This window comes from Streptomyces sp. NBC_00009 (assembly GCF_045040855.1).
Lineage (GTDB): Bacteria > Actinomycetota > Actinomycetes > Streptomycetales > Streptomycetaceae > Streptomyces > Streptomyces aureus.
In genome coordinates this window covers 8,782,718-8,964,405 of sequence record NZ_CP108312.1, presented here as the reverse complement: position 1 = coordinate 8,964,405, position 181,688 = coordinate 8,782,718, and the positions used below count along the sequence as shown (strand labels likewise).

The 181,688-nt window shown below is 67.6% G+C and carries 155 protein-coding genes and 15 pseudogenes (1 of these 170 cut by a window edge); 73 read left to right on the top strand and 97 right to left on the bottom strand.

Going from position 1 to position 181,688, the window contains the following annotated elements; genetic code table 11:
- The first annotated feature begins 599 nt into the window (after positions 1-599).
- Entirely contained in the window at positions 600-1,163 is a 564-nt protein-coding gene (locus OHA58_RS40840) for a hypothetical protein (protein WP_405474891.1), read from the top strand.
- Positions 1,160-3,811: a Helicase associated domain protein gene (locus OHA58_RS40835; protein WP_405474893.1), complete on the top strand. Its 2,652-nt coding sequence runs from the start codon at positions 1,160-1,162 to the stop codon at positions 3,809-3,811. Before OHA58_RS40840 ends, OHA58_RS40835 begins: the two co-directional genes overlap by 4 nt.
- A gap of 67 nt (positions 3,812-3,878) precedes the next feature.
- Here the strand turns inward: OHA58_RS40835 and OHA58_RS40830 are convergent, their stop codons facing one another.
- From OHA58_RS40830 to OHA58_RS40800, 7 genes are all read right to left on the bottom strand, one after another.
- Positions 3,879-4,088 (bottom strand): helicase associated domain-containing protein, encoded by a 210-nt coding sequence (locus OHA58_RS40830; RefSeq protein WP_405485409.1) that lies wholly within the window; start codon positions 4,086-4,088, stop codon positions 3,879-3,881.
- Entirely contained in the window at positions 4,085-4,465 is a 381-nt protein-coding gene (locus OHA58_RS40825; protein WP_405474895.1) for a hypothetical protein, read from the bottom strand. The genes OHA58_RS40830 and OHA58_RS40825 overlap by 4 nt, the downstream gene beginning before the upstream one ends.
- Before the next feature lie 150 nt (positions 4,466-4,615).
- Positions 4,616-4,798, bottom strand: a complete 183-nt coding sequence (locus tag OHA58_RS40820) for a hypothetical protein (RefSeq protein ID WP_405485407.1) — start codon at positions 4,796-4,798, stop codon at positions 4,616-4,618.
- A gap of 206 nt (positions 4,799-5,004) precedes the next feature.
- Positions 5,005-6,012 (bottom strand): hypothetical protein, encoded by a 1,008-nt coding sequence (locus OHA58_RS40815; RefSeq protein WP_405474898.1) that lies wholly within the window; start codon positions 6,010-6,012, stop codon positions 5,005-5,007.
- Positions 6,013-6,035: 23 nt separating this feature from the next.
- On the bottom strand, positions 6,036-9,389 hold the full coding sequence (locus OHA58_RS40810) for an AAA family ATPase (protein ID WP_405474900.1): 3,354 nt from the start codon (positions 9,387-9,389) through the stop codon (positions 6,036-6,038).
- Positions 9,390-9,426: 37 nt separating this feature from the next.
- Positions 9,427-10,596: an exonuclease SbcCD subunit D gene (locus tag OHA58_RS40805; RefSeq protein WP_405474901.1), complete on the bottom strand. Its 1,170-nt coding sequence runs from the start codon at positions 10,594-10,596 to the stop codon at positions 9,427-9,429.
- 74 nt (positions 10,597-10,670) lie between these two features.
- Positions 10,671-12,572, bottom strand: coding sequence for an ATP-binding protein (locus tag OHA58_RS40800; protein ID WP_405474904.1), 1,902 nt, complete (start codon positions 12,570-12,572; stop codon positions 10,671-10,673).
- Positions 12,573-13,408: 836 nt separating this feature from the next.
- Here OHA58_RS40800 and OHA58_RS40795 point away from each other — a divergent pair.
- Both OHA58_RS40795 and OHA58_RS40790 read left to right on the top strand, forming a co-directional pair.
- On the top strand, positions 13,409-14,410 hold the full coding sequence (locus OHA58_RS40795) for a YecA family protein (RefSeq protein ID WP_405474907.1): 1,002 nt from the start codon (positions 13,409-13,411) through the stop codon (positions 14,408-14,410).
- A gap of 278 nt (positions 14,411-14,688) precedes the next feature.
- Entirely contained in the window at positions 14,689-16,635 is a 1,947-nt protein-coding gene (locus tag OHA58_RS40790; protein ID WP_405474909.1) for a hypothetical protein, read from the top strand.
- Between the two features lie 546 nt (positions 16,636-17,181).
- Here the strand turns inward: OHA58_RS40790 and OHA58_RS40785 are convergent.
- Positions 17,182-18,498: an ATP-binding domain-containing protein gene (locus tag OHA58_RS40785; RefSeq protein WP_405474912.1), complete on the bottom strand. Its 1,317-nt coding sequence runs from the start codon at positions 18,496-18,498 to the stop codon at positions 17,182-17,184.
- 155 nt (positions 18,499-18,653) lie between these two features.
- On the opposite strand from OHA58_RS40785, the gene OHA58_RS40780 reads away from it, so the two are divergent.
- Complete coding sequence (locus tag OHA58_RS40780; protein ID WP_405474915.1) at positions 18,654-19,607, top strand: IS481 family transposase; 954 nt, start codon at positions 18,654-18,656, stop codon at positions 19,605-19,607.
- Here the strand turns inward: OHA58_RS40780 and OHA58_RS40775 are convergent.
- Positions 19,590-22,022, bottom strand: a complete 2,433-nt coding sequence (locus OHA58_RS40775) for an AAA family ATPase (protein WP_405474917.1) — start codon at positions 22,020-22,022, stop codon at positions 19,590-19,592. The two genes, OHA58_RS40780 and OHA58_RS40775, sit on opposite strands and share 18 nt — an antisense overlap.
- 720 nt (positions 22,023-22,742) lie before the next feature.
- Between OHA58_RS40775 and OHA58_RS40770 the strand changes: the two genes are divergently transcribed.
- The gene (locus tag OHA58_RS40770; RefSeq protein WP_405474920.1) at positions 22,743-24,353 is read left to right on the top strand and encodes a hypothetical protein; all 1,611 of its coding nucleotides are present in this window, start codon (positions 22,743-22,745) and stop codon (positions 24,351-24,353) included.
- 177 nt (positions 24,354-24,530) lie between these two features.
- Positions 24,531-24,962: a DUF6281 family protein gene (locus tag OHA58_RS40765; RefSeq protein WP_405474922.1), complete on the top strand. Its 432-nt coding sequence runs from the start codon at positions 24,531-24,533 to the stop codon at positions 24,960-24,962.
- Positions 24,963-24,969: 7 nt separating this feature from the next.
- On the opposite strand, the pseudogene OHA58_RS40760 reads toward OHA58_RS40765, so the two are convergent.
- Positions 24,970-25,251: pseudogene (locus OHA58_RS40760) on the bottom strand (transposase); the annotation flags it as partial.
- Between the two features lie 24 nt (positions 25,252-25,275).
- Here OHA58_RS40760 and OHA58_RS40755 point away from each other — a divergent pair.
- The gene (locus OHA58_RS40755; protein ID WP_405474925.1) at positions 25,276-25,893 is read left to right on the top strand and encodes a transposase; all 618 of its coding nucleotides are present in this window, start codon (positions 25,276-25,278) and stop codon (positions 25,891-25,893) included.
- Here the strand turns inward: OHA58_RS40755 and OHA58_RS40750 are convergent.
- The 3 genes and pseudogenes from OHA58_RS40750 to OHA58_RS40740 all read right to left on the bottom strand — a co-directional run bounded on the left by OHA58_RS40750 (position 25,870) and on the right by OHA58_RS40740 (position 28,338).
- A complete protein-coding gene (locus OHA58_RS40750) occupies positions 25,870-26,283 on the bottom strand; it encodes a transposase (protein ID WP_405474927.1) in 414 nt (137 codons plus the stop codon). The genes OHA58_RS40755 and OHA58_RS40750 overlap by 24 nt on opposite strands.
- A gap of 26 nt (positions 26,284-26,309) precedes the next feature.
- A pseudogene (locus tag OHA58_RS40745) lies at positions 26,310-26,423 on the bottom strand (transposase); the annotation flags it as partial.
- A gap of 229 nt (positions 26,424-26,652) precedes the next feature.
- Entirely contained in the window at positions 26,653-28,338 is a 1,686-nt protein-coding gene (locus tag OHA58_RS40740; protein ID WP_405474929.1) for a hypothetical protein, read from the bottom strand.
- Positions 28,339-29,147: 809 nt separating this feature from the next.
- Here OHA58_RS40740 and OHA58_RS40735 point away from each other — a divergent pair.
- Positions 29,148-30,320 (top strand): hypothetical protein, encoded by a 1,173-nt coding sequence (locus OHA58_RS40735; protein WP_405474931.1) that lies wholly within the window; start codon positions 29,148-29,150, stop codon positions 30,318-30,320.
- A 17-nt stretch (positions 30,321-30,337) separates the two neighbouring features.
- Here OHA58_RS40735 and OHA58_RS40730 read toward each other — a convergent pair whose 3' ends face one another.
- The gene (locus OHA58_RS40730; protein WP_405474933.1) at positions 30,338-30,646 is read right to left on the bottom strand and encodes a hypothetical protein; all 309 of its coding nucleotides are present in this window, start codon (positions 30,644-30,646) and stop codon (positions 30,338-30,340) included.
- Positions 30,647-31,119: 473 nt separating this feature from the next.
- Here OHA58_RS40730 and OHA58_RS40725 point away from each other — a divergent pair, with 473 nt between their 5' ends.
- Complete coding sequence (locus OHA58_RS40725) at positions 31,120-31,485, top strand: hypothetical protein (protein WP_405474935.1); 366 nt, start codon at positions 31,120-31,122, stop codon at positions 31,483-31,485.
- 334 nt (positions 31,486-31,819) lie between these two features.
- On the opposite strand, the gene OHA58_RS40720 is transcribed toward OHA58_RS40725, so the two are convergent.
- Positions 31,820-32,932, bottom strand: a complete 1,113-nt coding sequence (locus OHA58_RS40720) for an MBL fold metallo-hydrolase (protein ID WP_405474937.1) — start codon at positions 32,930-32,932, stop codon at positions 31,820-31,822.
- A 465-nt stretch (positions 32,933-33,397) separates the two neighbouring features.
- A pseudogene (locus OHA58_RS40715) lies at positions 33,398-33,705 on the bottom strand (transposase); the annotation flags it as partial.
- 399 nt (positions 33,706-34,104) lie between these two features.
- On the opposite strand from OHA58_RS40715, the gene OHA58_RS40710 reads away from it, so the two are divergent.
- The 3 genes from OHA58_RS40710 to OHA58_RS40700 all read left to right on the top strand — a co-directional run bounded on the left by OHA58_RS40710 (position 34,105) and on the right by OHA58_RS40700 (position 35,708).
- Complete coding sequence (locus tag OHA58_RS40710; protein WP_405474939.1) at positions 34,105-34,518, top strand: nuclear transport factor 2 family protein; 414 nt, start codon at positions 34,105-34,107, stop codon at positions 34,516-34,518.
- 253 nt (positions 34,519-34,771) lie between these two features.
- Complete coding sequence (locus OHA58_RS40705) at positions 34,772-35,362, top strand: short chain dehydrogenase (protein WP_405484653.1); 591 nt, start codon at positions 34,772-34,774, stop codon at positions 35,360-35,362.
- The gene (locus tag OHA58_RS40700; RefSeq protein ID WP_405484647.1) at positions 35,307-35,708 is read left to right on the top strand and encodes a helix-turn-helix domain-containing protein; all 402 of its coding nucleotides are present in this window, start codon (positions 35,307-35,309) and stop codon (positions 35,706-35,708) included. The genes OHA58_RS40705 and OHA58_RS40700 overlap by 56 nt, the downstream gene beginning before the upstream one ends.
- A gap of 405 nt (positions 35,709-36,113) precedes the next feature.
- Here OHA58_RS40700 and OHA58_RS40695 read toward each other — a convergent pair whose 3' ends face one another.
- The 4 genes from OHA58_RS40695 to OHA58_RS40680 all read right to left on the bottom strand — a co-directional run bounded on the left by OHA58_RS40695 (position 36,114) and on the right by OHA58_RS40680 (position 41,306).
- Entirely contained in the window at positions 36,114-38,612 is a 2,499-nt protein-coding gene (locus tag OHA58_RS40695) for a sugar phosphate nucleotidyltransferase (RefSeq protein WP_405474943.1), read from the bottom strand.
- Between the two features lie 150 nt (positions 38,613-38,762).
- Positions 38,763-39,416, bottom strand: coding sequence for an EthD family reductase (locus OHA58_RS40690; protein WP_405474946.1), 654 nt, complete (start codon positions 39,414-39,416; stop codon positions 38,763-38,765).
- A 74-nt stretch (positions 39,417-39,490) separates the two neighbouring features.
- Entirely contained in the window at positions 39,491-39,799 is a 309-nt protein-coding gene (locus tag OHA58_RS40685) for a muconolactone Delta-isomerase family protein (protein WP_405474948.1), read from the bottom strand.
- A gap of 28 nt (positions 39,800-39,827) precedes the next feature.
- Entirely contained in the window at positions 39,828-41,306 is a 1,479-nt protein-coding gene (locus OHA58_RS40680) for an ankyrin repeat domain-containing protein (RefSeq protein WP_405485405.1), read from the bottom strand.
- 321 nt (positions 41,307-41,627) lie between these two features.
- Between OHA58_RS40680 and OHA58_RS40675 the strand changes: the two genes are divergently transcribed.
- A complete protein-coding gene (locus OHA58_RS40675) occupies positions 41,628-42,842 on the top strand; it encodes an IS701 family transposase (RefSeq protein WP_405474953.1) in 1,215 nt (404 codons plus the stop codon).
- 874 nt (positions 42,843-43,716) lie between these two features.
- A complete protein-coding gene (locus OHA58_RS40670; RefSeq protein ID WP_405474956.1) occupies positions 43,717-45,189 on the top strand; it encodes an FAD-dependent monooxygenase in 1,473 nt (490 codons plus the stop codon).
- 35 nt (positions 45,190-45,224) lie between these two features.
- Here the strand turns inward: OHA58_RS40670 and OHA58_RS40665 are convergent, their stop codons facing one another.
- A complete protein-coding gene (locus tag OHA58_RS40665) occupies positions 45,225-45,893 on the bottom strand; it encodes a ScbR family autoregulator-binding transcription factor (protein WP_405474959.1) in 669 nt (222 codons plus the stop codon).
- A gap of 203 nt (positions 45,894-46,096) precedes the next feature.
- Here OHA58_RS40665 and OHA58_RS40660 point away from each other — a divergent pair, with 203 nt between their 5' ends.
- Entirely contained in the window at positions 46,097-46,957 is an 861-nt protein-coding gene (locus OHA58_RS40660; protein ID WP_405474961.1) for a ScbA/BarX family gamma-butyrolactone biosynthesis protein, read from the top strand.
- Positions 46,958-47,012: 55 nt separating this feature from the next.
- Here the strand turns inward: OHA58_RS40660 and OHA58_RS40655 are convergent, their stop codons facing one another.
- The gene (locus OHA58_RS40655) at positions 47,013-48,206 is read right to left on the bottom strand and encodes an RNA-guided endonuclease InsQ/TnpB family protein (protein ID WP_405474964.1); all 1,194 of its coding nucleotides are present in this window, start codon (positions 48,204-48,206) and stop codon (positions 47,013-47,015) included.
- Positions 48,207-48,358: 152 nt separating this feature from the next.
- Here OHA58_RS40655 and OHA58_RS40650 point away from each other — a divergent pair, with 152 nt between their 5' ends.
- Entirely contained in the window at positions 48,359-49,210 is an 852-nt protein-coding gene (locus OHA58_RS40650; protein WP_405474967.1) for an NAD(P)H-binding protein, read from the top strand.
- 353 nt (positions 49,211-49,563) lie between these two features.
- Here the strand turns inward: OHA58_RS40650 and OHA58_RS40645 are convergent, their stop codons facing one another.
- From OHA58_RS40645 to OHA58_RS40625, 5 genes are all read right to left on the bottom strand, one after another.
- Positions 49,564-50,655: an IS701 family transposase gene (locus OHA58_RS40645; protein WP_405474969.1), complete on the bottom strand. Its 1,092-nt coding sequence runs from the start codon at positions 50,653-50,655 to the stop codon at positions 49,564-49,566.
- Between the two features lie 257 nt (positions 50,656-50,912).
- Positions 50,913-51,989 carry an aldo/keto reductase gene (locus tag OHA58_RS40640; RefSeq protein WP_405474971.1) on the bottom strand — a complete coding sequence of 359 codons (1,077 nt, stop codon included), beginning with the start codon at positions 51,987-51,989 and terminating at the stop codon, positions 50,913-50,915.
- Between the two features lie 32 nt (positions 51,990-52,021).
- On the bottom strand, positions 52,022-52,510 hold the full coding sequence (locus tag OHA58_RS40635) for a VOC family protein (RefSeq protein ID WP_405474974.1): 489 nt from the start codon (positions 52,508-52,510) through the stop codon (positions 52,022-52,024).
- Between the two features lie 32 nt (positions 52,511-52,542).
- A complete protein-coding gene (locus OHA58_RS40630; RefSeq protein ID WP_405474975.1) occupies positions 52,543-54,018 on the bottom strand; it encodes an FAD-dependent monooxygenase in 1,476 nt (491 codons plus the stop codon).
- A gap of 256 nt (positions 54,019-54,274) precedes the next feature.
- Positions 54,275-55,186 carry a LysR family transcriptional regulator gene (locus OHA58_RS40625; protein ID WP_405474977.1) on the bottom strand — a complete coding sequence of 304 codons (912 nt, stop codon included), beginning with the start codon at positions 55,184-55,186 and terminating at the stop codon, positions 54,275-54,277.
- A 122-nt stretch (positions 55,187-55,308) separates the two neighbouring features.
- Here OHA58_RS40625 and OHA58_RS40620 point away from each other — a divergent pair, with 122 nt between their 5' ends.
- Positions 55,309-55,638, top strand: a complete 330-nt coding sequence (locus tag OHA58_RS40620; RefSeq protein ID WP_405474980.1) for an STAS domain-containing protein — start codon at positions 55,309-55,311, stop codon at positions 55,636-55,638.
- Positions 55,639-55,699: 61 nt separating this feature from the next.
- On the opposite strand, the gene OHA58_RS40615 is transcribed toward OHA58_RS40620, so the two are convergent.
- The 6 genes from OHA58_RS40615 to OHA58_RS40590 form a co-directional block, all read right to left on the bottom strand.
- Complete coding sequence (locus tag OHA58_RS40615; protein WP_405474983.1) at positions 55,700-57,757, bottom strand: glycogen debranching protein; 2,058 nt, start codon at positions 57,755-57,757, stop codon at positions 55,700-55,702.
- 5 nt (positions 57,758-57,762) lie between these two features.
- A complete protein-coding gene (locus OHA58_RS40610) occupies positions 57,763-59,574 on the bottom strand; it encodes an AGE family epimerase/isomerase (protein WP_405474986.1) in 1,812 nt (603 codons plus the stop codon).
- 33 nt (positions 59,575-59,607) lie between these two features.
- Positions 59,608-60,219 (bottom strand): DJ-1/PfpI family protein, encoded by a 612-nt coding sequence (locus OHA58_RS40605; RefSeq protein WP_405474989.1) that lies wholly within the window; start codon positions 60,217-60,219, stop codon positions 59,608-59,610.
- A gap of 86 nt (positions 60,220-60,305) precedes the next feature.
- The gene (locus OHA58_RS40600; RefSeq protein WP_405474991.1) at positions 60,306-60,734 is read right to left on the bottom strand and encodes a hypothetical protein; all 429 of its coding nucleotides are present in this window, start codon (positions 60,732-60,734) and stop codon (positions 60,306-60,308) included.
- 32 nt (positions 60,735-60,766) lie between these two features.
- Complete coding sequence (locus OHA58_RS40595) at positions 60,767-62,359, bottom strand: thiamine pyrophosphate-binding protein (RefSeq protein ID WP_405474992.1); 1,593 nt, start codon at positions 62,357-62,359, stop codon at positions 60,767-60,769.
- Positions 62,360-62,404: 45 nt separating this feature from the next.
- The gene (locus tag OHA58_RS40590) at positions 62,405-63,232 is read right to left on the bottom strand and encodes a type 1 glutamine amidotransferase domain-containing protein (RefSeq protein ID WP_405474994.1); all 828 of its coding nucleotides are present in this window, start codon (positions 63,230-63,232) and stop codon (positions 62,405-62,407) included.
- 403 nt (positions 63,233-63,635) lie between these two features.
- On the opposite strand from OHA58_RS40590, the gene OHA58_RS40585 reads away from it, so the two are divergent.
- Genes OHA58_RS40585 through OHA58_RS40575 form a run of 3 tightly spaced genes read left to right on the top strand, consistent with a single transcriptional unit; the run spans position 63,636 to position 68,720 of the window.
- A complete protein-coding gene (locus OHA58_RS40585; RefSeq protein WP_405474996.1) occupies positions 63,636-65,597 on the top strand; it encodes an alpha-1,4-glucan--maltose-1-phosphate maltosyltransferase in 1,962 nt (653 codons plus the stop codon).
- 4 nt (positions 65,598-65,601) lie between these two features.
- A complete protein-coding gene (treS, locus tag OHA58_RS40580; protein ID WP_405474998.1) occupies positions 65,602-67,332 on the top strand; it encodes a maltose alpha-D-glucosyltransferase in 1,731 nt (576 codons plus the stop codon).
- Positions 67,329-68,720: a maltokinase N-terminal cap-like domain-containing protein gene (locus OHA58_RS40575; RefSeq protein ID WP_405475001.1), complete on the top strand. Its 1,392-nt coding sequence runs from the start codon at positions 67,329-67,331 to the stop codon at positions 68,718-68,720. The genes treS and OHA58_RS40575 overlap by 4 nt, the downstream gene beginning before the upstream one ends.
- 772 nt (positions 68,721-69,492) lie before the next feature.
- On the opposite strand, the gene OHA58_RS40570 is transcribed toward OHA58_RS40575, so the two are convergent.
- The 7 genes from OHA58_RS40570 to OHA58_RS40540 all read right to left on the bottom strand — a co-directional run bounded on the left by OHA58_RS40570 (position 69,493) and on the right by OHA58_RS40540 (position 76,884).
- The gene (locus OHA58_RS40570; RefSeq protein WP_405475004.1) at positions 69,493-70,755 is read right to left on the bottom strand and encodes a metallophosphoesterase; all 1,263 of its coding nucleotides are present in this window, start codon (positions 70,753-70,755) and stop codon (positions 69,493-69,495) included.
- Positions 70,756-71,133: 378 nt separating this feature from the next.
- On the bottom strand, positions 71,134-72,075 hold the full coding sequence (locus tag OHA58_RS40565) for an NADP-dependent oxidoreductase (protein ID WP_405475007.1): 942 nt from the start codon (positions 72,073-72,075) through the stop codon (positions 71,134-71,136).
- A gap of 10 nt (positions 72,076-72,085) precedes the next feature.
- Positions 72,086-72,523, bottom strand: coding sequence for a nuclear transport factor 2 family protein (locus OHA58_RS40560; protein ID WP_405475009.1), 438 nt, complete (start codon positions 72,521-72,523; stop codon positions 72,086-72,088).
- Between the two features lie 26 nt (positions 72,524-72,549).
- The gene (locus tag OHA58_RS40555) at positions 72,550-72,969 is read right to left on the bottom strand and encodes a nuclear transport factor 2 family protein (protein WP_405475012.1); all 420 of its coding nucleotides are present in this window, start codon (positions 72,967-72,969) and stop codon (positions 72,550-72,552) included.
- A 39-nt stretch (positions 72,970-73,008) separates the two neighbouring features.
- Positions 73,009-74,142, bottom strand: a complete 1,134-nt coding sequence (locus OHA58_RS40550; RefSeq protein WP_405475015.1) for an acyltransferase family protein — start codon at positions 74,140-74,142, stop codon at positions 73,009-73,011.
- 260 nt (positions 74,143-74,402) lie between these two features.
- Positions 74,403-75,860 carry an MFS transporter gene (locus OHA58_RS40545; protein ID WP_405475018.1) on the bottom strand — a complete coding sequence of 486 codons (1,458 nt, stop codon included), beginning with the start codon at positions 75,858-75,860 and terminating at the stop codon, positions 74,403-74,405.
- Between the two features lie 361 nt (positions 75,861-76,221).
- Positions 76,222-76,884, bottom strand: a complete 663-nt coding sequence (locus tag OHA58_RS40540; protein ID WP_405475021.1) for a ScbR family autoregulator-binding transcription factor — start codon at positions 76,882-76,884, stop codon at positions 76,222-76,224.
- Between the two features lie 565 nt (positions 76,885-77,449).
- Here OHA58_RS40540 and OHA58_RS40535 point away from each other — a divergent pair.
- Positions 77,450-78,190: a transposase gene (locus tag OHA58_RS40535; protein ID WP_405484645.1), complete on the top strand. Its 741-nt coding sequence runs from the start codon at positions 77,450-77,452 to the stop codon at positions 78,188-78,190.
- A 371-nt stretch (positions 78,191-78,561) separates the two neighbouring features.
- Here OHA58_RS40535 and OHA58_RS40530 read toward each other — a convergent pair whose 3' ends face one another.
- Both OHA58_RS40530 and OHA58_RS40525 read right to left on the bottom strand, forming a co-directional pair.
- Positions 78,562-79,455, bottom strand: coding sequence for a helix-turn-helix transcriptional regulator (locus OHA58_RS40530; protein ID WP_405475027.1), 894 nt, complete (start codon positions 79,453-79,455; stop codon positions 78,562-78,564).
- Between the two features lie 875 nt (positions 79,456-80,330).
- A complete protein-coding gene (locus OHA58_RS40525; protein ID WP_405475030.1) occupies positions 80,331-81,170 on the bottom strand; it encodes an SDR family oxidoreductase in 840 nt (279 codons plus the stop codon).
- A 92-nt stretch (positions 81,171-81,262) separates the two neighbouring features.
- On the opposite strand from OHA58_RS40525, the gene OHA58_RS40520 reads away from it, so the two are divergent.
- On the top strand, positions 81,263-81,715 hold the full coding sequence (locus OHA58_RS40520; protein WP_405475033.1) for a winged helix-turn-helix transcriptional regulator: 453 nt from the start codon (positions 81,263-81,265) through the stop codon (positions 81,713-81,715).
- 178 nt (positions 81,716-81,893) lie between these two features.
- On the top strand, positions 81,894-82,892 hold the full coding sequence (locus OHA58_RS40515) for an RNA-binding protein (RefSeq protein ID WP_405475034.1): 999 nt from the start codon (positions 81,894-81,896) through the stop codon (positions 82,890-82,892).
- A 253-nt stretch (positions 82,893-83,145) separates the two neighbouring features.
- Here OHA58_RS40515 and OHA58_RS40510 read toward each other — a convergent pair whose 3' ends face one another.
- On the bottom strand, positions 83,146-83,541 hold the full coding sequence (locus OHA58_RS40510) for a hypothetical protein (protein WP_405475035.1): 396 nt from the start codon (positions 83,539-83,541) through the stop codon (positions 83,146-83,148).
- Positions 83,542-83,614: 73 nt separating this feature from the next.
- On the opposite strand from OHA58_RS40510, the gene OHA58_RS40505 reads away from it, so the two are divergent.
- Both OHA58_RS40505 and OHA58_RS40500 read left to right on the top strand, forming a co-directional pair.
- Positions 83,615-83,971, top strand: a complete 357-nt coding sequence (locus tag OHA58_RS40505) for a hypothetical protein (protein ID WP_405475037.1) — start codon at positions 83,615-83,617, stop codon at positions 83,969-83,971.
- Between the two features lie 387 nt (positions 83,972-84,358).
- Positions 84,359-84,925 carry a dihydrofolate reductase family protein gene (locus OHA58_RS40500; RefSeq protein ID WP_405475040.1) on the top strand — a complete coding sequence of 189 codons (567 nt, stop codon included), beginning with the start codon at positions 84,359-84,361 and terminating at the stop codon, positions 84,923-84,925.
- Positions 84,926-85,028: 103 nt separating this feature from the next.
- On the opposite strand, the pseudogene OHA58_RS40495 reads toward OHA58_RS40500, so the two are convergent.
- Both OHA58_RS40495 and OHA58_RS40490 read right to left on the bottom strand, forming a co-directional pair.
- A pseudogene (locus OHA58_RS40495) lies at positions 85,029-85,271 on the bottom strand (transcriptional regulator); the annotation flags it as partial.
- 22 nt (positions 85,272-85,293) lie between these two features.
- Positions 85,294-85,722 carry a hypothetical protein gene (locus tag OHA58_RS40490; RefSeq protein WP_405475042.1) on the bottom strand — a complete coding sequence of 143 codons (429 nt, stop codon included), beginning with the start codon at positions 85,720-85,722 and terminating at the stop codon, positions 85,294-85,296.
- A 261-nt stretch (positions 85,723-85,983) separates the two neighbouring features.
- Between OHA58_RS40490 and OHA58_RS40485 the strand changes: the two genes are divergently transcribed.
- The 4 genes and pseudogenes from OHA58_RS40485 (at position 85,984) to OHA58_RS40470 (ending at position 89,798) form a co-directional block, all read left to right on the top strand.
- The gene (locus OHA58_RS40485) at positions 85,984-86,679 is read left to right on the top strand and encodes a TetR/AcrR family transcriptional regulator (RefSeq protein WP_405475045.1); all 696 of its coding nucleotides are present in this window, start codon (positions 85,984-85,986) and stop codon (positions 86,677-86,679) included.
- Positions 86,680-87,137: 458 nt separating this feature from the next.
- Positions 87,138-88,042: pseudogene (locus OHA58_RS40480) on the top strand (IS3 family transposase); the annotation flags it as partial.
- A gap of 48 nt (positions 88,043-88,090) precedes the next feature.
- Complete coding sequence (locus OHA58_RS40475) at positions 88,091-89,464, top strand: IS30 family transposase (protein ID WP_405475047.1); 1,374 nt, start codon at positions 88,091-88,093, stop codon at positions 89,462-89,464.
- A 10-nt stretch (positions 89,465-89,474) separates the two neighbouring features.
- On the top strand, positions 89,475-89,798 hold the full coding sequence (locus tag OHA58_RS40470) for a transposase (protein WP_405475050.1): 324 nt from the start codon (positions 89,475-89,477) through the stop codon (positions 89,796-89,798).
- 152 nt (positions 89,799-89,950) lie between these two features.
- Here the strand turns inward: OHA58_RS40470 and OHA58_RS40465 are convergent, their stop codons facing one another.
- A complete protein-coding gene (locus OHA58_RS40465) occupies positions 89,951-90,346 on the bottom strand; it encodes a hypothetical protein (protein ID WP_405475052.1) in 396 nt (131 codons plus the stop codon).
- Positions 90,347-90,424: 78 nt separating this feature from the next.
- Positions 90,425-90,994 (bottom strand): TetR/AcrR family transcriptional regulator, encoded by a 570-nt coding sequence (locus OHA58_RS40460; protein WP_405475055.1) that lies wholly within the window; start codon positions 90,992-90,994, stop codon positions 90,425-90,427.
- A 117-nt stretch (positions 90,995-91,111) separates the two neighbouring features.
- On the opposite strand from OHA58_RS40460, the gene OHA58_RS40455 reads away from it, so the two are divergent.
- The 8 genes from OHA58_RS40455 to OHA58_RS40420 all read left to right on the top strand — a co-directional run bounded on the left by OHA58_RS40455 (position 91,112) and on the right by OHA58_RS40420 (position 97,858).
- Positions 91,112-91,804: an SDR family oxidoreductase gene (locus OHA58_RS40455; protein WP_405475058.1), complete on the top strand. Its 693-nt coding sequence runs from the start codon at positions 91,112-91,114 to the stop codon at positions 91,802-91,804.
- A gap of 56 nt (positions 91,805-91,860) precedes the next feature.
- Positions 91,861-92,916 (top strand): aldo/keto reductase, encoded by a 1,056-nt coding sequence (locus OHA58_RS40450; protein ID WP_405475060.1) that lies wholly within the window; start codon positions 91,861-91,863, stop codon positions 92,914-92,916.
- A gap of 136 nt (positions 92,917-93,052) precedes the next feature.
- On the top strand, positions 93,053-94,057 hold the full coding sequence (locus tag OHA58_RS40445) for an NADP-dependent oxidoreductase (protein WP_405475062.1): 1,005 nt from the start codon (positions 93,053-93,055) through the stop codon (positions 94,055-94,057).
- 174 nt (positions 94,058-94,231) lie between these two features.
- Positions 94,232-95,098, top strand: a complete 867-nt coding sequence (locus tag OHA58_RS40440; protein WP_405475065.1) for an alpha/beta fold hydrolase — start codon at positions 94,232-94,234, stop codon at positions 95,096-95,098.
- Positions 95,099-95,154: 56 nt separating this feature from the next.
- Positions 95,155-95,466, top strand: a complete 312-nt coding sequence (locus tag OHA58_RS40435) for a hypothetical protein (protein WP_405475067.1) — start codon at positions 95,155-95,157, stop codon at positions 95,464-95,466.
- Positions 95,467-95,688: 222 nt separating this feature from the next.
- On the top strand, positions 95,689-96,282 hold the full coding sequence (locus OHA58_RS40430) for a TetR/AcrR family transcriptional regulator (protein ID WP_405475069.1): 594 nt from the start codon (positions 95,689-95,691) through the stop codon (positions 96,280-96,282).
- Between the two features lie 98 nt (positions 96,283-96,380).
- Positions 96,381-97,115 carry an NADPH-dependent F420 reductase gene (locus OHA58_RS40425; RefSeq protein WP_405475072.1) on the top strand — a complete coding sequence of 245 codons (735 nt, stop codon included), beginning with the start codon at positions 96,381-96,383 and terminating at the stop codon, positions 97,113-97,115.
- Between the two features lie 275 nt (positions 97,116-97,390).
- Positions 97,391-97,858: a hypothetical protein gene (locus OHA58_RS40420; protein ID WP_405475074.1), complete on the top strand. Its 468-nt coding sequence runs from the start codon at positions 97,391-97,393 to the stop codon at positions 97,856-97,858.
- Positions 97,859-98,155: 297 nt separating this feature from the next.
- Here the strand turns inward: OHA58_RS40420 and OHA58_RS40415 are convergent, their stop codons facing one another.
- Entirely contained in the window at positions 98,156-99,085 is a 930-nt protein-coding gene (locus tag OHA58_RS40415; RefSeq protein WP_405475077.1) for an ADP-ribosylglycohydrolase family protein, read from the bottom strand.
- Positions 99,086-99,284: 199 nt separating this feature from the next.
- Positions 99,285-99,422 (bottom strand): hypothetical protein, encoded by a 138-nt coding sequence (locus OHA58_RS40410; RefSeq protein WP_405485411.1) that lies wholly within the window; start codon positions 99,420-99,422, stop codon positions 99,285-99,287.
- Between the two features lie 160 nt (positions 99,423-99,582).
- On the opposite strand from OHA58_RS40410, the gene OHA58_RS40405 reads away from it, so the two are divergent.
- Entirely contained in the window at positions 99,583-100,500 is a 918-nt protein-coding gene (locus OHA58_RS40405; RefSeq protein ID WP_405475079.1) for an NADP-dependent oxidoreductase, read from the top strand.
- A gap of 79 nt (positions 100,501-100,579) precedes the next feature.
- Here the strand turns inward: OHA58_RS40405 and OHA58_RS40400 are convergent, their stop codons facing one another.
- The gene (locus OHA58_RS40400) at positions 100,580-101,818 is read right to left on the bottom strand and encodes a hypothetical protein (RefSeq protein WP_405475081.1); all 1,239 of its coding nucleotides are present in this window, start codon (positions 101,816-101,818) and stop codon (positions 100,580-100,582) included.
- Between OHA58_RS40400 and OHA58_RS40395 the strand changes: the two genes are divergently transcribed.
- Positions 101,795-101,911 carry a hypothetical protein gene (locus tag OHA58_RS40395; RefSeq protein ID WP_405475083.1) on the top strand — a complete coding sequence of 39 codons (117 nt, stop codon included), beginning with the start codon at positions 101,795-101,797 and terminating at the stop codon, positions 101,909-101,911. The two genes, OHA58_RS40400 and OHA58_RS40395, sit on opposite strands and share 24 nt — an antisense overlap.
- Positions 101,912-102,646: 735 nt before the next feature.
- On the opposite strand, the pseudogene OHA58_RS40390 reads toward OHA58_RS40395, so the two are convergent.
- Positions 102,647-102,877, bottom strand: a pseudogene (locus OHA58_RS40390) (DNA helicase); the annotation flags it as partial.
- Between the two features lie 115 nt (positions 102,878-102,992).
- Here OHA58_RS40390 and OHA58_RS40385 point away from each other — a divergent pair.
- Positions 102,993-103,613 (top strand): aldo/keto reductase, encoded by a 621-nt coding sequence (locus tag OHA58_RS40385; protein WP_405475086.1) that lies wholly within the window; start codon positions 102,993-102,995, stop codon positions 103,611-103,613.
- A gap of 607 nt (positions 103,614-104,220) precedes the next feature.
- Here the strand turns inward: OHA58_RS40385 and OHA58_RS40380 are convergent.
- Both OHA58_RS40380 and OHA58_RS40375 read right to left on the bottom strand, forming a co-directional pair.
- Positions 104,221-105,339 carry a fatty acid desaturase family protein gene (locus tag OHA58_RS40380; protein WP_405475088.1) on the bottom strand — a complete coding sequence of 373 codons (1,119 nt, stop codon included), beginning with the start codon at positions 105,337-105,339 and terminating at the stop codon, positions 104,221-104,223.
- Positions 105,340-105,346: 7 nt separating this feature from the next.
- The gene (locus OHA58_RS40375) at positions 105,347-106,402 is read right to left on the bottom strand and encodes a ferredoxin reductase (protein ID WP_405475090.1); all 1,056 of its coding nucleotides are present in this window, start codon (positions 106,400-106,402) and stop codon (positions 105,347-105,349) included.
- Positions 106,403-106,488: 86 nt separating this feature from the next.
- Between OHA58_RS40375 and OHA58_RS40370 the strand changes: the two genes are divergently transcribed.
- Together OHA58_RS40370 and OHA58_RS40365 are read left to right on the top strand one after the other, a co-directional pair.
- Positions 106,489-107,628: a PucR family transcriptional regulator gene (locus OHA58_RS40370; RefSeq protein WP_405475092.1), complete on the top strand. Its 1,140-nt coding sequence runs from the start codon at positions 106,489-106,491 to the stop codon at positions 107,626-107,628.
- Positions 107,629-108,182: 554 nt separating this feature from the next.
- Positions 108,183-108,521, top strand: coding sequence for a thioredoxin family protein (locus OHA58_RS40365; RefSeq protein ID WP_405475094.1), 339 nt, complete (start codon positions 108,183-108,185; stop codon positions 108,519-108,521).
- Positions 108,522-108,918: 397 nt separating this feature from the next.
- Here the strand turns inward: OHA58_RS40365 and OHA58_RS40360 are convergent, their stop codons facing one another.
- Positions 108,919-109,659, bottom strand: a complete 741-nt coding sequence (locus tag OHA58_RS40360; protein WP_405475097.1) for a helix-turn-helix domain-containing protein — start codon at positions 109,657-109,659, stop codon at positions 108,919-108,921.
- Positions 109,660-109,945: 286 nt separating this feature from the next.
- Here OHA58_RS40360 and OHA58_RS40355 point away from each other — a divergent pair, with 286 nt between their 5' ends.
- The 4 genes and pseudogenes from OHA58_RS40355 to OHA58_RS40340 form a co-directional block, all read left to right on the top strand.
- The gene (locus tag OHA58_RS40355) at positions 109,946-110,617 is read left to right on the top strand and encodes a DUF4097 family beta strand repeat-containing protein (protein WP_405475099.1); all 672 of its coding nucleotides are present in this window, start codon (positions 109,946-109,948) and stop codon (positions 110,615-110,617) included.
- A 31-nt stretch (positions 110,618-110,648) separates the two neighbouring features.
- The gene (locus OHA58_RS40350) at positions 110,649-111,620 is read left to right on the top strand and encodes an ATP-binding cassette domain-containing protein (protein ID WP_405475101.1); all 972 of its coding nucleotides are present in this window, start codon (positions 110,649-110,651) and stop codon (positions 111,618-111,620) included.
- Positions 111,617-112,408 carry an ABC transporter permease gene (locus OHA58_RS40345; protein ID WP_405475104.1) on the top strand — a complete coding sequence of 264 codons (792 nt, stop codon included), beginning with the start codon at positions 111,617-111,619 and terminating at the stop codon, positions 112,406-112,408. Before OHA58_RS40350 ends, OHA58_RS40345 begins: the two co-directional genes overlap by 4 nt.
- A 131-nt stretch (positions 112,409-112,539) precedes the next feature.
- A pseudogene (locus OHA58_RS40340) lies at positions 112,540-112,663 on the top strand (transposase); the annotation flags it as partial.
- A 118-nt stretch (positions 112,664-112,781) separates the two neighbouring features.
- Here the strand turns inward: OHA58_RS40340 and OHA58_RS40335 are convergent.
- A protein-coding gene (locus tag OHA58_RS40335) for an IS5 family transposase (protein WP_405475107.1) occupies positions 112,782-113,590 on the bottom strand; the annotation gives its coding sequence in 2 pieces (ribosomal slippage) (positions 112,782-113,251 and positions 113,251-113,590; 810 coding nt in all).
- Between the two features lie 297 nt (positions 113,591-113,887).
- Between OHA58_RS40335 and OHA58_RS40330 the strand changes: the two genes are divergently transcribed.
- Complete coding sequence (locus OHA58_RS40330; RefSeq protein WP_405475110.1) at positions 113,888-114,727, top strand: IS5 family transposase; 840 nt, start codon at positions 113,888-113,890, stop codon at positions 114,725-114,727.
- Positions 114,728-115,199: 472 nt separating this feature from the next.
- Here the strand turns inward: OHA58_RS40330 and OHA58_RS40325 are convergent, their stop codons facing one another.
- The gene (locus tag OHA58_RS40325) at positions 115,200-115,745 is read right to left on the bottom strand and encodes a GIY-YIG nuclease family protein (protein WP_405475112.1); all 546 of its coding nucleotides are present in this window, start codon (positions 115,743-115,745) and stop codon (positions 115,200-115,202) included.
- Positions 115,746-116,903: 1,158 nt separating this feature from the next.
- On the opposite strand from OHA58_RS40325, the gene OHA58_RS40320 reads away from it, so the two are divergent.
- A complete protein-coding gene (locus tag OHA58_RS40320; RefSeq protein ID WP_405475115.1) occupies positions 116,904-117,956 on the top strand; it encodes a PQQ-binding-like beta-propeller repeat protein in 1,053 nt (350 codons plus the stop codon).
- A gap of 219 nt (positions 117,957-118,175) precedes the next feature.
- Here the strand turns inward: OHA58_RS40320 and OHA58_RS40315 are convergent, their stop codons facing one another.
- The 5 genes and pseudogenes from OHA58_RS40315 to OHA58_RS40295 all read right to left on the bottom strand — a co-directional run.
- The gene (locus tag OHA58_RS40315) at positions 118,176-118,814 is read right to left on the bottom strand and encodes a hypothetical protein (RefSeq protein ID WP_405475118.1); all 639 of its coding nucleotides are present in this window, start codon (positions 118,812-118,814) and stop codon (positions 118,176-118,178) included.
- Between the two features lie 92 nt (positions 118,815-118,906).
- Positions 118,907-119,140 carry a hypothetical protein gene (locus tag OHA58_RS40310; RefSeq protein WP_405475120.1) on the bottom strand — a complete coding sequence of 78 codons (234 nt, stop codon included), beginning with the start codon at positions 119,138-119,140 and terminating at the stop codon, positions 118,907-118,909.
- 93 nt (positions 119,141-119,233) lie between these two features.
- A pseudogene (locus tag OHA58_RS40305) lies at positions 119,234-119,623 on the bottom strand (transposase); the annotation flags it as partial.
- A 479-nt stretch (positions 119,624-120,102) separates the two neighbouring features.
- Positions 120,103-120,432, bottom strand: a complete 330-nt coding sequence (locus OHA58_RS40300; protein ID WP_405475123.1) for an integrase core domain-containing protein — start codon at positions 120,430-120,432, stop codon at positions 120,103-120,105.
- Positions 120,416-120,580: pseudogene (locus OHA58_RS40295) on the bottom strand (IS30 family transposase); the annotation flags it as partial. The gene OHA58_RS40300 and the pseudogene OHA58_RS40295, both read right to left, overlap by 17 nt.
- A gap of 67 nt (positions 120,581-120,647) precedes the next feature.
- Between OHA58_RS40295 and OHA58_RS40290 the strand changes: the two are divergent.
- A protein-coding gene (locus OHA58_RS40290) for an IS5 family transposase (RefSeq protein WP_405475125.1) occupies positions 120,648-121,456 on the top strand; the annotation gives its coding sequence in 2 pieces (ribosomal slippage) (positions 120,648-120,987 and positions 120,987-121,456; 810 coding nt in all).
- Positions 121,457-121,506: 50 nt separating this feature from the next.
- Here OHA58_RS40290 and OHA58_RS40285 read toward each other — a convergent pair.
- The 3 genes and pseudogenes from OHA58_RS40285 to OHA58_RS40275 form a co-directional block, all read right to left on the bottom strand.
- The gene (locus tag OHA58_RS40285) at positions 121,507-122,565 is read right to left on the bottom strand and encodes an IS110 family transposase (RefSeq protein WP_405475127.1); all 1,059 of its coding nucleotides are present in this window, start codon (positions 122,563-122,565) and stop codon (positions 121,507-121,509) included.
- A gap of 249 nt (positions 122,566-122,814) precedes the next feature.
- Positions 122,815-123,825: pseudogene (locus OHA58_RS40280) on the bottom strand (IS30 family transposase); the annotation flags it as partial.
- Positions 123,773-124,915 carry an IS3 family transposase gene (locus OHA58_RS40275; protein ID WP_405475129.1) on the bottom strand — a complete coding sequence of 381 codons (1,143 nt, stop codon included), beginning with the start codon at positions 124,913-124,915 and terminating at the stop codon, positions 123,773-123,775. The gene OHA58_RS40275 and the pseudogene OHA58_RS40280, both read right to left, overlap by 53 nt.
- A gap of 2,892 nt (positions 124,916-127,807) precedes the next feature.
- Here OHA58_RS40275 and OHA58_RS40270 point away from each other — a divergent pair.
- Positions 127,808-127,954 carry a hypothetical protein gene (locus OHA58_RS40270; RefSeq protein ID WP_405475132.1) on the top strand — a complete coding sequence of 49 codons (147 nt, stop codon included), beginning with the start codon at positions 127,808-127,810 and terminating at the stop codon, positions 127,952-127,954.
- Positions 127,955-128,075: 121 nt separating this feature from the next.
- Here OHA58_RS40270 and OHA58_RS40265 read toward each other — a convergent pair whose 3' ends face one another.
- Positions 128,076-128,432 carry a MerR family transcriptional regulator gene (locus OHA58_RS40265; protein ID WP_405475134.1) on the bottom strand — a complete coding sequence of 119 codons (357 nt, stop codon included), beginning with the start codon at positions 128,430-128,432 and terminating at the stop codon, positions 128,076-128,078.
- A 196-nt stretch (positions 128,433-128,628) separates the two neighbouring features.
- On the opposite strand from OHA58_RS40265, the gene OHA58_RS40260 reads away from it, so the two are divergent.
- Complete coding sequence (locus OHA58_RS40260) at positions 128,629-129,501, top strand: MBL fold metallo-hydrolase (protein ID WP_405475136.1); 873 nt, start codon at positions 128,629-128,631, stop codon at positions 129,499-129,501.
- A 287-nt stretch (positions 129,502-129,788) separates the two neighbouring features.
- Here the strand turns inward: OHA58_RS40260 and OHA58_RS40255 are convergent, their stop codons facing one another.
- Together OHA58_RS40255 and OHA58_RS40250 are read right to left on the bottom strand one after the other, a co-directional pair.
- Positions 129,789-130,766: an NADPH:quinone reductase gene (locus OHA58_RS40255; protein ID WP_405475139.1), complete on the bottom strand. Its 978-nt coding sequence runs from the start codon at positions 130,764-130,766 to the stop codon at positions 129,789-129,791.
- Between the two features lie 20 nt (positions 130,767-130,786).
- Positions 130,787-131,365, bottom strand: a complete 579-nt coding sequence (locus tag OHA58_RS40250; RefSeq protein ID WP_266988236.1) for a PadR family transcriptional regulator — start codon at positions 131,363-131,365, stop codon at positions 130,787-130,789.
- Between the two features lie 126 nt (positions 131,366-131,491).
- On the opposite strand from OHA58_RS40250, the gene OHA58_RS40245 reads away from it, so the two are divergent.
- Entirely contained in the window at positions 131,492-131,884 is a 393-nt protein-coding gene (locus OHA58_RS40245; protein ID WP_405475142.1) for an ester cyclase, read from the top strand.
- A gap of 1,579 nt (positions 131,885-133,463) precedes the next feature.
- Here OHA58_RS40245 and OHA58_RS40240 read toward each other — a convergent pair.
- The gene (locus OHA58_RS40240) at positions 133,464-133,745 is read right to left on the bottom strand and encodes a hypothetical protein (protein ID WP_405475145.1); all 282 of its coding nucleotides are present in this window, start codon (positions 133,743-133,745) and stop codon (positions 133,464-133,466) included.
- 1,139 nt (positions 133,746-134,884) lie between these two features.
- Between OHA58_RS40240 and OHA58_RS40235 the strand changes: the two genes are divergently transcribed.
- Positions 134,885-135,088 (top strand): helix-turn-helix domain-containing protein, encoded by a 204-nt coding sequence (locus OHA58_RS40235; RefSeq protein WP_405475147.1) that lies wholly within the window; start codon positions 134,885-134,887, stop codon positions 135,086-135,088.
- A 390-nt stretch (positions 135,089-135,478) separates the two neighbouring features.
- Positions 135,479-135,928, top strand: a complete 450-nt coding sequence (locus tag OHA58_RS40230; RefSeq protein WP_405475150.1) for an SsgA family sporulation/cell division regulator — start codon at positions 135,479-135,481, stop codon at positions 135,926-135,928.
- Between the two features lie 886 nt (positions 135,929-136,814).
- Here OHA58_RS40230 and OHA58_RS40225 read toward each other — a convergent pair.
- The 7 genes and pseudogenes from OHA58_RS40225 to OHA58_RS40195 all read right to left on the bottom strand — a co-directional run bounded on the left by OHA58_RS40225 (position 136,815) and on the right by OHA58_RS40195 (position 142,702).
- Positions 136,815-137,600 (bottom strand): DUF6281 family protein, encoded by a 786-nt coding sequence (locus tag OHA58_RS40225; RefSeq protein WP_405475152.1) that lies wholly within the window; start codon positions 137,598-137,600, stop codon positions 136,815-136,817.
- An 82-nt stretch (positions 137,601-137,682) separates the two neighbouring features.
- Positions 137,683-137,793 (bottom strand): annotated as a pseudogene (locus OHA58_RS40220) (type I-E CRISPR-associated protein Cas7/Cse4/CasC); the annotation flags it as partial.
- Positions 137,794-138,232: 439 nt separating this feature from the next.
- Entirely contained in the window at positions 138,233-138,667 is a 435-nt protein-coding gene (locus tag OHA58_RS40215; RefSeq protein WP_405475155.1) for a TIGR03668 family PPOX class F420-dependent oxidoreductase, read from the bottom strand.
- 33 nt (positions 138,668-138,700) lie between these two features.
- On the bottom strand, positions 138,701-139,528 hold the full coding sequence (locus OHA58_RS40210; RefSeq protein ID WP_405475157.1) for an LLM class F420-dependent oxidoreductase: 828 nt from the start codon (positions 139,526-139,528) through the stop codon (positions 138,701-138,703).
- 1,174 nt (positions 139,529-140,702) lie between these two features.
- On the bottom strand, positions 140,703-141,596 hold the full coding sequence (locus OHA58_RS40205; RefSeq protein WP_405475160.1) for a hypothetical protein: 894 nt from the start codon (positions 141,594-141,596) through the stop codon (positions 140,703-140,705).
- Between the two features lie 9 nt (positions 141,597-141,605).
- Positions 141,606-141,995: a DUF3592 domain-containing protein gene (locus tag OHA58_RS40200; RefSeq protein ID WP_405475162.1), complete on the bottom strand. Its 390-nt coding sequence runs from the start codon at positions 141,993-141,995 to the stop codon at positions 141,606-141,608.
- A gap of 464 nt (positions 141,996-142,459) precedes the next feature.
- Positions 142,460-142,702 (bottom strand): hypothetical protein, encoded by a 243-nt coding sequence (locus OHA58_RS40195; protein WP_405475165.1) that lies wholly within the window; start codon positions 142,700-142,702, stop codon positions 142,460-142,462.
- 49 nt (positions 142,703-142,751) lie between these two features.
- On the opposite strand from OHA58_RS40195, the gene OHA58_RS40190 reads away from it, so the two are divergent.
- On the top strand, positions 142,752-143,213 hold the full coding sequence (locus OHA58_RS40190; protein WP_405475166.1) for a hypothetical protein: 462 nt from the start codon (positions 142,752-142,754) through the stop codon (positions 143,211-143,213).
- Positions 143,214-143,480: 267 nt separating this feature from the next.
- Here the strand turns inward: OHA58_RS40190 and OHA58_RS40185 are convergent, their stop codons facing one another.
- Positions 143,481-143,612, bottom strand: a complete 132-nt coding sequence (locus OHA58_RS40185; protein ID WP_405475169.1) for a hypothetical protein — start codon at positions 143,610-143,612, stop codon at positions 143,481-143,483.
- Between the two features lie 180 nt (positions 143,613-143,792).
- Between OHA58_RS40185 and OHA58_RS40180 the strand changes: the two genes are divergently transcribed.
- A complete protein-coding gene (locus OHA58_RS40180; RefSeq protein ID WP_405475172.1) occupies positions 143,793-144,518 on the top strand; it encodes a DUF4839 domain-containing protein in 726 nt (241 codons plus the stop codon).
- Positions 144,519-145,372: 854 nt separating this feature from the next.
- On the opposite strand, the gene OHA58_RS40175 is transcribed toward OHA58_RS40180, so the two are convergent.
- Positions 145,373-145,885, bottom strand: coding sequence for a DinB family protein (locus tag OHA58_RS40175; RefSeq protein ID WP_405475175.1), 513 nt, complete (start codon positions 145,883-145,885; stop codon positions 145,373-145,375).
- A 104-nt stretch (positions 145,886-145,989) separates the two neighbouring features.
- A complete protein-coding gene (locus tag OHA58_RS40170) occupies positions 145,990-146,151 on the bottom strand; it encodes a hypothetical protein (protein WP_405475178.1) in 162 nt (53 codons plus the stop codon).
- A 283-nt stretch (positions 146,152-146,434) separates the two neighbouring features.
- Between OHA58_RS40170 and OHA58_RS40165 the strand changes: the two genes are divergently transcribed.
- Both OHA58_RS40165 and OHA58_RS40160 read left to right on the top strand, forming a co-directional pair.
- Entirely contained in the window at positions 146,435-147,136 is a 702-nt protein-coding gene (locus OHA58_RS40165) for a class I SAM-dependent methyltransferase (RefSeq protein ID WP_405475179.1), read from the top strand.
- A complete protein-coding gene (locus tag OHA58_RS40160) occupies positions 147,133-147,393 on the top strand; it encodes a hypothetical protein (protein WP_405475182.1) in 261 nt (86 codons plus the stop codon). The genes OHA58_RS40165 and OHA58_RS40160 overlap by 4 nt, the downstream gene beginning before the upstream one ends.
- Before the next feature lie 174 nt (positions 147,394-147,567).
- On the opposite strand, the pseudogene tpg (OHA58_RS40155) reads toward OHA58_RS40160, so the two are convergent.
- The 3 genes and pseudogenes from tpg (OHA58_RS40155) to OHA58_RS40145 all read right to left on the bottom strand — a co-directional run.
- Positions 147,568-147,846: pseudogene (gene tpg / locus OHA58_RS40155) on the bottom strand (telomere-protecting terminal protein Tpg); the annotation flags it as partial.
- Positions 147,843-147,965: pseudogene (locus tag OHA58_RS40150) on the bottom strand (IS5/IS1182 family transposase); the annotation flags it as partial. The pseudogenes OHA58_RS40150 and tpg (OHA58_RS40155), both read right to left, overlap by 4 nt.
- Before the next feature lie 218 nt (positions 147,966-148,183).
- A complete protein-coding gene (locus tag OHA58_RS40145; protein ID WP_389534100.1) occupies positions 148,184-148,315 on the bottom strand; it encodes a hypothetical protein in 132 nt (43 codons plus the stop codon).
- Positions 148,316-148,503: 188 nt separating this feature from the next.
- On the opposite strand from OHA58_RS40145, the gene OHA58_RS40140 reads away from it, so the two are divergent.
- The 7 genes and pseudogenes from OHA58_RS40140 to OHA58_RS40110 all read left to right on the top strand — a co-directional run bounded on the left by OHA58_RS40140 (position 148,504) and on the right by OHA58_RS40110 (position 155,744).
- On the top strand, positions 148,504-149,181 hold the full coding sequence (locus OHA58_RS40140) for a FadR/GntR family transcriptional regulator (protein WP_116502170.1): 678 nt from the start codon (positions 148,504-148,506) through the stop codon (positions 149,179-149,181).
- On the top strand, positions 149,178-150,629 hold the full coding sequence (locus OHA58_RS40135; RefSeq protein WP_405475185.1) for an amino acid permease: 1,452 nt from the start codon (positions 149,178-149,180) through the stop codon (positions 150,627-150,629). The genes OHA58_RS40140 and OHA58_RS40135 overlap by 4 nt, the downstream gene beginning before the upstream one ends.
- 11 nt (positions 150,630-150,640) lie before the next feature.
- On the top strand, positions 150,641-151,657 hold the full coding sequence (locus tag OHA58_RS40130) for an asparaginase (RefSeq protein ID WP_405484655.1): 1,017 nt from the start codon (positions 150,641-150,643) through the stop codon (positions 151,655-151,657).
- Between the two features lie 31 nt (positions 151,658-151,688).
- Complete coding sequence (gene aspA, locus OHA58_RS40125) at positions 151,689-153,101, top strand: aspartate ammonia-lyase (protein ID WP_405475187.1); 1,413 nt, start codon at positions 151,689-151,691, stop codon at positions 153,099-153,101.
- A gap of 39 nt (positions 153,102-153,140) precedes the next feature.
- Positions 153,141-154,070, top strand: coding sequence for a glutaminase (locus OHA58_RS40120; RefSeq protein ID WP_405475190.1), 930 nt, complete (start codon positions 153,141-153,143; stop codon positions 154,068-154,070).
- A 245-nt stretch (positions 154,071-154,315) separates the two neighbouring features.
- A pseudogene (gene tnpA, locus OHA58_RS40115) lies at positions 154,316-154,783 on the top strand (IS200/IS605 family transposase).
- Between the two features lie 688 nt (positions 154,784-155,471).
- The gene (locus OHA58_RS40110) at positions 155,472-155,744 is read left to right on the top strand and encodes an HPr family phosphocarrier protein (RefSeq protein WP_116501785.1); all 273 of its coding nucleotides are present in this window, start codon (positions 155,472-155,474) and stop codon (positions 155,742-155,744) included.
- Positions 155,745-156,301: 557 nt separating this feature from the next.
- Here the strand turns inward: OHA58_RS40110 and OHA58_RS40105 are convergent.
- Both OHA58_RS40105 and OHA58_RS40100 read right to left on the bottom strand, forming a co-directional pair.
- On the bottom strand, positions 156,302-156,391 hold the full coding sequence (locus tag OHA58_RS40105; protein ID WP_405485403.1) for a hypothetical protein: 90 nt from the start codon (positions 156,389-156,391) through the stop codon (positions 156,302-156,304).
- 272 nt (positions 156,392-156,663) lie between these two features.
- Positions 156,664-157,128, bottom strand: coding sequence for a carboxymuconolactone decarboxylase family protein (locus OHA58_RS40100; protein WP_405484659.1), 465 nt, complete (start codon positions 157,126-157,128; stop codon positions 156,664-156,666).
- A gap of 811 nt (positions 157,129-157,939) precedes the next feature.
- Here OHA58_RS40100 and OHA58_RS40095 point away from each other — a divergent pair.
- Positions 157,940-158,062, top strand: a complete 123-nt coding sequence (locus OHA58_RS40095) for a hypothetical protein (RefSeq protein WP_405475193.1) — start codon at positions 157,940-157,942, stop codon at positions 158,060-158,062.
- A 314-nt stretch (positions 158,063-158,376) separates the two neighbouring features.
- Here OHA58_RS40095 and OHA58_RS40090 read toward each other — a convergent pair whose 3' ends face one another.
- The 3 genes from OHA58_RS40090 to OHA58_RS40080 all read right to left on the bottom strand — a co-directional run bounded on the left by OHA58_RS40090 (position 158,377) and on the right by OHA58_RS40080 (position 160,768).
- Positions 158,377-159,036: an NADPH-dependent F420 reductase gene (locus OHA58_RS40090; protein ID WP_405484661.1), complete on the bottom strand. Its 660-nt coding sequence runs from the start codon at positions 159,034-159,036 to the stop codon at positions 158,377-158,379.
- 78 nt (positions 159,037-159,114) lie between these two features.
- Positions 159,115-160,050 carry an SDR family oxidoreductase gene (locus OHA58_RS40085; protein ID WP_405475196.1) on the bottom strand — a complete coding sequence of 312 codons (936 nt, stop codon included), beginning with the start codon at positions 160,048-160,050 and terminating at the stop codon, positions 159,115-159,117.
- Positions 160,051-160,135: 85 nt separating this feature from the next.
- Positions 160,136-160,768, bottom strand: a complete 633-nt coding sequence (locus OHA58_RS40080) for an NADPH-dependent F420 reductase (RefSeq protein ID WP_405475199.1) — start codon at positions 160,766-160,768, stop codon at positions 160,136-160,138.
- Between the two features lie 180 nt (positions 160,769-160,948).
- On the opposite strand from OHA58_RS40080, the gene OHA58_RS40075 reads away from it, so the two are divergent.
- The gene (locus OHA58_RS40075; protein ID WP_405475201.1) at positions 160,949-161,860 is read left to right on the top strand and encodes a LysR family transcriptional regulator; all 912 of its coding nucleotides are present in this window, start codon (positions 160,949-160,951) and stop codon (positions 161,858-161,860) included.
- A 719-nt stretch (positions 161,861-162,579) separates the two neighbouring features.
- On the opposite strand, the gene OHA58_RS40070 is transcribed toward OHA58_RS40075, so the two are convergent.
- Positions 162,580-163,191, bottom strand: a complete 612-nt coding sequence (locus tag OHA58_RS40070; protein ID WP_405475204.1) for a TetR/AcrR family transcriptional regulator — start codon at positions 163,189-163,191, stop codon at positions 162,580-162,582.
- Between the two features lie 145 nt (positions 163,192-163,336).
- Between OHA58_RS40070 and OHA58_RS40065 the strand changes: the two genes are divergently transcribed.
- On the top strand, positions 163,337-164,071 hold the full coding sequence (locus tag OHA58_RS40065) for an SDR family NAD(P)-dependent oxidoreductase (protein WP_405475207.1): 735 nt from the start codon (positions 163,337-163,339) through the stop codon (positions 164,069-164,071).
- Between the two features lie 32 nt (positions 164,072-164,103).
- Positions 164,104-164,727: an NADPH-dependent F420 reductase gene (locus OHA58_RS40060; protein ID WP_405475209.1), complete on the top strand. Its 624-nt coding sequence runs from the start codon at positions 164,104-164,106 to the stop codon at positions 164,725-164,727.
- Between the two features lie 270 nt (positions 164,728-164,997).
- Here the strand turns inward: OHA58_RS40060 and OHA58_RS40055 are convergent, their stop codons facing one another.
- Both OHA58_RS40055 and OHA58_RS40050 read right to left on the bottom strand, forming a co-directional pair.
- Positions 164,998-165,168, bottom strand: a complete 171-nt coding sequence (locus tag OHA58_RS40055; protein ID WP_405475211.1) for a hypothetical protein — start codon at positions 165,166-165,168, stop codon at positions 164,998-165,000.
- A 166-nt stretch (positions 165,169-165,334) separates the two neighbouring features.
- Positions 165,335-165,475: a hypothetical protein gene (locus tag OHA58_RS40050; RefSeq protein ID WP_405475214.1), complete on the bottom strand. Its 141-nt coding sequence runs from the start codon at positions 165,473-165,475 to the stop codon at positions 165,335-165,337.
- Between the two features lie 864 nt (positions 165,476-166,339).
- Here OHA58_RS40050 and OHA58_RS40045 point away from each other — a divergent pair.
- Positions 166,340-166,612, top strand: a complete 273-nt coding sequence (locus tag OHA58_RS40045; RefSeq protein WP_405475217.1) for a hypothetical protein — start codon at positions 166,340-166,342, stop codon at positions 166,610-166,612.
- Between the two features lie 41 nt (positions 166,613-166,653).
- Here the strand turns inward: OHA58_RS40045 and OHA58_RS40040 are convergent, their stop codons facing one another.
- From OHA58_RS40040 to OHA58_RS40020, 5 genes and pseudogenes are all read right to left on the bottom strand, one after another.
- Positions 166,654-167,298 (bottom strand): hypothetical protein, encoded by a 645-nt coding sequence (locus OHA58_RS40040; protein WP_405475218.1) that lies wholly within the window; start codon positions 167,296-167,298, stop codon positions 166,654-166,656.
- Between the two features lie 431 nt (positions 167,299-167,729).
- Positions 167,730-168,525 (bottom strand): annotated as a pseudogene (locus OHA58_RS40035) (reverse transcriptase domain-containing protein); the annotation flags it as partial.
- Positions 168,526-168,758: 233 nt separating this feature from the next.
- Positions 168,759-172,619, bottom strand: coding sequence for a S8 family peptidase (locus OHA58_RS40030; RefSeq protein WP_405475220.1), 3,861 nt, complete (start codon positions 172,617-172,619; stop codon positions 168,759-168,761).
- Positions 172,620-172,830: 211 nt separating this feature from the next.
- Positions 172,831-173,844, bottom strand: a complete 1,014-nt coding sequence (locus tag OHA58_RS40025; RefSeq protein ID WP_405475223.1) for a helix-turn-helix transcriptional regulator — start codon at positions 173,842-173,844, stop codon at positions 172,831-172,833.
- Between the two features lie 532 nt (positions 173,845-174,376).
- Positions 174,377-176,926, bottom strand: coding sequence for an amino acid permease (locus tag OHA58_RS40020; RefSeq protein WP_405475225.1), 2,550 nt, complete (start codon positions 176,924-176,926; stop codon positions 174,377-174,379).
- Between the two features lie 617 nt (positions 176,927-177,543).
- Here OHA58_RS40020 and OHA58_RS40015 point away from each other — a divergent pair.
- Positions 177,544-178,005: a hypothetical protein gene (locus tag OHA58_RS40015; protein ID WP_405475227.1), complete on the top strand. Its 462-nt coding sequence runs from the start codon at positions 177,544-177,546 to the stop codon at positions 178,003-178,005.
- 407 nt (positions 178,006-178,412) lie between these two features.
- Here the strand turns inward: OHA58_RS40015 and OHA58_RS40010 are convergent, their stop codons facing one another.
- On the bottom strand, positions 178,413-178,628 hold the full coding sequence (locus tag OHA58_RS40010) for a hypothetical protein (protein ID WP_329580175.1): 216 nt from the start codon (positions 178,626-178,628) through the stop codon (positions 178,413-178,415).
- Between the two features lie 45 nt (positions 178,629-178,673).
- On the opposite strand from OHA58_RS40010, the gene OHA58_RS40005 reads away from it, so the two are divergent.
- The gene (locus OHA58_RS40005) at positions 178,674-178,985 is read left to right on the top strand and encodes a hypothetical protein (protein WP_405475230.1); all 312 of its coding nucleotides are present in this window, start codon (positions 178,674-178,676) and stop codon (positions 178,983-178,985) included.
- Positions 178,986-179,107: 122 nt separating this feature from the next.
- Here the strand turns inward: OHA58_RS40005 and tpg (OHA58_RS40000) are convergent, their stop codons facing one another.
- Complete coding sequence (tpg, locus tag OHA58_RS40000) at positions 179,108-179,665, bottom strand: telomere-protecting terminal protein Tpg (RefSeq protein WP_405475233.1); 558 nt, start codon at positions 179,663-179,665, stop codon at positions 179,108-179,110.
- Positions 179,666-179,672: 7 nt separating this feature from the next.
- A protein-coding gene (tap, locus tag OHA58_RS39995; protein ID WP_405475236.1) for a telomere-associated protein Tap crosses the window boundary here: on the bottom strand, positions 179,673-181,688 show its 3' portion. The gene runs 216 nt beyond the window's last position; 2,016 of the gene's 2,232 nt are visible here — the last part of the coding sequence; its start codon lies off the right edge, out of view; the stop codon is at positions 179,673-179,675.

Sequence of the window (181,688 nt, the reverse complement as noted above, 5' to 3'; positions counted from 1 at the left end):
GCGCTGCGCGCGAAGCAAGCGAACCACCGTGCTGCGCACGGTGGTTGCACCCCCGCTTTGCGGGTGTTGGCGGGTGGCTTCGCCACCCGCTCAACCTGACTGCTGCGCAGTCAGGTTGACGGGCCGTTCGCTGCGCTCCCGGCCCTGCGGGACTTTGTCCCGCTGTCAGGCTTCCGCTGCGCTACAGCCTGGGCGGGTCCGCTGCGCTCCCCCGCCTGACGGTCCCTTCCGGCTGCGCCTTCAGGACCGTTGGGCCCGCTGGCGCGGGCCTGCTAGCTGTAGGGGTACGGGCGGAGGTCTCTTTGAGTGAACTGACGGGTGATCAGGCAAGCATGGTTATGGGTGACTTGTTGCCAGCTTCCTGGTGTCTGCCTTGTCGGACCGCGTGGCGTAGAAGGGTGGTCCGATGCAGTTGGCACGCGGATGTACGGGGACATGATGCGTTCGGTCTCGGCGCCTTGCCGGGTCTGGCATGGGGAAGGGGGTCGGTCGTCAAGAGAGAGGTCTCTGTGGGCGATTCTCGTATGCTGCATCTCTTTTGATGCAGCATGTAGGATTGGAGAAATTGAGGGACATGCGATGCGCAAGGTGGGTGCGGGTTGATCTACGAATACCTTCCGCATGAACTCGCCCGGCTGGGTGTGCTCTCGAAGGCATCGGGGCTCGATCGGGGCCGGGTGGCCACGCAGGTGCGTCTGGCCCAGGAGCGTGCCGGGGACGCCGTCATGGCTCCGGCCGAACCTCACCATCTGAGTGAGCTGTTCATTGCGGAGCTGCGGCGTCTGCAGTGGGAACGGATCGCCGGTCTCATGGAGTTGGAGGGGATGCCCGTGTACGTGGCCTCTCGTGACGTGCGTGCCGTCCGCTATGAAGAGCAGCGCTTGCAGAGGCTGATGGAGGAGGTGACAGAGGCGGAGCGGTCGGGTGTCGCCGCTCCGGAGATCGCTCGGCATCGGGTCTTCCGGATCTACGCGCGGCCCTCCGGTGGAGCCTCCCGCCTGAACATGCCGGCACCGGTTGTCCACCTGATGGCCTCATCGGCTGCCGAAGCAGCCCTGAGAGCGTGGGCAGTCCATGGCGGCAAGGACGGCCTTTACGAGCGCAGGGAGCACCGGATCGCTTCCGCCGAACAGGTCCTTCCCGAACCGGGAGAACTCTTTTGATCCAGCTCCGAGAACACCAGGCCAATCAAAAATCGAGCTTCCGCAAGTGGGTCAGATTCCCTGCAAGATCGTCTGTGCCTCCGCTGGGTGCGCGGGGCACGATCGTGTCCGCGACCGGATCCGGCAAGACGATCACGGCTGCCGCGTGCGCGTTGGAGTCCTTCTCCGGTGGCCGGATCCTCGTCACCGTGCCGACCCTGGACCTGCTCGTGCAGACCGCCCAGGCGTGGCGCCTGGTGGGCCACCGGGCCCCCATGGTCGCGGTGTGCTCCCTGGAGAACGACCCGGTGCTGGGCTCGCTGGGGGTGCGCACCACCACCAATCCGATCCAGCTCGCCCTGTGGGCCAGGTCCGGGCCGGTGATCGTGTTCGCCACGTACGCCTCCCTGGTGGACCGTGAGGACATCGACGCACCTGAGGGCCAGCGGCGGGTGCGTGGGCCCCTGGAGGCTGCTCTGGCGGGCGGGGAGCGGCTGTACGGGCAGCAGATGGCGGGCTTCGACCTCGCGATCGTGGACGAGGCCCACGGAACCGCCGGTGATCTCGGGCGGCCGTGGGCAGCGATCCACGACAACCAGCGAATCCCTGCCGACTTCCGGCTCTACCTGACCGCGACCCCGCGCATCCTCGCCGCGGCCCGGCCGCAGAAGGGCGCGGAGAGCCAGGAGGCGGAGATCGCGACCATGGCCGACGACCCGGAGGGCACCTACGGCGCGTGGCTCGCGGAGCTCGGGCTCTCGGAGGCGATCGAGCGCGGGATTCTCGCGGGTTTCGAGATCGACGTGCTGGAGATCCGCGACCCCTCACCGGTTCTCGGTGAGTCGGAGGAGGCGCGGCGCGGCCGGCGCCTGGCCCTGTTGCAGACCGCGCTGTTGGAGCACGCCGCCGCGTACAACCTGCGTACGGTCATGACGTTCCATCAGAAGGTGGAGGAGGCCGCCGCGTTCGCGGAGAAGCTGCCTCAGACCGCTGCCGAGCTGTACGTCAACGATGCCACAGGCGACGACCTGGCCGCCGCGGACAAGCTCCCCGCGTCGTCGATCGACGCCGAGTTCTACGAACTCGAGGCCGGCCGCCACGTACCCCCGGACCGCGTGTGGTCGGCATGGCTGTGCGGCGACCACCTCGTAGCCGAACGGCGCGAGGTCCTGCGCCAGTTCGCAGGCGGCATCGACGCAGCCGGGCGACGGGTCCACCGCGCCTTCCTCGCCTCGGTGCGCGTGCTCGGGGAGGGCGTGGACATCACCGGCGAGCGGGGAGTGGAAGCCGTCTGCTTCGCCGACACCCGCGGCTCCCAGGTGGAAATCGTGCAGAACATCGGCCGGGCGCTCCGGCTCAACAAGGACGGCAGCACGAAGGTCGCGCGGATCATCGTGCCGGTGTTCCTGGAACCCGGCGAGGACCCCACCGACATGGTCGCCTCCGCCAACTTCCGGCCCCTTGTGGCGGTCCTCCAAGGCCTGCGCAGCCATGACGAGCGCTTGGTCGAGCAGCTCGCCTCCCGCGCCCTCACCAGCGGTAAGCGCAAGGTCCACGTCCAGCGTGATGAGGACGGGCGGATCGTCGGGGCCGACGGCGAGGGGACGGACCAGGAGCAGGACGACACCGACGCCGCTGCCGAGTCCGCACTGCTGCACTTCTCCAGCCCGCGCGACGCGGCGACCATCGCGGCGTTCCTGCGCACCCGGGTCTACCGGCCCGAGTCGCTGGTATGGCTGGAGGGCTACCAAGCCCTCATCCGCTGGCGGAAGAAGCACCACATCACCGGCCTGCACGCCGTGCCCTACGACGTGGAGGTCGAGGTCGGCGTCACCAAGGACTTCCCCCTCGGGCGGTGGGTACACCAGCAGCGCAAGTCACTGCGGGCCGGGGAGCTGGAGGAGCGGCGCAAGACCCTGCTGGACGCACCGGAAGCCGGGATGGTCTGGGAACCGGGCGAAGAGGCCTGGGAGAACAAGCTCGCCGCCCTACGGTCCTACCGGCAGGCCACCGGGCACCTCGCACCCCGGCAGAACGCGATCTGGGGCGAAGGCGAGGCGATCGTGCCGGTAGGCCAGCACACGGCCAATCTGCGCCGCAAGGGCGGCCTGGGGAAAGACCCGGAGCGGGCAGCGGACCGCGCGCAGCAACTGGCCGCGATCGACCCGGACTGGAACTGCCCCTGGCCACTCGACTGGCAACGCCACTACCGCGTCCTCGCGGACCTGGTCGACGCTGACGGCAGCCTTCCCGACATCGCCTCCGGCGTGCTGATGGACGGCGACGACATCGGACGATGGCTCCAGTGGCAGAAACAGCCGAGCACCTGGAAGGTGCTGTCCACCGAGCAGCAGGAGCGGCTGACCAGGCTGGGCGTACAGCCGCTTGAGGTGCCGCCGCCCGCGGCGGCCAAGCGTACGGCGAAGAGCCCGAGCAAGGCGCAGCAGGCGTTCCAGCGCGGCCTGGCGGCCCTCGCGCAGTGGGTGGAACGCGAAGGCGCCCACCGGCCCGTACCGCGCGGCCACAGCGAAGAGATCGCCGTCGACGGCGAGACGGACCCGGTGTCAGTGAAACTGGGCGTATGGATCTCCAACACCCGCGCGAGGCGCGACAAACTCACCGCCGATCAGCTCTCCGCCCTCGCGGCGCTGGGCATGGACTGGGCCTAACCGCAGCAGCCGCAGGATTGTGGGGTTGCTGAAGCTGGCGTGTCCTGCAAGAGCAGGCAAGCCAAACTCACCACCGACAAACTCGCCGCACTCGCCAACCTCGGACTCGACTGGGCAGCGGCAACGGTGAGGGCAGCGGCACGCTGGTCGGTGAGGTGATCGGGCGGGTGCGCTGGGTGGCCAACCAGCGGCCCAGGGGGTAGCCAGTGGCGTCCTCATAGGTCTGGAGGACGTCGAGGTGACGGTGAGCGCGATGATAGCGGCGGGCCGCAGTCAGGCCACGGCGCCATTCGGCGCTCTTGGGGGCCAGGACGCGTAGGGACGGGGCGAGGGCGACTTCGTCGGCCTGGGTGGGGCGTTCGAAGCGCAGCCAGGCTTCAGGGTCCTCGGAGGGCATGGTGGGGCGGTGGGTACGCGGGTCGGCCAGGCGTGCCTCGATGCGGTTGTCGTGGGCGCGCAGGGCCACAGCAGGGTATAGGCATCCGCGCCGAGCAGGTCATCGGGGTCCTCGTCGGGGGTGAGGTAGACGGGGACGACGAGGGTGGCCTTCATACCGGCGCCGGGTTGTTGGCGCAGGGCTCGGCCGACGGCTTGGACGGTGTCGACGGGGCTGTTCTTGGGGTCGACGAAAACGACGGCGTCGATGGCGGGCACGTCGATGCCCTCCCCCAGGACGCGGGCGTACCGTGACTGGACCTGTGCCGCCTGCGCTGGCGAGTGCGGCCAGTTCGCCGGGAGCGGTGGTCATCGGGAGGTCGACGCTGAGGGGTTCGTGTTCGAGAGCCTGCCGGGCCGAACACGCCGCTACTGCCGGTCCTTTGCGGCCTGCCTCATGCCAGGAGCGGATCGTCTGGGACAGCAGGTCCAATGTCGGCAGAAGCGCCAGACACGGCCCCGCGGGGCGATGCGGGCGGTGGTGCGGGCGGCGATGAGGGTCTTGCCGGTACCGCACGCGGCGATCACGCTCGCGCGTGGGTGCTGACCCAGTGTGTGGGTGGCGGCCGCGACGGCGTCCTTCTGATGGGGGCGCAGTTCGAGGGGGTGTTGTAGCCATGGAGGGACGCCGCTCCGGGACGTGAGCTGGTGAGGCGGTCATTGTGGCATTGCAGAAAGGGCTACTGGGCGGTGCGGGATACCGGGTGCAGGGTGGAGCCGCTGGGTCTTGCGGACGTGGAGCTGCTGGGAATGCAGGTTCAACCTGCTGCTGCCACGCGTAGGGCCCGGCTGAGCAGGACAGGGTTGCCCATGCGGCGCCGTAGCTCTCTCTCCAGTCCGGCGACCGGCACCAGGTTCTGCGGGGCCCGGGTGTCTTTGTACTCAATGCTGGCGTACCGCGGCAGGAGGGCCTGGGAGAGGTTTGCCAGTTCGATCGCCTCGGAGACAGAGATGCTGGCGGCGCATTCCAGCCGTACTACCCCGGCCCACGGGGCGCCGGGTGTGCACGGTAGCCGTAGGTACCAGGCGTGGCGGTCCCAGGAGGTGCCCATCAGGAACACCGGGGTGCGTTCGCTGGGGGCCAGGGTGGCGATCATGGCGTGTAGGTCGGGTGGCAGGTAGGCGGTGCGGTGGGACTTGATGAATCCCAGTGCGCGCGGCAGGTGGGTACGGCCGCGCAGGGGGCCGTCCACGACCAGTAGGTCCGAGCCTTCGGGGACGCCGTGGCCAGTCAGGGCGGTACGGGCATGGGTGGCGACGAGGACCTCGAGATCGGTGAGTTGGCGTTGCAGTGCCGTCGAGAGCAGCACTGCGAGGTTCTGGTCCTGGTCGTCGGGGGTGATGTGGGCTTTGTAGGTTCCAGCTGTGGTGGGCACGTCGATGGCGTTGGTGGCGGTGGTGAACAGGCCGCGCCGGTAGTCGATGGTCAGCAGATGCGCGCCGCGGTCGGGGCAGCAGCAGACGGTGCCTGCCGCGTAGGAGGCGCACAGGGCCATCAGGGCGTGCCGGGCTTCGTTGCTGGGGCGTGTGGCTGGTTCGGCGGATGGGGGCTGTTCGATCCAGATGCGGGCCTCGACGCGGCGCACGCCGTCGACGAACAGGACGGCGCCAGGGGCGGATATCTGGGAGGGCGAGATGGGCTTCCAGTCGGCCGGGGCGAGTTCGATGTGGGGGGTGACCTTGGCTGTGGAGTCGCCGATGCCGCTTTCGGCGTTCTCGACACTGGAGCCGTAGGTGGGGTCCCAGCCGTCGACGTGGAACCGCATGCGGGAAGCCTGTGCTGCGCTGGTCATGTGCCCTGCCGGGTGACGACGGAGGTGTGGGTGTCGCGCTGGACGTGGAACTGGACGGGGATCTGTTCGGCGAGTGCGGTGACGTGGGTGATCACTCCGACCATCCGCTCCCCCTGAGAGAGGTTTTGCAGGGTGTCGGCGACGGTCTGGAGCGAATCGGCGTCGAGTGTGCCGAACCCTTCGTCGAGGAAGATGGACTCCAGTTTCGTGGCGCCTCCCAGGCCGGCCAGTTGGTCGGAGAGGGCCAGTGCGAGGGCCAGGCTGGCCTGGAATGTTTCGCCGCCGGACAGGGTGCGCACCGAGCGCGAGGAGTCGGCGTCGAAGTGGTCGATGACGTAGAACTCGCCCTTTTGGTGGTGGAGGTCGAAGCGGTCGTCCGACAGCTGGCGCAGCGACTGGGAGGCGCCGGCGACCAGGGTGTCGAGGGCTGAGTTGGCGAGCCACTGGGGGAACTTGTTGGACCGCATCAGCCGGGCCAGTTCGGCGGCCACCTGTTGCCGGGTGCGAGCGGCGTCGATCTTGTCTCGTATCGAGGCGGCGTCGGCACGGCTGCGTTGGATCATTTCTATCTGGCCCCGGGCGCGTTCGGCTGCGACCGCCACCATCTGTGGGGCCTGTGCGGCACGCCCCGGGCCGTCGCCGAGGTCGTGAGGATCCAGGTCGTTGTCGCGCAGGAGTGCCTCCAGGTGGCCCAGGAGCTGGCTGGCTTCGTCGTGGGCGGTCTGGGCGTCGGAATCTGCGTGCACGGTGGTGGCCTGCCGGTCGCTGACCCCGCGGCTGGCCCAACCGGTCAGGATGGACCAGGCGGCTGCGAGGTCGTCGGTGTCGAGGCTCGGTGGATTCAGCGCCGCCACCGCATCCCGGCTGGCTGTCAACACGGATCGAGCCTTCGCGGTGCGGTCGTGCCACTGCTCCTGCTCGGCCGCCGCGACCTTGGCTGTCTTTCGTGTGTGGTTGGCGTCAGCGGTGGCTGTCTCCCTGGCTGCCTCGAGGCGGGCGCATTCCTCGAAGAGGGCCGCCAGGTCGTCTTCCGGCGGCGCCTGGTCCAGGAGTGTCTCGAGTTCGCTCAGGCGGTCGGTCAGGGTCGTCTTGTCTAGGTCGGCGGTGGCGGCGTCCCGGACGGCTGTGGTGTGGGCAGCCTGGGCGTCGGCGTGCGCGCGGTCGGCTGCATCCAGCGCAATGGTCGCGCCCGAGTGGGCCTTTTCGGCGTCGGCTGTTTCGGCTGTGGCGGCTGCGAGGTCGCGTTCTGCGGTGGAGGTCTGGGTGCGGGCCCAGGCCTCCAGGTCGGCCCAGGCCGCGGTCAGGTCGTCGGTGTCGACGGCCGGCGGATCAAGAGCGGCCACCGTGCCCAGCGTCGAGTGCAGGGTACTGCGGGCCCGGTCGAGTTCTCGCTGCAGTGCGGCCGCCGCCGACGTGGCGGAATCATGGACAATTTGGGCATTCTGCACCGCGTCGCGGGCCTGCTGCTCATCAGCGGTCAACTGTTCGCGGGATGCGGTGAGTTCGTCGAGTTGAGCGCGGTCGGCGTTGCAGTCGCGGTCGGCACCGGCGGGGCGGTCGGGCAGCAGCGTGCCCAGCCTCTTATCGAGCAGGGAGCGCTGTGTGGTGAGTTGGTCCACGGCTCGCTGTTTGTCGGCGACCGTCGTCTTGGCGTCCTCATATTGGGCCAGCAGGTCACGGTGTTCTTCTGCGGCAGCGGCCCGCGCCGTCTCGGCTGCGTGAAGAGCGGGGTCGGACAGCGGCGGCGGGAGGGTGGTGACGTTCTGCTCGCAGACCGGGCAGGCGTGTCCCACCTGAAGTTGAGGGCGCAGCTGTGCGGCACCGGCGAGGGCGCGGGCCTCATCGACCGTGGACGTGGCCGTGTTCAGGCGCACTTGCGCGTCGGCCACCGCTTCCACGAACCGATTGGTTGTCTCGACAGAGCTTTCCAGTTCGCCAGTGGCGTCCGTGAGCACACCGATGACGTCGAGGAGTTGGTCGAGTGTCTGGTACGCGTCCGTGAGCCGGCTGCCATCGCCGGCGGCGGTAACCGCACGAGAGGCCTGTTCGAGCCGGTCGCGGGCCGTGGCCAGCTGCCCAGCGGCGGCTTCGACCTCGTTGGATTGAACTGCTGCGCGGCTGGTCAGGTCGGTGATGCCGTCGGGGGTGCGGACGGCATCCAGCAGTTGTCGGCGACGCTGCAGTTTTTCGTCCATCTGCCGGGCTTGGTCACGGCGCTCACGGGTCTCCTCGGCGCTGCGCCGGGCCTTGGCGACGGCGTCCTTCGATGCTTTCAGCCGTTCTTCGCGCTGCGTCAACTCCCCTTGGGCGCGCTCCGCATCGGCGATGACGCCGTCGCGGCGCCCAGCCAGGGCTGCCTTCTCGGTGTACCGGTCGCGGGTGACGGTCAGGTCAGTGCGCTGGGGGCCGGACTGAGCCTCTTTGGCGGCGTCGGAGAGGGTCTGAGCGGCTTCGTCGGCGGCGTCACGAGCCTGCCGGGCAGCTATCTGTGCCTGTGTGGCCTGATGTTGCAGCTCTTCGACGCCGTCGGGGATGCGGATGGCGGTCAGCAGATCGGCCTCGCTGCGCAGCTTGTCGGCTCGAGCGTCGGCCTCGTGTGCGCGGGTGCGTGCTTGGTTGATTTCGGGCACGAGTTGGTCGACGGTGACGGCCAGTTGCTTGAGTGCGGAGACACGGGCCTGCGCGGCAGTCTCGGCTTCGAGGGTGGCATCGGTGTGCCGGCCTAGCTGGTCGTTGAGGACCTCGATCTCCTTGGCCGCTTCGTCCGCCTGGGCGCCGGCGCGCTTGCCGATGCCTTCGTATTGGGCGGCGCCGAGGAGTTTGAGGAGGATCTGCTGCCGGGCACTGGCGTTGGCGGACAGGAACCGGGCGAAGTCGCCTTGGGGCAGGACGACGCACTGGCAGAAGTCGTCGAAGGACAGCCCGAGCAACTGCTCGATAGTGGTGTTGAGTTCCTTGATCTCCCCGGCCAGTACTTCCGGCTGCGGCCCGTCTGCCTCGACCGCGACGGCGGTGGGGTCGGTGAACTTCACCAGGCTGACGGACTTCTGCTGGATCTGCTGCCCGATGCGGCGGACCTCGCGGGCGACCTGGTAGCGCTGCGACCCGACGTCGAAGGTGAGCGAGACCGTGCAGCGGTTACTCGTGGGGGCGAGTGCGTAGGAGATGGCGTTGCTGCGTCCCCACCGGTAGGCCGACCCGTACAGGGCGAAGGTCAGCGCGTCGAGGACGGTGGACTTGCCTGACCCGGTGGGGCCGATAAGGGCGAAGTAGTCGGTGTCGGTGAAGTCGACCACGGTGGGGGCGCGGAAGCCGGCGAAGCCGTTGAGCTCCAGACGTACGGGACGCATCTGCTGCCCTCCTTTGGGCGGGGTGTAGGCCTGGGCTTCAGGGACGGGGGGTGGAGCGGGTCAGGTCGTCGTGGAGCTGGTTGAACAAGGCGGTGACCCGGCCGTCGCTGACGCCGACGCTGTGGCAGTAGTCGGTAAACAGCTGCGCAGGCGTCTTGACGGGCTGATCGACGCTGATCCCTGCTGTGGCGCCGGTGTCCGCATGATCGGGGTGAATCAGGATCCGGAGGGCGTTGGGGAGGGCTTCGTACAGGTCATCCCTCATTCCGGCGTAGCCGGGCTGGGTGACCACGAGTCTGAGGTAGTCCTCGCCGTAGCCAGCGGGGTCGGCGGTGAGCTGGGCGACGGTGCCTTCGACGGTGCGCAGTCTGCGGCCGGCGGTGACGGGAATGTCGGTGATCTTTGCCGGGGTGCCGGAAGATGCCTCGACGAGGCAGACGACGTGGGTGTTGTTCTGCTCGCCGAAGTCGATGGCGTAGGGAGAGCCGCTGTAGTGCACCGGGCAGGCGGCCGGGATCTGCTGCCGGCGGTGCAGGTGTCCCAGGGCCACGTAGTGCGTCTCGACGGGGAAGATCGCGGCGGGCACGTGGTATTCCATGATCGATTGGGCGGACCTCTCGCCGCCGCCGAAGGCGCCGCCGGTGCAGGTCAGATGGGCCATGATGATGTTGACGGCGTCCGGGGTGAAAGCTCCCGTCAGATTGGCCAGGACATCACGGACGAGCTGGTCGTAGGCACCGACGTTCTGCGACGGGGTGTTGGCGATGATCTCCGCGGCACGGACGGCGTAGCGCTGGGAGAGAAACGGCAGGACGGCGACGTTGACGCGCTCGTTGGTGGACTTGGCGCGAAAGGTGTGCACGCCTCCCTTCGCGGCTGGTCTGGCCTGGCCATAGACGTGGATGCCGGCGACGTCCATCAGCGGCTTGTAGGCCTCGAACGTGGCGCCGTGGTCGTGGTTGCCGGCGATGAGGATGACCTCGATGTTCTGCCTGGCCAGGTGCAGCAGGGTGCGCACGACAAGCTTCTGGGCGTCCGCTGTCGGCGCGGCGTTTTCATAGATGTCGCCGGCTATGAGGACGGCGTCGACGTCGTTGTCGACAGCGATCTGGGTGATCTCCCGCAGGACGCACGCCTGCTCCTCGAGCCGGTTGCGGCTCTTGAGGACCTTGCCGATGTGCCAGTCGGAGGTGTGAAGGAACTTCACGGGTGAGTCCTTTGCGGGTAGCCGAAGCAGAGCAGCGTGTCGCGTTGGTGCGCCGAGGAGTGAGGTGGCAGACGTCAGTAGGGCGGCTCGTCGATGGCGCCGTCGTCGGTGTCGTCGGGCCACGGATCGCTCTCGGGCCCGGGCAGCCTGGTGAACGGGTCCGGTCGCGCCGCGCTGCCGGTGGCCTGGCCGGCTGCGGGGGTGCCGGTGGTGAAGGTGGGGTCGGCGACCTCGGAGAGCCGGGTGGCCCAGGCAGGGAAGGGGAATTCAACAGCCAAGGGCACCGGGATCTCCGGTTGGGAGACGAACATGGTGCCGGGCCTGGCGAGAGTGGCGCGCTGGCGCTGTGAGGCAGGCAGGAAGCCGTACTCGGGGCGCCCGGCCTCGGCAGCGTCGAGCCGGCCGACGATCTTGATCGAGGAGTTCGACACGATACGCCGTTCCACCTCTGAGGCGGTCTGCTGGGCGCCGATGAGGATGATGCCGAGCGAGCGGCCGCGTTCGGCGATGTCCAGCAGTACGTCCTTGATCGGGGAGGAGCCCTCGCGAGGCGCGTACTTGTTGAGCTCATCGACCATCGTGAACAGCAGCCCGCCCGGGCCGGCTTGCTCCTTGCGGTCGGTCTCCGCAGCCAGCACGACACCGACAACGAACCGTTGGGCCCGCTCCGGCAGGTTGTGCAGGTCCACCACGGTGACCTGTTGCTGCGAGGTGTCGATGGAGTGCGCAACCGGCCGGTCGGCGCTCGTGTTCAGGTCTCCGCGCAGCAAAGGCCCGAGCGGCCTCTGGGACGACCGCAGCCGCCGCACGAACGCATTCACCGTGCCCAGGCCGATGGCCGGGCCCGCCCACTCCGCGCGAGTACCGTCGTCGGTGACCTTCCTGGAGATGAAGTCAATCATCTCCGCCCAGGTACGGAGGGTGGTTCCGTCGATGACGACCGCGCCGTCGTTCCCAGCAGCCTGGGCTTCGCGGCACAGCTTGCTTGTGACCTGGTGCACGACGATCGTGTACTGGTTCTTCTCGTCTTCGACGTCGGCGAACACGTACGGGAGGAGCTCGCGTTCACAGAACTCGGCCAGAGTCCACCAAAAGGCGGTGACGCCACTGGTCCTGCCAGTGACGTGGGGGCGGCCCGTCGTGTCACCAGGCAGTGGCGGGGCGTAGAAGCCGGCCGATGCAAAGGGGCGGGCGGGCAAGCCGAGTTGGGCGTAGTCGTCGCGCAGCTTCTCATCAAGGCGGGCATTGGGCTGGTCAACGAACAGCAGGTCCTCTCCCTTGACCGAGAAGATCAGGGCCTTGGCGTTGACCGCGCGAGCGCCCAGGGCGCCCGAGGTGAACAGCGAGTGCATCAAAAACAGCGCAAAGCTGGTCTTGGTCGCCACCCCTGAAATACCCGAGATCGATACGTGGGCGCCGCGGGTGCCATCAAGGAACTCAAGGTTGAGATAGATCGGTTCGCCGTCCCGGCCGATGCCGGCGGGGACGCGCGCGTCCATCCGGTCGAAGTACAGCGCGGCGTCCCGGGCAGCGCCTGCGGCCCGGATCGCGACCTCGCCAGGACGTGGCGGCACATAGCACTCGGGGTCGACACGGGTGGTCGTGACCTCGGCGATCTCCTGCACGTTCGCCGGCAGGATTCCGTCGGCGATGAGGAACACATCTGAGCCGAACGCGGCCCCCTCGTGGCGGGCAACCACTTCGGTCACCACGCCGGAGGTAACGACCGTGCCTCGCCCGGGGATCTCCCGGCGGGTGCTGACCACGTCGTCGAGCTGCAGATATGCATCAGAGGAAAGGGCGACGTGGAACTTCAAAGGAGTGGAGTCCTCGGTGCCTGCTATCTTCCCCACCTCGTCTTCGGCGTCGCCACCGGCGAGGAGGCCTGCAGACGGCTGACGGCTGGTCACGGGTGCGGAACCACGGCCGAATACGGTGCTGTCAGCGCTGGGGGGCTCGGAGGCGGTGTTGGTCATCGGCCGTTCCCTGTGTCGGTCCTACGGTGTCGAGGCAACCCTGCCGACCGACGGTGGACGCCGTACGCCGGGGCGTCGAAACTCCTGGGCAGCTCTATGAGCACAAACCGTAATCAACGGGCCGCACGGTGCGGGCGGTTTTCCCGATAACAGCGGGAAATCAGGGCAGCCCCCGAGGGCTGTGCACAGCGCAAGGGCCCGGAGACACTCGCGCCGGCGGACGACTTCCGCTAGCACACCCCGAGCTGGCACCCCGTCAAAGAGCGAGCGCCTTCACTCCCATGACGAGCAGCTCGTTGGCTTCCTGCTTGCGCGTTCCCCAGTCCTGCCCGTACGGGTATACAGGCCGCCTTCGTTGAAGGTAGCCACGCCGTGTCCGGCTCCGAATTCTTCGCACCATTGCGGAGGCAAGTCGGTCAACTCGCCGTCGCTCGACTGGTGCCCCAGCTGGTGAAGTGTGCGCCGTGTGGGCGGAGTCGAGGAAGCGCTCCGACTTGGTGGGCTTTGACGGCTTGTGCTCGGCTTCGGCCGGGTCGTTGTCCGTACTGGAGCAGCCAGGACAAAAGCCGCCAGTACGAGCGCTGTTGTTGTGGTGCCGACGATGCGGCGCATGTCTTGCCCCGCGGTCCGGATGTACTGGTTGGGCATGATGCGCGAAAGTAGACAAGAGGTGAAGAAGTTGTGTTCAATTCGTGTTATCGGCGGGCGCGGGGGCGCCACGCCGATCTCACGATTGCAGGCCGCCGACGGTCTGCAGACCGAGGGGAAAGAGCTCCAAGCACAGCAGGAACGCAAAGCCGGCGCCTCACGTCAGCTGGCAACAGGGGGGAACGATCATGGTCCATGCACCGCAGGAGACGGTTGCACTGCCGCGCCGCATGCAGCACCTGGAGCGCGACCGACGCGGCTATCCGGTGATCGCGACGGTGGAACGCAGCGTCGAGGGAGTGAACTTCGGGGCAATCAACGAGCGGCGCAAGCTGGCGCTGGCGACCTTTGACTGGTGCGCCGTGTGCGGCCTGCCGTTCGAGGGCGAGCTGCGCTGGCAGATGATCCCGCAGGACGGACCGCTGCCGACCACTGCGCTCAGCGGTGAAGCCCCCGTCCACGAGGTGTGTGCGCTGTACGCGGCGCAGGTATGCCCATTCCTGTTCTCCCCCAACTCCCGGCTGGGGGACGAGGCCAGGAAGGGGGCCACCCGCGTGGAGGTGGTGCGGTTCGCGGGATTCCGCGACACCCGTGCCGTGTTCGCGCATGAGTCCGGGCTGCAGCCGGGCATCCACACGCTGCACTTCGAACAGTCGGAGCGGGCGGACGACTTCTCGTATCGCACCCCGACGGACATCCAGGAGCGGTTCGCCAAAGCCCTGGCGGAAGAAGGAGAACTGCCGCTGAGCGATGCGGAAGCCGCACTCGTGCGGCTGTTCAACCGTGTGGACGACCATGACGACGGCGATGTGGTGACGGGCGCGGCCCTAATCGCAGGGGCCGCCTTCGCCAAGGACATCTTCCGCTTGCAAGGCCTGAAGGCGTTCCGGACAGACACCTACCCCAACGGCGCCGCACTGCTCTTGAGAGGCACTCCCCAGGAGATCCGTGAATTCTCGGCCCAGGCGCGCGACGAAGCGTTCAGCGCGGTGGGACCCTGGCTTCTGGAGCGCACCGACGCGCTTCCAACTCCGCTTACTCGCTGGCGCACCCGCGGCAACAGCATGGTGCGCCGTCCGGTCCAGCAGACTGACGGCCCCGGGCGCAGCGTCTCAAAGAACGCCCCGTGCCCCTGCGGGTCCGGACGCAAGGCACGGCGGTGCCACCCCGCGGGCGTTGCGTCCCAGTAGACGGGGAGACGCGTAGGGCCCTGGTTCGACTGGGGCCGCCCTGCAACAACCGACCACAGCGGCCGGGCCTCGCTGTCCGCCTTGAAATGTCGCGACCGAACAGTGCTGCGGAGCATGCCGCACCACTGCCAAGACTTTTCAAAACTGTTCACCCAAACTGACCCGCCGCTCCCGGTATGCACGACGGACTTCAGATCATCGCCCGGTCGGCCAGCAGTCTCCTGTCTGTGTCAGTGGCCACCGCTAGGCTCAACAAGCACCGTTATGGGGGAGGTTGTGTGACGTACGGTCTACTGACGCCGGATGTGCCGCTCGGTCCGTTCGAGGGCTCCCGTGTCACCGTGTGGTCGGCGCAGGGCAAGCAAGCGAAACTGCATGCCAAGCCCTCGTGCTCCTACTTGCGTTCCGCCCGCTTCACCGAGCGGGAGGTGCGGTTGGATGCCGCGACGGTCGGCCGGTTATGCCCGCAGTGCACGGCATACGGATCCTGGGCACGTCCCGGGACGGGACTGGCCATTTTCCTGGATGCGGTGACTGGTCTGGGGCTGCTGTATGAAATGGACCGCTATCACGAGGCGGACGAGGACACATACAGCGACGAAGAAGTGGGCCAGGCGGCCTCCATACTCATCCGGGCCGCGGCTGGCAGCGAGGAGGGTACTCCTGGCAACGTTGAGGGCGAAGCCGAAGACGACGCTGAGGATGAGAGCTGGGAGGAGCTGCAGGAAGCCCGGCACGTGCGTGAGACCGTCTTCGCTGAATGGCTCGACGCGCTGACCAGCCTGACCCGCGTGTCCCAGGTCCTGGACCACTTTCCCTGGCTGAGGTCCTGGGCCCGGGCAGGCGTGCAGCTCAAAGCCGACCACCTGGAAGTACTGCGGGCCCAGGCCGCACGGCTGGTAGCGCCGGACTCACTCGTGCTGGCGGCAGCGGTATCGGTCTCGGAGAAACCGGACCTCCCCTCCGACGATCCGGCTTTCGCCCTGCTGGGCAATCCTGCTGAGGTGGCAGCGCAGTTGACGTCATTGTGGCGGCAGTGGCGCAGCAAGGTAGAGGACAGCTGGGATCACCCGCGTGAGCAGCAGTACCTCGTCCACCACCTGGCGAGCGGAATGAGCAGCCGGCGCAAGGGATACGACCTGCTGATGGAGCGTGCCCAGGAGCTGGTGAGTACCTGGGAGCGGGCTGCGCAGTCGACCGCAGCGGACGAGCGCGAAGAGTGTGTCCTGGTCGGGCGCGTTCCCGACACTGCTCTGGCACAGCATGGCAGCCGTGAGCCGGTCATCGACCGGCTGAGCGAATGGGAGCGAGCAGTGCTCGCCTCGTACACGGTCGCCGTGGACTGGGGGCAGCCGGCCGTCACCGTGCGGGTTCCCCAACCGGTGGCGACCTGCCTGCTGTCAGGGCAGTCCGCGCTCGCCTACGACGCGCCAGCCCACCAGACGCCGGCATCCGTGGCCGTTGCGGAACCTACGGCCGGGGCTGACGAGTCCTTGCGGCCCGGGGTGTTCGACGACACTCCGGTCAACGGTCGCCGCCTGGTGACCGTGGAGCATCTGCGGGCGCTGCGCAGCACGATGGCGGATGCGGAACAGTTGTATGTGGTGCTCGGTGTCGGCACCGGCGTGGAGGTGGTGGCGCTGAGTGCTCTGGAGCAGCGGTGCGGCTCCGGCTGGCAGGGTGTCATCCTCGCCGGCGCCAGGGACCTGCCCGATGCACTGTTCGAGACCGGCCTGCTGGCCATGCCCGAAGGCGCGTCTGAGGGCGCAGGCGTGTGGACTCCTCGTGTGTACGACCCACACGACGAGGCGTTCGGCCGCAGCCTGGGCGCGGCAGAGGGCGAGCGGGTGCTCGTGCGGCTGTGCGAGGGACGCCGCAACGCCGGCCAGGCGCTGAAGTCCCTGGCCCTGGCCCGCTCGGTGGCAGACCTGCGTGATCTCGAGGCCGCCGGATACGACGACCAAGGACACCCACGCAGCCCGTTCGCACCGGCCGTCTGGGACGGCCTGCTGGCGATGGAACAACTGGACCTGGAGCCCTTCGGGTCCGGCTTGGACGGCGACTGGCCCCGCGGCTCGGGTCTTCCCCTGGGGGTGCTCGCTTCGGTACAGGCCTACACCACGGACGCGGCCGGCCGTTTTCAGGGCCGAGCCCACTCCCCCGACTGCGCGCACCGACGCCCGCAGCCCGGGGTTCGGCCACCACGACGAGATCGTCACCATTGAAGAGCTGCTGGGCAACAAGGAGTTCGACCCGTGCAGCAAGTGCGGCGGGTACGCGGTACGCCGCCTCACCGACGCTCAGGTCGCCTACTACCGTGCCGCGCACCGGCTGCACGACCTCGCACGGCTCATCCGCGCAACTCCTCGGCAGCGGGCGGTCGATACTGAAAAGTTCACCCGGACTCTCGATGAACTCGGCGACCTGGATACCCCCACGGCTGAGGCGTGGTTCCCATCGATGGGACAAGCCCGCCAGTGGCGGCGGATCACGGACCGTCTACGCAATGAGGTGCAGCAGCCTCCGGCCACCTGACCCAGACGACACCGCCGCCCCACGTCACCGGGCCGGCGGCGTCCCCCTGGAGCAGCACTGGCTGGCTGACGACGAGGGCAAGTAGCACCATGCCGCATCGTGGTCTCTTTCGAAGCGGCGTCCGACTGGGCGCGGCCTCCTCGGTGGGCGTCGCTGTGGTCCGCACGGGTTGGTGCGGACCACAGCGACGCCCACCTGTCCCGCAGGCCGCGCACTCCCCGTCGGATCGGAGCAGTTCAGGTTCTACCGCGGCGGGTGATCTTCCCAGGCCGGATAGTGACGGACGTCCCGAAGAGTTCCTTGAACTTCCTTTCCCAGTCGCCCTCTTTGACGCCGCCGCGGTCATCGGTGGTCAGCAGGGTGCCGTGAGGGCCGCCCTTGGGGCCGGGCAGGATTCCCTGGGCGGCGTACCAGGCCTTCTTCTCGTTCCATTTCGCGGCGTAGCTCGCGTCGTCGAGCATGCCCAGGTGTTCCCAGTAGATCGGGCGGCCAGGGTCATCGGTGGTGACGGTGAAGTCGGGAAAGCGGCGGCGTCCGTCGCTTCCGCGTAGTGGCCTTTCGTAGGTGAAGCGGCCGTCGGCCAGGCGTTTGAGGAGGTCCGCGATGATGAGCTCATTCTTGGAGCGCACAGTGAGGCCGAAGTGTGTGATGTGGACCAGGTGGCCGTCGAAGAGTCGCCGTTGCCCTTGTGCATCCTGGACTGGAACGGGTTTGGGGGCCCGGGTGAGGTCAGTCAGTCGGCGGGCTGTCTCTGATGCCGTGGGGTTGGCGCGCTCGCGCAGGGTTTCCAGTGGGCCTTCATGACAGACGATGATCTTGTCGGTCTGGCGGGTCATTGCGGTGTAGAGCAGCTCACGGGAGATACTCTGCAGGCCTGCGGGCAGCATGAGGATGACCGTGCCGAATTCGCTGCCCTGACTCTTGTGGACCGTCAGGGCCCACGCCAGTTCTAGTGCCGGATCGGTGTCGGTTCCCGCACGGTCGGCTGTGATTCTCAGGCCCGGCTGGGAGGGAAATTCGATCTGGGTGTAGCGGGGGGCCGCTTTGCTGCCCTTGGACTTGAGCTGCCCGGTGACTACTCCGACTTCTCCGTTGGCGACATACTGCGATGCTGTGGTGCGGGTGGCCGTGTTGTAGGCGGTCAGGCTCTGGTTGCGAGTGTTGACGACTTTGTCTCCCACAACGATCTGTTCCGGGCCGAATGGCTTGGGTGTGCGGCGGAATCGGGACTTCAGCGCCAGGTCCAGGGCTGTGCGCCGGTAGGTCTGCTTCAGGCGCCGGTTGAGGTGGGTGGTGCCGTGGGGGTGACCGCGAACGGGTGAGAGTACCTGCCAACGCTCGCACTGTTCCGGGGCCGTGCTGTAGTCGGGATATGGGGTGCCGTTCGCGCTGTGCCACACTCCGGCACCGTAGGACTGGGCAAAGGTGAGGTCGTCGCGAACGTCGAACTCACGGGCCAGGATGTCGCGCAGGACTTGGGCGGGTGGACGGCCGCCCCAGTGCTCGGCGCGCAGGGTCGGCGTGTCCTGTCCGCCCAGCAGTTTCTGCCACACCTCTTCGGCGTCGTCGGGTCGTCCGTCTCCGCTGAACCAGCGCGCTAGGTGTTCTGTTCGGGCACGTTGGTGACGGCAGGGTGGTCTTGCGTGGGTGAGGGCCTTCTGGTTTCGGTGGTGATTGCGACATCTACCGCCGAGTGCAGGAGGCCCTCATGTGCCACCGTAACGCTCCTCTGACTCCCACCGGCAGGCTGCGCCTGGCCTGGTGCATCGTTGAGGACGGCTGGCCGCTGCGGCGGGCCGCGGAGCGGTTCCAGGTCAGTCACACCACCGCCAAACGCTGGGCCGACCGCTACCGGCAACGGGGCTGGGCGGGCATGAACGACCGCTCCAGCCGCCCGCACCACTGCCCGCACAAGACCCCCGCCGACGTCGAGGAACTGGTCGTGCGGCTACGCCAGGAACACCGGATCGGCCCCCAGCGGATCGCGGTCCGCAGTGGCGTCGCCGCCTCGACCGTTCACCGCATCCTGCGTGACCACCGCCTGCCCCCGCTGGCCACGCTGGACCGGGCCACCGGCCGGCCCATCCGCCGCTACGAACGCAGCCGGCCCGGCGAACTGCTCCATATCGACGTCAAAAAACTCGGCCGCATCCCCAACGGCGGTGGCCACAAGATGCTGGGCCGGGCCGCAGGCCGCAAGAACCGCGACCGCGCCGGACTGGCCTATCTGCACACGGCGTTGGACGACCACTCCCGCCTCGCCTACACCGAAGACCTGCCCGACGAGACCGCCATGACCTGCGCCGGCTTCCTCCAGCGGGCCACCGCCTGGTTCGCCGACCACGGCATCACCATCGAACGCGTGCTGACCGACAACGCCTGGGCCTACAGCAAGACCACCTGGCGCGAGACCTGCCGGCAGCTGGGCATCCAGCCGCGCTGGACCCGGCCCTGGCGGCCGCAGACCAACGGCAAGGTCGAGCGCTTCCACCGCACCCTGCTCGAAGAATGGGCCTACCAGCGGCCCTACACCACCGATGCTGAACGCCAGGCAGCGTTTGGCGACTGGCTCGACTGGTACAACTACCACCGACCCCACACCGGAATCAGCGGCCACACCCCAGCCAGCCGCGTCACCAACGTGTCAGAACAACACAGCTAGGGCCAAGTCATCGCGTGCGTGGCCTTGTTGGCGGCGCAGGATGGTCAGTTCGGCCCAGCCCGGCGCGACACGGGGCCAGGGCGGGGTGTCTGGCCGGCGGCTCTGTTCGAGGTCAACGAACGGCCGTCCGGCACCGATGGGCGGCAGTTGTCGGGGGTCGCCCACCAGGACCAGTCGGTGGGTGATGTCTGTACTGTCCAGGAGCGCGGCAAGCATGTCCTCGGTCAGCATGGACGCTTCATCGACCACCACCGTCCCCACGGTGATGCGGTCGGCGTCGGGGTTGGTCAGATAGCGGGCGCTGCGGTCGTCGTAACGGCGGAGTTGGCGCAGGTACTGGGCGAGGGTGAAGGCCGGATGCCGCACTTTCTGCTCGAGCTGCACACGCGCCTTCCCGGTCGGTGCCAGGAGCAGGAGCCCGTCTCTGCGGACTTCGCTGCGTTGTGCCAGAGCGCGGATCAGGGTGGTCTTTCCCGTGCCGGCGGGCCCGTTGAGGAGCATGACACGGGAGCGGTAGATCATCTCGAGCGCCGCGGCTTTTTCCTCGCGGGCCCGCTGCTCAGCCAGTGTCTCGTCCTGGGGGGCGGAAGGGGAGGCCGCGGGCAGGGAGTCCAGCACGGTGTCCAGGGAGCTGGCGACGTCGGCGGGCACTGAGTGCGGGCCGCCTTCACGCATCTGGTTGAGCCGGTCGCGGATGAAGGTGCGGCGCATGGCCGCGGACGCGAGCTTGTAGGCGGGCTTGTTGTCGTGGAGGTCGGCTCGGCGCAGCTGGGTGAAGGGGTCAGGGGTGTTCTCGGTGGCGGGCGGCAGTGCTGCTGGCAGGAGTCCGAGGGCTTGGAGCATCGAGGGGCGGGTGGGGAGCGGGAAGGTCAGGGTCATTTGCTCGAGGCGTTCGATGACCTGTTCCTGGGGCAGCAGGGTGTGCCCCTCGGTGTCTTGGGCACGGGCGAGCACGGTCGTGATGGCGGCGTCCGCGCGGCGGCGGTCGTGCGGGTCGTCGAAGGGAGTGGTGAGCGGCAGCGGGTGGCGCAGGGTGGTTTGCCGGTCGGGGAAGACGCCGCGGTCGATGGTCTCGAACGCGACGGGGTCGCCGTCGTCGACGGTGCAGGTGACAAGTTCGTAGGGGTTGTCCAGCAGCAGGGCGGCACCGGTCTCCACTGCGGTGGTGCCGTCCAGGACGCGGGTCACCGTGTCGGCGGTGAGGTCGAAGCGGGACAGGACCCGCAGCGCTTGGCGTTCCTCGGCGGGGGTGTTGGCCCAGATGGTCCGGCGCGTGTCGGTAGCCAGGGCCTTCACAGCGGCGGGTACGGGGCGCTGTTCGAGCAGGTTTTCCAGCAGCGGCCAGGGGTCGTCGCCGTTGCTGGTTGCGGAGATGAGCTGGTGGGCGCAGAAGGTGGGGTGGAGGAATCCCAGTCGTTCCAGCACGGCGGGCAGGCCGGGTGCGGGTCCGCGGCGTTTCCAGGCGTGGGAGAGCTGTTCGTCCAGCCAGGTCAGGGAGGCTTCCGGGATGGTGACGCTGTCTTCTTCCAGGGCGATGGCTGCCCGGGCTGCTCGGTTGAGTTCCATCAGGGAGGCCACGGCGGCATCGGGGGAGATGTGTTCGGTGGCGTAGGAGAAGTTGCGGCCGTTCTCTGGCGCGGCGGCCAGGGCTTCGGTCACATCTGTGCCCTGGGCGGCGAGGGTGGCCAGGGCCTGTAGGGGCAGGAGAATCCCGCCGCTGCCGTCGGCACGCAGGCTGTGTTGCAGGGTGGTCTCCCACATATGGCTGGGGAAAGCGCTGCTCTCTGATCCCGGCCAGGTCGGTGGCGGAGTGCGGCTGGTGACGAGCGCGGCTCCCACAAGCAGGCGCCTCGGCTGGCCCTCGAAGGGGCTGTGCTTGAGGTAGAAGAAGATCAGTGACTGGTCGGCGACGACGTCTTGGAAGAACGCCTCGATGACTGCCTGCTGGTTGTCGCCGTTCATGACCCAGGTCATCTGGCGCTGACTGAAATGCTCGGCGACCCGATCTTCGGCGTCGGGCTGGTATCCGGGGACGGGCCGTTCATCGAGCACGGTCTGCTCGAGGTTGTCGCGGTGCAGCCAGAAGTACGGGATGCCATGGACCGAGTGGGCTGGCAAGGCGAGGCGGGCCGGCTGCAGTTCCTTCAGGCTCCAGGCGTAGGGGTGTTCTCGCACGGCCACGTGGGCGCGCTCGCTCATGAAGGCGCCGCGTTCGAGCGCGCATGGGGGGATCCGGCCGCCCAAGGTGTTCCAGTCCTGGCCGCGGTGGTCCGCCTCGAACTGGTCGTCGCGTTTCCTGCCGATCGAGTCCAGCAGCATGCAGGCGTGGTTGGCGGCCGGGTCGGCGCAGACCGTTCCCGCCCATCCTGCGTCGTGCCAGGGGACCCGTGCGGACAGATGCTGAACGTATGGCATGGCGGCCTCCCCCGGTGCTGAGCCAGTCAACCCACCCTAGCCGCCGGTTCCCTGGGGCCTCACTGGAATTGCGGACCACGTGCCCGGTACCGGTGGGGGCGGGCGGATCCGCTCGTTCCTGCAGGCTGGCGCGGGCAGTGGGGGCGTGTCTGCCGTTAGCGGGGACCCTGGTCTGCGGAGTACTCGCGGGTCAGCAGGACGGCGAGGCTGGCGAGTTGGTCGCCGGTGAGGTGCCGCCGCAGGACGTCGGCGGTCTTCTCGCGGTGGGAGCGAGGGAGAGCAACCGTAGGTCAGCGGGCTCCGCTCCGGCAATGGGTCAGGGGATGCGTCGCAAGGCGGCTGTCACCACGGCGAAAAGGCCGAGTAGGGCGAACTCTCTTGCAAGTAGAGGGAGATGACGCTCGCAACCGATCTGCAGCGGATCGTCGGCGGGGTGCAGGCTTGCGGGTATGTCGTTGCGCAAGGGGGCACGAACAGCGCCAACTGCGAAGCGACTGGGGGCCGCTGGACGAGAATGGCCCAGAGTCGGGAGGCGCAGGGCGGTTGTCAGTGGGCGACGACAGAATAGGCGCGACGCTGCAGTCCTGGAATGGCGCAGCACCACTGGACCACCGTCGCGTACCGCAGTTTCGGGTCTGCGACTCCCGACCCAGGTGTCGTGACGGCCGCGCTGGCGGTGCCCCCGTATGGTCCGCCAGATCCGTGCAGGAGGTTCGCACCATGGCAAGCGCGCTTATCGCTCCGATCCGCTCCCGCCGCACAACGGCCCCGTCTGGCAGTGATGGTGACGGTCCCCGCGAGGCTCCGCCGCAAGCCTTCACCATTCGTGCCGCGGTGCTGGTCCGTGTACGCGGCGGGGAGGAGGACACCGCCCGTGAGCAGTGGGAGCGGTGCGGGCTGTTGTTCTCCCGCGTGGACGATGCCCGGCAGGATGAGGCGACGGCGCTCTACCGGGTGGAGGTGCGTCTGCAGGGAAGCCGATGGGGCGCGTTGAGCGAGGCTGAACGCCGCGTCATGGCGGCGCTCGCAGGCCGGGTGACGGCACATATCGGAGACGCCACACTGCTGGAGCCCGAGGAGGCACGAACGGCTTCCAGTACCTGGCACGTGCACCGGAAGGCTGCCTGGGGACCGGGCTGGGCCACACGGCTGTGGGTGTCGGTGGGGGCAGCGGACGTGCACCGGCGGGTGCGTTTGGACGGTCCGGGCACGCGCGAGGAGGCTTTAGCGGCTCTTCGCCTGCAGCCGGACTTGGGGGGTGTGGAATTTGACGAGGACCGTCATGACCTGCGTCCCGGAATCGCCTCAGCCCATGCCCTGCGTCCGCAGGAGCCCACTCCCTGGTACGCCCGGGCCTGGGGGCTTGCCGGCATGGCAGTTGGCGCCGCCGCCATGATCTTTGGCTGGGTGCTGGCAGGATTGGGCCTGTGGTGGCAAGTCGTGCTGACGCCGCTGCTGCCTCTGTCGGCGTGGTGGGTGGGCGCATGGATCGCCGACCGGGAACGGCACTCCCGAATGATCGTCTGGCTGTGCGGGCTGACACTCGTCGGCAGTACCAGCTCCTGCGGCTTCATGATCCAGCTGCTTTCCCCGGCGCTAGGAAGCGTGGGCGTTCTGCGGCCGCCAGGGGTACTACTGTGCGGGCTGCTGGTGCTGCGTGGCTGTACTTACGCGCTGCGCCAGAGCTGGTTCTCCCGCAACGTTGCTGCCCTGCTGCCGATCGCCGTTCTCCCCCTGGCGTGGGTGCTGCCCTGGATGGGACGGCTTGTGCAGGGTGTCTACCTGACTGTGTGCCTTGGTGTCCCTCTCACAGCCGCCAACGTCGATCCCCTGTGGATGTATCTGGCCGGCGTGAAACCGGCGGGCCTGTGCATCGCGGCCGCGCTGTGCGGGCTGGGCGTGCTCGGCTGGGTTCGGCACTTCTACTGGATCAGCGGCTCGAAGGCGTACTGCATCGTCGTGGTCAGCACATTCACCCTGCTGACGATGGTGGTGGCCTTGATCGTGGGGCTGTCCTCAGCCACCGCGGCGGCACATCGCACCGCCGCACAGTCTGCGGCCGGGCATGACCCTTCGTCATTCTTCGGCATCAGCGCCCGTCTGGTCTGCGTGAGTCCGCTCGATGCAGCACACACGGCCGTACAGCCAGGGCCGTTGCCCACCGGCCACCCGGTCCTCGCATTCGACGTCACCGGCGACGAGACCTGGCTGTGGGATCCACAGCGGGCCAAAGGCACAGGCGACCTCACGAAGCGGGCGCTGCGCGTGCGCACCGATCAGATCGTCACCCGACCCGCAGCCCGTGGAGCCCACACCTGTCCCCCGCTCTAGGGTCTCTCGTTTGGATCATGCGAGAAGGGCGAGTCACCCAAAGCGGAACGAACCAGTTCGCCTCGAGCTCCGTCATGGTCATGAATGGATCGGGAGCCGCGCCCGGGGTCCGAACTCCCCATGCGTCATGCGGTACCCGGTGAGACGGAGCGCGCACGCTCCAGAAGGAGCCCACCGATGCGAATCAGCAGCTCAAGCCGACGCAACGCCGCCATGTCGACGCGGTCGCGGCGGCTGCCGTGGTACTCGGGCATGATCATGGTCGTGGCCGCGCTGACGACCGCCTGCACGGCGCAGGGCGGTGGCGGAGAGGCCGAAGGGTCATGCGCGATCGCTGCCATGTACGGGGGCCGCACCTACACGCAGGTGGCCAACGTCGACTTCACCGTTGGCGAAGCACTCGGCCCTGCCGAGTTCCCGCCCTGCGATGACACGCCGGGCCACGACGACGATGCCGCAGGGCCCGAACCGACCACGGCCTATGCCGTCGACGGCTTGAATCCACGTATCGCCATTGCGATGCGGTACACCTCGCACGAGGTCATGCTCCTTGCCGTCCAACCCGGTGGCAGCCTGCCTCCGGAGGTCAAGACCCTGACACGAGGCTAGGGTTGGATCAGCGTGTGGACCAGAGGAAGATGCCTGCGATGTGGAGTCCGGCCAGGTAGATGGTCGCGGTCTTCTCGTAGCGGGTGGCGATGCCTCGCCACTGCTTCAGGCGGTTGATGCACCGCTCGACAGTGTTGCGCTGCTTGTATGCCTCCCGGTCGAAGGCAGACAATCTGCCACCGGCCCGTCCGCGCCGCATCCGGTTGGCCCGCTGGTCGGCCCGTTCCGGGATCACTGCGCGGATACCGCGTCTGCGCAGATGGTCCCGGATCTCGCGGGAGGAGTACGCCTAATAGGCGTTGAGGACTGGGAGTTGGATCAGCTCTGGGCAGGGGTCGAGACCGACCGCCTGCTCGAAGTGTTCCGCCGGACCTGGCTTCGTCAGCCGGCTTTGGTGGAAACGGCGATGGGACACCAAACACTTGCCTTGCTCGCCCAGCTCGAAGCCGCCTGCAAGGCCTGCGACGAGCTGGCGAGCGCCACCGAGGAGCTCTTCCTGCAGCACCCCGACGCGGCGATCATCACGAGCTTCCCGGGTCTCGCCGCGCTGACCGGCGCCCGGCTCCTCGCCGAAATTGGCGACGACCGCACCCGGTTCGACACAGCCCGCGATCTGAAGGCTTACGCCGGAAGTGCCCCCGTGACGCGCGAGTCCGGCAAAAGCCGCCGCGTCAGCCACCGCCGGATCAAGAACAGCCGCCTGGCCGCAACCGGCCGGCACTGGGCTTTCGCCGCACTCACTGCCTCAATCGGCGCCCACGACCACTACAACCGCCGAAGGGAGACCGGCGATCGCTACTACGCGGCTCTCCGAAACCTTTTCAACCGCATGCTCGGCCAGCTCCACCACTGCCTGACCACCCGCCAGAGGTTCAACGAGGCGCTCGCATTCGCCCCACCGAAACCATCACCACTCACCGCAGCTGCTTGACCCGATAGCTGCATGGGGTGTCTTGTCGGCCAGGACCATGTCCGGCCTGGTGCGGGGCCGTCCACGGCGGCGGGGAACGCGCAGGCGGGCCATGACGTCCGTGAATGCGGGTGCGTCCCCGGCCTGTCCGGCGGTGAGGACGAACGCGAGTGGCCGGCAACGGCCGTCGGCCGCGAGGTGGATCTTCGTGGTCAGTCTGCCGCGGGAGCGGCCGATGGCGTGGTTGTCCGGCTCACAGTCCGGAGCCCCTTTTTGCGGGCTCCGGACTGTGAGCTGGTGAGCGCGCACGATCGTGGAGTCCACCGAGACGGCCCAGGCCAGGTCCTCGCCCGCGTCGGCCTGGTCACCAGGGCGGTGAACACCCGCTCCCAGGTGCCGTCGACGGCCCACATCCGCAGCCGGTTGTAGACGCCCCGCCAGTTGCCGTACTTCTCCGGCAGGTGCACCCACTGGGTCCCGGTCTGAAACTTGAAGGCGATCGCGTCAATCACCTCACGGTGATCTCGCCACCGGCCACCCCGCTTCGGCATCCGGTCCGGAAGTAACGGCTCGATCCGCGCCCACTGCGCATCAGTCAACGGCACACCCGGACCAACGACCGACTGATCCAAACGAAACCGCCTAGGCCTGCCGCCCCGCGCAGGGCCGGTGTGGCAGGACGCGCGTGGTGAGCGACGATGCCTGGTCCGCTCTCCTGTCGTCCACCGATCACTGGCCGTCTGCCACTGCCTAGCTTCTGTCGTGCCCCGTGCTGCGCGGTCAGGGGGTGCTGTCGGTGAGCCAGTACGGGTCCCAACACGACTGAGGCGGTCGGGTGACGAGGTGCATGCGCAGGCCGCGGGGTCCGTGGACGCCGGCGTCTGGAAGGTCGATAAGCCAGTCGAGGATGGGGTCGGGGACCTGGTCTGGGGCATCGAGGTCGGCCAGGAGGGCATCCGGACCGCGCTCGTCGTAGGGCGATGGCAGGGTCAGGCCCGCGGCCACGGCGTCGTCAATGATGCGGCGGCAGATGCTGTGCCAGCGGCCCTGTCCCCACCAGGAGTCGGTGTAGCTGGTGGAACCGCCGATGCTCATCAGGATCAACGTGGTCTGGGGGCCGAGGACCTCGTGGTCGAGCTGGCGCCAGCGGTCGAGTTCTGCGGTGACGGTGGCGGCTACCTGCTTCCAGCCCGGGCCGAACAGGGAATGGACCGGGGTGCCGTCGGCAAGGGCCCACTGCGGATCCATCAGAGCATCCTTGATGCTGTGCCAGTCGATGCCCTCCGCGGGGCAGATGTGCTGTTGGGTGACGCGAGTGACGGCGATGTTGACACGGGCCATCAGCACGTCGGTGTCCAGGTGGTGGTCTTCCACCGCGGTGTTGTTGCGCCAGCACCAGGCGGCCACCCCCAGCGCTGCCGCGTCCGGCACAATGTCGGGCTCGACGTTCCGGCCGTCCATGCCGACCACCCAGTCCAGGTAGGCGCTCAACCATTCGTTCTCGGTGACCTCCTGGAGCAGATCGGCCAGCGGCAACCGCCGAAAGTCCGCAGCCGGCTGGAAGATCCGGCGGACTCTGCGCAGGGCGAACTCCTGCTTGGCCTCCGGCGGTGCCGTGTCAGCGACAAGGACGTGAGCGGCATCCAGCAGCCCGGCTTCTCCGGCGGCGGCCTCGACGGCGGTGACGGCCTGCTCCCCGGAGGCGGCGACGGGGATCTCGATGCTGTCCTCCAGCAGGGAATAGGACTCGGGCCACTCTCCCGTCACGTCGTCGAAGGGCTGCAGGGCCAACACGCCCCGGTGGGGGTGGTATTCGACGCCCACGCCGCCGTCGCCGCGCCACAGGGCGGCGAACAACAGCGCGCCCTCCTGCTCATCGAAGTCGCTGTCCCACTCCTGCGGCAGGTCGAAACCTGCCCACTCCAGCGCAGCCAGCAGCTCCTCCAACCGCGCCACGTAGGTCTCCCAGTCGCGGCCTGAGGGAGGGGACACGGCAACGGCCGCACTGTCTGACGGTGCCGCCTCGGTGGGGTGGCTGCCGGCGGCTGGCGCAGGTACGTGCGCCGGGTGAAGTCCGGTCCGTGGGGCGATCATCTCGCGGAGCCTGCTGGCCTGCTCGGCGATCTGCTGGCGTTCGGCGGAGCGGCAGCGTGCGCACAGATAGCGGTACTCGTGGCCGAAGCGCGCCGAATAGCGGGTCAGGGAGCGCGTCTTGCCGCAGTCGGGGCACGGGCCGTGCCCGCTCTTGGGCCACCACAGCCACCACTGGCCTTCGTAGTCGCCGGGCTTAGGCACCACTCCCCTGCCGACGAGGACTTCCGCCAGCCGCCGCATGCTGCTGTCACCGAGATGGCGCGGCACCTGCGCGTACAGCAGGTCGTGGGCGGCCAGCAGCACGGCGTCCGCGACGCTCTGGCCGGTCTCAGTGCGGCGCAGCACGCCCAGTGCCGCGGCCAGTTCAGTCACCCCGGAGCTGTGCATGTTTGCGGGGCGGCCCTCGCGTAAGGCCAGAGCTTTGGCAGCATCGAGGTCAGCTGGTGAAGGTGCAGGAATCGTCACATGCGGAGAATAATCCCGCCCTCTGACAGCATGGGCTGGCGAGGTGCGGAAACGAGACTGTGGGACTTTTTCGCTCCCATGGCTGAGCCACAAGCGGTATAACTGCGCACATCCCTGCAGCATGCTTCCGCTGACTCGAGACTGCCACGCATCTCCGCCAGGCTTGGGACCATGTGCGGCCTCTCACATCCCAGGGACGGCCTGCCTTCTGCGTGAGTTGCGGCAGCACTGGCCGCGCTTGCTGCGGTAGACGGTCCACCCCGCCCTCCAGGCTCGGGGCAGGAAGCGGAAAACTCACGCGCTCGAAGAGCCGGTCTATACGCGCGGATTGCACGTCGCAAGAGCGCAATTCAGTCCGATCCCTCGTCGCCGTCCCACTGGTATCTCCGGTTCGTCGTGCTCCCGGCCCTCAAGTCCAAAGCCGTCGACCGCCACCGCACTGGCTGGGGGACGGTCGCTCGCTTCCTGGCGGCGCCCCGGCAGGGCTGACGGATCGTCATGTCCGCCTTGCGTTCCCACAAACGACGTGCATCGCCAGCTGTTCTCCCTAGGCTGCTACCACGAACGCCATGGCCCTCATCGGCGGCCTCACAGCCGCCGAACAGCGCGGTGGCCTGGCAGTGGGGTGCGTTCCCACGCGATTCTCATCGTCTGTCTCTTCGGCGGGCACATTGGTCTCGGGACAAGCTGTCGACCCAGAGGAGGCCCGGCAGTTGATGGTGCGCAACGGATGCCTGCCGACGACCGTGTTCCAGAAGGCCACGGCGCCCTGGCCGAGCATCTGTGACCGCTGCAAGGGCCCCATCAAACCAACCTACGACAGCATCGCCACCAAGGCCCGGCGCTGGGGGGACGCACCCCGTGGGTGCCGCCCGTGCGCGGATCGTGAACGCGCCGAGAAGTTCAGACTGGGCGAGGACGAACTGGCCAGGACGATCGCCAAGGCCAACATCCAGCTGCTGGAGCCGTACACGAACAACAGAACCTCTGTTGGGAGCCTGTGCCTCAATGAGGGGTGTCCGCGTGCCGGCAAGCCGATCAAGGTATCCATCAAGACGGTCCGGCAGGGTGCCATGGCCTGCAAGTACTGCGCCCGGCGGGCCATCGACCCGGACGTCGCCGTCACTGTCATGCGCGACAAGGGGTGTGTGGAGCCCAGTACTGTCTATGCGCGTGTGGACGTGCCGTGGCCGGGCACATGCCTGCGCTGCCAGCGCGCGGTCAAGCCACGACTGCACGACGTGATGCAGGGGCAGGGCGCCTGCATGTACTGCGCGCCGAACACTCCCCTGTCCCTCGAGCAGGCGTGGGCGCGCGCGATCGCGTATCGGTTCCGCCCCGACGATCCTGAGGGGTTCAAGAACACCAACGCCTCGTGGGCGGGCACCTGTTTGAACTGCGACGGACCGGTTAATCCGGCGCTCGGCAATCTCTACCGCGGCCAGGGCGCCTGCAACTCCCGCGTCTGCAAGGTGACCGGCTTCAAGGACAGCGAGCCGGGCATCGTCTACCTCCTGCAGCGGACGTCCGGTCCGGCCATGGCGAAGATCGGAATCTGCGAGGACTCGGACCGCAACACCAGGCTGCGGATCCACCGCCACAACGGCTGGGAGGTCGTCTACACCCGCGAGTTTCGAGTCGGGCTGCACGCCCGGCTGGTGGAAGCAGCGGTCAAACGGCTGTGGTTCGGTGAGCGCGCCTGGAAGAACGGCGCGGCTCGCGGCGAACAGTGGAGCGACGGCTACACGGAGACAGTGCTGCTCGAGGACCCGGCGCGCGGTCAGCCTTGGTCGCTTCTGACGCCAGTGGCGCTGTGGACGGACGTGGCGACGTTGACCGAGAGGCTCGGGTTCGACCTGGACGAGCAGCGGGCGGGGGAAAGGGCGTGATCGCTGCTCCGTGGCGGTCACGCCCAGTGCTCAGGCGGCTGTTCAGGCGGAGAAGCCGATTTCATGACGTGTTCGTAGGCGCCGTACTCGGAGCCGAGGTCGGCGGTGATGTCGTCGAACCAGGCCGTGTCCATGGCCTGATCGTCATCGGTCGCCCACACGTCGATCATCCGGTCCCACTGCCGGACGTTCAGGGTGCGGAGGGAGACGTCGCGCTGGAGGGGCAGGTGACTGGGTCTGGTTGAGGGGTTGGAACTCGATTCGGGTGCCGCGGCCTTGCCGTTGAGACGCTGCAGCAGGTGGCGGGCGACGTTGTGGCCGGGCACCCGCAGGTAGGCGGACTCCAGCTTCGCCAGGCTCTTCCTCTACGGTGCAGCCGTGCCCTGCGGGTCACGTTCTGGGTACCGCATCAATGCATGGGGAGGTGCACCGCGAGCACCTTGGCGCAGCCGACACTGGAGCTGTCCGAACCGTCCGCGGGACACCGCCCTGCCCCCTCTCACATCTGGCGCTGTACACCGCCGGCGCCGTCGGCCTGCGGGCCGGGGGCTTCTCCGTGCTCAGCAGCGTGCCGGGGCTCCACACGCCGATCGATTGAGGCCATGCGGCATTTGCTGCGGTGTCGGAGTGAACTGGCCGAGGTTGTCGGCTCCTTCAGCCCCAGGCGGGCCGTGAAGAATTGCGGTCTGGGTTGAGCAGAAGCCGGTCGCAATCGTTCTTGTAAGCACGTTTGGGCAGGCCGACATCACCGATGTGCGTAGCGTGGCCGCTGCCGAGCAGCGTGTTGGAAGGCAGTCCCATGAATGAATCTGTCGCTGATCTCCTGTCTATCCGCGCCAGGTACGCGGCCGTGGTGAAGGACGACTTGGAGCTCATCACGAAAGAGCGTGAGCGGATCCAAATCGATATCGCCGCTTTGCAGGACCAGTTGCGCCTCCTCGAGGACGGCCAGGCCTGGCTGGTGGGCTTGCAGAACAACAAGCAGCCCCTGCTGGGGCCGGACGCTGGCGCGGGCGGCGTTCAAGTGGAGATCGCTGCTGAGGCAGCTCCCTGTGGTGGGGACGTTGGACAGGGACCTGCACCCCCGACGGCCGTGTCCCCCGAGACGGTGTCCGAGGCGCCGACGTTGCGGGATCTGAGGCTGGTACGGCGGCGATGTGGGTGAGGAGGTTTCCGCTTTCCGCACGTGATCGCCGGATTTGTGCTGGTCGGGCATGAGCTCTGCTTGAAGCAGCGGAAGCCGCGCTTCAAGCGGCTGGCCGAGTCTAGTGAGACGGTGGCCGAGGTACTGGCGAAGCACCCGACGGGCAGGCGGGCCGGATCCGGGGTTGCTCGCCGGCGTGATCTGCTCGGTCAAAGACGTGACTTGCTCACCGGAACGAGGACGGAGCGACAACGGGCACCTCGACAGCTGCACTCGGCCTGCGGAACAGCCCCGAGCATGCCCGCTGATCACGCTGTCGCACCGGGGAACGCCGCGATCCCTGGCAGAGCCGGGCTCAGGGGAGGGTGCCGAAGGGGCCGAGGACTTTGTGGTCGAGCCGCAGGGATTCGACCATGGTCCAGGCATTGTCGAAGGTGAAGACGTCGGCGCCGCCGAGCCGGCTGGTCCAGGCCGGGGTGACGGCGTCGGCCGTAGTCTGGGTGAGGATGTCGAGGTACTCCTTGAACACGGCCCAGGGGTTGCCCGGGTACTTGGCGAAGAGGGGGCCCACGTTGACGAATTCGGTGATGGCCTTCCTGCCGTAGTGCTCCAGGTCGCGCAGGTACTCTTGCTGGATCTCGACGTCCTGCCGGGTACCCAGACGGGTCAGGTGCCCGCCGATGTAGGTCTTGAAGTCGAACTCCAGGAGCTGGTTGTGCGCGTTGAGCCAGCCGGGGATGTTGGTGGACACGACGAGGTTCCTGAACGGGACCCAGCCGGGGTAGACGATGTCCACGACGTTCAGGACCCTCTGCCGCGGCGCGTAGATGAACAGGTTGTCCTGGCTGTGGTTGGGGCCCTTGTAGTGGAGCTCCAGGACCTGGTCGTCCACCTCCAGACGGTAGCTGCTGGAGACAGAGCGGTTCGGCATCGGCGGCCGGCTGGACTCGGGTACCTGCTTCAGCAGGTGGGCGGTCTGCTCGTGGGCGATGATCACTAGCTTCGGGAGGCTCGCGTCGCGGAGCTTGTCCGCCGCGCCGATGTGGTCCGCGTGGTAGTGGGAGTACACCAGGTGGCTGATACGGGCACCCGGTGCCACCTCCTCGATCGCGCGGAGGATGTTGCCCCCCAGCGTCGGGGGAGCGTCCACGACGATGACACGCTGCCCCTCGTGGTGGTGACGTTTGGTCACCAGGAACATGATCTGGTAAAAGCCGTCCGTCAGCCAGTACAGCCGCTTGCCGATCTCCTGGACCAGATAACCCTTCGCGGGGATCTGCGGACCGATTGCGGTGGGCGGAACGGGCGCGTACGCGCCCGGTGCGGCAGCGGCCGCAGCGGGGTCTGCGAGTACGGATTGCAGCGCGGGTACCGACGCTGCCAGTGCCGAGTACTTCAGGAAGCTGCGACGGCTGGCCGGGTCGTGAGCGACGGAGGGAACGGGTTCCCCGCCAGGAGTTGTCGTCATGGCCTCTCCCAGAGGTGTGCGTCCGAATCGACGGGTGTGGCAGCCCTCCTGCCGTCAGAGCAGCCCACTGCAACCCGTAGCCGACGCAAACTGGAAGGGCGGGGCAAATCTAGGTGCTGCACCGCGCTTCATCGATGAGCCACGCTGAGCCAGTTTTCCAACCTGTGCAGCAATGCGGATCAACCACATCGTTCGGACGGCACCCTGCCGAGGAGGAAGCGGACGACGACCGCCAACAGGACCGCGCCGCCCGTTTGGGGACACTGTCACGTTGTCGGTTGCGCGATCGGCTGATGCTGCGTCAGGGCGGGAGGGGGCGTCGGCTGCCTGCTGCTCAGGCTGTGGTGGGCATGCCGGTGGTGCCGGTGATGTGGTTCCAGATGGTGAAGCGGATCATCATTTCGAAGCGGTAGCGGCGGGCGGTCATGAGATTACGCTTGGGTCTGAAGTGGGGTGAGATCCCGGTGAACGCGGACAGGAAGCGCTGCGCTCCGCTGGCGGAGCGGAATCCCTTTCATCGCGCGTTCCTGCTGCCGGGTGGGCTGGTGGGAGTTCTCCGCCCGGTTGTTGAGTCCCTTGTGGGAGCGGTGCTCGGCCGAGGGCATCACCTCCCGGTGCGCGGCACCATAGGAGGCCAGCTTGCCCGTCACGATCACTCGCGGCACCTGGCCGGTGGTCTTCATCAGCCGGCGGAAGAAACGCCTGGCGGCAGCCTTGTCCCGCCTGTTCTGGACGAGGATGTCCAGGACCGCGCCGTCGGTGTCGACGGCCCGTCACAGGTATTTCCACCAACACCGTTAGGTCTGTGACCCGCGGTGCAACCCCACTATGAGCGCCAAGCGGGGCCCGAGTTCAACCCGGTCGAGGGCGTCTGGTCACACCTGAAACGGTCGCTGGCCAACCTCACCAAACAGAGCCTCGACAAGCTCACCGCGCTGGTGAAGATCCGGTCAAACGGATGCAGTACCGACCCGGCCTCATCGACGGCCTCATCGCCAAGACCGGCCTCGACTTCCAACCGCCGAAACCTCAGCCGTTGAAGATCTCTAGAGCAGCAGAGGGGTGGTCAGGCACGGCTGGGCATGCCGCTTGCCTATGGGTGCGGCTATTGGACGGGGACTTCGGGGCTGGCGAGACTTGGACGGAGGTGGACGAGCGATCGGAGCGGACGCATGGACATACATACGGGTAGCGTCGAAATAAATCTCGCGACGGTGCAGAAATTCTTCGAGTATTACGCCACCAGCAACCACGAAGCCCTGCGGAGCGAGGTTCTTTCAGAGGGGGCCGCGTGGATCGTCCCGGGGAACCATCCGCTGTCGGGTGTCCATGTGGGCCTGACCCAGATTATCCACTATTACGAATGTCTGGCGTTTGCGGATCTGCGGGTCGAGACCCTCGTCAGTCAAGCCGATGAGAACTGGGCGATCGAACTACAGCGCGTGCAGGCAGCCGGGGTTGGCGGCTGTGGAACGGTGATGACCTGGCTCGTGTCTTATCGCTTCCAGGATGGCCGAATCGTCGAGGGTCGCCACATCCCGACAGAGCAGGCTTTGGCAGATCAGTTCTTCCGAGGGTTCACCTGATCAGGCTCGGCCCAGAACCCAGGTGGCCGGCGAGAGTATCGGCCGACCGCCGAGTTGTAGTTAGTATTTCCATATTAGACGAATTGACTCATCGCGCGTTTCTGCTTATATTGCATTGCGGTTCGCAGGAGCGGCACGTGCCCGCGATTTTTCGCAGAACAGTACTCTTTCCCCCTTGGAATCGCGGATAGATCTGCAGAGCGAATTATCTCGACAGCTGCGAACTTGCACCTCATCGCAATGGAGAGCCACTCTGAAGATCATCGTTATCGGCGCCAGCGGAACTATCGGCTCAGCCGTCTCCTCGGCTCTCGAGGACAGGCATCAGGTGGTCCGCGCCTCACGCCGGGGGCCCGTGCACGTCGATATGACAGATAGCGCATCAATTGATGCAATGTTGACCTCGGTGGGCGAGGTGGATGCCGTCATTTGTTGCGCTGCGAGCGGTTGCCTGGCCGGTCTTGAGGAGCCCGACGACCAGGAGTTCTTCCGGGGACTCGAGGGCAAACTGCTCGGGCAGGTTCATCTGGTCCGACGTGCTCTGATGCACCTGTCGGACCAGGGGTCAGTGACACTGACCTCTGGTCCCGGCCGGGTAGCTGCTCCGGGCATAACGTTCGGCGCCCTGGTCAATAGCGGGCTGTCCGCCTTTGTGGTCGCAGCTGCACAGGAGATGCCGCGCGGGACTCGCATCAACGCGGTCAGCCCCGGGTGGGTTTCTGAGACGCTCGCGAGCATGGGTCAGGACGAACTCGACGGCATGCCCGCCGCCGACGTCGCACGCGCTTATGTGCGCCTCGTCGAGGGCGGTGAGCAGGGACAGGTGGTGTCGATCAGCCGCTAGTGTCCCGCGCCGGAGATCCGTCGTCAGTTTGTGTATGACTGCTTCTTCAGATGCGCAGGTGCCACGTCGTGGCCCGAAGTCGGAGCCGTTGTTGCTGTCCGCTGATGAGCGTGTGGTCTTGGGACGTTGGGCCCGGCGGGCGTCATCTGCGCAGGCAGTGGCTTTGCGGGCGCGCATCGTGCTGGCGTGTGCCAGGGCTGATGTCCCACCGATCGTTGCGGTGGCGCGGGAGTTGCGGATCGCGGCGGACACGGTCCGCACGTGGCGTCGCCGGTTCCTGGCCGGCCGGCTGGACGGGTTGGTGGACGAGCCCCGGCCGGGCCCGGCCGCCCACCATCAGCGTTGAGCAGGTGGAAGCAGTCGTGGTCAGCACGCTGAAGGAGATTCCGAAGGGCGCCACCCACGAGTCGCGTTCATCGATGGCCGACTGTAGGGGTCTGTCGAGTCGGCGGTGGGCCGGATCTGGCGAAAGTTCCAGCTCAAGCCGCATCTGACCGACACCTTCAAGCTGTCGACGGACCCGTTGTTCGTGGGGAAGGTCTACGACGTGGTGGGGCTGTATTTCAACCCGCCCGAAGGCGCGGTGGTGTTGTCGGTGGACGAGAAGTCCCAGATCCAGGCCCTGGACCGCTCTCAGCCGGTGTTGCCGATGATGCCGGGTATGCCCGAGCGCCGCGCACATCAGCGTCATCCCCCACGCCTGGTGGCAAGCCTGGCACCTCTCGCTCTGGACGAGGTGCCAGGCTCCTGCTCACACAGTGGCTTCCGCAACGCGGCCGGCCCATTTGTCCAGGAGCTTTTGGGAGTTGGCCAGGGTGGGGGCCTCGGCCCACACTCGCGTGACTGCGAGGCTGGCGTCAGGGAGAACCAGAGCCCAGCTTCCGTCGGGTTCGACGATGCGGACGCCGTCGGAGGTGGTGTCCACCACGTGGTCACCGTCTGCTTCGGCGATGCTACGCATGACGATCCCCTTTGCGGACCATGGTGTGGGTACTTCGCGCTGTATGAGCCGATCTTCGGGCAGCAGAGCGTCGAGCTCGCTCAGGGTCAGACTTGACTCTGCCAGGTGGTTGATCATGGTGGTGAAGGCTGCCATCCCGTCGAAGGGTGCGCCGACCCCCGGCACGATGTACCCGCCGCTGCCGTCACCGGCGAGAATGGTGTCTGGCCGGGTCGCCGCTTGCGCGAGGTCTGCAGGAGACGTGCCGACCCATTGAACACGAGCCCCGTATCTGGCTGCCAGGTCCTCTGCGGTCCGGGAGATGGTGACGGGCAAAACGATGCGGCCGCCTTCATGATGGCGAGCGGCAAGTGCGACCTGGAGCAGGATCGCTCGGCGGTCGTCGATGACGCTGCCTTGGTCATCGACCAGGGTGAGCCGTTCGCCGACGGGGTCGAAGCGCACTCCGATGGATGCCTTTGACGAGCGGACCATGTCGCCGAGCCGAGTCAGGGCTTCGGCGTGTTCGGTGTCTGTCTCGGTGGGACGGGCGTCCGTGACACCGGTGTTGAGGACGAGGGCGTCGATGCCGAGTTTTCCGATCAGGTCAGGCAGGGAGTGGCTGACGGAGCCGTGGGCTGCGTCGATGACTGCCTTCACTGCGGAGTTGGTGAGTTTGCCGACGGTGATCTGAGTGGTGAGCGAGTCGGCGTAGGTGTCGAGCGCGGAGGGAGGCCGGGTGATGTCGCCGATCTCGCCGGGGAAGGCGCGCCTGTACTCCTGGCGTGCGTAGACGCGGTCGAGCTTTCGCTTGGCGGCCTCGCTCAGGTCGGCGCCGTCGCTGTCGAGGAAGAGGATCTCGACGGAGTCCGGTTCGGCGTGCATGGTGCGGACGTAGATTCCGCCGACGGCCGTGATGTGGGTCTGCTGGCGTGCCACGGGCATGGGGACTGTGTCGAGGGCAAGCACGTTGATGGCGCTGGTCTGGAGTGCGGAGGCTATGCAGTGTGTGAGTGCGCGGGCACCGCGGGAGTGGTCGCTGCCGAGAGCGACGGTGTCGCCCTTCTTCAGGGTTGAGGCGTACGCGGCAGTGAGTCGAACGGCGAGTTCTGGGGTGATGTCGACGTTGAGGATGCCGTCCACGCCGCGTTGACCGAAGAGTTGGGCCTGTCCACGCGTCTGCCAGACGACTGAGGCGTTCACGCAGGCTGCGTCCTCGATGTGCTTGGAGGGGTAGATGCGGACCCCGCCGGCGACGATGGATGCCGCTCCGATCCTGCAGTCGTCGCCGATGACGACGCCGGGTTCGATGCGGGCGGCGTGCATGACGTCGGTGTTCTTGCCGATGACGGCGGCCTGCACGTGTGTGTCGGGGGCGATGAAGACGTTCTCGTGGAGGACTGCCTCATCCAGTACTGCCCGGCTTTGGACCACTGCACCGCGTCCGACCACCGTGCGGCTGCGGACTTCGGCCTTGGCCTCGATCTTTGCGTTGGCGCCGATGTACAGCGGGGCAGTCAGGACCGCGTCGGGGTGGATCTCTGCGCCTTCGCCGATCCAGATGCCGGGCGAGAGTTCGAATCCAAGGTCTTCGACCTGGACCTTGCCGTCCAGCACGTCCAGTTGCGCCTGGGCGTAGCTGTTGTGGCTTCCGATGTCCTCCCAGTAGCCGTCGGCGACGTATCCGTAGAGGGGTTTGCCTTCGGCGAGGAGCTGGGGAAAGACATCGCCCGACCAGTCGACCTGTTTGTCTGCGGCGACGTAGTCGAGGATCTCTGGCTCCATGATGTAGATGCCTGTGTTGACGGTGTCGGTGAACACCTGCCCCCAGGTCGGCTTCTCGAGGAAGCGTTCGATGCGTCCCTCTGCGTCGACCACGGTGATCCCGAACTCCAGGGGGTCTGGGACTCGTGTGAGGCAGACGGTGACCAGGGCCCCCTTCTCGCGGTGGAAGCGGATGGCGTCCGTGAGGTCGAGGTCGGTCAGCGCGTCCCCGGAGATGACGACGAAGGGGTCTCCCCTCAGTGTCTCTTCGGCGTTCTTGACGCTGCCCGCGGTACCGAGAGGCTGCTCTTCGTGGGCGTAGGTCAGCTTGAGGCCGAGTTCGTCGCCGTCGCCGAAGTGGTTTTTGATGAGCGAGGCGAGGAACTGCACGGTGACCACGACATCGGTGATTCCGTGGCGCTTCACCAGGTGCAGCACGTGCTCCATGACGGGCCGGTCGACCACGGGCAGAAGGGGTTTGGGAAGGTTGGAGGTCATGGGACGAAGGCGGGTGCCTTCGCCGCCGGCCATCACAACGGCTTTCACGGCGCTGACTCCTTATGGGTGAAGGTCGCCTGCGGTCGGATCGTGCGACCACGTGCTGTCGGAAGTGCAGGTGTGGAGAGAACGCTGCGCGCCTCTGCCTGCGGTCAAAGGGCCGAAGGCAGAGGCGTGGTGCCGCGCGCTGTGCGGCGGTCAGCGGGGCTGGGGGCCGAGGATCCAGTTCTCCTGGACCGGAACGGTGTGCAGGTACTGCTTGTTGACGAAATTCGCGTAGTCGGCTTCGACGGTGGCCTGCTGGCCGGACTTCTGCGCGGCCTCGAGATCGGCCAGGCTGTCGAACCAGATGTGGTAGGCGACGTCGAACGGCGGTTCGCTGATGCCGTACCAGGAGTCGCGGGTGAAGGACTGGTAGTAGCGCGTGACGCCCGGAATCTGAGTGACCAGAGGGGCATGGACCTGGCGGTTGTAGGCGCGGAAGTCGTCGCGGCTGAGGCCTTCCTTGCGCTTGGCCAGGATCACCAGCTTGACGCCGGGCTGGACGTCGTTGTCGGGCTCGCCCTGGAGAACCACCTCGGTGTCGGTGTCGAGCACGACGGACTGCCAGAACGCGGCCCAGCGCGGCTCGTCCAGGCGCGCGCCCTCAAGAAACTCGGGCGTCTGCAGGGAGGCCAGCTGCTCCTCCTCGTTCTCCAGCCAGATCTCGGCGATGCCCTTCCACAGCGGCTCGTCGGCCGACTGCGGCTGGACCGTGGTGTCGACCGCGTACTTCTTGATCTGCGGGATCTTGCTGGCATACCGGACGGCGTGCTCCTCCACCCAGTAGCGGTGGAATTCCTCGTCGGTCATGCCGGGCTTCGGTGCAGCGAAGATGAGCTGATGGATCACTGTGTTCCCTTTCTCCGGTTTGAGCCTGGAGGGTTTCAGACCTTGTAGCGTGCCTTGACGTCGTCTGCGAAGCCCAGGTAGTCGCGAAGCGGCCAGACCACTTCGAACTCGAGGTATTCGCGCATCGGGAGGCGCCCGAGGGCCGCGCGGTCAAGCTCTTCCGCATCGGGCGAATCGATGATGGCGATGACGCGCTTTTGCGCGGCGACCTTCCAAATGCCCACGCAGAAACCGGAGTCCACGGTCTCCTGTGCGTGCTCGGCTTCCTCCTGCTCGACCTCCCACAGATCGTCGAGGCTGATTCGGCCCTCGTGGTTCCATTTCATCTGGACGTAAAAGAGCATGATTCGACTCCGGTGTAAGGAAGGGCCGCTACTGCTTGGGGGACAGGCGCTGCGCGAGCGGGTGATCGGAGCCGAAGCTCTCGACGGCGATGTCGTAGGGGGTCTTTCCGTCGTGTCCCACCAGATCGGTGCGGGCGCCGGCGGCGATCAGGATGTCGGCGCACCGCTCGTATCCGTGCCACAGGGCGTCGTGGAGCGGGGTGTATCCGTTCGTCGCGCCCTGGTAGTTGAGGTCGGTGCCCTGCGCGTCGACGAGGGTCTGCGTGATGTCGGCGTGGCCGTTGTAGACGGCCTTGTGCAGCGGGACGGCACCGAAGGTCGGCTCGGTGGCGTTGACATCGGCGCCCGCTGCGAGCAGGGACCGTACGATGTCGCCCTGGCCGTCGCGGGAGGCCACCAGGAGCGCCGTGTGGGCGTCGTTGAAGCCGTTGACGACGGGGAACCGGGCATCGACGGGCGTGCCGGAGGCCAGGAGGGACTTCACCTCGTCGTGGTCACCGTGGGCGACGGCGCCGATGAGCAGGTGTGCCTCGGCCTTCTGCTCGTCGGACTGCGTACGCTCCTTCAGCAGCTGCTCGGCGACCAGCAGCTTGTCCTTGCCGGTGGTGTTGACGTTGAGCTCGTACTCGAAGTGCTCGCGCAGGGAAAACCCGTAGTGGGTGGACAGGCCCATGCCTGCGTTCTGGCTCAGCAGGTAGCCGACGATGTCGGTCCACTTGTACCAGAGCGCGTCCATGAGAGGTGTGTGCCCGGTGGTCGGGGCGACTGCGTCCACGAACGCGCCGGCCTCCACGAGCACCTGCACGGTTTCCAGGTTTCCGTGCTGGACCGCCTTGTGCAGAGCGGTGCCGCCGGCCCGGCTGTCGGCCGAGTAGATGTCGGCGCCCGCCGCGATCAGCGCGCGTACCGTGTCGGCGTCGCCGAGTCCGGCGGCCGTCTGCAGGGTGGTGAGCCCGGTGGCGGCATCCCTGTGGTTCGGGTTGGCGCCCTGCTGCAGGAGTGTGGTGACCTCGGCCGTGTCGCGGCCGCTCACGGCTGCGAGCATCCGGTCGTTGATGTCGGAGCGGAACATCGCGACCTCGGCGGACGCGTCGAAGAACGCCTTCCAGTGAACGATCTTCTCGTCGTCGCCGACCGTCAGCAGCATGGAGAACTCGAAGGCGACCTCGAAGCCCGTCGTCTTGTGCCGGATCCGCTGAAAGTTGACGACGAAGGCACGGTTTCCGTCAACGATCATTTCGCGCTGCTCGAATTCCGTGACATCGGCAAACGCACCGCGCAGCCGGAAGGCCTCGGTGACGCCCTCCTTGCCTCGCCAGGTTCCCAGGTTGGGAATGGCGGTGGTGAATTCGCTGGCGGGCAGATCGAATACGATGTCCGGCGAGATGGCGTCAAGAACTCCACCGACGTTGCCGCTTGCGACGTCGGCAAAGAGGGTCGAGACAATTTCGCGAGTACGGTCAGAGCTAACCACAGCAGCCCTCCGGGAGATATCGGGTCTCGGCATCAGGAGAGTCATGGTCGCTCCAGGGCCGAGTGCCACCACGCGCCGGTGGCTGTACTCGAGTTAACCGATCCAATTAGCCTCGGAAAAGGCCTGCCGGGTTACCCGCTGAGGTCTGTGCAAGTTGACGGAGTAAGCCTGAAGGGCACCCGGACACGTTCGTCATGGGTGAGTCCTGCTGCTCTGGCCGCAGCCCAGAACCGTTACTCACAGCGACAGCAGATCAACCCGTAGCCCAAGAAACCGCCCGTGCGGTATGGTTCTGGCCGTCATCGTCACCACCACCACGCGCACCCAGGCCCCTGGCCCGAACCGGAGGATCGCATGTCTGCGCCCATCATCGACTCCGCCCCTTCGCGCTACGTCGACCTCAACTCCGTTTCCCGCGTGGCCGATGACCTCTTCGGGCACCTTCCGCGCGCAGATCAGCGGCGCTGGGCCGAGGCGTACCTGCGCGCCCTGCTCACCACGCCGGGCCGCAAGTCCATCCGCAGACTGGCGGACGCGATCTCCAACTCGCCGACCACCCCCCAGTCCCTGCAACAGTTCGTCAACCAGAGCCCCTGGGACTGGATGCCGGCACGCCATGCTCTCGCCCGGATCGCCGAACCCGAAGTAACGCCGAAGGCCTGGGTGATAGGGCAGGCCGTCATCCCCAAGCGCGGGCAGCATTCGGTCGGCGTTCAGCGTCGCTACTTCCCCAAGGCAGGACGCACCATCAACTGTCAGATCGGGCTGGGCCTGTTCCTGACGTCGAAGGACACGAGCGTTCCCATCGACTGGCGGCTCGCACTGGACTCAGCCTGGTGCGACGACGAGGAGCGCAGGCAGCGCGTGCGCATCCCGGACCACGTCGACGCGGTGCCGGAGTGGGCACACATCCTCGACATGGTCGCGCACGCGTCGTCCCGTTGGTCCCTGTCGCCGATGCCCCTCGTCGCCGAGTTGCGTGGCATGCGGGACATCTCCCGGCTGGCAACGGGGACCGCCGGCTTCGGACTGGACTTCGTGTTCGAAATCGACGGCTCGCAGCCCGTGTTCGCCCAGAACGACAAGCCGGCCTCCCTGAGGCCGATGACCGCCCGAGAGGTGATTCGACAGAGCTCGGCGCGGCCGTACGTGAGCGCGCTCAGTCCACACGGCCCCGCTCGCCGCACTGTCACGATGCTGGCCGCGACGGTACACCTGCCGGCAGCACCCCACGGACGCCCGGGGAACGGGCGTCCGTACCGCCTCCTGGCCGAGTGGTCGCCCTCGCGGCGTCGCCCGACCCGGTACTGGCTGACGAACGTCGCGGACCGCGGAGCCGACGAAGTACTGCCCCTCCTGCGCTTGCGCGCAGGCGTGGAAGACGCGATGCAGGATCTGTCCGAGGAGTTCGGCATGCTCGACTTCGAAGGGCGCTCGTTCCCGGGCTGGCACCACCACATGACGCTCGTCTCTGCCGCGTACGCGTACAGCCGCGTGTACACCATGCCTTTCCCCGGCTCCGAGCCGGATGCCGGCCACTCCGCCCTGCGTGTGCCTGTTCCCGCATAACCAAAAAACAAACCATCTATGCGGTTTTATAATGGCGGATACCCGTGCCCGCAACGCGACCGTCCAGCCTCACGCCGTCCGGCCGGCAACGCGACCGCATACCGGCTTCTCCCCCTCAGCGCACCCGCCGCCCCTCGTGGCGGCGTGGGCTCGAGACGCCCGCACTGCCCGCCGCGTCGAGGCAAGCCGCACCTGCAAAACCAGGCCGACGGCCGTTCAGTCGAGGCCCTCAGGACGGCAACCCGCTCCCCTTTGCCTCACTGCCGGCAGGGCGGGCCAGGCGTGCGCGACAGGACTCGCGTCCCGCACCGCCCACTCCCTCACCTCGCCCCGTCGGTTTCCCTCTCCCGTGCCGCACCCTGACGGACCCAGGTGCAACCGCACAGCCCTCGCAGACGCGGGCCGGCGCTTCCGAAACGCGACCCCTCCGGTCACGCTGAGACATGCTCTGGGCCAGAGGTCGAATCTCCACCAGATGACCACCCCGAATGACATATCCGCAGTTCAGGAAGATTCGTCAACGCGATGGACTGGATGACCAGCACAGAACGCCGGGTGAAGTCCGCAGTCCAGCTGCGCCCCATTTACCCACCTTCGCACCAGGTACCTACCGCCATCTTTCAGACGCGGACCGAAGACGCGTTGAAAAGAAAACCGCTCGGTCTGTATCTTGGGAGCCGGTTGGCCGGGGGCACACCCCGTCCCAGGTCGGCCGACGGTCGATACCCCTGACCGTGGTGCCCGCGGTGCACGTCCGTTCAGCCAGCTCCACGTCAGGAGACTGTCACAGTCAGGTCGCCGCCACAGATCGGCGCGACTTCAGCTCAAGGTCGTGATCCTCGCAGCAGGATCGCGACGCGGGGGAGTAATTGCCATGAGGCATACATCGGTTGTCATCGCCGGCGGCGGACCTGTCGGAATGCTCGTCGCGGCGGAGATGGGTCGGTACGGGATCGATACGGTCGTACTGGAGGCTGCAGAGGGGTTATCCGACCAGCCGAAGGCCAACACCCTTCATGCACGCGCCGTTCAGTCACTGGCCCGATGCGGATATCTCAACGCATTACCCGAGGTCAGACGGCGAAGCTCAGCCGCATCCTTTCACTTCGCGGGGATGCCGGGCCTGACCATCACAGCACCGGACTTCGAACCTCAGCCCATCGTCAAGTGCCCCCAGACCGAGCTGCAGTTGGCCTTCGAGGCACGTGCCCGGGCGACGGGCGTCGACATACTCCGCGGCCACCGCTTGGTTGCAGTGGATCAGAGCACCGATCAGGTCGAGCTGACGGTGGAGGGCACGCAGGGACGCCGCCGGCTGCGCGCCGACTATCTCGTCGGTGCCGACGGAGCTCACAGCACCGTGCGCAAGCAGCTCGCGGTTCCCATCGAGACCAGTCCTCCGAGTCTGTCAGCCATGATGGGGGTCGTCCGGTTCACTCACGCCGGCACAGCCCCCTCGGGATGGCAGCGCACCCGGCGCGGCTGGACAGTCACCCGCCCCTACCTTGACGGCCACAGCCTGATCCGCACGGTCAATACCTCGGGTCCGCACGCCGATCGCCATGCTCCGCTCACTCTCGAGGAGCTGCAGGACGAGGCCTCGTACATCGTCGGTCGGCACGTCGCCATGACGGAACCGCTCCACCTGACCCGGTTCAGCGACGTGACCACCCTGGCCTCGAAGTTCCGTGACCGTCGGGTCTTCCTGGTCGGCGACGCGGCGCACGTGCACTTCCCGATCGGCGGCCAGGGCCTGAGCACGGGGATTCAGGATGCCTTGAACCTGGGCTGGAAGCTCGCCCACGCGGTTCGCGGGCATGCCGGCAATGGCGTCCTGGACACCTACGACCTGGAGCGTCGTCCCGCGGCCATGCGGGTCATCGAGAACACCCGAGCGCAGCTGAGCCTCATGCGCCCGGACGAGTCGTTCGATGCGCTGCGCTCCTGCTTCGAGGGGCTGATGCAGGACGACCAGGGTGGAGCTCATCTGGCGGGGATCGTGAGCGCGCAGAACACCCGTTACCCGCCCAGGGGCGTGGGCGATTGCGGCGCAGAGGGTCAGTTCCTGGCCAACGCGGCGCTGGTGACGGCAGCCGGTCACGGCGATCTTGTCTCGCTGCTGAACGACGGACGGATGCTGCTGCTGTTGCCGGTCTCGACTGCCGATCGCTATCTGCCGCAGGCGCAGCCCTGGGCCGCCCTGCTGAACACCGTTCAGGTCATGCCGCAATCGGACCTCGGCGACAGAGCTCTGCTGGTCCGGCCCGACGGCTACATCGCCTGGTCACAGGATGGGGCCACGCCGCTCGGCACGTCCCTCCTCGCCTGGCTCGGGCCGGGGGCATGAGAATCCCGGCACCAGCCTCCCCGGTCGCCGGCCGGCTATGCGAGTCGCTGTTCACGGAGTTTCGGGGCGGTTTCAAGCTCGTTGGCGACGCGGCGGCCGCGGTCCGAGGACAGGTCCAGCGAGGCCAGGACAGAGGAGACGGCAACGGAGGGAAGAACGTGGCGCAGCAGGATCTCGGCTCGCTCACCGACGTCCTGATACCCCGTCAGGGCCTGGGACATCGCCTGTACGCCGGCGAAGGCCCCGACGATGAGCTCGGCCGTCTCAGCGGGATTCACCTGGGGCAACACCTCGCTCTGCTGAGCGGCTTGTTCCAGGATTTCGGTGAGAACTTCGATCCAGCGCATGAAGGCGTTCCCGCGGTCGAGCCCCTGTGCGCGATGGTCCATGGTCAGCCGGACAGCGGCTCTGACCACGGCGTCGGTGCGAAGCCGGTAAGCCTGGACGGCCACGGTGTCGACGAGTTCCTGCAGCTTGCAGGCCCGGGGAGGAATCGCCATGGACGCAACGTCCTGCTCGACGAGGAGTCCGCGTGCGAGGGCCTCTTTGGAGTCGAAGTGGAAGTACAGCGCCCCCTTGGTGACCTTGCCGACGCTGAGGATCTCGGCGATGGTCGCCGCCTGGTAACCCCGCTCTTCGAAGACCTTGGCTGCAGCTTCAACGATGGTCCGTCGAGTCCGGATGGCCCTGTCCTGGATAGCCATGATGCCCCTCTAGCCCTCTCGGTAGATCACTCCCCCGCCCTGACGAGGTGATCCCTACCCCTTAAACAAACCGCCTAGTTTGTATTTTACCAGCCCTGGCTCAAAGCAGGTATCACGCTGCACCACCCATGGAGGGAACTTTCGTGTCTCGTGCCACTCTTTCTACCGATTCGCCCACCAAGTCCGCTGCTCTGAGCGTTCCGTTGACACTCGTTCACCGCAGCAGGAACGTCGACGCCTTCGCGACCGGATGGGCTCAGACCGGTCAGGACCGTCTGGCCGTCCAGGCCCGGTTGCCGCACGATCACGCCTTCTTCGCCCCTGTGCAGGGACGGCTGCACGATCCGGTACTCGTGGCCGAGACGATCAGGCAGTCCGCTCTGGTCGCGCTTCACGGGCTGTACGGGGTACCGCTCGACTACCAGCTCCTCCTGGCCGCCCTCGACTTCAAGTGCGTGGCTCCGCTCATCGACAACAGCGCTCCCGTCACAGACGTGCTCGTCGAGGTCACTGGGTCGGAGATCAAGATGCGCGGCCCGCACCCGGGAAGCCTGCGACTGGACATGGTGATACGGCAGGGGAACACCGTGGTCGCCCATGGCGCGCTCGCCGCAAGAATCACCAGCCCCCGTGCCTATACGCGGCTGCGGGACGGCCGGACCGAACCCCGCACGTCCATGCCGGCGAGCACCCTGGCACATCCGTCCACGGTCGGCCGGTCCACCCCTGCCGACGTGCTCCTGGAACCGACCGCTCATGCCCACACCTGGCACCTGAGTGTCGACACCAACCACTCCACGCTCTTCCAGTCCCCCAAGGACCACGTACCAGGCATGCTGCTGCTGGAAGCCGCACGTCAGGCCTCTGTGGAGCTCACCCATGCGGACTCGGCGCCCTTCTATCCCGGAAGCGCCGAAACGGCCTTCTACGGATACGTGGAACTCGACGAACCCTGCCGCATCCGGGCGGTCCGCGTTCCGTCTCTGGTACCGGACACGACGGCGGTCCAGGTCACCGGGACGCAGAAGGACGCGCCGGTCTTCGTGACCACCTTCACCGGCTGAGCAGCGAGGAGACCCCCACACCGTTGACGCTCCCCTCCCTGAAGGAAGGGGATTCTTACGGCTCGCGCCGTGAGATTTCCTGTTTCATCGCCGACTGCCCGCTCGGAGAACTCCGTTGAGGTCTTACACCAGCTCCGCAGGCTGCAACCGCCCGCCCGGCGGCCAGAAGGTTCTTCGCTGCGTTCACGTCCCGGTCATGGGTCGTGCCGCAGTCACACGTCCACGTGCGGACGCTGAGCGGCATCTTGTCAGCCAAGGTGCCGCAGGTGGAGCACAGTTTGGACGAGGGGAACCACCGGTCCACGGCGATCACCTCACGCCCGTACCAGGCGGCTTTGTACTCCAGCATGCTCCGGAACTGAGACCACGCGGCATCGCTGATGGCGCGGGCCAGTTTCCGGTTCTTGACCATGTTGCGCACGGTCAGGTCCTCGATCACGAGCGTTTGGTTGTCACGCACGAGCCGAGTGGTGATCTTGTGCAGGGTGTCGCGGCGGCGGTCTGCGATCCGGGCGTGGATCTTGGCGACCTTGCGCCGGGCCTTGGCCCGGTTCGCCGAGCCTTTGGCCTTCTTCGCCAGCCTGCGCTGAGCTTTCGCAAGGGCGACCCGGTCGCGGCGCTCGTGCCTCGGGTTGGCGATCTTCTCGCCCGTCGAGAGGGTCAGGAGGTGGTCGAGACCGGCATCGACGCCGATGGCGGCATCAGTGGTGGGCAGGTGCTTGATGCCGGGGTCGTCGCACAACAGGGAGACGAACCAGCGTCCGGCCGCGTCCTGCGACACGGTCACCATGGAAGGGCTCACGCCGTCCGGCAACGGTCTCGACCACGCGATGCGCAGGGACTCACTCATCTTCGCGAGTCTCAACTCACCGTCCCTGAAACGGAACGCCGAGGTGGTGTACTCGGCGGACTTCCGCGACTTCTTCCGGCTCTTGAAGCGCGGGTATCTGGCCCGCTTGCCGAAGAAGTTCGTGAACGCCACTTGCAGATGCCGCAGGGCCTGCTGGAGCGGGACCGACGACACCTCGTTCAGGTACGCCAGTTCCTCGGTCTTCTTCCACGCCGTCAGCATCGCGGAACTCTGGTTGTAGTTGATCCGCTCCTGCCACGCCCATGCCTGCGTACGGGCGGCGAGCGCCATGTTGTAGACCTTCCGCACGCATCCGAACGTGCGCGACAGCTCCGCTGCCTGCGCATCCGTCGGATAGAAGCGGTACTTGAACGCCCGCTTCACATGGCTCGTGGTCACGCTCGCAAACTAGCGCCGCCACAGGTCCCGTTCAAACCCGCGGGTCAGAGCACTGGGATCCGCCCTGGCGGCGAATCCCAGCCCGCTGCCCTGCTCCGCAGGAGTCCGATTCCTTACCGCCCTGAAGGGCGGAGTATCCACGGAGGCATCCGATGATCCTCATTACGGGAGCAACAGGCACCATCGGCAGCGAAGTTGTCAAGCGGATGTCCCCGGCTTGGCCGCTGCGCCTGATGACGCGCAGTCCTGAGCGTGTGCAGGCCATCGGTCTGTCGTCAGAAGTGATCCGCGGCGACTACCACGACCGTTCGTCGCTCGACGTAGCGGTGAAGGGGGTGGATGCCGCCCTCCTGATCACGAACAATCCCCTGAGAGACGATGACAGCGCCTTCCTGAGAGCCTGCAGGAACGGCGGTATACGCCACGTCGTCAAGATGTCCGCTGCCGCGGTCGAAGACGAGCAGGCACATGACCTCATTCGCCGATGGCAACGCAGGAATGAAAGCCTGCTGCGAGACAGCGGGCTGTCGTGGACGCTGTTGCGTCCACGTGCCTTCATGTCGAACACGCTGTCCTGGTCCCACTCCGTCAGGTCCGAGGGCGTGGTGCGCGCCCTGTTCGGGACGGCGCCCAATGCGTGTATCGACCCAGGTGATGTCGCCGCAGTCGCCATGCACGCGCTCACAGAGCCCGGGCACAACGGGGCGACCTACACCCTGACGGGACCTCAGGCCCTGTCAGCTCAGCGCCAGACCGAGGAGCTCTCACGCGTGCTCGCTCGCCCTGTGACGTTCGAGGAGCTCACCGTGGCGCAGGCGCGTTCGCAGTGGAGCAGTCGCTACCCCGAGCCGGTGGTCGACGCCCTCCTGGACAGCGCTCTACGTCAGCAGGACGGTGCGAAAACACAGGTGACCAGCACGGTCCGGGATGTCACGGGCAGGGCGGCGAACACGTTCGCCGCCTGGTGCGGTGAGCACCGGCACACGTTCAGCGAAACCCGGTGACCGTCGGCCGGCTGCCTTCCGGATTCATCGAGATTCCTCCGTGGATACTCCGCCCTTCAGGGGGGAGAGGAAACGGACTCCTGCGGAGCAGGGCAGCGAGCGGGTATTCGCCCTGTGGGCGGATACCCGTCCCACGCACCGTCCGCGACTTGTATGCTCGCCCTTGCCCGGCTGGCGATAACCAAGCTGGCCGGGTCTACCGCCGGGCTGGCGGGATGTCAGGTCTGTGGAGCTGGCGTAAGACTGCTGGGCGTACCAACGTCCCTCGCCGTTCATTCGGGGCAGCGGCTGTCGATGAAGCAGAAAGTTCACTCCGCGAGGAATGAATCCCCCTGCTTCAGCTGGGGGAGATGTCAATGGTCGGTGTCAGCATCCCCTTCCGGCTGCCAGCCCAGCCGGTCCAGGGCATAGGCCGCGGAGACCATCGTGGCGTGGTGATGCCACCCCCTGAAGGACCGACCCTCGAAGTCACGGAGTCCGAAGGCATCGAGGGTCGGCAGCTCCTCGCGCGTACGCTTGGCCAAGCGCGCCAGATCCAGGACATCACCGACGGATTCGCCGGTAAGGCTGGTCACCCAGAAGCGCTTGGGCATCCCGTTGCGAGCCACCTCGCTGAGCAGCCGGGCTTCCCGGAAGCCGCCTTCATCGCCGACAGGGACGCTCACCGCGTGGGAGACAACCTTGAGGTGACCTGAGGCGTCTTGCGGGACGCGGCGCCGGCGCGTGCTGAGGAACGAGAAGTCGAGTGCGGTCATGGCGCGGCCCAGCGCGCCCTTGCGACCGTGGGTCTTGACGTTCTCCCGGGCATGCGCTCCGGTGCACATCTCCAGAGAGCCGTCTATCTCGGTGACGAACTCCAGGCCCCGCTCGGCCAGTCCGGCCACGAGCTTTCCCGAGTCCTGCACCTGTCGCAGGTCCGCCACCACAGGTGCCCGCGCCGAATCCCAGCTCATGTCGAGTTCGTCGACCATGTCGAGGTACTCGGCCCACTCAGGGTTGGGCTGTACCTCCTCCGGTACATAGGCTGCCTCGCGCAGCTCGCGGTCGGAGGTCCATTTCTCGGGCATGAGCAGGCGCCAGTTGACCGGGATGCCTCCTCTGTCCGTGGCGAGGACGGTGGTCAGGCCGATCTGGGAGTTCACCACGCGTCCGGCTTCCGGGAGATAGTGGCGTCCCACTCCGACAGAGCGTTCCCCCCGTTTGGGGATCGCCACACGGTCCAGGACCCAGGCGCGCGGGGGTTCCGCCTTCTCGGTGTACTCGACGATGTGCGCCCGCACCGGCTCCCAGCTCCACGGGCTCTGGTTGATGAACTGCTGCAGCGACTGATGCGCCGGGATCGACAGCACGTCGTCCGAGATCTTGCGCACCGTCTTCTTGCCCTGGACCAGGAGCAGGCCTTTGAGATACACCTCGGCCCATCGTCGTTGATCCACACGAGGCATGGAGCGAAAGATCTCACCCGCGAAGGATGAGATCGCATCGCGCACAAGAACGTTGTCAGCCAGCATGAGCATTGCATCCCCGTTTCGACCGTGAGAGGAGTCCTCGCTCCCCCCGCTTGCTGAGCCGAGTCGGGGGGACGCTGATTCTTGAGAGGCGTGCGCTACGCAGGAGCCGGGTCCTCACGGGCAAGGACGACGATTGAGCCCGGGATGCCGCGGCTGGGGACGGCAGGGCTGCTGCCGTCCCCAGCCGGGAGCTACCCGCGCGGAAGAGGCGTGAAGACGTCGTCACTGACTCCGCGACGGGCCGTGGTGCGCCGGTCGTCGATGTCAGCCCAGTTGGATCCGTACATGTCGTTGATCGTGACGGGGTCGCGGAGCAGGTCGTGGGGGTAGCCCAGTTCGATGCGGCTGACCGCGTCCAGCCGGGCGAGGTGGTCGTCGGTGAGGTCGACGGCGACGCAGCCCAGTGTGTCCTTGATCTGGTGCTCCTTGGTGGCTCCCAGGATGGGAATGATCGTGCCGGGGCGGCTGCGGATCCAGGCCAGGGCGACCTGCGCCGCGGTCCAGCCTCCCTCTTCGGCGATGGCCACCACTTCGCGGACCAGCTCTTCGCTGCCTGCGCGGTTGTGGTCGCGGGGGGCCACGGTGAGCCGACCGGTCCCTCCGGTGAGGTACTTGCCCGTCAGGCGGCCCTCGGCGAGAGCGCCCCAGGCGAGCACCGGCAGGTCGAACTGGCGGGCCATGGGCAGGAGGTCACGCTCAGGTGCACGTTCGAGCAGGTTGTAGCGGATCTGCATGCCGACGAAGGGGGACCAGCCCCGCAGCTCGGCCAGGGTGTTGGCCTGGGCCACCTCCCAGGCCGGCCAGTTCGCGATCCCCACATGGTGGATCTTTCCTGCCCGTACCTGGTCGTCCAGTGTGCGCATGACCTCCGGAATCGGGGTGAGGGTGTCGTGTGCGTGCACCCACAGCAGGTCGATGTAGTCGGTGCGCAGTCGGCGCAGGCTCGCATCGATGGAGGAGACGAGGTTCTTGCGGTGGTTGCCCGCCGAGTTGATGTTGCCCGCGTCGGTCTGGAGGGTGTACTTCGTGGTCAGGACGAAGTGTTCACGGCGTCCTTCCAGAAGCTCGCCCAGAAAGCTCTCCGATGTACCGCCGGTGTAGTGGTCTGCGGTGTCGATGAGGTTTCCGCCTGCCTCGGCGTAGAGATCGAGTATCTGTGCGCTCGTCTCCTTGGGGGCTCCCCAGCCCCAGTCCTCGCCGAATGTGACGGTTCCCAGGGCGAGTTCCGAGACCCGCAGACCCGACTTGCCGAGCACCGTGTATCGCATGTGGTCTCTCCTTGGATCAGTGCGTGCTGGCTTCACTGGCGGGCGACAACCGGGCTGTACTGCTCGTAGAGCTCGATCAGCTCGCCGGCGGGACCCGCGATGAAGGCCACACGGACTTCCATCTCCGGAGTGCCGTTGAGGACGACGGTCTCCGGGGCGCCGTCCCAGTCCTCAAGGGCGTAGGGGCGCCCGCCCGAGGCGAGGCACTTGGTGTATGCCTCGTCAACGCTCGGCACGATGAGAGCGATGTGCTGGATCGGTCCGGCCGAGGAGTCGACTCCTCGGGTGCCGCCCGGGAAGAGCTCGATGTAGGTCTCGCCCTCCAGCTCGATGTAGACGCCTCGGCCGGTGTAGACGGCGTGCCCGGGGCAGGCCGCCTTGGAGGACTTGGTCCACTCGTAGCGACGTGTAAATCCGAGGCCCTCGCTGTAGAAGCGCAGGGACTCGTCGACGTCTGGGCAGTTGATCGCGACGTGCATCAGCGTGGCGGAACCCTGCGGGCGAGCGTACGGGGGCGACATGTCTTCTCCTTGGACAGTGGTGAACGGGACGGCTATTGGGTGCGGTTGAGCCACTGCGTCAGCTGAGCGGGCAGCTGGGCGGCCTGCTCGGAGGGAGCGGTGAGGGCGATGTGTCCGTCGGGCCGGACGAGCACGGCATGCGGCAGCTCGTCGTCGGCGGCTACGGCGATGTCGAGGCCGGTGGACTCGACGGCCTCCTTGACCGCGAGAGCGTCGGCGTCGGTGGGCAGGACCAGCGACCAGGCAAGGCCGCCGGCCATGCCGGGGCGGGGGGCCATGCGTTCACCGACCGCCGGCTTGGGGCCCTCGGGGTTCCCGTAGGCCACGGCCAGCTGCGCCAGACGGCGCGCCAGCCAGGTGCGGACCTCGGGTATCTGTCCGGCGGCGGCCAGGACGTCGTTGCGCATGCGCATGGACACCGGATCGCTCATGGTCGAGATGTCGTGCAGCTGGGCGGCGAAGGCCAGCAGTCCCTGCGCCATCGGGCGCCGTTCGGCGTTGTAGGTGTCGAGCAGTTCGGGGGCGGCTTCGCCCTTCAGGACGGCTGCGAGCTTCCATGCCAGGTTGAAGGCGTCCTGGAGACCTGTGTTCATCCCCTGCGCTCCGACGGGGCTGTGCACGTGGGCGGCATCCCCGACCAGGAACACCGGGCCCTTGCTGAAGGTGTCGGCCAGGCGGTGGAGCACCCGCCAGGTTGATGCCATCTCCAGCTTCTTGACCTTGGCGCCGGCGGCGGTCGGGCCCCGCGTGTCGAGGAGGTGCTGCACGTCGGCGAGGTCCGGCGTGGGTGTGTCGTCGTCGACGAGCGCCACGATGCGGTAGGTCTCCCCTTGTAGGTGGGAGACAGCGAGCAACCCTGCCGGGGAGAAGAAGAAGGAGATCTCTCCCTCGGGTCCGTCCCACTGCATGCTGAACTCGATGAGAGCGAAGTTCTGCGGGCGGTCGTGTCCGACGAAGGGGATGCCCGTCTGTGTGCGGACCGTACTGTGCAGGCCGTCGCATCCGACGACGTAGCGCGCCTGGATGGCACGAACTTCACCGGTCGTGTCGTCGCTGACCAGGGCGTTCATTCCCGGAAAGAGTTCGCTGAGGTCCAGGAGGGTGTGCTGGCGGTACACGCGGCTGCCCAGTTCCTGCAGACGACGCTCGAGGACTTCCTCGGTGGTCTGCTGGGGGACGGCCAGTACGAACGGGTACGGGGTGTCGAGCTCGTTGAACGGCGTGGTGAGCACCTGGCGTTCGCCGTCGCGGACGGTGAAGGAGCGGCCCGGCCGCCCTTTTGCGATCAGCGGGTCGGCCGCGCCGATCGTGGCGAGGGACTCGAGGGTGCGGGCGTGGACGGCCGCAGCCCGTGAGTGGACGGCGTTGCTCGCCGCGCGGTCGATGATGACGTGGTCGATTCCCTGGCTGCGAAGGGCTGCGGCCAGGGCCAGCCCCGACGGGCCGGCTCCGACGATCAGGACGTCGGTACGGCTCGGCAGGACGGATTTACCGCGGTCATTCGGCATTTAGTCACTCCAGTATGGGCAGCAGCAACCCACCGAGCCTCGGCTGCCGTGAGCGCGCACAGGGCACGGTTTCGGGGGTCTGAAATATTCGCGGGCTAATTGCGAACGGTGTAAGTATGAGCGGGCGGTAGCGTGGTACTCAATGCCGAATGCACGAAGTCGCTTCGCGCAGTCTGCCTACTTTCGAGTAGCAGCGGAGTGCCGCTTCGCTCCCCTTACGCGAGAGAAACAAACATTCCCGCACCGACTGCGTTGACTAACCATTCTCGCCGCCGTCCGGTGAGCAGATCTTGATGCAGGATCGGATGAAGTCCTGGAGCGCGGGACTGCTGGCTCTGTCCGGCGCCCAGGCGACACCGACCTGGCTGGGGCTCACGCCGCAGACGGGTCGGTAGGTGACGTCCGGCCGCTGGTAGAAGCGGGCGGTCGCTTCGGGAGTGAGACTGACGCCGTATCCGTTGGCGATGGCGGTCAGCCACTCGTCCGGGTTGTGAGCGATCGTGCCGATCCTGACCGGGTGGCCTTGGCGCTCGTCCGACGCAAGCCAGTACTCACGCCACCAGCCGGACTCCTCCGGGGTGGCCACGAACGGTTCGTCGAACAGTTCGGTGAAGTCGATGACGTCCTTGCCGGCCAGCGGGTGCGAGGAGGACAAGGCAACCCAGCGCGGCTCCGTGATGAGCGTCTCGACCTGCAGTTCCTCCTGTCCGGGAAAGGGCAGGCGCAGCAGTCCCGCGTCGACGTCTGCGGCCGCGAGTCCCGCGGTCGGGTCGGTCCACTCGGTCTGGCGCATCTCGACGCGCCAGCCGGGGCGGGCGCGGGCGAACTCCGCGATGATGCGTGGGGTGCTTTCGTTCGCGGCGCTGGCCACGAACCCGACGCGCAGCACGCTCGCGGCACGATGGGCAGCGCTGCGCAGCGTGCGCAGCGCTTCCTCCCATGAAGCGACGATCCGTGGGGTCTCGTGCTGCAGGGCTGTCCCCGCCTGTGTCAGTTGCATGCCTGATCGGCTGCGGGTGAAGAGGTCCACGCCCAACTGGGTTTCGAGGATCTTGATCTGCTTGGTCAGGGACGGCTGCGCGATGAAGAGCCGCTCAGCAGCTCTGGTGAGGTGCCCTTCCTCGGCAACGGCCATGAAGTAGCGAAGAAGTCGCGTGTCGATATCCATGAAATCAGGCTATGGAAAGAGGTATTGGACGGAAGGGCAGGGTGGGCAGGATCCTTTTATCGGCAGGCAGGCCCTCGCTCTTTGGCGGGGTCGGACCCTCTCCATGAAAAGGAATTGGCCTCATGTCTTTCAACGCCTCCTTTGGTATTCAGGGCACCACCGCTGTGATCCGGCTGGCCGGGCAGGCCGAGGACCGCAACGTATCGGAACTGCGCGGGGCGATTGATGCCGCTGTGGCCCAGGCGCCACGCCGCCTGGTGATCGACGTCAACGACACGACGGCGCTGGCTCCTGCGGCGCTGCGCTGCCTGGCTTTTGCCCAGCAGCAGCTGCCGGCGACGACGGAGATCGCCGTGGATGGGGCCTCTGCAGGGCTGCGTTCCCGTCTCGGGCTTGCTGGTCTGGATCGCTCGATGACGATCATCGATGCTCCTGTGCCTGCCGGCGTGTGAGCCGAAGTGTTGGCGGTATCGCCCCGCCCGGTACCGGGCCGGGGCGGGGCGGGGATGGGGGTCAGCTCGTGGGACCGGCCACGAGAAGGAGCGCCGCGTGCGCTGCCAGACGCCGTTCGCCCGCCGGGACGACAGGCTCGTGTCCTGGCTGATGGAACTCGCCCGTTCCGGTATCGGTGAAGGTCCGCCAGTGCATGCCCGGTGGCGGTTTCGGCAGTCGAAGACACTGCTCAGCGGTGCCTGAGTTGACGGCGAGGTAGATGCAGTCGGTGTTTTTCTGCGGGTCCTGCTCGTACAGCAGCGCAGCGAGCAGGGTGGAGTCCTCGCTCCAGTCGGGCTCGTCCACGTCGGTGCCGTGCCAGCTCACCTGGGGGTAGTGCCAGCCGGCGCGGGGCTCGCTGTCGGGGTGTTCGAGCCGGCGCAGGACGGGGTGGCGTTTGCGAAGTGCCAGGCACGCCTTGGTGAAACGGAGGCGGTCGGCGTGGGTGTCGGCACGTTGCCAGTCGACCCAGCCCAGTGGTGTGTCCTGGCTGTAGGTGTTGTTGTTGCCGTGTTGGGTGCGGCCGAACTCGTCCCCGCCCAGGAGCATGGGGATGCCCTGGCTGCAGGAGAGAAGGAGGAGCGCGTTGCGGGCTTGTCGCTCGCGCAGTTGCTGCACGGTGGGGTCGGTCGTGGGGCCTTCCGCTCCGCAGTTCCAGCTCTCCTCGTCGGGGATGCCGTCGAGGCCTCCTTCTCCGTTGGCCTCGTTGTGGCGTTGGTCGTAGGCGGTCCAGTCGGCCAGGGTGAGGCCGTCGTGGCAGGTGATGTAGTTGATGGATGGGGCCGCTGTGCGGCCGGCGTACAGGTCGGGTGAGCCGACGAGCCGGGTCGCGAACTCGGCTGCGGATCCTGGGCGTCCGAGCAGGAAGCGACGGATTGCGTCGCGATAGCGCATGTTCCACTCACCCCACCGGTTGTGGTGCGGGAAGGTCCCGACCTGGTAGGTGCCGGCCGCGTCGGTGGCCTCCGCGATGAGTTTGCAGTGGGCCAGGACGGGGTCGTTGGCGATGGCCTCGACGAGAGGAGGGTTGGGGAGGATCTCTGCGTCGGTGCCGCGCGTCAGGATGGATGCCATGTCGAACCGGAAGCCGTCGACGTGATAGGCAGTCGCCCAGTGACGGAGGCAGTGGAGTATGAATGCCCTGGTCAGTGGGTGGTTGCAGTTGACGGTATTGCCCGTGCGGGTGAGGTTTTTCGGGGCACCGTCGGGGGTGAGCAGGTAGTAGGCCTGTTCGTCCAGGGCTCGCAGCGACAGCGTGGGCCCGCGGTGATCGCCTTCAGCGGTGTGGTTGAAGACGACATCCAGGATGACTTCGATCCCGGCGCGGTGAAACTCCTTGATCATGGCTTTGAGTTCCTTCTGCGCCCCGCCCAGCTGCTGGTCGCCGGCGTAACCGGCTTTGGGGGCGAAGAAGGCGACGCTGTTGTACCCCCAGAAGTTGCGAAGGGGTTCGCCGGTGTCGGGTGAGGTGTAGGTGTTGTCGGATTCGTCGAACTCGAACACGGGGAGCAGTTCGATGCAGTTGACGCCGAGTGCGGTCAGGTAGGGGATCTTCTCGGTGAGTGCTGCGTAGGTTCCCGGATGGGCCACGGCGGCCGATGCGTGCCGGGTGTAGCCGCGGACATGCAGTTCGTAGACGACGAGATCGTCTGCCGCGATGTGTGGTCTGTTCTCGCCGTGCCAGTCGAAGGTGTCTGAGGGGATGGCTGAGCGGTAGGAGGGCCGCTCACCCCAGGCACCCCTGCCGCCCAGCTCGTGGGCGTACGGGTCGAGGATCACAGGTGACAGGTGATCGCCGGTTGCGACCCGGTATCCGTAGTGGAACCGGGCCGGATCGATGCCGTGCACGGTCATCGCGAAGACCGTCCCGACCCGCAGGTGGTCGGGGAAGTCGATCTCAGCGACGATTGCACCGTCGGCTGCATCCATGAGGACGAGTTGCATGCCGGTGGCGGTCGAGGAGTTGACGGCGAAGTTGATGCCGTCGGGGACGACCGTGGCGCCGAGCGGCTGTGCATTGCCTGCGGAAATCCGGGGCTGTGTGACGCCGATGGCGGGATGTGCGGTGGTCACAGACATCGCCACTACTCCTTGTGCGGCCTGAGGGTGGCCTGGACGCGAAGGGGCTGGTCGGTGTCGGGCAGCTTGACCGTCATGGCCGAGGCGTCGAAGTCGCTGTACGGGGCTCCGTCGATCAGGACCCGGTCGAGACAAATGCGCCCAGGAGGCAGGATGTCCGGAGCCACCCTGAGGAGTCCGCCGGGGAACGAGCTGCCGGCCTGCGGGTTGAAGTGGAGGTTGAGAGGCTCCTTGTTGATGAGCAGCTGGGTGTAGGTCTCGGCGAGGAAGCACAGTTCGGCCTTGTGGTACATGGCCATGGCGTGGCTGCCCTTGAGCCGCTCGTTTCCGACCAGGTAGGGCAGGCCCTGTGCCAGGACGGTGAAGAAGACACCGCCCTCGTCGTGGTCGAGGAAGAAGGAGTTGTAGAACGCTGAGGACTCCCGCGCGTGCTGCAGGAACTCGTCGTTGTGGAGCGTGCCGGCGAGGATGAGGTAGGCCAGGATGGCCTGCTCCTGCTGCCACCAGGTCTTGCGGTCATGCCAGACGAAGGCGTGCCGGCCGTCCTGGGCTGTGCGTTGCAGCATGTCGTACCAGCCGCCGCGCTGGGCGTCCCTGCCGACCTCCGGCATGGAGGCGCCGAGCTTCTCGGCCAGCGCACGGTACTCGCGCTTGGGGAGCGTGCTCTGCATGCGCATGAGGTTCCAGGCAATCTTGAGATTGTGCCCGACGACGGCTCGGTCCTGCTGCCAGCCCCATTCGCTGTCGGGCGACCAGTCCGCGTGGAAGCGTTCCTGGACGAACGGGCTGTCCCGGTCCGGCATATGAGTGACGATCATGTCGAAGGTGTGCTCAAGCATCGTGCGGTAGCGCTCGTCACCGGTGGCCAGGTACAGGTTGAAAAGGTAGGCCGGGGCGTGGTCACCGACGGAGTTCCAGTTTTTGCGGGCCCGGTTGGGACCGAGACTGTCCTGGTAGGGGCTGAGGGTGACCGGGTCGATGTGGGAGTAGTAGCCGCCCAGCCGGGGGTCGTGGAAGAACTTCTCGAAGAGGCGGACCGTTCCCTCGATGTCGGCCAGCAGATCGGGCGCGCCGGTGAGTCGGTAGGTCTGGGTGAGGCCGACCAGGGCGTAGATCTGCTCGTAGGCCGGGATGGCACGGTAGTCGTCACCGAACTCCGATGCGAACAGTTGGTGTTCGCGGCCCGCTGACTTCTCAAGGCCGTGGTACCAGTAGACGACGTCCTCGTCGGGGTCGACGTAGCGCAGGTGGTCGTGGAGATAGGCGGAGCCCGCGTTGGCCACGGCGAGCGCGTCTTCGTCGCCGGTGAGCATGAAGGCGCTGGCCATGCCGTAGACCATGCGGGAGATGGTGTCCGTCTCCTGGATCGGATGGGCGGTCTTGCCTCCGCTTCCGCTGATGACGGTGCGGTAGTCGCCGAAGTCGATGGCGCCGCCTGCGAACTGCGACTGCCGGTAGAAGGTGGCGAGTTCTCGCAGTTGCTCGCTCCACCAGCCCGGGCGCTCGAACGGCCACTGGTGGTGCTCGTCGTTGACGAACACCAGCTGTGACGCCTGGTAGTGCGCGCCGTCCGCGTTCGGGTAGATGGGTCCGTAGCAGAAGACGAAGCGGCCTGGCGTCAGCTGTCCGTACAGGTCGGCGGAGACGTCCTCGTAGCGGCGTCCCAGGTTACGCAGTCGCTGGCCGTGGGTGGTGTCGGTCAGGTGGACGTCGACCGTGCGGTTGTCGAGGGTGCGCAGTGTGACGCGCCGGCCCTGCCGCTGCTGGACGTATCCGGCGATACTGTCGGAGAAGGGGAAATCGATCTTTGTGGCCATGAGCGGCCTCCTCTCGAGTGGGAGAGCCGTCTGCTAGGCAGCAGCTTCGGTGACGGGGTCCAGCAGGTCGATGATGGTGCGGGCGAGCAGATGGCATTCGTCGACCGTGCGGCTGGTGACCAGGTCCTTGTCGATGACGACGTCCTGGTTGTTGTAGCGCGCTCCCATATTGCGTACGTCGCCCACGAGGTTGTTGTGGCACGTGACGTCGCGGTCACGGACCAGTTCGGGGCTTGCCGACACGAGCATGAGCGCGTGGCAGGAGAAGGCCTTGACGAGCTGCGGCAGGCGGAAGGCGCGCCGCATCAGTTCGACTGCCGGGGCGGGCCGGTCCACATCCGGGCTGTAGCGCAGACGGTCCGCGACCTGTCCCGAGGGCACGATCAGCGCGGACAGGCGGGAGAGTCCGGCGTAGTCGAGCTTTTCCAGGTCCTCGTCGACTGTCAGCGGCGCGCGCTGCTCATGGCCGGTGAAGGTCAGAGAGGGCTGTCCCCACAGCCGGGTCAGCAGGGTGACCTCGGCTCCTTCCTCTGCGAAACGGCGCTGGTAGTAGGCGATCTCTTCCTCGACGAAGTCGCTCTCGGCCAGGATCCCTATGCGTCGGCCGGTGAGGCGGCTCGGGGACAGCTGCACAGTGGTGCTCATCGGTCCATTCCTTGGGTGGTGGCGGACGGGGGCATGAAGGAGGTCCGGCGTACGGCGGTACGTACGCCGGACCTGGTGGGTCGTCGTCAGGCGCGGGCGAGGACCGGCTGGGCCCGGGCCGCGCGGGACGCGGGCTGCTGGGAGGTCACGCAGATGGTCCGCACGTGCAGTTCGCCGTCCTTGCGCACGAGCCACCACTCCTGCTGGACGGATGCGTTGTCGGTGTCGCCCTGCAGGTCGATGACGACCTGTGCGTGTACGGGGGAGCTGAGGGTCACCTGGAACGAGGCGCCCAGAACCCGGATGTCGCAGAGCGGCGTGTGGAGTCCTTGGGCATGCCAGTCGGCGAATTCCTCGAGACCCCGAACGATGCGGCCCGGCAGTTCCAGTCGCATGCCGTTCGCGAGCTGCGTCAGGAGTTCGCCTGTCGCCGCTCCGTCACTCAACTTCTGGTGCCAGGTTCGGACGAAGACCTCAGCGGCCTCTGCGGTGAGTGCGGGGGTGGAGGTGGTCATGGTGTTCGGGTCCTTTCTCAGTGACCGGGCCTTCAGTCGACGGCGAGGTCGATCAGGAACGGGCCGGGGTGGGCCCACATCTCCTGGATCGCCGGCAGGACGTCCTCGGGCTTTTCCACCCGCCGGCCGGGAACCCCCAGAGCAGCGCTGAGTTCGGTGAAGCCGATGTCGGGCCGGGACAGGTCGAACGCAGCGGGCGGGGTGTGCGCGCTGATGTTCTGTTCGTGCCAGTACTGCTCGATGTTGAGGTCGAGGAGCTTGTATCGGCGGTTGTTGCAGATGACGAACTTGGCATCGATGTCGTCGCGCGCCGCGGTCCACAGGGCTTGGATGGTGTACATGCTTCCGCCGTCTCCGGTGAAGGCGATGACGGGGCGCTCGGGCTGCGCCAGCTTGATGCCGAGGGCGCCGGGAATGCCGACTCCGAGCGACCCGCCCCTGGTCTGGTAGAAGTGGCCGGGCTCGCGCGGCGGCAGGTACCGTGCCAGCGGTCCGCCGGAGGTGAGCGCCTCGTCGAACACGGTCAGGCCTTGCGGTGACTCATCGGCGAGCGTGCGGGCGAAGATCCCCATCATCGAGTCGTCGTCGGCTGTGGGTGTGGTGGGGCGCGCCGGGATGGGGCGTGGCTGCGGGCCCAGGGCTTCGGCGAGGCCGGCGAGGGTGAGTTTGGGGTCCGCTACGAAGCCCATGTCGACGGGGAAGTTCTTGGCTATCTCGTAGGCATCGAGGTCGATGTGGACGATGGTGGCGTCGTCCTTGAACGGGCTGTCCAGCGACGGGAAGACTTCGGGGAACACGTAGGTCCCTACGACGAGCACGGCGTCCGCGTCGGCCACGACGCGTGCGCTGTCCTTGCCGAACATGTGGCCGCTCTGGCCGCCGTAGAGCGGGTGGGTGGTGTCGAAGTTGACCTCCGAGCAGTTGACGCCCCACACGGGGGCGCCCAGCCGTTCCGCCACGGCGGTCAGTTCCCGTTGGGCTCCGCTGGTGGCCACGCCGTCGCCCATGAGGATGAGCGGGTTGCGGGCGGCGGCAAGCGCCTGGGCCGCCTCTTCGAGGCGCTGTGCGGGGGGCGCGGTGCGCGTGTCGGGCAGCGAGGTGGGCACGGCGGGTTCCGTGGTGAGCTCGTCCATCACGTCGGCCGGCAGGACCACGACGACGGGTGCACAGGGCGGTGTCATCGCGATCTTGATGGCGCGTCGCAGGACGCGCAGGGTGGAGGACGGATCGATGATCCTGGTGGCGTACTTGGTGACCGGTTCCGCCATGGCCACCAAGTCTGCGGCCATCTGTCCGTCCATCGCGTCGTAGCGGACTCCCGCCTCTCCTACCAGCACGACGAGGGGTGATCCTCCGCGCTTGGCCTGGTAGAGCATGCCGATGCCGTTGCCCAGCCCCACACCGCTGTGGAGCTGGACGAGCCCGGGGCGCTGTGTGGCTCGGGCGTAGCCGTCGGCCATGCCGACGGCGGCGCCCTCGTGCAGGGCCAGGACGTAGGTCAGGCCATGGTTGCTGACCTCGTCCAGGAATCCCTGTTCCACTGTTCCTGGATTGCCGAACATGTAGGAGATGCCGTCCGCCGCGAACTGCTCGAAGATGGCGGACTTCCCGGGCCTGGCAGGCATACCGGCGGGTCCTTTCAGAGGGTTCAGAGGGTGCGGTTGGTGGGGTTACCAGCCGAAGCGGCGCAGGCCGTCCTCCAGGGTCTCGACGAGTTTTTCGCCGCCGAGGACGGAGTCCGGGGTGGATCGGGCGGTGACGAAGGGGAAGTCGACCAGGACGGAGGTCTCCTTGCCGACGTTGCCGTGGAAGGCGCCCTCGGGCCCGGTGGCGTCGCGCAGGATGTACTCGAGCGGGTACGGCGGCGGGCCCATGTTGAAGTCGACGCCGATGAAGCCGGTGCCGTCCTTGTAGTCGTACTCCTTGGGGTGCCCAGTGACGTGCTTGCCCCACAGGATGCTGGAGCGGCTCTCGAGGTCGCGGGCGAAGGCGAGGACGGCAACGCCGTAGCACTCGGCGAGGATGGGCTTGTCGGCTGCGGCGAAGGCGAGGACGACCTCGTGCAGCCGTTCGTTGTTGGCGAGGTCGACGATGGGCCCGCTGCCGCCGACGATGACCATGGCGTCGAAGCCGGACACCAGGTCGTTGAGGGCGGAGTCGAGCTGGCGGTGGTAGTCCTCCACCTCGCGCAGGTGGTTGAGCGCGCTGTAGTAGGGGCGCTCGGGGATGAGGTCCTGCAGGCTCAGGGGGTTGTCGAGCCGGCTCGAGGCATCCATGTCGGCGGCTCGCCGGGCCATGTCACGGGTCGTGACCGAGCGGCCGAGAGGCGGGTCGATGTACTCGGCGTCGAGGCTCGGTGGAAGGGCCTGGGCGCGCTTGCCGGTCGGCGTGATGTAGGTGATCTGGTAGCCGCGCTTCTCGAAGGCCTCAACCGGGCCGACGAGTTCCTCTCCCCAGTAGCCGTACTCGGAAAGCACTACAAGTATCCGCTTGGACACGAGTTCCTCCATCGTTTTTTATCCGGGTCTTTTGAGTCACCACCGGGGGGTGTCTCTTCAATTCCCCGGTCAGACAAGGCGAGTAGAGCGTGCCGGCTCGTCGGGCGGCAAGGAGTAGACCCCGCACAGGAACAACTTGTGGAAGTTAACCCAGTTGGGTTTCGGCCTGGCCGGCACCGCGCACCCTTGCCACAACAGGCCCTCTGAGCTGCTGAAACAGCGTGCTGCAGGTGTGCGCCCCGATGCAGTCGCAAGGCCCCGGCTGCTCTTGTTCGGCGAGTTGCCTTACCCCTCCCCCACTTGCCCGAGTTGACGCAGTGAGCGTCTTTCAAGGTCTTTCACTTCGCAATTCGATGCCTCGTTCTCACTATTACCGAGAGCCTTGGAAGAGGGGAGAAATGCAATGAGTGGAAGACTGGCAATCTCCGACGTTTCGCCGGTTGTCAGCGCCGGTTCACACCCCGCGAAGGCCGTGGTGGGTGAGCACGTGCCGATCGCAGCAACCGTGTGGCGGGAGGGGCACGAAGCGGTGGCCGCCGACGTGGTGTGGCGCCACGAGGACGGCCGGACCCCCGCGGTGGTCGTTCCTATGGTGCTGGCCGACGCCGGCCTGGACCGCTGGGAGAGCTCCGTCGTCGCGGACCGGGTCGGCATGTGGTCGTATCACGTCCAGGCGTGGGCAGACCCATGGACCACCTGGCTGCGCGGTGTGCAGGCCAAGGTCGCGGACGGTCAGTGCGCTGCACAGCTTCAGGCCGACCTTGAGGTCGGTGCGCGGTTGCTGGAGCGGCTGGCGGCCGAGAGCCGGATGCCTCAGGCGCCGTTGCTGGCGGCCGGTCGGCTGCGACGCACCGATCTGCCTCTTGAACAGCGGCTGGCGCCGGCGCTGGGCGCGGATATTGCGTCGCTGGTGCGGCGCAGTCCGCTGCGGGATCTCCTGACTCCCGGGCCTGCCCATCGCATCTGGGCCGACCGGGAACGCGCGCTGTTCGGCGCCTGGTACGAGGTGTTTCCTCGTTCGACGGGCGGCTGGGACGCGTCGGGCGCGCCCGTCCACGGCACCCTCGCGACGACAGCGGCGGATCTTCCACGCATTGCGGCCATGGGATTTGACGTGGTGTACGTGCCGCCCGTGCATCCCATCGGCCTCACCCACCGCAAGGGCCGCAACAACACGCTCAGTGCGACCGCTGACGACGTGGGCTCCCCCTGGGCAGTGGGCTCGCAGGACGGCGGCCACGACGCGGTCCATCCGCAGTTGGGCACCCTGGCGGACTTCGAGTCGTTCGTCGCCAAGGCCACGGAGCTGGGCCTCGACGTCGCTCTCGACCTGGCGTTCCAGTGCTCTCCTGACCACCCGTGGGTTCGGGAACACCCGCAGTGGTTCACCCAGCGGCCCGACGGTTCCATCGCGTTCGCCGAGAACCCGCCCAAGGCCTACCAGGACATCTACCCGCTGAACTTCGACACCGCTCCCGAAAGCCTCTACGCGGAGTTGCTGAGGATCGTGCGGTTCTGGGCGGACAAGGGGGTGCGGATCTTCCGGGTGGACAACCCGCACACCAAGCCTCTGGCGTTCTGGGACTTCCTGATCTGGAAGGTCAAGGAGACCCATCCCGATGTGCTGTTCCTCGCCGAGGCCTTCACCAGGCCGGCTGTGCTGCAGGGACTGGCCAAGGCGGGCTTCACCCAGTCCTACACCTACTTCACGTGGCGCACGACGAAGCAGGAACTCTCCGACTACGCGGCCGAACTGGCCGCCGGTGCGCACTTCCTTCGTCCCAATCTGTTCGTGAACACCCCGGACATCCTGCCTGCCTCGCTGCAGCATGGCGGGCCCGCCATGTTCGCTCTGCGGGCCGCACTCGCGGGGACCCTTTCACCGACCTGGGGTGTGTACTCGGGATACGAGCTCTTCGAGCACCGTGCCGTGCACCACGGCACCGAGGAGTACCTCGACTCGGAGAAGTACCAGTTGCGGCCGCGGGACTTCGCCGCAGCCCGCGCACAGGAACGCAGCCTGGAGCCGTGGATCACACGGCTCAACCACATCCGCAGAGCGCATCCCGCCCTGCAGCAGCTGCGCGACATCCGCTTCCTCGACGTCGACAACGACGCGCTCCTCGCCTACGTCAAGACCGATCCGGCTTCGGGCGAGACGGTGCTGTGCGTCGTCAGCCTCAACCCCTACGAAACGCAGGAGGGCACCGTGCTCAACGCGGCAGCCGCATTCGGCGAACCGGAGGGACACCTGGTTCTGCGCGATGAGATCAGTGGCGAGCTCACCAAAGGGAGCGATGCCATGAATGTTTCGATCAACCCGCGTAAGGCGGTCGCACAGATCCTGGTGGTGAGCCATGTCTGAAGGGATGAGTCCCGAGGTTCTGATCGGTGCCAACGCCGCAGACTTCGATGTCGCGCGCACCCTGCCGGTGGATCGCGACTGGTTCAAACGAGCCGTGTTCTACGAGGTACTGGTCCGCTCGTTCTACGACAGCAACGGTGACGGCACAGGCGACATGAAGGGGCTGGCCGACAAGCTGGACTACCTCCAGTGGCTGGGGGTGGACTGCCTATGGCTCCCGCCCTTCTACGCCTCTCCGCTGCGCGACGGCGGCTACGACATCAGTGACTACCGCAGTGTGCTGCCGGACTTCGGCACCATCGACGACTTCGTCGCTCTGCTGGACGCTGCCCATGCCCGCGGCATCCGTGTCATCACCGACCTGGTGATGAACCACACCTCGGACGCTCACCCCTGGTTCCAGGCGTCACGGACCGACCCCGACGGCCCCTACGGCGACTTTTACATGTGGGCGGATGACGACTCGGGGTTCGCGGACGCGCGGATCATCTTCGTCGACACCGAAACCTCGAACTGGACGTTCGATCCGGTGCGTGGGCAGTTCTTCTGGCACCGCTTCTTCTCTCACCAGCCGGACCTCAACTACGACAACCCCCGGGTCCAGGACGCGATGCTCGACTCGCTGCGGTTCTGGCTCGACCTGGGCGTCGACGGGTTTCGTATGGACGCGGTGCCGTACCTGTTCGCTCGCGAGGGCACCAACTGCGAGAACCTCCCCGAGACCCACGACTTCCTGAAGTCCGTGCGCAAGGTCGTCGACGACGAGTACCCCGGCCGAGTGCTGCTCGCGGAGGCCAACCAGTGGCCCGAAGACGCTGTGGAGTACTTCGGCGACCCGGAGCAGGGTGGCGACGAGGCGCACATGGCCTTCCACTTCCCGCTCATGCCGAGGATCTTCATGGCCGTGCGCTGCGGGACCAAGACACCGATCTCGGACGTCCTGGCCACGACGCCGGCGATCCCCTCGGGAAGCCAGTGGGGCATCTTCCTCCGCAACCACGACGAACTCACGCTTGAAATGGTCAGCGAAGAGGAACGCGCATGCATGTACGCCATGTACGCCGAGGATCCGCGGATGCGCGCCAACATCGGAATCCGGCGGCGCCTGGCCCCGTTGCTGGGCAATGACTACAACCAGCTTGAGTTGTGCAATGCGATGCTGCTGTCCCTGCCGGGGTCCCCGGTGCTGTACTACGGGGACGAGATCGGCATGGGTGACAACATCTGGCTCGGCGACCGGGACGCGGTGCGCACCCCGATGCAGTGGGCGCCTGATCGCAATGCGGGCTTCTCCACCGCTGATCCGGGACGGCTGCGCCTGCCGGTGAACATGGACTCCGTCTACGGCTATCAAGGCGTCAACGTCGAGGCCCAGTCGAAGAACACCTCGTCGCTGCTGCACTGGACGCGGATGATGCTGGACGTGCGGCGTCAGCACCCGGCGTTCGGCATGGGCACCTTCGAGGAGATACCGACCTCGAACGAGAGTGTGCTGGCCTACGTCCGCGAGTACGAACTCCCCGATGGCGGCGTCGATCGGGTGATCTGCGTCAACAACCTCTCCCGGCATCCGCAGCCGGTCACCTTCACCATGCCGGGCCCCACCGGGCACCAGCCCCTCGAACTGACCGGTCAGGTCCCTTTCCCGGCCGTCAGCGAGGAGCCGTACCAGCTGGCGCTGGCCGGCTACGGCTTCTACTGGTTCTTTCTGGGCAGCGAGGAAGGGTCCGCATGAGCACTCTTCTTGCCCTGGTGACATCGCAGGAGGTCGAGCAGGCTCTGGTGCGCTGGCTTCCCGAGCAACGGTGGTTCGACGGAACAGGACGCGCTCTGGCGTCAGCACAGGTGGTGAGAAGCCACGTCTTTGCTGCCCCTGCCGCCCCGGACGGTGCCTTGGGCGCCTTGGTGGTGGTGCGTGCCCGCGACGTCGTCGGAGCCGACGCCGGGTCCTATCTGCTGGTGGTGGGCGCCTGTCAGGCGCAGCGCCGCCCTGGCGGGGAAGTCATTGCCCGCCAGGGCGGCGGCGTGGTCTACGACGCGCTGCAGGATCCACTCCTGATCCAGTGCCTGCTGCAGCTGATGGCTGACGGACAGGGCAGGGACGGCGCAGTGTTCTCCAGCGAACCACCGGGATTCGCAACTCCCGAGAAGCCCATGCCGGTGCGTGCGCTGGGGGCCGAGCAGTCCAACACCTCAGTGACCATCGGTGATCAGTTCATTCTGAAGATATTCCGCCGGGTCTCACCGGCTCCCAGCCCTGACCTGGTGGTGCACCGCATGCTGGTCGACCAGGACTCGGCACACGTTCCGCCGCTGCTCGGCGCGGCCTGGGACGAAGCGAGCGGCGGGACCTACGCCACCGTGCAGGAGTTTCTGCCCAAGGCCCAGGACGGATGGGCAGCCGCGCTGGCCAGTGTCCGCCGCGTCCTGGCACCCGCGGATGCCCGGCCGGCACAGGACTTCGCGGCCCGAGCGCGCGGCCTGGGCGGCGCGCTGGCGTCGGTCCACGGCGATCTGGCGCGAGCAGCGGGGCAGCAGCAGCTGGAGGCCCGCCACTACCGGCAGTTGTCGCAGCTGTTCCTGCGGCGCTTGACGGCGGCTGTGGACGGGGCGCCCCAACTCGCCCCGTACGCCGGCCGGCTGCACGAACAGTTCTCTGCGGTGGCGCGCCTTGCGCCGTCGGCGCACCGCAGCGCCCAGCTCAGCCACGGCGACTTGCACCTGGGGCAGACTCTGCACACGAGCGAGGGCTGGATCCTGCTCGACTTCGAGGGAGAACCGCTTGCCGATCACACCGAGCGGAGCCGGCACCACTCCCCGCTGCGTGATGTGGCCGCGATGCTGCGCTCGTTCGACTACGCCGCCCACCACGAACTGACCGGCACCGTGGACTGTGTGCAAGCCTTGGGCCGCGCGCGCGAGTGGGTCGAGCTCAGCCGGCGGGCATTTTTGGATGGCTATGGGGCTCATCGTGGCGAGTACACGAGCGGGGACCAGGAACTGCTCAGGGCCTACGAGCTGGACAAGGCCGTCTATGAGGTCCTGTATGAGACGCGGCATCGCCCCTCATGGGCGTGGATTCCGCTGCGGGCCATCGAGCAGAGCATCGGAGTGAGCGTCTAGACGTCGCCCGGTCGCCGGGGCAGTCCGTCAGGGGCAGGGGCCCCGCACCGTGCCGGTGTGCAGGGTGCGGGGCGCGACCGTCTTGCCTGGGGCCTTTCGTTTGGATCAGGCCGGAACAGGGAGCGGGGTCATGGGGGTCCCCCTGCTCGAGCGCAGCCGAGAGCTTGGGGGAGCGTGCAGCTGCAAGGCGGAGGAGGGAGTCGACGCGGAGCGTCGGCGAGTGACGACAACGCCGCAGATGTGCGTGCCAGACCCCGCGAGCCCGGCATGATCCAAACGAAAGGCCCTGGGGCCGGGCACGGACCTGACCCGCCGGCTCACACGATCCACCGGACAGCCGCCGGGCTCAGTTCGATACCTGGGCGCCGGTCAGTTCCGCGCGGTGCGCAAGGGGGCTCAGCGGCCAGGACAGGCGGCTCGCCCGTGGTCCAGACGGCGCGCACGGACATGGTGCTCATGCGCCAGCCGCTGTCGGTGCGCCGGAGTTTCGCCTCGCAGACGCCGCCCACCGGCAGTCGGTGCGCCCGGCGGGGTCCTCACCTTGACGTCTGAAGATGTGCAGGGGGCAGCGAACCGGCCGATGGACGCCTGCGCATGGCGCACCGCGTCGGCGCCCTCGGCCACACCGAGCGGTGTCATCGTCCGCAGATCATCCGTGAAGTAGGCGCCCGTCCCACCGTCCTCGAAGCGCCGTTCGTCCATGGTGCGGAAGAAACCGCTGACGAGGGAGCTGATCTCGACGGTGCCGTCAACGGCGCGCTGTGGGCGTCTGTTACGGGTGCCGTCCCGCAAGGGTCACCACGGTGATGTCGGAGGGGGCGCCGACCCGCACTGGCGGCCCCCACGCGCCTGCCCCGCGTGTGACGTACAGCTGGGTGTCCCCCACCTGCTTGAGTCCGGCGGCGGCAGGGCCGGCCAGTCCGGCCAGGTAGTTGCCCGGCCACAACTGACCGCCGTGGGTATGTCCCGACAGCTGCAGATCGACTCCGAAACGCATCGCCTCGTCAACCATGACGGGCTGATGCGCGAGCAGCACCGAGGGGCGGGAGCGGTCCCGGTCCCCCAGCGCGCGGTCGTAGTCGGGCCCCTGCCCGTAGTCCTGGCCGGAGACGTCGTTGACGCCGGCGAGGTCGAAGTAGGGCAGTTCACGGCGGGCATTCTCCAAGGGCTGAAGGCCAAGAGCCCGTACGTGCTCGATCCATGGCGGTGCGCCTGATTCGTATTCGTGGTTGCCGGTCACGAAGAAGACTCCGTCGCGTGCGGTGAGCTGGGCCAAGGGGGCGACGGCGCCGCGGAGGTCGTCGACGCGGCCGTCGACCAGGTCTCCGACGATCGCGATGAGATCGGCCTGCGCGGAGTTCACCGTCTTGACCACCTGTTGTGCGAAATCGTGTCCCAGGATGGGACCCAGGTGGATGTCGCTCACGACGGCAATCCGATAGCCGTGCGCCTGCCGGGGAAGCTTGGCGATCGGCACCGTGAGGTGTTTCAGGCGCGGGCCCCTGAAGACTTCGTAGGTTCCGGCTCCCACCGTCGTGGTCGCGGCCACGGTGGCGACGAGCGCTGTGGTGCGGGCCAGGAAGACTCGCCGGGAAGCAGCGGGCGCCGCCGGTGCCCGCACGCTCGTGGTGTCCGTGGCGGTTCGCTGCACCAGGAGGCTGCCGGAGCGGCGCCCTTGTGTGGGAACAGTGGACTGTGGTGCGGGCGTGTCCACGCTGTCGCGTGCCGTGAGCCGGCGAAGGACTGCGATGAGCTTGGCGGCCGCGTCGCGGACGATGAGGAGCAGCGTCAGGTACAGGAGCAGGGCGGACCACAGGTAGCCGGGCCAGGCGATGATCTGCTGCACCGGGAAGAGCAGGTGCGCCGCCTCGAGGGCTGTCGTGGCGACCATCAGCACGCCCAGCAGGAGGAGGACGGCTGCGCCCGCCCGCCGTACGCGCCGTGTGGAGGTGGTGTCGGCGACCAGCCGGCGCCAGAGGTACCAGTGGACGCCCACCAGCAGAGCGAGCAGTCCGGCAAGGACGAGGTATTCCATGCGGTGCACCTTGGTATTGGGGGGGAGCCCGACGCCGGGTGCCGCTCGCGGCGGTGCCGGCAGCCGGTGAGAGGCCTGGTCGGCCTCTTTCGTGTGGTGTGGGGCGGGCAGGGCTCAGCGCTGCGCGGTGGGCAGCAGGCCTCGGTTCCGGGCGTGGTCGGCGAGTTGGAGGCGCAGCCTGCGTGCTGCCCGGTGCGGTTCGCCGGGTAGGCCAGTACGTCGCGTACGAAGCGGTCGGATCGCTGGGTCGGTGTTTGAGGTGGGTGATCGCTGGTGACTGTGGCGGCCGTCGGAAGGTTTTTTGTGCCTGCTGGGGCCCGGGGAGCCGTTGCGGCCTGCTGGCGGGAGCAACGGCACCCCGGCGGCGCCCGGTCGTGTCTAGCGCGGGGGCTGCACCGTGAGGACGATCTTTCCGCGACCGTGCCCGGCCTGCATACGCCGGTGCGCCTCAGCGGCCTGCTCAAGCGGCAGCCGGTCGGTGATCTCGGCGTTGAGGAGGCCTTGGTCGACGAGGCGCGCGATGTAGGTGAGCGAGTCCCCGTCGGGATGCACTACGTGGCGCAGCACGCGCACGCCGCGTTCCTGGGCGGCCTCCTCCAGCGGGCCGGCGCCCCGTGCCGCGCCGGGGACCGGGGCGATGATGCCGCCCGGGCGCACCGTGCGGACGAGGGCGTCGATGCCGACGAGGTCGACGACGACGTCGATGTCGCTGACGGTGTCGGGCACGGAGGTGGTGGTGTAGTCGACCACCTCATCGGCGCCCAGAGCACAGAGGAAGTCGTGGTTGGTCTTGCGGGCGATGGCGGTGACGTGTGCGCCGCGGGCCTTGGCGAGTTGGACGGCGATGTGGCCGACTCCGCCGGCGGCTCCATTGATCAGTACGTGCTGGCCGGACACGGTCTCGGTGAGGTCGAGGACCTGCAGCGCGGTGAGGGAGCACAGCGGGAGTGCGGCAGCCTGGGCGTACGTGCTGCCGGCGGGTTTTGCCGCGAGGTCCTGTGCGGGTGCGCTGACGTATTCGGCGTAGCCGCCGGCGAGGCTGGGGAAGCGGGGCATGCCGAAGACGTCGTCGCCAGGGGCGAACCTGGTGACGCCCGCGCCGACGGCCTCGACGACGCCGGCGACGTCCCAGCCCCAGATCCAGGGGCCGTCGTCGAACCACGGAGCTGCCTGGCCTTCGCGGCACTCCCGGTCGACGGGGTTGGTGCCGGCTGCGACGACCTTGACCAGGACGTCGTTGTCGGCGATGGACGGCGTGGGTACGTCTGCCGGTTCCAGTACGTCGGGGCCACCGTACTGACGGCTCAGGACTGCGCGCATGAGGGATTCCTTAGGAGAAGGTGTCGTAGTTCTCGACGAAGCCGGACGGGTTGAAGTACTCGCTGAAGTGCCGGATGCGGCCTTCCTCGTCGAACTCGAAGAGCCCGACGCTTTCGTTGCTGTAGAAGCTGCCGTCGAGCAGTTCGATGTAGGGCTGCCAGCGGGCGAAGATCTTGTCGGGGTCTTGAAGGGGGTGGAGTTCGGTGAGCTGGAAGGTGAGCTTGGTGAACCCGCCGGCGATGCTCTTGTAGAGGGTGTGGATCTCGTCCTTGCCGGTGAGCCGGCGGGGCAGTTCACCGGCCGCGTACGGGACGATCTGGGTGCAGTTGTCCGCCCAGAGGTCGATCCAGGAGTCGAGGTCGCCCTCTTCGAGCAGGTAGAAGTAGGCGTTGAGAGCTGCCATGTTCCTGATGCGGCGCTGATCGGGGGTCAGCGTGGTGGTGGGCATGGTTCTCCTTCGTTCTGGCCGGCGGGTCAGGCCGCGTCCTGCGTGACGGGCAGCGGGTTGAAGTACTCGGTGAAGTGCCGGATGCGGCCTTGCTGGTCGAACTCGAAGAGCCCGACGTTCTCGTTGGCGTAGCTGCCGCCCGCGGCGAGTTCGCCCTTCGGGTACCAGCGGGCCAGCAGCTTGGCGGGGTCCTGCAGGGGGTGTATTTCGGTGCCGGGGTAGGCGAGCTGTGTGTAGGTGGCGGCTTGGGCGGCGTAGAAGGCGTGCAGGGCCTCGCGTCCGTCGATGCGGTGGGGAGCGCGCGGGGCGAAGGGGGTGAGGACGGTGCAGTTCTCGGCCCAGAGCTGGATCCAGGCGTCGATGTCCAGGGCGGTGAGCAGCTGGAAGTAGCGGGTGAGGGTGTCCTGGTTGCGGGTGCGCTGCTGTATGGCGTGGTGGGGAGCCATGGATCGCCTCCGTGGTGGGTGGGTTGGGGTACTGGGTGGTCAGGCGAAGGGGCTGGGGTCCGCGCCTTCGTCGCCGTCCACCCGAACGAGGGGCTGGGCAGGTGTCGCGTGCCGCGCGCGCGGGGTGCGTGGCGTGCTCCAACGGCGCATGGCGGGTATTTCCACGTAGCGGTAGGTGGCCCAGGCCACAAGCATGGTGAGGGTGCCGGCCAGGGCGATGTAGCTGAGGCCCGCGGCGGTGTCCCAGGTGGTGAGCGGTCCTCCGAGCCGGCGCCGCACTTCGATGAGGATCATCTTGTGCCACAGGTAGAAGGCGAAGGAGACGTTCCCGAGCCAGACCATTGCTGCGCTGCGGAACGGGGACCATCCACCGTGGAGGTCGGCGTGGGCGGCGGCCGTGATGACCAGCGCCAGTGGCATCGCGGTCACGGCGGCCAGGCCATAGGTGAAGCCGACGTGTGCGCAGAGAATGTAGGAGGCCACGGCGATGAGGATCCCGGCCCCCAGGTTGAAGTGGATCCATCGGCCGCGCTGCAGGATCCGGGCGAGGAAGATACCCAGGAGGAAGTCGAGGGTGCGCACGGGCGGCAGGACGTAGACGAACCAGAACTCGGCTTCGGAGGCGGGGGCGAATCCCACGCCGGGCCGGCTGGGCAGAAGCTGGGCGATCAGTGGTGCGGCCAGGATGGCTGCCCAGGTGGCGCCTGCCCCGTACCAGAGGCGGGAGGGCCGGACGCGGTCCACGAAGCGGATGATCAGCGGGAAGGATGCGTAGAAGAGGAGTTCGCAAGACAGCGACCAGGAGACCGAGTTGGCCGCTCCTGAGATGTCGAGTTGCGGGAACCACGACTGCAGGAGGAATGCGGCGGGAAGGATCTTCCAGCCTCCGAGGCTCTGGCCTGCGATGGCCAGAAGGAGCAGGGCCGCAAGTGTGGTGACCAGGTGGTTCGGGAAAACTTTCGCGGCGCGGCGGCGCCAGAAACGGCGGGCGGTGTCTCCCGGCTTGGCCGACCAGGTGAGGACGAATCCGCTGAGTATGAAGAAGAAGCTGACTCCGACCCATCCTCCTTGGCCGAAGACGGTTTCGTACGCGTCCGAAATTTGCTGTGACTGAAAGGGTGAGTTCTGTCCGATGTGGAAAAAGAAGACCATCAGCGCAGCGACGACGCGCATCCCGGTGAGCGAGGGAAGTTTGTTCAGTGGCAGCCCGGGTCTTGCTGAGGCTTCTCGGGCGGAGGGCATCAAAGCTCCTGTCAGGGTGGGGTCATCAACTGACAGTGAACTGTTTGGCATTGTCGGCCACAACGGTTTTCAAAATGTCCGACCGCATTAAGGGGAGTACACGCAATTGCGTCTGGCGGCAGCGGTTTTCGGCACATGCCTGTGCCCGGTTCCACGTCTGTGTGGAACCGGGCGGGTAGGCGTCTTGGCGTTTAGGCGGCGTGGGCGGGTTCCTGCTTGCCGGCGGCCGGGATGCGCAGCAGCGTAGCGGCGACCAGGAGCGCCACGAGGCAGGCGATTCCGGCGACGACCACGGCCGCGTGCAGGCCACCGAGGGTGGCCAGTTTCGCGGTGGTGGTGGAGGCGAGCGCAGAGGAGCGGGCCGTCACGATGGCGGCCAGCCCGGCGACGCCGATGGCGCCGACGAACTGCGGCATCTGCGACAGCGCCCCGGCGATGCCCTGTTCGTCGTCACGCAGTCCCGAGGTGAGGGTGGTGATGAAGGCGACCACCGACAGGACGTGGCCGAAGCCCATGGCGCCCGAGGTCACCAGGAGCAGCGCGAGGTTGCCGTCGGCGGGCAGCCACACCATGGCTGCGGTGCCCAGGCCCTGCACGAGCAGACCGGCGATCATAGTCTGGCGGGTGCCCCAGGATCCGATGAGGCGGGAGGCGAGGCTTCCGGCGATCATGGCGGTGACGCCCTCGGCGAGGAAGCCGAGTCCGGTGCTCAGGGCGGAGTAGCCGAGCACGTCCTGCATGTAGAGGCTGAGCAGGACGGTGGTTCCGCCGCACATGCCGAAGGTGAAGAATCCGACGACGAACGACCACTTCACGGTGGGGCGCTTGAGCATCTCGACGGAGACCAGGGGGGCGGGGTGACGGGCCTCGACGGCGAGGAAGACGCCGATCAGGACGACGGCGGCGATGAGCGCACCGAGGGTGGAGCCGCTGGTCCAGCCGGCGTCGGTGCCCGTGGAGATGCCGTAGACGAGGGCGAAGAGGCCGGCGCTGGCCAGGATGGCGCCGGGCACGTCGAGGCGGGTGGCGACCCGTGCTCCGTCCTTGGGCAGGAGGGTGGAGGCACCCACCAGGATCACGGCACCGATGATGACCATGATGAGCATGGTCCAGCGCCAGCTGAGCCCGCTGGTGATGAGGCCGCCGCCGATGGTGCCGACGACGAAGCCCAGCGACAGCAGGGCGCCGTTGACCGCGAGGGCCTTGGTGCGCTGGGGGCCTTCCTTGAAGGAGGCGGTCATCAGGGCGATGGCGGTGGGGCCGATCATGGCGGCAGCGATGCCCTGGCCTGCGCGGGCCGCGATCAGGATGCCGGGGTTGGCGGCCGTTCCCGCGACGAGCGAGAGCAGCGTGAACAGGGCGACTCCGAGGATGAACAGCCGGCGCCGGCCGACGAGGTCGGAAACCTTGCCGAACAGAAGCAGGAGGCTGGCGGTGGGCAGCAGGCAGGCGGTGGCGACCCACTGGAGGTCACCCGTGGTAGCGAAGTTCAGGTCCCGGCCGATCTCGGGCAGTGCCACGGTCACGATCGAGAAGTCCAGGGCGATGAGGAATGTTGCACTGCACAGGGTGATCAGTGTCAGCCAGCCCCGGACGCCGAGGCTCTCAGGTGCTGTGGACTGCTGGGTGGGGGTATCGGTTACCACCATGGTGGTTTGCCTCTCACAAGCGATCAGCGGGTAGGTACGGATAAGCCTGTGGCGTGCGTTGTCCGCTGCCCAGGGCTCTGCGATGGATAGGCCTGCGGTGCCTACCACTGGCAGGTGCAGGTTCTGCGACTCTTCAGACCATCGGGTCAAGTGAAGGGGCAGGCAATCCGATCCACAACCACGGCCTGCGCATTTACCGAAGTTGCCGAAGTCGTTGCCGTCCGGGGCCGCATGGTGCGGTGGCTCACGCGAACCTCTGCATCGCCCTCCCCCACCGCAGTTCAGATCGCGATCCTCTACATCGCCCTCCCCCACCACAGTTCAGATGTGGATGGGGGTGTCAGGTCCCGTCCGTACGGGCTCAGAGAAGTGAACTGCTCGCCTGCGGCTGGAAGTCGGCGGGCTCGATGGCGATATCGGGCAGTACCAATTTCCAGACGCGTGTGAGCCAGGCCCGCGAGTCACTGGTCGTCCCGGACGCGCATGCGGGAATGACTTCGGCGAGGATCCCCCGATGCCTGGTGGTGATTTCCAGTCCGGCAATGAGGTGCGCAACGAAGGCCGCCACCGCGTGTACGTCGGCATCGCCGGGCAGGCTGCGGTCCGAGCGCGCCTCAAGAAGCCATGTCCTGACGGGCTTGGTCCATGTCCGGTCCCAATCCATGGCGGCTCCTGCAACCGGGCCCCGTTCGCGGCTGAGCCTCAGGCCGGCGCGGGTGACCCGGTCTTGCTGCAGAATGTCGGCGAGGGTGTGGGTCACGTCGATCACTGCCTGCAGGGCGGGCAGTTGAGCATGTGCGACCTTGGCGATCGCGTGCCGGGCACGCCGGCAGGACAGGGCCTGGACCGCGTCCGCGAGTTCCGCCTTGGAAGCGAAATGGAAGGTGAGGGCTCCTTTGGAGACGCCCGCCGTGGAGCTGATGGCGTTCAGGGCGGCCGCTTCGTATCCGACGTCGTCGAAGACATGAGCGGCGGCTTCCATCAGTGACCGTCTTGTCTGCTCGGCTCTTTCCTGCCTGGCCACGTCGCCACTCCTCTCGCCCTGATCCCACGCATCTACCGACCCCCTCCCCCCGCCTTTCCCGCATAAAAACCTACCATGCGGTATCTTTGCGGATGAGGCCTGCACCAGCCGTCCCGGCGTCTCAAATGGCACGCACCGACATTGCTGTACCCGGCTTCCTTTGGGCAAGGGACCTGCCGCTACCCAGGCAGGTGCGCCGGCCGACCTTGGCAAGTAGTGCGGAAACTCCAAGCCTTCTCATATGCCAATGGCAGTAATGCGGTGGGGATGAGTACTCCAGCCGGACTTCTTCATCACTGCTGGTCAACGGCTTGGGTGCGGGGAGTGCAGCGGGGTGGGTTTGAGTCGGGGCGGTCTTGGCGGACCGCCCCGCGAACGTGTGCCCACGCCGCATGCAGTGACAACGGACCGAGCAGCCCACAGGCGTGATCAATGATGCGCCCACGAGCGTGCGGGGCCAGGAACTCGAGAATCTGTTCCTGCGGGCCGGAGCCTGGTTCGTCCGGGCAGAGCCACGACGCCGGATGCGGGATTATGTGCGCGAACTGGCGGACTGTTGGGCCCGGTGGGCCCGGTGGGCCGCAAGAACGGCCGGCAGCTCGCCGAGCACGCCGGCCATGCCACCTTGGACGGACTTCAGCACGTGCCGGCCCGCAGCCATGGGGACGCCGGCCGTCTCCGCGATGACCTGCAGTCCTCTGCGGCAGAGCAACTCGGCGCATCAGACGGTGTGTTGATCATCGATGACACCGGCTTCGTCAAGAAGGGCACCACCTCGGCCGGGGTGCAACAACCATATGCCGCAACGGCGGGCCGGACCGGAAGACGCCGGTCTGTCCCACGTCGTCGCGGTGCCCACCTCGCAGCAGGTCCACGGCCCGCGCATCGACCACCTCATCGCCCAGGCCCCACCCGAGGCATGGCAACCCCTGTCCTGCGGCGACGGCGCCAAGAAAGAGCGGCGCTACGCATGCGCCGCCCGGCCGCCCGCCGTCCGGGAGTTCGACGGCGAAATACCCACCCGGCAACGCTGGATGCCCGCCCGCCGCAGCACCACCAGACCCGACGAGATCGCCTCCTACCTGGCCAGTGCACCACCGGACGCCACCGCCCGCGAACCGGGCCCGCATCGCGGGATGCCGCTGAAAGACCGAGGAGTGCTTCCAGGGCGCGAACAACGAGTGCGGCCCGCACCCGTACGAACTCCGCCGCCACGCCGGCTGGAACCGGCACATCACACTCGTCATGCTCGCGCACACCTTCCTCGCCGCGATGGCTGTCCAGGAACGCGAAAAAGGGGGGGTGACGCGGCCGACACACCCGACCTCGTGGATCTCACCCCGGCAGAAACCCGCCGTCCGCCGGCAGTTGAACCCCACCGCCGCCCTCCACGACGCCCTCCACGACGCGAGCACACGGTGAGGTTCTCGCACTCAAGACGCCGCCACCCAGCACGCGCCCGACACTGCCGCCACATGCGGCATGGGCACACGTTCGCGGGACGGTCCGCCACGACCGCCCCGCACCCGCCCGACCCCCGCCACACTCCCCCACCCAAGCCGTTGACCAGCAGTAACGAAGAAGTCCGGCGGGAATACCAGGCCCGGCCTGGCGACAGCGGGGGATGTGTGCCGCCAGGCCGGGAGTCTTGCGGGACGACAAACGCGACCGCGAGGGTCAGTCGCCCTCGTCCACCGCGTGCACCGGCCGGCGCACACTCTCGGCCGGTGCGCTCATGCCGATCAGAAGCCGCAGGGCGGCGTCCGAAGGCGAGCCGGGCTCGGCGTTGAAGACGGACACACGCTGCCCCTGATCAAAAGGCAGGTCCATCAGTTCGTTGGCCAGCGTCATCGGACCCACCAGCGGGTGCTGGAAATCCCGCGTGAGGCGGGCACACGGCTGGACGGGATGCGCGGCCCACAGCGCAGCGAACTCCGGGCTGCGCAGAGTGAGTTCACCGATGAGTTCCGCCAGCTTCGGGGCGTCGGGAAAACGCCCCGCCGTCAGACGCAGATCCGCCACCGTGTCACGGGCCTTTTCCTTCCAGTCCGCATAAAGCTCTCGGGTATGACTGTCCAGAAAGACAAGCCGTGCGGCATTGGGCCGTTCCACACGCCGGCCCGGCGCCTCGAAGTCGAGGTGTCCTGCCACAAGCGCGTGAGCGGCCCGATTCCAGTACAGGACGTCACCATAGCGGCCCATGACCAGACCAGGCACACCGCCCAGCGAATCGACCATCAACTGGACACCGGGCCGCACCCGTTCAGCCCGGGAGCGCCTTGGCGCCCGCGGCCGGGTACGGGCCAGACTGTGCAGGTGCGAGCGTTCCGTGTCGTCGAGCTGCAGAACACGGGCAATCGCATCAAGCACAGCATCCGACGCGTTCGGACTCTGCCCCTGCTCCAGCCGCGTGTAGTAGCCCGCACTGACCCCCGCCAGCTGCGCCAGCTCCTCCCTGCGCAATCCCGGCACACGCCGACGCCCTCCGTAATCCACCAGGCCCACATCTTCAGGACGCAGCCGAGCCCGACGCGAGCGCAGGAACCTTCCAAGTTCGGATCGTTGCCCCATGACCCCAGCATGACCCGCTCCCCGCCATCGTGCCTGCACCTGGCAGTTGCAGGCACCATGGCACACATCACAACCCGCCCGCTCCAGCAACACTGAAACCACGACCACCCGCCGAATCCGGTGATACCAGTTGAATCCACCATAGAAAACAAACCGTCAGGTTCACACCTTTGCCGCGAATGCCGAACCCGACCCCGCTCCGGCACACGTAGCGGCATCACCGCAACGACACCACGACGAACTTGCCCGCCGTCGGCAGATCACGAGGAAATCGCAGGCAGGAGCTGTGCATTCACCCCGACCAGCACCCGCACCCCGGACAGGCCGCCCGCCCTGCGGTCGTACGGGCCTCGACCCGGACAACCGTGTCGATCACCTCGACCGATTCCACCAACACGCCCTCGACCGAGGAAAACAGCAGCTCGTTCAACTGCGGCAGCACTGCGTTCACGGCGAAGGACGAGCACCAATCTGCGGTGATCTGCCAGCTGCCCCACCGATCCGAGCCAGTTCCAGCCATACATCATCGTTGCCGAGGCGTATCCGCGGCTGTTCCATCGTCGCCCTCCGACATCCCTGGCCTGGGCTCAAGATCTTATGGGATCGACTCGCGCGATGTCCGTACCCGTTCGTCTGGCAGGCGCTGGCCGCCAATCTCCATACGGCGCCTGACACTCTGCTGGAAGTGAGTCCGGCCGTCCGGCGATCACGGCCCTGGGCCACCCGCAGCTGCCGGGACTGCCTGGGCTGGGGCTGGATCGACCGCCCCCGCTGCAAGGCGCTCTTGAGCTCTGGCTGGTGGTGGGCGGTGACGGGGCCGCCCCGTGCGGCCGTAGTCGCACGAGGCTGCCCGGGCACTTCAGCTGAGTTGTGCCTCAGCGAAAAGCGGCGATGCGACGGGCGGCCCAGTCGTTGAAAGGACGCGGGGCGCGGCCGAGGACTCGTTCCACGTCTGAGCTGATCCGCCGTTCGGCGGGGTTCGGGGCGGAGATGATGTCCAGGGTGTCGTCGGCGAGCTCCGGCGGCACGAACTGGGTCATCGCGGCCTTGGCCTCCTCCCGGGTGAGTTCGTGGAACTGCACCGGCGAGCCGAGCACGGCGGCGATGACCTCCGTCTGCTGACGGGGCGTGATCACCTCGGGCCCGGTCAGCTCGAAGATTCCGCCGGTGTGACGGTCGTCCAGTAGGCAGGCCGCCGCGACCTCGGCGATGTCCGCCGGGTCGACGATCGGAACCCCGACATCGCCGAAGGGTGCGGCGACCGTCCCTTGCGTGCGGACGGACTCCGCCCACGCCAAGGCGTTGGAGGCGAAGCCGCCCGGTCGCAGGATGGCCCATTCCAGGCCGGTCTCTCTCAACGCGTCCTCCACCGCGCGCATCGCGATCCGCGACGGGCCGAGCGGCCTGGTCGCCACGCCCTGCGAAGACAGCAGGACGACCCGGCGGACCCCTCTGGCAGCGGCCAGGTCGATAAGGTCGGTCGGCCTGGCTTCGGGGGCGTGCAGGTCGCCGGACAGCAGGAGGAACAGCGCCTTCGCCCCGTCCAAAGCGGGAGTGAGGCCCTGTGGCTCGGCCAAGTCAGCCGGTACGTGCCGGACCCCGTCCGGCATTGCCGCCGCGTGCCGTGACACCGCCGTCACCTGCTCGCCCGCCTCGGCCAGGGCCTGCGTCAAGGGCCGGCCCACATTTCCGGTAGCCCCGGTCACCACGATCATGTTCAGCTCCTAGTCCGTTGTGCACTGCGGCAATTGACGCTAGGAGGCAGGCTTACTTTTTGTAAGAACATACCCAGAGGTAAGCTCCGGACATGAGGGAAGGCGCGCAGCTGACGCAGGCCGAGGCGAGCAATCGGTATGAGGTGTTTCACACCGACTGCCCTGCGCGCGACGTGGTCGACCACGTGACCAGCAGGTGGGGTATCTGGGTGCTGATCTCCTTGCGGAGCAACGACCTTCGGTTTTACGAGCTGCGCGACAGCATCCAGGGCATCAGTGAGAAGATGCTCGCTCAGACACTGCGCGCGCTGGTCCAGGACGACCTGGTCTGGCGGAAGGTCGAGCCGACGACGCCACCCCAAGTCACCTACGGGCTGACTGAGTTTGGCCAGGACGTCGGTGAGCCACTGACGGACTTGTTCGACCGGATCACGCAGCGGCTGGCAGCCGACGGGGCGTCCGCCACGGAGCGGCTGAGCGCAACAGGCCGCCCAGCCAGTCTCAGTTCCGTGGCCGATCGGCCACGGAATAGCCACCGGCCGTGAGATTCGGCCAGCCAATCCGAGATCCCACACCTGGATGTAGGATCTCGCGGCTCGTGCCATAGAGCATTGCGCTGACCAGCATTTTCCTGATCTGTCTCAAGACGTTGCCCTACGCCTCTGTCTCACCTCCCATGGCATTTCCTCGCGGGGCGACACGAGCGTGCTGGATGATGGGGCGGTGCAGTTCCCCTACGTCTACCGCGTCACCAAGTACGACCCCGCCGACCGTGACGAACACGGGTGTTACACCGGCAGTGAGGACATCGTCAGCGATCACGGCGAGGTCGAGGCGTCTTACCTTCAGGCGGTCGCGGCCTTCGCCAGGGACACCGGCGTCGATCACCTGGCCGTACGTGAACCACAGATTCCGTCCTACGTGCACTTCGGTGTGGAGCCTCCGGTGGACGGCTTTGGGTTGGACGGGCTCTTCCCTGCCGGCCCTACCGGTTTTCACGACGGGGCAGAAGTACCGCTCGAAATCGGGCTGCAGCTGGTGCGCGCCATGCTGCGCGACAACGGCGCCTGGTGCCGGCTGGAGGCGGAAGGCGCGTTCGCGGTCCATGTGGGATGGGACCAATACCTCTACATCAGCAGCAGCCGGCCTTGCGAGGAAGCGTTGGCCCACGCCCGGGAGCTCGGACTGTTCCCGGAACGCCTGGACGCCTCCCCGTACGCCTTCGGGGCCGAGGAGGAAGAGCAGGGCATCCAGCGGCCCGGCGATGACGACTTCTGGGCCGACCTGCACAGGGCAGTCGCCACCGGCCGTGCAGGAATCCTGGAAGAGACATATCTCGAAGGTGCCTCACGATGGCACCACCTCACCAGCGACACCATCGACCCCGTTCGCGTTGGACTGGCTCCCCGGGCCCGTCTCGCCGTCTGGCCGTCCCTGTCCACCGACATCGACGTCGTCCTGGGAGCCCTGCCCGCTGATGGCCTCGTCGAAGGCGTGTGGCAGGACGACGACGGCAGCATCCACAGCGCCGTCGCCGGCGAGGACGGGTTCCCCGAACTGACCGCCCGGATATCCCGTGCCCATGCCGCCGCGCTTCTGTCTGTATATGCGGGTGAATCTATGCCTCTGTGCACTGCTGTCATGCCCGACAACGACGGAGTCCTACGGGCTCGTTGGCGAACCGAGCCGACGCCGAGCGACCGCGACTGGGCACTTCGTTAGCCCCAAGGGTGAGCGCTTCGACCGGCCTGTCTCAGATTGGCGGCCGACCGGCCATCGAGTGACCATCGCTCGTGAGATTCGGCCACGGAATCTGAGATCCCACACAGGCTGTAGGTTCTCACTTTCGGTGTCATGCGCCGACGCTGCGACTTGGACGTTTCCCTTCAGTCTCACGACGGGTCGGCCGGCGGCTGTCTCAGAGCGATGTCATTTCCTCAGACTGTCCACCAGGCTGCGCCACTGCCCGAGGGCGTCACGAACCTGCATCGGCAGCTATCCGTTCCATCCAATTGCGCACGGTCACTGCTCGCGCGATGCGGTTGACGATGTCCTTCTTGGACGCCGTGTCCAGAGTCTGCGGGATCTTGTCGAAGGTGTCGGGAAGGACGTCGAGCAGACCCCAGGTCTGTTCGCCGGTGTAGACGGTCAGCAGTTGCTGGCACCTCCACTGCAGCGGCATCTCGGGACGGTGTGTGAGCCGCTGCACGAGCGTTGGGAACAGGTAGTGCGTCGCCTCTGCGGCGAGGTGCGCTTGGAGCCAGTCGACGGGGAGTCGCTGGCTGAAGCCGTGCATGGCGGCGTCCTGGGCCAGGTCGAGGAGCTGGCTGGTGTCGACGGCTCGGACGGTGCGAGGAAGAGCTGGGCCCATGCCGAGAGGATGCCAAGGAGCCGCATCATGAGATCACCGGGGCGGTGTCAGAGTCGTGCTGGAGGATCAAGCCATGCTGATTGCAACTGATGAGGCAGGGCGCGTGGTGAAGAAGCCCTCGAAGCCGGCGATAGGCAGGATGCTGGCCAACCTCCAGCGCGGAAACGCGCATCTAGTCCTGGAGCGCGTGGAGGAGGACCTGGAGGGCAGCTGGTATGTCCAAGTGCTGCTGCGTGACGACAACACGTACCAACTCGAATTCCGGGACGGTGTAGCGGCCGAGCACTATCAGACGCGGACCCTCTCTCAGGAGAAGATCCTGACCGCCATGCTCGGCTGGGCGGCCGGTAAGCCGGACTGGAAGGACTGCTTCATGTGGAACAACATCGGCTCGCAGCTCGGGGCCGATGACGCCCAGCACCAGGGCTGACACGACCTTGACCTCGCACTTTGCGTCATGAGTCACCACTTTGAACAGCGGCTATGTGCAAGCGATATGCAGTCAGCCGTGAGACTGTGCAGCGAAATTGGAGACCCTACAAGCCTGGTGTAGGGTCTCGCCGCTCGTGACATGTCGATCTTGCGTGACCTGGGCGTTCTTGGCTGTCTCACGGCCTTGTCACCCATGATCAGTCTCAAATCCGTGGCATTTCCTCGCGAGGGCGAGGTCGAGATCAGGCGGCTTGTCCGAGTCGGCCGAGTACACCACGCTGAGCCCCGAGCACGAGGACTACCGGCGAGCCCAGATCGCGCACCGACGAGTTTCCCGCGCCGCGCTGGTCTATACGCCGGACACCCACGGACGGAAGGCTGCGCCATGCGGAAACTGATCTACGGCATGAACCTGACCCTGGACGGCTACATCGCCGCGGCCGGCGACGACATCGGCTGGAGCGGACCGCCGAGCGACGAGCTGTTCCAGTGGTGGCTCGACCACGAGCAGGCGAGTGGCCTGTCGCTGTATGGGCGCAAGCTGTGGCAGACGATGAGCTCCTACTGGCCGACCGGCGACCAGCAGCCGGGCGCCACCCCGGCGGAGATCGAGTTCGCGCGGAACTGGCGGGACACGCCGAAGGTGGTGTTCTCCTCGACGATCGACAAGGTCGACTGGAACACCCGCCTGGTCACCGGCGACGCGATCGCCGAGATCACCCGGCTCAAGGCCGAGGACGGCGGCCCAATGAACATCGGCGGCGCAACGCTCGCCGGGGCGGCCATGCGCGCCGGGCTGATCGACGAGTACGCGATCGCCGCCTATCCGGTCCTGGTGGGCAGCGGCACGCCGTTCTTCACCGCGCTGGACAGCTGGGTGAACCTGAACCTGGTGGAGACGCGGACGTTTCCCGGCGGCGTGGTCCTGACCAGGTACGAGACGAGGCGCTGAGCAGCAGCACCCACGCGCTCGTCTCACGGTGATGTCGTATACGACATCGGTACGACACGACCCGTGAGATTACGACATCAGCCGCGAGACCCTACAGCAGCCGTCAGGCAGCGAAGCCGATGTTCATGACGTACACGTAGGCGCCGTAGTCGGATCCGAGGTCGACGGTGATGCCGTCGAACCATGCCTCGTCCATGGCCTCGTCGTCATCGGCTGCCCATGCCTGCACCATCCGGTCCCAGTGCCGCACATTGAGGGTGCGGAAGGAAACGTCACGCTGGAGTGGTCGGGGGACCTGGGACTGGTTGAGGGGATGGAACTCGACGCGGGTGCCCCGGCCTTGCCGGAGTGGGGCGGCTCGGGCCGCGTCAGCTGTGGTTCAGGGACCACGCGACCTGGTCCTCGTACCAGCGGGCGGCGCTGACACCGTGCCACGAGGCCGCTGCGTCGACCTGGTCCTCGTACCAGCGGGCGGCGCTGACACCGTGCCACGAGGCCGCTGCGTCGACCTGGTCCTCGTACCAGCGGGCGGCGCTGACGCCGCGCCACGAGGCCGCTTCGCCCTCGTGGTCCGCAGCCCGTACGTGGCGCACAGTGTCCTGCCCACGGTGGTCGTCATCCGTGTGGTGGCCGGCTTGCTCGCTGTTGGTCGCGGAGGTGGCGGACACGTACTGCGTGTGCTGCACGGGCACCGAAGTCGCGGCTGCCGACGCCGAGCCGCCGGCTCCGAGAAGGGCTCCGCCGGCCAGTGCCGTGGAGGCGAGTGCGATCGAGACGCGCTTGGTCATGCTGTTCATGGTCATTTCCCTTGCGAGACTGCCGCGGTTTCGCCGAACTGGCGGCCGCCGCTCTATGTGAACCGAGATCCGGAAATCCCGGGTCAGTCGGCTTGCCGCAAGGTCATCCGGAGGGGTGCCTCACATTCGGCTCTGCCACCGTACCCGAGGGGTGCCTCATGTTTGCGGTGAGGCTCATCACAGCACGTCGGAGGGGCGAGATTGCGATCGGAAACATGACAACAACCGAATTCGAGGGGGGCCTCATGTTACGCTCGAACCATGAGCCACCACCACGCCCCGTCCGCGAGGGAGACGCCGACGAAACCCCTGCGCCGTGACGCACAGCGCAACAGGGACGCGATCGTGGCCGCCGCCCGCACGGCCTTCTCCGAGCAGGGCCTCGGGGCGTCCCTGGAGGGCGTCGCCCGCGAGGCCGGCGTCGCGATCGGCACGCTCTACCGCCACTTCCCCACCCGGCTCGACCTGGTCGAAACACTCTTCAACGCGAAGTACACGGAACTGCTCACCGCCGCGGAAGAAGCCGCAGCCATGGACGATGCCTGGGAGGGGTTCTGCCGCTACCTGGAGAAGCTCTGCAAGCTGCAGGCCTGCGACCGCGCCTTCAACGACCTGGTCTCGGCACGGCTGCCCCTTCACGTGGCCGGCCGCGAGATGTACGAACGCACCAAGGAACTCTGCGTCCAGATCATGCGCAACGCCCAGGAACAGGGCGTCCTGCGCGGCGACGTCACCGCGCAGGACATCGCCTTCGTGATCTGGTCCCAAGCCGGGATCATCCAGGCCACACGCACCATCGCCCCCCAAGCCTGGCGCCGCCACCTCCACCTGATGCTCGACGCCTTCCGCACCGAGGGCTCCCACGAACTGCCCGAACCTCCTCTGACCAGCCAGCAGGTCGACCAGACCCTCGTCACTCTCGAGTGCACCGAAGAGGGCTGCCGCGAGCAGTCCTGACCACACGAGAGACGAGGCCGCCGACAACAGCTGCGCATCACACCGGACCGGCGCCACACCGGACCGGCACCTCGGCCGACCGGCCGGGAAGACCCCGGACAGCACTCCGGGCGGCAGGACCACGGCCCGTCCGACCGCCGTCTCCGGCTGCCCCGGCCCGTGCTGTCACACGCCGCCCGCATCTCACAGGGCATCCACAGACGCCGGTGGCTGCGGGCGCCTTCACCGTTCATGGGATCAGCGATGCGCTGGTCGCGGATGCGTCGACCTGGGACCAAGTTGATCTGGGAGTCGGCGTATGTACCGGTGGCTCACGTGAAGCGTTGTTCGTCTGCCTCGACGTATCCGAAGGGGTCTGGTGCAGGGTTGGGTGACAGGTTGACCTGCCCCACGGGCCTTGACCCTTGATCCTGGACACACGAGACACTGGATCCTGAGGATCTGAGGACGGACATCTCGTGGTCATGAAGAACTATCCGCCGCAGTTCAAGGCGGACGCGGTCGCGCTGTACCAGTCGCGGCCCGAGGCGACGATCCGGCAGGTCGCTGCCGATCTGGGAATCAACCCCGAGACCTTGCGGAACTGGGTGCGGGCAGCCGGCGTGAGCCGGCCGCGGGGACGCCGGGCGGAGGTGCCGACCGAGCCGCCGACGCCGTTGGAGGCGGAGAACGCCGCTCTGCGCAAGAAGGTCCGTGAGCTGGAGGAGGAACGCGAGATCCTGCGCAAGGCGGCGAAGTATTTTGCCGGGGAGACGCGCTGGTGAACCGCTTCCAGTTCGTTGCCGACCACCACCGCCGCTACGGCGTGAAGCGGCTGTGCACCATCCTCAACATCGCCCGCTCCAGCTTCTACTACTGGCGTCGGACGGCCGCAGACCGGGCCGCCCGGCAGGCGGCCGACACCCGCCTCGCCGCCCGGATACGGGCCGTGCACCGCGAGTCGGACGGCACCTATGGCGTTCCGAGGATCACCGCCGAGCTCCGCGAGGCGGGTGAACGCGTCAACCACAAGCGGATCGCGCGGGTGATGCGGGGTGCCGGTCTGGCGGGCGTTCGCCTGCGCCGCAGACATCGCACCACTGTTGCGGACCCGGCCGCGGCGAAGGCCCCGGACCTCGTCGGCCGCGACTTCACAGCAAGCGAGCCGAACACGAAGTACGTCGGCGACATCACCTATCTCCCGCTGGACGGCGGGAAGTTCCTGTATTTGGGTACCGTCATCGACCTCGCCTCACGCCGCCTGGCCGGCTGGGCGATCGCGAACCACATGCGCACCGACCTCGTCACCGACGCTCTGACCGCCGCCGAACGCACCCGCGGAAGCCTCGCCGGGGCGGTCATACACACCGACCACGGGGCCCAAGGCGGATTCAACTGATCGTCGCAACACCTCGTAGTCAGAGGTGGAGTGATGGGTGTTGGTCCGCAGCAACGCAAGGCTCGTGAGTATCGGGGGCAGATGCCATCGCCGGGCCGGCCGACGGTCGCATGGCGGGAGGACCGCATGCGGTTCTGGGCTGCGATCGCCCGGGGGCTCCGATCGGAGGAAGCGGGAGTCGAGGCCGGGGTGTCGCCCGCGGTCGGGACGCGGTGGTTTCGCCACGCTGGCGGCGTGGGACCGAATCTCTCCCCGACGGTGTCGGGACGCTATCTGTCGTTCGCGGAGCGTGAGGACATCGCCGTGTGGCGGGCTCAGGACATCGGGGTCCGCGAGATCGCGCGTCGGCTGTGCCGCTCACCTTCGACCATCTCCCGGGAGCTGCGCCGGAATGCGTCCACGCGTACCTACCGTTTGGAGTATCGGGCGACCACCGCGCAGTGGCATGCCGAGCGCAGAGCACAGCGGCCGAGGACCGCGAAGCTGGCCGGCAACGAGCGGCTGTGTGAATACGTGCAGGACAGGCTCGCCGGGGTGATCCGGGCGGCAGACGGAATGCCAGTGACGGGGCCCAAGACGCCCCAGTGGAAGGGCCGCAACAAGCCCCGGCGGCAGGACCGACGGTGGGCGACGTCGTGGAGTCCGCAGCAGATCTCGAACCGACTCAAGGCCGACTTCCCCGATGATGAGTCCATGCGCATCTCGCACGAGGCGATCTACCAGGCCCTCTATGTCCAGGGCCGCGGCGCGCTCAAGCGCGAACTGGTCGCCTGTCTGCGTACCGGTCGTGCGTTGCGCGTCCCGCGCGCTCGAGCGCAGCGCAGGCCCGGTGGCCACGTCACGTCCGAGGTGATGATCAGTGAACGGCCGGCTGAGGCCGAGGACCGAGCGGTCCCGGGCCACTGGGAAGGCGACCTCATCATCGGCCTGAACCGCTCGGCGATCGGCACGCTCGTCGAGCGCACGAGCAGGTTCACGATGCTGCTGCACCTGCCCCGAATGGACGGCTACGGCCTCGAACCACGGGTGAAGAACGGCCCGGCACTGGCCGGCCGTGGCGCCGAGGCCGTGAAGGACGCGATCGCCGACACGATCACCGCGCTGCCCGAACACCTGCGTCGGTCACTGACCTGGGACCGCGGCACGGAGCTGGCCCAGCATGCTCAACTCCGCATCGACACCGGCCTGAAGGTCTACTTCGCCGACCCGCACAGTCCCTGGCAGCGGGGCACCAACGAGAACACGAACGGACTCCTTCGCCAGTACTTCCCGAAAGGCACGGACCTGTCGCGATGGGACGCCAACGAGCTCGAGGCTGTTGCCCTCGCACTCAATAACAGGCCCCGCAAAACCCTCGACTGGAAGACACCCGCCGAAGTCCTCAACCAGCACCTACTCTTGATCTAAAAGACCGGTGTTGCGACGACCGATTGAGTCAGGGCAATACACCAGCCGGGCCTTCGCCGACGCCTGCCGCCAGGCCGGCCTCCGCCAGTCCATGAGCGCGATCGGCTCCAGCGCGGACAACGCGCTTGCCGAGTCCTTCAACGCGACCTTCAAACGCGAGACGCTTCAGAGCCGCAAGACCTGGTCCAGCGAACGCGAGGCCCGCCTCGACGCGTTCCGCTGGCTCAACCGCTACAACACCCGACGCCGTCACTCCCGCCTCGGACACCGCAGTCCCATCGCTTACGAGACAGCACTCGACACAACATCAACTAGCCTGGCCCAAGCCGCATAGCCCGTGTCCAAGATTCCGGGTCAAGGCCCAACTGGGGTTTCCCCATCCGCTTGGCTTCCGGCCGCTACAACGCCATCGGGCACCTGGAGATCCCACGGCCTCTCTCCGCCGCAATGCGCGCCGTGGTGATGACGCCGTTCGCCCTTGATCGCTTACGCGTCATCACGCAAATCCCAGGCCACGAGACCGTCGCTGCCGCCGCCCGCATCTTCTACAACGGGCGGAGCGGCGCCCTGCGACAACGCATGACAGGCATCGAAAGGGCCGCCGGCTTCACCATCATCGACCGAATCAGCAGACCTCTCGCACCGACCGAGCAGGGGCAAGAGTTCCTGCACGAAGCGGCCGGAATCCTCCGCACCGCCGATGCAGCCGGAGAGCCTCGATGAGTGCACCACTGCGTCAACGCCTTCCTGCGGCACAGGGCCGGCCTCCGGATCATCGACCGGGACACCCGCCCCCTCGCGCCAACGCCCCGCGGGCGCGACTTCCTCCGAGAAGCACAGCAGATCCTGCACATCGCAGACGACGCCGAACCAATCCGGCACGATCCACAGTGAGCACAGGGCCAGGTGCCGCAGATAGTGTCAGCTCGGCCCCCGTGTTCGCTGGATCACCCGCATCGCCTACTCGACCGCCGCGCCCCTGATCAGGGCTGCGTGCGCGGCGGCAAGGATCTCCTCCGAGAGTGGAGAGCCCTTGGTGGCCCGGGACAGGACCAGCGCACCGAACAGGGTGCAGAGGCGGACGATGCCGTCCTGGTCGTCACCGCCGAGGAAGTCGGCGAAGTCGGCCACCCCCTCGGTGTAGACACGACGGGCCTCTCGACCCCCACCTTCGCGTGCGATGTCCGTGGCGAGCGCGGCGACCGGGCAGCCGTCCGCCGGGTCGTCGCGGTGTTCGACGGAGAGGTAGGCGTCGATCAGCGCTCGCTGGGCGGCGTCGCGCCGCCCTTCGTACTGCGCGAGCCCGGCGGTGTGACCCCGGGCGAGCTCGTCGAAGGCGTGGGCGGTGGCCTCGTCGACGAGCGCTTCCTTGGAAGCGAACTGCTTGTAGAAGGCGCCGTGGGTCAGGCCGGCCGCCTTCATCAGGTCGGCGACGCTCACCTGAGTTCCCTGCTCCCGGAACAGCCGCGAGGCGGTGTCCACCACCCGCCTGCGGTTCTCCTCCGCCTGCGTCTGCGATACGCGGCCCATGATCACCCTCTCATTTGGATGTCGACTGGCATCTATCGTAGACCCGTGTTTAGATTGGTTCCATAATCTAAATCGTGCGGGTGACCCGACGGCACCCGCCGTAGACCAGGAGCGGGCATGGAACTGAAGAATGCGGTCGCGGTCGTCACCGGCGCCAACCGGGGCCTCGGGCGGCACCTCGCCGCCCAGCTCGTGGAGCGCGGCGCGAAGGTGTACGCGGCCGCCCGCCGCCCCGAGACCGTCGATGTGCCGGGTGTCATCCCGCTGCGCCTCGACGTGACGGACGAGGCATCGATACAGGAGGCCACCCGCATCGCCTCGGATGCGACCCTGCTGATCAACAACGCGGGCATCTCCACCGGCGCGACGCTGATGGGAGGCGACGTCGCTGCGGTGCGCCGGGAGATGGAGACCAACTTCTTCGGCCCGCTCGCCGCGACCCGCGCCTTCGCCCCCGTCATCGAGGGCAACGGCGGCGGCGCCGTGCTCAACGTCCTGTCCGCCCTGTCCTGGTTCCACCCGGCAGGACTCGGCTCCTACGCCGCGTCCAAGGCCGCCGCTTGGGCGCTGAGCGACGCGACCCGTGAGGAGCTGGCACCGCGCGGGATCACCGTCTCGGCGCTGCACGTCGGCTACATGGACACCGACATGGCCGCCGGCGTGCCCGCCGACCAGAAGGTCGCCGCCGCCGACGTCGCGGCCCAGGCCCTGTACGGCATCGAGACCGGCCTGCCCGAGATCCTCGCCGACGAGACCAGCCGGTACGTCAAGCAGAGCCTGGCCGCGGCACCCCAGCCGAACGCAGGCTGACGCTCACCCCTCCACCCCGACGCGACCGCCTTCCCGCCTTCAAGCAAGGACATCTCATGCGTTACACAACCTTCGGACACCGGACCGGACTGCGCGTGTCCGAGTACGCGCTCGGCACCGCGAACTTCGGCACCGGCTGGGGCGCAGGCGCCGAGCCGGACGAGGCACGCCGGATCTTCGACCGGTTCGCCGAGGCCGGCGGCACCTTCCTCGACAGCGCGGACGGCTACCAGTTCGGCGAGTCTGAAGAGCTGACCGGAAAGCTGATCTCCGCCGACCGCGAGCACTTCGTGCTGGCCACCAAGTTCTCCCTCGGGGCCGCGCCGCAGCCGGACATCTCCAGGACCGGCAACAGCCGCAAAAACATGGTCGCCTCGGTCGAGGCCAGCCTGAAGCGCCTGGGCACCGACTACATCGACCTGCTGTGGGTGCACTTCCCCGACGAGCTCACTCCGATGGAGGAACTCCTGCGCGGACTCGACGACCTGGTGAGCGCCGGCAAGATCCACCACGCCGCACTGTCCAACTTCCCCGCCTGGCGCGTCTCGCGCGCGGTAACCCTCGCGGACCTGAAGAACTGGGCCCCGATCGTGGGCATCCAGCACGAGTACAGCCTCGTCGAGCGCACCGCCGACCGCGAACTGCTACCCATGGCCGAGAGCTTCGGGCTCGGCGCCGCCCTGTGGTCCCCGCTCGGCGGCGGACTACTCACCGGCAAGTACCGCGGCTCCGCCGAGGGGCGCCTGAGCGACCTGGGCGTGGTCATCCACACCGAGAGCACCGACCAGAAGACGGCCGTCGTCGACACCGTCCTGGCCATCGCCCAGGAGACCGGGGTGACGCCCGCCCAGGTGGCGGTCGCCTGGGTGCGCGAGCGCGCCGCCCGGTCCGTGGCGACGCTCGTCCCGATCATCGGCCCGCGCAACCTCGCCCAGCTCGACAGCTACCTCGGCGCCCTCGACGTTCAGCTGACCGACAAGCAGTACACCCGCCTGGCCGAGGTCAGCGCGGTGCCGCTCGGCATGCCCCACGAGGGGATTGCCGCCGCCCTGGACCGCCTCCAGGGCGGTGCCGCCGACCGCGTCGACGGCCCGGTCGTGCCAGTGGCCTGAAGAGCCAGCGCGGCTGAGGGAGCGGCGCCCCGCGCCGCAGCCAGGAGAGCAACACAAAACTGTCTCGTACTGGGAGAAGCCCGGGACGAACGAAGACCCCGTCCTCCCACGGACGGGAATCGGAACGGAGACGACGATGAAGGCTTTCCTGGTCGAGAAGTACGGCGGCCCGGCCGGGATGCGCGCCGCCGAGGTACCCGACCCGCAAGTGGGCGCCGAGGACGTCCTGGTCGAGATCCGGGCGGCGAGCGTCAACCCGCTGGACATCAAGCTCCGCGACGGGGACTTCAAGGCGTTCCTTCCTTACCGTCTCCCGCTCGTCCTGGGCAACGACCTCGCAGGGACGGTCGTCCGGGTCGGCCCGTCCGTCACCCGCTTCGCGGTGGGCGACGAGGTCTACGCCCGGCCCGACAAGGACCGAATCGGCACCTTCGCCGAACTCATCGCTGTCCACCAGGACGACCTGGCGCCCAAACCCGCCACGCTCACCATGGCCGAGGCCGCCTCCCTCCCCCTGGTCGCCCTGACCGCATGGCAGGCGCTGGTTGAGCGGGCACACGTGCAACCGGGTCAGAAGGTCCTCATCCACGCGGGCGCCGGCGGCCTCGGCTCCATCGCCGTCCAGCTGGCCAAGGCGCTGGGCGCGCACGTGGCCACCACCGTGAGCACCGCCAAGGTCGACCTGGCCAAGGACCTCGGCGCGGACGTCGTCGTCGACTACCGCACGCAGAACTTCGAGGAGATCCTCGACGGCTACGACGTCGTCCTCGACAGCCTCGGCGGCGAGAACCTCGCCAAATCCCTGCGCGTTCTCAAGCCCGGCGGCATGGCCATCAGCGTCGCGGGCCCGCCCGACCCCGCCTTCGCCCGTGAACTCGGCGTGAACCCGGTCCTCCGCCTGGCCATGACCGTGCTCAGCTTCAAAACCCGGCGCAACGCCAAGCGCCTCGGCGTGACGTACTCGTTCCTGTTCATGAAGGCCAGCGGCGACCAACTGCGCGAACTCGCACCGCTCCTCGACTCCGGGAAGATCCGCCCCGTCGTCGACGGCGTCTTCCCGTTCGACGAAACCCTTCAGGCCATGGAGTACGTCGAAAAGGGCCGGGCGAAGGCCGGCAAGGTCGTCGTCTCCATGACGTAGGGCGGGCACGCCGACATCGGCCAGCTCCACCAGAGCACCACCCACGTCGAGCTGGGCGTGATGTGTTCGGTCACGGGCAGGGCGCCCGGCTTCGGCAGGGCCGTCATCATCTGCCCCAGCAGACCCGCCACCACCCCGCGGCGGGCGACCAGAAACACACCAGGAGAAACCATCATGAGCAGCACCGGCACCCCGAACGAGCCCGTCATCACCTCGTGCGCCCACGCCCCGGACCGCACCGTCACCGCCGGCGGCGTCACCTACGCTTTTCGCGAGCTAGGGCCCAAGGGCGGCGTGCCCGTCGTGTTCTTCGTGCACCTCGCCGCCACCCTGGACAACTGGGACCCGCGCATCATCGACCCCATCGCGAAGGGCCGTCACGTCATCGCCTTCGATCAGCGCGGTGTCGGGGCGTCCACGGGCCAGGTGCCGGACAGTATCGAGGCGATGGCTGATGACGCCTACACCTTCATCACGGCGCTCGGCTTCGACAAGATCGACGTCTTCTCCTTCTCCCTCGGTGGCTTCATCGCCCAGGCCCTGGTGGTGAAGCACCCCGAGCTCGTCCGCAAACTCGTCCTCACCGGCACCGGGCCCAAGGGCGGTAAGGACATCGACAAGGTCGCCGGCACCACGTACTGGGACATGCTGCGCGCCACCCTGACCCGGTCGGACCCCAAGGAATTCCTGTTCTTCAACCGCAACACCACCGGCAAGCCCGCCGCGCGCGCGTTCGTCAACCGGCTCAAGGAGCGCACTGCCGACCGCGACGCGAAGATCAAGGTCAAGGCATTCCAGGCGCAGCTGAAGGCGATCAAGAAGTGGGGGCGCTCCACCCCCGACGACCTGTCGCAGCTCGCCCAGCCCACCCTCATCGCCAACGGCGACAACGACCGCATGGTGCCCTCGGTCCTCTCCGAGGACCTGCACCGACGCATCAAGGACAGCGAGCTGATCATCTACCCCGACTCCGGTCACGGCGGCATCTTCCAGTACCACCAGCAGTTCGCCCCCCTCGCGGTCGAGTTCCTCGCCCGTTGACCACCGGCGAACACCACAACTACGCGTTCGGCGACCAGGAAGAGAGAAGCAGCACCATGAGCACCTCACCGTCCGCCGCTCAGCTGGGCGTGGAGAAGAAGCGCCTCACTTCCTCGATCCTGCTGTGGGTGCGCACCGACCAGACCCGCCAGACCGGCATGGACCACTGGAAGGGACCTCACTCAGGGATCATCTCCGCCACCCCGGGTCTGGAGGAGCACCGGCAGATCCACCTTGCCGAGCACAACCCGAGCCGCTGGCCGGCGACCGACGGGGTGCAGACCTCGATCCCCGCGGACCAGAAGATCGACGGCGTCGCCGAGGTCACTTTCCAATCGGCGCTTGCGCCCCTGAGAACCCATCTTTGAACTTCCGCTGATCTCGTACACGCGCCTCGGTGGAGGACTTGGGTACGCACGGGGCCCCAGGGAGCGTCCCGCGGGCCCTCGGCGTTTCGAGCCGTCCACCGGGACGTGCGCACAAGGACGTGTCGGTTTGACCGGATGCTGCCTCCGTTTTATGCTCTTCCGTATACGGAGGCAGCATCCGTTTTGGGTGCTGCCGGAGGATCGCAGGAGGCCGGAGCGCGCATGAACGCCAGCGGGCAGCAGGAACGCAGGCCTCGCGCCGACGTCCAACGCAACCGTGCGGCCCTCCTGGAGACGGCCCAGCGTCACTTCCTGCAGCACGGGGTCGGCACCTCTCTGGAGGCGGTGGCCAAGGAGGCGGGCGTCGGACCTGCCACGCTGTACCGGCACTTCCCCACCCGCGAAGCGCTGCTCGCGGCCGTGTTGCAGAGGCGCTCCGAGGAGTTCGTGGCACGCCGGGCCAGCATCGAGCAGCTCGGCGACGCCGCCGAGGCGCTGGAGCGGTGGCTGCGGGCGATGGAGGAATATCTCAGCGCTTTCAGTGGGCTGCCGGACCCGCTCATGGCCGCGGCGCGGGCCCAGGATCCGGACAACCCCCTCACGATTCCATGCGACATCCTCATCACCGCCACCGATCAGTACGTGCGCGCCGCGCAGCGCGCAGGGCGCGTGCGCGCCTCGGTGCAGGGGTACGACCTGTTCCTCGCGGCGTGTTCTGTTGCCTGGATCAAGGGCACCGGCACCGAGGAGAAGTCACTCGACCGTCTCCGCACGTTCATCGCCAGCGGCTACCGCGAGCGGGACACCCAGGCGTAATCCGCCACACGCCCCGGTCACGGCCTGGCGGCCCGTCATACAGCCACCACATCGCGCTGCCCCCTTGAGGGCAGCACAACCACCCAAGGGACAAATCAATGAAAATTACTGTCATAGGTGCAGGTGCCATCGGCGGGAACCTCGCCGTCAAGCTCTGCATGGCCGGTCACGACGTCCAGGTGGCCGACGCCCGCGGCCTCGAGGGCATCCGGGCCGAGGTGCTTGAGTCCGGGGCCCGCGCGGTGGAGCTGACCGACGCCGTCCAGGGCCGGGACGTCATCATTCTGGCCATCCCCTTCGGTGCGGCGGGAAAGCTGGCCGACCTGTTCGCCGCGGTTCCCGACGAGACGGTAGTCATCGATACCGCGAACTACTACCCGCACCTCAGCGGGCAGATTGAGGCCGTGGACAGCGGCGAGGTGGAGAGCGTGTGGAACGCCGAGCAGCTTCGGCGGCCCGTGGTCAAGGCGTGGAACGCCGCCCTGGCCGAGACCCAGCGCACCCGGGGCCTGCCGGCCGGAACCCCCGGCCGCATTGCCATCCCCGTCGCCGCCGACTCCGAGCAGGCGCGGCGCGTGGCCATGCAGCTCGTGGACGACACCGGCTTCGACCCCTACGACGCTGGCGTGCTGGCCGACTCCTGGCGTCAGCAGCCCAACAGCCCCGCCTACTGCACCGAGCTGACTCTCGACGAATTGCCAGCGGCCCTGGCCGCAGCCGATCGCGTCAAGGACGCAGCTGTCCGCGACAGTGTGCCAGAGCGCCTCGCCGCCCTCCCGGCCGACTTCACGCTGGACGATGTGGTCGAGATGAACCGCGCCGCCCACCGCTGACCCCCCGCAACCGGCACGGGTTCACCGTGATGCGCACCGCCCGGGAGATCGAGCAAGACTGCCCACCGGCGGCGACTCCCAGGCGACCTAGCCAGTGCCCGGCTCACGCCGCGGGCCGGTGTCGCGCTTGATGTCACGGCACCTCGAACCTGTGACAAACCGTCTTTGAACCTCTGCTGATCTCGCGCGTCTTCCGCGCGAGATCAGCAGAGGTTCAAAGACGGTTTCTGAAAGGGCGTAAGCAGACGAAGCTGGCCCACGCCGACGAGATCAACGTGTTCCGCCGCACCCTGCTCTACGCCGGCCCACCGAACTCCTCCCGCTGGTACGACGTCGCCGGCCCCGACGAGACGGTCGGTGCCCGCACCCTGATCTACCTGCGCCGCAAAGACGGGGTCGACGCAGGCGAGTTCCGGAAGTTCGTCAACCGGCAGCTCGTTCCCGCACTCGCCGACACTGCAGCGTTGAAGGAACTGCGCACGCAGACATTCCTGCCCTGGAGCGAAAAGCTCTGGGACACCCCGAACGTCGCCCACGACAACCCCCACAACCAGCGATTCCACGCCTCCCTCGTCCTCGGGTTCAGCGACAGCGCAGCACGGGACGCATTCTTCACCGGCAACGCGATCGAGGGCCTGACCAACCAACTGGCACCGCTCGCCTCCGCGATCCATGCATACGACGTCGCCGCCGCCTTGACCTTCGTCAAGAACGGCGACATCCTCCCTCGCTACCAGGAGTGAACGGCCAGAGCGTGGAGCAGGTCCGACGGACCTACTGAGCAATCGATCCATCCACCCCGGGCTGGTCGCCACCCGTCAGCTACTTACAGTGACTACCGAGAAGGTCCCGGTGGCGCGCCCTGCTCATGATCAACCCGACTCAAGCAGTGCTCATCGCTCGCGGAATCCGACGTTCCCGCAGGATCCCGTGCTCACCAAGCCGCGCTCCCTACAGTGGACGCAGGAGAGCTGCCTGGGTACTGCTGGCCCGATGGCTGTCCTGGACCGTGTAGGTCTCCGCGAGGGGCAGCACCCGGTTCAGCTTCCGAGGCGGCGCGCAAGGTGGAGCAGATCTGCCAGGCGCAGCACCCGTCCGTCGAATCCTGGGAGGGGGACATGGAGCGGCTGGGCCCAGTGGGCAGGGATTGCATCCAGACCGTAGCGCGCCCCCGCAAGACCTCCGGTCACCGCGGCGACGGTGTCCGTGTCGCCGCCGAGGTCGATCGCCGCGCGAATCGCGCCTTCGAAGCTGTTGGTGGTGCGCAGGGCCCAGACGGCGGAGCCCAGGCAGGGCCAGACGGCACCGTTGAACTCGGTTGCCTGATCGGGGTGCCAACCGGGCGCGAGGACTGTGGCGTAGCGGCCCCGGTGGTCGGGATGGACAAGAGCCAGGATGTCCGGGAGCGCGGTGAGGGGGTCGGTGTCCTCGAACGTGACACGGATGAGTTCGTGGAAGATCGCCGTGCCTTCCCACGCCGCGCGGTCACCGTGGGTCAGCGCAGCGATGCGGCGGGCCGCTTCCATGGTGGCTTCTTGGCCGGCGGCCGCGAAGTAGACCGCAGAGGTCGACGCCCGCATCAAGGAGCCGTTTCCCGCTGCTCGTTGGTTGACCTGGAAATGGATCGCGGCGGCGAGGTCCCAGGGCATGCCGTTGGTCAGGACGTCTTCGGTCTGCAAGCCGATGTCCTTCGGTTCTGATGCTGCCCACCGCTGGAAGCGGGCGAAGATGTCCGGCAGATCCAGTCCGCCCCGCTCCAGCAGCGACTCCGCGACCAGGACGGCCATCTGCGTGTCGTCAGTGGCCTCGCCGGGGTCCCAGCCGCCGCCTCCGCACATCTCGCCACCGGCACCAGGCGCGGGAAACCGCGCGGAGAACGCTTCCTGGGGACCAAACTCGAAGGGGCCGCCCAGGGCGTCACCCACTGCTGAGCCGACGACCGCGCCAGCGGCCCGCTGAATCCGCTCCATCCGCGCAGGTTATCTGTGCCGCGCCGGCGGCCGCGCGGCACATTTTCCTTCTTCGGTCACCCGAACCTTCGGCGCGAAGCGTCTCGTCTCCGGCGCGAGCGATATCAGCGTCGGTTCCGGTGGCATCACCGCCCGCGGATAGCCGGGGATGGCGACCTCCCGAGGACATCGCTGGAAGAACCCGACAGCACTCAGGCGCTCAGAGCGACTCCGGCTCCTGCGCGGACTTGACCCCGAAGGTGCAACGCATTGCGGGGCGCAGGTCGTTGCTGGACAGCGCCTCGAATCCGGCCTCGCGTAGCAGCGCCTCGACCATGTCCCCCTTCAGATGCGCCAAGGCGCACCGGTCAGCGGGCGGTCCTCGATTCCCTGCTGACTGTGCCGCCGGGGGCGCGGGTGTCGGAGCTGGACTCGACGCCGACCAGCTGTTCACCTTCGTCTAAGCACCCACCCGGGAACCGAAACCCACAACACATACGAGGAAGAGGACAATCTCAATGAAAGCCATTGTGGTAACCGACCAGGCCGCGGGAACGGCCGGGATGACGCTGACAGAGCGGCCTGAGCCGTCCGCATCGATCAACGACGTCATCGTTCGGATTCATGCATCGGGCTTCGTCCCGACTGAGATGGAGTGGCCATCGACCTGGACCGATCGCGCCGGCCGTGACAAGACACCGTCGATCCCCGGCCACGAGCTGGCCGGAGTGGTCACCGCCCTCGGCTACGGCACGACGGGGCTGTCGGTCGGGCAGCGGGTGTTCGGCCTCGCCGACTGGCACCGTGACGGCACCCTGGCGGAGTACGTGGCGATCGAAGCACGCAACCTCGCACCGCTGCCAGGCGACGTCGACTTCACGGTAGGCGCGTCCCTGCCCATCTCAGGTCTGACCGCGTGGCAGGGGCTGTTCCAGCACGGCCGCGTTCAGTCTGGCCAGACCGTCCTCGCCCATGGCGCGGCCGGGGCGGTCGGGACGATGGTGACCCAGCTCGCACGTGAGGCCGGCGCTTACGTCATCGGCACCGGACGCGCCGCCGACCGTGAGAAGGCACTCGACTTCGGCGCGCATGAGTTCGTCGACCTCGAGAATGACGCGCTGAAAGACGTCGGCGGCGTCGATCTGGTCTTCGATGTCATCGGTGGCGACGTTCAGAAGCGGTCCGCTGCCCTGATCAAGGCTGGAGGAACGCTGGTGTCCATCGTCGGCCCGGTCGAGGCGCGACCCGCTGACGGTCTGGCGGTGGACTTCGTTGTCGAGGCCGATCGTGCCGAACTGGGTGAGATCGTGCAGCGGGTGCGGGACGGACGGCTGCGGACAAACATCGGTGACGTCGCGAGCTTGGATGATGCCGTTGGTGCCCTTAACCCGACCACGCGACGCAGCGGGAAGACAGTCATCCGCGTACGCCCGTAGGGAGTGATGGCCACAGTCCGACGGCGTGGTCGTCACCCTCGGCGCCACAAAGGCCATACATGGAGCGGCCTCCAGCGAGTCAGCGTTTGACCCGGTTGCGGACAGCCAGGATCGCCAGGCCCAGAAGGACGGGCTCGGTCACACGGGACGCCATCTCGATGTAGGTGCCGGAAGTGGTCAGGTCTTGGTCGGCGGAGCGAAACACCACTGAGTTGAGGGTGACGTTCAGGGCCTGTTCGAAGCGCTCGCCGGTGAACCTTTCCCCGGTGGGGTTCTGGGGATCTGCCTTGTCGATCTCCAAAGTGACTTTGCCTCCGCCGGCCGGGACGGTGCCGGTCGCTGCCTGCTTCGAGGCGTCCTTCGGGAGACCGAGGCCCATCAGCAGCACGATGGTGACGAGCATGGCGGCGCCGCGCCACGCCAGCGCCCGGGAAGCGCGCATGCCGTAGCCAGACAGCGCCCAGTAGGCAGTCAGAAGACCCCGCTCGCTTCGGGGTATGTCGTCGGCGTGGCGGCGCATCTCCATCTCCCCGTAATAGAAGTCGGCGGCCCCAGGCTCGTGCTTGCCATCCTCGAACGCTTTGCGAAGCGCGCGGTACACCGGCGCCAGTTGCAACGGCCCGACGCGCCCGGCGCCGAACACGGCCACGTTCCAGCCCGGGACAGCCCCCGGTCGGCTCGCGCGCCAGTGGTGTTCTTCGGCGAGGGTGCGGCGTTGGGTGAACCGGATCGGACGCCAGCCCCGCCAATGCATTGCGGGCGGGACCGTGTCGAAGACGCATGCGCCCTCCAGCCGTATCTGGTCCAGGTGCACGGTCCCGGTGAACAGGCATCCCGACAGATCGACGTCGGCGAGGACCAGATGGGCCGCGTCCACCCCACGCATCGAGGCCATCCGCACCGTCTCGTCAGGCGCGCCAGCAAGAGCCTGTTCTGTCACTGGCCGCCCGTCGGAGAGCACGAAGGGGGCGGCCTCCGCGGCGATCGTGAGGGGGTACTCGAAGACGGCATGGGAGAAGTCCACCGTTGTGTAGCGCAGCCGTAGTTCGGCCGTCGACATCCAACGGGTTCGCCGGCACTCCACCCGGCGTGCCACGCAGGACAAGGTCATCGGACCGTCGAACACCGCACCAGCCAACGACACCCTTCCGGCACACACAAACGGTCCAAGGTCAACCGGACTCTGGAAGGTCGCCGCCCCGAACCAGGCGTCGTCCTCGAAGGTCGCCGACTCGAACCCGGCCCTGCCCTTGAAGGTCTGGGCGGCACGCTCTTCCGGGATAACGGACGCCTGGTGTTCACGGAAAATAGCGGTCACTATGGGCACAGGTGGACGGACTCCACACGCCAGCAGTTCCAGACATTCATGAGAGATCAAGGCATTGACTTCGACTACAGGCCCTGGGGTTGAGATGAGCAATTGGACTCCGGTGGTGTACCGAGGGGACGGGGCATGGATTGGTATCATGCCTGACGGCCGTATTGGGGTCGGGGTGGAATCGGAGGGGCGGGCTGCGCTTGCGAGGTCTGGGTTCGTTCCCATGTGGCCCTACTTGGAGCGCGATCTTCCTGAATCCTTGGCTGAATTTTCCCGCTCGTGGGTGAAACTTGGCCAGGGGGACATATCAACTCCCGAGAGGCTAATTGAGTTGACGGTCGAGTCGGCATGGAAGTCTGGCCGTTCGTACTGGATGCAACTGGCCGCTCCGTGGGCTATTGAAATGTCTCGCCGAGATGATTTCGATCAAGACGTCGTTCGAGGGCTTCTCCGTGAAATGGAAACCTCTGAGGTGTTGTCCGTAGAGGTTCGGGATCAAGCGCGGCACGATAGAGATTCTTAAGGGTGTGGGTTACGTGGGGTCGTGACACTTGTCGGGGGCCCGCTATGCCGAAGGGATGAGGTATCCCGATGGCGGAGGGCTGACGGCTGAGGAGCGGGCTCGGCGTGAGCAGGTCCAGTTGGCAGCCGCTGATCTGATCGAGGCAGGGGGCCAGTGACCGGGAGGTGGCTCGGCGGTTCCGGGTGACTCGGATGATGTCGGCGAACCGCTGGCGGCGGGCGCTGGCTTCGGGTGGCCGGCAGGCCCTGGTCTCCAAGGGTCCCGGCGGTGCCCGCTGCATGCTCGGTACGGGGCAGCTGTGTCGAGCCCGGCACTGGGCGTCCTGGGGCGTCTTGCTGGTCGGAGTCTTTGGGCGGGGCGAAGTCGTCGGCGACCTTCACGCGTGGCCATTCGCGGCCCTTGGCCTTGTGCGCTGTCGAGACGGCCACTTCGGCCTGCTGTTCAGGGGCCAGTTGGGCGAGGGCTGCGAGGATGGCGTCCGTGCCGTGGCGGTCAACGAGGTCGATCAGTGGCTGCAGGTCTCGCCTGGCCACGTCGGGCAGTGATGGACCAAGCCGCGGGGCGGCGTGCCGGGGCCAGAGCCGCTCACTGAGCCTGCGCTCCACGCCTTTGACAGGTCCCCCGGGCCCGCTCTCAGCCATCCAGCTGATCATGCTGGCTCTGGCCACGAGTACAGAAACCGAGTCGGGCACCACGGACATGGACGAGTTGGCACGCCTGTGCGGCGCCGACCGCCGGGGCCACATCCCCTTCCGCACCGAGCAGCCCCCGTACTCCGTCTTCGTGCGCGGCATCGAGGCGGACGTGCTGCCCACCGCGCAGAAGTACGGGCTCGGCGTGCTGACCTGGAGTCCGCTCAACAGCGGCTGGCTGACCGGGCGATTCCGCCGCGGCGAGCCGATCGAGATGAACATGTTCCGGCAGGCGGTCGCCCACAAGTTCAACCTCGACCTGCCGGGCAACCAGCGCAAACTCGACGCCGTCGAGCACCTGTCAGCCTTGGCGGCCGAAGCGGGAATCTCCCTGACGCACCTGGCGCTCGCCTTCGCGACGACCCACCCGGGCGTCACCTCGGTGATCCTCGGCGCCCGCACGGTCGAGCAACTCACCGACCAGCTCGCCGCCGCCGAGGTCCGGCTCGACGACGAGATCCTCGACCGCATCGACGAGATCGTCGCCCCCGGCGCCACGCTCAACCCCGCGGACAGCGACTACAGGCGGCCGGCCCTGACCGACTCCGAACAGCGCCGCAGGCCCGCCCGCCACCGCTGACGGCGGTCCGCCGGCGACGAAGTGGGCCGGCGGCTGCTGACCTGCGGTGCTGGCGTTGCTGAAGCCGTTCGAAGGCGAGCCGGTCATTCGCCCACACGACATAACACCGTCCAGTGCCGTCGCGTCCGGCAGCTGGCTGCTCCCGGATTCGATCTCCAGGAACGAAGCCGCCAGGCTCGTGCCCCGCCGTGAGTGCAGCACTACCCGGCCCACGTCGACGGAGACCAGGGCCCGCCACCCGTCCCACTTCGGCTCACCCGCCCACCCCGGCAGCAGCGCAGGGGCGGACACAGGGGCGGCGAGCATCGGTTTGGGCAGTGTCCACCTCACAGCCCATGCCTTCCACCCAGCCCGCCCGTCGGCAAACCGAGTGCGCGTACGCACCCGACTACCGGCCCGACCACAGCAGGTCAGCGCACTACAACACCTCGCCGAGGGCTGTGTGCTGAGCTCCTGGCGCACGTCCAGGCAGCGCAGCCGGACACCGGGCTGCCCGGATCCCGTGTCGTACGGTCTGATGTCACGGCCGCCCACCGTCCGCAACGGATCTCACCGAACCCCGGCGGTGCCGCCGGTACGGCCGAAAGATCTGAACCAATACCGGGAATCAGACCGCGACGAGCTCCTGCTCGCGGTCCGGCGTCTTGACCATGGGCTTCTTGTTCGGCAGCGAGAGCCGGAAGACCTTGCGCCACGCGGAGAACACCTGCTTGGGCAGCGGCCCGGTGACGTACTCCAGCTCGTACTTTTCGAACAGCGCGCGCACCTTCACCGCGACCTCGGCGTACCGGTTGCTCGGCAGGTCCGGGAACAGGTGGTGCTCGATCTGGTGCGACAGGTTGCCGGTCATGAAGTGCATGGCCCTGCTGCCGCTGATGTTCGCCGAGCCCATCATCTGGCGCAGGTACCACTGGCCGCGCGTCTCGCCCTTGATCGACCGGCGCTCGAAGACCTGCACGCCCTCGGGGAAGTGCCCGCACATGATCACCGAGTGGGACCAGATGTTGCGGACCAGGTTCGCGGTGAACGTGGCGGCGAGCGTGGTGAGGAACGACGGGCCCGACAGCAGCGGGTGGATCACGTAGTCCTTGAGCACCTGCTTGCGGATCTTGCGGCCCACGGCCTTGGCCCGCGCGCGGAACTCCGGGTTCTTGCGGCGGCGCATGTGCAGGTTCTTGCCGAGCTCCAGGTCGTACGCCGCGATGCCGTACTCGAAGAAGCAGGCGTTGAGGAAGTTCCACAGCGGCTGGCCGAGGTGGAACGGGTGCCACTTCTGGTCCTCGTCGACGCGCATGATGCCGTAGCCGAGGTCGTTGTCCTTGCCGATCACGTTGGTGTACGTGTGGTGCAGCTCGTTGTGCGAGTGCTTCCACTGCTCGGACGGCGAGACGTGATCCCACTCCCAGGTGGTGGAGTGGATCTTCGGGTCCCGCATCCAGTCCCACTGGCCGTGCAGGATGTTGTGGCCGATCTCCATGTTGTCCATGATCTTCGCCACGGACAGACCGGCGGTGCCGAGCAGCCACGCGGGCGGGAAGAACGAGAACAGCAGCACGCCCCTGCTGACCAGTTCGAGTTTGCGCTGCGCCGAGATGACCTTGCGGATGTAGGCGGCGTCTTTCTCGCCGCGGCCAGCGATCACCTCGTCGCGGATCGCGTCCAGCTCGCGGCCGAGCTCCTCGATCTGCTCCGCGGTCAGGTGGGCGGTGGGGTCGATGGCGGTCAAGGTGCTCCTACCGTTCGATGTCGCAGGGGCCCGCCGCGGCGGACACGCAGGTCTGGATGAGGACGCCCGGCTCGGCCTCGGTGATCTCACCGGTGCGCAGGTCGCGGACGGCGCCCGCCTTGAGCGGCGTGACGCAGCCGAAGCAGATGCCCATGCGGCACCCGGAGGGCATGAGCACCCCGGCCTCCTCGCCGATGTCCAGCAACGGCGTGGCGCCGTCCGCGTCGACGGTCCTGCCGGTGGCGCTGAACGTGACCTCGCCGCCGTCGCCGGCGACGACGATGCCGGGGCGGAAGCGTTCGGTGTGCAGGCGCTCTTGTACGCCGTGCTCGGTCCAGTGCTCTTCGGCGGCGTCGAGCAGGCCCGCGGGCCCGCAGGCCCAGGTCTCGCGCTCGGCCCAGTCGGGCACGAGTTCGTCGAGACGGGCGATGTCGAGCATGCCGTCTGTGTCGGTGTGCACCTCGGTGAGCCGCAGCTTCTTGTCCGCGACCAGGTCGTGCAGTTCGTTGCGGAAGATCACGTCTTGCGGCTGTGGCGCGCAGTGGACCATGACGACGTCGTCGAACTCGATGTCACGCAGCATGCCCATCACGGGCGTGATGCCGCTGCCGGCCGTCAGGTAGAGCACCTTGGCGGGCTTGGCCTGCGGCAGCACGAAGTCACCGGTCGGCTGGTCGAGCTGGATCAGCGTGCCCGGTTTCGCCCTGCGGACCAGGTGGTTGCTGACCTTGCCGTCCGGGATCGCCTTCACGGTGATCGTGACGCGGCCGTCCTGGCGGTTTGTCGGCGAGGTGACCGAGTAGGCACGCCACAGGCGCACCCCGTCGACGTCGACCCCGATCCGCACGTACTGACCGGCTGTGTGGCCGCGCCAGCCCCGTCCCGGCCTGATCACGATGGTCGCGGCGTCACCCGTTTCGGGGTGCACGGCCTCGATGCGCCCACGCAGGTCAGCGCCCGCACGCAGGGGGCTGACCAGGTCGAGGTAGTCCGACGGCAGCAGCGGCGTCGTGACCATCTCCAGCAGTTTCCACGCCCTGCTGCGGAGGGCTGTACTCGTCATGACTCCAGCTTGCTGCGCCTCAGGGCGTAAAGTCCTGACCACAGGACGTAAATCTGGTCGGCTGAATTGTTCGTAGGGAACAAAACATGAGCCATGCAGTCCGGAGGGCCAGCGAACTGGCCTTGGATGAGACGACGGTCACCGCACTTCGGGCCGCGCTGAAGAGCACCGCCGACGAGGTCGTCCAGGCGATCATCGACGAGGTCCCTCCCTACGCAGGCGCTCTTTCGGGCCGCATGGGCGCCACCATCCGCCGAGCCGTCCGCACTGCCCTGGGGCACTACCTGGACCTCGCGAGCGGGAACGCCACGGGCGGCGACGCCGGTGACGCAGCCTACGAGCTGGGCCGCGGCGAGGTGCGCGACGGCCGTTCGATGGACGCCCTGCTCAGCGCCTACCGCGTCGGCGCCCGCGTGGCCTGGCGATGCCTGGCAGCGGGTGCCGTACCCGCAGGTCTGCCCGCCGCCGAGGTCGCCAAGTTCGCCGAGCTGACCTTCGCCTACATCGACGAGCTCTCCGCCGCGAGCGCCGCGGGCCACGCCGACGAACTGGCCGCCCGGGGCAGGGCCCACGAGCGCCACCTGGAACACCTGGCCCGCGACCTCCTCGCCGGCGCGAGCCCGGACGTGCTGCTGGCCTCTGTTCAACGGGCCGGGTGGCAGCCTCCGGTTTCGCTGACCGCGGTCCTGCTGCCCGCCGCCCAGGCCCGGCCTGCCTACCGCGCGCTCGACCCGAGCACCCTCGTCCTCGACGATCTGCCGGACGCCACCGGTGTGCTGCTCGTCCCCGATGCCGACCGAGCACATCTCTTGCGGCAGCTGACCGACCGCACCGCCGTGGTCGGCCCGGCCCGGCCATGGACCCGTGCGTCCGCCTCGTACGCACGAGCGGTTCGCGCGCGCTCCCTCTCCTCCGATATCCGCGACACCGAGGACCACCTGCCCGAGCTGGTGCTGAGCGCCGACGCGGACGCGTTCGCAGACCTGCGGGCCCGAGCCCTCGCACCGCTGCGGACCTTGCCCGCCGCGACCGCACAGCGGCTGGAGGAGACGTTGCGGGCGTGGCTGCTGCACCAGGGCAGACGGGACGAGGTGGCGGCGGCACTGTTCGTCCATCCCCAGACGGTCCGCTACCGGATGTCGCAGCTGCGGGAGCTGTTTCCGGATCTCGCATCGCCACAACGGGTCCTTGAACTGACGCTGGCGGTCGGTCTTCGGGTCAGCTGACGCGAACTTCGACCGTCCACGCCCGCGGCCGCGAGCGGTCCAGGAATCGTGCCTCGTTCTCGGTGCCATCAGCTGGCTCATGCGGCCCCGGGAAGAGCGGTATTAGCCAGCTGAGACCGGGGGTTGATGTGAAGACCAGACAAGGCCTCGGTAAGCCCGTCGGGGACGCTGTCTCTGAGAAGCGCGGTGGCGGATACGGCTCGACTGGATCCGGTGGACGATGCGCACCGGCCCGCTCGTCGACGCGCTCATCGAGCATCTGGTCGGTGATCTGGGCCGCTTGGCCCTGGAAAACGGCTTTCATGTCGTCGTGGAGGGCGCTGTCCTGGCACGAGCTGACCCACGGGCGCGCGGCGGGCTGCAGCTGGGTGACCGGCGGGGCGGCCAGGCCGGGTCACCAGGGGCGGGCCGCTCGCGCCGGGGACCACCGTGGTTCTGCGACGGCCCCGTGCCCCCCTTCCGGCAGGTCAACCGTACGACCGACCGGGCCGGCCTGGCACACCGCGCGAGGGAAGATGGGGATGGAATGACGGAACGTAAGGTCAGGAGCTTCCATGGCGAAGCAGGTTCACCGACCCCGTGAGGACGCGGAGTTCAATTTCATCCTCGGGATGAGCGGAGTTCCGGTCCTCGCATACTTCACCGGGACGTGGCCCAAGGCAATCGAGCCCTGCCGGGTGATGGACCTCGTTGTGGGTGGCATCGCCGACGACTACACGGGCCGCCTGACGGTCGTCCGCGCCGACATCACGCGTTGTCCGGCCGCAACCGAGCGATACGGGATCACCGGAGCCCCGTCCTGCGTCCTGCTGAAGGAGGGAGAGGCGGTGGCGCACAGCACGGGGCCTATGACCATCGCCGAGGTACGGAACTTCCTGGACGGCCACCTCTGAGCGGCCGCTGCGGCACATGGCCGCGACGCCCGTCACGTCTCGTCTATGGGAGCTGCGCCGTCTGAGACACCTGGGGGCTGAGACACCCCCACAGGTCACATAACGCCGTCGAGCGCGGTGTTGTCGGGCAAGTCGGCGGCTGCGGGCTGCGGCTGCGGCTGCGGCTGCGGCTGCGGCAACGATCTCGGGAAATGCCCCCGTCAGATCACCGCCGGAGCGGGACCGGGTCAGCACGCGATCGCCGGGCCACCGGCCCACGAGTGCCCGGTAGCCGTCCCACCCTGGAGACGACAGGCCACCACGGCCGGCGGGCTGAGGTCCGGCGAACGCGCCCCGCTTCACGTCTGGATCCCGGATAACCTCCCCATATCCGGGCGGCTTGGGCCCTGAGGGACGGTCAGGTGGTGCTGTCCTTCGGCGGTTCGGGCTGGGTATGGAGGATGTCCCGGGCCTGCTCGGCCGCGCGCGCAATGCTTTCGGAGACGAAGTCGAGGAAACGGGCGATGTTCTCCAGACGGGTCGCCGCCGGAGTGCCCGACCCGAGAACACCGACACCCTGCCGCGCGACGTCGACCATGTGGGCGGTGGAGCGGGCGGACGCCATCATCGACTGGTACATGATGTCGTTGTCCACGACATAGCGCTCCCGGCGCCGTTCATCACGCTCCCGGCGGACCATGCCCTGACTCTCCAAAAACGCGACCGCCTTCGAGACGGACGCAGGGCTCACCTGCAGACGCTGGACGAGCTCGGCCGCGGTGAGACTGCCCGTGTCGGTGAGGGTCAGGCAGGACATCACCCGCGCCATCATCTTCGGCGTGCCCGACTGTATGAGAACGGTCGTGAACGTCTCCTCGTACGCGCGCACCGCCTCCGCATCACGCCCATAAGCCTGCGAAGACGTGCCACCCGCGCCCTCGTCCCGGGGCGCGGCCTGCTTACGGCGGGCACGCTGTTCCGTGGCCCGGTGCGCGAGGTCCGCGCGGTAGGCGGTCGGGCCGCCGTTGCGCAGCACCTCGCGCGTGATTGTCGACGTTGGACGCTCCAGGTTTCTGGCGATCTCGGCATAGGCGAGGCCGTCGGCCAGCCCCAGGGTGATCTGCTGGCGTTCCTGTTGGGTGAGTCTGCCTCCTGGCATTGCTGTCTCCCTCTTCTTCGCAACCATGCGCCAGTGCCTGGCATACCTGTCTCGCGCCCAGTGTCCGACGTCCGCAACTGAGGTCCGCCCGGCCGACTATAGCGTTCACTCTCATTTCATTGCAACGACGGGCAGTGGACCTGTTGCATTAGAGCCCAGACCATTGCAATGAAATCCCTGCAACTACCTGCAGTTATAGGGTTCTTGCGCAACAAGACTGTTGCTCGATCCTTGAATGCAACGTAGCGTTTCGCCCATCAGAAACAACGGATTCAAGGAGCACACCATGCAGAAGTTCGACACCCCCTCCCCCGTCACCGCCGTCCTGGACATCCCCGCGGGCCGCATCCGGTTCATCGCCGCCGACCGCGCCGACACATGCGTCGAGATCCTGCCCGCCGACAAGTCCAAGAGCCGCGACCTCAAGGCCGCCGAACAGACCACGGTCACCTACGCCGACGGTGTTCTGCGCATCGAGGCGGCAGCTTCGAAGAACCGGATCCTGGGCAACTCCGGTTCCGTCGAAGTGACCGTCCAGCTGCCCGCCGGCTCCCGCGTCGAGGCGAAGACTGCCGCCGCCGAACTGCGCGGTGTGGGACGTCTCGGCGACGTCACCTTCGAGGGCGCGCAGGGCACGGTCAAGCTCGACGAGACCACCGGCGCCCGCCTCACCCTCCAGGCCGGAGACATCCTGGTCGGCCGCCTGAACGGCCCCGCGCAGATCAGCACGCAAAAGGGCGACCTGAACATCGCCGAGGCCACGAGCGGGACGGTCGAACTGCGCACCGAGTTCGGTGACATCACCATCGGCGCCGCCCGCGGCGTGTCTGCCGCTCTGGACGCCGGCACCACCTACGGCCGCATCCACAACACCCTCAAGAACACCGACGGCGCCACCGCCGCACTCACCATCCACGCCACCACCGCCCACGGCGACATCACCGCCCGCAGCCTCTAAGCCACCCACAGGTCTCGAAGGAGCGCCTTTCATGAGTACTTTGGCCATCGCGGCGAACGGGCTGCGCAAGTCCTACGGCGACAAGACCGTCCTTGACGGCATCGACCTGGCCGTCCCTGAGGGAACGGTGTTCTCCCTGCTCGGGCCGAACGGCGCCGGCAAGACCACCGCGGTCAAGATCCTTTCCACCCTCCTCTCCCCCGATCCCGCCTCTGGCGAGATCCGCGTCGGCGGGCACGACCTCGCGACCAAGGCGCAGGCGGTGCGGGCTGCGATCGGTGTCACCGGGCAGTTCTCCGCCGTCGACGGCCTGATCACCGGCGAGGAGAACATGCTCCTCATGGCCGACCTGCACCACCTCCCCAAGTCCGAGGGGCGGCGCGTCGCCGCCGAACTCCTCGCGCGCTTCGACCTCACCGACGCAGCGAAGAAGCCCGCCTCCACCTACTCCGGCGGTATGAAGCGCCGCCTCGACATCGCCATGACGCTGGTCGGCAACCCGCGGATCATCTTCCTCGACGAGCCGACCACCGGCCTCGACCCCCGCGCCCGGCACAACATGTGGGGCATCATCCGCGAGCTGGTCTCCGACGGTGTCACCGTCTTCCTCACCACGCAGTACCTCGACGAGGCCGACGAACTCGCCGACCGTATCGCCGTGCTCAACGACGGCAGGATCGCCGCCGAGGGCACCGCCGAGGAACTCAAGCGGCTCATCCCCGGCGGACACATCCGGCTCCGGTTCACCGACCCGGACGCCTACCGGTCCGCCGCCCTCTCACTGCGCGAGGCCCACCGCGACGACGAGGCGCTCGCGCTGCAGATCCCCAGCGACGGCAGCCAGCGCGAGCTGCGCTCCATCCTCGACTGGCTGGACTCGGTCGGCATCGAGGCGGACGAGCTGACCGTGCACACCCCCGACCTCGACGACGTGTTCTTCGCCCTCACCGGCAGCGCCACCGTCCCCAACCAGCCCAACCAGCCCAAGGAGGAAGCCCGATGAGCTCCCTGTCCCTCGCCGTGCGCGACTCTTCCACGATGCTGCGCCGCAACCTCCTGCACGCCCGCCGCTATCCGTCGCTCACCCTGAACCTGCTGCTCACGCCGATCATGCTGCTGTTGCTGTTCGTCTACATCTTCGGCGATGTCATGAGCGCCGGCATCGGCGGCCACGGCGCCGACCGCTCCGTCTACATCGCCTACATCGTCCCCGGCCTGCTCCTGATGACGATCGGCTCCACCACCATCGGAACCGCCGTCTCCGTCTCCAACGACATGACCGAGGGCATCATCGCCCGCTTCCGCACCATGGCCATCCACCGCGGCTCCGTCCTCATCGGACACGTCATCGGCAGCGTCCTGCAATGCATCACGAGCGTGGTGCTAGTCGGGGCCGTCGCCGTGGCGATCGGGTTCCGGTCCACGGACGCCACCGCCCTTGAATGGCTGGCTGCGTTCGGGCTTCTCGTGCTGTTCGCAACAGCGCTCACCTGGATCGCGGTCGGTATGGGGTTGATCAGCCCGAACGCCGAGGCTGCCAGCAACAACGCCATGCCCCTGATCCTGCTGCCCCTCCTGTCCAGCGCCTTCATCCCCACCGACACCATGCCCGGCTGGTTCCAGCCCATCGCCCAATACCAGCCCTTCACCCCCGCCATCGAAACCCTGCGCGGTCTCCTCCTCGGCAGCGAGATCGGCAACAACGGCTGGCTCACCATCGCCTGGAGCCTCGGCCTAACCGTCCTCGGCTACTACTGGTCCAAGGCGAAGTTCAACGACGACCCGAAGTAGCCCGTATGACCAGGCGGACCACCACGCAAAACCCGCACGCACCACCCCGTGACGGCAACACAACCCCTACCGCACCACCTCGTGGCGGCGCACCCCGACACCACGTCGGAGTACGCCGCCACACCCGTACGCGCAAGGATCAGCGGGCGAAGGGTGACTGCCTATCTGCGGGGACTGATGCTGGACGGGCGGCGTAAGTCGATCCAACCGATGGCAGAGCGACTGCCGGACGGCAACGAGCAGAACCTGCAGCAGGCGCCGCCCCGAACAGAAGACCGCTGCCGCCGAGCCACCCCGCCAGATACCACGAACTCCATAGTCCAGCCGCATACGCCCTACGACCAGGCTCTCAAACAGTCACTAACTGATGGTTTCAGAATGAGGTTCGGAGTCGTCTCAAGCAGATGATGCTGCAGGCGAACTGAAGCAGGCCCAGGTGGAGGTCGGCACGTATCTCGTAGCGAATCCGAAGCCGCTTGAACTGGTGGAGCCAGGCAAAGGTGCGCTCGACGACCCAGCGGGTCTTGCCCAGGCCGGAACCGTGCGGGACTCCGCGGCGGGCGATCTTGGGTGTGATCCCACGGGCGCGGACGAGACGCCGGTACTTGTCGTAGTCGTAGCCGCGGTCGGCGAAGAGCCGCCGGGGCCGGTGGCGGGGTCGGCCACGTAGGCCACGGATGCGGGGTACGGCGTCCAGCAGCGGCATGAGCTGGGTGACATCGTGACGGTTTCCACTGGTCAAAGAGACGGCGAGCGGGGTGCCCTGCCGGTCGACGATCAGGTGGTGCTTGCTTCCGGGCCGGGCCCGGTCGACCGGCGAAGGTCCGGTGTGAGCCCCCCTTTGAGGGCACGCACGTGCGATCCGTCGATCGCCGCGTCGTCCATCTCGAGCAACCCGGCAGCCCGTAACTCGGCCAGCAGCACCTCGTGCAGCCGGGGCCAGACACCCGCCTCGGTCCAGTCCCGCAGACGCCGCCAGGCCGTCACCCCGCTGCAGCCGACCTGCTCCGCGGGAACGTCCCGCCAGCTCACGCCCTTGCACAGCACGTAAACGATGCCCCGCAACGCAGACCGGTCATCCACCGGCAACCGCCCGGGATACCGGTGCCGCCGAGCCGGACGAGCCGGCAACAGCGGCACGACGCGATCCCACAGATCATCAGGCACAAGGTCAGCAGACACCTACCAAATCCTGCCGACACACCACCCAACCGCCAAGCCCCACAATGAACTTCATTCTGAAACCATCAGTAAGAGGGCGTTTAACCTGTATTTAGGCCGTTATTAGCGAGTTTGGGAGTCGACTTGTCTGTGGCTACTGAGGCTGGTGTGAACGGTGGTGTAGGAGTCCGCGACTTCGGCGCCGTGTTGGCCTGGCTGCTCCTGTTTCATCCCAAGGCGCCGGGTTGTGCGCCGTGTGCTTCGGGCGCCGGTGTCTGCGCCCGGGCCTGCCGGGTCGGGGGTGGGTAGCTCGGAATCATGTCTGAACGTCGCCGCTATCCCAGTGACTTGTCCGATGCCCGGTGGGAGTTGGTCGAGCCGGTCCTGACAGCGTGGCGGTCCGAGCGCCGCGGCCGCGGCCTGGACATCGGCCGGCCGCCGGACCACGACCTGCGGAGCCTGCTGGACGCGGTCCTCTACGTGAACCGCACCGGGATCCCCTGGCGCTACCTGCCGCACGACCATCCGCACTGGAACACGGTCTATGCCTACTTCGCGCGCTGGCAGGAAGAGGGTGTCTTCGACCAGCTCAACAGTCTCCTCCGCCGGCAAGTCCGCAGGCAGGAAGGCCGGGAGGAGGAGCCGACCGCGTGTGTCATCGACTCTCAGAGCATCAAGACCTCCACTAACGTGCCTGCCTTTGAGCAGGGCATCGACGCCGGCAAGAAGATCGTCGGGCGCAAGCGCAGCATCGTCATCGACACCGTCGGGCTCCTCCTTGGAGTCCTCGTCACCGCGGCCAGCGTGCAGGACTCCATCGCCGGCCAGACGCTTATCGAACGGGTCGCCACCGAGCATCCCGCCGTCCGCAAGACCTGGGTCGACGGCGGCTACCGCCAGCACCTCGTCGAACACGCCGCCACCCTGGGCATCGACATGCACATCGTCCGCCGCGACCACGCCACCAAGGGATTTGCCGTCCTGCCCCGCCGTTGGACCGTCGAGAGAACCTTGGGCTGGCTCATGAACCACCGACGCCTTGCCCGCGACTACGAAGCCCACCCACACCGCTCCGAAGCCATAATCCGCCTCGCGATGATCAACCTCATGACCCGCAGACTCACCGCCGAATCCACTCCCACATGGCGCGGAGCATGAACCACACTCAACCCAGCAAATCGGGATGAAACAACGGGACGAAACGCCCTCTTAGATGTGCCGGATGGCACTGCCGGAGAGCTACGCCTTATAAGTTGTCCGATCTTGATCCGGGGGCGTCAGCTGGCATCCGCCAGATGACTCGCTGGCCTGGCCAGAGGGCCTGCCCGACTTCGACGGATGCCAGCGGACGGCCGCGGACTGAGCAGCGTTTGAGACCACCATTGAGACCACGACCGACAAGGTACGGGCTCCATTTCGACGCCTACGCACCCACGCCCGAGGTGCGACGCAGGGAGGTACCGTCTGCCTCGGGATCACCGCTTTAGGAGTTCGATCGCCTTGTCGCGCGGCGTGCCGAAACGGGGGTGGGTGGTCGCCCGTGGGTCCGGCTCTGGCCGCGTCGGTGCACCATCGTTCGCCGTCGTTGATGTCAGCTGGTGATGTCAGCTGGTGATGTCAGCCTGACGGGCTATGCGCTGATGGGCAACTCGCGTGCCCGCCCCCGGGCTTGGGCCCTCAGCTCCTTGAGGCGGTCATAGAAGGCGTTGTCGCGGTTCTGGTCGAGATTCAGCGGCAGGTCGAGTTGAGAGATGAGCTCCGACTCCATGGTCCACGGTTTGTCATGCTCGATCCAGCACACCCGGGCGTTCTCCGCCATCCACTGGCTGAGGGCAGTTTCCCCGGCCTTGCCGAAGGTCATGCGCTTCCCGCTGCCTACGCGGCGCAGCTCAAGCCCGAGCAGACAACCGAGGGAGAGGCGAAGCGTTGATCCAGCCGCATTGCCCCGGTAGTGATACCGCACGCGCTTGCGCAGGTTCTGCGTGCTTGTCCGGTTAGCGATGTGTCGCGGCGCTATGCCAACGTAGAGCAGGCGCCCGGCAGCGACGTCTACGCATGGAGTCATTTCGAAATGCCACCCGTAGACCCCGGCCGCCGCCGGCACTGGGCTGGGACGCAACAGGACCTCCTGCGCCGACCACAGCCGATCCGGTTCGGTGAGAGCAGCATGCGCCATGGAGCCTCCAAAGTCGGCAAAGGCTGTTGGCCGCAGGCTACTGCCTGAGTACTCGGTCCCCAGCTCCAGACCGGGCACCGCCGCTTTGTAAGGGCGGACGTGACCGGGAGGAAGGACGGCCAGGTCGCCCCGGGTGTAGCCGCAGCCCGGGGCAACGGCGCATCTCGACTGCGGCGAGCCGTTGTTGACCGTGAATGACCGTGCAATGTGGCACGGCTGTGGCGCGGGGACCGCTTCGTCCCGAAGAAACGGGTGGGGGCGCTGCCTTGGGCTGGTGTGGCCCCCACCTGCGGTGGCCGTCCATGCACGTCCGTGCTTGTCCGCTGCTGTTCGTCCGCGTTGGACCGGTCACTGGAGGTCATACCGGTCGGGCTACGGCCGTATAGGGACGCTGTCGGACGGGGCCGGTTGCTGCGGTTGCTGTACTTCGCTGCTGTACCGCAGCGAAGTCAGCCTGCACTACACGTGACTCGTGGTCGCCCTGCTCAGGGGCCACGTCTACCGGCCGGAACGGCAGGCTGCGCAGGTCCCCACCAACACGCTTTCCAAGTCTGTTGGTCGGGTTCTGGCGGTGGTCCGCTGTGGTTCACGCGCGTTCGTTCCAGGTCGTCAGCGGTGCCCGATTGAACCTGTCGTACCGGTGCGAACGACTCCGAACGGCAGTGAGTGAGACGGAAACTGAGGCGGCCCATGGCCCTCGCTCTCAGAGCGCAAACCAGGCAGAACCCCAGGGAAATGTACAGAGGCCCTCGGGAACCACCTGGCGAGCCACGGCAACCACACCGCAGCCCTTGTGCTGCCCTTCTGCGGAAGGTGAGAATCCCTCAGCCATCGGGTCACGGTGATCAGGGGCAGGGCCGAGGGGCTGTTGTGGCGCGACGGATGAATTTGCTCGGAGAACCAGGAGTGGGACTGTCGGGGGGACCGGGCAAGCCTGTTCCAAACGTTGCGGAAGTGCGGGCGCTGGGCCGCGTTCAGGTGTGGGGTCTGCTCATCGCGCTGCTCCTCCTCGCGGTGAGCCACTTGTGGGTGCACAGGCAGCACCAGCCACGGGACGTGGTCACTGGAGCCCACGGCCCCTTTCCCGCCGCGTTCGGCGCCGGGGCCCCGGTCGCGCCTGAACGCGTCGTACGTCGGACTTCGGGATTCGATGAAGCCTTGGTCCACGGACTGTACGTACACGAGACAGGTTCGCTCTCCGGCGTGAGGGCGGTGAACGTGCGGACCGGCAAGGAGTACTGGCGCTACGAGCGCCCAGACTCGGAGCCAGGTGTGGATACGTTCGACGTGTCGGAACGCACCGTGGTGGCCGCCTTCGACGAAGGGAGGCTCATCGGCGTCGATCTGCGCACGGGCAAGCCGCTGTGGCACGTAGACATCCAGCATGCCAAGGGCTTTCGGACCACGGTGCTTGCCGGCGGCCAAGCTCTCACCGAGGCCCCCGGTGCCGTGCGTGCCTTCGCCGAGCGCGACGGCCGGAGTCTGTGGACTGCGAAGACGCCCAAATCCTGCCCCGACGGACTCGTGATCAGGGCGTACGCCCTGCCGGGCCACCTGAGCGTCGTCTCTTTGGTCTGCAACGTGACGAGCCCCAACAGGGACGCGTACGACCTCCTGCTCGGCATCGACAACCGCACGGGCAAGGTTCTGTGGCAGCAGCACAGCGCGGACCTCGGGCTGATGGTCAGGGGAGGCGAGCACACGCTGGTCATCCCTCATTCGGACCACCTGTGGGGCATTCAGCTGCTCGACGTGAACCGCCAAGGGGTCGCTGCGCGCGCTCTCACTGCCGCCGATGCGTGGGACGCGGTCGCCGCGGGAGGCGGCATCGTACTGTCGGCCATCGGCCCCGGTTACTGGTCCGAGGAGGACCACGACGCTCTCCTGCGCGCCTACCGCACCCGGGACGGACACCTTGCTTGGCAGCTGCGGGCGCCGACCGGCCAGGCGTACGGGTTCCCCGAGGTCGCCGACGGCCGGGTGTACGTCGTACGCCAGCCGTTCCTCACAGGGAAGGACACGGGTCGCCGGATCCGCGCCGACCTGCTCGTCCTCGACTCGGGCACCGGGCGCCTGCTCCACACCCTGCGGCTGCCGGCCATGACCGTTCCGGACGAGAGCAGGGAACTCGACGTACGTGACATCGGCGACAGGGCGCTGAGCATCGGCTGGCATGACAATGAGGGAGCCGTGCTGATCGCCACGGACTGACCCTTCCCTCGTGGCGCGCACCTCGCCATCACCCAGCCCAATGGGCCTGGTGGCGCGTGACACGTCTTTCCGCATGAGGTCAGCGGAGTCTCAACGGCGAGGCAAGGCTGTCAACAAGCTTGAAAACCGTCGTGGCGCGAGTCACCGTGGGTTCAAATCCCACACCCACCGCGCAGGTTGACGGGAGTTATTGTCAAGAGTTGTGGATCAGTGTCACGCTCACGGCGATTCGCGGTCCAGGTGTGCATGGGTTTCGATGGGGTCTTGGAATACAAGTCGTGGGACATCGGCCGTGATCCAAGGCTCCGGTCTGCCCCGGGGAAGCGCGGGTGCCAGGGCCCAGAACCCCGCTTGTACGCGGTCCTCGGTGTACTCCCAGATGTTCTCGGTCACCCGCAGCGACACCCTTCCCCCAGGCAGCGGCTCCACCTCGTGGAAGGCGCCGGTGTCCCGGAGACGGCCGATGCCCCCGAGTTCCGACACGACTCCCGGGGAGCAGACCGTCCACCAGGAATACCCTCGCAAGGTGGACTCCATCTCGGGGTATGTGTCCTCAAGGAGCAGTCCGAGGGCGGCCTCCAGCGCGGTCCTTCCAGTGGCGGACTCGGTGTCGTCCGCGACACTGCCGTAGAGGATGTCGTCGTGGGCGCTCACCTGCGAGCGGAAGAACCGGGTCCATCTGCGCTGTGCCGCGTGCCGGGCGACCGGGTCGTCGAATTCCTCAGTCGTACGGGATGCGCTCAGCGAAACCAGTTCCGGGGTCTCGTTCTCCCGCGCGACTGTCACGTCGAGCCACGGTATGTCGGGATGTCCATCGGGACCGATGCGTCTCAGAACGAGCTTCGATTCGCCCGGCATGCTTTCCAGATCCCGGAGGAAGGTGTGCCAGTTCCTCGGTGACCAGGGAACCTCGTAAGGCTTCTGCCGTCGCTTGACGGGCGCGAGGACCGTCAGTGACGCCCACAGGGTTCCGGGTTCCGCTTTTCCTTGCTGATGGCAAGGGCGCCAGCCGAGAAATCCAGGTTGTATCCGAATTCGTCACCAAGCGCCCCGGCAAGCTCGGCCAGAGCCGCTGTGATCCACCGCTCCGCCATCATGCGGAACGCGTGGCCGTCGCCTGGACAGGGCAGGTTGAGCTCAGCACGGAGAATCGAGTTCAGCCTGATCTCCCGCTTCGCCGCCATAGCCCGCTCCCTTGCATGGTGTCGTGGCGCCTGACCGGTCATCGTGACCTGATCTTATGCCGCGAGGGTCTTGGGGTGTTCGACGAGGTGGCCTCACTCGAAGCACGCCCCGGCCCTCACCAAGGCCACGACATGGGGTGCGTTGACGGCCCACCAGCGGGCCTGAGCGGACTCGATCGACGAGCTTGAAGGCCATGGCCAGAGCGGCCGCGCGGGAGCCTGCGCCCTTGGTCACCTTCGTCCGGAGCCGCACGGTCGCGAAGGTCGACTCGATCGGGTTCGTGGTCCGCAGGTGGATCCAGCGCTCGGCGCGGAATTCGTAGAAGGCCAGCAACTCGTCCTGTCCGTGATCTTCTTGACGGCCTTGGGGAACTTCGCCCCGTACTGCTGGGCGAACGCCTTGACCGCCTTGGCCGCGTGTTCTTTGTCCTCGGCGTTGTAGATGTCCTGGAGCGCCTTCTTCGCTCCGGTCTGGGCCGACTTGGCCGCGGGTTCCCGCTGTTCCCCGGTGTTCCCCGCTCGGTCGGGCACGGCTGGGGCACAGCAGCGTGCTGCATGGAGCAACTCCCCCTGGAGTGTCTTGCCTCCAGTACATAAGTCGGGAGAGGCGCCCAAGGAGAACAGGGAAGCGTTCTGACCTGTGATGCTTCGCACGCCTAGGCGCAGCGGACGTACTAGGGCCCCTCAGGTGATCACTGAGGGGCCCTAGCGTTGTTCGGGGTGATGAGACGCAAGCGAGCCAAGTCGACGCTCAGCGCCCGTCTCCAAAGCGCCGTACGCGCTAGTGTGATCGTCTGCATGATCAGTGACGGTTGTACTCGCGTAGCGACAAGGGGACTTGGTGAACCGCACGGGGTGGGCCACGCTTGCGGCAGCGTCGGTGATGTTATTCGGATGCGGTAAGCCGGATCCTTCTGGGCACAGCCCCGACGCAGTGAACCGTTCCGGGTTTGATCGAGACTCTAGGTTGTGACTGTGACCTGGGGTTTCGTGGTTGCTCGGTAGTAGTTGTTCTCGTATTCGACGGGTGGGATGTGCCCGATCTCACCGTGGAGTCGGCGGTGGCAGTACCAGTCGACCCACTCAGCAGTGGCCAGCTCGACCTCGGACAGCGTCTTCCAAGGTCGGCGGGGCTTGATCAGCTCGGTCTTGAAGAGTCCGATCGTGGACTCCATCAGGGAGTTGTCGTACGCGTCGCCGACCGATCCGATCGACGCGGCGATGCCGGCCTTCTCGAGGTGCTCGGCAAGTGCGAACGATGTGTACTGCTCAGATTCAACTGGTCGATGCAACACCGTCTTGTTGGAGCAACTGTAGGTGCTCGTTGAACGCTTCGGCGGGTGTCTTCCAGCCGAGTGTTTTTCGTGGTCGAGTGTTCAAGGCGTGAGCGACTGCCTCGATCTCCTCGGCGCTCCAGCGGGACAGGTCGGTGCCCTTACTGATCGTTTCAGAATGAAATCGTTGTGGTGGCTTGGCAGTTGGGTGTTGGGTCGGCAGGATCTGTTGGGTGTCTGCCGACCTTGTGCCTGATGACCTGTGGGAACGTATAGCCCCGCTGCTACCGGTGCGTCCGCCTCGGCGGCATCGGCATCCCGGGCGGTTGCCGGTGGATGACCGTGCTGCTCTGCGAGGCATCGTTTACGTGCTGTGCAAGAGCGTGAGCTGGCGGGACGTCCCCGCCGAGCGGATCGGCTGCAGCGGGGTGACGGCCTGGCGGCGTCTGCGGGACTGGACCGAAGCCGGAGTCTGGCCCCGCCTGCACGAAGTCCTGCTGGCGGAACTACGCAAAGAAGGCCTGCTGGAGATGGACGACGCCGCGATCGACGGCTCGCACGTCTGGGCTCTCAAAGGGGGGCTCACACCGGACCTTCGCCGGTCGACCGGGCACGCCCCGGCAGCAAACACCACATCATCGTCGACCGGCACGGAACCCCGCTCGCTATCACGCTGACCAGCGGAAACCGTCACGACGTCACCCAGCTCATGCCTTTACTGGACGCCATACCGCACATTCGCGGCCTGCGCGGCCGGCCCCGGCACCGGCCCCGGCGGCTGTTCGCCGACCGCGGCTACGACTTCGACAAGTACCGGCGCCTCGTCCGGGCTCGCGGGATCACACCCAAGATCGCCCGCCGTGGCACCCCGCACGGCTCCGGCCTGGGCAAGACCCGATGGGTCGTCGAGCGCACCTTCGCCTGGCTCCACCAGTTCAAACGACTCCGCATCCGCTACGAGATACGCGCCGACCTCCACCTCGGACTGCTCCAACTCGCCTGCAGCATCATCTGTTTGAGACGACTCCGGACCTCATTCTGAAACGATCAGTTAGGGAAGTACTGGCGCAGCAGGCCGTTGACGCTTCTATGTCAAGCGGCGAGCTGATGTTGAGTGATGTGGTGCTGCCAGGTAGCTCGGTCTTGGGTCATGGCGCGGTGGATGACGTCGATCAGGTGGCGTTTGAGGATGCGTCGGGCTCCGCGGGCTCCCTTGGTCGGCTCGTGGCGGGCCAGGAGTGCTCGCGCGCCCGCATGGAATCGTTGCTGGACGATGGACGTCGTGTAGAGCACGCTGTTGAGCCGCCGGTTGCCGCCTCGGTGCAGTCGGTAGCGTTCCTTGTCGGAGGAGTAGACCGGGATCGGTGCGGTCCCGGTGTAGCGGGCGAGCTTTGCTGAGCTGGCGAAACGGGTGATGTCACCGATCTCGGCGAGGAGGACCGCCGCGGAGACGTGGCTGATCCCTGTGATCTCCAGGAGCGCGGGTGCCAGCGGGGTGACCAGCTCCCGGATCGTGGTTTCGAGTCCGCGGACACGTTTGTTCAGCCCGTCTATCTCCGTGATCATCTCGATCAGCACCCGGCGGACGTGATCGCTCATGTCCGTGGTGTCCACCAGCACCGTCAGCGAGGTCATGCCGGGCCGGCGGGTGAGGTCGCCGGGGGTGTGGTCGAGCCAGAGGTGCGTGTATGCCTTGATCTGGTTGATCACCATGGTGCGGCGTCGGACGAGGTCGGCCCGTGAGTCGACCAGAACGCGCAGCTCGCGCACGCGGTCGTCGATGCGGTGACGGTCCAGGCCGGGGGTGGCGATCGCGGCGTGGGCGACCGCGGCAGCGTCGACGGGGTCGGACTTCGAGCCAGTGGCGGCGTGCAGTTTGCGGTGGGCGGCCATCAGCCGGGTGGGGACCCAGACCACCTCGTGGCCGGTCAGCAGCAGGCCGTCAGCCAGACGGCGGGCGAAGCCGCGACCGTCCTCGATTGCCCAGGTGATGGGGGTGCCGTCGGCGATCGTGCGGATCCACTTGAGCAGGACGCCGATCAGGTTCGCGTCGTTCTTGACGGTCAACGGCCTGGTCAGCCGCTTGCCGTCAGCGTCGACGGCCACTGCGACGTGTACGTGCTTGTGCGGGTCGATCCCCACTGTCACCATCGAGTTGTCCTCTTGTCTGCTGTCGCGGATGACGGGACAGATGCGAGGGCCCTGGCCAGGGGACAGACCTATTGCGAGTTGACGGCTCAGCAGGCTTCTATCAAGTCACTCCCGGCCAGGGCTCTCGCCCTGTGGACCGCCGTAGACATCTCAACGGAAAGCCTTTCGGCACGTGTTCTCCGAGTCACCCGGCGGCCCCGCCGAGCCTCTCCCGTCGAAGAAGCCCGGCCCGGCAAGGCTGCACCAATAGGTGTTCTCGTTCGTGCCGCGCTGCCAGGGGCTATGCGGGTCGGCGAAGAAGACGGGGATGCCGGTCTCGACCTTGAACTGGGTGTGGGCCGATATCTCCTTGCCACGGTCCCAGGTCAGCGACCGAGCGAGCTGCGCGGGCAGGGTCGACATCGTCGTGGCCAGCGCGTTCTTCATCGATATCGCGCCGTAGCCGGCCAACGCAGGACCGTTCTTCGTCCGTTGGATCTCGCCGTACCCCTCTTCACGGGGCAGGTGGACCAGCATGGTGAACCTGGTCGTTCGCTCCACGACGGTGCCGACCGCTGAACGTTCCAGCCCGATGATCAAGTCGCCTTCCCAGTGGCCAGGAACAGCGCGGTCCTCAGCTTCAGCGGGCCGCTCGCTCAGGAGCGCTTCGGGCGTGACGTGTGCCCAGGTCTTGCGACGTGAGCGGGCTCGGGGTGCGCGTAGCGCGCGACCGGTGCGTAGACACAAGATGAGCTCGCGCTTGAGCGCGCCCCGACTCTCGATATAGAGCGCCTGGTAGATCGCCTCGTGGCTGATGCGCATGGACTCATCATCAGGGAAGTCGAGCTTGATCCGGTTCGCGATCTGCTCCGGGCTCCACGCCTGCACCCAGGCACGGTCCTTGCGGTGCGGCTTGTTCCGGCCGGTCCACTTCCCCGTCGTTGGTCCCTCGATCGGGGTCCCGTCGGGACGGCTGATCTGCCCGGACAACCGCTCTTGGACATAGGCATGCAACCGAGGGTTCGTGACCAGCTTTGCCCTCTTCGGCCGCCGCGCGACCAGGTCGGCCTTCCACTGAGCGACCGACGCCCGGTACTCGACCTTTCCGCTGCGGGTCGCGGCATTGCGTCGCAGCTCACGCGAGATTGTCCCAGGATCGCGACCGACGGTCCGAGCGATCTCGCGTACGCCTTTGTCCTGGGCCTTGAGTAGCGCGATATCCTCACGCTCACGAAACGACAGGTACCTGCCCATAGGCGGCTTCGGGTCGAACGGTCGCATCCCGCCACCGTGGCGGAACCACCGGCCGCCAACAGGCTGTGACACGCCCACAGCAGCCGCGGCCTCCTCGGGCAACAGCCCCTTGGCTATCTCGTCCCAGAACGCCACCTCGACCTCGCGATGAAACTTCGGATGCCCCGGCGACCTCATCGCCGGACGAATCGCACGATCTGCTGCCTGCTGTCGACGAACCATCCAACACCTCCTCTATCACGAGGTGTTGCGACGACCGGTTGAATCCGCCCTGCGACCCGGCATCGGAGTGATGTATCAACTCGCCCTTCCGATAGGGGTGTTGGTCGCGATCACGTTGCCACAGGGCCATCTCGAGAGCGTCCAGGACGAGCCGTGTCTCCTTCGAGGTGGCAGCGGACCAGCCGACGATACGGCGGGAGAAGGTGTCCACGACGAAAGCGACGTAGACGACGCCGGCGAACGTGGCGACGTGGGTGAAGTCGGCGACCCAGCAACGGTTCGGGGCCGGGGCGACGAAGTCACGGTCCACGAGGTCCGGGGCCCGCTCCGCGTTCGCGTCGGGAATCGTGGTGATCACCCGCTTGCCGCGGACCGCGCCGGTGATCCCGAGGTCACGCATGAGGCGTTCGACGGTGCAGCGGGCCACCGCGACCTCCTGGCGGTTCAGGTGCCGCCAGATCTTGCGGGCACCGTAGACACGGTAGTTGGCCTCGTACGCCTGGGTGATCAGGTCCTTCAGCTCGGCGTCGCGGAGGGTGCGGGCCGCAGGCTTGGCTTGGCGTTTGTGGTGGGCGTAGTAGGTGGACGGGGCGATCTTGCAGTCGTGGTCGGTGAGGACCCGGCAGATCGGCTCGACGCCGCCGAAACGGCCCTTGTGCTCGTCGATGAACGCTACGAGCGTGTGTGTGGCCGGTCGACGTCTCCAACGATGGCATTGACGCGAAGAAAGCCGAGGCCGCCTTGCGGATCTCGTTGGCCCGTCGCCGCTCGGCGTTCTCGGCCTTGAGCCGCTTGATCTCCGCGGCCTCCTCGGAGGTGACGCCGGGCCGTTGGCCGGCGTCGACCTGGGATTTGCGAACCCATGTCCGCACCGTCTCGGCGGTAGATGTCGCAATCACCACCGAAACCAGAAGGCCCTCACCCATGCAAGACCACCCTGCCGTCACCAACGTGCCCGAACAGCACACCTAGCGCCGGCACACCACACGAGATGTCGGCTCCAATCCGCCTGTAGCTACGGAACGGAGCCAACCGCCGGGTGAGGTGTCACGCCTGGCGGCGCAACTCCGTCCATCACAGCAGAGCCGGCCGTGGTGCGGCAGCCGGAGGCGGTATGCACCCGCATCCGTCCCTCTTCCCGCTGCGGCCCGTCTCATCGGGCCGCGAGCGCGGAGGCCCCGGCCGACGCGCAACACGACACAACGCTGCTCCGACCCCGAGCACGCACGCGCCGGCCTCGTCCTGCCGTCTGCTCTTTCTCTTCTTCTTCCTTCCCCACCTGCGGCCAGGCCGGAGTGTGCGTGAGAGGGGTTGTCGGCACGACCGGTACGCCCCTATCGGTGGGTCTGACCTGCCGTTTTCCTCTCCCCAGCGGTGGAGAGTGCACTAGGGAGTTTGAGGCCCCCTTTGGGGGTGACTTTGCTGGTGGTTTTGAGGGGTAGTTTGTCGGCGATGCTGATGGCGGCCGCGGTGCTCGGGCGGGTCGTCACAAACACTGGGCCTCCCCTGCCCGGGCACTACGGCTCCGTGGTGATCGGCTCGATCCTGACCATCACCGGTTCCTGGCCGCCTGGCCGCCTGATCGCCGTCGACTTCCGTCCAACTTTCCGGCCGATGAAGGGCAGTGGGGTTGTTCATCCGGTTTGCAGGCCCGTCACATGGCCAGCGGTGACGGTCAGCCCAGTGCCTGGTCCAGAGGCTGGGGACTGCCACCACCGGCTGTGTTCCGCCACGTCCGGTTGCATGCTCCCCGCTCGTGCAGGCGGGCTCAAGGCAACGCCAATGACCGGGAACGGCATAGAGCAACGGTGAGGCAGCCGGCGAAGAGACCGAGGAGCAGCGCACTCCATCCCCACCAGCCGGGCGTCGCGCCGGCACTGAGGGCGAGCTTCACGTCGCCGAAGCCGATCACTCGGGGGTGAAGGGGATCATTGGCAAGAACACGACGCCCAGCATGCCGGCACCGAACAGGGGCGGCCGTGAAGGATCTGCGCCCCGGGCGCCCTGCTGGCGATGGCCGGCACGGCGAGTGCGGCAAGGGCGAACGGCGCCACATCACAGTCCACTACCACCGGTCGGTACGCATACCGGTACGCGTCTCGCTGCACCGCGCCGCCGGGCGGCTGCAGCGCACCGGTTGCGCAGTGCCCTGTCGCCCCCGCGCAACGGCTCGCGGATGGTTGCGCAGCACGATCCGATCGTCCACTGCGCAGCGGTGGGCGGGGACGCTGCGCAGCGGTGGGCGGGGACGCTGCGCAGCGGGGATCCCGGAGTGCGCAGTCAGAGTGCACTGCAACTGCGCAGCGGAGGTGCGCAGCATCGTGGGTGCGCTTTCGCGGTCACTGCGCACTCCCCCGCACCGGTACGCGTTTGGTTTCCCAACGCGTACCGGCCGCCTCGGCCCATTCCGCGTCACCCGGCTTCGAGGGCGCCTCGGCGACGGTCCGCGCCCGCCGTGATCCGGTGACCGGTACGCGTTCTACACGGGGCGAAAAAGCGCGTACCGAAACGCGTACCGGTCTCTAGAACAACCAGGTCACAGACCTGTCAGACGTACCTATGGCCCCCAGGACGCAACCGGTTTGCTCAGCTACTGGTACGCGTTTTCGCCGTACCGCTCCAGCCGCCCGGTGCGCGTTTTGGCGGGCGCCGCAAAATGCGTACCACCCGCTCACCGACGATGGGTACGGGCTGCGCAGTACCCGGTGCGCAACGCGCCCCAGTCGGCACTGCGCAGTCGGAGTCCGGACCGGGCGGGCCTGCTGCGCAACTCCCGAAGCCCCCGTTGCGCAGCGAGCCCGAACCGCTGCGCACTACAACACCGAGTACGGGTTCCTACGGGGCGCTGCGCAGCCGCAGGCCGCCCCCGGCACCGGTCGCACTGCGTACCAGGCCGCGCGGGACGGCTGACCACTCTGCGCAGCTCCTCAGTGATCACAAGCCCGTTTCGGCCCAGTGCCGTTCAGCCGCAACGGATGTTCTACAGCACGAGCGGATACTCCCAGCCCGGGGTTGTGACCCGGACAGCTACAGCGCCCGACGGGGCTCCGGCTCGGCCGTTGCCCCTTCCGGATGCCGCCCGGTCAGCCAGTGGAGGCCTGCCGGTCGGCCAGCGTCGAGCGGGCCCGGACCATTGGTCTGGGCCCGCGGCGCATTCGGAGCGAGGCCGTCCGGCTCTTCCCCGCCTGCGATGTAGGGCTGTCCTTCGACGAATGCGCTGAACCGAGCCGTGGGCCGTATGAAGGGGGCCTGACCAGGTCAGAGGGAGCCGTGAACCTGCTTCCCGCGATCACAACCACGCACGTCCTGGAAACGCCCCGTCGCATCGCCCCTGATCGATCCGCAAGACCAGGGCAGCCCCCGCGCCCGGCGGTCGACTACCGCCCTGATGGAGGGTCCGCAAAGTCACCAGCGTCCCGTGCACGGGGTGAGTCACAGCCCGTGCATGTCGAGGATGGTCATCAGCTTGCGCCTGCGCTTCAGTTCAGCCCGCAGTGCGCAGACGTACGCTGAACGCGGCGACACCACGGCCGAGCTGCCCCGCCCCCTCCGCACCGGACCGACGACCCATGTCGGCCCCTACCACCGCGCGGACGGCACCCGCGTACGGGCACCGCCGGTCCATCAGCCCCCGCACCGTCGCCGTCGCAGCGGGCACCGAGGGAGGTCGCGCTGGAAGCCGCCACCAGCACATGGAGCGACCGCGCCGAAATCCTCACCGTCGGCCTCGGCACCGAACTGGCCACCCGACTCCCCCAAGGCCGCCTGAATCCTCTACCAGGACTGGATGCTCATCGAAGACCAGGCAGGCAACCGCGCCGGCGTCAACGCCGCATACGAAACCCTCCGCGGAGTCAACCAACGCCTCGAGATCGGAATGGAAAGCGAAACCGAGAAGGTCTTCGACACCATCATGAGCCGGACCGCATCCTGATGCGTGAACGTAAAATCCACAACTTCCTGACACTGAAGGCAGATCGGTGACAACGGATTGGTGGCTTCGTTCACGAGAATGGGCTCCGGCTCATTTTCCGTGATCGGTCACTGAGGTTTTCTCAATGAGTCGCCTGCAACGGGCATCCGGTGCCGACGCGCACCTCAAGGTCCGCTCGAAGTACGGCGAGTTCGGCCATGCGCGTGTCGATGACTTGGATCTTCCCCTTGAGCAACGCGGACAGTACTTCCGCGGTATCCGGCGCGTCGCGCAGTTCCTCGCCGTGCCGTGCGATCTCCGCCAGTGAGAATCCGAGCGCCTGCGCGGTGCGGATGTAGTGCAGCCAGGTCACCGTCTCGGGCGGGAAGTCGCGATAGCCGTTGGTCAGCCGTCGACCTGTGACGAGGCCGAGTTTCTCGTAGAACCGAATGGTGTCCTTCGTGATGCCCGCCTGTGCGGCCAGCTCTCCGATGCGCATGCCCCTCCGTCCGATCGCGGCTTGACCTTGGAGCGTACTCCACTGTTTAGCGTGAAGCGTCGCTGTCCAACACGACACCACCGTGGTGCGCTCGGTCACCCAGCGCGTGGCCCACCTGGTGGACCAGATGGCGCACCACGACGCGAACTGACTGTCCATCACCGATTTTGAACCGCATTCCTGGAGGGGGACCATAATGCGTATCCATCACCTGAACTGTGGCACGATGCAGCCGGTCGGCGGCCGGCTCATCAACGGCAACCGGCTGCCGTTGAAGACCGCTCGGATGATCTGCCACTGCCTACTGATCGAGACCGACCAAGGATTGGTGCTGGTGGACACCGGGGTCGGCCTACGCGACATCGCCGACCCCAAGCAATCCCTGGGCCGCGAATTCCTGTTCCTCACCCGTCCGCGCCTGGACCTCGCCGAGACAGCGGCGCGCCAGGTGACCGGGCTGGGATACGCCGTCGACGACGTCAGGCACATCGTCTTGACCCACCTCGACCTCGACCACGCCGGCGGGCTGCCCGACTTCCCCAGGGCAAAGGTTCACCTCCACGCGACCGAGCATCAGGCCGCGATGAGGGCCGCCACGCGGGCTGAACGTCTTCGATACCGAGCCGGTCAATGGGCCCATGGGCCCGACTGGGTCACCTACAACCCCACCGGCGGAGACCGCTGGTTCGGCTTTGAGGGCGTACGCCAACTCCAGGGAATCTCAGCCGACATCGCGCTGATACCGCTACCTGGGCACACCCGCGGCCACGCCGGTGTGGCGGTGCGCCGTCACGAGGGACCGGAAGGCGCAACCAGCCCCGGCTGGCTGCTGCACGCCGGGGACGCCTACTTCTCCCATGGCGAGATCGATCCACTCGCTCCCCGCTCCACGCCAGGATTGGCCTTCTTCCAGACCCTGGTCCAAGTCGATGGCCCCGCCCGCCACCGCAACCAGGCCCGGCTGCGCGAACTGGCCAAAGACCACGGCGATCAGATCGAAATCTTCTGCGCCCATGACCCGGTCGAACTTGACCGCTACCGGCAAAACGAGCCGCGGACCGTTGCGTAAGAACGCCACGATCGAGCCCAGTAGCTCAGTGGAGGCCAAGGGGACGTCTGCCCTGCCTGGCCCAACAGCAGGAAGCAAGCCGGGCTCCACACGCAGGTGCACGCGCCATGTTGCCTGCCCAACGGGAACAGCCCGGGCAGGTCACGAAGGCGCCGCCCAGATGACCCGTCTCACCAGGGCCAAGGCACGTCCGCCAGACCAGGAAGCGTGCGGAGTACGTATACCGGCAGCACCCCGACCTCAGAGCCGGTGGGATACCGGTGACGGGCCGGTGCTCCAAGTCCGCGCTATTGGGGGATGGTGAGCAGGATGCGGCCGTGGCCACCGCCGGCGTCGACGCGGTCGTGGGCCTTGGCGATGTCATCCAGCGGGTAGCGGTCGGCGACGGTGAGGGCGCCGACGGCTGCGGAGGAGGTGAGGTCGCGGGCGGCCTGACGCTTGGCCTCGGCGGGGAAGTCGTCGCTGCCGAGCAGACGGAGGGTGACGTTGTTGAACAGCAGGGGCCAGAAGGGGATCTCGGTGCGGTCCGTGCGGGTGGCGTAGGCGGCGATGACGGCGTTGTTGGCGACGACGGCGTTGTCGAGGTCGGCGTTGTCGGACAGCGCGACCTCGATGATCCGGTCGACGCCCCGCGGCGCGTACGAGCGGATGGCAGCGGCGGGGTCGCCGGTGTCCAGGGCGATGGCGTGGGAGACGACGGCCGGGTCGATGTGGTCGAGGTCCGGGGTGCGGCGGACGGTGGCGATCACGGTGGCGCCGGCCCAGTGGGCGAGCCGGGCCGCCAGGGAGCCGACGCCGCCGAGGACGCCGTGGACCAGGACCAGTTGGCCGTCGACCGGGCCGTCGGCGAAGACGGTGCGGTGGGCGGTGATGCCGGGGATGCCGAGGCTCGCGCCCAACTCGTCACTGAGGTGGTCGGGCAGGGGTGCGGCCTGGTGGTCGGGTACGACGGTGTACTGGGCGGCGGTGCCGAAGGGGCGGTAGGACTGGGCGCCGTATACCCAGACCCGTTGTCCGGCGCGGTGGGCGTCGACTCCGGCGCCCACCGCGTCGATGACTCCGGCGGCGTCGCTGTGCGGGATCACCCGTGGGAAGGGCATGGACGAGCCGAGCCAGCCGCGCCGCTTCTTGGTGTCGCCGGGGTTGAGGCCCGAGACGGTGACGCGGACGCGGACCTCGCCGGGGCCGGGGACGGGATCAGGGAGTTCGCCGACGTGCAGGACGTCGGCGGCGGGGCCCTGTTCGTCGTACCAGGAAGCAAGCATGGGGGTACCTCGGTGGACAGTCAGCTCGCGGGAGCGGCGGGCGCATGCGGATCGCTGTCGGTACACGCAGTGTCGAATGCGGGCGGCTTCTCTCCGAGGGTCTCGCGCAGCCAGGTCCGCTCGGCGCGGCTGGTGGCGCGGGCGGTGAGCAGCATGCCCCGCCGGTAGGGGTCGGCGATCTCCTCGGCACGCAGGGGCCGCTCGTTGTCGTAGAAGAAGCTCGCCGGTTCTTCCAGGAACTCCAGCCGTCTGCGCAGCACCGCGTGCTGTTCGGCCACGTCGGGCAGGTGGGAGAGGAACGCCAGGACGACGTAGAACCGGGTGAAGTCGGTGATCTCGTGGTCGGCGGGCTCGCGCAGGCGCTGAAGCATGTCGGCCCGCCCGGCCGCGGTCAGGCTGAGCACGTATCGGGACGCCCCCGCGGCAGGGTCGGCGCGCCGCTCGATCAAGCCCGCCCTGGTCAGGCGGTTGATCGCGGGATACAGGCTGCCGTCACTGACCGGCCGCGTATAGCCGGTCAGCTGTGAGACGCGGCGGCGCAGCTCATGTCCGGGCAAGAGGGCCTCGGCCAGGAAGCCGAGTATCGCGAGTTCCAGCATGAGTCCATCTTCGCACGCAAACATCGAATCGATGTGAACATCGATTCGATGTTAGGCTCACAGGTACCCGCCCGAACGTCTCTGGAGAGGCACAGCAAGATGCCATCGCAGTCCACCGAGTCAGTGATGAACCGCTTCGTCGAGTTCATCAACACGGGCAACGAGGATCTCGCCCGCGAGGTCATTTCTCCGGACGCGGTGTTCCACGCGCCAAGCCACCCGGAACCACTGCGGGGGCCCGATGGGTACATGGAAGTCATCGGGATGATGCGCAGTGCCTTCCCCGACGTCCAGTGGACGCTGGAGGAGAAGGTCACCGAAGGCGACACCGTGGCCGCGCGGTTCACCATGCGGGGAACTCACGACGGTGAATTCTTCGGGATCCCGGCGAGCGGCAACAAGATCTCGGTGCAGGCCATGAACTTCTACTACCTGGCCGACGGCCGGATCGTCGGCGAACGGGGCCAGCCCGACCTCCTCGGGGTGATGCAGCAGATCGGTGCCGTACCGGCGCCGTAAACCTCGTAGCGCCGAGTGAGCCTTCTGCCGCGCGGGATTGCTGCTGCCAGCAGGGGGCCGGCGCGGTGGCAGAGGGCGAAGGCCCACACCGTGGTGCGGGAGTCCGACGCCGGTCACCGCAAGAGGTTGGTCTTCCATATGAGTTCCTTGCCATCCAACCCAGCCGACGCAGGCCAGAGCGCCCGGGCCGAAGGAAGCGTCACTCGACTGCGTTGACAGCGAAGTTAGTCCGCGCAGGTCAGCGACTTCAGCCGGACTAACTTCGCTGTCAAAGGACACATCGGCACGCCCCGGCGCTCCCGCGCGATCGGCGCCGCAGTGATGGTCGACGCTCGAGGACCCCGACGTGGGCATCTTCCTGGGCCTGCGCGCGAATCTGCCCGACCAGGACCGCGCAGCCGTGGACGAACTGACCCATCGCCTCGGACTAACCGTCGCGTGACAGGGCAGACGACCACCGACCGCGCCGTAACCGGGGCGGCAGGCTGCCGTTAAGCACAGCATCGCGTGCATGCACATCCGACCCCCGCGGATACGCGAGCGAGCCCCGGACCGCATCGGTCCGGGGCTCGCGGGCTGTTCGGGGCGCGGCTGCTACAGGTCGAACCGCAGGTGTTCGACGTCCGTGAAGCGGACCCCCTTCCAGGCTTGCGGCGCGGCGGACGCCATCAGAACGCCGTCCCTGGATACCGGCCTCCGTGGCCTGGGGATGGCCCTGGGGCGCGGGGCGCAGAGTACTCACGATCGGTCGCCGCTGTGGATGTGTGCGGCCGTCTTGCGTCGGCGGTACGCCTTGAGGCGACAGGCGTTGGAGTACTCCCGCAAACGCCCCTCCCAAGTCGTCGCCGGGGACAGCAGTGCATCGCACGCAGCACACCGTGGAACGAGAGTTTCCTCAATGCGCCATCGCCTGATCAACGCCCGCAGCTCGCCGTCGATGACGAGGTCGTCATCGACGGCGTCGGGGTGGGACGACAGCGACGGAGTACTCCACAGGGCCAGCCTGCGGCGGCCGAGCCGGGGATGCGCGCCGGCCTACGCTGCACGGAAGGGACCGGCGGTGCGCCTGTTTCCGGCCGATGCTGGTGCCGGGCCGCTCCCCTACTGCCGGCGGGCTTCGGTGTTCTCCCGGATGGCATGCGCGACGTCCAGCAGCGCGTACGCGACGGCCACCAGGCCCTCGCCGATCGCGTCGGTGCCGCCACGGTGACCACAGGCGGATTCGCGCGTTAGAACTGTGTGACCACGCCGACCCAGCCCGCTGCGGTCACCGGCCGCGAGGAAACGATTCCTCCTCCGCCTGGTGAGCCGATCTTTGCGGCGTTGGCTGCCCGCTGGAGTGCGCAGGGGCGTGTCGTGCCCGGCCAGTTGGACCGGGAGTGGGTCAAGCTGGCAGACAACTGCCCGTGGCCCACCCGATAGGCCAGCGTGGTGCGGGTCCCTCTCCCCCCATCCCCGCACCCGCTGAACCGGCCGGCAGCCTCGCCGACCTGCCCGGTAACCGAGGCTGCCGGCCGGCCGGTCAGGGTTGGCCCCCTCCCGGCCCGGGGCAACGGTCGTGCTGGCCGGGAGGGGGCCTCTAGGCGGTGTTGGCGGTGAACAGGCGTTGTGCCGCCGTGGTGGCTCCGGTCAGGCTGAGGGGGATGTCGAGGCTCTTGCACGTGCGATGGGCGCGGACGAGGACGCTGAGCGTGGCGGGCGCCGGTTCCCCGGCGGGGACCTGGACGGTGACGCGACTGGGCCGGTGGGTGTGGACGAGAGCCTCGATCTCGACGGCGGCCGCGACCCGGGAGTTGACGTCGAGATGGTGGTGCAGCGTCACGTGCAGGGCGTCGCCGTCGACGCTGTGACTGATCAGCATGATGGCCTCCGCTCCCCGTGTCCTTGGGCCGTACTCCGTCCGGCGGGCTGGAGGGACGGAGTACGGCCTTCCAGGATGACAGCCGGGCGGCGTTATGGCAGCTCACGGCCGGTCCCGGGCCGGTCGCGTCGCACTCCCGGGCCACGCCGGGCCCGGTGATCGGGGCGCCGAGAGGGCGGCTGTTCAATCGCGTGCGCGGCGATGTACTGGTCCACCCGGTGCGGGCCCGGCCCCCACCGCGCCCGCACCGCACCCCCAGGAGGCCGCAGGCGCCACCCCCGTCGGCGCCGCGCTCCAGGCTGCCCGTTGGTGGCACCGAGGTTGGGGCCCCGCCGCTTGGGCAGCCCCACCAGTCCATCACCTCGGCCGGTTCGCCAGAACCCCGCCCCCAGCATGAAGCCCTGGCCGCGCACCCAAAGGGGCGCGGCCAGGGCTGTCGGTCACGCGGTCCGGGGAAGGGGAACCGGGGCCGTTGTCGCGCACCATCTCAACGCCCGGCCTGCCCCGCGGGGACACGCTCCGGGGCCACGCGGCGCCTGCGTCTGTCTCCTGGGAGGATGCTTGTCATGGAGCCGCTGCCGACGCCCTGCCCCGCCGACCGGATCCCGGACGCGACCGGTCTCGACGCGTTCGAGGCCGCATGCAAGGAGGCCAAAGAGCAGCGTGTCGTGTTCATCGCGGTCGAGCAACAGGGGGCTCGCTGTGGACGGTCGAGGCCGACGCGCTCACCGCCCCGCAGCACACCATAACCACCACCGCCCATAACGCCGTGCGCGCGGCCGTCGCCCTCCTCATCCGAACCCGGGAGATCCGCCCCGACTCCACCGCCGGCCCCGTCGACTGCGTCCTGCACGACGTGGACAGCGAAGGACGGCCCGTGAACTGGCCGCCGCCCTGCACACCGCCCTCTACGGCAACCTCCAGCCCCTGACCCGCGCCGTGCCCCCCACCACCTGACGACGCACCCGGCCCAGGCAGCGAGAGGTCAGCCTCAGCGCCACCTCCCGGTTCCGCAGTCACCCCTCGCCGGCACGCGCCCGCATCCGATGCGAACGCGCCGCAGTCGAACCAGACAGATTGCCTCACGGGCCGCCGCGGGGTGCGCGATGATCGCCCTTCGAACCGTGAGGGGGATGGTCATGGACAAGGGCAAGCGGATCACCGGTGCAGCACGCGACCAGCTCGCCGTCGAACTGAAGGCCGCATACAAAGGTGGCGCCTCGATCCGAAGCATCGCCGACAGCACCGGACGCTCGTACGGCTTCGTCCACCACATCCTCACCGAGGCAGGCGTCACCCTGCGCGGACGCGGCGGAGTCACCCGCAACAAGCCCAGTTCATAAAGGGGCCTGCCGTGAACCCCACGACCGGACTGCCGTAACCGCACCGTCCGCCACGGCTGGGTAGGCGTTGAGCGGCGCGGTGCCACGGACCGCGTCGGTAGCGCACCGCAGTTGGCATGACGCGCCTTCGCCAAGGCAGAGCCAGTGCGTCGATGCGCGGCATCCACGCACCGGATCGCTCTGCCGTCGTGCCCGAGTTCACACGTCGTTGGGGATGCGGCTGTGAGGTGGCGTGTGAACTTTTCCGAACATGTTGCGAAGGGTTGGCGCCCAACCCGGCCGGTGTCGAGGACATGCCCGGCTGCATGGCTAGGTTCGATCTTTGAGACGTACGTGCGATGACGCACGAGTCATCGGCGTGCAGCCGCAACGGGAAAGGGAATGGCCAGGGTGAGTCCTGACAGTGACAGACAACTCGAGGGCATCACACGGGGGTTCGTCACCCTGTCCGACGGCGAACGCGAACGGTGCGACATCATGCTCAGGTACTCCACCGACGACCCGCTCGTCGTCGGCCTGATCGTGTCCCGGCCCGGCCACGGCAGCACCGGCTGGGTCATCTCGCGGGACCTGCTGTCCGCCGGCCTCACCGGTACAGCGGGCATAGGAGACATCACCGTGGAACCCGTGGCCGAGCAGAGCACGCCGCTCGGGGTCCTGCTGCGAATCCGCAACGAGATGGGCGAGGCCCGCCTCCACATCGACCACCAGGCGCTGCTGCTCTACCTGCAGCGCAGCCACGCCATGATGCCGTTCGGCAGCGAGGCACAGACGAGACAGGCCGACGCGGAACTCGACCAACTGCTCGACGAGGATCAGGACCCGCCCGTCGTGCGGTAAACGAACCGCCTCAACCTTCACGCCGACCGACAGCACCGCCACGACCGCGATCACCAGAAACAGCAACTCCCCCAAACGGAGCGCACCGGGGGCGGATCATTTCAGGCAACTTTCCCCAGGGCCCACTCGTCCGACAACCGTCACGCAGCATGCTGCCCACGGAACGTGAACCACGATTCGTGAACGTTCATGCCGGCCACGGCCAGAACCATCCACGCGGAGGTGACCGTCCGCCCGGACCGAGCCTGGAACCGGACGATCTCGGCATCCCGCCACAAGACGGTGCAGTGCCCATCGTCTCCAGACTTTGCCGTGTCTCATGAGACATGGGCTCCTCGATACGGACTGGGGCGCCTGTGTGCGTCTCGGCTTTGCTGCTCAGCAGCGGGGTGCCGGCGGCCAGCCGGTCGTCGAGTTCGTGACCGGAGCAGTCGTGACGGCCGCGTCCGCGGGCGGACATCGGTCCCTGCACCCTCCCCCGCCGCGGCGGCACAGAATCGCCGGCGCCAGAGCGGCCATCGAATCCACGCCACCGGATGGACCCCGGATAACCTCCCCGTTTCCGGATTCCACACCCCCTGAGCTGAGAAGCTGTGAACGAACCCCCACAGACGGCTCCTGCGGCTGCCGAGCAGTCCCGGTCATTGGGCGTCGCAAGGGAAAGCGGTCGAACGAGGAACGCTGAACGTCCGGTCCGGACACAGGAGGTTTCGGTCGGCTCTGGTGACCATGGGGACGGACGAGCCGGACACGTCGTTCGCGTTCCCCTGGCCGACCTCATTCCCAGTGGCCCGTATCGATCAGGTCCTCGGCCGGGGCGCTCGGGTCACGCCCTGCACACCCAGCCATCGATGGGAGGCGAACCACCTGCCCCTGCGAGCGCGCGTCACCTGGTAGCCGCCTTCGGCGACGGGTCCAGCTCCCGCGCCTCGATCAGTTTCCTCAGCTCCGGCAGGGTCTTCTCCGAGTTCCGCTCGATGTAGAGAGTGCCGCCGGCCGGATGGTCCACGGTCACGGCGTGGACGGGGTCCACGCCCTCGATCGCGTACACGGGTACCGGCCTCGAAGGCACTCCCTGGTCCCCATCGTTCGGAGTGTCGTCGCACCCGGGTCTGGTGCCCGTGCCGAGCCGTCTGCCCGCCGTGACGCCGACGCCGTCGCCTTCGTCATGGGGATAAAGCCCGTGCCCCAGGTAGGTGTGGCCCCGGTACACGAGCAGGGCCGCGCAGGAACCGTCCGCCCCGCCTTGCGTGGTGCCCGTCCCCGCGCAGGCCACGGACAAGCTGATCAGGGCAGCCGCGAGCACCGCCCGTACGCTCGCCAATCCAGCCGCCCCCGCGCTCGCCGTCCTATCGGCCGTCCGCCTGCCCGCCATGTACCGACCTCCCCCGGCCGCCGGCACCTCCGGCACGCCGGACCTTGGACGCCACAGGGCCGCGAAAGGTTCGCTCGCTGCTACGTGATGGCACCGCCCGGGAGCCGTCAGCGCCCGGCCGTAACAGTTCAGCCCCACAGCCTCGCGCAACCGAACCCGTTCGGCGAAACTGCTGCCCGGTGCCAGCTGCTGCAAGAGCGGGGCGTAGTCGCGCGGCGTAGTGCCCTGGATGCCGGCTTCCGCCGCGAAGGGCTCCTCGAAGGCGGAGACCAGGTTGACCGGCTGGTCGGTGCGCACGACGACGGCAACGGTGGCGTAGCGGTGAGTTGAAGCCGATGGTGCCGATCATTCCGGCGCTGCTCTCGTCCTTCTCGTTCTTGTCATCGACGGCGGTGTAGTAGTCGAATTCGAGCTGCGCCTCGTAAGTGGAGAGCGCGTGGGCAACCTGTACGGCGGCGTCGACGTTGAGCTTGGGGATGTCGGCGACCATTTGGCCGAACAGGGCAACGCCACAGGGTGCCCGGTCGTGAAGGTCTCCGCGATGAAGGTCTCCGCGACGGGCAGTTCCTTGACTACCTCGGCCAGGGCCTTTCCTTCGGCGGATTGCAAGGCCGTCGGTGCCCACCGGGCAGGAAGCAGGATTCTGGTCTACTGGTCGAGGCCCGCGTGGGGTTCCGTGAGTCGTTTGACAGACCTGGGCATGCAGCAGCGACCGCCCGGATGCCCCGGGCGGCCGCTGCGCCAACGAGTCGTTGCGCCTCAGCGTGAGACGCTCATGATGGGTGCGCCTATAGGGAGTCTCCCACCTGCAGGCATGACGAAAGTGCCTTACGCATCAGCGCCGCCTCCGTCTGTCATGCGATCAGGATGCTGCAGATACTCCTCGATTCCCCCGCCAGATGTACTCGCTAGCACCCGCGTCCCTACGGTCACCCCCCCGACGCGGCACGCCAGCCGTGCCACCGGCGGACGGCGATCACGAGCGCCGGACCGGTCGGCGGTCGCTGCCGGTACGGCGCGTACTTCTCCCGCAACAGGGCGACGGCCGCCGGGTACTCGCCCTGGGTGCCGGGCGGCAGCACGCGGGCGTCACCGTCCGCGCGGACCCACCACAGCCGCTCCCAGTCCTCGTCGTACGCGTCGACGAGCAGGCAGACAGCCGGGTGGGCCGCGATGTTGTCCAACCGTTTCAGCTGCTGCGACCTCTTCGGCTTCCAGTCGACGGCGGTGACGACCTCCTCGCCATGGGCCACGAAGACGACCGGCACCAGATGCGGGCGCAGGCCCGCGTCCACCGTCGCCAGGCGCGCCACCCGCGCGGTCATGAACCGGCGGCGCGCCTCGTCCCCGGCCATGTCCGGCACGGTCAGCTCCTATTCCGCGGCAGCCGCGAGCTGTCACCGGTGGCCGGACGTGGCCTCGGCCAGTTCGTCCAGGGTGCGCAGCGTCTCGTTCTCCGGCAGGGTCGGCAGATACAGCAGGACGCGTTCGACGCCGAGTTCGGCGTAGGTGTCGAGCGCCTTGCGGTCGTGCCGGCCCGCATACACCACGACGGATGGGCGGTCACCGGCCGTCCGCCGCATACGCGCGATGCGTTCACCCAGCTCCTCGAGCGGCAGATCGCTCGGCATCCACGCCGCACCGTACGCGGCGACGCGTTCGAAAGCGCGCTCGCTGTCGCCCCCGACCCAGATGGGCGGATGGGGCTTCTGGACCGGCTTGGGCCAGGCGTAGACGGGATCGAAGTCGACGAAGTCGCCATGGAACTCGGCCTCCTCCTTGGTCCACAGCTCGATCATCGCGCGGATGCGTTCGTCCATGAGCCGCCCGCGGACGGCCGGATCCGTCCCGTGGTTGCGCATCTCCTCGCGGTTCCAGCCCGCGCCGACCCCGAACACGGCCCGGCCGCCGGAGATCAGATCGAGGGAGGCGACCTCCTTCGCGGTGTGGATCGGATCGCGCTGGATCACCAGAGCGATGCCGGTGCCCAGGAGCAGGTCACGGGTCACCGAGGCGGCCGCGGCGAGCGCCACGAACGGGTCGAGCGTCCGATAGTAGATCCGCGGCAGCTCACCGCCCCCCGGGTACGGGGACTCCCGCTTGACCGGAATATGCGAGTGCTCGGCCAGCAACAGGGAGTCGAACCCACGCTCCTCCAGGGCGGGTCCCAACGCCTTGGGGCCAATGCCCTCATCGGTGACAAATGTCGATACTCCGAACTTCATCCGCGACCGCCTCGTCTCGTCGGCACACCTGCTGTCAGTGTGACGCGGTCGGTCGCTCCTCGTCGGGCATGACCTCCCGCGGCGTGGCGTGGCGTCCGGACCCTATGCCCACTGTCACTGCCCGACCCACGCGTCCGCCGGCCGCTGCAGGGCCACCTCGCGCAGCGCCGCAGTGGTGAGGCGAGAACGCCGGCGATCGCACGCGGGTCGTCACGGGGCTCGTAGACGATGTCGAGCATCCGCCGCCCGGCCCTCGCGACCGTGTGGCACCTGCCCCAGCACCAGCTGGATGGTGGCCCGGGCGCGGCCGGTGGCGGCCACCTGGTCCTCGACGTTGCGCAGTTCCTCATCGAGCCGGCCTCCGAGCAGGCTGCGCTGCCCCTCGGCCGTCATCAGGACCGGCGTCCGCGTCCTCGGGGACCAGCCGGTCGATGTCCGGGACCCCGTACCCGTTGCGCAGATGCTCCGGGCAGTCGTCGTACACGATGGCGGCCAGGAGGAACTGCGCGGCGTGGAGCGTGTGGAAAGGGGGGAACTGTGCGGTGAAGCTCCCCGTGATCGTGGGGAGCAGATGGTTAGCCTCGATCTTTCTCGACGGTCCGCCGACGGAGTCGGTGGACCGTTTTGCCTTCTGGGCGGGGTCGCAGGCAGGCCAAGGGCCCGAGTGTCGCGTCGGCTGGGCGCCGGGCTCCACTGCCCGGGCTGTGATGCTGATGCTCGCAGGAACGGGGAAGCTCCTGGTCAGCTCGACCTGCTGGCCTGGATGCCCATGCTCGCCCTGACCGGCAAGGCCCGGCTCTGGGGGTCCCGCCGCCTGCGGTTCCGCTCCCCGACCTTGACGAGCTGCGGGACCGTGGAGTGCTCGGCGCCCACCCGGAGACGTCCTCAAGCCCGCGACGGATTCTTGGAGCCAGCGGCCGCACAATCGCCGATTCGCCCGACCTCTCCGCCTGACGCATCCTCAAGCCCCGTGCCGAGAGCCCGATAGAGCCCCTTCGGCGTCACAGTCATGCCCCTCCTTGTGACACGGCCAGGTGGACGCCAGTACGGGCAGCTTCCAGGGTTTCGGACACAGTGGCGGTCTGTCGGCCGTGACGAGAGGTCTGCCCTGCCAGAGGGAGCGCATCGTTTCCTCAACGGGTCGTTTCTGCGAACCGCAGCCCGACGAGCGCCATCATGCGGACCAGATGATCGCGCTCGCGGAAGGCGGCGACGTCGTGAGCACGGTGAAGTAGCCGACGGCCCCGGTGCCGCTGGAGAAACACCCCATCTGGCCGACCCGCAACGGGACGTACCCTTGCCGCCTCGTCTGTGCCGTCAACGCGGAGCCGCACTGGTCGGGGGTCGGCGGCTTCGTCCCGTTCCAGGCAACGAGCAATTCACCACCGATCACCTGCGGCGAGCACGCCGCACACAGATACAGCGCATCGTCGTCCAGCAGCGCGGTGGCGGGTACCGCCGCCACCGGGTCGTTGTTCGAGCCGGGCTGAGAGGGGAAGGTCAAGGTCCCCTGCCACAGCATCTGGCCGGGCGTGCCGGTGGGAGTCGACGGGGACGGCTCCATCGTCGGCTCGTCGGTGCCGGGTTCGGTGCTGCCCGGGGTAGGCAGGGTGGAATGGGTCGGCGGGGGCTGGGAGACCGGATTCGAGGGCTGACGGTTCACCAGCGCGAAGAGGCCGGCGAGCAGACACAGGCTGGCCCCAGCGACAGCCCACCCCCTCGACCGGGAGGGCAGCCCCCCGGCCACGATCACCCGGCCGCCGGCGGTGCCCCGTTTGGGGGCCGTCACGGTTACCGGGCGCGCTTCGGGCGTCAGTTGCGCGGGCCCGGAGCCGGCGCGGAGCTCCATTTTCGGTGCCTGGCAATCCGCTCGGCCTTCCGTGACGGTTTCCGGCGCAGCGTCCAGGGCCACGTGCGAAGACAGCTCGCCGACGGCCGGAACGTCGAGGAGCGACGCCAGGAAGCGCCGCCGCCAGCTGCCTCCGACGGCCCGTCCCGACAACGGCTCCGGGAAGGGATGAGGCCCGGCGGACAGGAGGGAGTCCATGTAGCGCCGCTTGAAGCTCAAGTGCACGGGTCAGAGGTAGGAAATCCCGGTCAGCAGAAGCAGCACGACAGCGACTGTGCCGACGATTTTTGGCACCCAACCACTGGTTCTCTGGTGCACGACCTCTGAGTAGCCAGGGGTTTTGGCATCGTAGATCACGTCCAGTCGCTGTCCGACGCCGACCGGTGGAGACGGGAAGGGCAGGCTGTCGCAGTAGTACTGCACGCCCTCCACCTCATAGAGCAGGCGAAGCCTGACCGTCCCCTTGTCGGTGCGCTTCGATTCCACACATTTGGCCCGGACAACCACCCCCCTGCGCCGCAGGTTCACGTCCCGCCAGATGAAGAGCAGCGCGCCCACCAGCACGGGGACCGCCGTGATCAGAACGCCGATCGCATACGAGTGCAGCCCCTCGAGCATCGTCCCCACCCCCTGAGAGCAGTCTCGGGCACGGGGGATTCTACTCGTCCCAGCAATCCATCGACCATCCTCGGCTACCTCAATGAGCGGCATCAGGAGTGGTCGGGCCTGTACCGCGATATCTGTCTCGCTGCCACGATCCGCGCACTGGCTTGCACCGAGAAGGGCGGGGCCCTGACCTGATTCCTGCTGACTCCAACGACAAGCCGAGCAGGGACCCCACGGCCTCGCGTTGCAGCTCGAGACCGCCGAGAGCCGGAACCGCCCCGCGGTGCCGGCTCTTTGCTGCGATGGCGCCCTCGCTCACCATCGACGACTCATCGGCCGACCGGCTCCGGGTACGGCTCCCGCCCGCGGCCCGGGTCGTCGGCGCCAAGGCGGACCCACGGCTCCCCCTGCTGCCCCTCCAGCTGAACACTCTTGTTGGACATCAGGGGCAGGCTCAGCCCACCGGCGCGGCGAGCTTATGCATGTGTCCAAGAACCGATCGGTTCACGGACAGCGGCGGGCAGTACCAGCGCGAGCTGATCAACTCGGGGCGGATCACCGACGCCATCCGCATGGACATCGACGACATCAAGCGGCGCTTCCCCGGCACCTACGATCAGCACATCAAGGACATGGTCGCCAGCCTGGATGACAACAAGCCCCTCCAGGACATGCTCAAGCGCGAGGATGGAAAATCGACAAGGCCGCTCTTCTCGCATGAGGTCCCCGGCACGTCACTAGGGCATCGAGAAAGGCGAAGGACGGAACATGGAACTGGAACTACTGCCGCTGGTCGGTGTCGGGCCGCTGCGACTCTGCATGTCGGCGCAGGAGACGCGCGACGCGGTCCAGGCGTGGGGGCTGCTGCGGGTCGCCTCCAGTGATCCGGAGCCCGGGCAGATCCTGCTCAAGCACGACGCGTCCGGCCTGAACGTGATGCTCGGCTTCACCAAGGGCACGCTGAGCGGCGTGGAGCTGTTCCGGTTCCTCGACGAGGACGCCGACGTACGAGCGCCCCTCGACGGTCTCGACGTCTTCCGCACCCCGAGTGTGGACCTCTTCGAGCTGTTCGCGGAGCGGGGCCACGAGATCACCGAGAACGACCTCGGTTTCGACGAGCTGCCGGAGCTGAAGATCGTCCTCGCCAACCAGAGCAGCTACGAGTACCCGGTGGACGAGGACGGGGACCCTCTCTACTACGACTACGTGCGCCTCGCGGACCAGATCTGACGCACGGTAAACCCACGGCAGAGCCCCGCTCGGCGCAGGCTCCGCGAGCCCCGAGCGCGACGTCCGTGCGCCGGTGGTCTCCTGCGGCGGGTGCTGCAGAAGAACTCCACCCGTACTGGGTGCCACTGACAACCCGGGGCACGATCGGTCTGCCAACGGCCCGACTTCGGTGCGGCAGTAGCGGCGGCGCAGCAGAGAGGCGATCGTGCGATTCCGCTCGACGACCTGCGGCGCCGGCTTGTGGAGGACCCTGTCGTCTCGGGAGTGTCACTGAGAGATGTGGTCACCGATGACCGGTGCCCGGAAGACGGCCTGTTGCACGGCGAGGTGGAAGATTCCCGCATCCTTGCCGTGCTCGCGGATCTGGCACTCACCCGCGGAGAGAGCCGTAGCTATCACCTACAGTACGCAGCGCATGACATGGGCCCAGGCCTCGGCGCTGGGCAACGACGACGATCCGGACACGTTCGGCAACCGGGTGCGCCGTGGGTGATGTCGGTGATGCCGAGTTCCTCGCGAAGTCCCCTATGCTCGCGAGGCAGTTGGTATGAACAATCCGTTGAGGGGGCGCGGAGCCGCATGGCCGACGAGATCAAGTACGAATACAAGACCGTGCAGACAGTTCGCGGCACCGACGGCTTGGTGATCTCGAAGATGCAGAAGGATGGCTGGGTGCTTGTGGAACAGGCCCAGGGCACGCTTCGCTCCACTCTCAGCTTCCGTCGGCCGAAGAAGCCGCAGCCGTGGCTCCTGATCGGCACGGCGGCCGCCGTCCTCGTGATCCTGGCCATCGTCATCGGCGCTTCCTCTGCGCTCAGCGACGGAGGCGAGAAGAAGGACGAGTCAGACAAGTCAACGGCCGCTGCGAGCGAGAAACCTTCCGCTACTCCGACTCCGACCACGGCCGAGTCGGCTGCCACTGAGGTGATCACGCCTCAGAACAACCCAGAGTTCGCGGCGCTGCTGAAGGCGGACTCGTGCGACGACGCGAACCTGGACTTCGCGACCAAGCACGGGGGCCAGACGGTCGCGTTCAACGGCTCGATCGTGAGTATGGCGCCCCACGGTGACTACGACACCCGCTACGACTTTCTCCTGGGCCCAGGCGACAAGGGACCGAACACGACGGTCGGCCCGGCCTTCAAGTACCAGGACGTCAACATCTTTGACCTGAAACTGACCGGCAAGAAGATCCCTGCCACTGTCGGCGCGGGCGACAAGTTCCGCTTCGTCGCCAAGGTGGGCAAATTCAACGCGGACCAGTGTGTCTTCTTCCTAGACCCGGTCTCGACGGAAAACCGGTAGTCAAGATGGGCAGCCGCGTCACCACGGAACAGCGTGCCTGGCCATTTTCTCAGCGGTGATCATTTCCAGATTCCGTTGAGCACGAGGGCACCACGGGCGATGTCGCCGATCCGGCTCGGGCTGAGGGAGACGTGCTGCAGGGTGCGCCAGCGTTGCCAAGATCCTGGTTCCGACTTCACCGTCCGAGCCTGGGACCTCGCCCGGCCATGGCTGGAAGGTCGCGCGAGGCCGGCCGCACTGCGGGTGAGCGTGCGGTCGAGTTCCCGGCTGCCTTGCGTCACGGCTGGGGATGCCTCGTGATCCGCCGCAGCTGACTCTCGGTCTCACAGCGGTTGAGGCGCTTTCGCCGCGCGTACTGCGTCACGGCACTTTGTGCAGCGGCTGCTGCCCTGAACCAGACGGCACGCTGGATTGTGCGCTCCTCCTCGCTGGTAAGGCGCTGCGACCAGACGCTCCCCCATGGTCATGCCGACGGCTCTCGCGGTGGGTGTGGTCGGCACTGCCGGCGCGGTCCACCGGTAGACACCCCATCCCACGGCGATGCCCACGACCGCCCACACGGCGGTGCCGAAGTCGACCGTTACGTTCACTGTGCGCCTCTCGGTCTCCCCCCTGGGCTCACAGCGAGCCCAGCTCACCTCTTCGCGGGAGAAGCCAGGACCCAGACAGCACGGAGGCCCACATCTCCCTGAAAGAGGTGCGGGCCGCAAAAACGCCACCAAGAACGTCCCTCAGCTCAGAGAGGCGTGTCAACGTACGTGCCCGTAGTCGGGCACGTAGTTGTTCAACGCCGCCTGCAGGGAGGGGAGTTTGGTCACCCTCGCCGGCACTGACCACGCCAGTCACAAGGCGCGCTATACGCCGGTGGTGCCGTCGATGCGTTCCCGGACCAGGTCAGCGTGGCCGTTGTGGCGGGCGTACTCCTCGATCATGTGGACGTAGATCCAGCGGAGGTTGACGTCCTGATCCATGAAGCGGCCGGTGTCGGCCAGAGCGCGGTCGGCGCAGTTCTCACGAGCGCGTGCGATTTCCGCGTGCCAGGTGGCGAGAGCGTCACTCAAGGTGGCGCCCGCAGCCAGGTCGAACCCACCGTCGGGTCCGTCCGGGTCGGCCTGCGGGTCGTAGATGGGCGGAGCCTGTTCTGAGGCGAGCACTCGGCGGAACCAGTTCCGCTCCACCTCCGCCATGTGCTGGACGAGGCCGGTCAGCGTGAAGCCGGACGGTGGCACGGACGCGACGGCGGCCTGCTCATCGTTCAACCCCTCGCACTTCAGGGCGAGTGTGGTGCGGTGAAAGTCGAGCCAGTTTTCGAGCGTCGTGCGCTCGTCGGCGTTCAGGGACGGCATAGGGCGATCGATGGCACTCATCGGTTCATTGTCGCCCTCGTACGGAGCCGTCGACAGGCAGGGCCTCACTCCAGGTCAGCGCCCGCAGTACGGACACCAGCCGTTGCGACGGCCCTGGGTCTCCATCAGGACCCCTGCTCTCGCATCTTGCGTGGTTGGTAGGCGATCGACGAGTCGAGGACACTCGCGGCTGACGCCAACTCGCGCACGGTGGGCGCCTGCCCGTATGTCGCGACCCGGTCATGGGCGCTGCGGGTGATGCGGAGCTGGTGCTCGGTGAGAGTCATGGCTGAGCTTTTGTGCGGGCGAGTTCTTTGAGCGCCTTCCGCGCCGCGGGAGTGCCGGCCGTGGTCTGCCAGTACGGGTGACCGGCGAGGAGGCGGGACAAGTCCAACAGGCGCCGACGATGTGCGGCTGCAGCTGGCGACGGGTTCCAAAGGCAGTTGGTGATCATTCGGCTCGTGATGGTCGTGCAGAAGTGACGGTGCTGCTGGACAGCGAACGCCGACAGATCCATCTCCCCGCCTATGGTGCGGTGAGGTGCTGTCTTCATGCAGAGGAGTGGCTGGTATGACGAACACGGATGAACGTACGACGTTGGTCCGTGAGGTGCGCCACCGACTCGCGCAGGAGGGGCCGCGGTGGACGCGAGACCACGAGGGAGACTTCGAGACCGTCACGTTGCCGGAACGCCACTGCGACCAGCTGCGCGATCTGATGGTCTGCGAGGGAGTCGAGAAGGTTGTCGAGGTCGGTCTCGCGTACGCAAGTTCTGCGCTCGCCATCGGTGAGGCGCTGGCAACCATCAACCGTCCGCTTCCCCGGCACGTCATCATCGACCCGTTTCAAGAGCGGGAGTACTCCAACGCCGGCTGGGATCTGCTGTGCTCTGCGGGGCTGGACTCGATCGCCACGCTCATGCTCGCTCCTTCGTCGATCGCGCTCCCGCAGCTCCTCACCGAAGGCTTCATCGCCGACGCGGCATTCGTGGACGGCAGTCACCGGTTCCACGAGGTCTTCGTCGATCTCTACTTCTTGCGCAAGATTGTCCGGCCCGGGGGCCTGATTGTTATCGACGACGACTGGTGGCCGTCCGTGCACACAGCCGTGCACTACTACGAGCGGAACCTGGGATGGACGGTGATCCCCGACGCCTTCCCCGGCGAGACGATCGGCGTCGGACCTCAGGGCAAACTAGCGGCTCGGTGCAAGGCCTTTCGCTTGCCTGACCCCTCGTTCGAGCCTTCCTTCGAGGACTTCCACGCGTTTTGACCTGGCCGCAGGACTGCTGGACGTCCTTCATCGTGTCCGTGTGCCGCTGCTCGACGCGGCACGTCCAGATCCGCCCGGTGCTGTCGGAGGCCAGCGGCCGCGGGCCCGGCCGGCGCGGTGTCATGCACGCCGTCGACTGCGAGGAGGTGCCGGCGGGAGCGCTGATGCTGCTCCTTCTCGAGCGGATCGAGCTGCCGTTCGGAGTTCATGCCGGCCCCGACCCATGCGTGTTCACCCGCTGGAGGCTGCCCCGCTGAGCGGCCGTGGGCTTTTCACCGCGCTACAGACCTGGCCTCGCCACCGTGGTGACCCATGCGCGGCAGCCTCATTGGGCACGACATCGCGTGCAGGAACATCCGACCCCCGCGGATATGCGAGCGAGCCCCGGACCGCATCGGTCCGGGGCTCGCGGGCTGGTCGGGGTGCGGCTGCTAGAGGTCGAACTCGAGGTGCTCGATGTCCGTGAACCGGACCTCTTCCAGACTGCCGGCGCGGCGGCCGCCGTCCTGGAAGTAGACCTCCCTGAGCGCTTCGGCCGCGATCTCCTGGAGCCGGGCGTCGCCGGCACCGGCCTCCTGAGCCTCGAAGAGGCGGGCGGCGTAGACGGGTGGCAGGGCGACGGTCAAGTGCCGGATACGGTCCTGGTCCGTGGACCCGATCGGCGCGGTGTAGCCGAGGCGGGCGCGGGTGTCGATGACGATGCCGTCCGTGGCCGGTGGCGAGGCCGGCCCCGAACCCCGCGTATGCGGGGTATCGCGTCCAGCAGGGGCATCAGTTGGGTGGTGTCGTGGCGGTTTCCGCTGGTCAGCGACACGGCCAAGGGGCGGTCTCCCTCGTCGTCGAGCCGACCGGATGCCCGAGCCGGACGAGTTCCCCTGGATCCGTCGGCAGCCCCAGCGCGGATTCTCCTAGGCCCACCTCCGGGCAATCAGTCTGCGGTGCCACGCACGCATCGTCGCGGGCGCCACCGGGAACACCTGCGCCCAGCGAGGCCAGCCCTGCGACCCACAGCCGATCCGCCAGCTCGTAGCGCACCGGCTTCGTGAGCTACCTGCGCAGCACCGCGTTCTCGTGCCGCAGCACCAGCAATTCCGCGTCCTTGGCCACGTCCCCGCATAGCAGCACCGCCGGAACCGCGAGCAGTTTCCGGGCCACCCGGTACACCAGTGAAACGATCAACGGACAGGGTTCCAGCAGACAGTGATGCCGCGCCAGACCACCCCCGAGCAGTAGCGATAAGTTTCCGAACGGCACAGGATGGGGGCCTCGGTGCCCCTTGACAGCCCCGTCCCGTTCCGCGCAGGATCACCCCCATGAACCTGTCAGACAGCCAGACAGGTGGGTCGGTGCCGCGGCGCGTCAGCGCGATGGAAGCGGTGCTCACTCACCTCCGCGGCGCCATCGAGCGCGGCGAGTACGCCATCGGCGACAAGCTCCCCTCCGAGGCGGAGCTCTGCCGCCGCCTCGAAGTCAGCCGACCGGTACTCCGCGAGGCACTGCGGGCCCTGCAGGTGATGGGGCTGACCGTGTCCCGCACCGGCAAGGGCACCTTCGTGGTCGCCAACACGGTCGACGACCCCACCTTCGGGGACTACGCGGCCAGCGACCTCCTCGAAGTGCGCCGCCACGTCGAGATCCCGGTCGCCGGGTACGCGGCGGTGCGGCGCACCCCGGAGAACCTCGACCACCTCACCCACCTCCTGGAGCGGATGGAGCGGGAGACCGATACCACCGCCTGGGTCGCCATGGACACTTTGTTCCACATCGTCGTCGCCGAGGCCTCGCAGAACCCGGTGTTCCGCCGGGTCATCGAGGAGATCCGCGATGCGCTGGGCCGCCAGTCCGCCTTCCTCAACGAACTCGGCGACCGCCGTGAGCAGTCCAACCGCGAGCACCGCGCGATCGTCGAGGCCCTCATGGACGGCAGCGAACACGACGCGGTGGAGGCCATGGCCCACCATCTCGACCGCGTCCAGACCACCCTCACCTCCATCGTGCGCCCCGAGCGCGCGGCCCCACCCGCGGAAGGCGGACCCCAGGCGTGAGCGAGCGATCCCTTCAGCAAGACGCCCTGCGTAGCGAGAAGCCGGCCTCCGGACACGTCGACGCCGGAGACGCGGGCTACAGCAAGTCCCTGAAGTCCCGGCACGTCAACATGATCGCCATCGGCGGTGCCATCGGCACCGGCCTCTTCCTCGGCGCCGGCGGCCGCCTCGCCGACGCCGGACCCTCCCTCTTCGTCGCCTACGCGGTCTGCGGCCTCTTCGCCTTCCTCGTCGTCCGCGCGCTCGGCGAACTCGTCCTGTACCGCCCGTCGTCGGGCGCCTTCGTCTCGTACGCCCGTGAGTTCCTCGGCGAGAAGGGCGCGTACATCGCGGGCTGGATGTACTTCCTGAACTGGGCCACCACCGGCATCGCCGACATCACCGCCGTGGCCGTCTACACCCACTACTGGGGCATGTTCTCCGACATCCCGCAGTGGGTGATCGCGCTCATCGCGCTCGCCGTCGTCCTCACCGTGAACCTCATATCCGTGAAGATGTTCGGCGAACTGGAGTTCTGGTTCGCGATTATCAAGGTGAGTGCGCTCGTCGTCTTCATGCTCATCGGCATCTTCCTGCTGGTCACCCAGCACCCCGTTGACGGCCACAACCCCGGCCCGTCCCTGATCACCGACAACGGCGGCATCTTCCCCAACGGCCTGCTGCCGATGCTGCTGATCATCCAGGGCGTCGTCTTCGCCTACGCCTCCGTCGAGCTGGTCGGCGTCGCCGCCGGCGAGACCGAGAACCCCGAGAAGATCATGCCCAAGGCGATCAACTCGATCATGTGGCGCGTCGGCCTCTTCTACGTCGGTTCCGTGGTCCTCCTGTCGATGCTGCTGCCCTGGAGCTCGTACAGCGCCGCCCAGAGCCCCTTCGTCACCGTGCTGTCGAACATTGGCATCCCCGCCGCGGGCGGCGTCATGAACCTGGTCGTGCTCACCGCGGCCATGTCGTCCCTCAACTCCGGCCTGTACTCCACCGGCCGCATCCTGCGCTCCATGGCGATGTCCGGCTCGGCACCCAGGTTCACCGGCGTGATGAGCCGCAGTCAGGTCCCCTACGGCGGCATCCTGCTCACCAGCGGCATCTGCGTCATCGGCGTCGGCCTCAACTTCATCGTCCCCGCCGACGCCTTCGAGATCGTGCTGAACTTCGCGGCGATCGGCATCCTCTCCACCTGGGGCATGATCATGCTCTGTCACCTGAAGTTCTGGCAGAAGACCCAGAACGGCGAGCTGACCAGGCCCAGTTATCGCCTGCCCGGCTCGCCGTGGACCGAGATCGTGACGATCGTCTTCCTGGTCTCCGTACTGGTGCTGATGTACGCCGACGGAGGCGCGGGACGTACGACCGTGCTGTGTCTGCCGCTGATCGCGGCGGCGCTCGTCGCGGGTTGGTACGGGGTGCGCCGCCGGGTGGCGGGGATACGCGACGGAGCAGACGCGTGAACCAGGCAGTGATGTACGGAAGTTCGGTGGCCGAGGCCCCGGTGATCCGGGAACCGCTCCACGCGCCGGTCGCCCACCTCGTCCGCGGCGGTGTCATCGAGGGCATCCACTACGGCTCGGTGGTCGTGCTGGGCGCCGACGGCAGCGTGGACCTTCAGATCGGCGACATCGAGGCCGCCTTCTACCCGCGCTCGGCCCTCAAGCCCGTCCAGGCCGTGGCGATGCTGCGGACCGGGCTGCCGCTGGACGGCGAGCTGCTCGCGCTGACCGCCGCCAGCCACTCCGGCGAGGAGCGGCACCTGGCCGGGACCCGCCGGATCCTGGAGCTGGCCGGTCTATCGGAGGACCAGCTGCGCAATGCCACGGACCTGCCCTTCGACCCGGTCGTCCGGGAGGACTGGGTGCGCGGGGGGCGGCTGCCCTCCCGCCTCGCACAGAACTGCTCGGGCAAGCACGCGGCCATGCTCTACACGGCGCGGCTCAACGACTGGTCCCTCGACGACTACCTCGACCCGGCCCACTCCCTCCAGCAGGCCATCGCGGAGATCGTCGAGGGCCTCACCGGACAGCGGATCGCCCAGGTGACCGTCGACGGCTGCGGCGCGCCCCTGTTCTCTGTCTCGCTGCACGGCCTCGCCCGCGCCGCCGCCAGCATCGTCACCGCCGCGCCCGGCACCCCCGAGGCCATGGTGGCCGACGCGATGCGCGAGCACCCCGAGATGGCCTCCGGATCGGGGCGGGACGTCGCCGCGCTGATGCGGGCCGTGCCGGGGCTGCTCACCAAGGACGGCTTCGAAGGCGTGCAGGTCGCCGCGCTCCCGGACGGCCGGGCCGTCGCCGTGAAGATCGCCGACGGCGCGGACCGGGCACGCGTCCCGGTGGCCGCGGCCGCCCTCGCGCGCTGCGGAGTCGACCCGGCCGCGCTCGCCGAGTTCGCGACCGCCCCGCTCCTCGGCGGCGGCGAGGTGGTCGGCAGCATCCGGCCCGCCCGTGCGCTCGCCCCGCTCACCCACCCCACGTACACCTGATCCACACACCTCCGAAAGAGGCCGCACAGCCATGACCGCCGCATCCCACCGCAGCGAGCACGACCTGCTCGGCGACCGCGACGTCCCCGCCGAGGCGTACTGGGGCATTCACTCCCTGCGCGCCAAGGAGAACTTCCCCATCACGGGAACGCCGATCTCCGCCTACCCGCACCTGATCGACGCCCTCGCCGCCGTCAAGGAGGCCGCCGCCCGCGCCAACGAGGAACTCGGCCTGCTCGCCCCGGACAAGGCGGCCGCCATCGTCGAGGCCTGCCGCGAGATCCGCGAGGGCAAGCTGCACGACCAGTTCGTCGTCGATGTCATCCAGGGCGGCGCCGGCACCTCGACGAACATGAACGCCAACGAGGTCGTCGCCAACCGGGCGCTGGAGCTACTGGGCCACGAAAGGGGCCAGTACGAGTTCCTGCACCCCAATGAAGACGTCAACCTGAGCCAGTCGACCAACGACGTTTACCCGACCGCAGTCAAGATAGCGACCGTCTTCGCGGTGCGCGGGTTGCTCAAGGCGATGGCTGTACTGCAGGACGCCTTCGCCGGCAAGGCCGTCACGTTCCGCCACGTGCTCAAGATGGGCCGTACACAGTTGCAGGACGCGGTACCCATGACGCTCGGTCAAGAGTTCTCTGCGTTTGCCGTCATGATTGACGAAGATCGCAGCCGTCTTGACGAGGCAGTCGAGTTGATCCATGAAATCAACCTGGGCGCCACTGCCATCGGCACCGGCCTCAACGCCCCCGCCAAATACGCCGAGGCGGCGCGCCGCCACCTCGCCGACATCACCGGGCTGCCCTTGGTGACCGCCGTGAACCTCGTCGAGGCGACCCAGGACTGCGGCGCCTTCGTCCAGATGTCGGGTGTACTCAAGCGGATCGCCGTCAAGCTCTCCAAGAGCTGCAACGACCTGCGCCTGCTCTCCTCCGGACCACGCGCGGGCCTCAACGAGATCAACCTGCCGCCGGTGCAAGCCGGTTCAAGCATCATGCCCGGTAAGGTCAACCCGGTGATCCCCGAAGTCGTCAACCAGGTCGCCTTCGAGGTGATCGGCAACGACGTCACCATCACCATGGCGGCCGAGGCGGGACAGCTCCAGCTCAACGCCTTCGAACCGATCATCCTGCACTCCCTGTCCGAGAGCATCACGCACCTGCGCACCGCCTGCCTGACCCTGGCCGAGCGCTGCGTCGTAGGGATCACCGCCAACACCGAGGGGCTGCGCGCGGCCGTCGAGAACTCCATCGGCCTGGTGACCGCCCTCAATCCGCACATCGGGTACACGGCTGCCACCGACATCGCCAAGGAGGCCCTCGCCACCGGACGCGGCGTCGCCGAACTCGTACTGGAGAAGGGGCTGTTGCCGGCCGAACGGCTCGCCGAGCTGCTGCGTCCGGAAGTCCTCGCGGGCAGCGGCTCCACGCACGCCTGAACCACGAACGCGCACCAGGACCGGCCGGGAGGCAAAATAATGATCACGACGTCGCCGCTGGCCTTCCAGCCGGTCCTCGAACGCATCGCCACCGAGATCGAGCAGACGCCGGGTCGCGGGCGGCCTGCCGACTACATCCCGGCGCTCGCCGCCTGCGACCCGCGCCGCTTCGGCATGGCGGTCGCGGAACTCGACGGCACGGTGTACGGCGTTGGGGACTGGCAGCAGCCGTTCTCCACGCAGTCGCTTACCAAGGTCTTCACGCTCGCCCTCGTCCTGGCCCGCGAGGGCGACGAGCTGTGGGAGCACGTGGGCCGCGAACCCTCCGGTAACCCGTTCAACTCCCTGGTGCAGCTGGAGTACGAGAACGGCATCCCCCGCAACCCCTTCATCAACGCGGGCGCCCTCGTCGTCACCGACCGCCTGCAGACCCAGACCGGTGACGCGGCCGGCATCCTGCTGGAGTTCCTGCGCGCAGAGAGCGGCAACCCAGAGCTCGCCTTCGACAGGGACGTCGCCTCCTCCGAGGCCGCGCACGGCGACCGAAATGCGGCACTGGGTCACTTCATGGCGTCGTACGGCAACATCGACAACCCGGTGCCCGCGCTGCTGGAGCAGTATTTCCGCCAGTGCTCCATCGAGGCGTCCTGCGCCGATCTCGCGCTCGCCGCCGGGTTCCTTGCCCGGCACGGCATCCGCGCCGACGGCTCCCGGCTGCTCACCCGCAGCCAGGCCAAGCAGGTCAACGCGGTCATGCTCACCTGCGGCACCTACGACGCGGCCGGCGAGTTCGCGTACCGCGTGGGACTGCCCGGCAAGAGCGGCGTCGGCGGTGGCATTGTGGCGGTTGTGCCCGGCCGGTGCACGCTGGCCGTGTGGGGCCCGGGACTCGACAAGCGAGGCAACTCGGTGGCGGGCGTCGCGGCCCTGGACCGGTTCACGACACTGACGGGGCTGTCGGTGTTCTGAGCCCGATCTCTTTGCGAGCCTGGCGTATCGCGGCGTCCGCGTTCGCCAGAGTCCGCTTGTCCTTCGGCATTATCTGCCACCACGCGTGCAGGCAGTTCCACATCGCGCGGGCGGCGGGCGCCTGCTCGTCGGTGAGGAGATTCTCGGCAGGGGACAGTCCCAGTCGGGCACGGTTCCCGAACTGCCGCTTTTCCAAACCGAGTTCACCCATGGCGATCAACCTACAGTGGGTCTGTGTCACCTCGATGAAGCCGAACCTCGATGTCAGAACCGGCCGCCACGTCGTCCACAATCTGCACGTCCACTTGGTGTTCGTCACCAAATACCGGCGCAAGGCGTTCACGGACAAGATGCTTAAGCGCTGCGAAGAGATCATGCGGTAGGTGTGCACGGACTTCGAGGCCGAGCTGAAGCAGTTCAACGGCGAGGAGGACCACGTGCACCTGCTCGTGCACTACCCGCCCAAGGTTCAGCTCTCCAAGCTGGTCAACTCCCTCAAAGGCGTCTCCTCCAGGCGTCTGCGCCAGGAGTACGACGCGCACATCCGCCGCCACCTGTGGGGCGGCCACTTCTGGTCCGGCTCCTACTTCGCCGGAAGCTGCGGCGGTGCGCCCCTGACCGTCGTACGCCAATACATCGAGAACCAGAAACGCCCCGTAGGCCGAGGTGAACAGTGCCGGCCCGTGCTCACCTGCGAGTCAGAGCAGTCCTGAGATGGCCTCACCCCCGGCGTAAACGCCGGAGCACTGGCCAAGATCAAAAGGTAGACCAGAACTCGACCGGGTACACCGGCGTCGACTGCGGCGGAGACGTCCCCTTTCCCTTCCACTCCCCCGCAGCCCGCCCCACTGCCGCGGAATCCGGCGATCACGTCCCCGGGCGCCCGCCGGGAGTGGGACCCACCAGGGAAAGCTGACAACACGTCATGGCGTGTCTGGCGGTTCCGCGGACGCCGCGGAGTCGGTGAGATTCTGCGGGTCGGTGGTCACGGGCCCTACCTCCGTGGTCATAGGACGGACCGGACGAGCCGACGGCCTCTCGGGACACGGCTCAGCAGCTTCTCCAGCCGCTCGGGTACCAGACGCATCCATAGCCCCTTCCCCGATCCGTGCGGCGCCTCCCGGCGCGTAGACCGCCCGGGTCATCCCGTACGAGATCAGCGGGCAGCCACCACGCACGCCGATGCCGGTCGGCGCGGAGCCCGGTCACTTCTGTTTCATGCCCGTATCTGTTTACTTCACCGCACTATCCCCGTAGCATCCCGGGAAACACGCAGCAGTGGACATGAAACGGATGTAAACCCACATCCGTCTTCAGGGATCCAAACCAGCAGTCAGCAGTCAGCAGTCAGCAGTCAGCAGTCAGCAGTCAGCAGTCAGCAGTCAGAAAGAGGATCAACTAATGCCTCAGCGCACAGTCGTCATCGGTTCGCGTACCGGGCTGCACGCCCGCCCTGCTTCCGTCTTCGTCCGGGCCGCCTCGAAGCAGCCGGTCAAGGTGACGGTCGCCCGCGAGGGGCAGAGCCCGGTCGACGCACGCAGCCTTCTGTCCGTGCTCGCGCTCGCGGTCAAGCACGGCGACTCCGTGGTGCTCGCCGCCGAGGGCGACGGCGCGGATGCCGCGATCGACGAACTGGCCGCGCTCGTCGCCACGGACCTCGACGCCACGGAGTAGCGGTGACGTAAGCGACGGTTGGCATCCCCGCGAACAACCGACAGGCGGCGGGCTCGGCGTCCACTCCATGAGCTGTGACGCGGGCCCGCCTTCCTGCGGGAGTAGCTCTGCCGCGATGGGTCCGTGCAGCGCGGAGCGCTGTCGATGCCCCCGTCAATCGCCGCTTGGCCACGCGACCCGTGCCAGCTCGGCCACTCGGGACAGCTCGTCCGTATCGGCCCCGTCACGTGCGCGCTGCGAAAATCCCTGCACGATCGTGGCGAAGTAGGACGCCAGAGCCGACGTATCGGTCCCGGCCGGCAGTTCCCCTTCCTCCTCGGCCCGGCGCAGCCGCGAGGGGGGCGAGACCGGCGTTGCGCACGTCGCGCAGGAATTTCGCGATCTCCTCGTCCTGCACGGTGACGTTGGTGGCCGCACTGATGGCCAGGCAGCCCGCCGGGTGGGACGGATCCGCGTAGACCACCGCCGCCTCGCGCAGGATCCGGGACACGGCGCCGCGAGCCGTCGGCGCCTCGGCCAGCGCACGCGCCGGGAAGGACCCCACCGGCGAGCGGCCGTTACACGTCGACGGCCTTCTTGAAGAGCGCCTTCTTGTCGCCGAACGCCGCGTACAGGCTGCCCGGACGGATACCCATGGCCTCCGTCAGCTCGCCCAGCGAGGTCGCCTCGAATCCGCGCTCCCAGATCAGCCGGATGGCCGCCTCCAGCGCCGCGTCCCTGTCGAACGTGCGCTGAGGAGCGTTCCTGGCTCGAGTCGGCCCAGTAGGTCGGGAATGAGCTGCTGTTCGTGGAGTGACAGCGGACCGGTCGCTGCGGCGAACACCGCATGTGTCCCTCCATCACCTGCGGATACCCGCCTGAGCCGTCGGGGTCCCTCACTCGTTCGGGTGGGGCTGCCGGGCCGGAGGGGAGGGTCGGGTCAGTCCCACTGCTCGTCGGCGAGCGAGGCTACCGGTGCGGGCTTGCCGATGACGGCCAGGGCTATGAAGAAGTTGATCTGGCCGATTGCGATGGTCAAGGTGGCCAGGGCCTTCTCGTCGTAGTGCTTGGCCACTTCCGCGTACAGGTCGTCGGTGACCCGTTCCTGGCCATGCGGGGCAGGCTGGAGGGTGGCTTCCACCAGGGACAGCGCCGCGCGCTCGGCGTCGGTGAAGTAGGGGGCGTCCTGCCACGAGGAAACGGCCGTGATGCGCTCCTCGGATACTCCCGCCTTGCGCAGGAATCCGGTGTTCAGGATGGTCAGGTATGTGTTACCCACGATCTGTGCGGCCCGCAGGTGTACCAGGCTCATCGTGGTGCGCGGCACCGATCGGTTGCCCGTGGCACGGAACAGGGCGGCGGTGATGTCGTTCAGCTCGGGAACGAACTCGGTCGGGTTCGGCATCCGGGAGATCGGGGTGCTGGTCACGACTGGACTCCTTCGTATCGGCCTGTTTGGCGTTCTCACGGCACTGACGGAGCAACTCACCTCGATGTGACCGGAGTCCGGAAAATTTCCTCCCGATGCGTTGCGTCCCTGAGCCCTCCCCGGTGTCTCGCCTCGCGCACCCAGAGCTTGGTGTCGATACGAGAGCAGGGCCCTGATCCCCGTTCGGTGCGCCCTCGAAGTATCTCCGCGGACCCAGATCAACTGAGATTCGGCTCGGCTGCGTGTCTCCCCTGTCCTGGTCTCCACAGGTCAGGGGCATGGCATGGGGCCAGATCCGTTTTGACCTGCATCCGGCGGGTCGGAGCCCGGCCTGTCAAGGACGAGTCGTGACCACGCCGACCAGCCTTGCCGCCGTCGTGCAGGCAGGAGACGTGATCGGCTACGAGGGTCAGTGGCGCAAGGTGCAGGCGATCAAGACGGTGGTGTTGCGAGCTGCTGCTCTCGGTTCCCCACCTGCCCGCATAGATCGTCCCGGGATCCGGCGGGACTGCGAAGCGCACGAGACCTCGCCCCGGCCTCCCAGGCCCTGCGGGCATACGAGAGCTGCCTGGTGATGTCTCCGGGAGACCGTGCTGTTCAACGGGTGGGGTCTCCCCGGCTCGATCTCCTTGGCCTGCTGATCCGGCAGCAGGCGGTCAACCACGCCATCCGGCGTGCGCTACCAGCAGCCGCGCTGACAGCGAGATCGCCGCCCTACGGGCCGAGGTCGCGCGGATCGACGCGGCCGCCGCAGAGATCAGAGCCATCACCGACGCCATGGTGCGCCTTGCTGATCGGCGCCCCGCTGCACTCCGACGGCAAGCTGACCATCGTCTCCCTCGCCGCGGAAGCCGACCTGCGCCGCAACAAGCTCACCCACAAGCACACCGGCCTGAAGGACCTGTTCTAGCAACAGGATCTGGCCCGGGTCCGCGCCGAACTCGACGATCTGCGTAGCCAGGCGCAGCTCATGGCCCGGATCGTCTACGTCCTGGAGATCGAGAACCACCAGCTCAAGGAGGCCAACACGAATCTGCTTGGGCAGTTGGCCGCCCGGGGAGCAGTCCGCGACCTGACCCAGCGCACTCCGCGCGCGACGAGACGCGGGGGCAAACCCTTCGCTGGATTCGACGCCTTTGCCTGCGAAATATGCCCCCGCCCGGTATCCCCCCGGGCGGGGGCATAGCGCGGCCGGACCACATTGCGGTCCGCGACAATTGACGGTTACCGCGTTGCGGTGGCCAGTGCCGCGCGGATGGCGTCCTCGCCGACCGGCTGGCCCTTCTCGTTCGAGTACGGCCCGTATGGTGTTCCCCACACCGGCGTGCCCGTCGCCTGCCGCCAACTGTCGGCCAGCGTTCCCGCGTCTACCACGCTGTAGCCGATAGAGTCGATGAATTCGGTCACCGCCGCCTTCGCCGGTGCGGAGTCCCCGGCGATCGGCAGGTAGGAGCGGTCGGCCGCCCCTGCCGAGCGGGCGAGTGACAGCAGGTGCTTGAAGAAGATGTTGTTGAACGCCTTTACGAGCAGGGCGTCCGGGACGTACCGCAGAAGCAGCTCGCTTGAGGTGAGGGACTTGCTCTCAAGCTCGAGGATGTGCCCGTCACGCTCGGGGCCGTAGTTGCAGGTGTCGATGACCGTCTTCCCGGCCAGTGGCGCGGCGGGCATGTGGGGGAAGGCGCTGACCGGCACCGTGACCACGACAATGTCACCGGCCGCCGCGGCCTCTTCGCTCGTCGCCGCGGACGCCCGCGGCCCCAGTTCCTCGGCCGTGTCCACGAGCGTTTCGGGACCGCGCGAGTTGCTGAGCACCACCTGGTGCCCGGCCCCGACAGCGAGTCGCGCGAGGGTCCTGCCGATGCTTCCGCTTCCGATGAATCCCACAGTCGTCATAATCTCAACGTCCCTCAGAAGAGCCGAACTTGCCGGTCGCCGGGCTCGTTACGATCCGGGTTCCCGCCGTCAGCCGGCAGGGAAGTAATGGCCGTTGTCCAGATCGGCGAGCAGGCCGGGCCGGGCGGGTTCCCAGCCGAGGGCCCGGCGGGTGATGAGGTTGGACGCCGGGTAGCTCTGCGTGACGATATTCGTGAGGAACCCGAAGTACCCCGGCGTCATCAGGGCATCGTTGGGAACGCTCACGGCGGGCAGGCCCAGGCGGCTGGCGATGGCCTCGGCGATGTCACGGAACGTGATGCCCCCATCCTCGACCGCGTGCCAGTATTTGCCGGCCGGCCCCTTCTCAAGCGCCAGGCGGAACAAGGTGGCGGCATCGCGGATGTGCACGGCGTTCCACAGGTTCGCGCCGTCGCCGTGGTAGCCGACGAACCCCTTTTCCTTCGCGAGCGCGATCAGCGCGGGGAGGAAGCCGGCACGATCGGTCGTGCTGTGCGCAATGTTGGCGATCCGCACGACCGAAGACCGCACCCCCTGCTCGGCGAGGTCGACAACGGCCCTTTCCACGACGTTGCGGACCCGCAGGGTGCCCTTGTGCTCCTCGCCGGCGGGGAGGGCCGGGTCCTCCTCGGTGGCCGGCCGCTCCAGGTTCCCGGGCGAGCCCACGCTCCCCGCCGTGACCAGCGGCTTTCCTGTTCCCGCGAGTGCCTCGCCGTACGCGAGCATGATCGGGAGCTCCGCAGCGGCCACGGCGTCCAACCCGCCGGAGGGCAGCAGATCCTGCCTGTGGGCGACGTGGATGACGCCATCGGAGCCCGAGGCAGCCTCCTTGAGCCCGTCAAGATCCTGAAGGTCGCCGCGACGCACCTTCGCGCCGAGCGCGGACAGGGCCGCCGCGGAAGCGTCCGACCGGGCCAGGCCGGTGACCTCGTGCCCGGCCGCGATGAGCTCGGGGATGATATAGGAACCGGAATGGCCGGTCCCCCCAGCGACGAATACGCGCATCTAACTGTCCTTGTGAGGGTAGGTGCAGGGTCTTCCCGTGCCGTAAGCAAACTGGCGTAATGCGGCACGAGAGGTAGTGGTGAGCTCAGCCGAGAAGGGTGATGCCGAGGGAGAAATTGGCGTGCTTGACGGAGTGGTGCATGAGGCCCAACTCCAATAGGCCGACGTTCTCCAGTACCCGCGCCATGAACAGTTCCCCGGTGTCCCAGGGGCGCAGCCCCAGGCTCTCGACGAACGCCGACACGCGTGCCTTCGCCTGCGCGTCGTCGCCGGCGATGAACACGTCCAGAGGGCGGTCCTCGGCCGGGCCAGCCGCCAGAACGTGGGAGAACACAGTGTTGAACGCCTTGACGACATGCGCGTCGTCGGGAGCCGCCTTGGCGATCTCCTGTGCGCCGGAACTGTCGTCAGGGACGACGAAGCCCTGCAGGTCGGGGGCTACGGGGTTGGTGATGTCGACGATGATCTTGCCGCGCAGTGCGTCCCCGTACTCCCTCACCACCGCCGCCGCGCCGGCGTACGGCGCGGCGAGGATCACGATGTCCCCGGTCGGGGCGGCCCCGGCCGTCCCGACCGTGGCGCCGCCGAGCGTGGCGGCCAATTCCTTGGCGTTGGCCTGGTCGCGGCCGATGATCTCGACGGCGTTGCCGCCGGCGAGTGCCCGGCCGGCCAAAGCACGGGCCATGTTTCCGAGTCCGATAATGCTGATGCTACTCATCGGTGTTCCTGCTTTCCGGGCTTTGGCCCTGCTGTCAAATTCCAGTGTGGAATTCTTGTGCCGAATTCACTTCGACGCCCTTAAGCGCCTGTTTTTCATGTTGCCATCCGGTCTGAGTGGCGTCCAAGACCTATTGAAGCCATGGTGATACCCTGGAGGTATCACCGGGCTGGGGGTTTTATGGATCTGGATCTGCGCAAACTGCGTTACTTCGTCGCCGTGGCCGACCGGCTGCATTTCGGCCGCGCCGCCGATGAGCTTCACATCGCACAGCCGGTGCTCAGCCGGCAGATCCGCGCGCTCGAGCAGGATCTCGGCGCCTCGCTGTTCACCAGGGATCGGCACGGCGTAGAGCTGACAGACGCGGGCCGGCAATTGCTGGCCGATGCCGGTCCGCTGCTCGCCTCAACCCACGCGGTCCGCCGCCGGGTGTCCGCGGCCGCCAGCGGCAAGCGGCGGCTGATGGTCGGTTTCCGGGCCGGCATTGCCGTCACCCCGGCGGCCCGTGCGTTCGAGGACCGGCACCCGGACGTGGTCGTGGACGTGCAGCGGATCGAAGGGGACGACCAGGCTGCGATGCTGCTCGACGGCCGCATCGACGTCGGCTATGTGCGGCTACCCATCGACGAGGCCGGCCTGCGCGTCACCCCGCTGTACACCGAGCCGCGGGTAGCGGTACTGCCCACCGGACACCGGTTTGCCGGCAAGCAGGAGGTCACCGAGGCCGACCTGGCCGGCGAAACGCTGGTCTGGCACGGTGACCCGAGCACGCAGCCCACCAAACGCCCGCTCCCCAATGCCGGGTACCCGGTGCGCGGGGTGGACGAGACGCTCGAGCATGTCGCGGCCGGACGGGGCATCTCCTTCCTGGCCCGTTCGGCGTCCGTGTTCTATTCGCATCCGGACGTCGTCAATGTGCCCATCCCGAATCTGGCGCCCGAACAGGTGTGCCTCGCGGTGACGGCATCGCACACCTCGCCGGTAGTAGATGACTTCGTCACTGCGGCTCAGTCGACGGCCGAGATCACGGCAGAATGTGGGAACTATGAGATGTGGCAGCTTGGAGGCGATGCCGTCACAAGGCGCGCTTGAGCAGTTCGACTGACCCCGTTCATCATGCGCTGAAGAGTGAAATGACCTGACGGAGTGGTGCTGTTGCGGCTGACCTCTGAGACAGTTCCCCTCTTCGGCCAGCAGTTGCCTGAGGGGCCCCGAAGCACCTGAGACCGACTGGAAGTACGTGCTGCGGAAGCGGCTCAACTCGGCTGATCGCCGTGTCGTAGTAGCGGAGCCGTTCGCCGGCGGTCTGCCGTTCGTAGTGTGCAGGAGTCGGTCCGTGGGATCCGGAACCCGACGTCGGGTTTCAGCCGGACGTGTTGGCTGCCCGCCTGTTGGCCTTCGTTTCGGACTGGCGTGGCCCAGATGGGCCGCGCACTGATGATCAGCGTGGATGGTTTACAGGCCCTGAAGATGCGGGTGGCCCGCCAGCGTCGCTGGCGGGCCACCCGCATCTTCACAACCTCCCAGCTGCGTACGAGTTCTTCATGCGCCACCGCGTACGGACTTATGCGATCAGCCGTCTGTTCGAACCGCGGCGCGCCAGCGCCCTGGGCCGGGATGACGGCCTCGAACTCCTGAAGCCCTCGGGGGTCGCCGGTCTCCCCGGCGGCGTCTGCTGCGGCCGTCAGCAGGCGGGCGGTCAGTTCCGTAAAAGCCAGCAGGTCCGGGCCAAGTGCCGGGCGGCTGGTGTCGCGTACCAGCCAGTGCAGCCCCGACCGGCTGCGCGTCCAGCCCAGCCGCGGAGTGCCACGTCAACTCGACACGTCCTCCCCTCGCCGGTCATCGCTGGCTGTGGCGGGGATCGCGTTGTCGATGAGGACGGCAGCGATGGCGGCGGCGGTGGGGAAGGCGTCGGCGTTGAGGACCCGGGTGCGGGCCGCGGCGCCGTCGATGAGCAACGCGAGCTGCTCGCCGAGCTGTTCAGGGTCGGCGGCCCCGGCTTCGCGGGCGGTGTCGGCGAGCCGCGCGGCGACGGCCTTCTTGTAGTCGCGCGCGTACTGGGATGCGGGGTGCTGGGGGTCGTGGAGTTCGACGGCGGCGCCGATGTAGGGGCACAAGGGAGTGGTGGGGGGGATGTCGAAGGCGGCGAGGAGCCGTTCGCGGGGCGTGAGGTCGGTGCGGTCGAACACGCCGGACAGAACGGAGGGGTCGAACCGGCGCAGGTACTCGGCGACGAGTTCGTCCTTGCCGCCGAAGTGCTGGTAGGCCGTGCGCTTGGACACCTCGGCCACCGCGCAAAGCTGGTCCATGCCGGTGCCGTTGATGCCCTGCTCGCGGAACAGCTGCTGGGACGCGCTGAGGATGCGCTCGCGAGCGCCCCGGCCGCGGCGCCGACCCGTGGGGCCCTTCTCCAACTCCGTCATGCCTCCATCGTACCGCAGCTAGGTAACGACCGGTGTACATAGTTTGCGCCCTGGCCACCCGCCGCGTACCGTAAGCACACAGGGCGGTGTACTTAACACCGTCACCCCCAGGTACACACGGCACCACCGACCCAAGGGAACGACTATGGGAAAGCTCGACGGCAAGGTCGCGGTCATCACCGGCGGCACCACCGGCATGGCGCTGGCAGGCGCGAAGCTGTTCGTCGACGAGGGAGCGCACGTCTTCATCACCGGCCGCCGCCAGGACGCCCTGGACCAGGCCGTGAAGCAGATCGGCCGCAACGTCACCGGCGTCCAGGGCGACGCCGCCAACCTGGACGACCTGGACCGCCTGTACGACACCGTCAAGCGGGAGAAGGGAAGCCTCGACGTGCTGTGGGCCAGCGCAGGCGGGGGTGAGCCCGCCCCGCTCGGCGAGATCACCGAGGCCCACTTCGACGCCGCGTTCTACCTCAACGCCCGCGGCACCCTGTTCACCGTCCAAAAGGCCCTCCCGCTCTTCAACGACGGCGGCTCCATCCTCATGACCGGCTCCAACGCCTCCCTCGGCGCCTTCCCCGGCTGGAGCGTCTACGCCGGCAGCAAGGCCGTCCAGCAGGCATGGGCCCGCGTCTGGCTCAACGAGCTCAAGGACCGCCGCATCCGCGTCAACGTCCTGACCCCCGGCCAGGTCGCCACCGCCAAGCAGGAAGAACTCTTCGACGAGGCCACCAAGCGCCAGTTCGAGTCCCTCATCCCCCGCGGCCAGATGGGCCGCCCCGACGAAATCGCCACCGCCGCCCTCTTCCTCGCCTCCGACGACTCCAGCTACGTCAACGGCATGGAACTCGTCGCCGACGGCGGCACCACCGCCATCTAAACCGAACAACCACAACCAGGGCAGGACATCTCATGAGCAACATCAGCATCATCGGCACCGGGAACATGGCCCGCACCATCGGAACGCGGGCGATAGCGGGCGGCAACACCGTCGAAGTCATGGGCCGCGATCAGTCCAAGGCCACTGACCTGGCCAAGGCTCTCGGCGGCGGCGCCACGACGGGAGAATGGGGCACCGCCCCGGCCGGGGACATCGTCATCGTGGCCCTGCTGTACGACGGCGTCGTGCCGGCCATCGCCCAGTACGGAGACGCTCTCGCGGGCAAGGTCATCGTCGACATCAGCAACCCCTTCAACTCCACGTTCGACGGGCTAGCCCACCGCGAGGAGACCTCGATCGCGCAGGAAGTCGCCAAGGCCGCCCCAGCCGGCGCCAGCGTGGTGAAGGCGTTCAACACCATCTTCCGCCACGTCCTGGAGAAGGGCCGGCCCGACGTCTTCATCGCCGGCGACAATGCGCAAGCCAAGGCAAGTGTGGAAGCGTTCATCGAAAGCCTCGGGCTGCGCCCGCTGGACGTCGGCGGCCTGACAATGGCGCACTGGCTGGAAGGAGCGGGCGTGGTCACGGTGGGCCTCGCCAACCACGGCGTGGGGAACTTGGACTTCGCCCTCAGCATCACCGAACTTCCCGCCTGAGCAAACGGTTGACGGATCACCCAAAAAAAACTCGCCAATTGAGCCCGTTGGCGAGCCGGTGGGGTAGCGGTCCTGCACGTCCTTCTCGAAGGCGAAGATCACTTCCGTCAGGTCGATGACCGCTCCGTCCAGTCGTGCTTCGGCCGCCTCCAGCCCCCGGGCCGCCAGGCAGCCGCCGGTGAACTCGGCAAGCAGCCTGGTCACGCGCGTTTGGGTCTGGCTGTTCGTCAAGGCCGTAGCCCGGTGGTGGGCGATCCAGGCGTGCACCAACTAGGCGACCAACTGCGAGCACCGATAGTTCCCAGGGCGGATCACGCGCCGCATGGCCGTGCCCTTGGGATTGGTGTAGATCAGCTCACGCGTCTCGATCCAGGACACCTGCCCGCCCCGCTCAAGCGACTTCGCCGCCTGCCGGGACCCGCGTTCTCCTCGTCTGGGCATCAGACCGCCTGCCGTTCTGCCAGACGGCTCGCGTAGTCGGCGTAGGACTTGTTCTGGTCGCTTCACCCCGCAATCGCCCTCGCAACCAGCAGGTTCGTCCGCCGGATGTAGCGCAGAGACCGCATCGTGGAACTGGCGTGCAGGTGTCCGAGCAGCCGCTGAACGATCAGCGGGCGTTGAGATTGGCGTGTTCGGCCAGCAGAGCATCCTGTCCGCCCTCGGCGATCTTCTCGGCGAGGGCGGACAGGATCATCTTGATCAGGTTTCCCAGCATGATCACGGCGTTCGCCGCCTTCTCTGGCAGCATCTCGACCGCGCACCGCCGGGCATCAAACCCGCCCTCACTAACGTGGTGAAAGGAGTGCCGTCGGCCGTTCCATCGCTGACACCACTCTGAGGCGGTAGGGATCTCGGTCGAGTCGACGAATGGAAGTGTGTCCTGGACGCCAGTCATCAGTCGCAGGTCCAACACGCGTCAACTGTCTGCAGAAGCAGAGGGTGCCTCGATGCCGGCCGCTGCGGCGATCTCGGCGATGCGCCCAAGCGCTTCCTGGTACGCCTGGGCATTGCCGGGCTGATTCTGCCAAGTGCGGATCCGGAGGGTGGTGGACTGCAGAGTCCCTGGCGGAATGCCGAGGTACCGAGCCGCGCCGGTTCGTGATCCGCCACGAGCCATCTGGACCAAGCGGATCGCGGCGTCACGCCGCAGGAGTCGTTCGGGCCCGTCCAGTTCGTTCAGTGGAGCTGCCCAGGCATCGGCTGATCGACGGCTTACCCGGGCGTGCGGCTGGCACGTCCCGAGGACGGCGCCCGGTTCGGTGAGCTGCTGGCCTTAGCGACATCGAAAAGGAACATGTTGACGAGGTGGAGGCGGGCCGCTGTGGTGCGTGGCTGCTGGAAGCCCTGCAGCTGGCAGCAACACCTTGACGCAGCCCCTGGTCCGCGCAGCCGCAGACGGGAAGATGCTAGACGCCGCCATTGCACTGTCGCTGCCGCTGGTTGCCCAGGACAGGGACGGCGCGACAGTCGGGGCGCTCCTGGCATCCGCCCGCCTCCTGAGCCACGTCAAGGGGGCGGCAGTTCCCGACGCTGTGGCCGCGACGCTCGCTGATAGACGACGACCTCCGGGCGTCGCTCCTTGGCCTGATGTCCACTCGATAAGGAGGCAGAAGTGCCGTTCACCGTCACCGGCGCATTCGATGACGGTGCGACCTACGCAGTGCCGATCACCGGGCGGACCGACCGCCCGGCGATCGGGTCGTACCGCGCCGCAACTCTCGTGGAGCTCCACCAGGGCGAAGACATCTCCCTGTCGCCAACCAGCCCCGTACACAAGGTCGCCGGAGACGATGAGGTGTCAGTGCTGGCGGTGCTGCACGAGTACACCGACGTCCTCGAGAAGGGGGCGGAGGCGCCACGGCACGCGCGAGTACCTGGGAGCTGACCCGGTGTTCTTGCACAATTGTGCAAGAACGATCTTGGATCTCAGTCTGACTTGCCGCACTCCGAGAGGTGACTCAGCTTCGCCCGATCATCAGCCATCAGGCCCCCCTCCTTCTGTTGCAGGATGACCTTCTTCGAGGGCGGGCCCGCGGTCTTGGTCAGTTCGCCGCCGTTCCATCGCACCCATGCTTGGCCGTTGTTATCCATGAAGTGCAGTCCCTGAAAGATCCAACCCGTGTGGGGCCCAGGGGACGCGGCGAAGCTCGTCGCCTGGGCGAAGGTGACGGCCTTCGGCACGCTGACGGCCGTGCAGGGCGGCAGAACCCCAACAAAGACGTACGTGACCGAGTTGTCATGCTTCTCTCGCCGTTGCTTGTCGTTCAGGAAGAAGGCTGCCCACACCGGGTCTAGGGAACGGTTCGCAACAACCGAGACCTTGATATTTCCCCACATTGAAAGGCGGGCGGCCTGGCTCCGTTCGTCCTTCTCGGCGTCCTCCTTGGACTGAGCGAGTTGATCGTCCGCGACCTGAGCGGACTTGTAGGTCCCCCAAGCGGTGATCGCCAGGCTGACTGCGGCCACAACAGCCGCAAGCACGGCTGTGTGTCTGGCCCAGTCGGAGCGCTGATACCAGCGCCTGAGGCGAGCGATGCGGCCCGACCCACGTATCCGGTTGGTGACAGCCATAGGGGGGCGCGGAGTGACTTGCCGGACCCTCAACCGCGGTCGTCGCTCTAGCACTTGACCTCACTAACCATCGTGCTCCACCTCGTAACGCCCCAGGGTCTATCACGGAGCTCAGCGGCTGCGTAGGCGGACGTCGCTCGCAGAACGACTCCCGCAACGGCGAGATTCTCTGGTGCTTTCCCGGCGCTGGAGTCGAGGACGGCGCGCTCATGCACGAAGCCTTCCGGATCGCACTGTCGTGAGGAGGTCCAATCCCCTGGACGTCGCCTCGGCTGAAGGAGGGACGCGGCCGGTCGATGAGACCTGCAATCCGCCAGGTGTTCAGGTCCTGTAGGGAAGCTCGACGCATGAGCGAAGACAGCCAACCGCAGGAGTCCCATCTTCTCGCCGTACCTCCTGACGTTGAATCCGAGGAAGTCGAAACCCTCCTACGCGTGGACCACATGGGTCTTTTCGTCGTTGAAGGTCAGCCCTCTCGGCTCCAGCCAGGCGATGAGCTTCTCCTTGATTTGCCACGCTTCCGCCTCCGTCGCGCACATGACGACGAAGTCATCGGCGTAGCGGATCAGCGTCGGGATATTCCTCCGTGACCTCTGCAGTTGCGTGAGGCTCGGGTCGTATCCGGCAGCGATTTCCATGCCATGGAGTGCGATGTTGAGCAGCAGAGGGCTGATTACCCCGCCTTGCGGCGTTCCCTCCGTGGTAGGGGCGAACCTGCCGTTCTCCATCACCCCGGCCTTCAGCCATCCTCTGACTTCCCGGCAGGCCGGGAAGTCGCCGATGGCATCCAGTAAGCGGTCATGGTCGATGCGGTCGAACGCGCTGGACAGGTCAGCATCCAGGATCCAGACCTTCTTGGCGCCCTTGCGGGCCAGTGTCTGGAAGATCGCGCCGATCGCGTCATGGCACCCTCGTCCGGGTCGGAAACCGTAGCTTCGCCCTTCGAAGCGTGCCTCCCATTCCGGCTCCAGGGCGCTTTTCACCCTGGCCTGCTCCACTCGGTCCCGAATCGTGGGGATGCCTAGCGGTCGCTTCTTGCCGTTCGCCTTCGGGATGTGCACTCGCCGCACCGGTAGTGGCCTAAACCGCGGCTCCTCGGTCAACTCTCGCAGGAGTTGACCTCGTTGCCGTTCGTCGACCACGACCGCCCCGTCGACTCCGGGAGTGCGCGCTGAGTTGGGTCACTCTGCGGATCGAAACGATCGTGTTGCTTCGTGACCTCAGCATCAGCTTCTGCAGACTTCTGACCTAGCAATAGCGTGGCCGCATGCCCCTTGACGACGATCTAGCCGCCCGAATGGCGGAGCCGGACTTCTGGCCCCTGTATCTCTTCGGACCAGCCGGCCGGGTTGCGTGTCCAAGTCGCCGTCCGGTGCGCGAAAGTCTCGCGCCGGAAAGCGGCCCCCGCCGGATGTCACCACCCGGCGGGGGCCGCTCTGTCGTACGAGGTGCTCAGCGCCTCACTTGAGGGCGTATGCCCGGGTGATGGTCTGGGTCGTGCGGCTGCCGCCCGCGTCCCAGGACTCGGTCTTGAGGGTCACGTATCCGTTGGTGTCCGCGAGCTTCGGGTGCCGCAGCAGGGCCTGGAAGGAGTTGCTGTCCTTCCGGAGCACCTTCGCCTCCTTCCAGGTGGCGCCGTCGTCGTACGAGACGGAGACCTTGGCGCCGGCCATCGCGGTGGAGCCGGTCCAGCCCTTGGGGCGACCCGCGTCCACGGTGAAGGTGTACGGCAGTCCGGCCCGTGCCTGGTTGAGCACGTTCAGCGGCAGGTCGTAGTCGAGCAGGATCACCGGCATGGACTCACAGACCTTGGGCGTGGGGATGAACGCCGTGTCGCAGTCCTTGATGGCCATGGTGGTCGGTGCTGCCTGGCTGAAGTTCCACTCCGTGCGCATCTGGCGGCCCAGGGTGACGCCCGGGACGTCGGTGGTCAGCTTCTGGTCGAGGACGTACCGGTAGTCCGCCTTCTCCTGCGCCAGCTGGGCGAAGCCGGTGATCGGCTTCCCGTTGAGGTAGTAACTCCAGGTGCCGGTCAGGCCCGACAGGGTGTGGGTGGGATCGTTGTCGGCACCGTTGCTGCCGGGCAGCTTCTGCCAGACGTCGGCGCGGCAGAACGCACACGGCCCGAACTCGTACTGGGACAGGCGCATCGGCGCATCGAACCAGCTCCGGGTGTAGGCCTTGCCCGGGGTGAGGTAGGTGGCGCGCTGACCGTTCATCTGCCAGATCGAGGAGTTGAAGTTGGCCGACACGCTCGGCTGGTACGTCACCCCGGTGCCCGCGAGGAAGTAGTCGTCGCGGGTGGTGCCCTGGTAGAGGGGCTGGGCGACGGAGCCGGTGCTCACCTGCAGCGGGCCCCAGACGTTCATGAACTCGGCGCCCAGGCGCCGGGCGCCGTCGGAGTGGAACGTATTGGTGACCTTGGCGAATTCCTTGACGTCGACGGTCTTGGCCAGATCGGCGGGGATCCGGTCGTCGGTGAAGTGCGGGTTGTAGGTGTAGCCCGACTCCAGGACGCCCTTCAGGGCGATCCGGACCTTGTGCTTGGCCAGCAAGCCCTTGAGGGTTGCGGCGTTGTCGTACGTGGCGAGGGCGACCGGGATGGTCTGTCCGGCGGGGACGCCACTTCCGCTCGGCCCGGGGTCGGCAGGGGCCACGATCATTGCGACGGCTCCGGCAGCCGCGGCCCTGGTGGCCTGGTCGTCGGCCTTGCTGACATCGGCCACGGAGACCAGAACGGTCTTGCCCTTGACGTCGGCAGCGGCGAAGTCCTGCTCGGAGCCGGCGCCGAGGTCGACCAGCTCGGTGCGCTTGGTGCCCTCGAAGCGCTTCGCGTTCACCGAGGACTTCAGCGGGATGGTCACGTGCCCGGGGGCCGTCACCTCCAGCTGGACCAGCGGTTCGCGCCGGGCCAGGGAGGTCTCCAGGCGCAGCGCGCCGGTGGTGGCGCCGGCACTGGGGATGGCGCCTTGCCTGGTGTCGGCGAGGTTGAGCAGGTTGCCGATACCGGCGAAGCTCGAGTAACCGCCTGCGGTGCCGGGGTCACGGACGACGAACGTGGTCACCTGGCCGTTCTCCAGTGGCCGCTTCTCACCCTTGATCTTCACGCTGAGGTCGGTGGCGGTGGTGCCGTCGACGGTGAAGGTCTGGTCCCGGTCGCTCACCTCGATGTTGGGCACGGTGAACAGGTCGGCCGCGTAGGAGACCGCGCCGCCGGTGGGTGCCGCCGAGTAGACCGAGCCCTCGATGGAGTACTTGCCGAGCGGCACCGACAGGGTGGCGGTGCCGTTGGCGTACATGGTCTGGCTCTGCCAGAAGTGGTTGTCCATCCCGTGCAGGGTGAACCTGAGCGCACTGGGGGTTTTCCCGAAGCGGTCCGTGACCTTCAGCGTGACATCGTGCTGCTCGACAGAGGTGACGAAGCCGAGCGCTGCGTGCACCGACTCGCCGCTGTCGGAGGTGGCGGTGACCGATCCGCCGTACTGGCCGGTCTTCAGGCCGTTGTTGTCGAGCGTGACGGTGACCTCGGCCGTGCCGCCGGCCGGGACGGTGACCCGGCCGGCGGAGAGGCCCGCTCCCGACAGCGACAGCGTGCCCGCCGGGACCGCGGTGCCGCTCGCGTCCTCGGCGGCGGCCGTCACGGTCACCACGGTGTCGGTCGCGGCGTTGTTGTGCAGCGTCAGGGTGCGGCTGCGCGTGGGGTAGGTGCCCTTCTGCCACGGTATGACGCGGAAGTCGGCGGTGCCGGACAGCTCCAGCGACGGGTCGAGGGCGGCGGGGATGTCGACCCGGCCGTAGCCCTGCTGGTAGACGGTCTGGTCGGCGGCAGACTTGGCGTGCGCGGTCAGCGCGTCCTTGATGCGCTGACCGGTCCAGTCGGGGTGGCGCTGCTTGAGGATCGCGGCGGAGCCGGCCACATGCGGGGTGGCCATCGAGGTGCCGTTGGCCGAGGTGTAGTTGGCGTCCACGGGGGTGCCCATGGTGGTGCCGGCCGCGCGGGCGGCGACGATGTCCACGCCCGGGGCGGTGATCTCCGGCTTGATCGCCATGTCGCCGAGGCGCGGGCCGCGGCTGGAGAAGTCGGCGAGTGCGTCGGACTTGTCGACGGCGCCGACGGTGAGGGCCGCGTCGGCGGCGCCGGGGGTGCCGATTGTCGCCTCGCCCTTCCTGCCGTCGTTGCCTGCCGCGATGACGAAGAGGGTGCCCGAGGACGCGCTGAGCGAGTTGACCGCGTTGGTCAGAGCGTCCTCGCCGGGGGTGTCGGGGCCGCCGAGGCTCATGCTGACGACGTCGGCGCCCTGCTCGACCGCCCAGTCCATGCCGGCCAGGATGCCGGAGTCCAGGCCCTGCCCGCTGTTGGCGAGCACCTTGCCGATGAGCAGGTCGGCGCCGGGGGCGACGCCCTTGTACTTGCCGTCGGAGTTGGCGCCACTGCCCGCGATGGTGGATGCGACGTGGGTGCCGTGACCGTGACCGTCCTGGACCGTCTGGCCGTTGACGAAGCTCTGGCTCTGGACGATCTCGGACTTGATGTCGGCGTTGTTCAGGTCGGCACCGGTGTCCAGCACGGCGACCTTCACGCCCTTGCCGTCGTACCCCTTGGCCCATGCCTGCGGAGCGCCGATCTGCGGCACGCTCTTGTCCAGTGCGGCCTTTACCTTGCCGTCGTACCACAGCTTGGAGACCCCGGCAGTGCCGGGGACCGTGGCGGCCTGGGCGCCTCTGCTGCGTGCCTGGACGGGCTTGACGGCCTGCCAGAAGCCCTTCGCGCGGTGCTTGTCGACATGCACCGCGGACAGCCCCAGTCGGGGCATGACCCGCTCGTTGTCGCTGCCCGGCAGGTCCTCGGTCTTCTGCGTCAGGGCAGCGGCGGTCGGTTTCCCCTGGAAGTCGACGATGGCGGGGACCTCGTCGGTCTTCGCGTCGCCGTACCCGTCCCGGACCATCCGGCTGACGTTGAACAGTTCACGGTCCACCGTGCCCGAGGCGACCGCGGCCGTGGTGTCGTCCGGGTAGACGTACAGGTCGCCGTTCTGTCCGCTGACGGTTTCGAACGTCTTGGACGTCCCCGCCCCGGAGATGACGGAGGCCGCCTGCCTGCCGTCGGGCTCGGTGGTCAGCGAGACCGTGTCGCCGGTGATCAGAGTCACCGCCGCCGCCGCCGTCTGCTTGTGCAGCGTCGGGCGGCTGCTCAGGTCGACAGGCGCCGAGGGCATGGCGGCTGTCGCGGTTCCGAGCTGGTTCGTCAGTGACAGGGCGACTGTCACCGCGATCCCGCTGACGAGGGCGGTGCGCCCCCGTCTGAGGCGGGCCTTGTGCATCGGTTGTCCTTTCACGCTCAACTGGTGGGCGCTGCGGGGCAATTGATACCGAGGGGGACCGACCGAACGTCCGGCCGACTCCGCGCGCCGCTCGGAACCTAGCTCTCCGGCCGGTGCGTCTTCCAGAGGTGGTGTGGCGGATACGCGCCACATGGCGCACACCCGCCACGTGGGTCTGCGACGTGGGCGGCGCCGGGCCGCCGATGCGGCCCTATGTGTCCTGGCCGATGCCCGGCGGCTGCAGCCCGTCCAGGTCCCCGGCCGTGACCCAGCCGCGTTCGCAGGCGTGCCACCCGCGTTGCATCCGGCTCGAAGCGCCCGCCAGATCCATCAGGCCGCGTACCCGGCGGTTGACGGTCCGCTTGCCGATCCCCATGAGGCGGGCGATCGCGTCGTCGGTGAGACCGGACAGGAGCAGGAGTAGCAGATGGGTGTCCGAGCCGGAGAGTTCGCCGCGGTGCGTCTCGCCGGTTGACGGATCCAGGGGGAGCGCGGTGACCCACATCAGCTCGAACAGTGCGACGAGAGCGTCGAGCAGGGGGCCTTGGTGGATCTGCACGACGGCGCCCGGTGGCCGCCCGTCGTCCGTCCGCACCGCGAGCATGGCCGTGGACCGGTCTACGATGATCAACTTGACCGGGAGTCTGGCCAGCACGCGGGCCTGTTCACCTGCGTCCATGTACCGGCGGATCTCCAACTGCACCGCGTACCCCTCGATCGCGGCCCGGTCGTACACCGTCCGGAAGCGCACCCCCGCTGCCAGTTGCTCCAGCTCCGCGACGTTGAACTCCTCGATCAGCAGATAGGGCGGGGCGTCGAAGCGCAGTACTTCCCGGCGGGCGCGGAGCTGGAGCTGCTCGTACCGCTGCGCCAACGCCTCGGCCGGCACGATTTCGGCGATCTCCTCCAGGGCTGCCGGCCGGAGCGCCTCGCGGTACTCCTTGGTGAGTCGCTGCAGAACGCCTTTGGCGGACTGCAGTTCGTTCATGCGCGCCAGCAACAGCGTCTCCCCGGCGATGTCCGGCGGGGCGGGAATCAGCTGCGCGGGCAGGTCGTCGGTGAGGGTGACCAGCCCCTTCACGGCCAGTGCCGCGACCGCCTGTTCGAGCTGGGCCCCGGCCAGGCCGGCCCGCTGCTCCAGCCGGCCCACCGGGCAGCGCCCGGACCCCACCAGCAGTTGGTACACCTGCGACTCGGCCGTGCTCAGACCCAGCGCCTCAAGCATGAATGTCCTCTCCTCACGAGCTCCCCGTTCCCACCCCGCGCACGCGGACCGCCCCCGGACCTCGATCAGTCCGGGGGCGGTCAGTCGGCGTCACTGCAGGCGCGAGCGGCGGCTCAGGGCGCGGACCCGGCCGCGCCCAACCGGTTTGCACACTCTCGGTCGTTGCCGCGCGGAGCGCGTCGAGCTCTGGGACCGACCTGGAACCTCGGCCAGCATCTATCTAACCGCTGAAATGATTCACACTAAAGTTTCTGCTTGGCAAGAGGTTTGGCTCCAGCTGATCAGCCACCAGGTCGGGCTCGCCGCGACGTACCTGGAGCTGATGCGGGCCGACTGCACCATCCCGGTGTCGGCCTGGCAGCCGGGGCAGCGGGTAGGGGTGGCCGCCATCGGCACCGTCATCCGATCCGACAGCCCCGACCTCGAGGTCGGCGACCTGGTCCAGTCGATGACCGGCTGGAGCCAGTACTGGGCCGGCCCGGCCGGCTCGTACCTCAAGCTCGACCGTGACCTCTTCGCCGACCCCTCGGTGCTACTGGCGGTCCGGCTGCGGCAGGTCCTGCTCGGTCCAGATGGTCTTGCCGGTGGACGTGTAGCGCGTGCCCCAGTGGTGGGTCATCTGGGCGATGATGAACAGGCCCCGGCCTCCCTCGTCGTCGCTCGCGGCGTGCCGCAGATTGGGCGCGGTGTGGCCGGTGTCGGACACCTCGCAGGTCAGGGTCCGGTCGCGGATCAGGCGCACCTGGATCGGGCCGCCACCTGCGTAGCGGATGGCGTTGGTGACCAGTTCGCTGACGATGAGCTCCGTGGTGAACGCCACGTCGTCCAGTCCCCAGTCGCCGAGTTGCTTCCCGACGGCGGAGCGGATGGTGGCCACGGCCGCCGGGTCCGGGGCCATTGCCCATTGGGCGAGCCGATTTTGGGCGAGCAGGCGCGTGCGGACCAGGAGCATCGTCGCGTCCACGTCCACCGCCCCGGGCAGCATGGTGGCCACCGCCCGGTCGCACAGTTCTTCCAGGGATCTTCGGTCGTCGGAGAGGACCTGTGAGAGCTGCGCGAGCCCGGCTTCGCGGTCGTTGGCCGCCTGGAGGAGGCCGTCCGTGAAGAGGGCGACAACAGTGCCCGGCGCGAGCTCCAGTTCCGTGCTCTGGTAGGGCAGGCCGCCGATTCCCAGCGGCGGTCCTGGCGGCAGCTGGGGATAGTCGACGACGCCCGTGTGCGGTTCGACGAGCGCCGGCACCGGCTCCCCGGCTCGCGCCATGCTGCACTCCCCCGAGACGGGGTCGTACACCGCGTACAGGCAGCTCACGCCCAGAGCCGCGTCGGCGTGCGCTTTCAGGTGGCCCGGGCCGCGGCCGGTTTCGCCCTCGTGCGTGGTCTGCTCGACCAGGTCGGCCAGGCGGGACAGGAGCTCGTCCGGGCTCAGGTCGAGGCGGGCCAGGACGCGCACCCCCGTGCGCAGGCGTCCCATGGTGGCCGCGGCGTGCATGCCGTGACCGAGCACATCCCCGATGACCAGGCCGACCCGGGTACCGGAGAGAGGGATGATGTCGTACCAGTCGCCGCCCACCCCGGACCCGCTGTCGGCGGGCAGGTAGCGGCTCGCCGAGTCGACGGCGGCGTGCGGCGGCAGGCGGCGTGGAAGCAGGCTCCGCTGGAGCTTGAGGGCCACGCTGTGGCCACGGGTGACTACCGGCATCAGCAGGAAACCGATCAGCAGGGCGCCCAGGCCCAGGACGGTGACCCCGCCCGTCCTGCCGATCAGCGGCAGGTCGACGGCGGTCGTGCCGTACCGGGGGTCCGCGTAGACGACGAAGGTGGCGTAGAGGAACAGCAAGAGCATGAACAGCGCGCCGAGCCCCGGTAGCACGCCTTTGAAGACCAGATCCTTGACGCTGCGGGTGAGGATCTTGCGGTGGTACCAGACGCAGGCGAAGCCGGTCAGTCCGTACTGGAACGCGATCGCGAGACCGACCGAGTCGATCGAGTCGGCCAGGACGTTCTGGCTGAGCGAGGTCAGCAGGACGAACAGGGCGATCGAGGCCGCTCCCATGCCGATGGTCCCCCAGGTGGGGGTGAGAAACCTGCGGTGGACCCGGGCGAACCGAGAGGGGACGGCCTTGTGGACCGCCATGGAGAAGACGGTCCTGGCCAGGGGCAGGATGGTGGTCTGGGCGGAGGCCAACGCGGAGGTCAGCACCATCAGGATCAGCAGTCTCGACAGGAACAGCCCCGTGCCGTGGCTCCCGAACACGGCCTCACCCAGCCCGGAGAACACATCGTCCGCGTTGTCCGCGTTGCCGAGTCCGATGCCCGAGGTGCCGACTCCCGCGAACGCCTGAGCCGACGTGGACACCAGCCCGTACATGACCAGGAGCAGCACGGTGGACAAGACCGCGGCACGGCCCGGGATGCGCGTGCTGTCGACGGTTTCCTCGTTGACCGAGAACGCGGTGTCCCAGCCCCAGTAGATGAAGACCCCCGCGAGGATGCCCGAGGTCATGGCCGTCACCGAGGGCACCGCGAAGGGGTTGAACCAGGACGCGGACACATGGATCGCCGTCGGCGGAGGGCTGGTGTACACCCTGACCAGCGCGGCGACGGCGAGCAGGATCAGCATCACCACTTCCAGGCACAGCAGCCAGCGCTGTACAGCCGCCGAGAACGAGATGCCGACGTAGCAGATCACTGTCAGCACCGCGATCCAGACGACGCCTGCCGCGGTGGTCCACAGCCGGTTTTCCGCCAGTGCGTCCAGGCCCATCAACCGGAAGCCGTAGGCAGCAGCGATCTGCGCGAGGCTAGCCATGACGATGATGTTGGCGACGATGAGACCCCAGCCGCCCATCCAGCCGGTACGCGGTCCGAAGGCGCGGGTGGCCCAGGTGAAGGTGGTCCCGCAGTCGGCGTTGCTCGCGTTGAGCTCCCGGAAAGCGTACGCGACCAGCAGCATCGGGACGAAAGCCAGCATGGTGACGATCGGAGCCTGCAATCCGACTCCGGCCACGATGATGCCCAGCGTGGCGGCGAGGCTGAACGCCGGGCCGGTGGAGGCCAGGCCCATGACGACCGAGGAGAACATGCCCAGGGCATCGTTCTTGAGCCCCTTCCGGCCGGACCCTGTGCCCGGAGCGGGAAGACCAGCCGACACCGCACCGCCGAAGAGCCTCACACTTGATTCCAACGCAGGGCCGCTTCCCTTCGCAACAGCGCAGGGACAGCAGGAGTGGCTGCCACCATGCACGACGGCGACGCGGCCATGGTGTGCCGCTCGCAGAAAAGCCGCCGATGGCTCTGAGCTGCACCGGCGTCGCACCTCGGGTCTCGCAGCGTCACAGGCGAATGACGACCAAAGCGATGTCGTCGCGGGCCTCGCTGGCGACTGGCAGCCGGGCCGGCAATACGTCCGCCAACCCGTCGAGGGCAGGGCGGTGCCCTGGGCGAGGGCTGAGATCAGGCGAGCCAGGCCGGCATCGATGTCCTCGTCACGGCGTTCGATGAGCCAGTCCCCGTGGTGTCAGGTTGGCCGCTGGATCACCCATCGTGGCGTAGCGATCGCTCAGCAGTCCCCAGCCTGGATGACAACAAGCCCCTCCAGGACATGCTCAAGACGCGAGGATGGAAAATCGACAAGGCCGCTCTTCTCGCATGAGGTCCCCGGCACGTCACTAGGGCATCGAGAAAGGCGAAGGACGGAACATGGAACTGGAACTACTGCCGCTGGTCGGTGTCGGGCCGCTGCGACTCTGCATGTCGGCGCAGGAGACGCGCGACGCGGTCCAGGCGTGGGGGCTGCTGCGGGTCGCCTCCAGTGATCCGGAGCCCGGGCAGATCCTGCTCAAGCACGACGCGTCCGGCCTGAACGTGATGCTCGGCTTCACCAAGGGCGCGCTGAGCGGCGTGGAGCTGTTCCGGTTCCTCGACGAGGACGCCGACGTACGAGCGCCCCTCGACGGTCTCGACGTCTTCCGCACCCCGAGTGTGGACCTCTTCGAGCTGTTCGCGGAGCGGGGCCACGAGATCACCGAGAACGACCTCGGTTTCGACGAGCTGCCGGAGCTGAAGATCGTCCTCGCCAACCAGAGCAGCCACGAGTACCCGGTGGACGAGGACGGGGACCCTCTCTACTACGACTACGTGCGCCTCGCGGACCAGATCTGACGCACGGTACAGGCTGTCACCGGCGCACCCAGCTTGACGGCTGGGCCCCTCGTGATGCTGAAGGCCGCTGCCAGCCCCCGCGCCGACTGGGTCGCCATTCGCGATCAGCTGCCGAGGGCGTCGTCAAACGCGAAGGGGTTCTTGGCGAGATGCGGGCCGCCTCCGCGATGCGAGTCGAGAGAGTAACGGAGCCACTTTGGGCAACCGCAGATCTGGGGCTGACTGGGCCTGGCCGCCCGCACCGCTGGCCTGTGACGAGTGCGGTTACGGGATGCACGCCGCGTATCGCGTAACGAACCGCCCGTTGCACAGGGAGGCCGGGCTTTGCTGCACGAGCAGCACCCGGGCGCCGACTGGACCGTGCGAATGCTGCATGTCCGCGCGAGGCCGCGGGACCTGCCCACCGGTCAGACGTCCTCGACTCCCAGCATCTGTACCGCCTTGCGGGCCTGGTAGAAGTCCTCGTCGGACACCTGCGGGTCGTCCTCCGTGTCGTGGAGCCAGTCCGCCAGGTCCGCGACGGACCACGTCTCGAACTCCTCGGGCACGTCGAGGGTGGTCGTCCTGCGCAGGTGCGCGGCGACAGCGGCGTCCCGGACGCTGCGCGTGCTCACCTCGGTCATGTTCCGCACCGCCTTCCGGTGTCATCGGGGATCGGACAGGCGACGTTGCCAGAGAAATTCCGTACTGTCCAAAACGTCTGCGCGAGGCTGAAGCGGGCCTGGCAGGTCTACGACCAGCTTGACTACTTCCTGCTGTACGGGTCCTTCGAGACCGACCGGGACCTGGGCGCCTTCTACAAGGGCTGCGGATACACCGTGCACGTCCCCGGCGAGGGATTCCTTCTCGAGCGGATCGAGCTCCCTTCGGAGTTCATGCCGGCCCCGACCCATGCGTGTTCACCCGCTGGAGGCTGCCCCGCTGAGCGGCAGCCGTGGGCTTTTCACCGCGCCGCAGACCTGGCCTCGCCGCCGTGGTGACCCGTGCGCGGCGGCCTCATTGGGCACGACATCGCGTGCAGGAACATCCGACCCCCGCGGATATGCGAGCGAGCCCCGGACCGCATCGGTCCGGGGCTCGCGGGCTGGTCGGGGTGCGGCTGCTAGAGGTCGAACTCGAGGTGCTCGATGTCCGTGAACCGGACCTCTTCCAGACTGCCGGCGCGGCGGCCGCCGTCCTGGAAGTAGACCTCCCTGAGCGCTTCGGCCGCGATCTCCTGGAGCCGGGCGTCGCCGGCACCGGCCTCCTGAGCCTCGAAGAGGCGGGCGGCGTAGACGGGTGGCAGGGCGATGGTCAAGTGCCGGATGCGGTCCTGGTCCGTGGACCCGATCGGCGCGGTGTAGCCGAGGCGGGCGCGGGTGTCGATGACGATGCCGTCCGTGGCCGCCGCCTTGGCCTTGGCCCTGGCCCGGATCTGCGGCTGCCACCGCTTATTCACCTCGTGCTCCAGACGTGCGGCGAGGTCCGGGCGGGGCTTTTTGATCTGGTCCTTCACGTACCGTTCCACGGTGCGCTGAGAGATCCGCAGCATCTGGGCGACCGGCTTGGTGCCACCCAGCTGCTTGACCAGGTACCGCATCCGCACGCCGGCCGACTTCGGGATCGGGCGGGTGAACGCCTTCTGCACCGCCTGGTCCAGGCCGTCCCCGAACATGCTCATCGCCTGCCTACTCCCCGCTGTCCTGGTCGGTGACGGTGCCGTCCTTGATGTACCGGGCCAAGTTGAGCTCCGGGGCGTTGAACTGCTCCCGCACCCCCTCGCCCCACAGCACGGACTGCGTGCCCTCGTGCTTGACCAGGCCGGGGTTCACCCCGAGCTTGAAGCCGCCCGGCAGCGGCTTGCCCTCCCGGTAGGGCAGGAAGTCCAGCGGGCTGGCGCCGTCGGCCGCGTACACGGCGCAGTCGGAGAGGATCGCGACCGGGTACTGCCCCGTGAAGGCGGCGTGCTTGACGATCTTGCGGTGCATGTTGATGCGCGTGCGGGAGATGATCGCGGCGCGGATGTCCGGCCGCCAGGTGGGCCGGGCCAGAGCGCGCCACGGCTCGCCGGGCTTCCAGCCCTCGCCGCGCGGGCGCTCGCGCAGCTTGCCGAGCCCGCCCTTGACGGTCGCCTTGATCGCGGACACGACGACTGCCAGCTCGGGGTCGTGCTGCCGGTAGCCGTCCATCGCCGCCAGGAACTCCTGGGGCGGCAGGTCGGCGGCCACTCCTAGGTCGGCCATCGTGGCGATGTAGGCGTCGCGCAGCCGGTTGTACCAGCCGTCCAGGTAGCGGCCGTTGTCGTACCGCACCCATGCCTCGGTCGGCGTCACGTCGTAGCCCAGCTCCTGGGCGTAGCCGACGGTCGGCGTCGCGTACCAGGCCGGCCCCTCGGGCCGCTCGCCCTTCGGCGTGAACGGGCTTGGCAACAGTTCCCCGTCGAGCTTCACCCACTCCTTGCCCGACTTCACCCGCGACAGGTCGACGTGGGACAGGTCGACCAGCCAGGATCCGGGCAGCTTCGGGTCGAACACCGGCGCCTTGACGTGCGTTGGTGCCTGGGCGAGGCCGACCAGCAGGCCGTTCGCGCCGGCGGCGAAGGCCATGTTGACGTCGATGCCGACCAGGTTCCGGCGCATGCATTCGTCGTCGGTGAGCGGCCGCGCCCAGTCGTACGCCTCCTCGAACAGCTTCTCGTCTGGGCCGCGGACGTGGAAGCGCGGCAGGTCCTTGAGCACCGGGTGACCGTCGGGAACCTCGCACGGCGGCCAGTCCATCAAGTCGATGGGGTCCTTGCCCAGCGAGCCGGGGTTGTGCTCCGAGGTGCGCTTGCCGTTGCCGTCCGGCGCGCTGGCGCGGGTCGGCGGGTGCAGCGCGGTCATCAGCTCCAGGCCGGTCACCGCGGTGGAACCGCGCGGCGTCATCACTCGGGACGCGTACACGCCCAGGAGCCGTGCGAGTTCGGCGGGCGGGAGCTGGGCGGCATTGGTCCAGTGCCGGGTGTCGAGTGCATCCCACGACGGGATGCACAGCTGCACGCAGGCCCGCTCCGAACCCTGAGCGGGGCGGTAGATCCGAGCCCACGGCCCGAACCCTCGCTTCGTCAACTTCCATTCCTGACGGGCCAGTTGCTTGGCGACCTTGTGCCCCTCGGGCAGCCGCCCGGCCAGGCGCTCCTCATCGGTGAGGCGGGCCGGCAGCCCGTAGCGCTCGAGTGCAGTCTCGGTGAGCACGATCAGCGGGTCGGCGTCCTTGCCCGGCCCGGACAGCTTCGGCTGACCGAGCCTCGCCTCCGTCAGCGTCCACTCGACCAGGGACGGAAGGGACTTGGCGGGCACGTCCAGGACCAGGCCGCCGACGCAGTACGCGAAGACCTGGCCGTCTTCGACGTCGACGACTGCGAGCGGCCCGTTCTCGAAGCGCGCGTCGACGCCCGCCGAGGTGCCGGCGGTAGCGGCCTTCTTCGCGCCCGGGCGGCGCAACGTCGACGACGGCCTGGTGGTACGCGCCGGACGCGACGCGGCCACCGCAGCAGCAGTAACGAGAGCAGGGGCGGCCGGGGTGTTCTCGGACGCAGTCAGGGCCTCAGCCGCGGGTGCCGGGCCTGCTTGTGGCGGAGCCGGCTCCTCCACCGTGGCAACAGGGCCCTTGGACAGTGGCGCGGGATAGCGGTGTGCGAGGCCCTCGAGCAGCCTGCGGTAGGC

Bases quoted from the DNA above. Each gene is read 5' to 3' on its own strand.
- OHA58_RS40240 (WP_405475145.1), bottom strand. From the start codon at position 133,745: ATGCTGATCAGTCACAGCGTCGACGGCGACGCCCTGCACGTGACGCTG.
- OHA58_RS40800 (WP_405474904.1), bottom strand. From the start codon at position 12,572: ATGACCAACACCGCCTCCGAGCCCCCCAGCGCTGACAGCACCGTATTC.
- OHA58_RS40780 (WP_405474915.1), top strand. From the start codon at position 18,654: ATGTGCCACCGTAACGCTCCTCTGACTCCCACCGGCAGGCTGCGCCTG.
- OHA58_RS40815 (WP_405474898.1), bottom strand. From the start codon at position 6,012: ATGCGGTTCCACGTCGACGGCTGGGACCCCACCTACGGCTCCAGTGTC.
- OHA58_RS40405 (WP_405475079.1), top strand. From the start codon at position 99,583: ATGAAAGCCATTGTGGTAACCGACCAGGCCGCGGGAACGGCCGGGATG.
- OHA58_RS40770 (WP_405474920.1), top strand. From the start codon at position 22,743: ATGGCAAGCGCGCTTATCGCTCCGATCCGCTCCCGCCGCACAACGGCC.
- OHA58_RS40235 (WP_405475147.1), top strand. From the start codon at position 134,885: ATGGACAAGGGCAAGCGGATCACCGGTGCAGCACGCGACCAGCTCGCC.
- tpg (WP_405475233.1), bottom strand. From the start codon at position 179,665: ATGAGCATGTTCGGGGACGGCCTGGACCAGGCGGTGCAGAAGGCGTTC.
- OHA58_RS40365 (WP_405475094.1), top strand. From the start codon at position 108,183: ATGGCGAAGCAGGTTCACCGACCCCGTGAGGACGCGGAGTTCAATTTC.
- OHA58_RS40120 (WP_405475190.1), top strand. From the start codon at position 153,141: ATGATCACGACGTCGCCGCTGGCCTTCCAGCCGGTCCTCGAACGCATC.
- OHA58_RS40575 (WP_405475001.1), top strand. From the start codon at position 67,329: ATGAGCACTCTTCTTGCCCTGGTGACATCGCAGGAGGTCGAGCAGGCT.
- OHA58_RS40310 (WP_405475120.1), bottom strand. From the start codon at position 119,140: ATGGCGGCGAAGCGGGAGATCAGGCTGAACTCGATTCTCCGTGCTGAG.
- OHA58_RS40490 (WP_405475042.1), bottom strand. From the start codon at position 85,722: ATGAACAGCATGACCAAGCGCGTCTCGATCGCACTCGCCTCCACGGCA.
- OHA58_RS40075 (WP_405475201.1), top strand. From the start codon at position 160,949: ATGGATCTGGATCTGCGCAAACTGCGTTACTTCGTCGCCGTGGCCGAC.
- OHA58_RS40510 (WP_405475035.1), bottom strand. From the start codon at position 83,541: ATGGGCCCAGCTCTTCCTCGCACCGTCCGAGCCGTCGACACCAGCCAG.
- OHA58_RS40070 (WP_405475204.1), bottom strand. From the start codon at position 163,191: ATGACGGAGTTGGAGAAGGGCCCCACGGGTCGGCGCCGCGGCCGGGGC.
- OHA58_RS40525 (WP_405475030.1), bottom strand. From the start codon at position 81,170: ATGATCGTGGTGACCGGGGCTACCGGAAATGTGGGCCGGCCCTTGACG.
- OHA58_RS40040 (WP_405475218.1), bottom strand. From the start codon at position 167,298: ATGGCTGTCACCAACCGGATACGTGGGTCGGGCCGCATCGCTCGCCTC.
- OHA58_RS40430 (WP_405475069.1), top strand. From the start codon at position 95,689: ATGAACGCCAGCGGGCAGCAGGAACGCAGGCCTCGCGCCGACGTCCAA.
- OHA58_RS40570 (WP_405475004.1), bottom strand. From the start codon at position 70,755: ATGGAATACCTCGTCCTTGCCGGACTGCTCGCTCTGCTGGTGGGCGTC.
- OHA58_RS40610 (WP_405474986.1), bottom strand. From the start codon at position 59,574: ATGGCCACAAAGATCGATTTCCCCTTCTCCGACAGTATCGCCGGATAC.
- OHA58_RS40015 (WP_405475227.1), top strand. From the start codon at position 177,544: ATGGAACTGGAACTACTGCCGCTGGTCGGTGTCGGGCCGCTGCGACTC.
- OHA58_RS40720 (WP_405474937.1), bottom strand. From the start codon at position 32,932: ATGACGACAACTCCTGGCGGGGAACCCGTTCCCTCCGTCGCTCACGAC.
- OHA58_RS40060 (WP_405475209.1), top strand. From the start codon at position 164,104: ATGAGCAACATCAGCATCATCGGCACCGGGAACATGGCCCGCACCATC.
- OHA58_RS40670 (WP_405474956.1), top strand. From the start codon at position 43,717: ATGAGGCATACATCGGTTGTCATCGCCGGCGGCGGACCTGTCGGAATG.
- OHA58_RS40605 (WP_405474989.1), bottom strand. From the start codon at position 60,219: ATGAGCACCACTGTGCAGCTGTCCCCGAGCCGCCTCACCGGCCGACGC.
- OHA58_RS40735 (WP_405474931.1), top strand. From the start codon at position 29,148: ATGGTGCGCAACGGATGCCTGCCGACGACCGTGTTCCAGAAGGCCACG.
- OHA58_RS40625 (WP_405474977.1), bottom strand. From the start codon at position 55,186: ATGGATATCGACACGCGACTTCTTCGCTACTTCATGGCCGTTGCCGAG.
- OHA58_RS40550 (WP_405475015.1), bottom strand. From the start codon at position 74,142: ATGCGCGTCGTCGCTGCGCTGATGGTCTTCTTTTTCCACATCGGACAG.
- OHA58_RS40485 (WP_405475045.1), top strand. From the start codon at position 85,984: ATGAGCCACCACCACGCCCCGTCCGCGAGGGAGACGCCGACGAAACCC.
- OHA58_RS40425 (WP_405475072.1), top strand. From the start codon at position 96,381: ATGAAAATTACTGTCATAGGTGCAGGTGCCATCGGCGGGAACCTCGCC.
- OHA58_RS40385 (WP_405475086.1), top strand. From the start codon at position 102,993: ATGCTGGCTCTGGCCACGAGTACAGAAACCGAGTCGGGCACCACGGAC.
- OHA58_RS40765 (WP_405474922.1), top strand. From the start codon at position 24,531: ATGCGAATCAGCAGCTCAAGCCGACGCAACGCCGCCATGTCGACGCGG.
- OHA58_RS40650 (WP_405474967.1), top strand. From the start codon at position 48,359: ATGATCCTCATTACGGGAGCAACAGGCACCATCGGCAGCGAAGTTGTC.
- OHA58_RS40130 (WP_405484655.1), top strand. From the start codon at position 150,641: ATGTACGGAAGTTCGGTGGCCGAGGCCCCGGTGATCCGGGAACCGCTC.
- OHA58_RS40255 (WP_405475139.1), bottom strand. From the start codon at position 130,766: ATGCTTGCTTCCTGGTACGACGAACAGGGCCCCGCCGCCGACGTCCTG.
- OHA58_RS40795 (WP_405474907.1), top strand. From the start codon at position 13,409: ATGGTCCATGCACCGCAGGAGACGGTTGCACTGCCGCGCCGCATGCAG.
- OHA58_RS40675 (WP_405474953.1), top strand. From the start codon at position 41,628: ATGTCTGCGCCCATCATCGACTCCGCCCCTTCGCGCTACGTCGACCTC.
- OHA58_RS40285 (WP_405475127.1), bottom strand. From the start codon at position 122,565: ATGGTGACAGTGGGGATCGACCCGCACAAGCACGTACACGTCGCAGTG.
- OHA58_RS40450 (WP_405475060.1), top strand. From the start codon at position 91,861: ATGCGTTACACAACCTTCGGACACCGGACCGGACTGCGCGTGTCCGAG.
- OHA58_RS40355 (WP_405475099.1), top strand. From the start codon at position 109,946: ATGCAGAAGTTCGACACCCCCTCCCCCGTCACCGCCGTCCTGGACATC.
- OHA58_RS40180 (WP_405475172.1), top strand. From the start codon at position 143,793: ATGGCCGACGAGATCAAGTACGAATACAAGACCGTGCAGACAGTTCGC.
- OHA58_RS40700 (WP_405484647.1), top strand. From the start codon at position 35,307: ATGTGCGCCTCGTCGAGGGCGGTGAGCAGGGACAGGTGGTGTCGATCA.
- OHA58_RS40260 (WP_405475136.1), top strand. From the start codon at position 128,629: ATGCGTATCCATCACCTGAACTGTGGCACGATGCAGCCGGTCGGCGGC.
- OHA58_RS40200 (WP_405475162.1), bottom strand. From the start codon at position 141,995: ATGCTCGAGGGGCTGCACTCGTATGCGATCGGCGTTCTGATCACGGCG.
- OHA58_RS40085 (WP_405475196.1), bottom strand. From the start codon at position 160,050: ATGCGCGTATTCGTCGCTGGGGGGACCGGCCATTCCGGTTCCTATATC.
- aspA (WP_405475187.1), top strand. From the start codon at position 151,689: ATGACCGCCGCATCCCACCGCAGCGAGCACGACCTGCTCGGCGACCGC.
- OHA58_RS40500 (WP_405475040.1), top strand. From the start codon at position 84,359: ATGCGGAAACTGATCTACGGCATGAACCTGACCCTGGACGGCTACATC.
- OHA58_RS40210 (WP_405475157.1), bottom strand. From the start codon at position 139,528: ATGAAGTTCGGAGTATCGACATTTGTCACCGATGAGGGCATTGGCCCC.
- OHA58_RS40165 (WP_405475179.1), top strand. From the start codon at position 146,435: ATGACGAACACGGATGAACGTACGACGTTGGTCCGTGAGGTGCGCCAC.
- OHA58_RS40545 (WP_405475018.1), bottom strand. From the start codon at position 75,860: ATGGTGGTAACCGATACCCCCACCCAGCAGTCCACAGCACCTGAGAGC.
- OHA58_RS40520 (WP_405475033.1), top strand. From the start codon at position 81,263: ATGAGGGAAGGCGCGCAGCTGACGCAGGCCGAGGCGAGCAATCGGTAT.
- OHA58_RS40665 (WP_405474959.1), bottom strand. From the start codon at position 45,893: ATGGCTATCCAGGACAGGGCCATCCGGACTCGACGGACCATCGTTGAA.
- OHA58_RS40330 (WP_405475110.1), top strand. From the start codon at position 113,888: ATGTCTGAACGTCGCCGCTATCCCAGTGACTTGTCCGATGCCCGGTGG.
- OHA58_RS40565 (WP_405475007.1), bottom strand. From the start codon at position 72,075: ATGCGCGCAGTCCTGAGCCGTCAGTACGGTGGCCCCGACGTACTGGAA.
- OHA58_RS40245 (WP_405475142.1), top strand. From the start codon at position 131,492: ATGAACCGCTTCGTCGAGTTCATCAACACGGGCAACGAGGATCTCGCC.
- OHA58_RS40475 (WP_405475047.1), top strand. From the start codon at position 88,091: ATGGGTGTTGGTCCGCAGCAACGCAAGGCTCGTGAGTATCGGGGGCAG.
- OHA58_RS40505 (WP_405475037.1), top strand. From the start codon at position 83,615: ATGCTGATTGCAACTGATGAGGCAGGGCGCGTGGTGAAGAAGCCCTCG.
- OHA58_RS40055 (WP_405475211.1), bottom strand. From the start codon at position 165,168: ATGCCCAGACGAGGAGAACGCGGGTCCCGGCAGGCGGCGAAGTCGCTT.
- OHA58_RS40190 (WP_405475166.1), top strand. From the start codon at position 142,752: ATGGAACTGGAACTACTGCCGCTGGTCGGTGTCGGGCCGCTGCGACTC.
- OHA58_RS40645 (WP_405474969.1), bottom strand. From the start codon at position 50,655: ATGCCTCGTGTGGATCAACGACGATGGGCCGAGGTGTATCTCAAAGGC.
- OHA58_RS40445 (WP_405475062.1), top strand. From the start codon at position 93,053: ATGAAGGCTTTCCTGGTCGAGAAGTACGGCGGCCCGGCCGGGATGCGC.
- OHA58_RS40600 (WP_405474991.1), bottom strand. From the start codon at position 60,734: ATGACCACCTCCACCCCCGCACTCACCGCAGAGGCCGCTGAGGTCTTC.
- OHA58_RS40560 (WP_405475009.1), bottom strand. From the start codon at position 72,523: ATGCCCACCACCACGCTGACCCCCGATCAGCGCCGCATCAGGAACATG.
- OHA58_RS40025 (WP_405475223.1), bottom strand. From the start codon at position 173,844: ATGCTTGAGGCGCTGGGTCTGAGCACGGCCGAGTCGCAGGTGTACCAA.
- OHA58_RS40455 (WP_405475058.1), top strand. From the start codon at position 91,112: ATGGAACTGAAGAATGCGGTCGCGGTCGTCACCGGCGCCAACCGGGGC.
- treS (WP_405474998.1), top strand. From the start codon at position 65,602: ATGAGTCCCGAGGTTCTGATCGGTGCCAACGCCGCAGACTTCGATGTC.
- OHA58_RS40435 (WP_405475067.1), top strand. From the start codon at position 95,155: ATGAGCACCTCACCGTCCGCCGCTCAGCTGGGCGTGGAGAAGAAGCGC.
- OHA58_RS40630 (WP_405474975.1), bottom strand. From the start codon at position 54,018: ATGCCGAATGACCGCGGTAAATCCGTCCTGCCGAGCCGTACCGACGTC.
- OHA58_RS40585 (WP_405474996.1), top strand. From the start codon at position 63,636: ATGAGTGGAAGACTGGCAATCTCCGACGTTTCGCCGGTTGTCAGCGCC.
- OHA58_RS40020 (WP_405475225.1), bottom strand. From the start codon at position 176,926: ATGTTCTCCTCGGTCGTCATGGGCCTGGCCTCCACCGGCCCGGCGTTC.
- OHA58_RS40170 (WP_405475178.1), bottom strand. From the start codon at position 146,151: ATGACTCTCACCGAGCACCAGCTCCGCATCACCCGCAGCGCCCATGAC.
- OHA58_RS40690 (WP_405474946.1), bottom strand. From the start codon at position 39,416: ATGACCGACGAGGAATTCCACCGCTACTGGGTGGAGGAGCACGCCGTC.
- OHA58_RS40360 (WP_405475097.1), bottom strand. From the start codon at position 109,659: ATGCCAGGAGGCAGACTCACCCAACAGGAACGCCAGCAGATCACCCTG.
- OHA58_RS40370 (WP_405475092.1), top strand. From the start codon at position 106,489: ATGAGCCATGCAGTCCGGAGGGCCAGCGAACTGGCCTTGGATGAGACG.
- OHA58_RS40615 (WP_405474983.1), bottom strand. From the start codon at position 57,757: ATGTCTGTGACCACCGCACATCCCGCCATCGGCGTCACACAGCCCCGG.
- OHA58_RS40440 (WP_405475065.1), top strand. From the start codon at position 94,232: ATGAGCAGCACCGGCACCCCGAACGAGCCCGTCATCACCTCGTGCGCC.
- OHA58_RS40415 (WP_405475077.1), bottom strand. From the start codon at position 99,085: ATGGAGCGGATTCAGCGGGCCGCTGGCGCGGTCGTCGGCTCAGCAGTG.
- OHA58_RS40050 (WP_405475214.1), bottom strand. From the start codon at position 165,475: ATGCTGCCAGAGAAGGCGGCGAACGCCGTGATCATGCTGGGAAACCTG.
- OHA58_RS40350 (WP_405475101.1), top strand. From the start codon at position 110,649: ATGAGTACTTTGGCCATCGCGGCGAACGGGCTGCGCAAGTCCTACGGC.
- OHA58_RS40100 (WP_405484659.1), bottom strand. From the start codon at position 157,128: ATGCCGAACCCGACCGAGTTCGTTCCCGAGCTGAACGACATCACCGCC.
- OHA58_RS40010 (WP_329580175.1), bottom strand. From the start codon at position 178,628: ATGACCGAGGTGAGCACGCGCAGCGTCCGGGACGCCGCTGTCGCCGCG.
- OHA58_RS40175 (WP_405475175.1), bottom strand. From the start codon at position 145,885: ATGAGTGCCATCGATCGCCCTATGCCGTCCCTGAACGCCGACGAGCGC.
- OHA58_RS40775 (WP_405474917.1), bottom strand. From the start codon at position 22,022: ATGCCATACGTTCAGCATCTGTCCGCACGGGTCCCCTGGCACGACGCA.
- OHA58_RS40530 (WP_405475027.1), bottom strand. From the start codon at position 79,455: ATGGGGCAACGATCCGAACTTGGAAGGTTCCTGCGCTCGCGTCGGGCT.
- OHA58_RS40555 (WP_405475012.1), bottom strand. From the start codon at position 72,969: ATGGCTCCCCACCACGCCATACAGCAGCGCACCCGCAACCAGGACACC.
- OHA58_RS40620 (WP_405474980.1), top strand. From the start codon at position 55,309: ATGTCTTTCAACGCCTCCTTTGGTATTCAGGGCACCACCGCTGTGATC.
- OHA58_RS40325 (WP_405475112.1), bottom strand. From the start codon at position 115,745: ATGGCGCATGCTGCTCTCACCGAACCGGATCGGCTGTGGTCGGCGCAG.
- OHA58_RS40725 (WP_405474935.1), top strand. From the start codon at position 31,120: ATGAATGAATCTGTCGCTGATCTCCTGTCTATCCGCGCCAGGTACGCG.
- OHA58_RS40460 (WP_405475055.1), bottom strand. From the start codon at position 90,994: ATGGGCCGCGTATCGCAGACGCAGGCGGAGGAGAACCGCAGGCGGGTG.
- OHA58_RS40315 (WP_405475118.1), bottom strand. From the start codon at position 118,814: ATGCCGGGCGAATCGAAGCTCGTTCTGAGACGCATCGGTCCCGATGGA.
- OHA58_RS40265 (WP_405475134.1), bottom strand. From the start codon at position 128,432: ATGCGCATCGGAGAGCTGGCCGCACAGGCGGGCATCACGAAGGACACC.
- OHA58_RS40635 (WP_405474974.1), bottom strand. From the start codon at position 52,510: ATGTCGCCCCCGTACGCTCGCCCGCAGGGTTCCGCCACGCTGATGCAC.
- OHA58_RS40195 (WP_405475165.1), bottom strand. From the start codon at position 142,702: ATGCGAGAAGAGCGGCCTTGTCGATTTTCCATCCTCGCGCTTGAGCAT.
- OHA58_RS40685 (WP_405474948.1), bottom strand. From the start codon at position 39,799: ATGCTCTTTTACGTCCAGATGAAATGGAACCACGAGGGCCGAATCAGC.
- OHA58_RS40270 (WP_405475132.1), top strand. From the start codon at position 127,808: ATGCTCATCGAAGACCAGGCAGGCAACCGCGCCGGCGTCAACGCCGCA.
- OHA58_RS40810 (WP_405474900.1), bottom strand. From the start codon at position 9,389: ATGCGTCCCGTACGTCTGGAGCTCAACGGCTTCGCCGGCTTCCGCGCC.
- OHA58_RS40065 (WP_405475207.1), top strand. From the start codon at position 163,337: ATGGGAAAGCTCGACGGCAAGGTCGCGGTCATCACCGGCGGCACCACC.
- OHA58_RS40710 (WP_405474939.1), top strand. From the start codon at position 34,105: ATGGACATACATACGGGTAGCGTCGAAATAAATCTCGCGACGGTGCAG.
- OHA58_RS40110 (WP_116501785.1), top strand. From the start codon at position 155,472: ATGCCTCAGCGCACAGTCGTCATCGGTTCGCGTACCGGGCTGCACGCC.
- OHA58_RS40030 (WP_405475220.1), bottom strand. From the start codon at position 172,619: ATGCACAAGGCCCGCCTCAGACGGGGGCGCACCGCCCTCGTCAGCGGG.
- OHA58_RS40680 (WP_405485405.1), bottom strand. From the start codon at position 41,306: ATGCCGAGACCCGATATCTCCCGGAGGGCTGCTGTGGTTAGCTCTGAC.
- OHA58_RS40375 (WP_405475090.1), bottom strand. From the start codon at position 106,402: ATGACGAGTACAGCCCTCCGCAGCAGGGCGTGGAAACTGCTGGAGATG.
- OHA58_RS40080 (WP_405475199.1), bottom strand. From the start codon at position 160,768: ATGAGTAGCATCAGCATTATCGGACTCGGAAACATGGCCCGTGCTTTG.
- OHA58_RS40140 (WP_116502170.1), top strand. From the start codon at position 148,504: ATGGAAGCGGTGCTCACTCACCTCCGCGGCGCCATCGAGCGCGGCGAG.
- OHA58_RS40595 (WP_405474992.1), bottom strand. From the start codon at position 62,359: ATGCCTGCCAGGCCCGGGAAGTCCGCCATCTTCGAGCAGTTCGCGGCG.
- OHA58_RS40345 (WP_405475104.1), top strand. From the start codon at position 111,617: ATGAGCTCCCTGTCCCTCGCCGTGCGCGACTCTTCCACGATGCTGCGC.
- OHA58_RS40640 (WP_405474971.1), bottom strand. From the start codon at position 51,989: ATGCGATACACGGTGCTCGGCAAGTCGGGTCTGCGGGTCTCGGAACTC.
- OHA58_RS40250 (WP_266988236.1), bottom strand. From the start codon at position 131,365: ATGCTGGAACTCGCGATACTCGGCTTCCTGGCCGAGGCCCTCTTGCCC.